Source organism: Lentzea terrae (assembly GCF_003265345.1).
GTDB classification, from domain to species: Bacteria; Actinomycetota; Actinomycetes; order Mycobacteriales; family Pseudonocardiaceae; genus Lentzea; species Lentzea terrae.
This window is the reverse complement of sequence record NZ_QFWW01000007.1, coordinates 140,581-366,545: the sequence shown is the minus strand read 5'-3', so window position 1 is coordinate 366,545 and position 225,965 is coordinate 140,581. Positions and strand designations below refer to the sequence as shown.

Below are 225,965 nucleotides of genomic sequence, written 5' to 3'. Positions count from 1 at the left end.
CGGCGCGGTGAGTACCGGCGGTGTGTAACGGGTACCTGTTTGCAGCGGGTGTCCAGCGCACGTCAGGAGGACCAGCTATGTTCAACGGCGAAGCTTTTCCAGCTCGCGTGGACAAAACAGACGTGCGGCACGTGGAAACGCTGACGAGTGCCTTGCGGGCACTCGACTACGAATACGGCGGAGGCGCCTGCCGGGATGCCTGCGTCGCATTGTTGAACTGGGCGAACCCGCTGCTCGACGCCGGCTCGTCCGGACACGTGCTGCAACGGCTCCAGGTGGCCATCGCGGACCTGCACAACCTGGCCGGCTGGGCGTCGTTCGACATGGGACTTCTGGAGTCCGCGCATCTGCACTTCGGCCGTGCGATGGATCTCGCGCGTGCCTCGGGCAACAGCGCGTTGGAGGCCAACATCCACTACCGGATGGGCCGCGTGCATCTGCACTACGAACTCGCCGAGGACGCGTTGGCGTCCTTTCAACGCGGTCTGCCCATCGCACAGGCCAGTGGCTCCACATTGGCCGTGTCGATCCTGCACGCCAACGAGGCGTGGGCGTTCGCGAAGATGGGTGCCGAAAGGCAGGCGTTGCGCCAGTTCGCACGCGCGGAGGAGGAGTTCCAACGCGCTGAGGCCGAGGACGCACCGCCGTGGGCACGTTTCTTCGACCTGGCCGACCTGGTGTCGATCGGCGGCATGGTCCACACCGAACTCGCGCGCACGTGCGACGTGAAGTACGCGCGGTCCGCCATCCCGTTGCTGACCAGGGCCATCGCCTCCGGTGGCGAGGAGGCGTCGCGCAGCCAGTCGTTCCGGCTTGCCGCGCTGGCCGTGAACTACCTGGTGCAGAACGAGGCCGAACACGCGCGGGACATCGGGGAGCAGGCGATCGCGGTGTCCGGCCCCATCCGCTCGGCGCGCACGCGGGACCGGATGCGGCCGTTGAAGCAGGAGGCGGAGCGGTTGCGGGGCAACGAGGCCGCGGACGAGCTGTCGACGCGCCTCGGGGAGTTCATGTCCTCGCGGGGAGCGGCTTGAACAGAGCGCTGTGACCGTCGGCCTTCGCCCCGTATTTCGACGCTCAGACGGCCGCGAGGCGCCCTGCTGAGCGCCGGAAGACGCGGCGGAGGCCGACGGTCACAGCACTCCTGGAAGGCACCGCCGGGGCTCGAGGAGAGGTTTGGGCTTCGAGTCCCGGCGGTGCCAGTGCCCGAACGACGCCTAGCTGGGGGGCCTTGGCGCCGCTCGGCGTTCTGGTGTGATCAGCAGCGGATGTCGGTGCGCACCCGGTAGGTCATGGCGCCGGAGTACCACTCGACGTACGCGGAGGTGCAGTCGTTCAGGGTGTTGGTGCCGCGGGACCACAGTTCCTGCTGGCGGTAGCGGCCCTTCTCCAGACCGGGGTGGCCGTACGGCTCAGTCGCGTCCTTGTGCGCCCATTGCTCGATCGAGATGAGCTTCGGCGTGTACGGAGCGCCGCCGTTGTGGACGTCCGACCAGGTGTAGACGTACGCCCAGTTCTTGCCGCAGCCCTTGAACTGCTTCACCGACGCCCACTGCTGCCCGTGGTCGCCGACGTGGGCGGTCCTGCCGATCTGCGTCACCGGTCCGCAGCCGGGAGCGCTCTCCGCCTGTGCCTGACCGGCCGTTGCCACTCCCAGGAGCAACGCGGCGGCGGCCACGAAGGTTGTGCGCTTCATGGGCGAGAAGCATCACGCTACCCGCTGACATTTCGCTGACACCTTGGGTTACCGGCTGGTTAGGATCGGCACATGCAGCGCCGGTGGGGGTTCAAGGTTCTCGGATCGTTGCAGGTCATCGACTCGGGCCGGGTCGTGGAGCTGCGTTCGGCCAAACAGCGTGTCCTGCTTGCCGCGTTGTTGATGAAGGCCAACGCGCCGGTCTCGTCGTACGAGCTGATGGAACACCTCTGGGGTGAGGAGCCGTCCGGTTCCGCGCGCGCGACGCTGCAGACGTACGTCATGCGGTTGCGCCAGTCGTTGGACGACCTCGCGGACCGCCAGCTGGTCCGCACCTGGCCGACCGGCTACTCGATCCACGTCGACGACGACCAGCTCGACCTGCTGACGTTCCAGCGACTGCGGGCAGAGGCTCGGCGCGCGCCCGACCTGGAGACCGAGGCCCGGCTGCTGGGCGAGGCCGCGGCGTTGTGGCGGGGCCCGGCGCTCGACCAGGTGTCGTCGCTGCGGATGGAACAGACCGACGTGCAGCGCCTCAACGAGCAGCGCTGGGAGGTGCTGGAGCGGCGCAACGACGCCGAGCTGCAGCTGGGCCGGCACGACCAGATCGTCGACGAGCTGCGGTCGCTGGTCGCCGAACACCCGCTGCGCGAACGCTTCTGGTACCAGCTGATGCTGGCGCTGCACCGGACCGGGCAGCAGGCGCAGGCCTTGGACGTGTTCCGCCGCGCCAGCGACGTGCTGGCCGACGAGCTCGGGATCGACCCGAACGCCGAGCTCCGCGCGCTGCACATGGAGGTGCTGACCGGGTCGTCCGCGCCGGTCGCCGTGCAGGCCGGGCCCTCGTGGCTGCCGCCGGCGGTCGGTGACTTCTCCGGACGGGCTGACGAGGTCGTGCGGCTGACCAACGGGTTGCGCGCCGGTGGGACCTGGACGATCACCGGACCCGGCGGTGTCGGAAAGACTTCGTTGGCCGTCCACTGTGCGCACGTCGTGCGGGACGCGTTCCCGGACGGGCAGCTGTACCTGAACCTGCGCGGGGGCGAGCACAAGCCCGTCGAACCGGCTGCCGCGCTGGACCGGTTGCTGCGGGGCCTCGGCGTCTCCGGCGGCGCCATTCCGTCCTCTGTGGACGATCGGGTGGACCTCTACCGGGACCTGTTGTCGGACCGGCGGATTCTGGTCGTGCTGGACAACGCGATCAACGAGGCCCAGGTGCGGCCGTTGCTGCCGGGGACCACTTCCGGGGCGGCGCTGGTGACGTCGCGGGCGGCGCTGGCCGGGCTGGAGGCCGCGCACGTCGTGCCGCTGGACGTGCTGCCCTCGGCTGACGCGCTGGCGTTGCTGCGTGCGGCGGTCGGCGAGGCGCGGTGTGCCGCGGAACCCGTGGCGGCCCAGGAGATCGTGACCTACTGCGGCCAGTTGCCGCTGGCGTTGCGGGTGGCCGCCGCACGGTTGGTGGCGCGTCCGCACTGGCAGCTCGCGAAGCTCGCGGGCCGGCTGTCCGACGAGCGGCGCCGGTTCGACGAACTGTCGCTGGGCGACCTGGACGTGCGTGCTTCGCTGGCCCTGTCCTACGACGGGCTGGACGAGTCGCACCGGACCGCGTTCCGGTTGCTGTCCTTGGTCGACACGCCGGATTTCCCGGCCTGGATGGCGTCACCGCTGCTGGGCCTGGACCTCGACGACGCAGAGGACCACGTCGAGGCGCTGGTCGACGCGCGGCTGGTCGACTACGCGGGCCGCGACGCGCTGGGCCAGGTGCGCTACCGGCTGCACGACCTGCTGCGCGCGTTCGGCCGGGAGGCGGCTTCCGAGGATCCCGCTGTTGCTTTGAAGGCGTTGTTCGAGCAGTGGCTGGACCTGGCCACGCGTGCCGACGTCGAGCTGCCGCACCAGGCGATCCGGCTGGAACCCGTTGCGCTGCCACGGTTCGACCTCGGCGACGCGGCCGACTGGTTCGACGCCGAGTGGCAGAACATCCACGCGGTGATCACCCAGGCCGCCGCACTGGGCCTCGGCTCGCTGGCCGCCGAGCTGGCCATCCGGTCGACGGCGTTCTGCGATCTGCGGGCCAGGTTCGACGACTGGGAGCAGATCAACGAGCTCGGCCTGTCCTGCGCGCCGCCGGAACGCAAGCCGATCCTGTTCCAGCAACGCGGAATCCTGTGCGGCCGGCTGCACAGGTACGCCGAGGCGTCCGCCAACTTCGCCGCCGCGCAGGAGGGTTTCGCGCTCGCCGGTGACGCGTGGGGCGAGGCCTACGCCTGGTACGGCATGGGGTGGATGCACGAGTGGAGCGGCCGCCAGGCGGAGGCGCTCGTGGCACACCGCGAGGCCATGACCCGGTTCGTGGTGTCGGGCAACCCGCACGGCGAGATCGAGGTGCTGTGCTCACTGGGCGCCATCGAACGGCGGGCCGGTGGCCTGGCCGCGGCGCAGGAGTACCTGGAACGGGCGCGGCGGATCGCACGTGAGCTGGGAGACGAGCAGAGCGAGCTGATGGCGACGCTGGAACTGGGGCGGCTGCACCAGTTCACCGGTGAGCTGGAGACGTCGGCGGCGTTCCTGCGGGCGTCGCTGGCCGCGGCGCAGAAGCTCGGCGACCCGGACTTCGCGGCGAACATGCGGCTGTTCCTCGCCGACACGCTGATCCGGTCCGGGCAGCTCCCGCTCGCCGAGGAGCAGCTGCGGCAGGCGTGGGAGTTCTTCGAGGAGCACAACGACCGGCAGGGCCGGATCTGGGTGTGGCGCTTGAGATCCGGGCTGGCCGACACGCCAGAGGAGGCGCTGCGGCTGGCGTCGCTGGCCCTGGAGTCGGCTCGGGAGATGGACTCGCCGCCGGAGTTCGGGCGGTCGTTGCGGGTGTTCGGCAACGCGTTGGAGCGGGCCGGGCGGGTGGACGAGGCTCGGGAGCACTGGCGGCAGGCGGAGGAGACGTTGACGGCGGCCGGGTTCCAGGCGGAGGTCGACGAGCTCCGCCTGGCCACGTCGTAGGCGGGCTAGCCCTGGTTCTGGCTCAGCACCGTGTCGACGGTGACGCCGGACGCCACGATCATGCTGAGCAACGGGTCCGGCACCTGCCGGTGGAACTGCACGACGTAGTTGTCCGCGGTCGAGAACATCGCCTTCGAAAAGCCCTGCCACGTCTTGGTGATCCGCGCGACCTCGGTGTCGGTGTGGTCGCGCAGCGAGAAGTTCCACGCGCGGAAGTTCTCGGCGTAGATGCCACCGACCTTCATCCCGTTGCACACGTAGGCGAACCGGACCTTGCCGAACACGTTCTCCTGCACGATCTCACCGATCGGCATGCCGTCCCCGCGCTCGACGAGCACCTTCGACTTCCACATCGTCGCCGGACGCACCAGGCGCAGCAGCGGATGTCCCTGCACGTCCCGGATCTCCAGCCGCACGTCCAGCATCGAGTCGAGCTTCGTGAAGGCGCGCAACGCTTTGGCGGCGCCGGACTGGCCGACCTGTTCGACGGTGCCGATGTGGCGGGCGTGCTGGTCGTAGATGACGTAGGAGTTCGACATCTCGATGAGCTTCGCCTTCTGGTTCACGACCAGGACGGGCTCGGTGAACAACGTGCCGCCGCCGAACCCGGCTCCTTGGGCACCGGCGCGCTGGACCTGCTGAGCCACGCGCTCCTGGCCCGTGCCGCCCATCTGCATTTCCACGTGGTGCGCGTCGGTCTGCTGCTGGCGCGGCTGCACGTGGGGCGTCCACTGGGCGCCGTCCCACCACCGCACGAAGCGCGGGTCGGCGTTGTCGGGATACCAGCCAGGCGCGAGGTTCACGCGGATGAGGGTAGTGCGGAAACCGGTGCCACGCGCCAGGATGCAAAGCATGTTCGCAGGCAAACGAATCCTGGCGGCCCTCGCGACCGCGACACTCGTCCTGTTCGGCATCAATGCCGGAACGGCCCAGGCCACCGCGGAAGCGTGCTCGGGCGCCTATCAAGGTGACAGCCGGCTCGGGCCCGAGACGTTGCCCAAGCCGTGGCAGAAGCCCGTCGGCCCGCTCGTGGCCGGGTACAAGCGGTTCGGGCAGCTCGACAAGGACGCGTTCCTCGCCAAGTACTGGAACGGCACGGGCTGGAACTACCCGCCGCAGGACGGGTTCTGGCTCAAGCCCGACGGCGAGCCGATCAAGTACCAGACCACGCTGCAGGCCAACACCAAGCTCGACCGGTTCGGCAGCGAGTTCGGCGGCTTCCTGGCGCGCAAGGGGGCGCGCTACGCGTCGCGCGCGATTCCGCCGCAGAGCCTCTACACGTTCGACCCCGCGTACCGGTGCAACTACCACGCCTACCAGGTCACGAAGGCGTTCGCGGTGTGGGAGGGGCCGATCGCGCCGTGGTTCGAGCAGCCCGGCGGTGGGTTGCAGCAGAAGCTGGACAGGGCGTTGGTGCCAGGCGACGGGGCACTGAATGTCGCCTGGCTGCTCTCCAACGGCTACCTCGTGCGGATCAACTGACCGTGATCGCGCTCGCCGGGCACAGGCTCGCCGCTTCCTTCGCGGTGGCCTCGTGCTCGGCGTCGGGGTGCTCCACGAGAAGCACCACCGTGCCGTCTTCTTCGCTCTGGTCGAAGAGGTCCGGGTCCGTCAGCACGCACATGCCCGAACCGCAGCACTTCGACTGGTCGACGGAAATCTTCATGTTCACCACGCTACTGGCAACGAGTGGACTCCGTAGATCCCCATGTCGGTGCGCAGCGGCACCTCCTCCGGCTCCACGTCCAGCCTGAGGTCGGGGAACTCCTGGAACAGCTTGGCGAACCCGATCCGCATCTCGATGCGGGCGAGCTGCTGGCCCAGGCACTGGTGGATGCCGTGCCCGAACGCGACGTGCCCCGACGCGGGCCGGCGCAGGTCGAGCTCGTCCGGGTTGCCGGTGAACTTCTCCGGGTCCCGGTTGGCCGCCGGCACGTGGATCAGCACGGTGTCGCCGGCCTTGATGAGGTGCCCGTCGATCTCCACGTCCTCGACCGCGGTGCGGACCGGTCCGAAGTGGATGATCGACAGGTAGCGCATGAGCTCCTCGACGGCGTTGTCGATGACCTCGGGCTCGTCCTTGAGGATCTTCAGCTGGTCCGGGTGCTGCAGGAGCGTGAACGTGCCGATGCCCAGCATGTTCGCCGTCGTCTCGTGCCCGGCGAGCAGCAGGAGCAGCGCCATGTTCGACGCTTCCTCGTCGGTCGGTTCGCCGGTGGCGAGCAGGTCGCTGATCATGTCGTCGCCGCCGGGGTTCGCCTTCTTGCGGGCGACCAGCTCGCGCATGAAGTCCTGGATGCGCGCCATCGCGTCCATGGCCTCCTTGAACGTGCTGTCCAGGCTCAGCATCTTCGCCGTGTCCTCCTGGAACCTGTGCCGCTCGTCGTAGTCGACGCCGAGCAGCGCGCAGATCACCAGGGACGGCACCGGCAGTGCGAACTCCTTGACGAGGTCCGCGCGGTTGCCGAGCGACCGCATGTGCGCGAGCTGGTCGTCCACGATCGTGGCGATCCACTCGGACAGCTGGTTCATCCGCCGGACCGTGAACTGGCCCTGCAGCATCTTGCGCAGCCGCGTGTGGTCCGGCGGGTCCTGGCTGAGGAACATGCCCGGCTCGGCCTTGCGCTTGTCCTCGGGCACGTCGCCCTGGAACCGCCGGTCGAGCAGGTGGTGCTTCTCCGGATTGTTGCTGAACTTGGGGCTCCCCAGGATCTCCCGCACCTGGTGGTGACCGGTGACGAGCCAGCCGAGGTGACCGTCGGCGAACTTCAGCCTGCTGATGCGGGCCTGCTCGCGGATCTCGGTGACCTCGGTGGGCGGGTCGAACGGGTTCGGCCGTTCGGTCGGCAGCTCAGCGGAGATCAGTTCGGTCATCTCGCACACCTCCCAGTGCTCGGTAGAGGACCTATTTCGAAGCTACAGAAGTTTCATGACTCCGTGAAGGTGAATCGAGGGTCACAACCCGCCAGGCACCGAAATCTGTCCGCATCTGCCGGTCGTGGGTCGCGACGGCCACCGCGGCTTTCGTGTGCTGGAGCGCCTCGGTCAGCTCGTCGACCAGCGCGATCGACAGGTGGTTGGTCGGTTCGTCGAGCAGCAGCACGTGCGGTCCGCTGCTCAGCAGGATCGCCAGGTCGAGTCGCCTGCGCTGTCCAGTGGACAGGCGGGAGACCGGCCGCGCGAGGTCTTTTCCTCCGAGCAGACCGAGTTCCTCCACCCGCGAACAGAGCTGGGCCGGGGTGGCGTCCTCGTTCTCGAACGCGGACTCCTGGGCCAGCAGTGCGACTCGGCCGACGTGGTGGACCGTGCCGGTGGCAGGCGTGACGCGACCCGCGAGGACGTTCAGCAACGTCGACTTCCCGGCCCCGTTCGGACCGGTGATCAGCAGCTTCTCGCCCGCGCTCAACGAGATCGGCTCGGTGAGGTTCAGCCTTTCGGGTACTTCCAGTGGGGTCGCGTGCAGCAGGTCACCGGCTGCGGTCAGGTCCGGCGGAGCGAAGCGCAACGGTGGCGGGGGAGCGTCGACCCGTTGGTCGTCCAGCTCCTCCAGCCGGCGTGCGACGTTGCGCATCTTGTTCGCCGCCCGCGTGCTGCGCTTGTGCTTGAACGCGCCCTTCGGCGGGCGCCAGGCGTCCTGCAGCCGGGACTGCGCGCGTTCGACCTTCTCGGCCAGTTCGTCGTGTTCGGCTTCCTCCTGGGCGAACCGCTGTTCCCAGCGTTGCCGTTCGGCGCGCTTCGCCTCCTTGAACGCCCGATAGCCGCCGCCGTGCAGGTGCACCTCGCCGTCCGGGGTCGGGTCGAGGTCGAGCAGCTGCGTGCAGACCTCGTCCAGCAACGTGCGGTCGTGGCTCACCAGCACCACGACGCCGTGGTGTTGCCGCAGGCGTTCGGTGAGGAAGTCGAGCGCACGCGCGTCCAGGTGGTTGGTCGGTTCGTCGAGCAGCAGGACGTCCGCGCGTTCGGCGAGCAGGCACGCGAGCCTGACCCGATAGCGTTGCCCCACACTGAGATGCTCGAGTTCGGTGGCACGGTCGTGGTCCGCGTCCAGTGCCTTCAACGCGATGTCGGCGCGGCGTTCGGCGTCCCACGCCTCGATGTCCTCGGCGTGGGCCAGCGCTTTCTCGTAACGCGCCTCGTCGAACGGCTCCGCCGCACTGTCCAGTTCGGACAGTGCGACCCGGCTTTCGCGCAGCGCTTCGGACAACAGGTCCCCCACCGTTTCGCCGTCGTGGAACGGCATTTCCTGTCGTACCAAGCTCAACGAACCGTGCCGGGTGACAGTTCCCTGATCTGGCGCCAGGTCGTCGGCGAGCAGCCGGAGGAGGGTGGTCTTGCCGCGGCCGTTCTCGCCGATGATACCGAGTCGTTGGCCTGCGGAGACTTTCAGCGAGATGCCGTCGACGACGGGCCCGGCCTCATAGCCCTTGGTGAGGTCTTGGGTCGTCAAATGGACATGCGAGCGCATGCGGATCCTCTTTTGGGTACGCGAAAACAGGACGTGTTGCGTGGTGGCACACGTCCTGAATCAGAGGTAGAAGACTCCGTACCCGAATCCCATGAGACCCACGGTATCTACGGTCGCAACGCCTTTTCGACCGCGGCGCGCAGGTCGGCCAGGCTTTCCTCGGTGCCCGGCGTCGGGCCCTTCGTGCTGCCGCCGCCGACCAGCCGGTAGAAGAGCAGGCCCTCGATGAACGCGGTGAAGTGCGCGCCCGCCCGTTCCGGATCCGCGTGGCCCAGGGCTTCGGCGAGCGCGGTCGCCTGCTCGCGCGGTGAGTGGACCATGATCGTCCTGAGCTCGGGGTGGTGCGTGGCCTCCAGCATCGCCGCGTACCTGGCGAGCGTGCGGTTCCGTTCGACGAGCCACCCGTCGATCGTCTTCGCGATGCCGCCCGCGAGGTCGGCGGGGTCGAGCACGATCTCGCGTTGCTCCTGCTCGGCGAGCCTCGCCACGAACCCCTCGACCAACGCCTTGCGCGTGCGGAAGTACGCGCTGGTCGAGCCCTCCGGCAGGCCGGCCCGGCGATCGACCGCGCGGTGGGTGAGGCCGCGCATGCCCTGTTCGGCGACGAGGTCGATCGCGGCATCGGTGATCAGGTCCTTGCGCACTGTGCTCCTAGTCTCTCTACAGCTGTAGTCTACAGGTGTAGAGTCTTCTACAGATGTAGAAGGGGAGGCGGGCATGAAGGCGATCGTGGTGGGCGGCGGCATCGGCGGGCTGGCGACAGCGGTGTCGTTGCGGCGGGTGGGCTGGGAAGTCCAGGTGCTGGAGCGGGCCGCGGAGTTCGGCGAGGTCGGGGCCGGGATCGGCGTGATGCCGAACGCGCTGCGGGCGCTGGAGTGGATGGGCGTCGCGGACGAGGCTCGGCGGCTGGGCACCTCGCGCGTGTCGGGCGGCATCAAAGCGTCCGAAGGGCGCTGGCTGGCCCACTTGCCAGAGGTCGGCCAGGAGAAGATCATCGCGATGCACCGGGCCGATCTGCACGGGGTGCTGCTGCGCGCGTTGCCGCCGGAGATCCTTTTCAACAACGTCGAGGTGCGGAGCGTTCAGGAGCTGGACGCAGACCTCGTGGTGGCGGCGGACGGCATCAACAGCCGCCTGCGCGCGGAACTGCTGCCCGACGCGCCGGGACCGGTGTACGCCGGGGCCACGGCGTGGCGAGGGGTGGCGCCGGGCCCGTTCGATCTCCCGATCTCGCAGACACTCGGTCCCGGCGGCGAGGCGGGGATCCTGCCGCTCGCGGACGGCCGGGTCTGCTGGTACGTCTCGACGGTGGCGCCCGCGCACGCCGACCTGGATCCGGCGGAGCTGTTCGCCGGCTGGCACGAGCCGATCCCGACGCTGATGGCGACGACGCCGGACATCCTCCGGCACGACATCTACGAGCTGCCGCTGCTGCCGACGTTCGTGTCGGGACGGGTGGTGCTGCTCGGCGACGCGGCGCACGCGATGGTGCCGTACATGGGGCAGGGGGCGTGCATGGCGCTGGAGGACGCCGTGACGCTGGCCGCGGTCGACGGTGACCCGGCCCGGTACGACGCGGCGCGCAGGCCTCGCGCGCAGGCGGTCTGGAAGGCCTCACGGATGGCGGGGAAGTTCGGGATCGAGGTGCGGTCGCCGCTTGCGCTGGCAGTGCGGAACTTCGCGTTGCGAGCAATGCCGGGCCAGGTCGCCGTGCGCGGAATGACCCGTTTCTCCGCGTGGCAGGTGCCCGCGATGCCACGATGACGTTCGTGGACCTCGTGTTCTTCCGCCGCGTGAGCACGGCGACGATGGTGCTGGTGATGACGGCGTTCCTGGTGTCGGCCGTGGTCGGTGCGGTCCGGAACGAACACCCGAGCGGGCTGACGTTGGCGCTGGCCGGCATCGCCATCGTGCTAGGGCTGGTGTTCGCGGGGATGCGCTCGTTGCGGTTCGCGGCGGTGGCGCGGGACATCAACACGCGTGGTCCGTTGCCGGTGTTCCTGTTCGTCCTGTTCGCCGGATTCATCGGCGGAATCGGCTTGCAGCAAACAGTTCTGGCACTGCAGCCCACTGTTTCGGTCATTGCCGAGGTCTCGTACTGCGGGACCAGCGGGCGCACGGTCAAGTGCTCCGGCGAGTACACAGTGGACGGTGTCGAGCACGACGGTGACATGCCCGTGCGTTCGGTGCCGTCCGATCGCAAGGTCGAGATCAAGGTGCTCGCCGCGGACCACGACGTCGTGGTTTCCAAGTCCTGGTTCGACATCGCGTTCTTCCGCGGCGGTGGGATCGCTCTCATCGGGCTCGCGATCGGGTACGGCGTGCGGTGGATTCGCTTGGCACGAACGGCAACCGTCGAACTTCTCGGGCGCGTCGGTTCACAAGTTCACTCGAACGGGTCGAATCCAGTGGTGAACTAGATCACCGGTCAATGTTTGGTATCGGGCAGATAACAGTCGAAAACCACTCTTTGTCCCGCTCTTTGTCACCCGGTTGCGGTATCAAGCACTCGCTGAGCGTGTCGGACGCGGTCCAGTGATCCAGATGGCGTAACGCGTCAGGCGGTTTCCGGTACACGAAAGCGCAACTACGGTGCCTCGCCATGACCCCCGTCCCGACTGATGTGATGCCCCGTTCCCTCACGGCGCTTCCCCCGGCGCAGGTCGAGAGCACCACCCCCGAGTTCGACATCGCCGAGGCAGAGGACTTCATCCGCCAGCACCACGCCGAGCACCCCGACCTGGGTCCGGTGGAGGACAGGCTGGCCGAGGTGCACGCGGAGATCGCCGCGACCGGCACCTACCGCCACACGACCGCCGAACTGACCTTCGGCGCCCGCGTGGCCTGGCGCAACAGCTCCCGCTGCATCGGGCGCCTGTACTGGCGGAGCTTGAAAGTGCGCGACCTGCGGGAAGTCTCCTCTCCCGCCGACGTGGCCGCCGAATGCGTCGAACACCTCCGCGTTGCCACGAACAAGGGCAAGATCCGCCCCGTCATCACGATCTTCGCCCCGGCCGAGCCCGGCCTGCCCGCCCCGTCGATCCTGAACGAGCAGATCGTCCGCTACGCCGCCTACCGCGGCTCCGACGGCGGAGTGCTCGGCGACGCCCGCAACCTGGCGCTGACCGAGCTCGCGTTGAAGCGCGGCTGGCAGCCACCGGCGGCGCGCGGCCCGTTCGACGTGCTGCCGCTGATGGTGTCCTGCAAGGGCCACGACCCCGCACTCGTCGAGATCCCCGCCGACGCGGTGCTGGAAGTTCCGCTCTCCCACCCGGAACTGCCGTGGCTCGAGGCGCTCGGCGTGAAGTGGCACGCCGTCCCCGCCATCAGCAACATGCGCCTGCGCGTCGGCGGGATCGACTACCCGTCGGCGCCGTTCAACGGCTGGTACATGGGCACCGAGATCGGCGCCCGCAACCTCGCCGACCACGATCGGTACGACCTGCTGCCGTACATCGCCAAACGAATGGGCCTGGACATGTCGTCGGAGGCGACGTTGTGGCGCGACAGGGCTTTGATCGAGCTCAACCGCGCCGTCCTGCACTCGTTCGGCGAGGCCGGGGTCACGATCACCGATCACCACACCGAGTCGAAGCGGTTCCTGACACACCTGGAGAAGGAGGAGGCGGCTGGACGTTCGTGCCCCGCGGACTGGTCGTGGATCGTGCCACCCGTGTCGGGCGGGCTCACCCCGGTCTACCACCGGTACTACGACTCGGGTGAACTGCTGCCGAACTTCTTCCCGGCCGGCAAGACCGGTTGTCCGGTAGTGCACTGAGCCGAGGCAGACTGACCGGGTGCAACTGACCCGGAGCCTGTCCCTGACCGACGCCGTCTTCGTCGGACTCGGCTCGATGATCGGCGCAGGTGTCTTCGCGGTGTTCGCCCCGGCTGCGGCGGCAGCCGGGTCCGCACTGCTCGTCAGCCTCGTCATCGCGGGTGTGATCGCCTGCTGCAACGCGTTGTCGAGCGCCTGGCTGGCCGCGAAGTACCCGCAGTCCGGCGGCACGTACGTCTACGGGCGCGAACGCCTCGGCCGCATCTGGGGCGACCTGGCCGGCTGGGCGTTCGTGCTGGGCAAGACGGCGTCGTGCGCGGCCATGGCGCTGACGGTCGGCACCTACGTCGGTGCACCCAAACCGGTCGCGGTCGCCGCGGTCGTCGCGTTGACCGTGCTGAACCTGACCGGGGTCCAGAAGTCCGCGCTGGCCACCCGGATCATCGTGATCGCTGTGTTGCTCGTGCTGGCCCTGACGACCGTGACGGCGCAGGACGCGGCGGAGCCGGCTGACTTCCTCCCGTCCGGCATTCTTCCCGCCGCCGCGCTCCTGTTCTTCGCGTTCGCGGGCTACGCGCGCATCGCCACGCTCGGAGAGGAGGTCAAAGAACCGCAGCGAACGATCCCGCGCGCCGTGGTCATCTCGTTGGCGATCACGTTGGTCGTCTACGCGATCGTGGCACTTACCGCCTTGAACGCTCTGGGCAGCGACCTCGCGACGAAGACCCTCGCCGACGTGTCGCCGACGTGGGCTCCCGTCATCCGGGTCGGCGCCTGCCTGGCCGCGCTCGGTTCGTTGCTCTCCCTGCAGTTGGGCGTGAGCCGGACCGCGCTGGCCATGGCACGCGACCGCCGGTTGCCTGGGTTCATGGCCGACCTGCGCTGGGCGGAGATCGTCACCGGGCTGGCGGCGATCGCGTTGGTGCTCGCCGTCGACGTCACGCGCGCGATCGTGTTCAGCTCGTTCTGCGTGCTGCTCTACTACGCGATCGCCAACGCCAGCGCGTGGACGCTCGGTAAGCGGTTCGTGCCCGCGCTTGGGCTGGTGGGGTGCCTGACGCTCGCCGGTGCGGTGTTGTGGCAATTGTGATGTGGCCCAGGTCACCTTTGATCGCGTAACGTGCGTACGGTGAAAGTGGGAACACCCGCAGAGTCGCGGCCCGCCGAGCGCCGCGTCGCCTGCGTACCCGAGACGGTGTCGTCGCTGGTCGACGCCGGACTGACCGTGCACGTCCAGGAAGGCGCCGGCCGCCACGCCCACGCCCCCGACGCCGCCTACCGCGCGGCCGGGGCGACCGTGACGCCCGACGACCCGACGGCCGAGTCCGACGTCGTCGTGTCCGTGCAGCCGCTGACCATCGAACAGGCCGGGTTGCTCAAACCCGGCGCGATCACGATCAGCTTCCTGCAGCCGGGCAGTGAGCGGGAGTTGCTCGAGGTCTACCGCGACCGCCGGGTGACGTCGTTCAGCTTCGACCTGCTGCCACGGGTGACGCGTGCCCAGAGCGCGGACGCCCTGTCCTCGCAGGCGCTGGTGGCGGGCTACCGGGCCGTCCTCGTCGCCGCCGAACGCCTGCCGCGCTTCCTGCCGATGTTCACCACGGCCGCCGGCACCGTGCCGCCGGCCAAGGTCCTGGTGCTGGGCGCGGGCGTCGCGGGCCTGCAGGCGATCGCGACCGCGCGGCGTCTGGGCGCGGTCGTCGAGGCCTACGACGTGCGCAAGGCCGCGGGCGAGGAGGTGCGCAGCCTCGGGGCGAAGTTCCTCGAACTGGACCTGGAGACGCAGTCCGGTGTGTACGCGTCCGTGCAGTCCGAGGAGTTCCTGGAACGCCAACGAGAACTCATCGGCGAGCACGTCGCGGCGTCCGACGTCGTGATCACCACGGCCGCGATCCCCGGCCGCAAGGCCCCCGTGCTCGTGACGACCGACATGCTCAAGGCGATGGCGCCGGGCAGCGTATTGGTGGACCTGGCCGCGGAGTCCGGCGGCAACTACGCCGGATCCGTTGCGGGCGAAGAAACCTGGGTCGGCGAAGTGCTCGTTTACGGCGCGCAGAACCTGCCGTCGACGATGCCCGTGCACGCGAGCCGGCTGTACTCGCGCAACGTGCTGAACCTGCTCAAGCTGATGATCGTGGACGGGGTCGTCCAGCCGAACCTCGACGACGAGGTGCTCGACGGCTGCTGCCTCACCCACGACGGTCAGATCCGCAAGGAGTTGCCGTGATCGACCTGCTGACGATCTTCGTGCTGGCCGTGTTCGTGGGCTTCGAGGTGGTCTCGAAGGTGTCCACGATCTTGCACACGCCGCTGATGTCCGGTGCGAACGCCATTCACGGCGTCATCCTCGTCGGCGCGATCCTGATCACCGGGTCCGCCGAGAGCACCCTGGAGCTCGTGCTCGGGCTGCTCGCGGTCTTCCTGGCCACGGTCAACGTCGTGGGCGGCTTCGTGGTGACCGACCGGATGCTGGAGATGTTCAAGAAATGATCGTCCAGCTGATGTACCTCGTCGCGGCGCTGTGCTTCATCCTGGCGCTGAAAGGCTTGAGCTCGCCCAAATACGCGCGCTACGGCAACTTCATCGGCGCGTTCGGCATGCTGGTCGCCGTCGTCACCGCGTACCTGCACGGCGTCGTCCACAACGGACTGTGGATCCTGGTCGCCGTTGCACTCGGCATCATCGTTGGCATTCCGGCCGCGCGGTCGGTGAAGATGACCGCCATCCCGCAGATGGTGGCGCTGTTCAACGGTGTCGGTGGCGCCGCGGCGGCACTGGTGGCGTTGGCCGAGTTCTTCGCGGTGCGCGACCCAGGCTTCCTGTTCCTGCTCGCGACCGTGCTGACGGTGCTGATCGGCTCGGTCAGCTTCTCCGGTTCGGTGGTCACGTTCCTGAAGCTGCAGGAGCTCATGACCACGCGGCCGGTGCTGCTGCCGGCCGGGCAACAGCTCGCGATCGCGGCCGGTGTCTCGTCGGTCGCCTTGTGCGCCTTGACGATCGCGACGCCGAACGGCTTCCTGCTGTGGCTGCTGGCCGTGGTCGGGCTCGCTCTGGGTGTGCTGTTCGTGCTGCCGGTCGGCGGTGCGGACGTGCCGATCGCGATCTCGTTGCTGAACGCGTTCACCGGCCTCGCCGTTGCCGCGTCCGGGTACGTGCTGGCGAACACGCTGCTGATCGTCGCGGGCACGCTCGTCGGCGCGTCCGGCACCATCCTGACCCGGTTGATGGCGCAGGCGATGGGGCGCTCGCTCGCGAACATCCTGTTCGGCGCCTTCCGGGCCACGACTGTTGCAGCGCAAGGGGAAGAGCAGCGGACGGTCAAGTCGGGCACGGTCGAGGACATCGCGATCCTGTTGGGGTACGCCAACAACGTGGTCGTGGTGCCCGGCTACGGACTCGCGGTCGCGCAGGCTCAGCACGCGGTGCGCGAGCTCGTGACGCAGTTGGAGAAGCGCGGTGTTTCCGTGGCGTACGGGATCCACCCCGTCGCCGGTCGCATGCCGGGGCACATGAACGTGTTGCTGGCGGAGGCCGACGTGCCGTACGAGCAGCTCAAGGAGCTCGACGACGTCAACCCCGGCATCACGTCGGTCGACGTCGCCGTGGTCGTCGGGGCGAACGACGTGGTGAACCCCGGTGCGCGCGACGAGCCGTCCAGCCCGATCTACGGCATGCCGATCTTCGACGTCGACCGCGCGAAGTCCGTGGTGTTCATGAAGCGGTCGATGCGGCCGGGCTTCGCGGGCGTGGACAACGAGCTGCTCTACAACCCGAAGACGACGTTGTTGTTCGGTGACGCCAAGGACTCGCTCACGAAACTGCTGGCGGCGGTGAAGCAGCTGTAGTCAGGAGCTCTGTCACCTCGTCCGCGGACAGGGCCGGCAGCAGCCCGATCACGGCGTCCGCGCCGACGGACCGCCAGTGCTCGGCCTCTTCGAGGGTGTGCACCTCGTCGACGCCGAACCGCACGCCGAAGCTGTGCACCGTGGCGATGAGGTCGCGCATCGCCTGGCGCAGAGGGGAGTCCGGGGTCGGCGCGACGGCGCGGGTGATCACCGCGCGGACCGTCACCTCGGTCAGCACGGCCAGTTCGTCGTGGCCGCCGTGGAACCCGTCCAGCGCCGTCACGATGCCGCTGTCGTGCAGCACCACGGCGTTGTCGTCGCCGGCCAGCACGGACGCGATGTCGAGTGCGATCCGCAACCGCTCCGGCGGCAGACCCGTCTCGTCGAGCGCCCGCTTGACGTCGGCGACCAGGTCCTCGTCGCGAGACTGCAAGGCGCCCAACGCGATGTGCAGCGTGGGCGCCCGGTCGCCGAACTCCTCCACCCATCTCGCGGCTTGAGCGCACGCCTCGCGCAGCAGCCACCTCCCGATCGGCAGCGACAGGCCCGTCGAGTCGGCCAGCGCCATCGTGTCGTTGTGGCTCAGGTCGTCCCAGTGCAGCCGGGCGACGGCGCCGAGCACCTCGCGCGTTTCGAGGTCGTGCACCGGCGCGTAGACGATCTCCAGCTCGCCGTGCTCCCACGCACCCGGCATCGACGCGGCCAGCGCGTACTTGCCGCGGCGGCGGGCGTCGTCGTGCGGGTCGTGCAGCGCCCACTGCCGCTTGCCGCGCGCCTTCGCTTGGCGCAGCGCGGCATTGGCGCACCGCATCAGCTCGTTGGCGGTGGCGAACGCCGGAGGCCGGTCCACCACACCGATGCTGGCCGACAGCGCGATGCCGTGATCGTCCACAAAGGTCGGTTCGGCGAGTGCGTCCTGGATCTCCTCGATCGTCGTGGTGACGTTGTCGGAGATCGTCATCATCGCGAACTCGTCGCCGCCGATGCGGGCCAGCGCGGCCTTCTTCTCACCGGCGAGCTTGCCGAGCCGGGATCCGACGATCTTGAGCAGCTTGTCGCCGGTCTCGTGGCCCAGGCCGTTGTTGACGACCGAGAAAGCGTCCAAACCCAGGTGGTACAAGGTGATCTGGTCGCTCGCGTGCCGTCGCTCGACCTGCGTGACGAAGTGCTGGCGGTTCGACAGGCCGGTGAGCGAGTCGTGCAGCAGCTGGTGGTCGAGGCTGCGCTGCAGCAGGTGCAGCTCGCTGATGTCCTCGACCATCGTGACGTGGTGCGTCGGCTCACCGTCCGCGTCGCGCAGCAACGACACCGCGAGGTAGACCCACACCGGCTCGCCGTCCTCGCGGATCAGCTTGCGCTGGTCGCGGAACCGGTCGACGTGCCCGTCGCGCACCTGCCGGTACTTGGCGCCGAGCGCGGCTGCGTCCTCCGGGTGGAAGAAGTCGATCAGCTCGCGTTCGGTGAAGTCCGCACCCGACTCCAGTCCGACGATCTCGGCGAGCGTGTCGTTGGCCTCGACGCACCTGCCGTCGAAGTCGGTGATCGCGATGCCCAGCGCGGAGGAGGCGAACACCTCCTGGAACCGCGCCTGGCTGACCTTCAACGTGCGTTCGACCCGTTGCTTGGCCCGCACGATCGCGACCTTGATCTGCTCCTGCTGGTCGAACGCGTCCATCCGCATGGACTGCGCGTAGGCAGAGCTCAACCTCGCGAGCAGAGGCAGTTCGAAAGTGGGCGAAAGAACTTCGATCGTGGCACGAAGCGAGTCAGGACCGGTTGCGTGCAGTGACACCAATCGATTGGCTACCGATTCAGGTGACTCCGGGAGCTCCACCAGCGAGTCGAGCAGAGCTTGCTCGATTTCGGCGTGGGACAGCGGGATGTACGCGGTCGACGTCAGCGCGTGCATCCAGCGGGCGGCGAGCTCCGGAAGGTTCATTCTGTGTGCAGAGCGTACGGAATCACCGCCCCCTGGCCAACAAGAGCGAGGGCGCTAGACCTTCCGGCCCACCGCCGCGTAGATGCCCGCCTTGTCGGGATCGTCCGTGTTCGTGCCCTCCGGCCGCCACAGGGGCAGCGGCACGATGCCGGGCTCGAGCACGTCGAACCCGTCGAAGAGCCCCTCGATCTCGGACTTCGTGCGCGGGAACATCGGGTTCTGGCTCTTCTTCATGACCTCGACGACCCCGGCCATCTCCTTCGGCTGCAGGTCCTGGGTGAACTGCGAGAAGGCCAGGTAGCTGCCGGCGGGCACGGCGTCGCGGTAGGCCGCGACGATCGCCTTCGGGTCGGCCTCCGGCGGCACGAAGTGGAAGACGCCGACGGTCAGCACGCCGACGGGCTGCGCGAAGTCGAGGAGACCGCTTTCATCGGCGGCCTTCAGGACGTCCCTGGGCTTGGTCATGTCCTCCTGGATGATCTCCGCCCGCGGGTCGTTCTCCAGGATGAGCTGGCTGTGCGCGACCGCGACCTCCTCGAAGTCCACGTACACGACGTGGGCCTCCGGGTCGGCCTTCTGCGCGATCTCGTGCACGTTGCCGACCGTCGGGATGCCTGAACCGAGGTCGAGGAACTGGCGGATGCCGTTGTCCATCATGAACAGCACGGCCCTGCGCAGAAACGCCCTGTTCAGCCGTGCGATCGTGCGCGCGTTCGGCTGGGCCTGCAGGAACTTCTCCGCGAGCGTCCGGTCGGCCGCGAAGTTGTGCCCGCCCCCGAGCAGGTAGTCGTAGAGGCGAGCAGCGCTCGGCTTTCCCGTGTCGACGCCTTCCGGAACCCAGCTCACCTGTTCAGACATGACACCAGGCTACTGCTGTCACGGAAGGGTGTGAATCAACGCGGTGGCGACCGCGACGCCCAGCGCCGTCCCGAGTCCTCGTGCGACGTTGACCAGTCCGCTGCCGACTCCCGCCGACGCCTCCGGCAACGCACTCATCACGCGTTTCGTGCAGGCCGGTGCGATGATGCCGAGCCCGACGCCCGCCAGCACGAGCTGAAGCACTTGTGGCACAGGCATGATCAGCGCGGTGGCCGTGATCAGTGCTCCGATCTTGATGCCCGGTTTGTGCAGCATCGTCGCCGCAACGGCGAATCCGAGCGGCAGTGCGGCCGTCGTGAGTCCTATGTGCGCCAACGGTTGCTTCATGGTGAACGGAAGCAACGTCATCGGCGCGAACAACGCGGCGTAGGTCAGCAGCACCCCGGCAAGCCCTGGCAGGACCCGCCAGGTCGGCTTTGCCTTCTCCGGCTTGGTCTTCGTGCGGGGGAGCAGGTAGTGACCCGCGATCATGGCGACCACGCCGATGGGCACGTTGATCGCGAACACCGCCTGCCAGCCGTGGTGCTCGGTCAGGTACCCGCCGAGGAGCGGCCCCGCCGCCAGTCCGGTCGCCTGCGCGGCGGCCTGGATCCCGAGCGCCTTCCTCCTGCTTTCGGGCGCCACCGCGGTGATCACCAGCGCGACGCTGTTGGCCTGCAACATCGCCGCGCCGGTCGCCTGCGCCACGCGAGCCGCGATGAGCGCGTCGAAGCTCGGCGCGTACACGCACGCGATGGACGCCCCGGTGAAGACCGCGAAGCCGTAGATATAGACGATCTTGCGACCCAGCCGGTCCGCGATCCTGCCCATTGGGACGAGCAGCGCCACGAGCGTGATCAGGTAACTGAGCGAGATCCACTCAGGATCGCTCTGGAAATGCTGACTCATAGCGGGGAACGCCAGCGTGACGATCGAGGCGTCCAACTGCCCCATGAACGCCCCGAAGCACACCGTCGCGATGACCAACCACGGCGCATACGACCGGCGCGCGATCCACGCCGGCCTGGGTGACTCCGTGACGAACCAGTTCATCGTACCCAGATTATATCTGACACAGAGCTATTGCTTTGCGTTCAGTAGTATTTCTGCATGTCAGACGAAGCCCGCACGCTCACCGACGTCGTCACTCGCCTGCGCCGGGCGCTGCGGACGAGCATCCGGGCGGACTGGCCCTGGGAATCCCTGCCGATGGCGCAGGTAGAACTGCTGCAAACCCTCGCGGAGCGCCCGCCGATGAAGGTCGGCGATCTCGCCGCCGCTCTCCGCCTGGCCCCCAACACCGTCTCCGGCCTGGTGTCCCAGCTGATCGACTCAGGCCTCGTCGTACGCGGCGCAGACCCCAAGGACAGGCGGGTAGCGCGGCTATCCGTCTCACCACGTGGACACGAACAGCTGCTCGTGTGGCAGCGCGAACACGAGAAGAGAATCGGGTCCGCCCTGTCGAAGCTGGAGCCCTCCGAGCGCGAGGACGTCGTGCGCGCGTTGAAGGCTCTCGACCACCTGGTTGAGCACCTTGCCGAACCCACTGCCTGACCCGGTCGACCCGGACGTCGACCTCCACGTCCCGGCCCAGCGCACCGAGCTGCACCTGCCGTTCGTGGCGTTGGTGTCGTTGGGCGGCGGGCTCGGCGGCGTGGCGCGCTACGGGCTGTCGTTGCTGGTGCCTGGGCCGTTGGGTTTGTTCGTCATCAACGTGCTCGGGTCGTTCCTGATCGGCGTGCTGATGGGGCTGGTGCCTCGGCCGTTGGTGCGCGCGTTCTTCGGAGTTGGACTGTTGGGCGGGTTCACGACCTTCTCGTCGTACGCCGCCGGTGGGTCGGTGTTCCTGTTGCTGACGCCCATTTTTGCTGTGCTGGCGGCGTTTCTCGGGTTGCGGGTGACGCGATGACCGTGTTGTTGGTGTTCCTCGGCGCTGCGCTTGGGGCCCCGTGTCGGTACCTGCTCGACCGGTTCGTGCAGTCGCGGCACTCGTCGGACTTCCCCTGGGGGACTTTGACGGTCAACCTCGTCGGGTGCTTCCTCATCGGGTTTGTCGTTGGCACGTCTTGGATGCCGCTGCTTGGCGTCGGGTTTTGCGGTGGGCTCACGACGTACTCGACCTTCAGCTACGAGACGGTGAAGCTGCTGGAGGCGGAGAAGTACCGCCCGGCACTGCTCAACGTCGTGGTCAGTGTTGTGCTCGGGGTAGGTGCGGCCGCTATTGGCCTGACAGTGTCACGCTGACCTCGCCGCGCTTCCAGCGTTCCAGGAACTCACCAACCGGTGCCGGAACGGAGTCGTGGTCCGGCCAGGGCTCGAACACAGCCCGGTCGTGATCGTCGTACTCCAGCAGGGGCAGGGCCAGCAACATCCGCAGACTGTCGTTGCCCGGAGTGCTGCGCGCGTAGATGGAGATGTGCCTGACTTGGAGGTAGTCATCGATCCAAGGTGTCGGTAGCGAGGTCATCGTGATTGCGATGGCATCGGTCGCGGCCGACGGGGGCAACTGCTCGTGCGACTCCAGCAGCACGTCCGCGATGCTGTTCCTGCTTCTGTCGTGGAACCAGCATCTCGTGTAGAGGACGTGCGCCCCGAAGCGCCGGATGAGGTCGTGGAGGATCTTCGGTTCGGCAAGTGAGAGCCGGCCCGCCCAGGAGACCGTGGTCTGCAGTTCGATCAGACGCGTGCGGTACCGGAAGCACAGGTCCCGCTGGATTTCCGGCCACCGGTCGTCATAGAAGACCTCGGGGTCCACCATGCACTCGAGTACCAGCGCGGCGCCGGGCTCACCGCGCTCGATCAGCTCGCTGAGGCGGCTGGGCACGGTCTGTTCGATGATCGACAGGTTCGCCGCGGAAGCCCCGTGCATGCAGGCAACCAGGGACACGTCGGCATCAATGGAGTCGCCCTGGTTCTCGAGGCGGAGGTCCAGCGGTACCAACACGGACTCGTCCACGGCCGCGGTGGCGATCGCCCGGACCGTGCGATGGCTGGGGTGCACGTGGTGGAGGGACCGTGCGGCGAAACCCAGGCCTCCCTGCGCGAGGGCTTCGTTCAGCAGTTCGTCGACGCCACCCTCGACGTTGCGGTCGTAGAGCTGGAGCACGATCTGTGCGACGACGTCCCACTGGTCGATGTTCGGCCGCAACGCCGACCACAACTCTGCGGCCGTGCGGTGGGTGCGGACCAGGTACTCGGCCGCGAAATACTCGAGGAACGTGCGGTGTGTGAACCCGAACTGCGGCTCGGACTCAGTCGCGCCCACGTCGGTGAGGATCCACGCCCGTCCGGTGCAGAACGCCAGGAACTCCTCGGCCATCGCCACGGACTCGTCGTGGTCGTCGAGCTTGGTGTCCAAGTAGCGGGCGAGGATGTTGACGATCCTGGTGCGCGGTAGGGGATTCCCGGACTTGGCGGCGTTGAACATCTGCCAGGCGAGGCGTTGCACCGCACCCCGCAGCCGGCCGTGAAACCTGAGGGACAACGCGATGCCACGCTTGGAGTCCCACTGCTCGAACAGCATCAGCGCACACCGCTCGTACACCTGAGCGAGGTTCTGCGGCAAGTAACGATCGCTGGAGTACATGGCGCACAACAACGTCAGCAGCAACGGGTTGCTGCGCAGTTCCGGGATCTGCACGCTGTCCCACAAGAAGGAGCGGGTGAGGTGAGCGGACTCCGCCGGAGAAGTCGCCTCGTCCAGTTCGAACCACCGGGTCACGTACTTGGTGACCTGGTTGTTGCTGAACTCCGCGATGTGGCTCGGGATGAACAGGTCGGTGCTCAGCGGCGCGTCCTCGTAGCCGATCTTCCGCGCCGTGACCAGGATCGGCACCAGCGGGTACAGGTGCGCGAATCCCTCCACCAACGCCACGACCCGGCGCCGCAACTCCGTCTGCACCAACTCGTCCAGCCCGTCGAGGATGACGACGGCCCGTCCGGTGCGCAGCAGGTACTCGACGCCGTCGCGCGGCGGCTTCACGTTGTACGGCGCCTGGCACAGCTTTTCCAGATAGTGCAGGAGATCGCGACCACCCTCGTCGAACGACGTGGTGAACTCCCGCAGCACCAACAGGAACGGCACTCGGCCCGAGTCCTCGGTCGCGATGTCGTGGGCGAACTTCGCGGCCAGCGTGGACTTGCCGGCACCGGGATCGCCCTGCACCAGAACGCGTTCGCCAGGAGCGCCGAGCTTGATGACGAAGGGCGAGGCCAGCGTGGGCTCCACGTAGAGCTGGTCGTACCGGACCGACCGGCTGACCCCGACGTGCGGCAGCCGGATCCTGTTGTGCAGCGCCACGACCTGGTCGCGCATGCGGGCGGCGAAGGCGTGGATGCGAGTGGCGGACTTGAGCCGCTTGAGCATCGCGCTGTTGCTCGCGGCCGCGGTGTAGAGGTCGCTGCGGTCGATCTTGGCACTGGCCCCGCCGAACTGCGGCGCCGCCTCCTGTCCGGCGGCGACCATGACGTCGTGCACCACCTCGGCTGTGCGCGTCAGCAGGTCGTCCGACAGCCCGGCCAGGCGAAGTCCTTGGTAGAGCTGGTCCTTCACCACCTTGCCCCCGACGCTGCCGACGCGGTGCTGGGCGACGACGGTGGCGAAGTCCGGCGAGTCCAGATACGCCTCCAGCGCCTCCGTGTCGGCACGGCGGAAGTCTCGCAGGAGCGCTTCGGTGGCCGCAGTCGAGGCCGAGGCCCGTCGGATCTCCACCTCGTCGGTCAGCTGGGGCGCGAGCCGGCCGCTCACCTCGGCGACGACCCGGATGACCGCCGACTCGATGCTGGGCAACGAGATCTCCTATTCGAAGACGTTGAAGTCCCTGGTGGTCCAGGCGTGCAGCAGGTCGGCCACAGCTTCGGACATGTCGTCGGGCGGGGTCCAGAGGAAGCCGCCCTCATCGGGTCCCAGCGCACGGCTCTCGGCCAGCTCGTCGAGGTGCGGCTCCAGGTCGAACGGTGTGGTGAAGCCGAAGTCCACGTGCGCTTCGAGGTGCGGCAGGCACAACAGGAACTCGAGCTCGGAACCGAGCTGACCGCACGGGTACAGCGGCGTGTCGACGCCCATCTCGACGTCGGCTGCCCACGACTCGTAGCGAATCCACGGTCGTCTTGAGTGTGCGATCTGGGTGGCCAGCCGATGCGCCACAGCGCGGTCGACGGGCGTGTCCCTGTCCATGCGCAGCAGTGTCGAAGCCGGCGAAAGGATCGCCAGACCGAAGTACACCTGGTACTCGAACAGCACTGTTGGGCCGAGCTTCGCCACGAGTGCGCACAGGTCGACCAGGTCGTCCAGGTGGCTGAGCCACGGCCGTCCGGATGAGTTGCCGTTCTGTCGCCAGTAGAGGTCGTGCATTGACGACGACAGTGCTGTGCCGGGTGGCAACGCGTTGGCCAGCATCCCGCGTACGAGGCCGCCGATGCCCGCGTTCTGCTCTTCGTAGAGCCGACTGACATCCTCGATCAGCACCCGTTCGACGACAGCGGCGTTCGCCGGAAGGCTCCCCACCAGGCAACACCACAGGGGATGGTCCTGCTCGACCCTCGCAACGTCCTGGAAGTAGGAAATCCGCACCTGCAGTGGGACGTCCGCCGCCCGTCGAAGCGAAGCGATGGCGATTCCGCGGACGATGTCCGGCCGGGGCACCACGTAGTGGAGCGCCTGGGCCGCGAAGAGGAGTTCGCCGTCGCGAATGGCCAGCGAAAGCACCTCGTCTACCCCGTCGTCCACGTTCCGGTCGTGCAGCTGCAAAGCAACCCGTGCGACGACATCCCAGGCGCCCTCGTTCACGTGTGGGCGCAGGACAGTCCACAACGCAGAAGAGGTGGTGTGCTTGCGCACCAGGTGTTCGGCGGCGAAGTACTCCATGAAGGTGCGGTGCGTGAAGCCGAACATCGGCTCGCTGGCGGACGCGCCCACGTCGGTGAGGATCCACGCGCGGCCGGTGCAGAACTCGGTGAAGCGTTCGGCGGCGCCCTCGGCCTCGTCGGGGTCGAAGGACTTGGTCACCAGATAGTTGGCCAGCAGCCGCACGATTCGACTGCGCGGTAAGGCACTGCCGGGTTCGGGGCCGTCGAAGAGGTACCACGCCAGGTGTTGGACGGCGGCGCGCAGACGGCCTTGGAACTGCACGGGGAGGGCTATGCCGCGCATCGAGTCCCAGCGGTCGAAGAGCATCACGGCGCAACGTTCGTAGACCTGGGCGAGGTTGCGCGGGAGGTAGTGCTCGCTGGAGTACATGGCGCACAACAAGGCGAGCAGCAACGGGTTGCGGCGGAGCTCCTCGATCTCGGAGCTCTCGTTCAGGAACGCCAGGGCGAGCTGGGAACGCTGATGCACAGGAGTCGCGGCGTCCAGGGCGAACCAGCGGGTGGCGTAGTCGGCGACCTGGCCCGAGTCGAAGTCGTCGACGGTGCCCGAAGCGAAGAGTGACGAGCTGAGGGGCGCTTCGCCGTAACCGACTTTGCGAGCCGTCACCACGATCGGGGTCAGCGGGTACTGGTGCGCGAAGCCTTCGACGAGCCGCACGACCCGGCGACGCAGTTCGGGTTGCACCAGCTCGTCCAGGCCGTCCAGAACCACGACGGCGCGGCCGTTGCGCAGCAGGTATTCCACGGCGTCGCGCGGGGGAGTGAGGTTGTACGGGTCGCTGCAGATGTCCTCGAAATACCGAAGCAGCTCGCGGCCACCGGACCGGAAGGAGGCGGTGAAGTCGCGCAGCACCAACAGGAACGGGACTCGGTCCGACGTGTCCGAAGCGATGTCCCACGTGAGTTTTCCCGCCAGCGTGGACTTTCCGGCGCCCGGATCGCCGAGCAGCACGGTGCGGCGGCCGGGGGAGGTGAGGGAGGAGATGGCCAAAGAGGGCGACAGGGTCGGCCGCACGTACAGCTCGTCGTACGGCACGGAGCGGCTGACCCCGATGTGGGGTAATCGCATCTCGCCGTGCATCGCGGCGATCCGCATGCGCAACTGGGAGGCGTAGGCGTGGAAGTCCGCCAACGACGGCGCGCGCCGCAGCACGAGGGTGTTGTTCTTGACGGCACTAGCCAGGTGCGCGACCCCGACCGCGGTCGGGGTGTCGAGGTCGCCTGACCGCAACGGTTCCGCCGACGTCAGAGCCGAAAGAACCGTGCGAGGGTCGGCGGCGGCACCGGACAGGCGCAGGCCCTGGACGATCTGTTCGCGCAGGTCGGCGGAGAGACCGGCGTCCAGCGAACCCCGCATCGCGCGCCACAGCACGACCTGGCGGGCCACCTCGGCGAAGTCAGGGGACTCCAGGTAGGCGAGCAGCACCGGGTCGACGTCCGGTGGTGGGGGAGGGACCAGCTGGGAGAGCCTGGGGGCGAGCTGGTTGCTGACGGACACGACGATTCGGCCGACCGCCGCGTCCACGCTCGCCACCCAGAGCCTCCGATCGTTTACGAAACGTCCTTCAGCCGGGATAGCACATCGGGCAGCGTTCCGGTGTGCACGACGCCGAGTCGTTGCGTGGCACGGGTCAGCGCGACGTAGAGATCAGACGCGCCGCGTGGCGACTCCTCCAGGATTCCCACCGGGTCGACCACGACGACCGAGTCGAACTCCAGGCCCTTCGCGTCGGTCACGCCGAGCACCACGACCTGCGCCTCCTCCAGGTCGTTGCCCATCGACGAGCCGGGCACCGCGGCGACGATCGACGAACCCACTGACTGCAGCAGCGCACCCGGCACGATCACGGCGATCTTGCCGTCACCCACGGCGGTGACCTCGCCGGCGATCAGGTCAGCAAGCCCGGAGGAGAACGACGGCACGCGGGAAACCCAAGGCGGCACACCGGTTTCGCGCACGGACGTCGGCGGCACCAAAGCGGAGTCCATCGACCCGAGGACGTCCGCGGCCACCTCCATGATCTCGGCCGGGGTGCGGTAGTTGACGGTCAGCTCCGTCAGCCTCCACCGGTTCTGCACGTACGGCGACAGCACGGTGTCCCACGAGGTGGCGCCGCCGATGTCGCCGGTCTGGGCGATGTCGCCGACGACCGTCATGGACTTGCTGGGGCAACGGCGCATCAGCGTGCGCCACGCCATCGCGGACAGCTCCTGGGCCTCGTCCACGATGATGTGGCCGAACGTCCAGGTGCGGTCGGCGGCAGCGCGTTCCGCCGCGGTCTCGTAGCGGTCCACGCCGTGGCGCTCGGCCAGGCGGTAGGCGTCCATCAGGTCCGTGGCCATCAGGATCTCGGGGTCGGCGTCGTCCTCCAGGTCGAGGATGTCGAGCACGCCCTGGGCGTACTCGATGGCCTGGCGGCGCTGGCGTTCGGCGCGTGCCTTGGCCTCCGTGTCGTCCTCGCCGAGCAGTTCCGCCGCCTCGTCCAGCAGCGGGACGTCGGCCGGAGTCCAGTCGTCCGACGTGCGCTGCAACAGGTCGCGTTCCTCGCGCGTGAACTTCGACATCGCGCGGTTGCGGCGCTTCGGGTTCGCGTACAGCTCGGACAGCAGCGTGAACGGGGTCAGCACCGGCCACAGCGACGAGATGGCGGCCTGGACCTCGTCGGACTCGCGGAGCTCGCGGCGGATGTCGTCCATGTCCGCCTTGTCGAGCAGGTGACCGCCGAGCCGGCCGGCCACCATGCCCGCCAGCGTCGAGATGATCTCGCGGGCGAACGTGCGGCGGGCCTCGTTGTGCGGGCGGCGGGTCCGGCGCGCCCTGCCCCGCGCGTCGGAGATCGCGCGGCGGTCGAGGCGCAGCACGTCGTTGTCGAAGCGGACGTCGACGAACGCCGGCGCCTCCTGGCGGTCGCGCACGGCCGCGGCGATCACGTCGGCCATCTGGATGCGGCCCTTCACGGCCGCCGCTTCAGCCGACTCACGGCCGGTCGCGGTCAGGCCGGGATACAGCTCGCCGACTGTGGACAGCAGGACGCCGGTCTCACCCAGAGACGGCAGCACCTGACTGATATATCGCAGGAACGTGGTGTTCGGGCCGACCACGAGAACACCGCGTTTTGCCAGCTGTCGACGGTGTGTATACAACAGGTACGCAGCGCGGTGCAGGGCCACCGCCGTCTTGCCGGTGCCGGGACCGCCCTGCACGACGACGACGCCGTTCAGCTCGGACCGGATGATGATGTCCTGCTCGGCCTGGATCGTCGCGACGATGTCGCTCATCTGGCCGGTGCGCGACTCGTTCAACGCCGCCAGCAGCGTCGCCTCGCCGGTCAGGCCCTCGTTGCGGGACGGCTCGACCGAGTTGATGTCGAGCACCTCGTCGTCGAGGCCGATGACCTTGCGCGAGCGGGTGCGCAGGTGCCGGCGCCGGCGCACGCCGTCCGGTGAGGCGGCGGTCGCGAGGTAGAACGGCCTGGCGGCGGGCGCCCGCCAGTCCATCAGCAGCGGCTCGTATTCCTTGTCCTCGTCGAAGAGACCGATTCGTCCGATGTAGAAGCGGTCGCCGTTGTGGAAATCGAGCCGGCCGAACGCGAGTCCGTTCTCGACCGCGCTGTACTGAGCCAATTGATCTGTGTACATCGCGACGGACGTGTCGCGCTCGGACCGCATCTGGTGGGTGCCACCAGTTTGTCGCAACGATTGTGCAAGTCGTTTCGACGTCTGTTCACGGAGGTCGTCGAGCCGGCCGTACAACATGGCCACGTATTCCTGCTCCGGCTCCATTTCGGCGAGCCGGAGGTCATCGGAGGGGCTTGACAACTTGCCTCATTTCTCGATACAATCCGACATCGGGTTTTATCCCGAGTCGGATCTCCCTGCCCGCACCCCGTTCGTGTGAGCGCAGACTGTCTAATCTACACGCAAATCAGCGTGATGCAGGTACGCCTTCCGCAGCAGTGTGGTGAGTTCAACGCGCTCTTGCGACGTCAACGGCGCCAGCAGCTCCTCTTCGTGTGCACGTGCCGTCTCCAGTCGCTCGTGCAACGCCAGTCGGCCTGGGTCCGTGATCGACACGGTGAACCGCCGTCGATCCCGCTCATCCCGTCTGCGCTGGGCGAACCCCCGCCGCTCGAGATCGTCGAGCACCGACACCAGGTCGCTGGGGTCCATCCGCACGCCGTCGCTGATCCGCTTCTGCGCGACCGCCTCCTGCTCGGCCAGGAAGGCCAGGACCGTCACCTGCGGCACAGGTAGATCCCTGGCCAGCTCGCTGCGCGCCAGCCGCCGGGCTTCCCTGACCAGCCCGAGCATCAGGTAGCTGGGCAAACGCAGAAGCTGATCAATGCTCATGTACTCAGCATAGGAAAGATCTGTCCCCCGATCGTGGATTGCGCTGCGTGATCAACCGGCTCGGACGAGGGCCAGTAGGGTGAGCGTTGGGGTGACGTTTCTCCGCAAACCACCTGGAAACGGCAAGGTGGGGGTATGACGCGTGCGGAGATCGCCCGGCTCGCCCGCTGCGTGGTGCGCAGGCCGCGGTGGCAGCTCGTCCTCGCGGTCCTGCTCTCCGCGTGGACGCTCGCCTGGGTGCTCGGCCAACTCGCCGACACACCCCTCACCCCGCTCGGCCTACTCGCCTGGACCGGCATTCCCCTCGACGCGGCATCCGTCTGGGTGCAGGAACGAGAGAGCGTTCTCGTTTGGCTCGCGACCCTCGGCGGGCTGAGCTGGGCCGCCACCACCGAGCAGGGTCAGCTGCCCGCGCTCGCCGGCTGGTTCGCGGTGCTGGTCGCGGGAGAAGCAGCCGGATACGAGCACGCGGTCCAGCGGGCGATGCTCAGCATGGTCGTGTTCTTGATCATCCTTGCGGTGGTGTCGCTCGCCGGGCGGCGCGCGTTCGTCGTCGACCGCGTCGCCGTCATGCCCAAGGACGTGATGCGAGCCGGCATCACAGCCGCCGTGCTGACCGCCGTGGTGCCGCTCATCGCCCCTGGTCTGGCCCTGACGCGTCTCGTTAGGCCCTATGTGACGAAACCGCCGAGGCCGCTGCGGCGGGTTGACACGCCCCTGCTGCGGGAAACCGGGTGAGGTGAGCGACTACCTGCCGCCCCCGGCGCCTCCGCGCAGTGCTCTGACGCTGCGGTTGTGGCTCGCCGGGTTTGGCCTGGTCTTCAACTCGGTGGCCGGGTGGCTGGCGTTCAGAGCTGACCTCGTTTGGCTCGGAGTCGTGCTTTTACTACTCGCCGTTGTCTGCGTTGTGGACTTCGGTTGGGTAGTTCATCGCAAACGGCGTGGAGATCCCGGCTGAAACCTGTCGGGAACCTGTGCTTGGGCTTAGCGGGTCGTATGGATAAAGATGTTCGCGTGCATGAAGACCCGGCCAAAGGCAGGTTAGCCAGGGTGATGCGTCGACAGCCGGTGCAACAGCGTGGCGCGGCTACTGTCTCCGCGATCCTGGACGCTTGTGCGAGCCTGCTGAACGAATACGACTACGACGACATCACCACGGCGCGCATCGTCGATGTGGCCGGAGTGCCCATTGGTTCCTTCTATCAGTACTTTCCGGACAAACGATCTGTTGTCCACGCGCTGGCACTGCGCGGGATGGAGACCTATCTCCGCGAGGTCGAGGAGCTGTTCGCCGCGGACCTGATCGCGGACACGTGGCGCGAGGCCATGACGCAGATCGTCAGCGTCTACATGCGGATGCTGACGGAGGTGCCCGGCTTCGGCCGGGTGCGGTTCAGCGACATGCTGGACAGCCACCGGCTCGACGCCAGCGTCGACCAGTACGAGCTGATGGCCGAACGGCTGGCGGAGATGTTCGTCAACCGGTTCGGTGCGCACGGCGAAGCCCCGGTGATGCTCACCTTCCGGATCGCCGTGCAGACCGCGGACGCGTTGTTCAAGCTCGCCGAACGCGTCGACTCCGACGACCGCGCGTACGTGGTCGGCACGGCGAACGAGCTGCTCGCCAGCATGCTCGGGTCCGTCCTGGAAGCGCCCTCAGAGGCCGTAAGCCTCGAGCAGCCGTAGCCAGACCTCGCTGATCGTCGGGTACGAGGGCACCGCGTGCCACAGCCGGTCCACGGTGACTTCCCCGACGATCGCGACGGTGGCCGAGTGCAGCAGCTCGGACACGTCCTGCCCGACGAACGTGACGCCGACCAGCGTCCGCGTGCGCTCGTCCACGACCATCCGCGTCTTGCCGCGGTACCCGTCCGCGTGCAGCGACGAGCCGGCGACCGCGATGTCGAGGTCGACCACCTTGACCTCACGGCCCTGAGCACGCGCCTCGGCGGCCGTGTGCCCGACGAACGCCACCTCGGGGTCGGTGAACACGACCTGCGGCACCGCCACGTGGTCCGCCCAGGCCTGCCCGGCCGACCACTGCTTCGGCTCGAACCCGCGCGACCGCTCCAGGATCGCCGTGCCGACCGCACGGCCCTGGTACTTGCCCTGGTGCGTCAGCAGCGCGCGCCCGGTGACGTCACCCGCCGCGTACAGCCATCGTCCGTCCACACCGGACACCAGACCGGAGTCGTCAATGGTCAGCGGCTTGCCGTCCTTCGTCGCCGGCACGCGTCCGGTCGCGACGAGGATCTCCGAGCCCTTGACGACCCGGCCGTCCTGCAACGTCAGCGCACCCGGTGCGATCGCCGACGCACGGGCGTTGAGCAGCACCTCGACGCCGTCTTCCTGCAAACCTTCGACGACCAGCGGCCCGACGAACTCCTCCATGCGCGGCAACGGCCGGTCGCCGGACACCACCAGCGTCACCTTCGACCCGAGCCGCGCCCAGGCCTGCGCCATCTCGACGCCGACCACGCCGCCGCCCAGCACCACCAACGAGTCGGGCACCGAACGCGCTGACGTGGCATCGCGCGACGTCCACACAGGAGTGTCGGCGATCCCGTCCAGCGGCGGCATCTTCGGCACGCTGCCCGTGCACACCACCACGGCCTGACGTGCCCGGTGGACGTCGCCGCCGACGGTGACCTCGCGCTCGCCGGTGACCTCACCGTCGCCGCGGATGACCGTGATGTTCTCCGACTCGGCCCACTTGACCTGGCCGGAGTCGTCCCAGTTGGAGGTGAAGCCGGTGCGCCGCGCCAGCACCTGTTCCGGGTCCAGCGATCCGGCGTTCACACCCTGCACGCGCCGGGCGGCCGCGAGCGCGTGACCGGGCCGCAGCAACGCCTTCGACGGCATGCACGCCCAGTACGAACACTCGCCGCCGACCAGCTCCTTCTCGATCATGGCGGTGGACAGGCCTCCCGCGGCCGTCCGCCACGCCACGTTCTCCCCAACAGGGCCACCACCGATGACGATGACGTCGAAGTCCATGCGGCCCACAGTAGGCCCTGCGCCGAGGGTCCTGTCCGCGAAAGCCGGGGCTGAGGCGGCCCCTGGGGGCACGGGCGGCCGACCCGAATACAACACCGGTATGCGGGTCGGCCGCCCGCACCGCCAGGAACCACCTCAGCCGCGGCTTTCATCGAACGAGACCCTCGGCGCAGGGCCTGCCTGAACTATGTGAGCCACACGAGGCAGAACGGGTGCCCCACAGGGTCCGCGTACACCCGGAACGTGTCGTCGTTGTCCTTCTGCACCAACCGTGCGCCGAGCGCCAACGCCTTGGGCTCGGCTTCCTCGATGTCCTCGACCAGCACGTCGAGGTGGAACTGCTGCGAGCCGTGCGGATCGGGGAACGTGGGCGGCTGGTAGTCGTCCGAACGCTGGAACGCGAGACGCGTGCCGCCGGCGACGATCACCACCCAGGTGTCGTCACCGCCCGCCAGGCGTTCGGCGCCGAGGAGTTTCTCGTAGAACGACGCCAGTTCGGAGGGATCAGGACAGTCCAGCACCACAGAGCGAAGTTGTCCGACCATGCCCCCACCCTCTACCGGGTGGCGGGCAGCCGCAACGCTTGCTTGGCGATCGGGTCGAGCACCTGGTCGCCCGCGCCACCGGACCACACGACGAACGCCAGCTGCACGTGGGTGCCCTTCACCCCGCTCGCGAACGCCGCGTTCTGCGGCGGGGTGCCGTCCAGCCCGTTGACGCCACCCGACCCCGGCGCGGTGACGATCTTGTGGAACGCGGCCGCGCTCGGTGCGTCGAGCAGGTCGAGGTCGGCCACCAGCACCGTGGCGGGCTTGTCCTGCACGGTCGTCTCGTAGGTGGCGCGCAGCAGTCCGCTGCATTCGTTCGCGACCAGCCACGCCTTGACGTCACCGAACGCCTGCGTCTGGCACTCCTTGTCCGCCTTCACGTCCTTCGGCACGAACGTCGTGCCGTCCACGACCACCGTGGTCGGCCCCGTCGCCGACGGTGTGGGCGTCGCATCGGCGGGCTTTTCGTCGCCCGGCAACGCCACCACCAGCCACACGACGAGCAGCAACGCGACGAGCGCGCCGATCGCGAGGTACGGCAACTTGATCGGCAAGCGTTTGCGCGAGGCGAGCGGTCCCGCGTGCACCTTCGGGATCAGCATCGTGCTGGCGGCCGCGAGGTCGGGCGAGACGGCGTCGCTGAACCCCTCGGCGAGCAGTGTCGCCGGCGTCGGCGGGGTGCCCGTGGTCTGCAGGATCGCGAGCAGCTTCGCCGCGTGGTCGGCCGTGCAGAGCACCGACGACGTCGCGAGCTCACGGGCCGCGGAGAGCAAAGTGGACGGTTTGGGGTGCAGCACGCGCACGCCGCGGTTGAGGTCGGAGGTGGGCTGCACGACCTGGCTCACGAACGGGCCGACCGCCACGACCGTGCTGACCGGCAACGGCTCCGCGCGCATCGCCTGGATCCGTTGCGCCACCGCGGTCGCCGCCGCCACCGCCTCGGTCGCCGGGTTCGCCGCCCCGTCCTCGCTGACCAGCGGCCACCCGTCGATCTTCCACTGACCGCCGAGCGGTGCCTCGAGCTTCACCGCCGGGTCCGGCAGGTCGACGCCGACGATCACCAGCACGCCCTTGGGCAGCACGACGATCGCGTCCAGCGGCACCGGGCAGTCGGGTGGTTGCACGCCGACGAGCGCGACGCCACCGAGGACCTCGGTACCGGCGCCGCACGCCGTCAGGGCGGCGCGAACGTCCGCCCCAACGGCCGATGGCTCAGCGCCCAGACGGATCAACCGCACGAGTCCACACCTTTCCGCACGGGGGGACACGGTAGCGGTCCGGGGCTGACCAAACGCAGCCAGTCGAGACGTTGCGTGACACCCGTCACCGATAAGTGGATCACTCGTTAGGTGGATTGCCTGCCTATGTTCACGGAGGGTCCATGTTCAAACGCGCCGCCCTGCTCGCCGTAGTGCTAGTGGCCGCCTCTACCCCTGTCGGGGCCGCCCAGACGTCCTCGACGGTCTACGTCCACGGCTCTGATCTCACCTCCGCCGAGCACGCGGTGGAGGCCGCCGGTCTGCAGAAGCTCACGAGCTTCCGCAAGATCGGCGTGGTTGCCGCCCGCGGCACCTCGACGCAGATCTCGTCCGCCCGCGCCAAGCCGGGCGTCACGCACGTCGAGGTGGCCAAACCGGCCAAGTTCCTGGGCTCCTCCGGCACCGCTGCCACGCGCAGCCGGGAAGCCCAGCAGTCCGGGCTGACCGGCGCGGGCGTCTCGGTCGCGGTGATCGACTCGGGCGTGGACCCGACGCACCCGGCGTTCGCGGGCGGCAAGATCGTCCGCAACCTGAAGAGCCTCTGCGTCGCCGACGGGTCCACGGACACCAGCTGCATCGTGTCGGTGCCGAACATCGTCGACACCGACACGACCTCGCTGGGCGGCCACGGCACGCACGTCACCGGCATCGCCATCGGCTCGCCGTACACGCTCGCCGACGGCACTCAGGTCGGCGGTTCCGCGCCGGGTGCGAAGGGCGTGGTCATCTCGACCGGTGCGGCGATCCTCATCCTCGGCGCGGACGCCGCGCTGAACTGGGTGCTGGAGAACCACAAGGCCCCGTGCGGTACCGGTGTGCCCGCCGCGACGTGCCCGCCGATCAAGGTGATCAACAACTCCTACGGGCCCTCTGGCGGCGGGGCGTTCGACCCTGCCTCGGTGACGGTCAAGCTGCAGCGCCAGTTGGTCGCCGAGGGTGTCGTCGTGGTGTGGGCGAACGGCAACGACGGCGGTGACGGCAGCACCAACCTGTCCAACCCGCCTGGTCAGGACCAGACGCCCGGCGTGCTCTCGGTGGCGTCCTACAACGACCAGGGGACCGGCACCCGCGACGGCGCGCTGTCGAGCTTCTCCTCGCGCGGTCTGGCCACCAACTCGGCCACCTGGCCGGACATCTCGGCGCCCGGCGAGAACATCGTCTCGGCCTGCCGGCTGTACCTGCCGATCTGCGCGACCGGCCTGGCCCCGCAGAACGGGCCAGGGCTGCTCGACCTCGGCACGTACAACACGATCAGCGGCACGTCGATGGCGGCTCCGCAGATCGCCGGCATCGTCGCGCAGCTGTTCCAGGCCAAGCCTTCCGCGACCCCCGCGGACATCGAGCGGGCGCTGAAGTCGACGGCGTACAAGTACGGCACCGGCTACGTGCCGGCCGGCCTCTACACCTCGTCGTTCGACAAGGGAACGGGTCTAGTCGACGTTGTCGCCGCGGTAAACGCTCTGTAGATCACGATCACGCATCACTCGGCCGGGGAGAACAGGACTTAAGACCTGTATCTGCCCCGGTCGGGTGATGATCGAGCTGGTTCTTATGGCGGACATGCCTCAAGGCAAGGCAGAATGCAGCGAACGGGTTTCACCACGATCACCTCGCTCGGCAAAGGCGTAGGGGAAGACGTCCCTCGTCGAGTAGCGGAGGTCAGCAGTGAGCACCCGTGGCAGCACCAGTGGCGTGGTCTACGTCCACTCGTCGCCGTCTGCGGTCTGTCCGCACGTCGAGTGGGCGATCTCGGGCACCCTTGGTGAACGAGTGGACCTCAGGTGGGCAGCGCAACCCGCGGCACCAGGCCAGTTGCGCGCCGAATGCGCATGGACCGGAGACGCCGGCACCGGCGCGAAACTAGTGGCTGCGCTGCGCGCGTGGCCCATGCTTCGCTTCGAGGTGACCGAGGAACCGTCGCCCGGTCAGGACGGCGAGCGTTTTTGCTTCGCGCCCGTTCTCGGACTGTGGCACGCCCGCACGTCCGCGAACGGTGACATCGTGGTCAACGAGGATCAGCTGCGTGCGCTCGCGGTCAGAGCCCGTGGCGGCGAGTCCTTCGCGCACGGCGTGGACGAACTGCTCGGCGCGGCGTGGGACGACGCGCTGGAACCGTTCCGGCGCGCGGGAGACGGCGCGCCGGTGACCTGGTTGCACCGGGTCGGATAAGTCCTGAGTGGACCCCGCTACCGGTTGGGCAGCGGGGTTTCCTCGTGGTGGGTGGGGTCCCAGGCCAGCATGAGCTGCCCGTAGAGCGCGGACGTCTTCAGCAGGTGTTCGTGCGTGCCGAGCAACGGCTTGCCGCCGTCCATGACCAGCACGCGGTTCGCGCGCAGTGCCGAGCTCAGCCGGTGGGCGATCACCACGAGAATGCCGTCCCTTTGGGCAAAAGCTCGTTCGACCCTGGCTTCCGCTGCCGGGTCCAGGTGTGAGGTCGCTTCGTCGAGGATCACCACGCCGGCAGACGTGACGTAGACCCGTGCGAGTGCCAGAAGTTGCGCCTCACCGGCGGAAACCCCTTCGCCCGCGTGGCCGAGTGCGGCGTCGAGGCCACCCAGCCGGTCCAGAAGTGGTTTGGCGCCAACCTTGTGCACCGCTTCGGTCAGATCTTCGTCGGTCGCCCACGGCGCGAGCAACGTCAGGTTTTCCCGCACAGTGCCCGTGAACAGGTACGTCTCCTGCGGAATCAGCGCGATGGCGTGGTGCCTGATCGTCGGCGTCACCAGGTCGACGGGTGAGCCGCCGAACAGCACACGGCCTTGGTCCGGTGGCATCAGACCGGTGAGCAGACTGGCCATTGTGGACTTGCCGATGCCGGACGGTCCGACCACGGCCAGGTGGTCGCCGGGACGGAGGTCGAGCGAGAGGCCGCGCACCACCGGTTCCGCGTCCGGACTCCAGCCGAACGTGACGTCCGTCAGCACGAACTCGCCGTTGGACGGCACTTCCGCACCCGGTTCATCGGTCTGCTGCGGCGCTGCTTCCTGAAGTCGTTTGAGCGCAACCATCAGACGCATCACGACGGTGCTGGTGGTGCGCGCGAGGCCGTGCAGCGCGGGGTTGACGTTGTTGGACAGGTAGACCACCGCGGCCAACACCGCGCCCGTGGTCAGCTGACCGGACGCCACGAGCGGGGGCGCGAACGCCACGAGCAGCACGATCGGAGCGAAGCCGCCGAGGGCGATCACGGTGGCGCGCAACGCGTTCGCCCACGCGACGGTGACGGTGGCACGGGCCTGCTGTCCGACCTGGGTGGCGATGTCGGAGTAGGCCTCGTCGGCGGCCCGGCAGGCGGCGACGTCGCGCAGCCCGGTCAGCACCGTTCCGGTCGCCTCGGCGGTGCGCTCGTCCGCCATGACGGCGTCACGTTGCCGCCTGGCCAGCGAGGGAAGCAGCAGACCGAACAACACGAGCGCCGCCACGATGGGCAGGACCACCAGCCAGATCAGCGCGGCGGCCGTCGTCGCGAGGCCGATGAGCGCGGCGAGCGTCGTGACGAGGAGCGCGCGGGCCTGCACCAGCACGCCGGCGGTGGCGTCGCGGACCACCTCGACGTGCCGGGTGATCATGGCGACCGCGCTGGCGTCCGGGGTCCTGCGGTGCGTCGGGTCCTTCAGCACACCCTGGACGATCCGCGTGACCAGGGCGTCGCGCATGGGTTCGACCACGTGGCCGAGCCGCGCGAACACCTGGCGCTGACCTAGTGCTCCTGCGATCGCGAGTGCCGCGAAGGCGAGCAGCCACAGGACGCCCGCCAGCGGATCACCTGCGGCGAAACCCCGGTCGACGGCCGTGCCGACGAGGCGGCCGCCGAAGAACGCCGGCACGCCTTCGAGCGCCGACCAGGCGAGCAGGACGAGGACGCCGCGGCGGTGCCCGGCGAGCGTGGACAGGTAGAAACGCATCATTCGCCCCCGGTGAAGACGGACCGGTAGTCCTCGTCGTCCCACAGCTCCTGGTGCGTGCCGGTGCCGCGCACCCGGCCGTTCTCCAGCCACACCACCAGGTCCGCTCGCGCCGCGGTCGCCGCGCGGTGCGTCACCACCACCCGTGTCCTGCCGGGCAGGGCCGTCGTCAGCGCCTTGTCCACTTTGGCCTCGGTCACCGTGTCCAGGCTGGCGGTGGCGTCGTCCAGCACGAGCACCTGGGGATCTCGCACGATCGCGCGGGCCAGCCCTATTCGTTGCGCCTCACCGCCGGAGAGCGGTGCGTCGGCGATCGGCGTCTCGTAGCCCTGCGGCAGCCGGATCAGCACGTCGTGCACCTGGGCGGCGACGGCTGCGTCCCGCACCTCGACTTCGTCCGCATCCGTTCCATAGCCGATCGAACGGCCGACCGTGGCGCCGAGCAGCGCAGGCCGTTCGAACGCGTAGCCGACCTCACCGTCGCGCCGCACCTCGCCGGAGTCCACAGGGGACAGTCCGCCCAGCACCGCGGCCAGCGTGGACTTCCCGGCGCCGGAACGGCCCACGACCGCGGCGAACGTGCCGGCCGGGATGGTCAGGTGCACACCGTGCAGGGCGCCGTCGACGCTGACGTCGCGCAGTTCGACGGAGCCGGACCCGAAGGTGGCGGTCTCGGCGCGTTCCGGCAGGGGAGTGTCGAGGACCTCGGCGATCCTGGTGGCGGAGGCGCGGGTGCGCTCCAGCGCGGTGAGCTGCGGCACCTGGCCGACGATGCTCATGCCCAGAGCGGCGTAGCCGAGCGCGGCCAGCACGTCACCGGGGCTCAGCCTGCCCGCCATCACGCCGAAACCGGCGGTGACCAGCACGACCACCTCGACGGCAGGCAACAGCAGACCCGCGCGCCACATCATCTTCGCCTGCGTGCGCCACATGCCCGCGCCGGCTTCGGCGAGCTTGGGCAGCGGCTGCAGCACCCGCCCGGCCTCCCGGTCGGCGATGCCCGCCGCGGCGATCGTGCGCTTGCCCGTCACGGCGTCGACGAGGCGTGCCGACACCTCGCCGGACACCTCCTGGTAGGCCAGCACGTCGTCGGCGGTGAGCTGCATGTGCGTGCGGACCAGGAACATCGCCAGCGGCACGCTCACCACGAACACCACCGCGAGCCGCCAGTCCAGCAACGCCAGCGCCACGACGGAGCCCACCGAGGTCACCGCCGCGATGGCCAGCGAGATCAGCGTGACCACGACACCGCCCGCGTTGCCGCAGTCACCGGTCACCCGGCTGACCGCGTCGCCGGCCGCGAACGGCGAGGGGTGCCCGAGCGCGAGCAGGTGGCGCGAGAGACGGTTGCGCAGCCAGGCCGTCGCCCGGCTGGTGATGCTCGCGGCCAGCACGATGCCGATCGCGTCACCGATGATCTCGGTCGCCGCCATCCCGAGCAGCCACAGCATCGTGAACAGCACGAACTTGCCGCCGAGCGCCATGTCGACGGCATCGGCGAGCGCCGCGGGGATCAGCAGACCGCCGGTCGTGGCGACGGCGGCGTTGAGCATCAGCAGCCACGGGCGGTGGTCCCGGCGGACCACGCGGAACAGCAGAGCGTCACCGGGTTTGGCCATCGGCTGTTCCTCCGGGGGTCACGAGGGCGCATCATGAGCGAGGGCCCGACAGCTGGCCGGCTGCCGGGCCCTGCAGAGGTGGGTGAGCGGCATACTTCGCCTATGCCGCTCATCTACCGCGGTGGTTCAGTTGAGACGCAGCTCAGCAGGCCAGCAGGCTGACGGTGCTGTGCGAGCAGGGGAGCAGCAGCGACGCGTTGGACGCCGTGGTGGAGCCGCCGCCGCCACCCGAGCCGCCGGACGCCATGACGCTCGTGGTCTCGGGGGTCTCGAGGTCCTGCATGTCAAGGATGAAGCCCATGACAATCTCTCCTTATTAGAGGATCTTTCTCGGGGGTTACTGCTACCGGTCCGCTAGAACCGGGGCTGGTGTGCTGCTCAGGAAGGGCAGCGGTGGACGTCCGTCCACTGTGGAGGCGATGGCGAGCAGGACGCCCGCACCGCCGGTGTTGAGGTCCATGGAAAGCCGGCGCAGCTGCACACCGGGGAACGCGAGCCCGCCGCCGTAGCGCGTGGCGTGCCAGCCGAGTGCCCGCAGGTGCTGCTGGACCGCGCGGTCGAGCCGTTCGTCGGGCTGGTGGCGCGTCGCGTGGGCGAGCGTGGCCATCAGGCCGGCCCTGCCCAGCGTGAGCGCCGGCTGGATCACGAACTCGCCGGTGCAGGCGCTGAGCAGCCCGGGGAGCTGCTCAGCGCACGGACGTTCCGGCGCCACCTGCGCGAACTCCGCCAGCGCCAGCGCGATGCCCGCCGCGCCGATGCCGACGTACGGCAGCGACCGGAAGTTGCCGTCCCGCACCTGCAGCGAGCCGTCGAGCGCGATCATCGTCTCGGCCAGGTCGCGTTCCAGCGCCTGCTCCGACAACCTGAGCCAGCGCCGTTCGCCGGTGTGCTCGAACATCCGCAGGAAGAACAGCGCGGGACCCGACCACCCGTGCAGCAGGCCGGCCTTCGCCTTGGCACCAGGTCCTGGTGCGCCGGCCAGCTGCTTCGCGAGCCGTTCGGCCAGTTCCTCGGCCTGCACGGCGAAGCGGTCGTCGTCGCGGGTGTCCGCGAAGTGCAGCAGGTTGAGTCCGATGCCTGCGAGCCCCGCGCTCAGCCCGTGGTCCCGCGTGGTGCCGACGAGCTGCGCGTAGCCGTCGACGAGCTCGGTCGCCAGATCGTGGTGGCCGAAGTTCTCCAGCACGTGCGCGATGCCGTGCGCACCGACGTAGAAACCGGGCTGCTTCGGCGGATCCTGCTTGACCGCCTTGATCAGCCAGTCCTCGTGCTCGGGGTAGCGGCCCTCGCCGCTGACGTCGAGCGCGTGCAGCACACCCGCCGCGCCGTAACCGAAGCACGTGCCGCCGACCTCGAACTGCTCGATGTCGCCGGGGAACAACCGGTCCTGGCGTTGTGGCGTGGCGCTGTGCAGGATCGCCGTCGCGATCGACTTCCGGACGACCGTCCAGTCCGGTTCCGGGTCGTCGAACGCGGTGAAGGCGGGCTCCTCCGGTGGGTCGATGCGCGGCGTGAGCACGTCGACGATCTGTTGGCAGTACTCGTCGTCGAGGCCGAAGCGCTGCTGGATGACGTGCACGTGCTGCTTCAACTTCGCCGGCGAGAGCTCCAGCACCGCGTTGAGCGGCAGGAAGATCCACAGCTTGAGCGCCGCGAGCGGGTACTCGTCGATCTCGAAGCCCTCGCGGTCGGTCGGCGCCTGGAACCCCGGCGCGCCGAGCGTCGGCCTCTTGACGTCCTCGATCGTCGACGACAGCTCGAAGTCGATCAGCGAGACCTCATCGTCGTCGTCCACCAGGATGTTGAGCGTGTGCAGGTCACCGAACACGACGCCGCGTTCGTGCACCCGTGCCATCAGGTCTTCGACCTTGCGGACGAGTTTCTGGGCCCGGTCGCGGTACTCGGCGAGCTGCTCCGCGGTGGTGTCCTTGTGCGTCAACGGGTAGTTCATGCCGAGCCACTGGCCGAGCGAGCGCCCAGGCATGAACTCCATGGCGACGAAGAGGTGCTCCCACTCGGTGAAGCGGTCGTACACCTCCGGCACGCCCTTGACGTTCTCGAGCTTCGTGAGGATCGCGTGCTCGAGCTCCAGCCGTGCCACGGCGTCGCGGCCCTCGCGGTCGAGGCCGGCGTGCGGCCGTGCCTCCTTGAGCACGACCTCCTTGCCGTCGCTCTTGCGGGTCGCCAGGTAGACGCCGCCGCCGTTGGAGAAGTGCAGCGAGCTCTTGATCTGGTACGGGAACCTGCTCGGGTCGCCGGCGTTGCGCTCGGCCAGATGCGGCGCGAGGAACTCCGGCAGCTCGATCCACTCCGGCACGCTGAAGACGGGCTTGCGCTTGTCCGGGATCAGGGTGCCGTCCGGCCCCTCGATCGCGAGCACCTGCTGGCCGTCCTGCTCGAGCCACTGCTCGGAGAACCCGCCGTAGCGCACGTAGAGCGGCCCCTTGCCGTACCGCAGGTCGCTGAGGATGTAGGCGCCGTGCTCACCGTTGAGGATTGCGCCGAGCTCGGTGAGGATCCGCTCGAGTTGCTCGGTGTCCGTCGGGTAGATCGTGATCAGCTTGCCGCTGCCCTCACGGGGCGCGTACTTCGAGTTGCGGGCCAGCACGATCGAGATCGTCGGCAGGTACTTGAACGGAATTCGCCGCTCGACGCAGTAGTCGAAAGTGGCCTTCAGGACCCTGGCCGAGTTGTCGAGGCCTGCGGAGACGTGGATCTTCCAGCCCTGCTTCGGCAACTGCACTCCGCGGGGGTGGAGGTGGCGCCACACGTTGCGCTCGGCCTGCACCCAGTCCACCGGGAGTTCGGGCAGCTCACGCGAAAAGTCGTCCCCTGGGAGCTCGCTTTCGGTGCTGCTCTGCAGATCGTAGAACCGTCGATCTGCGAAGCAGAACGCCTCGTATCTGAGGTCCACCGAATTCCCTCCCCGGCTCGTTTGCGTTTTCTTTGACGCGGCATATTCCCGCACAATTCGACGGCGGCGGCCAATCCGCCATCCGAGGTATATGGGTAGCCCGTTCGTGGCTGAATGAGGGGCGGTTACCGGTGCGTATGTCACGCTTGGTGGCGAGGTTTGGGACCGTCTCACCCGCCTGCGAGGTTTGCTGAGCGGTGACTCAGTCCACCTGTCTTGGGGTTATGCTAAACGGGACTGTATCGTTCTTGATGTGCGCAGGGCTCTGATCTGCGATATTCCAGGTCGATCTCGACGTATAGTTGGGGGTACGCAACCGTTGTGCACGCGCTGTGTTCTGTGCTCTTTTCGAGTGAAGCCGTAAATCGCTCCGAATGCGTGTTTGGTGCCGCCGATCGGCCGTATCGGGTCCCCCGAAAGAACTCATTCGGAGTATGAGATTGGGTTCTGCGCATTTATGTAGCAATCATTGTCTTGCTACATGCAACTTGCATCCGCGTGGAATGTAGTCTTTCGGATGAAGTTTTATGTTTTGATGTAACGGAACACCGTTTTGTGAGCAGGCCTCTGCTGTCCGGGTGCTGGGTTGAGCGGCCGTCTGCCGTCCTGCTGCCTGTCCTGCTGCTGGTTGCCGGGGCGTGCGACTAGGCTGCTCGCGTGGGGAGTGTGGCTAGCCGTTGGCTGGTGCCGGCCGTCGTGGTGATCACCGGTGCTGCGGTGGCGGCTGGGATGGTGGGGCGGACTGTTTACTCGCGTCCTGCCGAGGCTCAGGGGGAGCCGGTGGTGCCTTCTTCGTCGGCTGTTGGGGAGCCGTTGCCCGGGCCCGCGTTGGTGCGGTTGAGTCCTGATTCGTTCACGCATCCTGATCGGACTGCCGTGCAGGCGGTGTTGCAGCGGTACTTCGATGCGATCAACGCTCGGGATTTTGCCGGGTGGCTTGAGGTTGTGTCTTCTCGGCGGGCTTCGGCTGCCGTGGAGTCGACTTGGATGGCTGCATATGAGTCCACCCGGGATGGTGGGATGGTGGTGCAGCGGATCGAGTCCGATGTGGTCGGGCGGCGGTTGCGGGTTCTGATCTCGTTTGTGTCCACTCAGGACGTTGCCAAGGCTCCGGTTGCGTTGCCGGAGCGGTGTATTCGGTGGCGGGTTGTGTATGTGATGGTTTGGGAGGGTGGGGAGTTGAAGGTCGATGAGGCTCCCGAGAACCGGACTCCCCAGATGGAGAAGTGTTGAGGCGGGCCTCGCCTTCGGCTTCGGCGTCCCTGGCGCGTCGGTTGCGCAGGTCGTCCCCCTGTTTCGTCGGCGGGTGGCGGTTTGTTGTCCGTGCGGGATCGCTTTGCGTGCTTGGCGTTCCGGTTTCGTAGCGTTCCCGGCTTGCGTGCTCCCGTTCCTGTTGCGTGCTTCCCCTGGGTGACGCCGTCCCCCAGACCCCCTGCCAATCTGATCAGGGGGTACCGCGCCGCTCTCGGGTTGATGGCACGCCTGTTGCTGTGGGCGGCTGCCGGTTGCGTGGGTGGTGCGGTCCGGACGGGGACCCGCCCGCACCGCGTTTCAAGCGCAAAAGCAGCTCGCCTACGGCATCGCCAAACCAGCTCGGCTTCGCCTTCGCGGGATTGTTGCCTGGCAACGCAAAGCCCCGGCCTGCCGAAGCTGACCGGGGCGTTGTGTGGTGCGTTGGTGTTGCTAGGCCGGGGTGAAGGCCAGGGCAACGTTGTGGCCGCCGAAGCCGAACGAGTCGTTCACGGCGGCGTCCAGCTTGATCTTGCGCGGTTCGCCCGCCACCACGTCGAGTGATACGGCCGGGTCGAGGTTCTCCAGGTTGAGGCTCTGGGGAACCACGCCGTCGCGGATCGACAGGACGGTGATGATGGCCTCGACTGCTCCTGCTGCACCCAGCAGGTGGCCCAGGGCGCCCTTGGGGGCGGTCAGGACCGGGTGGTCGCCGATCGCCTTGCGGATTGCCACGGTTTCTGCGACGTCGCCCACCGGGGTGGAGGTGGCGTGGCAGTTCACGTGGCCCACGTCGGACGGGTCGATGCCGCCGGACCGCAGGGACGCGGCGATGGCACGGGATTGTCCGACGCCCTCGGGGTCCGGGGCGGTGATGTGGTAGCCGTCAGCGGAGGTACCGATGCCCGCGAGACGGCCGTAGATCTTGGCGCCGCGTGCTTCGGCGAACTCGCGGCGTTCCAGGACCATCACGCCCGCGCCTTCGCCCAGGACGAAGCCGTCGCGACCCGTGTCGAACGGGCGCGAGGCCTTTTCCGGTTCGTCGTTGCGGGTGCTCATGGTGCGGGCCTGCGAGAAGCCCGCCACCGGGATTGCCGTGATGCACGCTTCCGCGCCGCCTGCCACCACCACGTCGGCTTCGCCGGACATGATCATGCGGTAGGCCCACGCGATGGCCTCTGCGCCCGACGCGCAGGCGGAGACCGGGGCGTGCACGCCTGCCTGGGCCTTGAGTTCCAGGCCCACGTGGGCTGCCGGGCCGTTCGGCATCAGCATCGGGACGGTCAGCGGCGACACCTTGCGCAGGCCCTGCGTCTCCAGGAGGTCGTCCTGGGTCAGGAGGGTGATCGCGCCGCCGATGCCGGTGCCGATGATGACGGCCAGGCGCTGCTTGTCGACGGTGTCGTCGTTGTGACCGGCGTCGGACCACGCCTGGCGGGACGCCACGATGGCGACCTGCTCGGAGCGGTCCAGGCGCCGTGCCTCGACGCGGGGGAGCACCTCGGTCGGGTCGACGACGAGCTGTGAGGCGATCTTCACCGGCAGTTCGTACTTCTCCACCCAGTCGTGGGTGAGGGGGCGGACCCCGGATTTGCCGGCCAGGAGAGCGTCCCAGGTCGACGTGACGTCACCGCCGAGCGGGGTGGTGGCACCCAGCCCGGTGATGACGACCTCGATGCCCGAGGTCACTTGTTGCTGGTGATGTAGTTCACCGCGTCACCAACGGTCTTGAGGTTCGCCAGCTCGTCGTCCGGGATCTTCACGCCGAACTTGTCCTCCGCCTGGACGGCGATCTCGACCATCGACAGCGAGTCGATGTCGAGGTCGTCCACGAAGGACTTCTCAGCGGTGACGTCGTCGGCGGCCACGCCGGCGACCTCTTCGACGATCTCGGCAAGACCGGTAAGGACGTTGTCGCTCACTGAAGTTCCCTTTCGATTGAAACGATGAAAAAACCTTGGGTACTCACGGGCACCGGACCACCTGTCCCGCGTAGGACAGACCTGCGCCGAACCCGACCATCAGCACCACGTCTCCGCTGGAGATCTCGCCCGCCGCCCGCATGTGGTCCAGTGCCATGGGGATCGAGGCCGAGGAGGTGTTACCGGATTCGACGATGTCTCGAGCGACCTTCAGGTCCTCCCGCGCACCATTGTTGCGCAGGCGCTTGGCGATCGCTTCGATGATGCGGAGATTGGCTTGGTGCGGGGCGAAAACGTCCACATCGGACAGTTCGACACCCGCGAGCTCGGCGGCGCGGATCGCGACGGGCGCGATCTGGGTCGTCGCCCAGCGGAAGACCGTCTGGCCTTCCTGGTGGATGAACGAGTCGCGGTCGGCGATGGAGATGACTTCCGCCATCTCGCCGGCCGAACCCCACGCGACGGGGCCGATCTGGTTCTCGTCGCTGGCGCTGATCACGACGGCACCCGCGCCGTCCGCGAAGATGATCGCGGTCGAGCGGTCGTCCTGGTCGGTCCAGTCGGTGAGCTTCTCCGCGCCGATGACGAGGACGTTGCGCACCGTGCCGCCGCGGACGATGTCCGAGGCGGTCGCGACGGCGTAGCAGAAGCCCGCGCACGCGGCGTTGAGGTCGAACGCCGCGGCCGCCTTGATGCCGATCTTGGTGGCGACCTGGGCGGCGGCGTTCGGGATGGTCGACGGCATCGTGCACGTCGCCACGATCACGCCGCCGATGTCGGCCGGGGTGAGGCCCGCGTCCTCGATCGCCTTGGTGCCCGCGATGACGGACATGTCGACGACGCCCTCGTCCTTGGCCGCGATCCGCCGGTTCACGATGCCGACGCGGTCGCGGATCCACTCGTCCGAGGTGTCCATGCGCGCGGCGAGGTCGTGGTTGCTCACCACCGTCTCGGGCTGGTAGCTGCCGAGGCCGATGATGCGGCTACCCGCAGAGGCTTGCGGGGCCTGGAAGGTCGTCACTTAGTAGCTCCAACGGTGTCGAAGAGCTCCGCGACCTTCTCGAGCTGGTCAGGGGTCTTCAGGGCGAGGGTGGCGGTGCCCTTCATCGCACGCTTGGCGAGACCCGTGAGTGCGCCGGCGGGCGGCAGCTCGACCGAGCCGGACACGCCCTTCTCGACGAGGGTTGCCTGGCAGACGTCCCAACGGACCGGGCTGGTGACCTGGGAGACCAGGCGGCGCAGCACCTCGGTGCCCTCGGTGACGGCCTGACCGTCCTTGTTGGACAGCAGCGGCATCAACGGGTCGTGCGTGGTGACTTCGGCGGCACGCGCGCGCACAGCGTCTTCTGCGGGCGCCATGTACTTCGTGTGGAACGCGCCCGCGACCGCCAGTTTGCGGACCTTCGCCGTGCCCGGCGGGTTCTCCGCGAGCTCGTCGAGAGCGGGACGCGGACCAGCCGCGACGATCTGGCCCGCGCCGTTGCGGTTGGCGGGCACGAGGCCGAGCTCCTCGAGGCGCGCGAGCACCTCCGGCTCGTCGCCGCCGAGCACCGCGGCCATGCCGGTCGGCTCGAGCGCGCACGCCTGGGCCATCGCGGCACCGCGCACGGCGGCCAGAGCGACCGCGTCGTCGGCGCTGATGACGCCGGCGATCGACGCGGCGGCCAGCTCACCGACCGAGTGGCCCGCGACGATCACGTCGGCGGGCAGCTCGACGCGGCGGCGCAGCTCACCGAACGCGAGCAGCGCGAGAGCCACGACCAGCGGCTGGGTGATGGCGGTGTCGACGATCTCCTCGGCCTCCGCGGTGGTGCCGAGCCGCACGAGGTCGAGACCCGTGATCTCCGACCAGGTGCGCACCTGCTTCTCGGTCCCCTCCAGTTCGAGCCAGGGGGCGAGCATGCCAGGCGTCTGGGACCCTTGTCCGGGGGCGAGGAGTGCGATCACGTCGATTACTAAAGCTGGTGAACCCACCGGTACCCTATGCTGTAAAGAACGAAGTCCGGCGATCGTATTTGTAGAGACCCTACAAAAGTGTCGGCCAGGTGAACCGTTCGCGACGTATGCCCAGCTCAGCGCGTGGGCAGGTCGTTTGGCTCTCACCCTAACGGATGTGTGCGAACTCCGTCACAGGCCGTTCGCTACCACAGGCCCCGGGCTCGAGCAAGGCGTCCTACAGACAAAGCGACGCGAAGCACAAGCGCGTCTCGAGCGTCATGTGCATTTCTTCCGGTCATTTCCTGAACGCGCCGAAGGCGATATCTGACCGTGTTCGGGTGCACGAACAGCCTTTTCGCGCACGTCTCCAGCACGCCGCCGACCTCCAGGAACGCGTCCACGGTCTCCAGCAGCGCGCCGCCGGCGTCCTCCAACGGCCGGGCAACCCTGTCAACGAGCTGCCACTCGGCCTCCGGATCGCCCGCCAGCGCCCGTTCCGGCAGCAGGTCGAGGGACCGGACCGGTCTGGGTGCGGCGGGCCAGCCCACCACGGCCCGCAGCCCGCTCAACGCGTCGCTGGCGCTGCGGTGGGCCTCGGAAAGACTTCGCACAGTGGGCCCGGCCACGACAGGACCCTCGCCGAAGCCCTCGGCGATCCGGCCCAGCACGTCCTCACCGGTCTCCGTCGGCCCGCCGAGCACGACCACCAGCCGCGAACCCTGCACGGACAGCAGCACCGGCCGTCCCGCGCGGGCGGCCTTGCTGCGCACCGAGTAGATGATCGCGGGCGGGTCCTCACCGCCGGGGTTGCCGACCAGCACGGTGGCTTCGAGCGCCGGGTCCCAGCCGAGAGCGGCTGCCCTGCTGAGCAACGACTCCTCGGGATCGCCACGCACGATGCCGTCCACGACCAGCGCTTCCAGCCGGGCGTCCCACGCGCCGCGCGCCTCCGCGGCCGCCGCGTAGGAAGTGGCGGCGGAGAAGGCGATCTCCCGCCCGTACCGCAGCACGCCCTCCATCAGCAGCGCGCGTTCGGCCTCGTCCGCGGCCATCTTCGGCATCTGGTCCTCGAAGTGCTCCAGCGCTATCCGGACGAGCTCGACGGTCTGGCGCAGGCTGACCCAGCGCGAGATGTCCTTCGGCGCCGACCGGAACGCGTCCGCGGTGAGCCGGATCGCCTGCTGCCGGTCGTGCAGCCACTCGACGAACCCCGCCACGCCGTTCTGGATCAGCAGCAGCACGCTCGCGCGCTGGTCCGCCGGCATCCGGGCGAACCACGGCAACCGCTCCTCCATCTCGGACACGCTCGCGGTGGCGAGCGAGCCGGACGCGCGTTCGATCTTGCGCATCGTGCGGGCGGAGAGCGTCGGCGGATGCTCCTCCTTCGCCGTGGCTGCCTTGGTCATACCCGCAGCTTAAGCGCTTCTGGGTGACATCACCGGGACGGGTGACAGAACCGATGAAGCCGTTTGAACGGCCATACCTTCGGGCAGCAGAGGTCTTTTCGTACGGCGTGGAGGTTTTGTCTTGCGCAGGTTCCTGGCTTTCGTCCTCGGCGTGGTCGCGCTCACCGCCACGGGCGTGAGTGCCGCGGCCGACCCTCCCGATCCCCTCGCCGAGTACCACGCCCAACCGGTCAAGTGGGCGCAGTGCAGCGGAAAGCTCGCCGAGCTGGAGTGCGCGACGCTCATGGCGCCGCTCGACTACACCAAACCGGCCGGCGACCGGATCAACCTGACGATCAGCCGCAAGAAGGCGGCGGCGCAGGACCGCAGGCGCGGCGTGCTGTTCACCAATCCGGGTGGACCTGGCGGCTCCGGTCTGGGGCTGCCGCTGTTCCTGGCGAAGTCCGAGCTCGTGCAGGTCTACGACGTGATCGGCATCGACCCGCGCGGCGTCGGTGGGTCGACGGCGCTGAACTGCCGGGCGGCGCCCGCGATCGCCGAACCGGACTCCCGCCCGGCCGACGGCGAGTTCGGCAAGTGGGCGGCCGAGGCGCGCGAGGCGGAGGAGGCCTGCCAGAAGTCGTCCGGCGGGATCCGGCAGTTCGTCAGCACCGCGAACACCGCACGGGACATGGACGTCGTCCGGGCCGTGCTGGCCGAGGAGAAGATCAACTACCTGGGCTACTCCTACGGCACCTACCTGGGCGCGGTGTACGGGACGTTGTTCCCGAACCGCCTGGACCGCAGCGTGCTCGACTCCGCGGTGCACCCGGAGTGGATCTGGCACGAGCAGTTCCGCCAGCAGGCCGTGGCGTACCGGCGCAGCGTCGAGTCGTGGGCGTCGTGGGTGGGGGAGCGCAACGAGAAGTTCGCGCTGGGCAAGTCGCGCGACGAGGTGCTGGCCGAGGTCGAGAAGGTAGCCGCGAAGCTGCACAGCACGCCGATCGGTGAGCACAACCGGTCTTCCTTCGACGGCGCGGTCGGAGTCGGGGCCCGCTACCGTCCACTGTGGTCGGACCTGGCATCTGTCGTGATCAAGCTGCGGTCGGGCGAGAAGCCGGACAACGCCGCGGGCGCTAACGCGGGGCAGGTGCTCGCGAAGACCGGTCTGCAGGAGCTGCGGTCCGGCGTGTTCGACACGGTCACCTGCGAGTCGGACTGGCCGACCGACCTGCACGTCTACTACGAGGACATGCGCACGTTCCGGGAGCGCTACCCGTTCGGCTTCGGCATCGTCCGCGCCGCCCCGATGACGTGCACGTTCCGCTCGTTCACCCCGCCGGAGCAGCCCGTCAAGATCGGCCGCAACGGCTACCCGGTCGGCGTCGTCGTGCAGTCCGAGGGCGACACGCAGACCCAGTACGCGAGCGGCCCCGCGATGGCGGCCCGGCTCGGGCACAACCTGATCACCGTCGTCGACGAGGGCAAGCACGGCATCTACAACGGCGGCAACAAGTGCGTCGACGCGAAGGTGCACCGCTACCTGATCGACGGTGCGCTGCCGGGCAGCAGCTCCGAGTGCGCCGGTGACCCGCGGCCGGACGTGCCGAAGGACGGTCAGGGAGGCGCGGCGCCGGTGTTGTCGGGAGACCGGATTCAGGGCTACCTCGACGGGCGGGGCGTGAGTGCCGGACGGCCGTAGAAATGTGGAAGCGCCCGCCACAGAGAGTGGCGGGCGCTTCCCTCTCCCCGGTCCCCACCGGTAGCTCCACTCTGGACTGTATTGAGACAAAAATCCACGTCAGCCACCCTTTCGTGTCACAGTGTCGCGGTTGCTGAGCAGTGTGATCCGCGAAACGATCAACTGGTCGGATCTTCACTCACCGCAACTTTGTTCTAGGAGGGCCCGTGGGCTCGCAAATCACCGAGGGCCTGGGCCAGGCGTGGGCGATGGTCGCCACGTTCGTGCCGAAGCTGCTCGGCTTCCTGCTCGTTCTGGTCATCGGCTGGTTCATCGCCAAGGCGCTCGCCAAGGGCGTGCAGTTCCTGCTCAAGCGCGTCGGCTTCGAGCGGCTCGTCGAGCGGTCGGGCCTGCACGGCGCGATGCGGCAGTCGTCGATGGACGCGACCGGCCTGATCGCCAAGATCGTCTACTACTTCGTGCTGCTGATCGCGCTGCAGCTGGCGTTCGGCGTCTTCGGCGCGTCGAACCCGGTCAGCACGCTGCTCAACGAGGTCATCGCCTACCTGCCGCGCATCGTCGTGGCGATGGTGCTCGTGATCGTCGCGTCGGCGATCGGCACGGCTCTCAAGGGCCTCGTGACCGGTGCGCTGGGTCAGCGCTCCTACACCCGGATCATGGGCAACATCACCTACGGCTTCGTGATGGCGCTGGGCATCATCGCGGCGCTCAACCAACTGGGCATCGCGATCTCGGTGACCATGCCGGTCCTGATCGCCGTGCTCGCCACGGTGGCCGGCGTGATCGTCATCGGTGTGGGCGGCGGCCTGGTCCGGCCGATGCAGCAGCGTTGGGAGGGCTGGCTGAACCGCATGCAGGACGAGGCGGCCGCGGTCCAGTCGCCGATGCCGCGTGCGTCGCAGGAGATGCCGGCGAATGTGGGCGGTCGGATGGGTGACGTTCCGACGCCGCCGTCGGGCACCCCGATGCGGTAGTTAGATGTTCTAACTTCAAGAAGGGGCTCTCGCTGCTGAGAGCCCCTTCTTCGTTGTTTGGCGGTTCTCCAGTTGCGGTCCAGCGCACGCACGGACGCTCGTGTCCACCCGAACTGTCCGCTGTCGCGGTGTGGAGGACCTATGAAAGCCCTAGTGCTGTCCGCGGGCGTGCGCCCGGCCGGATACTCGCTGCCCCGCCACATCGTCCCCATCGCGAACAAGCCCGTGCTCGAGTACGTCGTGGAGAACCTGCGGGACGTCGGGATCACCGAGATCGGCATCGTCGTCGGCGAGGGCGGCCAGGAGATCACCGAGCTGTTCGGCGACGGGTCGTACCTGGGTGTGTCGATCAACTACATCCAGCAGGACAGACCGCTCGGTCTCGCCCACTGCGTGCGGATCTCCCGGCCGTTCCTCGGCGACGACGACTTCGTGCTGTACCTGGGCGACAACGTGCTGGCCGAGGGCATCGGGCAGATCGCGGACGAGTTCGCGCGGCTGCGGCCGTCCGCGCAGGTGCTCGTGGACAAGGTGGAGGACCCGCGGCTCTACGGCGTCGCCGAGGTGGACGAGAACTCGCGCGTGACGCGGCTGATCGAGCACCCGCAGGAGCCGCGCAGCGACCTCGCCATGATCGGCGTCTACTTCTTCACGCCCGCGATCCACGCCGCCATCGACGCGATCGAGCCGTCGTGGCGCGGGGAGTTCGAGATCACCGACGCGTTGCAGTGGCTGGTCACTCACGAGCGTGACGTGCGGGCCCGCGTCTACTCCGGGTTCTGGAAGGACACCGGGAAGGTCGAGGACGTGCTGGAGTGCAACCGCGAGCTGCTGATGGGGCTGCGGACGGACATCCAGGGCATCGTCGACGCCGAGTCGCGGCTGATCGGTGAGGTCGTGGTCGAGGAGGGTGCGCGGGTGGTGCGGTCGTGCATCGTCGGGCCCGCGATCATCGGCGCCGGCACGCTGGTCGAGGAGTCGATCGTCGGCCCGTACACGTCGATCGGCGCCGATTGCCGGATCACCGAGTCCGGGGTGGCCGACTCGATCGTGCTCAACGAGGCGTCGGTGCACAACGTGTCCGGCATCGAGACGTCGTTGATCGGCCGGCGTGCTCGGGTGGGCTCTGCGCGCCAGCACCGGCTGGTCGTCGGTGATGGCGCGCACGTCGACGTGGCCGCCTAGTTCTGCTCGATCCAGTCCTGAAGGCGGTCGCACTCCTCGGCGACCGCCTTCTGCCTGCTCTTGTCGAGCTGGTCGATGTAGTCGACGGTGACTCGGCGTTCTTTGGTGATGGACCACGTGGCGACCACGTAACCGTCGACGAGGACGGTGGGCTTGCCGCCGATGACCACGCCGAGCCGGTCGTCCGCGATGACCCTCCTGCGGTCGGCGTGGGCGAGCAGGATGTTGTCGAACTCGGGCAGCAGCCGGACCGGGACCGGGGTCTCCGGGTCGGGGCGCGGCGCGTCGGGGAGGTCGAACAGCTCCTTGCCGGCCTCGTTGCGGAAGGTCACCAGTTCCGGCCGGAGCTGTTCGAAGACCTCGCCGAGCCGGGTGAGGCCGGACCACTGCTGGGCGTCCAGCACGGTCGCCGGGCCGAACGCCTTGAGGTAGCGCCGAACCAGCCGTTCGCGGGGCATGGCGTGCTGCTCCTGGTCGAGCCACGACTCCATGGTCGTGCAGATCGCGCGGCCGCTCTTGTGCCACAGGCCGCGCGGCGGGAGCTGAACGAGCGCGAGCTTGTTGCGCAGTGCGTTGCCCAGGACGGTGTGCTCGCGGTCGGACCAGCGTTCCTTGAGCTGCTTGCCGGCGTCCGCGGTGCCCTGCGGGGTGTCTTCGAGGATCTTGCGGCCGGCTTCGGCGACGGCATCGAGATCGAGGTCTCTGAGGCGTTTGGCGAACGGGCCGCTCTGCAGCTCGCGGTCGAGCCGGAGCTGCATGTGAGGCCTGAGTGCGAGCGCGTCCTGCGCGCTGACCAGGTGGATCGTGCCTCGCATGAGCAGGATTCGGACGACGTACCTGCTGATGAGGAGGTCTTCGAGCTCCTGCGGCTGGAAGTTCTCGAGCCGGGTCCACAGTCCGATGTACGGGGACTTCGGTTCCTGCGCCTGGATGCCGAAGAGGCGCTCGATGGTGGCGAACGCGCCTATGTCGGCGCGTTCGCGCAGCATCTGTCGTTCGATCAACGCCCGGTTGAGTGCGTCCTGGCTCAGTGTCGTCCCCATCGGGACAGGTTAGAACCTGACGAACGCGAATCCGGTGCCATTCGGGCGTTCGCCGTCGTGGACGACCAGCAGGTTGAGCTTGCCGAGCACGATGTCGGCGCCGTCCGAGTGCTCGACGTCCTTGACCTTGAAGTCCTCGAGGGGCTTCATGTTGGCCTTGCGGTAGGCGACGAACCGCGAGTCGCCCTGGCTCGACGCGAGCAGCACGTCGTCCGCGATGGTGAGACCCTCGGCGTCGGCTTCGAGCCACTTGCCGCCGAAGCCGGGGTTGGGGCCGTCGGCTTCGCACTCCTCGGTGTCGGGGTTGTACTTCTGCGGCGCGCCCCACGTGCGGACCTTGTCGACCAGCTGCGGCTTGCCGAAGCCGTTGGCGCGCAACGGGATGCGCCAGATGCCCACGTCCTCCTGCGCGGCGTACAGCGTGTTGGTGCGCTCGTCGATCACCATGCCCTCGACCTGCGGGCCCTCGCCCGGTTCACCGCACACCGTCCACTGCTTGCCGTTCGGGAGGGTGAAGGTGCTCGGGAGGTCCAGAGTGGACACCTTCTTGGTGTCGTTGTCGTTGGTCACCTGGAGGAGCGCGATACTGGTCTCGTTGCGACGACTCGTGACGACGACGTCCTTGCCGTTGACGTGCCCGGCGGCGAGACCGTAGACGTTGTGCTGTTCGTCGACCTCTTGTTCGGTCTTGCTGAACACCGGCTTGGCGGCGGGGTTCGTGACGTCCTTCGCGCCGCGTTCGTCCACTTGGAACACCCGGATGCGGTCACGGCCGCGGTCGCTCACGAACGCGCGGTTCCCGAGGACGTCGACGTTGTTGTAACGCCCCGGCTTCGCGTCCGGCGTGGGTGGCAACGGTGCCGGGTAGACGCCGATCGTGCGGCCGTTCAGGTCGAACGCCGCCAGCCCGCCTTCCTTGAGTGTGCCCAGGACCACACTGCGTTCGGTGTTGCGCGGGTTCACCCAGATGGCCGGGTCGTCGGCGTCCGCGGGCTCCTCGAACGTCTGCGTGATCACCGTCGGTGTGATGACGGGCGTCGCGGGCGCGGCGAGGAACAAAGGCACGAGCGCCAGCGCTAAGGGAGATGACATGGTGGGACCGTAGGAAACGCCGGTATACAGCGACTGAACCACGAGGGAACAAGCCGTGTGGTACGAGGCAGGTTTGACGATCTTCGGCCAGAAGATCGCGTACACGGAGCTGGTCGGGCAGGTCCTGGCGCTGGCGGTGGTCTTCCTCGCGCAGCGCCGTTCACTCTTGACCTGGCCGGTGCAGCTGGTGTCGGTCGCTTTGCTGTTCACCGTCTACCTGTCCGCGCATCTGGGCGGTCTGGCAACCCGTCAGGTCGTCGTCGGGCTGATCGCCGTCTACGGCTGGTACGCGTGGGTGCGTCGCCGTGACCCGGTTTTCGGCGTGGTGGTGCGCAAGGGTTCCTGGCTCGAACGTGCTGTCGTCGCCGGTGTTTTCGTGCTCGGCACCGTCGCCTTCGCGCTGACCCTGCAATGGCTGGACGCGTCCTGGGCACCGTGGCCGGACGCCGCGATCTTCGTCGGCACGATCCTGGCGTTCACCCTGCAGGGCCTCGGCCTGGTGGAGTTCTGGCTGGTGTGGCTCGTCGTCGACTTCGTGGGCGTGCCGCTGCAGATCCAGTCGGGCCTGTACTTCAGCGCGTTCGTGTACCTGATCTTCGCGGGCCTGGTGATCCACGGTTACATCGACTGGAACCGCACCGCCCGCCGGTTGACACAGGCGGCAAAGTCTCCTCTATGAGGGGACTGATCGCATTACTGGCTGCTGTTTCGTTGCTGGTTCCCGTGCCGGCGCTCGCTGCTGCCGAGCCGCGGACGGGTTTCGAGAAGACCGGCAAGTGGACCACCGAGGCCGAGGAACAGGCCTACCTGCGTGCGACGGGCCTGCCGGTCTCGCAGATCGGTGTGACGGCGCAAGGACGTCCGATCCAGCTCGTCCGCGTCGGCACTCCGTCGGCCCGCACGGTCGTGCTCTTCATCTGTTCCCAGCACGGCGACGAGCCGGCGGGCCGCGAAGCCTGCCTGATCCGCATGCGCTCGCTGCCGCGCTCTTCTTCGGTGACTTATCTGTTCGTCCCGAACGCCAACCCGGACGGCCGCGTCGCCGACACCCGCGGCAACTCCCAGGGCATCGACATCAACCGCGACCACCTGTTGCTGCGGTCAGCCGAGGGCCGCGCGATGGCCGCCGTCATCCGCGACTGGAAGCCCGACGTCATCCACGACCTCCACGAGTTCGGCCCTTCCGCGCCCTACTACGTGAAGGACTTCCTCTGGCTGTGGCCGCGCAACCTGAACGTGGCCGACGGCGTGCACTCGTTGTCCGAGACGCTCTCGCGCTCGTACATCCGTCCGTCCGTCGAGGCCGGCGGTCGCACGTCCGGTGTCTACGGCATCCACGTGGACCCGGTGACCGGTGAGCCGATCCGTCAGGTCGCCGGTGACCACCAGGAACGGATTCTCCGCAACACGTCCGGCCTCAAGCATTCCACCGGGCTGCTGGTGGAGACCAACGTCGACGGCACGCCCGCCTACCGCGTCGAGTCCCAGCTGCTCGGCCTCGACGGCACCCAGGCGTACGTCCGTGAGCGTCGTGCGGAGATCGAGGCCGCTACCGCTGCCTCGCGTGCTGTGCGGTCCGGCCCGGTGTACTTCGGCGGCGCGGACAACCAGCCTCCTGCTCCGGAGGACGTGCTCACTACGCCTCCCTGCGGCTACGTGCTCACCGGCGCCCAGTACGTAGAGGCGCGGGACGAACTCGCCCTGCACGGCGTCAAGTCGCAGTACCTGCGGGGTGGGGATCGGATCGTGCCCATGAAGCAGGAGGCTCGGCCGTTGATCCCGCTGCTGCTGGATGGTCACGCAGACGAGCCGTTGCTCAAGGCCCGTCGTGTCGCCCAGTGCTAGTCGCCCGCCAGCTCGCGTGCCTTCGAAGCCTGCAGCATCGTCAGTGACGGTCTGTCCGCTTCGATGGCCGCGCGGGCGTCGGCCGGGTCGTTCGACAGCAGCGCCCGCCGGAATCGCGCGTGCCACCGGCCGGCCGTTCGTCACGGGCGAGCACGACCGCGGCATCGTCGAGCAGGTGGTGCGCGACCTCGCGCAGACGTGGACCGCGCCGCCGATCACGGTGGAACTGGGCGACGCCCGATGGGTGCTCGGCGCGGGCGAACCGGTCGCGGTCGTGCGCTCGGACGACCTCGACTTCCTCTGCCACCTCTCCGGGCGCGACGGCGACCCCGCGCTCGATGTTGAGGGCGACGCATCGGTCGCCACCGCCGTCCTGGCTGCCCGCGTCGTGTTCTGACCGCCTGGACGCCCTCAGGACGTGCGAAGGGCCGCCCCGCGCGTTGCGGGGCGGCCCTCGTCAGGAAACGAACTACGCGAGGCCCGCGTCCGACGTGGACGGTCCGGCCGCTTGCACGTCGTCGATGCGGTACTTGCGGGCCGCCTCGACGACCTTGGCCTGCTCCACCTCGCCGCGCTTGGCCAGGGCGGCCAGCGTGGCGACGACGACGGACTCCGCGTCCACCAGGAAGTGGCGGCGGGCGGCCGGGCGGGTGTCGGAGAAGCCGAAGCCGTCCGTGCCCAGGGTCGTCATGTCGGTCGGGACGTACGGGCGGATCAGGTCCGGGATCGCCGACATCCAGTCGGACACGGCGACGACCGGGCCCTGCACGTTCGCCAGCACCTGCGTGACGTACGGCACGCGCGGCTCGGCGTCCGGGTGCAGCAGGTTGTGGCGGTCGGTGTCGACGGCGTCGCGGCGCAGCTCCGAGTACGACGTGGCGGACCACACGTCGGCGGAGACGCCCCACTCGTCGGCGAGCATCTGCTGGGCCTTCAGCGCCCACGGGAGGCCAACGCCGGAGCCGAGGATCTGGGCCCGCGGACCACCCGTCTGCGGGCCGTCCTGGTACTTGTAGAGGCCGCGCAGGAGGCCTTCCACGTCCAGACCCTCGGGCTCGGCCGGCTGCACGTACGGCTCGTTGTAGACCGTCATGTAGTAGAAGACGTTCTCGGCGTTCTCGCCGTACATCCTCCGCAGACCGTCCTTGACGATGTGCGCCACCTCGAACGACCACGCCGGGTCGTACGCGATCACGGCCGGGTTCGTGTGCGCCAGCAGCAGCGAGTGGCCGTCGGCGTGCTGCAGGCCCTCACCGGTCAGCGTGGTGCGGCCCGCGGTGGCACCGAGCACGAAGCCGCGCGCCATCTGGTCCGCCGCCGCCCACAGGCCGTCGCCCGTGCGCTGGAAGCCGAACATCGAGTAGAAGATGTAGATCGGGATCATCGGCTCGCCCTGCGTCGCGTAGGACGTGCCGACCGCCGTGAACGACGCCGTGGAACCCGCCTCGTTGATGCCCTCGTGCAGGATCTGGCCCTGCTCCGACTCCTTGTAGGCGAGCATCAGGTTGGCGTCCACCGAGGTGTACGCCTGACCGTTCGGGTTGTAGATCTTCTGCGTCGGGAACATGGAGTCCATGCCGAACGTGCGCGCCTCGTCCGGGATGATCGGGACGATGCGCGGGCCGATCTCCGGGTCCTTCGCGAGGTCGCGGACGAGCCGGACGAACGCCATCGTCGTGGCGACCTCCTGCTTGCCGGAGCCGCGCTTGATGCCGTCGTAGACCTTGTCGCCGGGCAGCACGAGAGCCTTGGACTTCGTGCGGCGCTCCGGCACGAAGCCGCCCAGCTGACGGCGGCGCTCCAGCATGTACTGGATCTCGGGGCTGTCCTGGCCGGGGTGGTAGTACGGCGGCAGGTACGGGTCCTTCTCGAGCACCTCGTCGGAGATCGGGATGCGCAGGCTGTCCCGGAAGCCCTTGAGGTCGTCCAGGGTCATCTTCTTCATCTGGTGCGTCGCGTTGCGCGCCGCGAAGTGCTTGCCGAGCGAGTAGCCCTTGATCGTCTTGGCGAGGATCACGGTCGGCTGGCCGACGGTCTCGGTGGCCGCCTTGTAGGCCGCGTAGACCTTGCGGTAGTCGTGGCCACCGCGCTTGAGGTTCCACACCTCGTCGTCGCTCATGGCGTCGACGAGCGCCTTCGTCCGCGGGTCGCGGCCGAAGAAGTGCTCCTTGATGTACGCGCCGTCGTTCGCCTTGTAGGTCTGGTAGTCACCGTCGGGCGTGGCGTTCATCAGGTTGACGAGCGCGCCGTCGCGGTCGGCGTGCAGCAGCGCGTCCCACTCGCGGCCCCAGACGACCTTGATGACGTTCCAGCCGGCACCCCGGAAGAACGACTCCAGCTCCTGGATGATCTTGCCGTTGCCGCGCACCGGGCCGTCGAGGCGCTGCAGGTTGCAGTTGACGACGAACGTGAGGTTGTCGAGGTGCTCGTTCGCGGCGAGCTGCAGCAGGCCGCGCGACTCCGGCTCGTCCATCTCGCCGTCGCCGAGGAACGCCCACACGTGCTGGTCGGACGTGTCCTTGAAGCCGCGGTCGTGCAGGTAGCGGTTGAACCGCGCCTGGTAGATCGCGTTCATCGGGCCGATGCCCATGGAGACCGTCGGGAACTCCCAGAAGTCCGGCATCAGCCGCGGGTGCGGGTACGACGGCAGGCCGCCACCCGGACCGGCGTGCGAGTACTCCTGGCGGAAGCCGTCGAGCTGGTGCTCGCTCAGCCGGCCCTCGAGGAAGGCGCGAGCGTAGACACCGGGGGAGGCGTGGCCCTGGATGAAGACCTGGTCGCCGCCGCCGGGGTGGTTCTTGCCCCGGAAGAAGTGGTTGAAGCCGACCTCGTAGAGCGACGCGCTCGACGCGTACGTCGAAATGTGGCCACCGACACCCACACCCGGCCGCTGCGCGCGGTGCACCGTCATCGCGGCGTTCCACCGGATCCACGCGCGGTAGCGGCGCTCCACCTCCTCGTCACCGGGGAACCACGGCTCCCGCTCGGTGGGGATGGTGTTGACGTAGTCGGTGCTGGTCAGCGAGGGCATGCCGACGTGGTTCTCACGCGCACGCTCCAGCAGACGCAACATCAGGTACCGGGCCCGCTGCTGGCCGCCGCCCTTGAGCACCTCGTCGAACGACTCCAGCCACTCGGACGTCTCTTCGGGGTCGATGTCAGGCAGGTGCGCGGCCAGGCCGTCACGAATGACACGTACCCGCTCGGGGCCGGTGTTCTGCGGGCTCAAGGTGTCTCCTCGGCTTCGTTGGCGGTACCTCGCGTTGGCCCGGAAACCGTGCCACGCGCTCCTATCGTTGTCCTTGCGCGACGACTTCGTCACCGCTACTGATCGGTAGTTCTGGATCGTGTCGCTCACGCGCGCGCGATAAGAGGTATGTAGAGCGTGCCTCATGCCAGTCTAGGGATCTCCACAGGGGTCCCTGTTACGGCGTGTCACGTGGTCAACAGTTGCGCCGGAGGTAGCTGACAGTGTTCGCTAGCCCGAGTAACGGACTCTGGCGGCAGTCTTAGGGCTGTCGCTCTTGCGTAGTTGGAGGAGTGAAAACCGTGGTCGCCGCGGAAGACGCCGGCAAGATCGGCGTCGCCGAGAAGCTCGGGATCGAATCGGGCATGGTCGTCCAGGAACTCGGCTGGGACGAGGACGTCGACGACAACCTCCGTGCCGCAGTCGAGGAGCAGATCGGCGGCGACCTCCTCGACGAGGATGCCGACGAGACTGTGAGCATCGTGCTGCTCTGGTGGCGGGAAGACGACGGTGACCTGGTCGACGCCTTGCTGGAAGCAACCGGCGTACTCGCCGAGGACGGCGTGATCTGGGTTCTCACCCCGAAGACCGGCCGCCCTGGCCACGTGGAGCCGTCGGACATCGCGGAGGCCGTGCCCACCGCGGGCCTGTCGCAGACCTCCAACATCAGCGTCGCCGACGACTGGGCGGGCACCCGCCTGGTGTGGCCGAAATCCACCAAGGCCAAGCGCTGACTCAGGTTCGGCTGACATAGGGTTGATCCACGGGCTCTGCCCGTGGATTCGTCTTGGTCAACCTGCGAGGGGTCTTTCATGGCGGTCGAGGTCGGTTCGGAAGCTCCGGACTTCACGCTCAACGACTACAACAAGCAGCCTGTGACGCTGTCGTCGTTCCGCGGTTCGAAGAACGTGCTCCTGGTCTTCTACCCGTTCGCGTTCAGCGGCATCTGCAACGGCGAGCTCTGCCAGCTGCGCGACGAGCTCGCCACGTACGAGGACGAGAACGTCCAGGTGCTCGGCGTGTCCGTGGACACCCCGTTCTCGCTGAAGGCGTGGGCCAACCAGGAGGGCTACCAGTTCCCGCTGCTGTCCGACTTCTGGCCGCACGGCGCCGTCGCCCAGTCCTACGGCGTGTTCAACGAGACCGCGGGCATGGCGCTGCGGGGCACGTTCCTGATCGACGCGTCCGGCGTGGTCCGGTTCGCGGAGGTCAACGCGCCCGGTGAGGCCCGCGATCAGAATGCCTGGAAGAAGGCCGTAGCCTCGCTCAAGGCATGATGTAGTTGTACCCCTGCGTCTTCGGGCGTGGGGTTGGGGCGTGTAGCTCAGCGGAAGAGCACTCGGTTTACACCCGAGCGGTCGCAGGTTCGATCCCTGTCGCGCCCACCAGCCAGAACGGCGCCTCCAAGAGCTTCGGAGGCGTCGCGTTGACTCGGTCGGGGTCTGAAAGCCGGTCCATCCGGGCTGTCAGCCGCCGCGCTGGACGCCTGGAGGCGGCCACTGCGGAACGCGCAAGCTTGGATCCTCGGACAGCTCGAACGTGCCCGCCGATGGGGTTTGATCCCGTTGTTGCGCCACAGTTCGCCGCGTATCCGTTGCCGTTGTCCGACCTGCACCGGACCGACTATGTGCGCAACATCAGCATACATTCGTGCTGTAGTTGCCCGCGTACGTTCTCCATCGCACGATGATCACCGTTTCTCCATTGCCGACAAGGCCGCAATTGGTCTCCGGGTGGAACCCGTTGCTATCGGTGTAGCCCATCTGCACATAGAGAGCGTAGCCGTTGCAGTTGCGGTAGGTCTGAGCCATGGGAAGGCCGAGCGGAGCTTGCGGTGCGAAATGACTCCAACACTGCGCCGCGCCACTGCTGCCTGTGTTGAATGAATACGTCGCAACGAAGTCGATTGAGGAGATCGACGCATCTGGCAGAGGCCGCAGCGACGTGGTGTCAGGGCTATGGGCCAGGTTGGGGGTCGAGGGGGACGCTGAGGCTGTGACGAGCGGGGCCATCAGCAAGGAACTGCCCAAGAGCAGGGCTAGTGCTGTTATTTGGGCGCGTGACCGGGAAGTCATGGACACCTCCGTGGTTAACGGAATTCCAGGCCTGTAATCACTGGTGTGACATGCGAACGACGGCCACTCGCCGCCGTCGCGAGAGCCACGCTCGGGTCATGAAATGAACGGGATTCTCCATAGCCGTTTGCGTAAACGGTCGGATTTCCAGTCTACTGCTTCGGGGTGTGATCCGGAAGGGTAAGCAAAGGAAGATCGGCCAACCAGTCTAGAACCCGCCATCGGCCGAACGAATATCATCAGCAGCAGTGAGTCTTTGATCGGCGTCACTGTGAGAGGCAGTTCGATCATGAGAATTGAAGCGCACTGTGTTCGAATAGTCAGTGCTTGTAGTGGTGACGTCAGATATTCGAAGTGTCGGAATGCCTGCTGTGTAGCCGAGCGACGGGGTGGCCGGAGTCAGCTGTCGAGGACGTGCGCGAGGAGCATGGTGGCCGGGCCGAAGCCGGCTCGCTGGTAGAAGCGCACTGAGCGTTCGCTGGGCGACAGGACGATGCGGGCGCAGTTGCGGGCGCGTGCGTACGTGACGGCCGCGTCGAGCAGGGCGGTCCCGATGCCGCGGTTGCGGTGGTCGGCGAGTACGAACGCGTTGCCGAGGTAAGCCCATCGGCTGGCTGACCGTCCCGGTTTGGGCATCCGTTCGAACAGGGCGAGGTTCATCATGCCGATGGCCTTGCCGCCGAGTTCGGCCACGAACGCCGCCCGGCGTGGTGCTTCTGCCGTGTACCACTGGGCGAAGCACTCCTCGAAGTCGTCGTCATCGAGCGGCTGTCCTGCCTGTTCTTCCGACCACGCCCGGCGCAGTGTCGCCAGCGCCGTGGTGTCGTGCTCACCGGTCTGTCGTATCGACACGGTGTACGGGGGCGTCATGGCTCGATCTTCCTGGGCGGGTCGTGATCGTTTGGTATGAATCGCGCCATGCAGACGCAGGTTTGGCCCGCGATTCTCTCCCTTGTCGGCGTGCTGTTCGGCGGCGGCCTGTCCTACCTGGTTCAGGCCAACGTGCAACGCCGGACCGAACGCGTTGAGCTACGGCGGCTGGCGACCGAGCGCGCTGAGGCGCGGCGCGTGGAGCAGCTGGAACTGTTGCGTGAGTTCGTTCGTGTCGCGCAGCGGGCTGAACGTGCGGCCGAGGACCGTGACACCACGCCCTCCTGGAAGGCATCGGCCCAGGACGCCCTCGATGAGCTCTGGGTGTGTGAGCGGATGATCCACATTCTGTTCGACTCGTCGCTGCACGACCTCGCTCGCGCCTACGTCAAGGCTCTCGACCACGTTCTCTGGCAGAAGCTCGAGGACGGTGCGCTGTGGGACTACCTCAAGGGGCCCAAAGCCGCGTTCCTCGCCGCGGCTCGCAGCGAGTTGAGCCGTTGACTTGATGCCGTATTTTGGACGCGTTGTCGGGGATGTTTGGGCCCGCCTCCTCCGAAGGACGACTACCTGTGAAGCGCAAGGGCAAGGCCGCGAAGCCCGTCCCCACCACCATCACGCAGGAGCAGATCAAGCTGCTCGCGCTGGTTGAGCAGGGTGGCGTGCACCGCGGCGCCACCAGCTGGTACCTCGAGCACCGGCCGGCCAAGCAGTGGGACGCCGAGGACCTGGAGATCCTGCAACTGCGGCACTGGATCACGTGGCAGCGGCCGGAACGGGCCATGGACCACGGGATGGCGGCTCCCGTCGACATCACGCCGGAGGGGCGGGCTGCGCTGCAGCACCACTTGCCGGGGTGGGTGCACGGGCGCAAGGCCATTGCCGCGCCGCCGCCTCGGTTGCCCGCGGTCGAGACGATCAAGGTGCTCGACGCGCTCCAGTGACCGGAACGATCGGTGGACATCGGCGTCGGTCGCGGTAGAAAGGTGACGGGGACTCTGCTGAGGGGCGAAGCCATGTCGAACCTGTTGACCGGCGGCGACTTGCGCGCACGTGAGCATCATCGGATCGAGGACGACGCACGAGCCGCAGGACCGCTGCACAGCGCGACGCGGCCCGACGGGGTGCGGGTTCAGGTGGTCACGGTCGGGTTGGAGCTCGCTCGCAAGCTGCTGGCCGACAAGCGGTTGTCCAAGGACAGCGACGCGCTGCAGAACGAGATCAGGCGCCAGTTCGCCGAGCAGGGCAGCACGCAGAGCGAGCTCGGCGGGCTGTTCGGTCCGAGCATGCTCAACAGCGACAGGCCGAAGCACACCCGGCTGCGGGCGCTCGCGGTCAAGGCGTTCAACGCTCAGGCGGTGGAGCAGCTCGCGCCGCGCATCGAAGAGATCACCGCGGAGCTGATCGACCGGCTGCCGGTCGGTGAGGAGATCGACCTCGTCAAGGCGTTCGCCGTGCCGATGCCGCTGCACATCATCGGCGAGGTGCTCGGCGTGCCCGAGAAGGACCGCGCCGAGGTCCGCACGTTGATCGAGACCATGATGTCGATGGACCACGACGTGTCGCAGCCCGCGAGCAACGCGCTAGGTGGCTACTTCCACGCGTTGCTCACGGGCGACGAACTCGACGAAAGCTCGCTCTTCGGGGCGTTGGTGGCGGCCGACGACAACGGTGACCACCTCACCCACGACGAGCTGATGGCGATGGCGTTCCTTCTCGTCGTGGCGGGCCACGAGACCACGGCGGCCCTCATCACGAACGTCGTGCACGACGCGTTGGACAACGAACTGTGGGAGAAAGCTGCGGCTGACCCCGGCCTGGTGCCGCTGCTCGTCGAGGAGACGTTGCGGCACAACCCGCCGGTCCGCAACGCCACGCACCGCATCACCACCGAACCGCTGGAGATCGACGGCGTCACGGTGCCCGAGAACACCGTGCTGATGATCAACTTTGGTGCTGCGGGACGGTGTCCGGTCGCCCACGAGGACGCCGCGCGGTACCGCATCGACCGGCCCACGACGGGCCACGTGGCGTTCGGGCACGGCCCGCACTTCTGCCTCGGGTCCGGGCTTGCCCGGCTGGAGACCGAGATCGTCCTGCGTGAGCTCACGAGCCGGTTCCCGCGCACCACCTACTCCGGCCACGAACAGCCCGCGGTCACGCGGAACGACATCATGGCCAGCCCGAAAACCCTTCCCCTCGTGCTGAGGCGCTGACCTACGCTGGCCCGCGTGGAGATCATCCGAGGGGGACCGGAACACGTCGACACGGCCGCGCTCATCTGGGCGCACGCGGTGAAGGTCAGAGACGGTTACGACGAGGTCCCGACGCTCGAAGAAGCGCGTCCCGGCATCGAGAACGCGTTGGCGAACGAGCCGTCGCTGTTGTTGCTGGCGCTCGAAAACGGTGTGGCGGTCGGCTTTCTCGCCGGCGGTCCACAAGAGACTGGCACGGCATACATCAACTACGTGGGCGTCCACCCCGACGCGTGGGGCAGGCGCGTCGGCGAAGCGTTGTTGCGCGCGCTGCCCGATGCGCTGACAGAGCGCGGGTACACGGACGCGGAGCTGTTGGTCTACGTCGACAACGTGCGAGGCGTACGCCTCTACGAACGCCTCGGATGGATCAAGGCCGGCGACCCCGCGCCGCATCCGCGCAACGGCCGAGTGGAGCAGCGCTACTCGTTCTCGGTCCCAGCGTGGGCTAGTGGGGCGTGAGAGCGTTTAGCCGGGGATTAGGGGATCAACCCCAATGCGGCTGACCAGGGCTATCGCCAAGTCCATTTGAGACGTAACTTTTGTTCCATGTCAGTGCGCACGTTCGCCGTCGTGGTCGGTCTCGCGTTCCTGCTCGGTGGAGGTGCGATCCTGCTCGTGATGCTGGCCGTCGAGGCGCCCAGCGGGTCGCTCGTCCCGTGCGGCAACGGTCTGGGCTTCGGTTTCGACGAGCCGGCGACCGCCGCGGTCAGTCCGGCCTTTGTGGACATCTGCGCCGATTTGCGGCATCGCCGACTGCTCTGGGCGTTGCCCGTGATCGGGGTGGGCGCACTGCTGCTGATCGGCTCTTTGGTCTCGTCTCGAAACGCTACTCGCCGGTAAGGTCGCGGCATGACGTGGATGGTCTACGGCGCCAACGGCTACACCGGACGCCTCATCGCGGAGCTCGCCGTCAAGCGTGGTGAACGCCCGATCCTCGCGGGCCGCTCAGCCGAGAAGGTCGAACCGATCGCCGACGCCCTGGGGCTGGAGCACCGGGCGTTCGACCTGAGCCAGGCGACGGCGCACCTGGAGGACGTCGACGCCGTCGTGCACTGCGCGGGCCCGTTCGCGCACACCGCCACCGCGATGGTCGATGCCTGCCTGAAGACCCGCACGCACTACCTCGACATCACGGGTGAGATCGACGTCTTCGAGTCCGTCGGCCTGAGGGACATCGACGCGCGCAAAGCCGGCATCGTGCTGTTGCCCGGCGCCGGGTTCGACGTCGTCCCCACGGACTGTCTCGCCGCGATCCTGGCCAAGGCCCTGCCCAGCGCCACCCACCTCGACCTGGCGTTCGTCGTCGGGGGAGGAGCGAGCGCCGGCACGACCAAGACGTCCGTCGAGGCCGCCGCCGTCGGTGGCCGGATCCGCGAGAACGGCGAGCTGAAGAGCGTCCGCATCGGGCACCGCCGCCGCACCGCCTACTTCCGCTCAGGGCCGCGCGAGGTCGGCAGCATCCCGTGGGGCGATGTGTCCACTGCGTACCGCTCGACCGGCATCCCGAACATCACGACGTTCACGCTCGTCCCCGGCGTGCTCGGGCCGCTGCAGCAGGTGTTCGCGCCCGTGCTGCAGACGCCGCTCGTGCAGAGCGTCGCGAAGACCGTCGCAGGGAAGGTCAAGGGCCCCGACGAGCGCAAGCGCGCCAACACCAGGGCCGAGGTGTTCGGCGAGGCGTGGGACGCCAAGAACAAGGTCGAGTGCGCGATCACCACGCCGAACGCCTACAGCCTCACCGCCGACTCCGTGCTGCGCGCCATCGGCAAGATCAACGGAGTCGCTCCTGGATCGCACACGCCGTCCAGCGCGTTCGGCGCCGACTTCATCCGCGAGCTCGACGGCGTCGTCGCGAGCGAGGTCCGCTTCAGCTAGCCACAAGCAGGTGTTTCACGAACGACCAGCTTTGTCGGCGAGGTATCGATCGATCGCCTTGATGTCGCGGAAGTGTTCGTGGCGGTAGTTCGGGAAGTTCTCGTCTCGCTGCTTCTTGGTCGAGCTCAGTCGCACGTCCTTGAACGGCACGGGGTCCGACGGCAGGGGGCCCGCGTTGGTGATGACCAGACAGGTGACCTGCTGGGAATCGGTGTGGGTGACGAGTTGGTAGATCCGGTGCATGCCGTCGACGACGACGTGCCTGCCGTCGGACTGCCTCTCGACGATCGGTGGCAGCATCAGTCGCTGTCCGCGGCTGCTCTCGATGACGCATGGTTCGAAAGGGTCGAGGCCGAATTTCTGGTATCCGTCGATCAAGGACGCCGCGCTCGGCAGCTTTGCGGTTTTGACCGTTTTGCAACAGGACTGCAGCGAGGTGCATGAAAGCTTTTCGATCGAGATGTCGCCGAGCGTGAGGTCTCGATAATGCGGGATCTGCGACAGAATTTGATGCAGGTCGTTGGCGGACAGCTTGCGCCGATCCAAGATTATCCCCGGTGGAAGGCTTGCCCAGATGGAGCCGAAAAGCTGGTGGAGCATTGCTATGTAGTTGATGTCTTGGTCGGGGAGGTACCGGCGAGCCTCGTAGTCGAACGAGCTGTCGGTGCCGGGCCGCCCTGGCGTCAGCGTGATACGCGGCTTCGGCGTCTTGACGACTGTCAGCGCGGTGCCCTGGTCGAGGCCAACTCTCGCGTCGGCCACCAGGCCGCGTACCTTCACCAGTTCGCCGTCGTAGTACTTGACCTCGACGCCTGCTTCGAGCAGGGTGCGGACCTGGCCGAGCAGGACGGGTGTCGACGGCCACCTGCACAACACGAGTATCGAGGTGCCTGCGCGAGTTCGCTCGGCTATCGCGCTCTTGTTCTGCCGAGCCCACGACACGTCGCCGGCGAACACCTCGACGGACGAATCTGCTCCGGTCAGCACAGTTCGCCAGGCGAGATCGACTTTTTCTTTTCCCTGAAACCTGTTGGGATCGCGGCGGACGAGTTGTAAGAGAACGAGAACGGTGAATGCGGCGAAAGAGGCGATGATCGCTGAGATTGCGATAGTTCTGTTCACGGGTATCAGCTTGTCCAGCGTCATCCCGGTGATGCCGACGGCGATGGCCGCCCACTGAATCGTGTTGACCAATCGCTGCTTCATCGCCGCCCGCTCTTCAAGTATTCGCCCCGATGAAGGGTGATCGTCGGGGATAGCCGGCTTGTTACGCCTGGGCCTGAGCCGGAAACAGAAAAGCAGGTCGACCGAGAGGTCGACCTGCTTCTCGAGTGCTGCGATCAGCGCGGGGCGAGCAGGCTCGTGATCTCCTGCGACGCCGAGACCGTCAGCAGGTGCTGGAGGTTCTCCGGCAGCTCCTCGCCGCGCGCCTGCTTGGCCTGTGCGTAGAGGCGGCCGGCGCGGTAGGAGGAGCGGACCAGCGGGCCCGCCATCACGCCGAGGAAGCCGATCTCCTCGGCCGTCTCCTTGTGCTCGACGAACTCCTCGGGCTTCACCCAGCGCTCGACCGGGTGGTGCCGCGGGGAGGGGCGCAGGTACTGGGTGATGGTGATGATGTCGCAGCCCGCGTCGTAGAGGTCGGCGAGCGCCTCGGTGACTTCCTCGGGGGTCTCGCCCATGCCGAGGATCAGGTTCGACTTGGTCACCAGGCCGAACTCGCGGGCCTTGGTGATCACCTCGAGGGAGCGCTCGTAGCGGAACGCCGGGCGGATGCGCTTGAAGATCCGCGGGACGGTCTCCAGGTTGTGCGCGAGCACCTCGGGACGGGACTCGAAGACCTCGGCGAGCTGCTCGGGGACCGCGTTGAAGTCCGGGATCAGCAGTTCGACGCCGGTGCCGGGGTTCAGCTCGTGGATCTGGCGGACGGTTTCGGCGTAGAGCCACGCGCCGCCGTCGGCGAGGTCGTCGCGGGCGACGCCCGTGACCGTGGAGTAGCGCAGGCCCATCGCCTGGACCGACTCGGCGACGCGGCGGGGCTCGTCGCGGTCGAGGTCGGCGGGCTTGCCCGTGTCGATCTGGCAGAAGTCGCAGCGCCTGGTGCACTGCTCGCCGCCGATCAGGAACGTGGCCTCGCGGTCTTCCCAGCACTCGTAGATGTTGGGACAGCCGGCCTCTTCGCAGACCGTGTGCAGGCCCTCGCGCTTGACCAGACCCTTGAGCTCCCGGTACTCGGGGCCCATCTTCGCCCGCGTCTTGATCCACGAGGGCTTCTTCTCGATCGGCGTCTGGCTGTTGCGGACCTCGAGCCGCAGCAGCTTCCGACCCTCAGGTACCACAGTCACCACCTCACCCTACGCTGCGCCCTCGCGTGTCCGGCGTCACGCACGTCCGGCCGAGGATAAGTGCCAGAACAAGGCTGCCGGTCGAGGATTCGTTGTTCACGATCCGTTGTTCACGGACGTTCTGTCGAACATGAACAACACCGGCCGGATGAAGATGTTCCCGGCCCGGAGGTGACGACCGGGCCCGCCGGCGCCCTCCCCGCCCCCCGGTGAGGGCGTCGGCCCCGTTACGGCAGGTCAGGCGTGATGCCCGTGAGCTTGATCGTGAGCTCCCACAGGCGGCTCGCGGCGAGGTCGTCGCGGGCGGCGGCGGTCATCCGTGCGACGGCCGGGTAGCCGCGATAGCCGTTGAAGCTGTCCGGGCCGTAGTACTGGCCACCCCGCGCGTCGGGGGACGTCGCCGCGTAGAGCTGTGGAAGTGCGCCCATCTCCACGGACTGCGAGAACAGGTGGCTGATCTTGCCGCCGAGTCGCAGGAGGAACGAGTTGTGTGCGCTGGCCATGTTGTTGGTCAGGTCGGTGACCGTGACGCCCGGATGCGCCGCGATGGACGTGACGTCCGATGAACGCCGTTCCAGCTCACGTGCGAACAGGATGTTTGCGAGCTTCGACTGGCCGTAGGAGCCGCGGTAGCTGTACGAGCGACGCTCCCAGTTCGGGTCGTCAAAGTTCATGTGGCCGTACTGGTGCGCTAGAGAGGCGACCGTGACGACGCGTGCGCCGGGACGTTGCCTCAACGCGGGGAGCAGCAGCCAGGTCAGGGCGGCGTGGCCCAGGTGGTTGGTGCCGAACTGGCGCTCGAAGCCGTCGACGGTCTTGCCGTGCGGAACGGCCATGATGCCCGCGTTGTTGATGAGCACGTCCAACGCGCTGACTGACTCAGCAGCAGCACGCACAGAGCTGAGGTCGGCGAGGTCGAGCTCGAGGACCTCAGCCGACCCCTGGACCGTGCGCCGTGCCTCCTGACCTCGGTGGACCGAGCGACAGCCCATGATCACGTGGGCCCCCTTGCCGGCGAGCACCTGGGCGGTGCGCAGGCCGAGACCGGAGTTCGCGCCGGTCACGAGGACGGTGCGGCCGGTCTGGTCGGGGATGTCGGCTTCGGTCCAACGACTCATGGAGTCATTCCTACCGTCCGGTAACTGCCGAGCGAAAGGTGTGCGTCCAGCACCGCGCGCAACACCGGCTCGTCGGCGGCGAGCTCGGCGGTGACGAGGTGCTCGTCGACGGGGCCCTCCAGTGCGGCGGTCTCCATGCGGGCGGTCAGCTTGTTCTGCCAGCGGTGGTCGAGCGCCAGCAGCAGTTCGTGCAGTGAGGAGAAGACGTCCGGATCCACGATCAGCGGCGCGGACGGGTCGCGACGGGCGTCGCGCAGCACGGCGTCGAGCGCGTCACGGCGGCGGTAGTGGTCTGCCCAGCCCATGTCTCGTACCCCCGGTTTCTCGCATACTCTTGGTATGACACGACCATACCACCGGTACGTACCGTCGGTATGTGAGATACGTTTCGGCTGTGCGAACACGGCGTGCCGAGTACTCGGAGTCGACCAGGCAGGCCCTGGTCGACAGCGCGGTCGACCTCTTCACCAAGCGCGGGTACGCCGGGACCTCGCTCGACGAGGTCGTCAAACGCGCCCGCGTGACGAAGGGCGCGCTCTACCACCACTTCAGCGGCAAGCAGGCGTTGTTCGAGGCGGCGTTCGCCCAGGTCGAGACGCAGACGATCGAGTCGCTCACCGCGGTGGTCACCGCCGACGGCGACGCGTGGGAGATCGCGACCGCCGGACTGCGCGCGTACGTCCGGAAGTGTCTGGACCCGGAGTACCAGCGGATCATCATCCACGAGGCGCCGGTGGTGATGGGCTGGGAACGCTGGCGCGAGGCGGAGGAGCACTTCAGCTTCGGTCTGCTCCGCACGGCCGTGCAGCTGCTCGTGGACGCCGGGGAGATCGAGGACCTGCCGGTCGAGATCATGGCCCGGCTGCTGTTCGGAGCACTGTCCTCGGGCGCCAGCACCATCGCCAGCTCGTCCGACCCGAAGCGCACCGGGCGCGAGGTCGAACGCGCGATCCTGCGGGTTCTCGAGGGATTGCGCAAGAAGTAGTCGAGTCGCTCCCTAGCGACCGGGCGCAACGTCGATCACCACGCGGACAACGAGGTGGTCAGCATCATGATCGAACCGGTCAACACGCGCCTGGGACTCGACGGAAAGATCGCTCTGGTCACGTCGGGAACCCACGGGCTCGGTCTCGCCATCGCGAGCAAGCTCTGCGACAACGGCGCCCACGTCATCCTCACGACATCCGACGACGACGTCGACCTCGAGCGCGCCAAGACCGTGCTCGCCGGCAAGCCGGGCTCGGTGACGGTCACCCAGATGGACATCCACGACGAGCACTCGGTGCGCCTCCTGCTCGACCAGATCAAGCAGGAACGCGGGCAGCTGGACGTCTTCGTCCACCACGCGGCGTCGCCGGACCTCACGCCGTTGCTCAACATCGTGGAGCCGCTCGCGAAATCGCTTCAGGACGGTGGTCGCGTGGTCATCGCCGGTTACACGGTCACCCCCGTGCACGGCGTGATCCGGACACTCGCCCTGGAAATGGCCTGGTACCGGGTCGCGGTGAACGCGGTTGTCACCACGGTCGTCGACAACGGACCCATGAACATCGACCCCGACCTGGTCGACCGGCTCGCGATCAAGAGCCCGTCCGGCCGCGTGACCTTGCCCGAGGACATCGCCAATGCCGTTGCGCTGCTCTGCACCGACGAAGCCGCGTGGATCCAAGGACAGGTGATCACCGTCGACGGCGGGCTCGAACTGCTCGAACGGTGGGGCGAGACGCGCTGAATCGCCTGCATGGGTACCGAATCGGTACTATCGGGCCGTGCTCGCGGCGCTCTCGAGCCGTCCCGGTTCCCGATTCGGTCCCTGCGCTATCCGTGAGCGACCGGTAACCGGATGTCATCCGCCGATTACCGTTATTAATTGGTCCTAGCGCATCTGGAGTAACGCCTGGCGCAGTCGGCCGCAATGCTTGTCCTGCGTGGTCACCGTCTGTAAAACTCAATTTGGTGACCTGGGGGCAAGCAAGGGGGTCGGATGATCAGAGTGCTACTCGCCGAGGACGTGCAAATGGTCCGCGGTGCTTTGGTCGCCTTGTTGAATCTCGAACCGGATATTGAGGTCGTCGCCTCCGTAGCAACAGGTGACGAAATCGTGGCGGCGGTTGCGAAGAACAAACCGGACGTAGCGGTCCTCGACATCGACCTGCCCGGTATGGACGGCCTTTCCGCCGCCACCGTGATCCACGACACCGTCCCCGAGACCCGCACGCTCATTCTCACGAGCCTGGGTCGTCCGGGCACCCTGCGTCGAGCCCTGAACGCCCGCGTCAACGGTTTCATCCTCAAGGACGCTCCGGTAGGCGAGCTGGCCGACGCGATTCGCGGGGTCTCGGTCGGACGGCGCGTCATCGACTCCCAGCTCGCGCTTTCGGCGTGGGACACCGACGAGTGCCCGCTGACGCCACGCGAGTTAGAGGTTCTGAGGCTTGCGTCCGACGGCGCCGACGCGATGGAGATCGCCACGACGCTGTTCCTGTCCGTCGGCACTGTCCGCAACTATCTGACGGCGGCGACGGCCAAGCTCGACGCCCGCAACCGCGTGGACGCCGTGCGCATCGCGCGCAAGTCCGGCTGGTTCTGACCTGCGCCTTCCAGCCTGCACCTGTTGACGTGCGCCATTGCAATGACACGTTTGCTGTCGACCGCAAACGAGCTGTTGCTAGGCGGCGGGCGGTGCTGGGATCGCGGCGTGGACGTGGAACGAGCCGTCGCCGACGTGGCGGGCGGTGAAGGTGCCGCCGGCGGCCTTGACGCGTTCGGCCTGGTTGCGGACGCCGTTGCAGTCGGCTGAGGCCGCGCGGTCGGCGGCGCCGTCGTTGATGACGTCGAGCAGGACTGTCGTGCCGGACTGGTGCACGCCGATGGTGCACGTGCGGGCGTCGCTGTGGCGCAGGACGTTGGTGACGGCCTCGCACAGGACGGCGGCGAGGACGGTTTCGACCGGCTCCGGGAGGGGGTCGTGGTCGAGTTCGACGCGAACGTCGATGTTCGACGCGGCCAGCATCGCCTTGGCCGAGGCCGAGGTGTCTGCCAGCGACAGTGGACGGTATGCGCGGGCCAGAGAGCGCACGTCAGCCAGGGCGTGGTGGGTGATATCCAATATATCGCTGATGTGCTCGCGGGCGTGTTCCGGACGGTCGGCGACGATCTTGTGGGCGAGCTCGCTCTTCAGCTTGATGGCGCTGAGGCTGTAGCCGAGGAGGTCGTGCAGGTCGCGGGCCACGCGGACGCGTTCGGCGGCGACGGCGTCGACTGCGTCGATCGGGGTGCTGAGGGCGACCCCGGAAGACCGGACCTCCGGGACGGCTTCCGGAGCGGTCAGGGAGCGGTGGGTGGCGAAGCCGGTGGCGAAGCCGGTGGCGAGGCCGGCGAGCAGTAGGGCGGTGGCCGCCGTGGCCATCATCGCCTCGCCGTGCGCCGTCTGGGCCAGGCCGGTCGCGACGACGGTGGCCACGAAGGCCGACCAGCCGAACGCCGGGCGCAGGACGACGAGGGCGTTGCCGGCGACCAGTCCCGCCACACCGGCCCAGGAGTGGCCGAACAAAACGTACGGCAGCACCAGCAGGACGCCCTGGGCCGCCAGCACGAGGTGGCGCTGAACCGGGCGGAGAGACCGGAAATAGGTCACTTGCAGCAGAACAAGTACTGCTAAATCAATGACCGACACCGCCAATTCGGTGATCTCGCCGACGAGAAGTAGCGCGCGGGTCAGGTCGGTCAGGCAGACCGCGGCGAAGACCGCGACGATGATCGCGCGGTATCTCGGTATCGCAGCCGATGCATTCACGTGCCCCCCAAGAGCTAACCGCTCCAGAGCCAAAACCCAGCGCGGAACTCCGGGCGAAACACCGCGTACGGCGTCCGCCCGACGCGAATACTAGACACGCGAGGGCAGATCAGGTCGGCAACTGTATCGGTTCAGAACGCCAAGGAACATTGATCCACCGCTCAATTTCACGCCAACGGACCAGTATTTCTGAGTGGCGTTACCTGGAGTGATCGAGCAATTACGGCATGGATCGGTTTGGGTTCGTTCGAGGCTATGAATATTTCACGTCCGGCGCAGTAGTTCGCCATCCGAGAGTCATGGCCGGATACGTGGCGTTCGATAGCCCGGCTCAGGTGAACTTGATGGCACGACCAAGTCGACCGCCGCTGAGCAGGGGAGGCTCCAATGGAGATCAAGGTTCTCGGACCGCTGGAGGCACGGGAGAACGGCGTCTCGATCGCGCCCAGTGCGGTGAAGCCCCGTCAGGTGCTCTCACTGCTCGGCCTGCAGGCCGGACACGTCGTCACGGTTCCGACGTTGATCGAAGAGCTTTGGGGGATGACACCGCCACGCAGCGCACTCACCACGCTGCAGACCTACGTGCTGCAGGTGCGCCGGCGCATCGAGGCGGCCATGCCGGGCGACGGTCCCGGCGTCGCGAAGAACGTTCTGGTGACCCGCTACGGCGGCTACATGCTGGACGTGCCGCCGGAGAGCGTGGACGTCCGCAGCTACGAGCGGCTCGCGAGTGCGGGTCAGCGCGCGTTCGAGGTCGGCGACCTGGAGTCCGCGAGCCGGCTGCTGCGCAGCGCCGCCGAGGTGTGGCGCGGACCGGTGCTGGTGGACGTGCAGATCGGCGTCCGGCTGGGCATGGAGGTCACCCGGTTGCAGGAAAGCCGCCTCGGCGTGCTGGAGACCCGCATCGAGGCCGACCTCCAGCTGGGCAAGCACCAGTCGCTGCTGAGCGAGCTCTCGGTGCTGACCGCGCAGCACCCGATGCACGAAAACCTTTGCGCGCAGTACATGCTCGCGCTCTACCGGGCGGGCCGGCAGTGGAAGTCGCTGGAGGCCTACCAGGCGCTGCGGGACACGTTGATCGAAGAGCTGGGGCTTGAGCCGTCCGAAAGGCTGCGTCAGTTGCAGCGGGCGATCCTGAGCTCCGAGCCGTCGCTCGACAAGCCGCTGTCCCCTCGCCAGCTGGAGCGCCAGCTCGCGGGCTGAGAGTAGTTCGGGAGCAACCGTGGATACCACCGGTGCAGGTGCGTTGATCAAGGCGCTCGAGGACGTCGGCTGCGAGGTGATCTTCGGCATGCCCGGCGGGGCGATCCTGCCCGCGTACGACCCGCTGTACGAGTCGAAGATCCGGCACGTCCTCGTGCGCCACGAGCAGGGCGCCGGCCACGCCGCACAGGGCTACGCGCAAGCGACCGGACGAGTCGGTGTGTGCATGGCGACATCAGGACCTGGGGCCACGAACCTGGTGACGCCACTGGCGGACGCGTACATGGACTCGGTGCCGATCGTCGCGATCACCGGTCAGGTCTCCAGAAGTGTGATCGGCACGGACGCCTTCCAGGAGGCGGACATCCGCAGCATCACGTTGCCGATCACCAAGCACAGCTTCCAGGTGCACGATCCCGCCGACATCCCGCGGGTGATCGCGGAGGCGTTCACGCTCGCGCTCACCGGACGGCCCGGACCGGTGCTGGTGGACCTGCCCAAGGACGTGCTGGCCACCGCCACCACCTACACGCCTCCGAAACCGGCCGCGCAGTCCCGTCCGGTGCTCTCGCCGGTGCAGATCCGCAACGCCGCCCAGCTGATCGGGAGCTCCCGGAAACCTGTGTTCTACGTCGGCGGGGGAGTGATCCGCAGCGGTGCGGCGGCGGAACTCCGCAAGCTCGCGGAGAAAACCCGCATCCCGGTCGTCACCACGCTGATGGCGCGCGGCGCGTTCCCCGACTCGCACGAGCTGCACCTCGGGATGCCGGGCATGCACGGCACGGTGCCCGCCGTCGCCGCACTGCAGAAGGCCGACCTGCTGATCGCGCTGGGGACCCGGTTCGACGACCGGGTCACCGGGCTGCTGCCGCACTTCGCGCCGCACGCCGCGGTGGTCCACGCCGACATCGACCCGGCCGAGATCTCCAAGAACCGCAAGGCGGACGTCGGCATCGTCGGCGACTGCCGGGACGTCCTGGCCGCCCTCACCGCGGTGGTCACCAGGGCTCCCGACCTCACCGGCTGGTGGGAGTACCTGGACGGCCTGCGCACCACCTACCCGCTCGGCTACGACTGGCCGGCGGACGGCATGCTCGCCCCGCAGTACGTGATCGAACGGCTCAGCACGCTCGTCGGTCCGGAGGCGATCTACACGGCAGGCGTCGGCCAGCACCAGATGTGGGCCGCGCAGTACGTGAAGTACGAACGCCCCGGCTCGTTCATCAACTCCGGTGGCGCCGGCACGATGGGCTTCGCGGTCCCGGCGGCGATGGGCGCACAGGCGGGCGCACCGGACCGCACGGTCTGGGCGATCGACGGCGACGGCTGCTTCCAGATGACCAACCAGGAGCTCGCGACCTGCGCCGCCGAGGGCATCCCGATCAAGGTCGCGATCATCAACAACGGCAACCTCGGCATGGTCCGCCAGTGGCAGACCCTGTTCTACGACGGCCGTTACTCCAACACCAGGCTCGGCACCCACGACCGCCATCCCGACTTCGTGCGGCTGGCGGAGGCGCTGGGCTGTGTCGGCCTGCGATGCGAGACCAAGTCCGAAGTGGACGGAGCCGTGCTCGAAGCCATGGCGGTCCGCGACCGGCCCGTCGTGATCGACTTCGTGGTGGGACAGGACGCCCAGGTGTGGCCGATGGTCGCCGCGGGCACGGGCAACGACGAAGTCATGGCCGCGCGGGGCATCCGGCCCCTGTTCGACGAGGAAGAGTGATGACCAGACATTCGCTGTCGCTGCTACTACGCAACGAACCCGGCGCGCTGGCGCGGATCGTCGTGCTGTTCTCCAGCCGTGGCGTCGACGTCGAGTCGCTGAGCCTCGGACCGGCCGAACGGGGCGACCTCTCCCGCCTCGACGTGGTCGTGGACCTGCAACCGGGACGCACGCCGGCGCAGCTCATCAAGCAGCTCGGCCGGATCGTCGACGTGAAGAGCGTCGTCGACCGCACTCACGACGAAGCGATCGAGCTGGGCGCGTAAGCGAAACGGCCGCCCCGGAGGCTTGGGGCGGCCGTTTCTTTTTCACAACGCCTGAGATTTCCGGGGGTTCTCAGGCGGCTCTCGGGATGTGCTTGTCCACCACGGCGGCGTACTTCTCGAGGGTCTCGCCGGGTGACGGACCGTCGAGCGCCTTGTGGATGCTCTCGGCGATCTCACCGTGGCGGTGCAGGTCGGCGTGGGTCAACGTCACCTTCGTGGTGGTCGGGCCCACGACCTCGAAGTCCACCTTGATGAACGAGGCCTTGTCGTCTTCGAAGATCGGCTGCCAGTAGGGACCGACCCGCCACGTCATCACGAGGCGCTTAGGCGGGTCCCACTCGGTGATGGTGCCCCAGGCGATCTCCTCGCCGTCCGCACCGCGCTCGAAGTAGCGCCCGCCGACGAACGGTTCGATCGTGATGGCCTGCCGGTCCTTCACGAACACGTGCGACTCCGGCCACCACTCGATCGGCTTCTCCGCGAAGATCGCGAACGCCTGCTCGATCGTCGCCTCGACCGTCACCGACTTGGCGACATCGGGAGTTGAGGCCATGTGGCCCTCCTCGCGAGTTGGGATGAAAACAGTCGGGGTCGACCGTGCCCTGCCCGTCTCAACCCCACCTTGAACCGGCGTGGAACCAGGACGACTCGACCGGATGTCCAGCGGGGGCACCCATATTCGCGGTAGCGAAACCGGCAGACCGAGGAGTTGTCGTGTCCCCAGTCAATGTTGCGGTCCACATCGAGGTACAGACGTTCTACGCCCGGCAGATGCGGCTGCTCGACGCGTTGGACGTGGAGGGCTACGCCCAGACGTTCACCGAGGACGGGGTCACCGACCACGCCCACCGCGGTGAGAAGGTCGAGGGCCGCGCCGCCCTGATCGCCGGCGCCAGCGCCGCGCTGCCCCGCTACAAGGGCGTCGCCGTGCGGCACTGGAACGACCACTACCTGATCGAAGAGGTCGACGAGAACACGCTGAACGTCAGCTACGCCTCGCTCGTCACGCGCACGACCGAGGAAGGCCAGGTCAGCTTCGAGCCGACGTTCTCCATCGAGGACGTGCTCGTGCGCATCGACGGCACGCTCTACACCAAGTCCCGCACCATTCACCGCGACCTGCCCGTTCAGGCTGCCTGATTTCCCAGGAGGTGACGAGGTGCAGGCTCAAGACACCGGCCTCGCGGCGGCGGCGGAGAAGGTCAAGCTGCTCGCGGCAGAACACGCCGGGCAGGCCGACGCCACCCGCAAGCTGGCCCCCGAGGTCGTGGAGGCACTGCGCGAAGCCGGGTTCGCGCGGCACTTCGTCGCAGCCGAACGCGGTGGCGCACAAGGAACTTTCGCCGAGCTGACGCAGGGCGTGTTCACCGTCGGCCAGGGTTGCGCGGCTGCGGCGTGGTGCGCGTCGCTCTCCGCCTACTCCTCCCGGTTCGCGGGACATCTGCCGCAGGCGGGACACGAGGAGCTCTGGGCGTCCAGTCCGGACACGTTCGTCGTGACGGCGTTGCCGCCCATGGGCAAGGGCACGACGATCGACGGCGGGCACCGGCTCAGCGGCCGTTGGACCTACGTCAGCGGGGTGGACTTCGCGGACTGGGCGCTGCTGTGCGGCGTGGTCGGCGAGGAAGGTCGCTTCTTCGCACTGCCGCGCAAGGACTTCGCCGTCCTCGAGACGTGGGACAGCATCGGCATGCGCGCGACGAGCAGCCACACCGTGGTGGTCGACGACGTGTTCGTGCCGGAGCACCTGTCGTTCCCGCGTTCGGACATGCTGGCGGGCACCAGCTGGTCGCCCGTGCCGAGCCACAACGTCCCGTTCCAGGCGGTCGGCGGCCTCACGTTCGCCGCTCCGACCGTCGGTGCGGCGATGGGAGCGTTCGACGCGTGCGTCGCGGTGCTGAACGGCAAGAAGCAGTCCGTGACCTCCGCGGTCGACCTGGTGCGCGCCGGCGCTCAGGTCGACTCGGCACGAATGCTGGTGGAGCAGAACGCCAAGGTGATCGACGACCGCGAGTTCACCCCTGCGGCGATGGCGCGCAACGAACGCAACGGCGCGTACACGGCCGAGGTCCTGGTGGACGCCGTCGGTGGTCTGGTGCGCGCCGCCGGCACCAGCGGGCTCGCGGAAGGCAGTGCGCTGCAACGGTTCTGGCGTGACGTCGTGAGCAGCTCCAGTCACATCGCGTTGCGGTACGAGACGGCTTCGGCGCGGACCTACCCCGCCTCGTTGTTCGGCTGAGCTGGAATTTCCGGCCCTGGCGTCCACGTGCGACGCCAGGGCCTTCGGCGTGCCCGCGATTCGCTCCGCCACGACCTGACCCGGACTCAAGCGGAGGGGATCACGCTGGGGGCCATCGACCGGCAGTCGTTTGGAGACAGGAGGTGGGAAGTTCCTTCACCCATCGCCTGTCGTGCGCAGCGAAAAAATCAGTCACTTGAGGAGAAATCGTGACCTCCACCAATACCAATCCCGACCTGGAGTCGCCACCGGCGACTGCCGCTGCGCAGGCGGCTGAGGTCGTCGACGCGCCGGCGGCCGACCCGCGCCGCTGGGCCGCGTTCATCATCATGACCGTCGCGACGTTCATGGACATGCTGGACGGCAGCATCGTCAACGTCGCACTGCCCGCGATCCAGGCGAACCTGGGCGCGAGCTTCGTGCAGCTGCAGTGGATCACCGCGGGCTACGTCTTCGCGTTCGCCCTCACGCTGATCACCGGCGGCCGTCTCGGCGACATCTACGGACGCCGCCGCATGTTCCAGCTCGGCGTGCTCGGCTTCGTCGTCACGTCGTTCCTGTGCGGCATCGCGGTCAGCCCCGAAATGCTGGTCGCCTCCCGTCTCGCCCAGGGTCTCGCGGCCGGTCTGATGGTGCCGCAGGTCATGTCGATCATCCACGTCACCTTCCCCGACAAGGAGAAGGGCGTCGTCTTCGCCATCCAGGGCACCATCGGTGGTCTCGCCGCCACGATCGCGCCGCTCGTCGGTGGCCTGATCATGGCCGCGAACATCTTCGACTGGGACTGGCGGCCGATCTTCCTGATCAACGTGCCGATCGGCATCGTCGGTTACCTCCTGGGCTGGAAGTACATCAACGAGTCCAAGGCGCAGGAGCGCATCAAGCTCGACCTCATCGGTGTCGTCCTGGCCACGGTCAGCTTGACCGCACTGCTGTTCCCGCTCACCTTCGGCCGCGAGCTGCACTGGCCGGCGTGGGGCTTCGTGCTGATGGCGGCTTCCGTCGTGGGCTTCCTCGGCTTCATCGCCTACGAGCGGGCCAAGCAGCGCAAGGACGGCATGCCGCTCGTGCCGCTCAACCTGTTCAAGTCCCGCAGCTTCTCCGCGGCCCTCGCGCTGATGCTGGGCATGTTCACCTTCACCGGCATGTTCATGCTGGCGCTCTACCTGTTCCTGCAGGAGGGTCTGGGCTTCTCGCCGCTGCGCACCGGTGTCACGCTGCTGGCGTTCTGCATCGGCGCGTTCATCACCGCCTCGGCCTCGGTCGTCGCGTTGGTGCCGAAGTTCGGTCGTGCCGTCCTGCAGGTCGGTGCCGTGGTGATCGCCGTCGGTATCGCGGTGTTCCTGCTGATGCTCAGCCCGGACATCACCAGTTGGGGCCTCGTGCCCGGACTGCTGCTGATCGGTCTCGGCTTCGGCATGACCGCCACCCCGATCGCGCTGTTCGCACTGCAGGAGGTGCCGCACCAGGACGCGGGTGCGGCGTCGGGCCTGATCAACACCAAGCAGCAGCTCGGTTTCGCCGTCGGTATCGCGATCGTGACGCTGGCGTTCTTCTCCCCGCTGGCCGCCGACGGCGCGTCGAACGCGAACTCGGTGGCGCCGCAGGTCCGTCAGGAACTGGTCGCGGCCGGTGTGGCCGAGGCCAAGGCCGACGAGCTGGCGAACGCCTTCAAGGCGTGCTCCTCGAACAGCCTCGCCGGCACGCCGGACGCCGCGGGTGCCGCCTGCGCGACGCTGCAGCAGGACGCGCAGGCCAAGGCGATCGCGGACAAGTACGCCCACGAGGTGGCGAACAAGTCGTTCACCTCTGCCTTCAACACCACGCTGTACGTCGGTTTCGGGTTCGCCGCACTGGCGCTGATCCTGGCTTCGTTCCTGCCTCGCTGGCTGAAGCAGGAGGAGTGGGGAGCGCCGGCTGAGGACGCCGCAGAGGGTTCTGAGGAGCCCGCCAAGGCGTGAGTTTCCCGTCGAAAGCCAGAGGCCCCAGGCGAACGTGCCTGGGGCCTCTGGCCGTTTCAGCGCTTCAGATGCGGAACGCGGCACCCTCGATGTCGACGGGTCCCTGCCACGGGGTGCCGTCGTTCATGTTGATGTAGGTGTGCGCCTTGGTGGTGAACTTCTTCTTGTTCGCGCTGATCTTGCCCAGGTGGCTCGCGTTGATCGAGCCGACGGGGTTGCCGTTGGGGTCGCGGTGGGCGTGGTGGGTGATCCAGAAGCTGAACTGGCCGTCCTTGGCCGCCGTCCAGATGCCCCTGCCCTCGAGCTGGTCGGGGTAGTCCGGCTTGGTCTTGCAGTGCAGCTGGTAGTCGGCGGTGAAGTCGCAGAACAGCGGGGTGAGGAGCGGCGGCTCCTCGATGTGGATGGTCACCGTGAGGTCCCAGCGGCCGACGAGTGCGTTCTCGTAGTTGGGTTTCGCGGTGGCACCAGCGGCGGCGACGACGGGGACTGCGAGCGCACAGGCGGCCACGGCGGCCAGTGCCTTCTTGCGGACGTTCATGGGGGATGCGCCTCCGGTCGAGGTGGGCAGCGGACGCGCTGAGTGTTGTTCGGGCAGCTCAAACACCCCTGTAGCGCCAGTTGTGACCCGAGGAGCCCTTGAGCCGGGTTGCCGACGATTGACCGAAAGCGAGAGGAGCTGGGGCATGTCCACATCGGTGACCGACGCGTTTCGCTGCCGGGCGGCCAGAACGCCCGATGCCGTTGCGGTGTCGGCGGAGCAGGGTTCGTTGACGTACGCCGAGCTGGACACGTGGTCCGACGCGCTGGCCGGCGAGCTCGTCGAGGCCGGCGTGCGGCCCGGTGACCGGGTGGCGGTGTGCCTGGAGCGGTCCGTGCAGCTCGTGGTGGCGCTGCTCGGTGTGCTGAAGGCCGGGGCGGCGTACGTGCCGATCGACCCGGAGGATCCCGAGTCGCGGGTGTCGATGATGCTGGCGGATGCCGACGTCTCGCTGGTGATCGGGCAGTTCTTCGCCGGGTTCACGACCTTGAAGGTGCCGCCGCGGTCAGGGCGGTCCACAGTGGACCTTCCGGGGGTGGCTCCCGAGGACCTCGCCTATCTGATGTACACCTCGGGCTCCACGGGCAAGCCGAAGTCCGTGATGGTCGAGCACCGCAACATCACCAACCTGGTCACCGCGCCGAACTACGTCGAGATCGGTCCCGCTGACCGGTTCCTGCAGCTCGCGCCGGTCGCGTTCGACGCGGCCACGTTCGAGATCTGGGGCGCGCTGCTCAACGGCGCACGGCTGGTGCTCGCACCGCCCGGCGTGGTGCAGGCCGAGGAGCTCGGCGACCTGCTGCGCGTCAACGAGATCAGCATCCTGTGGCTGACCGCCGCGTTGTTCCACCGGCAGATCGACGTCGACGTCGACGCGTTCAAAGGCCTGCACACCGTCCTGTCCGGCGGGGACGTGCTGTCCGTGCCGCACGTGCGGGCGTTGCGCGAAGCCGTGCCGGAGCTGCAGATCGTCAACGGCTACGGGCCGACCGAGACCACCACGTTCGCCACCTGCCACCGCATCGGCGCGGACGAGGACCTGGGCGGCGCCGTGCCGATCGGCGTGCAGCTGCAGAACGTCGAGGTCGTCGTGGTCTCCGACGGCAAGCCGGTGCTGGACGCGCCGGGCGAGCTGTGGATCGGGGGAGCGCAGGTGTCGCGCGGCTACTGGAAGCGGCCCGACCTCACCGACGAGAAGTTCGTCCGCGGCAGCTGGAACGGTGAGCGCTACTACCGCACCGGCGACCAGGCGCGGAAGCGCGCGGACGGCGTGGTCGAGTTCCTCGGCCGCATCGACGACCAGTTCAAGCTGCGCGGCTTCCGGATCGAGCCGGGTGAGGTCGAGAACGCGCTGACCGAACACCCGCAGGTGCGCAACGCGGCGGTCGGCGTCCGCACGCACCCCAACGGCGACCGCCGGCTGGTGGCCTGGATCGTGAAGTCCGGCGACGAGCTCGACAAGCGGGCACTGCGAACCCACATGCGCGCGAACATGCCCGAGCACATGGTGCCGGCCGGGTTCGTCGTCGTGGACGAGCTTCCGATCACGAGCAACGGCAAGACCGACCGCAAGGCGTTGCCGGAACCGGACTGGAACTCCAAGTCGCTCTACATCTGACACACGCGAAAGAGGGGCTTCCCGTGGGAAGCCCCTCTTTCGCGTGTGTCAGATCCAGGAAGGACGTTCGAGGATCTCGACCACGGCGGCGGTCCACACGTAACCGGCGCCGGAGGACTGCATCACCACGAAGTCGCCGGGCTTCGGGTCGCGGTCGGCCAGCACGTGGTCCAAGCCGAGCGCGAGGTCCGCGGTGCCGACCATGCTGTACTGCTTGGCCCAGTCGTAGGCCGTCGACTCGCGCTTCACCCCGAGCAGGCCGCAGATGCCGTGCGTGACAATGGTTTCCGCGAGCTGCTGGTGCAGGAAGAACCGCGCGTCCGACAGTACGATCTCGGCCTCGTGCAGGACCTGCTTGAGCGAGTGCTGCACGCCGCCCGCGATCTTGCCGACCATCTCGTCGAGGTCGACGTCCGCGTTCTGCAGGTAGTCCTCCATGCTGCGGTTGAGCTGCAGCGTCTCGCCGCCCTCGAACGGTGACACGGTCCACTCCTGGTAGCCGCGCGACATCTGCTCCAGCGACGAGTCGGCGTAGGAGTAGATCGCCCGCACCCGAGCGAAGCCGGACCTGTTCGACAGCACCAACGCGCCCGCGCCGTCGCCGTTGACGTTCTGGTCCTCGGAACTCCACCGGTCGATGTACGGCAGGTGGAACGCGTCACCGGCGGTGACGAGAGCCGCCGAGAAGTCCTTGTGCGAGCCCACATAAGCCGCCGCGAGGTCGACGCCGGCCAGGAACCCGTTGCAGCCCTGCCGCACCTCGAACGCGGGCCCGGTGCCGCCGACGGTGTTGGCCTGCACGTAGCTCGCCGGGGTCCACAGGTCGAGGCCTTGGTGCGACAGCGAAGCGTGCACGGTCAGGCCGAACTCGTCGTGGCTCAGCCGGGAGCGCTCCACCGCCTGACGGCCGGCGATCGCCGCCATCACCGGGCCGGTCTCACCGGGCGCGGCGATCCGCAGCTCCCGGTAGCCGTTCATGGCTTTCTTCTCCTCGGTGTACCGGCCGGCCGCGATGGCCTCGTCCACCGTCTCGACCTGCTCGGGCAGATACGTGCCCACACCGGCGATGTACAGGTCATTCCAGCGCATCAGAAACTCCTAGGCTGCCTGGTCCAGGTGCTTGGCGACGGCACGCGCCGTCGGGTCCTCGTAGAAGCTGCGCAACGTGACGCGGACGCCGTACCGCTCGTGGACCTGCTTGACCAGCTTGGACGCCAGCAGCGAGTGGCCGCCCAGGTCGAAGAAGTGGTCCTCCGGCTCGATCCCCGGCACGCCGAGCACCTCCCCGAACAGCTCGCAGAGTTCGGTCTCCCGTTCGGTCATGGCGGTAACTCTGCTCCTGCCGGGTCGAAACGGGCTTGTGCCGCAACGGAAAACCGCGCGTTCGAGCTGAGCTGCAGTCGTTCCTGAGGACGTTGGTCCACGGTTGCGCGCGTCCGTCGCACGCACACCGGGACTGGGAGCCACACAGATGCAGACGTTCTTCGCGCGCATAACAGCCATGACAGCCGTTGTCCTGCTTGCCTTATCGGGCTTGACCGCCACGGCGAACGCGACCAGCTGCACACCTGTGGGCACGTGGACGGGCTACGTGACCCGCACGGACGGAGACCACCCGACCAAGCTGGTGTTCAAGGCCAACGGGAGCGCCTTCGTCACGAACGAGCAGAACACCACGACCAAGGGCTCGTGGTGGGCCACCGGGAACAACACGTTCCACTACAAGTTCCGCGGCGAGAAGGTCTACGACGAGAACGGCGTCTACTTCGCCTACGTCGACTTCGACCAGGACGCGGTCCAGAGTGGACCGAACAACTTCACCAGCTCCGGCCCGTCCACGTTCTTCCTCGCGGACGGGACGAACCTGGGCACCTCGACCATCACCTTCACGATGACGCGCAGCTGAACTGGAGCAGCCGGGGACGCTGCTCCGTCCCCGGCTGCACCTGGCAGGTCAGGCCAGGAACGAGCCGTGTTCCTCGACCCACTGGCGGAAGGTGCGGCCCGGCTTGCCGGTGATCCGCTCGGCCGTGGCGCTGGTGTCCGCGACGACGCCGACCGCGGCCTCCCACTGCGCGAGCAGTGAGGCGAGGATCGGCGGCGGCACGAAGTTCGACATCTGCGCCTCGCCCTGCTCGCGGGTCAGCTCGTTGATCACGAGGTCGCGGCCGAGCACCTCGCCGATGATCTCCAGCTCCTGCCGGAACGTGAGCGACTCCGGGCCGGTCAGCAGCACGGTCTGGTTCTCGAGCGACGTCTCCGTCAGCGCGACCACGGCCACGTCGGCGATGTCGTCCTCGTGCACCGGGGCGACCTGCGCCTCGGGGAAGACCTGGTCGATGGTGTCGCCCGCCTGCAACGAGTAGCTCCAGCCGAACGCGTTGCTCATGAAAGCGCCGGGCCGCAGGATGGTGTAGGTCAGGCCGGAAGCGACGACCGCGTCCTCCACGATCTTGTGGTGGTGGGCCAGCGGGTCGTTCTCGGAACCAGGACCCTCGACGGTGCTGGACGACAACAGGACGATCTTCTCGACGCCCGCCTTCTCGGCCTCGTCGAGAAACTTCGCGATGCCGTCCGGCTCCGCGTACAGCAGCACCTTGGAGACGCCGGCGAGGGCCGCGACGAACGTCTCCTGGTCGTTGAGGTCCAGCGCGACGGTCTCCACACCGTCGGGGACGTCGAGCTCCGCGGGGTTTCGGCCGGACGCGCGGAGGCTGTGACCCGCCGCGTAGAGCCGCTGGAGCACACGACGGCCGACGTTGCCGCGCGCCCCGGTGACGAGGATGGTCATGGTGGATCTCCCGAATAGGGTCGTTCGCCTGGATGTCCGATCACGCTCAGCGTCCATGCGATCACTCGAACGGCACTAGACCGGGCTTCAGGTCGTGCCGCCTAACGTGCGGAAACATGGCTTCCTTTCCTGTTCCCGGATCCAGCTACCGCGGTCCGGCACCGGAGTTCGCGGAATTCCGCGCGTCGCAACCGGTCGTGCGCCTGCCCGCAGCCGGTGGCGGGCAATGCTGGGTTGCCACGACGCACGAATCGGTCCGAGCGGTGCTGGATGACGTGCGGTTCTCCCGTGCGGCGTCTTACGAACCGACGGCGCCGACGTTCCCGGGACTGTTCCAGGCGCCGCCCGGCATGATCATCTCTTTGGACCCGCCCGCGCACACGCGATTGCGCGCCCTGGTCTCGCAAGCGTTTTCGGTCGACCTGATCGAGGCCATGCGACCGCGAATCCGCCGGCTCGTGGGCGAGCTGCTGGACCGTGCGGGCGAGGAAGCCCTGGACGGGCCGGTGGATCTGCTCGGGAAGTTCACGTTCCCGTTGGCCATCATCGCGATCAGCGACCTGCTGGGTGTTCCGGCCGGCGAACGCGACACCTTCGCGCGGCTGATCCGGGAGTTCGCCGCGGTGGACGCGCCGGAGCTCGCGGCCGCGGCGGGGGAGAAGCTCGGCGAGTACATGGCCGCGTTGGTGTTCGGCAAGATGAACGCGCCCGGTGACGACGTGTTGTCCGCGCTGACGCAGGTCCGGATCGGCGACGACAAGCTGGAGGTCGGTGAGCTCATCGGCCTCGGATACACCTTGCTGGGCGCCGGTGGTGACTCCACCGCGTGTCACCTGGCCAGCTCGATCCTGACGTTGCTGGGGCACCACAACGACGTCTGGGTGCGACTGGGCGAGCACCCCGAGGAAGTGCCGGCCGCGGTGGAGGAGCTCCTGCGCTGGATCACGTTGTCCACCAACGACACGACCGGCCTGCCGCGGATCGCGCTGGAGGACGTGACGCTGTTCGGCGTCACGATTCCCAAGGGAGACGCGGTGTTCGTCTCGACGAACTCGGCGAACCGCGACTCGCAGGTGTTCGCAGACCCCGACCGGCTGGACTTCCAGCGAGCGGACAACGACCACATCGCGTTCGGCTACGGCATTCACCGCTGCCTCGGCGCCCCACTCGCCCGCATCGAGCTCACCACCTCGTTCGAAGAGCTGACCCGGCGCTTCCCGGCCGCTCGCCTCGCGGTCGCGGAACAAGACCTCGAGTGGCAGAAAGCCGACATGAACCACCGGCTCGTCGCGCTACCCGTTGACCTGCACGGCAAAGGATTCTGAACGCGGAAGGCCCCCGAGACCGGGGGCCTTCCGCGTTACTTCTTGCGTGGCACCGCGAAGGCGGCCAGCGCGCCGCAGAACGTGAAGACGCCGGCTGCGAACAGCGCGAGGCCGTAGCCGGAGCCGAGGGCGTGCCGGAGGGGTTCGCCCTGGGCCAGCAGGGAGTCCGCGCGGGCCGACGACATCGTGGCGAGCACGACCAGGCCGATCGCGCTGCCCATCTGGCGGATCGTGTTGAGCAGACCGGACGCCAAACCCGTTTGTTCACGCGGAACCCCGGACGTGGCGGCGTTCGTGGTGGCGTTGAGGACGGCGCCCATGCCCAGGCCCAGCAACGCGGCCGGCACGAGGATCGAGCCGAGGAACGTCGACGTCTCGTCCGCTGTGGACAGCCAGAGCAGGCCGACGCACCCCATGAGCAGGCCGACGATCAGCACCGGCCGCGGACCGACCTTGGGCACGATCCGGGCCACCCCGAAGCCGCCGAGCGCGATGCCGACCGACAGCGGGAGGTAGCTGAGGCCGGTGGCGAGCGGGCTGAAGCCCAGCACCTGCTGCATCACCAGGGTGAGGAAGTAGAAGGTGCTGAACAGGGCCGCGATCGCGAAGAACGCCACGATGTTCGCGGCGGTCACCGAACGGTTGCGGAAGATGCCGAGCGGCATCAACGGGTGGGCGGACTTCGTCTGCTGGCGCAGGAACAACGCGAACAGGATCACCGCGAGCACCAGCGAACCGCTGACCTGCCACGAACCCCAGCCCAGCTCGTGCGACCGCGCGATGCCGAAGACCAGTGCCATCAGGCCGATCGTCACGGTGATCGCGCCCGGCACGTCGAGGCTCTTGCGGCCGCCGCCACTCACGGTCTCCGGCACGGCGGCGCGGATCATGGCCACCAGCGCGATGCCCAGCGGCACGTTGATCAGCAGCACCCAGCGCCAGCCGAGCGACTCGGTGACGACACCGCCGAGCAGCACACCGACCGCGCCCGCCGAGCCGGACACCGCGCTCCACCAGCCGAACGCCTTGGCGCGGGCGGTGGGATCGGTGAACGTGGTGCCGAGCACGGTCAACGACGCCGGTGCCATCACGGCCGCGCCGAGGCCCTGGAACCCGCGGGCCGCGATCAGCGTGCCGGGTGAGGTCGCCATGCCGCCGACCGCGCTCGCCACGGTGAACAGCGCGGCACCGAAGAGGAACACCCGGCGCTGCCCGAACAGGTCGGCGAGCCGGCCGCCCAGCAGCAGGAACCCGCACACTGCGATCGTGTACGCGCTGTTGACCCACTGCAGGTCGTGCCGCTCGAACTTCAGTTCCTCGAAGATGGACGGGAGCGCGACGTTCATGACCGACGCGTCCAGCACGTTCATGAACTGGGCCAGGCAGCAGACCGTGAGCACGAGGCCGAGCTTGGTGCCCGGCCTGCTCATCGTGGCCGTCATGCGCGCACCATGCGGAAGAACGTCCGCAGCTCCTCGACGAGCACGTCCGGGTTCTCCAGCGCGGGGAAGTGGCCGCCGGACGGCATCTCCTTCCAGTACCGCAGATCCGTGAACCGGTGTTCGGCCCACGGCCTGGGCATCCGCGCGTCGGCCGGGAACACCGAGAACCCGGTCGGCACGTCGACCTGGGTCAGCGGCGACTTGTTGTAGCTCTCCCAGTACAACCGGCCAGACGAGGCGGCGGTCGCGGTGAACCAGCAGACGGACACCATGTCCAGGATCCGGTCGCGCGGAATGATCTTCTCGGCGTCGCCGTCGTGGTCGCTCCACGACCAGTACTTCTCACCGGCCCAGCCGAGCTGGCCGACGGGCGAGTCCGTCAGCCCGTACGCGAGCGACTGCGGCTTGGTGTTCATCACCGCCGCGTACGCGGACTCCTTGGCGGCGAACTCCTTCAGCGCGCCGAGCCCCCGGTAGTCCTCTTGGGACAGTTGGACGTCACCCTCCGGTGCGGACGCGAACGGCATGACGAGGTGGATGCCGTCGAGGTGGTCCGGCGCGATGTGGCCGAGGATGCCCGTGATGAACGAGCCCCAGTCGTTGCCGTGCGCGAAGAACCGGTCGTAGCCGATGCGGCCCATCAGCGTGACGAAGGCCGCTGCGATCCGTTCCAGCGTCCAGCCGGTTCCGGTCGGCTTGTCGCTGAACCCGTAGCCGGGCAACGAGGGTGCGACGACGTGGAACGCGTCGGCCGGGTCCGGTGGGTTCGTCAGCGGCTCGATGATGTCGAGGAACTCCGCGACCGAACCGGGCCAGCCGTGCGTGAGCAGCAACGGCCGTGCCTGCGGATGCGGTGAGCGGGCGTGCAGGAAGTGGATGCCCACCCCGTCGATCGACGTTTTGAACTGGGGGATGGCGTTGAGGCGTGCTTCCGTCGCGCGCCAGTCGTAGAGGTTCGCCCAGTACTCGGCCAGTTCCTTGGCGTAGGCCAGGGGCATGCCCTGGGACCAGTCGTCGACGGTCTCCGCGTCCGGCCACCTGGTCGCCGCCAGCCGCCGCCTGAGGTCAGCCAGTTCGGAGTCGGGAACATCGACCCGGAACGGCACGAGTGCAGTGTCCATGGCGGAAAAGCTAGGTAGAGCAGCTTGAGCCGCCTTCGAGGAACGCCGTGCAGGGTTCGGATGAGAGCCGACCCCGCAACCGGAGGTGTCCCGTGCTGTCCCCCGAACTGGACGAGGAGTTCCCGTTCACCGGCTCCTCCTACCGCGGCCCCGATCCCAAGTACGCCCGGCTGCGCGCGGAATGCCCGGTGGCCAAGGTGCCGACGAACTCCGGCACGCCGACCTGGGTGATCACCAAGTACGAGGACGTCCGCGCCGGGCTCGCCGATCCACGCCTCAGCCGCGCTCTCACCTGTGTCGAGGGCGCGCCGAACGTCGGTGGTGCGATGGCCACGACGCCCGAGATGATCATCTCGCTGGACGGTTCCGAGCACTCCCGGCTGCGCAAGCTGGTGATGGGCGCGTTCACCGTCCGCAAGGTCGAGGCGATGCGCGCCGGCGTGCAGAAGGTGTGCGACGAGCTGCTCGACGCGATCGAGGCCAAGGGCGGCCCGGTCAACCTCGTCGAGGCGCTTTGCGTTCCGCTGCCGCTCACGATCATCGGCGACCTGCTGGGCGTGCCCACCGAGGACCTGAAGATCTTCGAGACGGACGCGCGGGCGTTCGCGACGTTCGACGAGAACGACCCCGAGGCGCCGATGCGGGCGTTCGGGCGGCTCGCCGGGTACGTCATGGGGCTGATCGCGCAGAAGCGCGAGAACCCCGGCCAGGACATGTTGTCCGACCTGATCTCCGCGCGGGACAACGACGACAAGCTGAGCGAGCAGGAGCTGGTGACGTTCGCGTTCACCCTCATCGGCGCCGGCTTCGACACCGCGGCCAACCAGATCTCCAACTCGGTGCTGGCGTTGCTGCACGACCACCCGGACACGTGGAAGCGGCTGGTCGCGGACCCGTCGCTGATCCCCACGGCCGTCGAGGAACTGCTGCGGCACGTCAACCTCTTCGCCACTGACACCACCGGGTTCCACCGGATCGCGGCGGAGGACCTGGAACTCGGCGGGCAGCGGATCGCCAAGGGTGACGCGGTGTTCTTCGTGCTCTCCTCCGCCAACCGCGACGAAGACGTGTTCGAGAACGCCGACGTGCTCGACATCGACCGCGCTTCGAACCCGCACATCGCGTTCGGGCACGGCGTGCACTACTGCCTCGGCAAACAGCTGGGGCGCATGGAGATGGCGATCGCCATCGAAGGCCTGACCCGCCGCTTCCCCGACCTCCGGCTCGCCGTGCCGTACGAGGACCTGAAGTGGCACCAGGGCGAGATCAACCACTCACTCGTCACGTTCCCCGTCACCTGGTAGGAGAGTCATGCCCGAGAAGCAGTGGGAGGTCAGGCTCGCCAAGCACGTCGAGGACGGCCTGACCCTCGAGCACTTCGACGTCGTCGAGGTGGCCGTCCCCGAGCCCGGTGACGGTGAGGTGCTGGTGCGCGTCGACTACGTGTCGGTGGCCGCCGCGTTCAAGGAGTTCATGCGGTCCGACTGCCAGATCCCCGGTGTGCCGCCGTGGAAGGTCGGCGACCCCGCGGGTGCCGGTGGTGTCGGCACCGTCGTGAAGTCGAACAGCCCGGACCTCGAGGTCGGCGACTGCGTGCAGTGGTTCGGCGGCTGGCAGGAGTACTGGGTCGGCCCGGCGCAGCAGTTCATCAAGCAGAACCCGCAGTACGTGCCGTCACCGGTCTACTTCCTGTCGCAGGGACCGACGGCCTACTACGGCATGGCGACGATCGCGCAGGCGGGCGAGGGTGACGTCGTGTTCGTCACCGGTGCCGCCGGTGGGGTGGGTTCGCTGGCCGGGCAGATCGCGAAAGCCCGTGGTGCCAAGGTGATCGGCTCCGCGGGCAGCCAGGAGAAGGTCGACTGGCTGGTGAACGAGCTCGGGTTCGACGCCGCGTTCAACTACAAGGACGGCCCGGTGGTCGACCGGCTGCGCGAGCTGGCGCCGGACGGCATCACGGTCTTCTTCGACAACGTCGGCGGCGAGCAGTTCGAGGCCGCGATCCAGGCCGCACGCCCGCACGCGCGGTTCGCGTTGTGCGGCGCGCTGGCGAACCAGGTCGACGGCCAGGCCGAACACCCGCGGCTCGACCTGATGACGGCCATCACGAAGCACCTGGAGCTGCGCCCGTTCGCCTGCTACCACCTGCCGGAGCAGATCCAGGACTGGGTTATCCACTTCGGACAGTGGCTGCAGGAGGGGAAGTTCGTCTTCCCGCACACGATCGTCGAGGGCGGGATCAAGGCCGCACCGCAGGCGCTGGTCTCACTGCTGGCCGGCAAGTACACCGGCAACGTGACGGTCAAAGTCTCTTAGCGGTGATCCTGACGTGCGCCTCGCGGGCGGTGCTGCCGTCCGCGAGGCGCACTTTCGTAATGCCGCTGCTGATGAACTCGTCGCCCTTCAGCACGGCGTCCTGGGCGATCTCGATCGAGCCCTCCGGCAGCTCTTCGAGGATCCGGTAGGAGAACGTGCCGGGACCGGTCGCGGTCCACGTGCCGGATCCCCTGCCACCCACCGTGAGCGTGGCCGTGCCGTCCTCGGCGAACTCGAGCTCGCTCTCCGTGTCGCCACCGGGCCGGCCGACCCTCGCGCGCCATCTTCCCGCGGTTCCCATGCTCCCCAGGGTTTCCGTCCGACCTAGACCTGGACTCAAGGACCACCGAGCAGGGTTGGCGGTGACTGTCCTACCGAGAGAAAGAAGCTGGAGGCGTCATGTCGGACGCACCATTTGCCGGACAGCAGGTCGTCGTGACGGGTGGGGGAACCGGCATCGGCCGCGCGGCGGCGCTGGCGTTCGCCGACCTCGGCGCCGCGAACGTGATCATCACCGGCCGCCGCGAGAACCGGCTCGCCGAGGTCGTCGCCCTGCACCCCGCGATCAGCGCGGTGGTCGCGGACGTGACGACGGCCGAAGGCACCGCGAAGGTCGCGGCAGCGGTGAAGGAGGGCACGGGCAGGGTCGACGTGCTCGTGCACAACGCCGGGATCTTCCGGTTCACCCCGGTCGCCGGCTTCGACCTGGGCACCGCGCGGGACGTGCTGGAGACGAACCTGGTCGGCCCGCTGGTGCTGACCGCCGCGCTGCTGCCGCTGCTGACCTCGCCCGGCGCCAGCATCGTGTTCGTCTCCAGCAACGCGGGCCACATCGCGGTGCCCGGTGGTGGCGTGTACGGCGCCAGCAAGGCGGCGGTGGACAGCCTGGTCCGCAGCTGGGCCCTGGAGTTGGCGCCGCAGGGCATCCGGGTCAACGCGGTCGCGCCCGCTGCCGTGCGCACCGAGGTCTACGCGGCCAACGGCCTGAGCCCCGAGGAGGTCGAGGGCTACTTCGGTTTCCAGGCCTCGCAGACCCCGTTGGGCCGCACCGGCGAGGTCGACGACGTCGTTCCGTGGATCACCCGCTTCGCCGAGCCGGCGAGCTCGTGGGTGACCGGTCAGATCATCACGCTCGATGGCGGCGCTGACCTGGCGTGAGCCAACCGTTGCGATTAGGAGGAAGAACCAGATGACCAGCAGCGCCACCGAGCCCGATGTGGAGACGTTCCCGTACAAGCGCCAGTGCCCGTTCACCCCGCCGGCGCAGTACGAGGAGATGCGGGAAGAGGACGTCGTCGAGGTCACGCTGACCGGTTCCGGGCTGCGGATCTGGACGATCAGCGGGTACCACACGATCAAGAAGATCCTGACCGACCCGCGGATCAGCGCGTCGCGCAAGCACGCCAACTTCCCGTTCTACTTCATCGCGCCGCCGGAGTACCGCACCGAGACGTCGTTCATCGGCTACGACAACCCGGAGCACACCAAGACCCGGCGCAAGGCGGCCGTGACGTTCACCAACCGCCAGGTGAAGCGGCTGCGCCCGCGCATCCAGGAGATCGTCGACGAGTACATCGACAAGATCCTCACGATGACGCCGCCGATCGACTTCCACCGCGAGTTCTCGCTGGCCGTCCCGATGACCGTGATCTGCGAGCTGCTCGGCATCCCGCAGGACGAGCACGACTTCTTCATCCACCACGGCACGTGCCTGCTTGGCGGCCACTCGACGACCGAGCAGCGCCAGGCAGCCATCGTCGAGGTGAACGCCTACGTCGACAAGCTGATCACGTTGAAGGAGAAGGAACCCGGCGACGACCTGCTCAGCCGCGCGATGGCCGAGTACGCCGCGTCCGGCGAGGAGTACACGCGCCGCGACCTGTTCAACATGATCCGCCTGCTGATGAACGGCGGCCACGAGACCACCGCCTCGATGCTGTCACTCGGCACCGCCGCCCTGCTGGAGAACCCCGACCAGCTCAAGCTGCTGCTCGACGACCCCGAGGGCATGATCGAGCCGGCCGTCGAGGAGCTCGTCCGCATCGCCACGATCGGCGACACCGCGGTGCCGCGCGTGGCACTGGAGGACATCGAGATCGCGGGCAAGACCATCAAGGCCGGCGACGGCATCCTGTGCCTCGTGCTGAACGGCAACCGCGACCCGGAGATCTTCCCGGAGCCGGAGAAGCTGATCCTGGAGCGCGGCACCCGCAAGCACCTCGGGTTCGGTCACGGCCTGCACCACTGCATCGGCGCCGACCTCGCGCGCCTGGAGATGGAACTGGTGTGGTCGACGCTGTTCCAGCGGATCCCGTCGCTGCGCCTCGCCAAGCCGTTCCTGGAGATGCCGCGCAAGGAGGGCGCCGTGATCTACGGCCTCTGGGAGATGCCGGTCACCTGGGACGTCTGAGCCCCACGAGAAAGGGCCCCGCTCGCAGGCGAGCGGGGCCCTTTCGGCGTTTCAGTCCTGCGGGATGTCCGGGCGTTTGACGTGGCCGGGGACGGTGACGCGGGCCTCGGCCGGCAGCACGCCGTCGACCAGGTAGTCGTCGACGAGCGCGTCGAGAACCTCGTTGCCCGCCAAGGCATACACCTCGTGGTCACCGGAGTCCTCGATGACGACCAACGGGTGGTCCAGCAGCTCGGCCAGCACCACACCGCCCTCGTAGCGGTCCATCGGGTCGCCGTCCGCCTGCACCACGAGCCCCTTGGGGTAGCCGGGCTGCTCCAGCTTCGTCGGCGGCTCGAGGCTTTCGAACGTCCGGAACGCGCCGACCCACGGCTGGGCGCGCAGCACGCCGTAGCCGTACGGGTGCTGGGCGCGGTGCTTGCGGACGTCGTTGTAGTAGACCTCCAGGTCCTGCGGCCAGTACGTCTCCAGCGTGATGGCCTCCAGCACGCCGATCCGCAGGTCGCCCTCCTGGTCGTGCGGCCGCCACGTGTTCTGGCCGACGATCAACGTCCGCGCCTTGTCGAAGTTGTCGTCCTGCAGCGCGGTCCTGAGGTCGCCGATGAGGTAGCCCAGCGAGTCCCACTGCGCCCGGTCCGTGGACCGCGTGCCGACCGCGCCGTCCAGCAACGTGCGGAGGTGGATCTGGTCGCCCTCTTCGAGCTTCTCGACGACCGCCTCGATCTCGGCGATGACCGCGTCCGCGTCCCGTCCGAGGTGGAAGTGCCCGTCGCGGTCCGCGGTCCAGTTGGCCCAGTGCATGACGTTGCGGTAGACCGCCTCCGCCTGTGTGACGAACTGCTCGCGCCACGTCCACTGTGGATTGATGCACGAGTCGAGCACAGTGCGGTCCAGGTGCTCGGGGAACATCGTCCCGTACACCGCACCGACGTAAGTCCCGTAGGCGTATCCGACGAACGAGATCTTCTCCTCGCCCAGCACGACCCGGATGACGTCCATGTCACGGGCGGTGTTGCGGGTCGTGATGTGCGGCCTCAGGTCGCCGCCGGCCTTCTGGCACGCGAGCTCGCGCACCCGCATGTCCTCGGCCAGCTGCTCGAACAACTCATCCGGCGGCCGGGAGTCGAACGGCGCCTTGGGAATCGTGACCTCGCTGTAGAGCTTGGTCGACTCGCCGAACCCGCGCGGGTCGAACCCGATGAGGTCGTAGGTGGTCCGCAATCGCCTGCCGAAGTGCTTGATCAACCCGAGGCCGTCGCCGCCGTCGCCACCGGGCCCGCCGTTGACCGCCAGCAGCACGCCGCGGCGCTTGCCGGGATCGGTCGCGCGCAACCGGGCCAGCGCGATCGTGAGCTTCGGTCCGTCCGGGTCGGAATAGTCGCGTGGCACGACGACCGTCGCGCGTTCAAGGCCGTCCTCGAACGGCGGTGACCAGTTCACCTGCTGGTCGTAGAACTCCTTGAGGGGCACGGTGGAACCTCCGCGTGTGGATGTGCGCCGACACCGCAGCGTCCCAAGACGCCCTCGAATGCCAGCGGAACCTGTGACGTGCCCACAATCCTCATCGGTCTGTTTCGCGCCCAGACGGGCACCTCACGGCACCGCGATGCGCCCGCCTGGACACGAAACAGGCCGACGAGGGTTGGTGGACACGCCACAGCGCTCAAGGTGGTCTCCACCACCCGCAAAGCGGTGCAAAGCAAGGTGAACAACGTCCGGCGAGCCGCAGATCCGTGGGAGAACTGCCATGCCAAAGATCACTTACGTTTCGCACGACGGCATCGAGACCGTTGTCGACGTTGCCCAGGACGACACCGTGATGCGCGGCGCGGTTCTCAACGGCATCAAGGGAATCGTCGCCCAGTGCGGCGGCGGCGCCTCCTGCGGCACGTGCCACGTGTACGTCGATCCGGAGAACACCAAGCCGCTGTCGCAGATGCACCAGGTCGAGGACGAGCTCCTGTACTTCACGGCCTGTGAGCGCAGGGAGAACAGCCGGCTGAGCTGCCAGCTTCCCGTGACCGAGGAGCAGGACGGGCTCGTCGTGCACATGCCAGAGAAGCAACTCTGAGGGAGAGAAGACGCATGAGCAAGCGACGGGTCGCCCTGGTCACGGGCGCCACCAGTGGAATCGGTCTCGAGGTCGCGCGCAGCCTCGGCAGGGAGGGTCACGCGGTGTTCGTCGTGGCCCGCAACGCCGAGAACGTGCAGACCACGGTGAAGCAGCTCGAGGAAGAAGGCATCGAGGCCGACGGCGCGGCCACCGACGTGACGTCCACTGAGGACATTCGCAACGCCGTCCAGAAGGCCGTCGACGTCTTCGGTCCCATCGAGATCCTGGTGAACAACGCCGGCCGGGGTGGCGGCGGCATCACCGCCGAGCTGGACGAGAACCTCTGGCTGGACGTCATCGACACCAACCTCAACGGCGTCTTCCGCTTCACCAAAGAGGTTCTCTCAACCGGACAAATGGTCAAGCAGACCTGGGGCCGGATCATCAACATCGCCTCCACCGGCGGCAAGCAGGGCGTCGTGTTCGCCGCGCCCTACTCGGCGTCCAAGCACGGCGTCGTCGGCTTCACCAAGGCCGTCGGCATCGAGCTCGCGAAGTCCGGCATCACCGTCAACGCGGTGTGCCCCGGCTACGTCGAGACCCCCATGGCCGGCCGGGTGCGGCAGGGCTACGCGAACCACTGGGGTGTCACCGAGGAAGAGGTCCTCGAGAAGTTCAACGCCAAGATCCCGCTGGGTCGGTACAGCACGCCGGAAGAGGTCGCCGGTCTCGTGACTTACCTGACCACGGACACCGCGTCCTCGATCACCGCGCAGGCGCTGAACGTCTGCGGCGGGCTGGGCAACTACTGACATGCGCGGCGAGTCGGTAGTCGTCGTCGGGGCCGGGCAGGCGGGCTGCCAGGTCGCGGTGTCCCTGCGTGAACAGGGACACCGCGGCCCCATCACCATCGTCGGTGACGAGCGGGCCGCCCCGTACCAGCGGCCGCCGCTCACCAAGGCCTACCTGGCGGGGGAGACCGACCTCGCCGGGCTGGTCCTGCGGCAGGACTCGTACTACGACGACCACGGCATCAAGCTGGTCCGCGACGAACGAGTCATCGGAGTCGACCGGCAGGCACGGGTGGCCGTGCTCGGGTGCGCGAGGACGGTCAGCTACGACCATCTGGTGTTCGCGACGGGAGCGCGGCCGCGGCCGTTGCCCGTCCCCGGCGCCGAGCACGTGCTGAACTTGCGCACAATCGCCGATGCGGACGCCATCAAGCAGAAGCTCGACGGGCAGGTCGGGCTCGACGTCGTTGTCATCGGCGGCGGGTTCATCGGACTCGAATTCGCCGCCGTGGTCCGGAAACTGCGTCACGAGGTGACCGTCGTCGAGACCCAGCCGCAGGTGATGCAACGCGCTCTCTCAGCAGAAACGGCGAAACACCTCGCCGCCCGCCACCGCTCGGAAGGCGTGGAGATCCTCGCCGGGAAGAGCATCGCCGCGGTGAAGGAGGGCTTCGTCGAACTGACGGACGGCACGGTGCTCGTCGCGGACCTCGTGGTCGCGGGCATCGGCGTCATCCCGAACTCGGAGGTCGCGCAACGAGCGGGCCTCGCGGTCGACAACGGCATCATCGTCGACGCCCACCTGCGCACGGTCGACCCGCGCATCCACGCGGTCGGCGACTGCGCGCGGTTCGCCAGCCCGCTCACCGGCGGCCTGACGCGGCTGGAGTCGGTGCAGAACGCCACGGACCAGGGCACGACGGTCGCGAGCGCCATCCTGGGCAGCGCGGAGCCCTACACCGCCCTGCCGTGGTTCTGGAGCGACCAGTACGACGTGAAGCTGCAGATCGCAGGTCTCACCGACGGCCACGACCGCACGGTCACCGTCGGCGACCCGGCCGAGGGCAGGTTCTCGGTGTTCTGCTTCCGGGGCGACCGGCTGATCGGCATCGAGGCCTACAACCGCCCGATCGACTTCCTGATGGGACGCAGGATCCTCGAAGCGGGCAGCTCGCTGACCCCGGAGATCGTCGCCCGGCCGGGCTTCGATCTGCGCACCAGCCAGCAGCAGGCGGCGTGAGACATGCCATCCGCAGTGCCAGACACCCCTGGGCTAGAGCCAGCCGGCTTCCTCGGCGATGCGGATGGCGTCCACCCGGTTGCGCCCGTTGAGCTTGGTCATGATCGTCGTCATGTAGTTGCGGACCGTACCGACCGAAAGGGACAGCGCGACAGCGATGTCAGGAGCGTCGGCGCCGTTCGCGGCCAGCCGCAGCACCTCCAGCTCGCGGTCGGTCAGCGGGCACTCGCCGCGGTCCCACGCCGCCAGTGCGAGCTGGCTGTCCACCACGCGCTCGCCGGCGTTCACCCGGCGGATCGCGTCGGCCAGCTCCGTCGGCGGCGCGTCCTTCAGCAGGAACCCGTCCACGCGCGCGGCCAACGCCCTGCGCAACGTCCCCGGACGGCCGAGCGACGTCAGCATCAACGTCCTGACCTGCGGCATCGTCTCGCGGATCGTCGACGCGGCGGTGAGCCCGTCGAGGATCGGCAGGTCGATGTCGATCACGCAGACATCGGGTTTGTGCTGACGCGCGGTCGGCACGATCTTGTCGCCCGAGCTCACCTCGGCCACGACCTCGATGTCCGGTTCGAGGTTGAGCAGCGCGATGAGAGCACCGCGCACCATGTGCATGTCCTCCGCGAGCAGAACCCTGATCATCGCGCCCCTCCGCGCGCCACCTTATCTCCCAACGTTCATGTCGCGCTCCACGCCACATCGAGGCGACACCACAAGGGTGAAGTGAGCTGCTTTGCGAAGGGATGCGCCATGGAACGCAGCGTCAACGTGACGGTCGTGTACTACTCCTCGACGGGAACGATTCACCGGCTGGCGACCGAGATCGGCGAGACGGCCGAGAAACGCGGCGCTGAGGTGCGGCTGGTGCGGGCGGCGGAACTGGCGCCCGAGGCCGTGGTGCAGTCGCGTCCTGCCTGGGCAGCGCACCTGAAGGACACCGAGGACGTGCCGATCGCGTCCGTCGACGACGTGCTGTGGGCCGACGCCGTCGTCTTCGGCACGCCGACCCGGTTCGGGAACGTGTCCGCGCAGCTCAAGCAGTTCATCGACACGCTGGGGCCGGCGTGGTTCAGCGGCCTGCTGGCCGACAAGGTGTACAGCGCTTTCACGAGCGGGGGCAGCCTGCACGGCGGCATGGAGACCACGCTCGTGTCGATCTACAACATGGTCTGCCACTTCGGCGGGATCATCGTGCCGCCGGGAGGAGATCTCAACCCCTACGGCACCTCTCACGTCCTGGGCGCGGACAACCTGCCGGTCGGCGACATCGCGTTGCAGGCGGCCCAGGTGCAGGCGGAACGCGTGGTGCGCATCGCCCGCGCGCTGAAGGAGGTCTGACCGCAGTGCGAGTGAAGGATGTTTTCGTCAGTGGCACCGGTGTGCGCCTGCCAGAGACGCTGACGGTCGCGGACGCGATCGCCTCGGGGGAGTGCGAGCCGAAGCTCGTCGCACGAACGGACGTGGAGTCGGTCGCCGTGTCGCCGCACGAGTCGGCGGCCGAGATGGCGGTCGCCGCGGCACGGATCGCGTTGGAACGCGGGAGATCCGGGCCGGACGACGTCGACCTGATCCTGCACGCCACCACCTACCACCAGGGTCAGGACCTGTGGCCGGTCGGCTCGTACATCCAGCGGGAGACCGTCCGGAACAACTGTCTGGCACTGGAGATCCGGCAGATGTCGAACGGCGGTATGGCCGCTTTGGACCTCGCGGTGGCCTATTTGGCCTCCAGGCCGGGCAAGGACGCTCTGCTGACCACCTCGGACCGCTTCTGCCTGCCGGGGATCGACCGGTGGCGCACGGACCCGGGAACGCCCTACGGCGACGGCGCGTCGGCGGTCGTGCTGACCCAGCGCGGCGGGTACGCGCGGCTGCTTTCGTTGGCAATCAATGCGGATTCGGACTTGGAACCGCTCCACCGCGGCGACGTGCCGTTCGGTCTCGCGCCGTTCTCGCACCGCATCCCGGTGGACTTCGAGGAGGCCAAGCACACGTTCAGCCGCGAGTTCGGGCTCTCGTACGGCATCAACAAGGCCAACGCGGGCCAGGCGCGGTGCGTGGAGGAAGCGCTCTCGGACGCCGACATGAAGATCGGTGACGCCGACTGGGTGATCCTGCCGCACTTCGGCAGGCGCCGCCTGGACGTGAACTACCTGCGCCCGTACGACATCGACCCGGAGCGCACCACGTGGGAGTGGAGCCGCACGGTCGGTCACCTCGGCGCCGGCGACCAGTTCGCGAGCCTCGACCACCTCGTCGAGACCGGCAAGGCCGAGTCGGGCCAGCGGATCGTGATGTTCGGCGTGGGCGCCGGCTACAGCTGGGGCTGCGCGGTGCTCGAGATGGTCTGAGCGAGATCCCGTTGAGCGATCAGTTGCTCAACGGGATTTCCGCGTGCAACCGGAACGTGTGCTCAGGCGTCAGGCCGGCCTGCAGGTCACCACCGAGCGCGCGGACGCGGGTGGTGAGGTTGCCGATTCCGCTGCCGTCACGCGACTTCTGCTCGGTGACGGGGATGCCGTCGTTGATGATGTCCATCGTGACCAGATACCGCGAGCTGGACAGCACGATCTCGCAGTGCTCGGCCTTGCTGTGCCGTAAGAGGTTCGTGACGCCCTCGCGCAGCACGGTCGCGAGCGTCACCTTCACGTCTTTCGGCAGCTGGTCGCACGCGTCGATGCGAACCGTCACGTCGATGTCGGCCGCGGACAGCAACGCCTGCGCGGACTGGGTCTCCTCGTCGAACGACAGCTCGCGGTAGCTCAGCGCCACCGACCGCACGTCCGCCAGCGCCTGCCGGGAGATCTCCAGCACCTCGGTGAGCTCCTGCCGCGCCCGCTCGGGGTCGATGGTGGCCAGCCGGTGCGTGAGTTCGCTCTTCAGCGTGATGGCGGAAAGGCTGTAGCCGAGCAGGTCGTGCAGGTCGCGCGCGAACCGCAGCCGTTCCTGGGTGACCGCGGCCGTCGCCAGTTCCTCGCGCGCCTCGTGCAGCTCGTTCACCATCCACCGCAGCCGGATCAACGCGTACAACACGAGGCCGTGGTTTGTCGCAGACATGATGAACCACACGACACTGACGTTGTCTTCCCCGAGAGCGTTGGCGATGACGCCCTGCCCGGCGACGACCGCGACGAACGCCACCCAGTTGAGCCGGCGAGGCAGAAGCAGCGCCGCCGAGCCCGCGAGGAATCCAGGCACACCGCCGAGGTAGGGGTAGCTGAAAGCGAACTGGGGCACGTACACGCAGACCACCAGCCCGGCCAGTGCCGCGTAGGCGAGGGCGGGCGAAACATGCGGGCGGCGCACGATGCCCAGCACGAGCACGACCATCATCACGCTGCTCGCCGCGACGGTCGCGAGCGCGGCCGCGCTGACCGCGGGGGTGTGGAACCACACCACCACCGTCGCCATCACGCCGTAACCGATCACCACCGCCGTGAGCAGCACCTGGGCAAACCGCGTCGCGATCGGCGGGCCGGCCGGACGCGGGGTGCCGGACGGCTCCGCGTGTGCCGGATTGACCGGTACTTCGGCATGCAGCCGATAGGTGCCGTCGGAGGACGTCTGCGCGAGCAGCGAGCCACCTATGGCGGTGGTTCTGGTGGCGAGGTTGGTGAGACCGCTGCCCCGGCCGGTGCTCCCCCCGGCGGGCGCGCCGTCGTTGACGATGTCGATCGACACATCGTGGTCCGTGCCGCTGATGGTGATCGAGCACCGGGTGGCCTGGCTGTGCCGCAGCAGATTCGTCACGCCTTCGCGCAGAATCGTCGCGAGCACGGTCCGGGATCGGGGCGAGAGCTCGGTGTCGTCCGCATCGATCGTCGTCGCAACACCCGCCGCGGTCAGCACGGACCGCGCCGACTCGATCTCGTCGGTCAGCGACAGCTCGCGATAGCTCGACGCCACCGCACGAACGTCCGTCAGCGCCTCGCGGGCGATACCGAGGATCTCCGCCAGTTCCCGCAGGGCGCGGTCGGTGTGCGCACCGATCATCTTGCGGGCCAGCTCGACCTTCAGCGTGATCGCGGACAGGCTGAAGCCGAGCAGGTCGTGCAGGTCACGGGCGAACCGTAGCCGCTCATGCGACACGGCGAGGCCGGCGAGCTCCGACCTGGCGGTCTCCAGTTCCTTCACCAGCGACGGCAGCCGGGACAGGCCGTAGACGACCAGGCCCGCCACCACCGACGACACGGCGACATAGGCCAGCACGCCGACCGTAATTCGGTCCCCGGCCCTGATCACGGCATTGATCGTGGCGTTGGTGAGCGCCAACCCGCCGAACACGAACCACCGCACGCGGCCGGGCAGCACCAGCAGGGCGCTGCCCGCGAGGAAACCGGCCATGCCTCCCCACGCGTAGCCGAAGAACGGAACCGGCACGAACACCAGCAGCGCCATCGCACCCAGCGCCAGGTGTGCCGTGGGGGACCGCAGGTTGGCGCTCGGCCGGGAGAACACCCCCAGCTGCAGGTACCCGATCGAGAGCAGACAGGCCAGTGAGCCCACGATCCGCGCGGGCGTGGCGCCGGCCTGCAGGACGTAGAGGAAGGCGTTGCCGAGGTAGTTGGCGAACACCACGCTGATCACGACGTACGCCAACCGACGGGACACGGATGAACGTTCCTGTCGCAGCGTCACAGCAGCTCCCACGCGATGGTCGGGACGCGGCCATGATACGGGCGTGTCCTGGGAAGTTTCGCGGTTCGGGGTCCCCGATCGGAGCAACATGACGGTCGCTCAGCACCCCGCCACGACGACGAGGCCGGCCCCGGCTAGATAGGCGACGACGTCCGCGACCAGCGTCTTCTCCAACTGCAACGCCTCCGCCACCGCGGTGATCGACGTTTCGGCGTCCAGCAACGACTTGGCGATCTCCGTCGCCGGCGCGCTGTGCAGGATCACCTGGTACGCGAGGCCGGGGCAGGCCAGTGCCTGGTCGCCGTTCAGCCGTTCGATCTCGGTGCGCGGCCGCATCGTCACGACCTGGTCGTCCTCGATGTGCGGCAACGTGAACACGGCGTCACGGGTCACCGCCACCACCGAGAGGATCGGCCCGGCGCCGTCGTCCAGCCCGAGGGACGGCACGACACAACCACCGAGCAGATCGAGCGTGTTCTTCAGCTTGCGCCAGACGAGACACGGCCCCGATCCGGTCTTCCACCGGACGAAGTTCTCGTGCAGAACGGAGATGTTCTCCAGCGCCACGGGACCGAGGCTCATCCGGTGCAGCGCCTCGCGGACGAGCGGGCTGGTGTCGGCGATCTCGATCGCGCCCCATCTGCCGTGCACGGTGAGGTGCTCGGTTCCCTCGTCGACGATCGCGTCCTCCAGCAACGACCACAGCGGGCGGCCGGCCGGGATGTGCGACTGGGTGGGCACCACGGCGCCTCCGCTCTGGCAGTTACATGAACAGTGGGACGGGGTTCAGCTCGTCGTAGCGGCGAGGTCGGTCCAGTCGCCCCAGTTGTACCGGCACGTCGTAGAGCCGCCCTTGAGCGAATCTTGACCAGAAGTGCCGCAGTCCCGGCACGACCACCCGCACGACCGGCAGCCCGACGTCCGGTCTCGTCTGGTCGAGCACCAGCACCTCCATCCCCTTGGCTTCGAGCACCTCCCGGATGGCGCGGATGTCGTCCACCAGGTCCGCGCGGTGCGTGTAGCCGTGGTGGAACACGTCGCGCGCCGGCACGGCCGGATCGGGGGCCAGCCAGGGCTGCCCGGCCAGCCGCACGGTCTCGATCCAGTGCCGCATGTCGATGTCGAACCGCGAGAGGTCCACCGGTTCGGACAGGGCCGGCATGCTCTGGTTCAGCTCGGTGAGCGCGCGCCGCGCGGCGATGCGCGGGTCCAGGTGCGCACCGCAGCCGAACATGATGTCCTCGCGCGGACCGTTGTCCGTGCGGCGGGACACGGCGACCATCGTCGGCACGCCCAGATCGGCGGTGACGTCGAGCAGCCACACCTCGCGGCCGAGACTCGCGTGCGCCTCACGCAGCTCGTGGATCCACGGGTCGTGGAACGAGTCCAGGTCCATGCCGGGCACAGGCGTGCGGTTGTACCACCAGATCGCGACCGCGTCCCGTTCGACCAGCTCGAGAAGCCCTTGCAGCACCGCGTCCTCCAGGCTGCTGCCCGCGGCGCAGCCGTTGGAGTTCGACGTGACACTCGGCGGACAGGGGGCGCCGAAGTAGAGCATGCCGGTGGGCAGGAGCTTGTGCCGCCGTTCGGTGAGCGACCACAGCGGTGTCCAGTCCATCACCTCGTTCTCGTCGAACGGGGTGGTGACGTGCTGGAACGACGAGTGGCTCGCGTTCCACGCCTCCCGGTCCTCGAACTGGCGCGGGTGGTAGTGCTGCACGGTGTCGGGGTGGATCGCCAGGTTGCCCAGGGAGCGGTAGCTGCCGCGCACCCGTGCCTCCTCGCCGAAGTAGGCGCCGCTGCGCCGTTCCACGGCCTCGCACAGCGCGCCGACCTCGGCGTCGAGCGGCGTCACGCCCTTGCCCCCGGTGTCGGCCCGCAGCGACGAGCGGAGCCCTTCGATGCCCTCGCCCGCGGCCGCGAGGTTCGACCCGGACACGAAGGAGTTGAAGAACGCGGGCCCGCGGTCGTTGCGGCGGATCTCCCTGACGATCCCCGTGACCGGGCCGACGAGGTGGCGGTAGGTCTCGAGCACCTCCTGCGGGGACGACGACCGGTGGCCGCCGCCCTCGCAGGAGCGCTTCACGCGAGGAGTGAGTTCGACCGGCTCGAACGCCCTGCGCGCGACAACCTCGGGGTCACCGCAACCGGCGCACTGAGGGCGGCGCCGGACCTCGTGCTGCGTGACCTTCATGCTCAGGCTGTCGTAGTTCCAGATCGACCGCTGTGTCTCGTGGCGGATTCCCGCGAGCCATTTGGTCGCCTCGACCGATGCGATGTCCAGCGCCGTCGCCTGCAGTGACGGCAGACCGATGGCCGGGCGCGGCGCGGGACCGCGTTGTCCGCACCGCGCTCGCACATGAGCCTCCGCCTTCCGGTTCGCCGACAGGCGGGAGGCGAGGCAACGCCAGCACGGGCCCTCGCCAGGGGTGAAGAAGGGACCCACGCACACCTGCGCGCCGACGGGCTTGACCAGCAACCACGGGGTGCCGGCCGCGCGATGGGCGGCGTCGATGTCGCGGAGGTCGGGAGCCAGGTAGTCGGCACAGGCGACGACGGTGAGGTCACCACTCCCCGGGGCGACCGTCAGTCCGTTGCGGTGCAAGGCTTCCGCGAGTGCGTCCCGATCGGTGTCGCCGATCGCGACGACGGAGACGAGCGACGTCGTTGTCGCCGCCACCGCGTCCGCGGAGTCGAGACCCACCGCGTCCCAGTAGGCGAGTGAGGCCTCGGCCGTGGCTGAACCGGCCTCCATGCCCCGCCTGCCGATCAGGCCCGCCGCAGCGAGCCGTGTGAGCATGCGCTCCACCTTGTCGGCGGTGAGATCGGCGGGGACGTCGCGCAGCAGTGCGGCGAGATCGCGGGTGCCGTCGAGCAGCGGCGCCAGCGTCTCGACGTGGGTGCCCGCGATGGCCGTGACCCCGGACTCCCCGATGAGGTAGACGGCTTCACCCTGCACGATCTGCGGCCGGAGGTGTCGTTTGAACCCGATGCGTTGCTCGCCCGGTTCAGCCAGTTCGGGTCTCATGCCGCGAGGACCTCGTCTTGCGGCTTGAAGCGGGTACCGGGCGAGGTAAAGGTGTCGGCGATGATCCAAGTCCAGTCCATCGAGGCCTCACGGTCGAACTGGTAGATCTTCATGTCGTCGGAGTCGTCAGGGGCGGTGGTGACGGAAGCCAGGTGCTCCACGGTGACGGTGGGGTACATGTGCAGCTCCGATGTTTGCGTGTCATTTGATGTGGGTAATGATGCGGATCTGCGGTAATGGGCCGGTAGTTACCGCCTAATGCGCCCCGGTATGAAGTTTTCATACCCGGCACGGGCAGAACTCATCTGACATCGATGGCCTGTGCACTAACGCGGGTCCGTTGGGCCGAGCAGACTAATCCCGTGCTTGGAACCGAAGGAGGGGTCGCGATGCAGATCAAGGTCCTGGGGCCCGTCGAGGCCAAGGTGAACGGTCGCTCGGTGACGCCCACAGCGGCCAAGCCGAGGCAGATTCTCGCGCTGCTGGCGCTGCACTCCGGATCCGTCGTGTCGGTGCCGACGTTGATCGAGGAGCTGTGGGGAGACCGCCCGCCGCGCAGTGCCCGCACCACGTTGCAGACCTACATCCTGCAGCTGCGCAAGCTGATCGGGGACGCGCTGTCGGCGTCCGGGGAGAGCGGCGCGAAGGAAGTGCTGGTCACCCGGTACGGCGGCTACCTGCTCGACGTGCCGCCGGAGTCCGTGGACGTGCACGAGTTCGAACGGCTTTCACGCGCCGGCCAGCAGGCCTACGACGTCGAGGACTACGCGTCGGCCTCACGGTTGCTGCGGCAGGCGCTGGAGATGTGGCGTGGCCCGGCGGTCGTGGACGTGCGGCCCGGCATGCCGCTCGGCATCGAGGTCGTGCGCCTGGAGGAGCAGCGGCTCGGCGTGCTCGAGGCCCGCATCGACGCGGAGCTGCGGATGGGCAAGCACAAGGGGTTGCTCAGCGAGCTGTCCGTGTTGACGGTGCAGAACCCGATGAACGAGAACCTGTGCGCGCAGTACATGATCTCGCTGTTCCGCGCGGGACGGCAGTGGCAGGCGCTCGACGCGTTCAAGGCGTTGCGCAACACGCTGATCGAGGAGCTCGGCGTCGAGCCGTCGTCGCGCCTGCAGACGTTGCAGCACGCGATCCTCACGTCCGACCCGCGGCTCGACAGCGCGGAAACCCGGCAGTTGCAAAGACTCCTGGCCTGAGTTGGGCTCCAGCGGCCCTCGCCACACTGTGGCGAGGGCCGCTTTTCTTTGTGTGGCAACGGTTTCTTCGAGGACTCCTCCAGTGGCTTACAGGTGTGCGGTGGAAACCTCAGTCGTGGGCGCGCGGAAACCGCCCGCTGGAGGAAAGGAAAGCAGCCGTGAGCGCACTGACCATCGAGGGCCTCAAGGAGATCCTCAACGAGGCCGCGGGCGAGGACGACACGTTCAAGCCGGGCCAGGACATTTCCGACATCCCGTTCCTCGAGCTGGGCTTCGACTCGCTCGCCCTGCTGGAGACGGTCGCGCTGATCAAGCGCAAGCACGGGGTCGCCGTTGCCGACGACGAGCTGGCGTACATCGAGACGCCGCGTCAGCTGCTGGACAAGGTCAACGGACAGATCGCGGCCTGACGGCGAATCGGGAACGGAGACGAACATGACGCACACCACCACGCACACGGTCATGATCGGTGCTCCCGCCAAGGTGGTCTACGACCTGGTCGCGGACGTGACGACCTGGCCGTACACCTTCGGACCCACGGTGCACGCCGAGGTGTTCGAACGGGAGGGCTCGACCGAGCGGTTGCGGTTGCACGCGTTCGCCAACGGTGACGTGCGCACGTGGACGTCTCGTCGCGAGCTCGACCCGGCGAACCTGCACATCAAGTTCGAGCAGGAGCGGTCGGCGGCACCGGTGAAGACGATGGGCGGGGAGTGGCGGATCGTCCCGATCGCCGACTCGGCGACTCGGGTCGATCTGCTGCACCACTTCACCGCGGCCCAGCCGGAAGCGGTCGACCTCATCCTGAACGCCGTCAACAACAACAGCGACGCCGAGCTCGCGGCCCTGAAGCGGGCCGCCGAGTACGGCGACGACTACGACAAGCTCGTGCTGTCGTTCTCCGACAGCGTCACGATCCACGCGAGCCGCAAGGACGTCTTCGAGTTCCTGTACCGGTCGGACCTGTGGCCGGAGCGCCTCCCGCACGTGGCGCGGCTGGACCTCAAGGAAGCCGTCACCGGCGTGCAGTCCATGGAGATGGACACGCGCAGCCCGGACGGGTCGATCCACACCACGCACTCGGTGCGGGTCTGCTTCCCGTACGACAGCATCGTCTACAAGCAGACGGCCACGCCGGCGATCATGGCGGCGCACGTCGGCCGGTGGACGTTCAAGGACATCGGCGACGGCATCGAAGCCGGCATCGAGGCGACCTCGCACCACACGGTCGTCATCCGGCCGGAGGTCATCCCCGAGGTGCTGGGGGCCGACGGGACGATCGAGCGCGCTCGCGAGCTCATCCGTCACGCGCTGGGGACCAACAGCCTCACGACGCTCCGGCACGCGAAGGAATTCGCGGAGAACGGGTGAGGTGACGCGATGGGGTTGGCCGGCGCGGACTTGCTGACAGCCGCTGCGCGCGCCGCAAGCCGCAACGGGCTCTACGTGGTGTCCATGTACCTGGAGAAGGCCGCGGTCGAGCATCAGCGCAAGGGCTGCCCTTCTGAAGTGGGCCACTGCGCTTACGAGATCGAGGCTTCCCGCGTACTGCTGTCGGGGTTCTAGATGAAGCTCTACGACATCTCGCTGCGTCGCACCAGCCTGTCCATTTCGGACAGACTGGTCGCGGCGCGGCGCCTCGACGCGCTCGGAGTCGCGTTCGTCGACGGAGGCCGTCCCGCCCGGTCGTTCTACCACCGGGCGGCGATCGAGCTCCGGTTGCGGGCCGCCACCCTCATCGCATCAGGTGGTGCGGAGGACCTCGCCGCACTGCTCGCCGCGGAAACTCCCGCGGTGGCAATAGTTGTCCAAGGGCACGGTTTCTCGGTCATCCGAGAGGCCGTGCGTCAACTCGTGCGCGCCGAACGACGAGTGATCGTCGAGGCGCGGGACTTCTTCGACGGCTGGCTGATCGACCCCGAGCACGCTCTTGAGGTCGTGCTGACCGCCGCCGAAGCAGGAGCGGAAACCGTGTTGTTGCACGACACCGCGGGTGCGTTGTGGCCGGACCAGATCGGGGAGATCGTCTTGTCGGTCGCGGAAACCGGTGTGCCCCTTGGGTTCGGATGTCACGACGACGGCGGGTCCGCGGCGAAACAGCTGTTCGCGGCGGATGCGGGAGCAGGACTCGTACAGGGGTCCTACGCCGCCGTTCGAGGTGGCCTCGATCGGGCCGTTTCACCATCGGTTCATTCGGCAGAAACAGGTATCGCTCCCGTGCCCTGTCCGAGATTGGAGCAGACCGTGTCCGCACAGAAGGCGATTGGAGGTGTCCGATGAGTCGTCGCGCCGTCATCACCGGGGTGGGCGTGGTCGCACCTGGTGGCATCGGAACGAAGGCGTATTGGAAACTGCTGTCCGAAGGGCGTACGGCGACTCGCATCATCACGCACTTCGACGCGTCTCCGTACCGCTCCCGCATGGCGGGTGAAGCAGACTTCGACCCCGTGCGCGAAGGCCTTACGCCGCAGGAGATCCGCCGGCTCGACCGCGCCGCGCAGTTCGCGGTGGTGGCCGGCCGCGAGGCGATGGCCGACTCGGGCATCGAGTTCGACCAGCTCGACCCCGGCCGCATCGGTGTCTCGCTCGGCACCGCGGTCGGCTGCACGACCTCGCTGGAGCGCGAGTTCATCGTCGGCTCCGACCGGGGCAAGTACTGGGAGGTCGACCAGTCCTACGCCGTCCCGCACCTCTACGACTACTTCACGCCGTCCTCGATGGCGACGGAGCTGGCGTGGACCGTGGGCGCGGAAGGTCCGGTCTCGGTGGTCTCCACCGGCTGTACTTCCGGCTTGGACTCGGTGGGTTACGCCGCCGAGCTGATCATGGAGGGTTCCGCGGACGTCGTCGTCACGGGCGGCACGGAAGCCCCGCTCTCCCCGATCACCGTGGTGTGCTTCGACGTCATCCGCGCGTCCAGCACCCGCAACGACGACCCGACCACCGCGTGCCGCCCGTTCGACAAGACGCGGGACGGACTGGTGCTGGGCGAGGGTTCCGCGATCATCGTGCTCGAGGAGCTGGAGCACGCCCGCGCTCGCGGTGCCCACATCTACGGTGAGGTCGCCGGCTTCGCCTCGCGGTGCAACGCCTACCACATGACGGGCCTGCACCCCGAGGGCATCGAGATGTCCGACGCCATCAACATCGCGTTGAAGCAGGCGCGTGCGGACGCCACGGACGTCGGTTACATCAACGCACACGGGTCGGGCACCAAGCAGAACGACCTGCACGAGACGGCGGCGTTCAAGCGTTCCCTTGGGGCGCACGCGTACAAGACGCCGGTGTCGGGCTTCAAGTCCATGATCGGGCACTCGCTCGGCGCGATCGGGTCGCTGGAGATCGTCGGCTCGCTGCTGGCGTTCGAGGAGGACCTCATCCCGCCGACGGCCAACCTGCACGAGCCGGACCCCGAGTGCGACCTCGACTACACGCCGCTGGTCGCGCGCGAGAAGAAGGTGAACACGGTGCTGACCGTGGGCAGTGGTTTCGGTGGATTCCAGAGCGCCATGGTGCTCAAGAAGGTGGAAGGGGCAGGCCGGTGACTCGGGCGGTGGTGACGGGAATCGGCATCGCGTCGCCGAACGGGCTGGGGCCGACCGCGTACTGGCGGGCGACCCTGCACGGGGAGGCGGCGATCAAGCCGATCACCCGGTTCGACAGTGCCAACTACTGGGCGAAGATCGCCGGTGAGGTGCCGGGCTTCGAGGCAGGCCGGCACCTGCAGGGCCGGCTGCTGCCGCAGACGGACCACATGACGCGGTTGACGCTGGTGGGCACGGACTGGGCGTTGCGCGGCGCGGGAGTGCAGCCCAACGACATCCCGGACACCGACATCGCGGTGATCACCGCGGCGACGGCGGGCGGGTACGAGTTCGGTCAGCGGGAGCTGCAGAAGCTGTGGCACCAGGGCCCGGAGTACGTTTCGGCGTACCAGTCGTTCGCGTGGTTCTACGCGGTCAACACGGGCCAGATCTCCATCCGGCACGGCACGCGTGGTCCCGGCGCGGTGGTGGTGTCCGAGCAGGCCGGTGGCATCGACTCCATCGGACACGCGCGCAGGCAGCTGCGCAAGGGTGTCCAGCTGGCGTTGACCGGCGGCATGGACTCCTCGCTGTGCCCGTGGGCCTGGGTGGCGCACCAGGCGTCGGGTTGCCTGTCCCGCAGCAACAACCCGAAGCGCGCCTACCTGCCGTTCGACCGCGACGCCTCCGGGTACGTCGCCGGTGAGGGCGGCGCGATCATGGTGGTCGAGACGCCGGAGTCGGCGGCCGGGCGTCCCGGCACCCGCATCTACGGCGAGATCGTCGGGTACGCCTCGACGTTCGACTCGCGGATGCCGTCGCGGGAGCCGGGGCTGATGCGGGCGGCCGAGCTGGCGTTGCGCGACGCCGGCATGGACGCCTCCGAGATCGACGTCGTCTTCGCCGACGCGGCGGGCATCCCCGAGCTCGACAAGGCAGAGGCCGAAGCGATCAAGGGGATCTTCGGGCCGTTCGGCGTGCCGGTGACGGCGCCGAAGACCATGACCGGCCGGCTGTTCGCCGGTGGTGGGTCGCTGGACGTCGCGTCGGCGATCCTCTCGATCTACTGGTCGGCGATTCCGCCCACCGTCAACGTCGAGAACCCCGTGCCGGAGTACGAGATCGACCTCGTGATGAACGAGGCGCGGCACGGCAAGGTGAAGGCCGCTCTGGTGCTCGGGCGCGGCAAGGGCGGGTTCAACTCCGCCATGGTGGTTCGCGAGTACAGGTGATGTTGTCGCTCGCACAGGGGTCGTGAGGTCTTCCTCGCGGCCCCTGTCGCAGTTCTGGAGGCTTCTTGTGGATGTGGCACTGATGTTTCCCGGGCAGGGGTCGCAGTACCCGCGGATGGCGGCGTCCCTGTACGGCCAGGATGTTGTGTTCACCTCGGTGATCGACGAGGTGTTCGAGCTGTTCGGCGAGGTCGGTTCGGTTGCTTGTGAGGACTGGTTGGCTGGCGCCGACGTCGATCACGTGTCCCGCGCGCAGCCGTTGCTGTTCGCGGTCGACTACGCGTTGGGGCGCATGGTCTTGTCGTGGGGTGTTCAGCCCGTTGCGCTGATCGGGCACTCCGCCGGTGAGGTCGTCGCTTCGGTGCTGGCCGGCGTTTTCTCGTTGGAGGACGCCGTGTCGATGGTGCGAGACCGGGTGTTGTCCGCCGTGTCGATTCCGTCCGGTGGCATGCTGGCCGTCGCGGCTTCTGAGGCTGACCTCTTGCCTTACCTGGTCGGCGATGTGGCGATCGCGGCGGTGAACTCGGCTCGGCAGACGATGCTGGCAGGGTCCGATGAACCGCTGGCTGCGGTGCGTGCCCGGTTGGAGGCGGACGAGTTCATCGTGGTGACCGTGCCGGCTTCGACGCCGTTCCACTCACCGGCGATGCAGCCCGCGGTCGACGAGGCGCTGGCTTTGTGGAGTGCTTCGCCTTCTGCGCCTTCGATGCCGGTGTACTCCGGTTACACGGGGAAGCTGATGACCGAGGAAGACGCGTTGTCTCCGCGGTTCTGGGCTCGGCAGCTGACCGACGCCGTCTACTTCGGACCGGCGTTGAGCGAGCTGGTGGCGATGTACGACGTGCTGCTGGTGGAGGCGGGCCCCGGACAGACGCTGACGTCGTTCGCGCGTCGCACGAAGGCCGTGCGGTCTGGTGCTTCTGCGGTGCTGCCGTTGCTGGACGCCTCGGATTCCGTTGAGGCGGCTCGTGCTCGCTTGGTGTGACGTATAAAAGGACCGCCCTCTCCTGGAGGGCGGTCCTTTGGCGGGTCTCTAGTCGATGCCGCGGACGATGTGGTCTTCGTTCTCTGGTGGCCATATTTCGTTGCTGTCCATACCTTTACGGTAAGGATGGTGATTCAGCTCTCACTTGAGAGCTAGTCGTCGAGGAGAGCGACGGCCCTGGTCCAGCCCGCGCCGGCGCCCTTGATCTTGACCGGGAACGCGACGACGGTGAAGCCGAAGTCCGGCAAGGCTTCCAGGTTGCTGAGGCGTTCGATCTGGCAGTACTCGCGGTCGCGGCCGGCGAAGTGGGCGGGCCACAGCACGCTCTGGTCCTTGGATGCGAGGTAGCGCTTCACGATGTCGGGGAACGGCGCGTCGAGGCTGAACGCGTCGGTGGCGATCACCTTGACTCCCAGGTCCAGCAACAGGTTCGTGGCCGGGCCGTCGAGTCCGGTGTAGTCCGTGAAGTAGGTCTGGGTGCCGGCGTGCTCGGCGGCGCCGGTGTCTAGGATGACGATGTCCATCGGCTTCGGCGTGTACCCGATGCGGGCGAACTCCTTTTCGAGGACCTCGGGACCGATGACGCCGGTGCCGTGGCCTTTCACGTCCAGCTTCACGCCGGGGTTGTGGAACCACTCCAGCGGCATCTCGTCGATGTGGCGCGGGATTCCGTTGCCGTACGTGGTCTTCGAGCCGTAGTGGCTCGGGGCGTCGACGTGGGTGCCGGTGTGGGAGGTGAGGCTGATCCGGTCCAGCGTCAGGAACTCCGAGTCCCGCAGCACGGACACGTCGAACTCGATGCCCAGCCTGGCCTTCAGCTGCTCGGCCATGTGTTCGGCACCCTGGGCGGCCGTGAGCACCTCGTGCGTCACCGGGTCCGCTTCGTACGCGGATGCGTCAATGTGGGAAGACAGATCGATGATGCGCATGCTGGCAGCGTGGCGGGCGTTCCTTGAGCACGTCTCAAGACGCGGTGTGCATGGTTTTCGTTACCTGACACCGTTCTTGGGGAGTGCCTGTCATGATCACCTTCGTCAACCGCTTCACGCTCACCGGTGACCCCGAGGAGTTCGAGAAGGCCTTCGACGAGACGGCGGCGTTCCTGCGCGACCAGCCGGGCCTGATCAAGTACACGCTGTCGCGCCAGCTGGACGACCCCGCCTCGTACGTGAACATCGCCTTGTGGGAGAGCGCGGACGCTCTGCGCGCCGCCCTGGCGCACCCGGACTTCGGCAACCACGCCAAGGCGATGCGGGGCCTGGCCGAGTCCACCGGCGCGATCTTCGCGCCCCGGCTCTCGTTCGAAGCCTGATGGGTCCTCTGGCGGGCTTGCAGGTCGTCGAGTTCGGCGGCATCGGACCAGGTCCGCACGGTGCGATGCTGCTCGCGGACCTCGGCGCGGAGGTCGTGCGCGTCGAGCGTCCGTCCGGTGGTCTGTCCGTGGTGCCGGACGCCTCCCGTGACTTCTTGTTGCGCGGCAGGCGTTCGGTGTCCGCGGATCTGAAGTCCGCGGATGGCCGTGCTGCTGTGCTGTCGCTGATCTCGTCGGCCGACGTGGTGATCGAGGGCTTTCGTCCGGGCGTGCTGGAACGGCTCGGTCTTGGCCCTTCCGACTGCTTGGCGGTCAATCCGGGCCTGGTCTACGCGCGGATGACCGGGTGGGGGCAGACCGGTCCGTTGGCCGATCGGGCCGGGCACGACATCAACTACCTGTCGCTGACCGGCGTGCTGCACGCGATCGGCAAGCCGCCGCTGAACCTGGTGGGGGACTTCGGCGGTGGGTCGTTGTACCTGGTGCTGGGTGTGCTGGCGGCGTTGTGGGAACGTCAGCGCACCGGCCGCGGTCAGGTCGTCGACGCGGCGATCGTCGACGGGGTGGCGTCGCTGGCGCAGATGATCTGGTCGATGAAGGCGCAGTCGGTGTGGGAGGACGCGCCGGACTCGAACCTCCTGGACGGCGGTTGCCCGTTCTACTCGATCTACGAGTGCGCGGACGGCCGTTCCGTCGCGGTGGGGGCGTTGGAGCCGCAGTTCTACGCGTTGCTGCTGGCCGGTTTGGGGCTGTCCGATCTGCCCGAGCAGATGGACCGCACGAGCTGGCCGTTGTTGCGCAAGACGTTCGCCGACACGTTCCTGAGCCGGCCCCGCGACGAGTGGGCAGAGGTGTTCGAGGGCACCGACGCCTGCGTGACGCCGGTGCTCACCCTGGAAGAAGCCTTGGCACACCCGCACCTGGTGGCCCGCGGAGTGTTCACTTCGGACGGTGCGGCCACCTCGGCACCGCGTTTCCTATAGCTTGCCGAAGAACTCGATGATGTCGGCGGCGTGTGCTTCTGGTTCCTCCATCGCGACGAAGTGACCGCCCGGATTGCCCTCGCCCCAGCGGACGATGTCGTTCGTCCGCTCGGCGAGCCGGCGGATCCCCGGCGCCCCGTGGTACACGCCGGTCGGTGCCTTGTTCTGCCCGGTGGGCCAGTGGAACCGCGTGTTGTCGTACATGAACCAGGACGAGCTCGCGGCGGTGCCGGTGAACCAGTAGATGCTCGCGTTGGTCAGCAGCTGGTCGCGGTCGATGGCCAGCTCCGGCAGCGCGGCGGTCGGCGTGAACTCCTGGAACTTCTGCATCAGCCAGCCGAGCAGCCCGACCGGTGAGTCGTGCCAGCCGTAGGAGAACGTCTGGGGCGCGACCCGCAGCAGCGTGTGGTGGTCGACGGCGTACTTCGACCACTGCTCGATCTGCGCGAAGATGCTCCGCTCGTCCTCGGTCAGCTCCGTTTCGCTCTCGTCGGGGAAGCCGAGGCCGCCGTCGATGTGCACGCCGATGACGCGTTCCGGATCGGCCTTCGCCACCTCCTGCGCGATGTAGGCGCCGAGGTCTCCGCCTTGTGCGCCATAGCGTTCGTACCCCAGCTTCTGCATGAGCCCTGCCCACATCTGCCCGACCTTCTTGGTGCTGAACCCGGTTTCCTTCGGCGCTTCGGAGAAACCGAATCCGGGTACCGACGGCACCACGACGTGGAAGTGCTCGGCGAGCAGGTCGATGGTCCTGGTGAACTCGACGATCGAGTTCGGCCAGCCGTGCGTGAGGATCAGCGCCGGTGCCTGCGGGTTCTGGTTCCGGACGTGCAGGAAATGCACGATCAACCCGTCGATTTCCGTTGTGTACTGCGGGAAGACGTTGAGCCGGCGTTCGTGCTCGCGCCAGTCGTAGCCGTGCCGCCAGTGGTGGGCGAGGTTCGTCAGGTAGTCGACCGGGACACCGCGGCTCCACCCGTCGCCGGGGAGTTGCCGCGGCCAGCGCGCCTGGTCGAGCCGGGCGTGCAGGTCGTCGAGGTCGGTCTGCGGGATCTCGATGCGGAACGGTGTGATCGTCATGTCCTGGACGTTATTGCCCATGTAGGCCTGGTTCGGTCCTACTTGCACGCGGGACATCGTTCGCAGGACTAAGTTCTTCTTCGTGGAACTGCGCATCTTCACCGAGCCCCAGCAGGGGGCGAGCTACGACGACCTGCTCAGGGTGGCCAGGACGGCGGAGGACGCCGGCTACGGCGCCTTCTTCCGCTCCGACCACTACCTCAAGATGGGCTCGGTCGACGGGCTGCCCGGCCCGACGGACCCGTGGATCACCTTCGCCGGTCTGGCCCGCGACACGTCGACGATCCGGCTGGGCACGCTGATGACCGCCGCGACGTTCCGCTACCCCGGCCCGCTCGCCATCAGCGTCGCCCAGGTCGACCAGATGTCCGGCGGCCGGGTGGAGTTCGGCATCGGCGCTGGCTGGTACGAGGCCGAGCACGCTGCCTACGGAATCCCGTTCCCGTCGCTCGGTGCCCGGTTCGAGCGCTACGAGGAGCAGCTCGCCATCATCACCGGCCTCTGGGAGACGCCGCTCGGCGGCACGTTCTCCTTCGAGGGCAAGCACTACTCGCTGACCGACTCCCCGGCGCTGCCGAAGCCGGCCCAGGAGCGGGTCCCGGTGCTGATCGGCGGCACGGGCGTGCGCCGGACACCGGCGCTGGCCGCTTCCTACGCCACCGAGTTCAACCTGCCGTTCGCCGGCATCGACGACGCCGTCGAGCAGTTCGCCCGCGTCGACGCCGCGTGCGCCGAGATCGACCGCGACCCGCGCGAGATCATCCGCTCGGTGGCCCTGGTCGCCTGCGTCGGCCGCACCGACGCCGACGTCGCCCGCCGGGCCGCGGTGATCGGCCGCGAGGTGTCCGAGCTCAAGCAGAACGGCCTGTGCGGCACCCCGGCCGAGGTCGTCGAGCGCATCGGTGCCTGGCGCGAGGCGACCGGCATCCAGCGGGTGTACCTGCAGATGCTGGACCTGTCCGACCTCGACCACATCACCGAGGTCGCCGCGGACGTCGCTCCGCAGCTCGGCTGATATCCGATATATCGGCTATCAGCACATCGGCTATCGGATATCGGTCAGGCGAGCGCGCGGCGTACCGCGTCCGGCATGGGCATCGCATACCGCGCGTATCGCCGCCGATATCCGATATACCGCAGCTGCAGCGCGGGGTCGTCGAGGTAGCGGCGTTCGAGGCCGTCCTCCCCGAGCACCAGCTTCAGCCCGCGTCCGAGCATGGACGGTGAGTCGAGGCCGAACCGGTCGCGCAATATATCGGCGGCCGCGTGGTCACCGAACTCGAGCGCGGCCCGTCGCACGGACTCGACCTGCACCATCAGGTCCTGCTCGTCGGCACGGACACCATCGCGATATGCGATATCCAATGCACTGAGCGCCTTCTGGTGCGCTCCGCCGTCGAGGCCGAGGTAGTACTGCTCCCAGTCGCCAATCCGGATCTCGCCACTCCACGTGCGCGCAGGAGCGGCCACCGCCGCCGCTCCGTTCGCACTGGCTGATCCGTACATGAGCGCCGTGACACCGGCAGCCGTGAACAACTGGCGTCGAGAAAGTCTCACGACGCATCCTCCTCCGGAAGCCCGCAACCCGCGCGGGGCTACGGAATGCTAGCGAAGGTGATCCCCGGCGCGACGGGTCCAGTGCGGGTCAAAGTGCGGTCCGTCAGGGGGAGCGTTCCCTCGAGCGCCGCAAGCACAGCGTCACGGGCCATCGGCAGCACTTCGGCCACTGTGACGTCCCGGCGCAGCTCGTGCGAGAGGGAAGCGACGCCCGCGTCCTTGATGCCGCACGGGATGATGTCGCCGAACGCGTCGAGGCTCGCGTTGCAGTTGATCTCGAAGCCGTGCATGGTCACGCCGCGCTGCACGCGGATGCCGATCGCGGCGACCTTGCGCTCCGGGCCGCGGTCGTCGGCGGGCAGCCACACGCCGCTGCGGCCCTCGACCCGGCCGGTGTGCACGCCGAGCTGGTCGCACACGTCGATCAGGCCCTGCTCGATGCGCCGCACGTACTCCACGACGTCGATCGGGTCGGTCAGCTTCACGATCGGGTAGCCGACCAGCTGACCGGGTCCGTGCCAGGTGATCTTGCCGCCGCGGTCGACGTCGATGACCGGGGTGTCGCCACCGCGCGGGCGTTCCTCCTCGAGGGTGCGCCGGCCGCACGTGTAGACCGGCGGGTGTTCGAGCAGGAGCAGGGTGTCCGGCCCTGGGCCGGCCGCGCGTGCCTCCGCGAGCTCCTTCTGCAGGTCCCACGCCGCCATGTAGTCGATGAGGCCCAGCTCACGGATCGCGACGGGGTCTGACGAGGTGCGGCACGAGTTCACGACCCGACGTTACCAACCCCAGGAGCAGTGCTGCCACGAGTCCCACGCCCGTCACACCCAGCGCCGCGCCGATGACGTCGGTGACCCAGTGCATCTCGAGCACGACCCTGGCGATGCCGGCCACGAGCACTGCCAGCACAGCCCACAGCACGCCGCGCCTCAGCAGGACGACCATCGTGAAACCGACCGACGCGACCGCCACCGTGTGCCCGCTCGGGTAGCTGGGCAGGTGGTACTCGACGGGCCGGACGCGGTCGAACAGCCACCGCACCAGCACCGTCGCGCAGCACAGCCCGTGCACCGCCAGCGCCTTCCACAACCGCAGATCGCGCCGCCGCCACGCCAGCACGAACAACACCGCCGCGAACGCCCACCCGATCGTCGGCCCGAGGATCAGGCTCACGACGTACGCGGTCGCCCGCAGCCACTCCGGGCGGGGCAACGACTCGTGCACCCACGTGTCGAGCCAGGTGACCTCGGGCATTCCCAGCAGGATCCACGAGATCATCAGCACCGCGGCGAGGACACGAGTCATGCGACCGCCGCGTTCAGCGCGGACGGCAACGCCGGGTGCATGAACTGGAACCCGTGGCTCTCCAGCGCCTTCGGCGTCAGCCCCGGCCCGCTCAGCAGCAGCTCCTGCGCCATCTCGGCGCCGAGCAACGTCTTCAGCGCGAACGCCGGCACCACCCACGGCGTCGGCCGGCGCAGTGCCGTTCCGACGGCCTTGGTGAACTCGGCGTTCGTCACCGGCGTCGGCCCGGCCACGTTCACCGGCCCGGTGATGTCGTCGTGCTCGGTGACGAACCGGTAGGCGGACACGACGTCATCCAGCGACACCCACGGGAAGAACTGCTCGCCGGTGCCGAGCTTGCCGCCGAGGAACAACTGGAAGACCGGCTTCAGCCGACCGAACACACCACCCGATGGCGAGATCACGACGGCGGTGCGCATCAGCACGACGCGGACGCCACCCTTCTGCGCCACGGACGTCGCCGCCTCCCAGTCCTGGGTCAGCCGCGACATGAACGTGTGTCCGCCCGGCGCGTCCTCGTCCGCGAGCCGCGAGCCGGTGTCGCCGTAGAAGTGGGCGCCCGACGCACTGACGAGCGTGGGCACGTCGTGCTCGACGACCGCCGCCGACAACACCTCGGCCGGCACGATCCGGCTGTCGTGCAGCACCTGCTTGCGCGCGTCGTCCCACCGCTTGTCGCCGATGCCCGCGCCGCACAGGTTGATGACGGCGTCGACACCGTCGAACGTGCCGTCGTCGATGCGCCCGGCGTACGGGTCCCAGCCGCGTTCGTCCGGCGCGGCGGCCTTGCGGCGCACCAGCCGCAGCACCTCGTGACCGGCGGCGCGCATCGACGCCACCAGGCTCGTCCCGATCAGTCCCGACGATCCCGCGATGACAACTCGCATAGGTAGATCGTTCCCCACTCAACCATCGCGTGCACAGCCGCACATCACATACCGGACTCAGGATGTGCCGAAGGCCACCCCGGCAAACCGGGGTGGCCTTCGATCACACTCGTCAGCGATATCCGACATATCAGCGATCAGTCGCCAATATATTGGATATCAGCGCTGGTCAGAGACCGAGGTCGGCCTCGAACGCGCCCTCCTCGAGACGGTTCTTGACCGTCGTGAGGAAGCGGCCCGCGTCGGCACCGTCGACCAGACGGTGGTCGTAGGTGAGCGCGAGGTACATCATCGAGCGGATCGCGATGGTGTCGTCGCCGGCCTCGTCGGTGATGACGACCGGACGCTTCTTCACCACACCGACGCCCAGGATGCCGACCTGCGGCTGCTGGATGATCGGGGTGTCGAAGAGCGCGCCGTTGCTGCCCAGGTTGGTCAGCGAGAACGTGCCACCGGTGAGCTCGTCCGGCGTGAGCTTGTTCGAACGGGCGCGCGCCGCCAGGTCACCGATCTTGTGGGCGATGCCCGACAGGTTCAGGTCACCGGCGTTGTGGATCACGGCGTTGAGCAGGCCGCGCTCCGTGTCGATCGCCAGACCGAGGTGCTCGGCACCGTGGTAGGTGACCTCCTTGCGCTCCTCGTCGATCGACGCGTTGAGCACCGGGTGGGCCTTGAGGGCCTCGATGGCGGCCTTCGCGAAGAACGGCAGGAACGTGAGCTTCGCGCCCTCACGCGCCTCGAACGCCTTCTTCGCCTGGTTGCGCAGGCGGGCGATCTTGGTGACGTCGACCTCGAACACCTGGGTGAGCTGGGCCGACATCTGCAGCGACTCGCGCGTGCGCTGCGCGACGATCTGGCGCAGCCGCGGGAGCTTCTGCACGGTGCCGCGCTTGCCCGAGTTGTCGACGGCCGGGGCGGTCGCGGTGCGGGCGGCGGGAGCGGTGGCAGCCGGAGCAGCGGCGGGCGCGGGAGCCGGGGCCTTCTTGGCCTCGACCGCGGCCAGCACGTCCTGCTTGCGGATGCGGCCACCGACGCCGGTGCCCTTCAGCGAGCCCAGGTCGATGCCGTTCTCCGACGCGAGCTTGCGCACGAGCGGCGTGACGTACGGCGTGCCGTTCGCGTCGTCGCCGGCAGGCGCGGCGGGCGCGGCCGGAGCAGCCTGCGGGGCCGGCGCGGGAGCCGGGGTCGGCGCGGCAGGAGCCGGAGCGGCCTGCGGTGCCGGTGCCGGAGCAGCCGGAGCGGGCGCCGGGGCCGGGGCGGGAGCGGCGGCCGGAGCCGGGCTGCCCGAACCGATGACGGCGAGCTTGCCGCCGACCTCGACGGTCTCGTCTTCACCGGCGCTGATCTCGAGCAGCGTGCCCGCGACCGGCGACGGGATCTCGGTGTCGACCTTGTCGGTCGAGACCTCGAGCAGCGGCTCGTCGACCTCGACGCTGTCGCCGACCTGCTTCAGCCAGCGGGTGACGGTGCCCTCGGTGACGGACTCGCCGAGCGCGGGCATCGTCACGTCGGTGCCCTCGGCCGAGCCACCGGACTGAGCAGGGGCCGGGGCGGGAGCGGCTTCCTCGGCGGGCGGCGCGGACGGCTGCGTCTGCTGAGGCTGCGCCGTTTCCTGGGGCGCGGACTCCTGGGCGGGAGCAGGCGCCGGCGCGGCGGAACCGCCGTCACCGTCACCGATGACCGCGAGCTCGCCGCCGACCTCGACGGTGTCGTCCTCCTGCGCGACGATCTTCTGCAGGACGCCCGCCGCCGGGGACGGGATCTCGGTGTCGACCTTGTCGGTGGACACCTCGAGCAACGGCTCGTCCACCTCCACCCGGTCGCCTTCCTGCTTCAACCACCGGGTGACCGTGCCCTCGGTGACGCTCTCACCGAGTGCGGGCATCTGGACGGAGAAGGCCATTGTTCGCTGACTCCTCGTGCTCTCGTGTGGCTGACTTGGATGGGGAACGGTCAGCCGTGCACGTGCAGCGGCTTGCCGGCCAGGGCGAGGAAGGCCTCGCCGAGGGCTTCAGTCTGGGTCGGGTGGGCGTGGATCAGCGGAGCCACGTCCTCCGGGTAAGCCTCCCAGCTGTAGATCAGCTGGGCCTCACCGATGAGCTCGCCGACGCGTTCGCCGACCATGGTGACGCCGACGACCGGGCCGTCGGGAGCCTTGACGAGCTTCACGCCACCAGCGGTCTTGAGGATCTGGCTCTTGCCGTTGCCCGCGAGGTCGTAGATGAACACCTCGGCGGACCCGTACTTCTCCTTGGCCGCGGCCTCGGTGAGACCGACGGAAGCGACCTCGGGCTTGCAGTAGGTGACGCGCGGGATGCCCGCCTCGTCGATCACCTTCGGGTTCTGGCCGGCGATCTCCTCGGCCACGAAGATGCCCTGCTGGAAACCGCGGTGCGCGAGCTGCAGGCCAGGCACGATGTCGCCGACCGCGTACACGTTCGGCAGGTTCGTGCGCAGGCGCTCGTCGGTGAGGACGAACCCGCGGTCGATCTTGATGCCGGCTTCCTCGTAGCCGTGGCCCGCGCTGTTCGGGCCGCGGCCGACCGCGACCAGCAGCAGGTCGGCGTCGAGGACGTCGCCGTTCTCCAGCGTGACGGACACGCCCGAGTCGGTCTGGGTGGCGCCGGTGAACTTCACGCCGGTCTTGAACTTGATGCCGCGCTTGCGGAAGGCGCGCTCGAGCTGCTTGGACGCGTACTCGTCCTCGGCCGGCACCAGGCGGGGCAGGGCCTCGACGATGGTCACGTCCGCGCCGAACGACCGCCACACGCTCGCGAACTCCACGCCGATGACGCCGCCGCCGAGGACGACGACCTTCTCCGGGATGAAGTCCAGGTTGAGCGCCTGGTCGCTGGTGATCACGCGGCCGCCGATCTCCAGACCGGGCAGGCTGCGGGCGTACGAACCGGTTGCGAGCACCACGTTCTTGCCCGTGTAGCGCTGACCGTTCACGACGACGGTGTTCGGGCCGACGAACGTGCCGGCACCCTCGACCATGGTGACCTTGTTGGCCTTCGCCAGACCCTGCAGGCCCTTGTAGAGCCGCGAGATCACGCCGTCCTTGTACGAGTTGACACCGGCGATGTCGATGCCCTCGAGCGAGCTCTTCACACCGAACTGGTCGCCTTCGCGGGCGTTGTCCGCGACCTCGGCCGCGTGCAGCAGCGCCTTGGTCGGGATGCAGCCGCGGTGCAGGCACGTGCCACCCAGCTTGTCCTTCTCGACCAGGACGACGGACAGGCCGAGCTCGGCCGCGCGGAACGCGCAGGCGTAGCCACCCGATCCACCGCCGAGGATCACGAGATCGGCGTTGGTGGCCGAATCCAGTTCCGGCGAAGTCACTTCGGATCTCCTCGGGATTACTTACTACGCGCGGGTGCGCGCGAGGTACGCGGCCATCTTGTCACTAGTTCCCGGAGCATGGTGATCCGGCATAGGACACCACGCCCCGTTCTGATCATTCACCTACTCATAACACCCTCACCTGGCACCATGGTGGAGGGAAGCCGTGGAGGTGCTCGATGGGGCTGTTCGATCGTTTTCGCAGGAAGCCGCGCCCTGGCGTGCTGCGGACCGCCTCCAACCAGGACACGAGCCACCTCGAGCAGTGGACGAAGAGCCGCCACGGTGTCGAGGCCTACGTGGAACCGAAGACCACGGTGACCGAAACCACTGTGGTCCTGGTCGCTCACGACGGCGAGTGGACCCGCCGCCGAGTCGCGTCCCCTGATGCCGCGCGTTCGTTCGCCCGCAAACTCGGCATGCCGATCTACGACGCCGGCATCGTCGGCTACCCGAAGCGCATGCGCGACTACACCGCGCGCAAAAAGGCCGCCGGCGATCTCTAAACCAGCACCGTCGGTTCGTGGCGCACCGGAAAATTGACGCTCGCCGCGATGAAGCACATCGAGTGCGCCTTCTCGTGCAACGCCTGCGCCGTCTCCCTGGTCGCGGGATCGGCAACGGTCACGACGGGGTTCAACGTCACCTCGGTGAACCGCCCGGACCCGTCGGGGTGCTCGGCCATCGTCCCGGTTGCGTGATCGCGGTAGCCGGTGACGACCACGCCGTTGACCGACGCGAGGTGCAGGTACCAAAGCATGTGGCACTGCGACAGCGACGCGACGAGCAGCTCCTCGGGGTTGTACCTGCTCCGGTCACCCCGGAACGACGGATCCGACGACCCGAGGATCAGCTCCTTGCCCTCAGCGCGAACCTCGTGCGCCCGCTCGTAGCTCTTGTACCCGGAAGTCCCGCTCCCGGTGTTGCCGGTCCAGACGACGTCGACCTCGTACTGATGCGTCCCCATGTGGAAATACTCCTCTCACGGGCCGCGCCGACCTAGCCCCGTGAGACACGTGTCTCCGTTCAGCCGCCACCCGACCGCGCCACCTCCATGGCCAACCCAAACCGATATATCAGTTCCACTCACCCCGCTGACCTGCGCCTTAGCAATGGCTCTTTGGACTTCGTCCGCAAAACACTCGTTGCTAAGGCCGTGCGCGCTGGACGGGAAACGCGAACGGGCGGAGTTCCCGGAGGAACCCCGCCCGTGTCGAAACAGCTGGGTCAGCCGTTGGCCGCGATGTCCGCGAGCACCGCCGCGATGGTCCGCACCGGAACGCCGGTGCCGCCCTTCGCGGTGTACCCGTACGGGCCACCCGTGTGGTACGCCGGGCCGGCGATGTCGATGTGCGCCCACTGCACGCCCTCGGCCACGAACTCGCGCAGGAACAGGCCGGCCGCGAGCATGCCGCCCCACCGGTGCCCGGTGACGTTGGCCAGGTCGGCCAGGCGCGAGTCGAGGTCCGCGCGGAGCTCCTCCGGCAGCGGCATCGGCCACGCCGACTCGCCGACCGCGGTGCCGATGGCCGCCACGCGGTCGCGGAACTCGTCGGAGCCCATGACGCCCGAGGTGCGCTTGCCCAGGGCGACGACCTGCGCGCCGGTCAGGGTCGCGGTCTCGATCAGGTAGTCAGGGCCGTCCTCGCACGCGCGCACGATGGCGTCGGACAGGATCAGCCGGCCCTCGGCGTCGGTGTTGAGCACCTCGACGGTCTTGCCGCCGTACATGGTCAGCACGTCGCCGGGGCGGTAGGCGTCGCCGGACGGCATGTTCTCCGCCATCGGGATCGACGCGATGATCTCCAGCGGGTACTTGAGCTTCGCGGCGAGCACCATGGTGGCGACGATCGCGGCGGCGCCGGACATGTCCGAGGTCATCTCGTCCATGTTCGCGGCCGGCTTGATCGAGATGCCGCCGGTGTCGAAGGTGATGCCCTTGCCGACCAGCGCGACCTTCTTGGTGGCCTTGGCGCCCTTGTACGAGATCCGCACGAGCCGCGGCTGGCGCGACGAACCGCCGCCGACGCCCAGGATGCCGCCGAAGCCCTGCTTCTTGAGCGCCTTCTCGTCGAGCACCTCGACGTCGAGACCGGCGGCGGTGGCGAGCTTGGCGGCGCGGTCGGCGAACGAGGCGGGGTAGAGGTCGTTCGGCGGGGTGTTGATGAAGTCGCGCGCGATGGCGACGGCCTCGGCGATCGCGACGGCGGCCTTCAGCGCGGCCTTGTTCTCCTTCGAGCCGGCGGCGATGAGGTCGACCTTCGCGACCGGGCCCTCACCCTTCTCCGACTTGTACTCGGTGAACGAGTAGGCACCGAGCAGCGTGCCCTCAGCGGCGGCGGCGACGTGCAGCGAAGCCAGCGTGTTGAGCGCGCGCTTCTTGCCGGCCAGTGCGCGGGCGGCGACACCGGACGCGCGGCGCACCTGCTCCTCGCCGGCGGTCTTGCCGAGGCCGACGGCCAGCACGAGCGGGGCGGCCAGCTTGCCGAACGTCGGCACCTTCACGAGCTCGTCGGCCTTGCCGGTCGCGCGCAGGGTCCCGAGCACCTCGAGCAGTGCGCCGTCGAACGCGGCGCTGACAGCTTCGGCACCGGGGGCGAGCTCCAGACCGTCCGCACCCTGCAGGGTGCCCACGACGACTGCGTCCGCGGCGGTGGTGCTCAGGTCACCTTCGGTGAGGGCCAGCTTCGGGGCTGTCACGTGCTGCTCCAGGGTTGTGCGTGGTAGGGGTGCTCGGAATCGTGACCTATGCTAAAGGTCCGACTGTCCACTAACGCCGTTGCCCGCCCCGTTCGGCCGCAATCAGTGACGTTCACAGTTGCGCACAGTGGCGATTCGCCCATTTCGCGCATCAGTCGACCGGGTGGTTACGACCGGATGCCGCATCTGCGAATGTGTACCCGTGACCCACAAGCCTCGCGAGATCGTTGCCACGGTCGCGCTCGGTCTCCCCGCGGTGCTCGGTGCCGGGGTCTTCGCCGGATTCGCCCCAGCAGCAAGCCTTGCGGGCTGGTGGGTGCTCCCGGCGCTGGCCATCTCCGCGTTCGCCGCGCTGTGCTGTGCTTTCTCGACCGCCGACCAGTCCCGCGCCTACCCGGACGTCGGTGGCGGTTACGGATATGTGCGCGCGCAGCTCGGCGTGTGGCCCGCACGGATGACGGCGAGCGCCCACCTGCTCGGCCGGTGCGCGATGGCGGCGGCGGTGGCGTTGATGTTCGGCGCGTACGTGGTGCCGGACCAGCCGGTGGTCGGCGCGCTCGCCCTCGTCGCGGGCACGGCGCTGCTCGGCGCGGTGGGGTTCCGCTTCAGCGCGGGTGTCAGCGTGCTCGTGTCGCTGGTGGTGCTCGGTGTGCTGGCCCTCGTGATCGCGTCGAGCTTCTCGATCGCACCGGTGCCGTCGGCGGGGGAGACGGGCACGGTCAACGAGCTCGTCGGCGTCGCGGGCCTGATGTTCATGGCGTTCACGGGTTTCGAACGCATCACCGCGCCCCAACGCGGTGAGCAGCCGCACTCGCCGTCCGTGCTGATGGTCGCGATTCCAGTCCTGATCGGACTGTCCTTCGTGGTCTATCTGGCCGTGGGCGCCGGTGTACTCCGTCAGCTCGGCAGCGCGCGCCTCGCGTTGTCGCCCGCGCCACTGCGAGACGCACTCGTCGCAGCAGACGCATCGGCGTTGGTGCCGTTAGTTCAGATCGCAGCAGCGGTGGCCGGTGTGGCCGCACTGCATTTCGTTCTCTCGTCCGCGCACCGCACGTTGATGGGACTCGTCGAGGACGGCGACCTGCCGTCGCGCCTCAAGCCGAGCGCGCTCACTCTCGCCGTCGTCGTGGGTTCCGCTCTCGCGATCGCGTTCATGCCGATGGCGACCGCGCTCGGCGTGGCGGCGTGCGCGACGTTGTTCTACTACGCCTTCACCAACGCGTCGGCTCGAGTGCTGCTGCAGAACGACCGCACGTGGCCGATGCGCACGGCTTGCCTCGGACTAGGGCTCTCGGTGCTGCTCGCGATGAGCACGCCGGTGCCCGCGCTGCTCATCTCCCTCGCGGGGCTGGGCGCGGGCACCGGACTCATCGGGCTGACAGCGTCACTGAGAGGAAAACGAGCAGCGTCACGCCAACGCACACCGCAAGCCCGATGATGCGGCCGTTGGTCGACGCGCTGTCCTTGGTCATCGCCCAGTAGCAGACCAGGAAGATCGCCGCGGCGAACACGGCGCCCACCACACCGCCGACACCGCCGAGCACCCAGCCGTCCAGCAACGTCATCCCGGTGCCCAGAACGAGCAGCGCGGCTTGTAACACGGTGCGGACGTCCGCACCCTTCGAAGATCGTTCCGCCTCGGTCATGGCCGGAGACTCTAACGAGCCTGACTTAGTAGGACGTCCGAGTTTTGAGAAGACGATTTTCCGTATCCCGACCAGCGGGTTACCGTGCTCACATGACGAGCGAGTTGCCTTTCACCCGGACTCCCCACCCGCACCCGGCGACCCCGGAGCGCGTAGCGGAGGTACTTGCCAAGCCGGGCTTCGGGCAGCACTTCACCGACCACATGGTGACGATCCGCTGGAACCGGGAGAAGGGCTGGCACGACGCCGAAGTCGGCCCCTACAGCTCTCTCTCACTCGACCCCGCGGCAATGGTGCTGCACTACGGCCAAGCGATCTTCGAAGGGCTCAAGGCCTACCGCCAGCCCGACGGTTCGATCGCGTCCTTCCGCCCTGAGGCCAACGCCGAGCGCTTCCGCTCCTCGGCCCGCCGCATGGCGATGCCCGAACTTCCCGACGAGCTCTTCCTGGAGTCCGTCCGGCAGATCCTCGCGGTCGACAGCCGCTGGGTGCCGTCGGCCGAGGAGGAGTCCCTCTACCTGCGGCCGTTCATGATCTCCACGGAGAAGGGCCTCGGCGTGCGACCCGCGTCCGAGTACCTCTACGTGCTGATCGCCTCACCCGCCGGCTCCTACTTCGCGAGCGGCGTCCGCCCGGTGAGCGTGTGGCTCTCGACCGAGTACGTGCGCGCCGCCCCCGGTGGCACCGGCGCGGCCAAGTTCGCCGGCAACTACGCCGCGTCGCTCGTGGCGCAGGCGCAGGCCGCCGAGAAGGGCTGCGACCAGGTCGTCTGGCTCGACGCGGTGGAACGCCGCTGGGTCGAGGAGATGGGCGGCATGAACCTGTTCTTCGTCTTCGGCGACAAGGTCGTCACCCCGGAGCTGACCGGCACGCTGCTGCCCGGCATCACCCGCAGCTCGCTGCTGCAGCTGGCCTCGGACCTCGGACTGTCCGTGGAGGAGCGGCGCATCTCCACCGACGAGTGGGAGAAGGCCAACGCCTCCGGTGAGCTCACCGAGGTCTTCGCCTGTGGCACGGCCGCGGTCATCACGCCGGTCGGTCACGTCAAGCACGCCGGCGGCGAGTTCGACATCGCAGGCGGTGGCACGGGTTCGGTGACGATGAAGCTGCGCGAGCGCCTGACCGGCCTCCAGCACGGCCACGTCGCCGACCCCCACGGCTGGATGACCACCCTGGGCTAAGCGATCACGAGCACTGCCAGAAGCGCGATTTCGGCGGCAGCACCGAGCACATCACCGGTGATGCCGCCGAAACGCTTTCCGGTGTGCCGCACCAGCAACCACACCAGCGCTGCCGCGACGACGACGGCGACGACCGCCCGCCAGCCGAGCGGAACCGCCGCCGCGGCGAGCACCACCCACGTGCCGACGACGAGCATTGGATGCTGTGTACCGGCGACCAGCGCGCCCAAACCTTCGGGACGCGCGGCGGACACACCTCGCACACAGCAGACACCGAACGCGGCTCGGCTCGTCGCGAACGCGAGCACGACAACGCCCCAGTGCGCGTGGGGGAGCGCGGCGGCCTGCGCCCCCAGCACCACGATCAACGTGACGACGCCGAACGGCCCGGCGCCGCCGTCCTTCATGACCTGCAGCGCGCGCTCCGGCGGCCCGTAGCACCCCAGACCGTCTGCAGTATCCGCAAGACCATCAAGGTGCATACCGCGCGTGCACAGCGCGACGACGCCGACGGCCAGGAAGCCTGCCACGAGCGCCGATATATTGGATATTGCGAACAGCTTGAGCACGCCGACGACGAACGCGCCGAGCAGAACGCCGACAACTGGCGTGCATGCGATGGCCCGCCCTGCCGCTTTGCGGTCGACGTTGTCGACGTGCAGCGGCAGGACGGTCAGCCACGACAGAGCCAGTTTCATTTGGGCAAAGCTTCATTCCTTGTTGGTGACGCCGGCGCTCTCGAACGTCGCCATCTCCGCGAGCACCTTCACCGCCGAGATCAGCAACGGCAGCGCCGCCACCGCACCGGAACCCTCGCCGAGTCGCATCTCGAACTCCAGCAGCGGCTTCAGGTTCAGGTGCCCGAGCGCGATCGCGTGCGCGGGCTCGGCCGACTGGTGCCCAGCCACCCACCACTCGCGCGCGCCCGGCGCCAGTTCCTCGGCGACGACAGCGGCCGCACCGACGACGACGCCGTCGAGCACGACCGGAGTCCGGCGCACCGCCGCCTGGGCCAGGAACCCGGCCATCGCGGCCAGGTCGGCACCACCGGCGGTGGCGAGCAACGCGATCGGGTCGCTGATCACCAGGCGAGCGCGGCGCAGCGAGTCCCGGATCGCCGCCGTCTTGCGCATCCACGCGTGGTCGTCGATGCCCGTGCCGCGCCCGACGACCGCGACGGGCTCAGACCCGGTCAGCGACGCGATCAGCACGGCAGCCGGAGTCGTGTTGCCGATGCCCATGTCACCGGCGACGAGTACGTCGGCGCCCGCGTCGACCTCTTCGTCCGCGATGGCACGGCCGGCCGCGATCGCGAGCTCGCACTCCTCGCGGGTGAGCGCGTCCTCGCGGTCGATCGACCCGGACGAGCGCCGCACCTTGTGCGTGCTGACGGCAGCCGGGGTGTCCGCGTCGACGGCCATGTCGACCACGCGCACCGTGGCGCCCGCGACCTGCGCGAGCACGTTCACCGCGGCGCCACCGGTCAGGAAGTTCGCGACCATCTGGCCGGTCACCTCGCTCGGGTACGCCGACACGCCCTGCGCCGTGATGCCGTGGTCGCCAGCGAAGACGACAACCCGAGGCCGCACGAACGGCTTCGGCGGCACCACGCCCTGGCACGCCGCGATCCAGTTGCCCAGCTCCTCGAGCCTGCCGAGCGAGCCGACCGGCTTGGTCAGCACCGCGTGCCGGGCCTCGGCCTCGCGCAGAACGGTCTCGTCCGGCGGCTCAACCGGCGGGAACTCGGTGCTCACCCTGTCGCTCCTATCGCAGTCTCAACGGAATGCCTGCGACGAGCAGCATGACCTCGTCGCACACCTCGGCGACGCGCGCGTTGAGCGCACCGAGGTGATCGCGGAAGAGTCTGCCTGAGCGTGTCGACGGAACAACGCCGAGGCCGACCTCCGCGGTCACGAGCACGAGTCGCGCGCGGCACGTGGCGACGGACCGCACCAGTTCGTCGACGTTCCGCTCGACCGAGTTCGCGCCGTGCCCTTCCCAGGCGTCGGCGTCGTCCAGCACACCGACCAGCCACGTCGACAGGTCGTCGACCAGGATCGGAGGGTCCTCGTACTGCGTCGCGGTGAGCAGTGCAGGCAGATCAGGTGGGGCCGACGCCTCGACCGTGTGCCAAGTGGACGGACGCCGGGCGACGTGCAACGCGATGCGCGCGTCCCAGTCCGGGTCGTCGGGGTAGCGGCGGGCGGTTGCGACGTAAGTCACGGCCGCGTCGGTCAGCAGGCCTTCCGCGTGCGCTGACTTGCCGGAACGCGCTCCGCCGAGCACGAGCGTGCGAGATGACAAGAGTTAGCCTTCGTCCCATGGAGTTCCGCTGGCGCTACCAGGATGCACAAGGCCGCGACGTCGCGGGACCGGACGTGGCGTTCGCCGAGCAGACCGACGCCGAGGAGTGGTTCAGCGCCGAGTGGCGTGACCTGCTCGACGCCGGGGTCGAGCAGGTCACGCTGCTGCGCTCGGAATCAGAGGTGTACGGCCCGATGAGCCTCCACCCGGCCGGCTAGCTCAGCCCTGGGCAGTGAGCCTCGGGTCGTCGGTGATGACGCCTTCGAGGACGTTGTCAATCCGCTTGAGCACGTCGTCGTCGAGCACGATGTCGATCGCCTTGACGTTCTCGAAGACCTGCTCCGGACGTGACGCGCCGATGATCGCGGACGCGACGTTCGGGTTCTTGAGCACCCACGCGACGGCGAGCTGCGCCATCGTGACGCCCATTTCTTCGGCGATCGGCTTGAGCTGCTGCACGGCGTTCAGGACGTCGTCACGCATCCAGCGCGCGATCATCTGCGAACCGCGCGCGTCGGCGAGCCGCGAGCCCTCCGGCACCTCGGCGCCCGGCAGGTACTTGCCGGTCAGGATGCCCTGCGCGACGGGGGAGAAGACGATCTGGCTGAGGCCCTCGCGCTCGCAGGCCGGGATGACCTGCGGCTCGATGACGCGCCACAGCATCGAGTACTGCGGCTGGTGCGACACGAACGGGATCTGCAGCTCGCGGGCCAGTGCGGCACCGCGGGTGATCTGCTCGGCGGTCCACTCGGAGACACCGACGTAGAGCACCTTGCCCTGGCGGACGAGGTCGGCGAACGCCAGCATCGTCTCTTCCAGCGGCACGCTGTAGTCGAACCGGTGGGCCTGGTACAGGTCGACGTAGTCGGTCTGCAGGCGCTTCAGCGACGCGTTGGCCGACTCCATGATGTGCTTGCGGCCGAGCCCGCGGTCGTTGGGGCCGCCGGGACCGGTCGGCCAGTAGACCTTGGTCAGGATCTCGAGCGACTCGCGCCGCTCGCCCCTGAGTGCACGGCCGAGCACCGACTCCGCGGCGGTGTTCGCGTAAACGTCGGCGGTGTCGAAGGTCGTGATGCCCGACTCGAGGGCCGCCTTCACACACGCGTGCGCCTGGTCTTCTTCAACCTGCGAGCCGTGAGTGAGCCAGTTGCCGTACGAGATCTCGCTGATGGACAGGCCGCTGCGGCCGAGTCGACGGAACTTCATACATCGGAGCTTAAACCGAAATCGTTCGTACTGCTAATGAACTTCGGGTGCTCGCCAGACCAGCGAGTACCGCCAGAACACGTGCCTGCGGATCCGCGCGCCGGGCACGATCTCCGGTGCCGCCGCGCGGATCTCCGGCAACGTCGGCGCGGTCATGACCACGGGCATCTCCGTGTCGTGCGGCTTGCCGCCGGTGCCGTTGATGGCCTTGGCGATGCCGACGACGGCGTTCGCGGGCAACGTCACGAGCTCCATCGCCCGATCGCTCTTCGTCGCCGTCATGTACAGGCCGACGACGATCAGCAGCCCGCCCGGCTTGGTCAGCCCGGCAAGCCTGGTGAGACCCTCTCGCAACGGCAAGTGGTGCAAGCTCGCCTCGGCGGTGACGACGTCGTAGCGCCCAAGGTCGTGGGTGAGCACGTCGCCGTGAATCCACTCGATCCTCTGGCTGGTCGCGCTCGCACGCTCGATCATCCGCGCGCTGGCGTCGATCGCGGTCACCTGGTCGGCGTTGATCGATCGCGCCAGATCGCCGAGACCGCAGCCCACGTCGAGCGCGGACTCGACCCGAGACGGCAACTGCCGGAGCAGCCAGCGGCGGTACCACTCGTTGTGGTTCCACCGCAGCTTCTCCGGCAGTTGGAGTCTGCGCTGCTTCCGGCGCACTTACTTGATGGCTTCGCCCGGCTTCACGCGCGGCTTCGGGACGCGAAGGCGACGCAGCTGGCTCGCGCGGATGAACGAGTACCAGCCGATCGACAGGCCCTTGATCGGCTCGGTCGGGAACTTCGCCCGCACCTTCTTCGTCACGAGCCGGCCGAGGACGAGGCCCTCGATGACCATCGCGATCAGCATGAACGTCGTCGCCAGCGTCGCGTACCGCTGCACGGCCAGCGACGGCGTCAGCAGCGCCACGAACACCAGGATCGCGAGCGGCATGAACAGGCCCATGAGGTTGCGGCGCGAGTCGACGAGGTCGCGGATGTACGCCTTGACCGGACCGCGGTCGCGCGGCAGCAGGTACTTGTCCTCGCCCGCCATCATGCGCTGACGACGCTCGACGGCCGCGGCACGGCGCTCTTCCTTGCTCACCTTGTTGCCGCGCATGCGCTTGAACGCCTCGCGCTGCGTGCGGGGAGGCGGCGGAACGGGACCCGTGCGCCTGCCCTGCGCCTCACGCCGCTTGGGCGTGGGCCTGCCCTTGCCCGCGGTGCGGGTGGAGTCGGCGGCCTCGGCGGTCGACTCGGTGGCCGGGGCTTCGGTATCGGCGGAGTTGCGGCGCAGGAACCTCACAGCACAAGGGTAGGACAGTGGTTCTTCTGTACCTTTCGCGAGGTGCGCGTACTCATCGCTCCGGACTGCTTCGGCGGCACCCTGACCGCCCGCGAGGCCGCCGACGCCATCGCCACCGGCTGGCGCGACGCCAAGCCCGACGACGCCATCACCGAACGCCCGCTGGCCGACGGCGGCCCCGGCTTCGTGGACGTCCTGCACGCCGCGCTGGACGGCGATATCCGATATATCAGCGTTACCGGCCCCCTCGGCAAGCCTGTCGAGGCGCGCTACCTCAGCGTGCCCACCGACGGTCGACGCGTCGCATACATCGAGTCCGCCGAAGCGTGTGGCCTGCACCTCATCCCGGCAGAGCTCCGCCCGGAATCCTGCGAGACGGCGACAACGCGAGGCGTCGGCGAGCTCATCGCGGCAGCTGCGGTTGACAACGATGTCATAACGGTCGGCCTGGGCGGCTCCGGCACGACCGACGGCGGCGCCGGCATGCTCGCCGCGCTCTCCGACGCTGCATCCAACTCCGGCGTCTCCCTAACTGATATATCGCTCGTCGCTGCATCGGACGTCGAGAACCCGCTCCTCGGCCCGCACGGCGCCGCCGGCACGTTCGGCCCGCAGAAGGGCGCTTCCCCGGAAGCGGTCGAACGCCTCGAAGCCAAGCTCGCCGCGATGGACGTGCTCAAACCCGTATCCGATATACCGGGCGCCGGAGCGGCTGGCGGACTGGGCGCCGCCCTCCTTTCACTGGGCGCGACGGTGCAGTCCGGCGCCGGACTGGTCCGCGAGCTCACCGGCCTCGACGACGCCCTCGACGACGCCGACGTCGTCGTCACCGGCGAAGGCAGCTTCGACTGGCAGTCACTGCGCGGCAAGCTCGTCACCGCCGTCGCCGGCGGCGCCGCCGAACGCGGCATCCCGTGCATCGCCATCGCCGGCCAGGTCAGCGTCGGCCGCCGCGAGATGGGCGCAGCCGGCGTCCAGGAGGCGTACTCGGTGTCCGACCACGTCGGCTCTGTGCAACAGTCGATTGCGGACGCCCGCAAAAGTCTCATTGCAACGGCCCAGCACGTCGCCCGGCAGTGGTCCCGTTAGAGGGTCTCGCTCAGGCACCATGGAGAACATGGGGGGACCTGACGGTCGGAGCGCGCGGGTTGACGCGTGGCTTGAGGACGAGTTCGGCGACGCGAGCACGGTGGTGCTCAAGGCGAGCCAGCTGGTGGGGCTGAACCTCGCCGCGCAACGGGGCGGGGTGCCGCCGGACGAGGTGATGGAGATCTGGCTGCACGCGATCTTCAACGCGCGGATCATGGCGGCGCAGTCCGAGGCGGGGTTCATCGACGCGGCTCGCGCGAAGGGCTGGTCGGACGCGCGGATCGGCGAACTGCTGATGGTCGAGCCGGAGCGGCTCGACGAGCACCGCGACGAGCAGATGAACTCCTACCGGAAGATCCATCCCGCGATCCGGCTCCGAAAAGAGTGAGCGGCAGGCGGACCGACTGATATATCGGATCGCCGGAGCGTGGTCCACGTGACGTTCGGCATGGGGCGCCGTTGTGGGACCATGGAAGTGGAACAAAGCGGGGAACGCCCGTGTTGTTGATGGGCGAACCGCCCGCAAAGGACCTCTTAGGAGAGCCATGACGACCGCTCAGGATGCCGCTTCGACCTCCGAGGCGCCCAGCCACGGCGTGACGCTGACCGATGCGGCCGCCTCCAAGGCGAAGGCGCTGCTCGACCAGGAGGGCCGCGACGACATGCACCTGCGCATCGCCGTCCAGCCCGGCGGTTGCGCTGGTCTGCGCTACCAGCTGTTTTTCGACGAGCGCTCGCTCGACGGTGACGCGCTGGTCGACTTCAACGGTATGAAGGTCGCCGTTGACCGCATGAGCGCGCCGTACGTCGAAGGTGCCGTCATCGACTTCGTGGACACGATCGAGAAGCAGGGCTTCACGATCGACAACCCGAACGCCGGCGGGTCGTGCGCCTGCGGCGACTCGTTCCACTAAGGCGAACAAACGCGCGAGGCCGCGTTCCCGCACCGGGAACGCGGCCTTTCGCTGTGAACCGGGGACTGGGCGGCAGCCCAGAGGTTCAGACGCCGTACTCGGCCAGGCCTTCGACCTGGTGGGCGCACCGCTCGTCGACCTGCCAGGGCGCGGCTGCGCGCGGGGCGGGAAGGGGGTGCTCGGGGTGCGTCAGAGCGAAGGGGAGCTGCGCACAGTCGTCGATCAGCTCACTCATCGTGGTCGCCTCAGGGATCGTCACGCGCTGACCGTATGACGGCGGTCTGACCTGCGGTAGCCCTACCAAACGGTAGTCTTCACAGCTGCACTCATCCGGGTGAGTTGTCACGCAGAGCAATAGGAAAGAGGAGCCGACGTGCCGGTAGCCGTGTGCGGCAGTATCGCGACCGACCATCTGATGCACTTTCCGGGTCGATTCGCGGACCAGCTGGTCGCGGAGCGTCTCGACCGTGTGTCACTGAGCTTCCTGGTCGACGACCTCGTAGTCCGCCGCGGTGGTATCGGCGCGAACATCGCGTTCGGCCTCGGTGTCCTCGGGGTGCGGCCGGTGCTCGTCGGCGCCGTGGGCAAGGACTTCGACGACTACCGCTCGTGGCTCGAGCGGCACGGCGTCGACACGTCGGGCGTGTACGTGTCCGAAGTCGCGCACACCGCGCGGTTCGTCTGCACGACGGACGACGACATGTGCCAGATCGCCTCCTTCTACGCGGGTGCGATGGCCGAGGCGCGCAACATCGAGCTGGCCCCGATCGCGAACCGCGTCGAGAACCTCGAGCTCGTCGTCATCAGCCCCGACGACCCCGCCGCGATGCTCCGGCACGCCGAGGAGTGCCGTCAGCGCGGCTTCAAGTTCGCCGTCGACCCGTCGCAGCAGCTGGCTCGCATGGACGGCGAGCAGGCGCGCGCGTTCATCGAGGGCGCCGAATACCTCTTCAGCAACGACTACGAGTGGGAACTGCTGCTGCAGAAGACCGGCTGGACCGAGGCCGACGTCCTCGGCCGCGTCGGCAAGCGCATCACCACGCTCGGTGCCAAGGGCGTCGAGATCGTCGACAAGGCCGGCTTCTCGCTGCACGTCCCGGCGGTCCCCGAGGTCGCGAAGACCGACCCGACCGGTGTCGGCGACGGCTTCCGCGCGGGCTTCCTGGCAGGCATCGCCGCGGGCCTGAGCATCGAACGCGCGGCTCAGCTCGGTTCGCTGATCGCCGTCGAGGTGCTCGAAACCGTGGGCACGCAGGAGTGGGTGCTCGAGCGCGACTCGGCGCTCGCCCGCATTCGTGGCGCGTTTGGTGCAGAAGCTGCTGAGGAGATCGCTCCGGTCCTGCCATGATCGGACAATGGGGACGTACCTGTTCGGCAACACCGGTGAGTTGCTCGATCCGCAGTTCGACGCGCTGAGCTCCCTGCTCGACGCGGGCACGTTCGCCCGCGTCGAGCAGCTCGGCATCGCCGACGGCTGGCGGTGTCTCGAGGTCGGGGGCGGCGGGGGATCGGTGGCGAACTGGCTCGCCGACGTCGTCGCGCCGTCCGGGCACGTGACGGTCACCGACATCGACGTCACCCGGCTCGAGGAACGCGACAACGTCACCGTCCTGGAGCACGACGTAGTATCCAATATATTGCCCGGCAACGCGTTTGACCTGGTCCACGCCCGGCTGGTGCTGTTCCACCTCCCCGCCCGCGACGCCGTCCTGCGCAAGCTGCGCGACGCGTTGCGCCCCGGTGGCTGGCTCGTGCTCGACGAGTTCGACTGTCTCCCGCTCGAAGTGCTGAAGACGGGTGACCCCGACGACGCGAAGCTGATCATGCGCGTGAAGAACGCCCTGCTGACGTTGCTCGAACAGGCAGGCGCGGAACTGGCCTGGGGCGCGCGCATCGAGAAGGCGCTGCTCGACACCGGCCTGCACGACGTCAGCGGGTCGCGTGAGGTGCAGGAGTGGGAGGGCGGCTCACCGGGCTGCCGGCTGCTCGCCACGTCCGCGCGTCAGGTGCGCGCGAAGCTGCCGTTGTCCGACGACGAGTTCGACCGCTACCTGGAGCTGATGGCGTCGCCCGACACCGTCGTCAGCTCGTATGCGATGTGCAGCGCGCAAGGGCGCAGGTGAAACGAAAGGGCCCCTCCGGAGAGGGGCCCTGACCGTCAGAGCTTGACCGGGTAGTGCGGTTCCGGCACCACCGGCTTGATGCGGCCCTCGACGAAGATGCCGTGCCAGATCATGAACACCAGCAGCGCCCAGATGCGGCGGCTGTGGTCGAGCACGCCGGAGCGGTGCTCCTCGATCAGGCGCAGCACCGCGTGCTTGTCGAGGTACTGATCGGTCTGCGACGTGCGCACGATGTCGACGGCCCAATCGTGCATCTCGTCCTTGAGCCAGTGCCGGATCGGCACCGGGAAGCCGAGCTTGCGGCGGTTCAGCACGTGCGCCGGCACGATGTCGCGGATCGCCTTGCGCAGCGCGAACTTCGTGGTGTCCTTGGTGATCTTCAGCTCGCTCGGGATCTGCGACGCGATCTTGAAGACCTCGGGGTCCAGGAACGGGACCCGCAGCTCCAGCGAGTTCGCCATGGTCATCTTGTCGGCCTTGACCAGGATGTCGCCGCGCAGCCACGTGAACAGGTCGACGTGCTGCATGCGCGTGACCGGGTCCCAGTTGAGCGACTCGCGGTACGGCTGGGCCGTGACGTCCATGTGCGAGACGTTCGGGTCGTACGTGCGCAACACCTCGCGCAGCTGCGGGTCGAGGAAGATGCGCGCGTTGCCGTAGTAGCGCTCCTCCAGCGTGAGCGCGCCACGACGCAGCAGGTCCTTGCCGCGCACGCCCTGCGGGATCTTCGTCGAGACCTTGCCCATCGCCTTGCGCAGCGCGCCGGGCACCTTCTCGAACGCCGACAGTGACAGCGGCTCGCGGTAGATCGTGTACCCGCCGAACAGCTCGTCGGCGCCCTCGCCGGACAGGACGACCTTCACGTGCTGACGCGCCTCACGGGCGATGAACCACAACGGCACGAGCGCCGGGTCGGCCACCGGGTCGTCGAGGTACCAGGTGATCAGCGGCAGGGAGTCCATCATCTCCTGCGCGCTGACCGTGCGGACGACGTGCTTCACGCCGATCAGCGCCGCCGACTCCGCGGCCACGTCGACCTCGGAGAAGCCCTGGCGCTCGAAACCGGTGGTGAACGTGATCAGGTCCGGGTTGTGCTCCTTGGCGAGCGCCGCGACCACCGTCGAGTCGATGCCGCCGGACAGGAACGAGCCGACCGTCACGTCCGCGCGCATGTGCTTGGCGACCGAGTCGCGCAGCGCCGCCGTGATCTCGTCGTACAGCGCGTCCGCCTCGGCCTCGCTGCGGACCGTGCGCACCTTGAAGCTCGCGGCGAAGTAGCGCTCGAACTTCGGTGCCTCACCCGGCACCAGCGTGAACGAGTGGCCGGACTCGACGCGGAAGATCTGGTCGTGCAGCGAGGCGGGCTCCGGCACGTACTGCAGCGCGAGGTAGTGCTGCAGGCCCTTGACGTTCATCTTCGGCTCGATGCCGAGCGTCGGGGCGATCTCCAGCAGGATCTTCTTCTCACTGGAGAACGCGACGCCCGCCTGGCCCTGCGCGTAGTAGAGCGGCTTGATGCCGAACGGGTCGCGGCCGCCGAACACCATCCGGCGCTCGGCGTCCCAGATGATGAAGGCGAACATGCCGCGCAGCTTCGTGATCGCCGCGGGGCCGAAGTAGTGGTACGCGGCGACGATCGTCTCGGTGTCGCCGTCGGTGTGGAAGACGGCGCCGTACTTCTCGGTGAGCTCGGCGCGCAGTTCCAGGTAGTTGTAGATCTCGCCGTTGAAGTTGATCGTGTACCGGCTCGGCGCCTCCGCCGGACCCCAGGTCAGGGGCTGGTGGGAGTGCTCGATGTCGATGATGGCGAGGCGGTTGAAGCCGAACACGACCTCGTCGACCCGCCGGGTGCCGCTCTCGTCCGGGCCGCGGTGGCGCATGCAGCGCAGGGCGGCCTCGACAGCCGGGCGCGCGTTCTCAGCCTCGTTCTCGCTGGGGCAAACAAGTCCTGCCAGGCCGCACAAGGCGCTCGCACCTCTCAAGAAATACGACGGGGGAAGACCTCAGTATGCCGAAGGCGCTCTATGTGACCGAAACTGCACCGCAGCGGCGGTGCCCCCAAGGGGTGAGCGCGGTTGCGCTGGGCTACGCTCCCGCTTGATCCGTTGGCATGGAACGAGGAGGCGGGCGAGCAGTGGGCCTGAAGGAGGGCACCAGGGCATCCCGGCTGGCGAAGACCGCCGGGCTGGTCGGCCTGGTCGGTATCGGGGCCACCGGTTGCTCCACGGAAGAGGTGCTGCGCTTCGGCTGGCCGGTGGCCGTCACGCCGCAGGCCGAGAAGATGCGCGAGCTCTGGACCTGGTCCGTGATCGCCGCGCTCGTCGTCGGCGTCATCGTGTGGGGCCTGATCCTGTGGTCGGTGGTGTTCCACCGCAAGAAGTCGGAGGAGCTGCCGCGTCAGACGGCGTACAACCTCCCGCTGGAGATCGTGCTCATCGTCGTGCCGACGGTGATCGTGGCGGTGCTGTTCTACTTCACCGCCGTCACGCAGAACTACGTCACGGACAAGTCGGGCAAGCCCGACGTCAACGTCGACGTGATCGCGTTCCAGTGGAACTGGGAGTTCCAGTACCCGGACCACAAGACCGAAGAGGGCAACGTCGTCAGCACGGTCGGCACCTCGGGCGAGATCCCGATCATGGTGCTGCCGGCCCACAAGCGCATCCAGTTCAAGCTGCGCTCGACCGACGTCATCCACTCGTTCTTCGTGCCGGAGTTCCACTTCAAGCGGGACGTCTTCCCACACCCGGAGAAGAACAACCAGGACAACGTCTTCCAGATCGACCAGATCGACCGTCCCGGTGCGTTCGTCGGCCGCTGCGCCGAGCTGTGCGGCTCCTACCACGCGGTGATGAACTTCGAGGTCCGCGCCCTGAACGAGGCCGACTTCGACAAGTACATCGAGCTCCGCAAGGAGATCAACTCCAAGACGGGCAAGCCGTACACCACGGCCGAGGCGCTTTCGCAGGTCAACTGCGGCGAGCTGTGCGCGCCGCTGGCCACCACGACCACCCCGTTCAACACCGACCGGACGGCCCGCGAGGCCTCCGGCGCGGGTCAGAAGTAGGGATCGCCCCGCGATGAAGATCGAAGCTCGCGTATTCGACCTGGTGATGGCCTTCTCGTTCCTGATGGCCGTCGTCTACGGCTACTGGACGCACCTGGCGACCGGCCACGTCGAGCCCACCGGCACGGTGGCGCTCGCGCTGACCGGTGGCCTGGCCCTCATCACCGGCACCTACTTCCGGTTCGTGGCCCGTCGCATCGAGGTGCGGCCGGAGGACAACCCCGACGCCGAGGTTTCCGACGGCGCCGGTGAGCTGGGCTTCTTCAGCCCCGGCTCGTACTGGCCGGTCGGTCTCGCGGCCGCGGCGGCGACCGCCGGTGTCGCGGTGGCGTTCTGGCACGTGTGGCTGCTCGTGATCGCCATCGTCATGGTGCTGATCATGGTCGGCGGCCTGGTGTTCGAGTACCACACCGGCCCCAACCACGACTGATATCCCGTACATCGGATATTGCGCACTGAGGCCCCCTCCGCCACGGAGGGGGCCTCAGTCGTGTGCGCGCCAGTTGTTTGTGCTCAGTCGTTTGCCCGGCCGATATCCAGCATGTGATGTATCGCATATTGGATATTGCGCAGGCCGCGGGTGGGGCGCCCACTGATATCCCGTACGCGATATATGGGCTCAAACTTGTCCCTCAAACCGTCGCCGTGAGCGGTATCCGATATATCAGCGCGGGGGTCCGGTATATCGCATATTGCGAGAAGGGCCCTTCCCACCGGGCTGGCGGGAAGGGCCCTTCCAAGGTCCTGAGCGCGCTGCTGACGCGTTGTCGGGGCGCTACGCGGCAACGGGCGTCTTCTGGTACGCGTCGACGTACTCCTGGCCGCTGAGGTCCAGGATGCGGTAGATGATCTCGTCGGTGACGCTGCGCAGCACAGGCAGCGACTCCTGCATGCCGTCGTAACGGCTGAAGTCGAGCGGCTCACCGAAGCGGACCGTCACGGGCACGATCTTCGGGAACCTGCTGCCGACGGGCTGCACCTTGTCCGTGCCGATGATGCCGACCGGCACGACCGGGGCCCCGGACTCGAGCGCCATGCGGGCCACACCGGTGCGGCCGCGGTGGAGCTTGCCGTCGAGTGACCGCGTGCCCTCCGGGTAGATCGCGAAGGCATCACCACGACCGAGGATCTCGGCTGCGGTGTCGAGCGCCGCGCGGGCGTCACGCCCCTTGCCGCGGTGCACCGGCACGTGGCCGAGCGAGGAGAAGAACCAGCGGGACAGCGCCCCCTTGACCCCGGTGCCGGTGAAGTACTCGGCCTTCGCGAGGAACGACACCCGGCGCGGCACGACCATCGGGATCACGACGCTGTCGATGAAGCTGAGGTGGTTCGCCGCCAGGATGACCGGGCCGTCGGTCGGGATGTTCTCCAGCCCCTCCACCACAGGGCGGTAGACAACTCGGGCTGCGCGCGCGACGACATGCTTCATCACCGGGTAGAGGACCATGCCTCCAGCATTCCAGGTGGCGGTTGCCGCCGCGTTACCACGTGGTGCGCATCTCCGGCCCGTCACTCGCTCGGACTACACCCATGAAGCGACCGTGCGAGAACGGTCACGCGCCGACGACGACGCGTGACCGAAAGCCCCGAAAATGCCCTCTAGCCCTTCAAGGACTGGGAAAGCTCTGCCCACCGGCTCAGGAGCGTTGCCGCCTTGCCCGAGTCGATCGCGTCGGCCGCGCGGCTCAGCGAAGCCTTCAGGTCCGCGTGCAGGTCGTCCGAGAACCCGCCATGCGCCGCGATGGCACCGGCGGCGTTGACGAGCACCGCGTCCCGCACCGAACCGGTCTTGCCGGCCACCAGGTCGCGGACCACCTGAGCGTTGACGGACGCGTCGCCGCCCTTCAGGTCCTCCTCGCGCGCGGGCTTCACCCCGAGTACGGCCGGGTCGATCGTCTCCGTGCGCACGACGCCGTCCTGGACGAGCCAGGCGGACGTCGTCGTGGTCGTGGTGATCTCGTCGAGGCCGTCGTCGCCGCGCACCACCAGGGCGGTGTTGCGGCGGCGGGCGAACACGCCGGCGATCAGCGGAGCCGCGGACGCCCGCGCGCAGCCGATCAGGCCGACGCTGGGCTGCGCGGGGTTCGTCAGCGGGCCGAGCAGGTTGAACGACGTCGGGATGCCGATCTCGCGCCGCACCGGACCCGCGTGCCGGAAGCCGGGGTGGAACACCGGCGCGAAGCAGAAGCCGATGCCCAGCTCCCGCACGGTCGCCTGGACGCCCTCGGGCGGCAGGTCGATCGCGACGCCCAGCGCCTCGAGCACGTCCGCCGTGCCGCACTGGGACGACGCCGCACGGTTGCCGTGCTTCACCACCGGCACGCCCGCCGCGGCCGTGACGATCGCGGCCATCGTCGAAATGTTCACCGAACCGGAATGGTCGCCGCCGGTGCCCACGATGTCGGTCGCCCGCACGTCCACGGTGAAGCGGCGCGCGTGGTTGAGCATCATCGTCGCGAGGCCGTCGATCTCCTCCGGCGTCTCGCCCTTGGCGCGCAGCGCGACGATGAACGCCGCGATCTGCGCGGGCGAGGCCTCGCCCGACATGACCTGGTCCATGCCCCACGACGTGTCGTCGGCGGTCAGGTCGGCGCCGTCCAGAAGTCTGTTGAGCAGCGAAGGCCAGGTGCGCTCGCTCATGGCCGGATCAGCCCTTGACGACGGGCAGAGCCGAGCCCCGCAGCACCTCGGCCACGGTCTCGGCGGCGGCCAGCGGGTCGAGCGGGTGCACGAGCACCGCGTCGGCCTGTGACCAGGTCGCGAGCCAGCGGTCGTCCTTGCGGCGCACGGCCACGACGATCGGCGGGCAGTTCGTGATCTCGTCCTTGAGCTGGCGGGACAGGCCCATGCCACCGGTCGGCTGCGCCTCGCCGTCGAGAATCAGCAGGTCGACCGTGTTGTTGTCCACCTCGTAGAGGACGTCCGCGATCGCACCGGCCTCGACGTAGTCGACGCGCAGCAGGTCCGGCGCCGGGCGGCGGCCGACGGCAGTGATGATCGTCTCACGCACCTCGGGCCGGTGGCTGAACACCAGGATCTTCGTGGTCTGCGTGCTCATCTCGCGATCCTCCGCAACGACTGCCTGACTGCGGCCACCAGAAAGTGACCAAGGTCGCCGCGATGTTATCGGGCGGCCGGGGAGCGTGGTTGCAGGGCGTCCCACCCCAGGGCCTCCCCGCCGAGCCGTTGCGCCAGCGACGCCATCCGGGACCGCTCCTGGGCGCAGTGCAGAGCGTCCAGCTTCTGCACCCGACTGATATGCGATATATCACCGGCGACCAGCACCCACCCGTCCGGAGTGAGCAGCTCTCGCGCGCGTTCTACCTGTTCAGAGGGGATGCGGACGTGATGACGCAGCACCGCGAGCTCGTCCGCGCGCCACTGCGGAGAGCGCGCCAGAACGGCCGAATCGGCCTCGACGATGTCGAACGCCTCGACGACCACGACCAGCGTCGGGTCGTCGATCGACAACGTCGGTTCGTCACGTCGGCCCAGCAGATCCCGCAATCGGCCCAGCAAGCCCATCCGTTGATCTCCTCGCGATCACCGGCTGTGTGACCCAGCCGACCCATGATCCGCCCAGGACCCGATGGGCGGACGGAAATAGCGCAGGCAATAATGCTGCCCGTGACCACGGCAGCGCCTTCAATCGGCCAGCGCGTGCACTCGCTGAACCGCCCGAACATGGTCAGCGTCGGCACGATCGTCTGGCTGTCCAGCGAGCTCATGTTCTTCGCTGGCCTCTTCGCCATGTTCTTCACGGTGAAGGCCCAGAACGACACGGGGCATTGGCCGCCAGCGCCAACCCACCTGAACATCCCCTACGCGTCGTTCTTCACGATCATCCTCGTGGCGTCGTCCTTCACGTGCCAGTGGGGCGTGTTCGCGGCGGAGCGGGGTGACGTCTTCGGTCTGCGTCGCTGGTACATCGTGACGCTGATCATGGGCACGATCTTCGTGGCCGGCCAGGCGGGCGAGTACTACAACCTCGTCCACGAGGGCACGACGATCCAGGCGTCGGCCTACGGAACGGTCTTCTACCTGACGACCGGCTTCCACGGACTGCACGTCATCGGCGGTCTGATCGCGTTCATCTTCCTGTTGATCCGGACGAAGCTGAGCAAGTTCACGCCGGCGCAGGCCACCGCATCGATCGTCGTGTCGTACTACTGGCACTTCGTCGACGTCGTGTGGATCGGGCTGTTCGCCATCATCTACATCGTGCCCTGACCTGCTCCCCAGCCACGAGCTCCCGAACTGACAGCAAGGGTTGCCGCACACCATGACCACCACGACGAAACGCCCCCGCGGCGCCCGCACGAAGCTGCGCCGCCGGGTCGCCGGACTGCTCGCACTGGGCTTCGGCCTGCTGAGCGCCGGCATGCTGTTCGCCGCCTTCGCACCCACGGCGCAGACCGCGGCGGCGCAGCAGCAGGACGCCCTGGTCCGCCAGGGCGAGCAGATCTACCTCAACACCTGCATGGGCTGCCACGGCGAGTCCCTGCAGGGCGTTCAGGACCGCGGGCCGAGCCTGATCGGCGTCGGTGACGCCGCGGTCTACTTCCAGACTTCCTCCGGCCGCATGCCCATGGCGCGGCAGGAGGCGCAGGCCATCCGCAAGCCCGCGAAGCTCACCCCCGAGCAGATCAACGCGCTGATGGCCTACATCACGGCGAACGGTGGCGAGGGCCCGAAGAAGCCCGCGGAGACCGGTGAGGGCCTGCGCGGCGACAACCCGGCGCGCGGCGGCGAGCTCTTCCGCCTCAACTGCTCGAGTTGCCACAACTTCACGGGTCGTGGTGGCGCGCTGTCGTCCGGCAAGTTCGCGCCGGCGCTCGACGGTGTCACCGAGGAGCAGATCTACACGGCGATGCTGACCGGCCCGCAGAACATGCCGAAGTTCGGCGAGCGCCAGCTCACGCCGGAAGAGAAGAAAGACATCATCGCGTACGTCAAGTCGGTCACCGACGGAAACAACAACTCCGGCGGTAACTCCCTGGGCGGGTTCGGACCCGTGTCCGAGGGACTGATCGCGTTCATCGTGGGTATCGCCGCGCTCATCGGCGTGACCCTCTGGATCGGAGCCAAGGCATGAGCGGCGACAAGCCGACCGAGCTGCCCAGCGAGGCAGAGCTCGCGGAGATGAGCCGGGACGACCTCGTCAGGCTCGGCACCAAGCTGGACGGCGTCGAGCTCGTCCACTACGAGGACAAGTGGCCGGTTCCCGGCACCCGCGCCGAGCGTCGCGCCCAGCGTCAGGTCGCGCTGTGGTTCATGATCTCCGCGGTGTCCGGCCTGGCCTTCCTCGGCGTGTTCCTGTTCTGGCCGTGGCAGTACGAGTCGCCCTCGAACGCCGAGGGTCACCTGCTGCACTCGCTGTACAACCCGCTGATCGGCCTGTTCCTGGGCCTGTCGGTGGTGGGCCTGGGCGTCGGCGCGCTGCTCTACACCAAGAAGTTCATCCCGGACGAGATCGCGGTGCAGCAGCGCCACGACGGTCCGTCGACCGAGGTCGACCGCGCCACGCTGGTCGCGGAGCTCGCCGACGCGGGTGAGCGCAGCGGCATCGGCCGGCGCAACCTGATCAAGCGCACCGCGGGCCTCGGCGCCGGTGTGCTGGGTCTGGGCGTGGCGGCGGTCCCGCTGGGCGCGCTGGTCAAGAACCCGCACTCGGACAGCGAGACCAAGGCCTCGCTGTGGCACACCGGCTGGAAGGCCGAAAAGGGCGAGAAGGTCTACCTCCGCCGCCACACCGGCAACTTCCACGAGGTCTCCCTGGTGCGCCCCGAGGACGTCGAGCCGGGTGGCTTCGAGACGGTCTTCCCGTTCCGCGAGTCGGAGCGCAACGACGAGCACGCGCTCGTCGCGGCCCTGAAGCGCGCCGACGCGCCGGTCATGCTCATCCGCCTGCGCCCCAACCAGGCGGTCACCAAGCGCGCCGGCCAGGAAGACTTCAACTACGGCGACCTGTACGCGTACTCGAAGATCTGCACGCACCTCGGCTGCCCGACCTCGCTGTTCGAGCAGCAGACCGGTCTGCTGCTCTGCCCGTGCCACCAGTCGCAGTTCGACGTGTTCGAGTACGCCAAGCCGCGGTTCGGCCCGGCGACCCGTCCTCTTCCCCAGCTTCCAATCACTGTGGACGAAGAGGGATACTTGGTTGCCCGCAGCGACTTCATCGAGGCTGTGGGTCCGGCGTTCTGGGAGCGGAAGTCATGAGTGCCATCACCACGCCGACGAAGCCGGCCAACGCGGCCGCGAGGGTCGCGGGCGCGGCGGCAAACGCTGCCGACGAGCGGTACCACGCCGCCAAGGGCATTCGTCACCAGATGAACAAGGTCTTCCCGACGCACTGGTCCTTCCTGCTCGGTGAGATCGCCCTCTACAGCTTCATCGTGCTGCTGCTGTCGGGCACGTACCTCGCGTTGTTCTTCGACCCGTCGATGACCGAGGTCACCTACAACGGCGCGTTCGAGAACCTGCGCGGCATCGAGATGTCGCGGGCGTTCGCGTCCACGCTCGACATCTCGTTCGAGACGCGCGGTGGCCTTTTCGTCCGCCAGGTGCACCACTGGGCGGCGCTGCTGTTCATGGCCGCGATCGTCGTGCACATGTTCCGGATCTTCTTCACCGGCGCGTTCCGCAAGCCGCGTGAGATCAACTGGGTCATCGGCATCGTGCTGTTCATGCTCGGCGCGATCGAGGGCTTCCTCGGCTACTCGCTGCCGGACGACCTGCTCTCGGGCACCGGCCTCCGCGTCATGGCGGCGCTGCTGATCTCGTTCCCGGTCATCGGCACGTGGCTGAACTGGCTGATGTTCGGCGGGGAGTTCCCCGGCACGGACATCATCCCGATGCTCTACACCGCGCACATCCTGATCATCCCGGCGATCATCCTCGGCCTGATCGCGGCGCACCTCGCGCTGGTCTGGTACCAGAAGCACACGCAGTTCCCCGGCGTGGGCCGCAAGGAGACCAACGTCGTCGGCGTCCGCATCATGCCGGTGTTCGCGGCCAAGGGCGGTGGCTTCTTCGCCATCGTCGTCGGTGTCATCGCGATCATGGGTGGCGTCTTCCAGATCAACCCGATCTGGAACTTCGGTCCGTACAACCCCGCGCAGATCTCCGCCGGATCGCAGCCCGACTGGTACATGGGCTGGACCGACGGCCTGGTCCGCATCTGGCCCGCGTGGGAGTTCTACCTGGGCAACTACACGATCCCGGCGCCGTTCCTGCCGTTCATCCTCGGTCTGCCGCTGCTGACCGGTATCGCGGCGGTGTACCCGTGGATCGAGAAGAAGATGACCAAGGACTACGCGCACCACAACCTGCTGCAGCGCCCGCGTGACGTGCCCGTCCGCACCGCGCTCGGCTGGATGGCGATCACGTACTTCATGGTCCTGCTGCTCATGGGCGGCAACGACATCTTCGCGTACAAGTTCGACATCTCGTTGAACCTGACGACGTGGATGGGCCGCATCGGCATGCTGGTCCTGCCGCCGATCGCGTACTTCATCGCCTACCGCATCTGCATCGGCCTGCAGCGCGGCGACCGCGAGGTGCTCGAGCACGGTGTCGAGACCGGCATCATCAAGCGCCTGCCGCACGGCGAGTTCATCGAGATCCACCAGCCGCTCGGCCCGGTGGACGACCACGGCCACCCGATCCCGCTCGCCTACCAGGGCGCGTCGGTGCCGAAGAAGATGAACAAGCTCGGCTCGGCCGGTCACCCGGTCCCCGGCAGCACGTGGTCGCCGGACCCGGCCGAGGAGACCGTGGCTCTGGAGAACGCGCGCAAGAAGAAGCATGTGGCCGAGGAGATCAGCGCCGAGGACAGGGCAGGCGAGCTCGCGGGCAAGCCGGCCGACCCGAAGGCCTGACCCTCCTGTTCTGAAACTGTGAAAAGCCCCCGTGAACCATCACGGGGGCTTTTCGTTACGTCAGTTGCGCCGAATGATTCCCGGCGCTCGGCCGTTCGTGGCGTGGGCTTGCTTACTGCGCGTCATCCAGGCCGATGGCGAAGGCCGCCTCGTCGTCTCGCTTCGAGTAGCTGCGGAACGCGATGTGCGTGTCGGTGTTCAGCACGCCGGCGACCTTGCTGATCTTGCCCGGCACCAGGGCGGCCAGATCCTCGTGCTTGCTCACCCGCACGAGCGCGATCAGGTCGACGTCACCTGCGCAGGAGTACACCTCGGTGACTCCGTCGATGTCGGCGATCTCCTGCGCCGCCTCGGGAATGCGTTCGGCGGCGGCCTGGATCAGCACGATGGCGGTGACCACGCTGTCCTCCTCTGGGTCTCAGCACGGGTAACTAAAGCACTCGTAGTCTGCCCTACCGGCTTATCGCTGGCGTGAGGACGTCGCTGCGAGCGTGGATCCCTCAAACCCCCTTTGTTGTTGAGGTGAACCCTTGTTCGCACGCAAGCTGATTGCCGAGGTGGCCGGAACGACCATCCTCTGCCTGTTCGGAATCTCCGCCGCCGTGTCCGTGGTCGCCGCGGGCAACGAACCCGCAGGCCTGCTCATCGTCGCCTTGGCCCACGGCCTTGCTCTGATGGCCGGCATCTACGCGTTCGGCGCCATCTCCGGCGCACATTTCAACCCGACCGTCACCATCGCTCTAGCCGTTTCCGGCCGCGTACCGTGGCGCGACGTGCCGGGCTACGTTGGCGCACAGCTCGTCGGTGGCGTTCTGGCCGCTTCACTAGCCCACGTCGTGCACGGCCCTCGGGCCATCGAGGCGGGGCTGGGTGCGACCGCGTTCGGTTCCGGCGTCACCGTGACCCAGGCCGCCGTCGCCGAGGCGCTCGGCGCGTTCATCCTCGTGACCGCCGTGTTCGCGCTCGCGGTCAACCCGAACGCCCCGCGCGGTCTGCACGGTGTCGGCATCGGCATGGCGCTCGCCACCCAGATCCTCGCCTTCGGTCCGATCGCCGGCGCCTCGGTGAACCTCGCCCGCACGTTCGGCCCCGACGTCGTGCTCACCTTCGCGGGCGGCAATCCGGCCTGGGAGCAGCTGCCGGTGTACCTGATCGCCCCGGTGTTCGGCGGCGTCCTGGCGGCCGGCCTCTACGCCCTGGTGACCTCCGCATCCCGCCGATCCGAGGCGATGAGCGCCCGCTGATTGTCGCCCTGTCGACATCCAGCCGATATATCAGTCGCTCTGACCTGCTTAAACCTGTCGGATGCAAAAGACGTTTGCGATCGTCCGCAAACGTTTTTTGCATCCGGGTCAGGTCCAGCGGTCGTGCAAGGGACGGGCGCCGGCGGCTTGTTCGGCCCACGGAACCCAGGCCGCGGCGGCACCGGCGGGGGAGGCCCAGGGTTCGTCCGCGTACACGAGGCGGGTGCCCGGCTGGTCGAGCCAACGCAGCACGACACCGGTCTCCTCGGGTGGCGCGCCGCGGAGCGGGCCGGGTGTGGGCACGACGGTTTCGGCGGACGCGACGAGTGCGTCGACCACCGGCATCGGGCGGGTGCCGCGGCGGGCCACCCCGGCCGAGGCGAGCCGGCCGTAGCGGACGACCGAGAACTCCCAGCCGCCCTCGCGGTCGGGCCGGGCGGCGACGAGTTGGGGCAGGGCGGCGAGGGCGGCCAGGCGTTGGGCGCGGTCCAGGGACCGGACCAGGCCGGCCAGCCGGTCGCGGCGCCGGGCCGCCTCCTCGAAGCGCTCGGCTGACGCCAGGCCGCCGAGCTGGGTGATGAGTGTTCGTAACGGGTCGGCGCTCCGGCCGACCACCAGATCGCGTACCGCCACGACCGCGGGGGAGTACTCCTCGACGGTCTGGTGGCCCGCGCACGGTGCTTGGCAGCGGCCCAGTTCGGCCAGCGCGCAGGGCGAGGCTCGCTGGTTCGTCGCCGGGATCTTGATCGTGCACGAGCGGAGCGGGACGGCGTCGAGCAGTGCGTCGGCGACCGACTCGGCTGCCTGGCGGGTGCGGAACGGGCCCAGCGCGCCGTCCCGCGGGTTGCGCACCAGCGACAGGCGCGGGAACGGCTCGTCGGTCAGCACCAGCCACCACGCGTGGTGCGGGTTCTTCGAGCGGCGGTTGTAGGCGGGACGGTGGGCGCGCAGCAGCCGCAGTTCGCGCACCTCGGCTTCCAATGGATGGGCGCACTCCACGGCGTCGACACGGACCGCGAGGGCGACCATCTCGCGGAGGCGGCGTCTGCCTTCGCTGGCGGTGAAGTACTGCCGCACCCGGCGCCGCAGATCCGAGGCCGTGCCCACGTAGAGCACCTCTTCCTTCGGACCGCGGAAGAGGTACACGCCCGGCTTGGACGGGAGGTGCGCGGCCAGGGAGCGCTTGCGGCGTTGTTCCGGCGTCACCTCCGGCAGGTACGCCAGCAGTTCTTCGAGGGAGTGCACGCCCACGTTGCCCACGCGTTCCAGCAGCGCGTGCAGGACCTCGACGGTCGTGCGGGCGTCGGCCAGCGCGCGGTGCGTCGGCCGGGTCGAGGTGTGGAAGAGGTCGGCCAATGCGGACAGACGGCACGACGGCGCCTCGTCGCGGCTCAGCACGCGCCGCGCCAGCTTCACCGTGCAGACGACCGACGGTTTCGGCCACCGGTAGCCGTGCCGTTCGCAGGCCGCTTTGAGAAAGCTGATGTCGAAGCCGGAGTTGTGCGCCACCAGCACCGCTCCCGCCGCGAACTCCAGGAACGCGGGCAGCACCGTCTCCAGTCTCGGCGCGCCCGTGACCATCAGCTGCGTGATGCCGGTCAGCTGCGCCACCTGCACGGGGATGCCGCGCTCAGGGTCGACGAGCGTGGCGAACTCGCCGAGCACCTCGCCGCCGCGCAACTTCACCGCGCCGATCTCGGTGATGGCGTCCTCTTCGTTGCTTCCGCCCGTTGTCTCCAGGTCGAAGACGACGAACGTCGTGTCGCGCAGGGGCGTACCGAGCTCGTCGAAGGACAGTTGACCGGTCACGATGTGGGACGTTAGCGACGGGGTCTGACATTTTTCGGCACCCGCCGCCCGCACGGCCTTTGACCTGGTGATTGAGCCGTGTGCCACCGCTCTGCCGGAGGCTTGTCCAGATCGTTGTTCCGCAGGCCGGAGATGTCCGTGCGCTGCTCAAGCAGCGGGGCTCTAGCCTGTTGGGGTGCCAGACCCGATGCCCGAGCCCGAGTTCGACCAGCCTGCCGAGGAGGTAGGCGAGTCCACTGTGGACTGGTCGGCCCTGCCGGAGCCGTTGCGGGTGAGGCTGGCGGAGCTGGGCGCCGACGCGCTGGGTGAGATGGCGAAGGTCGACGTGCCCCAGCACCTGCGTCCGGTGGCGAAGTTCGCCCCGACGAAACGTGCCCGGCTGGGCGGCGCTCAGGTCGTCGCCGGCCTGCGGGACTCGGCGAACTTCCGCACGGCCGTCGTGGAGTGGCTGCGCAAGAACCGGCCGTCGACGCTGGAGGTGACCTCGCCGGACCCGGTGACGGCGGCCGCGGCGGCGGTGCTGACCGGTGACGAGGTCGCGCTGCACTACGTGGAGCTGGTGTCGCGACGGGTCGGCGACGCTACGTTGCGGGCCGAGCGGGACGCCGCCGTGCTGCGGGCGGAACGGCTCGAGGGCGAGCTGGAGCGGCTCAAGACCGAGCGCAGCCAGCTCGACGGTGCCGCCGAACGCGTCCGCGCGGATGCGGAGATCGAGCTGGAACGCCTGCGCAAGCGGTTGCGGGAGCAGGGCGTGAAGCTGCGCGAGGCCAAGGACGCCGCCGAGGCCGCAGCTGCCGAGGTGCACAAGATCCAGGAACGCACGGCAGACGAGGTCAAGCGCCTCACCGCCGAACGTGATCGTGAGCGGGAACGCGCGGAGACCGAGCGCGGCAAGGCGCAGCGGGCGATCGCGGACGCCGAGGTGGCTCGTCAGTCGGCACGCGAGGCCCGGCAGGCGGACGAGGTTCGGCTCGCGCTGCTCGTGGACACGCTTGATGGTGCAGTGACGGGTTTGCGACGTGAGTTGGCGTTGGGTGGCACCGGTCCGCGTCCTGCTGACCTCGTGCGGGGCGCCAGTGCGTCGCAAGGGACCGTGGGACGCGTGGAGGACCCGGCTGCGCTCGACCGGCTGTTGGCGTTGCCCGCGGTGCACCTGGTGGTGGACGGCTACAACGTCACGAAGACCGGCTATCCGGAGCTGTCGTTGTCCGATCAGCGCGATCGGCTCGTGCATCAGCTCGCGGTGCTCGCCGCGCGCACGGGTGCTGAAGTGACGTTGGTGTTCGACGGCGCTGGTGTTGTGGCCGTGCCCGCGGCGGCTCCACGTGGCGTGCGCGTGCTCTTCAGCGACCCTGGTGTGCTCGCTGATGACGTGATCCGCGCGCTGGTCACCGCAGAGCCCGAGGGGCGTCCTGTGGTGGTGGTGACGTCCGACCGCGCGGTCGCCGACTCGGTGCGCCGACGTGGTGCGCACCCGGTGCCGTCCGCTGTGCTGCTGGCCCGTCTCGGCCGCGTTTGATCACCCGGTAGCCTGACGCCCGTCGATCTTGGTCTTGTTCTCGCGAAGGGGATCGGCGACCTCATGTCGCGCAAGCTCACCCGTGGTGTTCTGGTTTCCGTGCTGTTGTTGTCGGCGATGCCCGCTGTGTCTTTAGCCGCCCAGCCGGCCGATCCGGCGCGCGCGTACGCCGAGCTGACCGCGCAGGCGACGAAGCTGAACGAGGAAGTCCTGCGCGCACAGGAAGATCTCGTCCAGCGCCGTGCCGAGCTCGACCGCGCGACCACGGATGTGGCGGCGGCGCAGCAGATCGAGCGTCAGGCCAAGTCCGATGAGAACAACTACCGCGAGCAGGTCGACTTGATCACCCAGGCGTCGTTCGAGGGTGCGCGGTTCAACCAGCTGTCGGCGTTGCTCGTCGCGGACTCGCAGCAGGACTTCCTGAACCGCCTGGAGATGATGCGGGTGCTGGCCTCGGACAAGGCCGACTCGCTGGCCCGGCTGTCCGGAGCGGTGGAGAAGGCGCGTCAGGCGCACCAGGCGGCGGAGAACGCGCGCTCGCGTGCTGCTGAGGCGACCGCTGCAGCCGAACGGTTGAAGGGCGACCTGGACGGGCGGAGCCGCGCGTTGCAAGCCCAGATCGTCGAGGTGCGTGCGGCGCTCACGCGGCTGCCCGCGCCGGTCGTGACCAAGCTGCGGGATCCGGGGGACCGGTCGCCGGTCAGCGTTCCTGCGGGGACGGTGGGGCTTGCGCTGGCGTTCGCACTGCAGCAACGCGGGGACGACTACAAGTACGGCTCGACCGGACCCAACGAGTGGGACTGCGCCGGTCTGACGATGAAGGCTTACGCGGCGGCCGGCTACACGATTCCGCGCACGTCCGGTGGACAGGCCGGGGCCGGGCGCGCGGTGACGCGTGCCGACGTCCGTGCGGGCGATCTGATCGTCTACTACTCGAGCCGGTCGCACGTCGCCATGGCGGTCGACAACGCGCGGGCCGTGCACGCCTCCACCGAGGGGCAGCCGGTGAAGATCGCGCCGATCGACGCCATCGGGCCCATCGCGGTCATTCGACGCATCGAGGGCTAGCGTTGCGCCGGTGAAGCACCTCCGGACGTTGCTGGCGATCACGGTCGCCATGACGTTCCTGCTGGGCCTCAGCATTGCAACACGGCCTGTTGAGTTGCCGCCGACCGAAACAACTCATTGCAAAGAAGCGGTGCTGACAGCGTCGTCCGGCACCGTGACCAGCAGTTCTTGCGATGGCGCGCTGGCCGGGCGGGTGGCCGGGCTGGTGGACGACTCGGTGTCCGGCGTGGCCAATATATTGGATATTGGCTGGTCTCGGCGGGTCGACGTCGTCATCCCGGCGACGGATTCGGAGCTGGTTTCGCTCGTCGGGCCGGCGTTCGCGGACATGGCCGGCATCGCGATTCGCGATGGTGCTTCACAACGTGTCGTGCTCAACCGGGTGCGGGCGGCGTCGTTGACTCCGTTGGAGTTGCGTGTGCTGCTGCGGCACGAAATCACGCACGTGGCGACGCGCGACCTTACCTCGGACTCGGCGCCGTTGTGGTTGGTGGAGGGGTTCGCGGACTGGGTGGCCTTCCACGGGCTGGGGTTGTCGCTTCGGCAGGCCGCGCCGTTGCTCACGCCGGACGTCTCGGCGCTGCCCGTCGACTTCGGCGGGCCTGGGCGTGATCTGGCTTACCAGCAGGCGTACTCGATCATGGTCTACCTGGAGTCGCGGCTGGGGGAGCGGGGAGTCGTCGACTTCTTCCTGCAGCACGCGGCGCAGTCCGCTGTAGACGCGGGCGCGGTGGACGTGGCGGGCTGGCGCGAGTTCCTGCGATCGAGCATCGGATAGCGTTGGTTCCGTGCGCCGAACCTTGCTGGTGACCAACGACTTCCCGCCTCGCCCCGGTGGCATCCAGTCCTACCTGCACGCTTTGGCGACACGGCTGCCCGCGGACTCGCTCGTCGTGTACGCGCCGAAGTGGAAGGGCGCGGCGGAGTTCGACGCCGAGCAGCCATTCCCGGTGGTGCGGCATCCCACGTCGCTGATGTTGCCGACGCCCGACGTGCTCCGGCGCGCCCGCGACATCGCCCGCGCCGAGTCCTGCGACGCCGCGTGGTTCGGCGCGGCCGCCCCGCTGGCGTTGCTGGCGCCGTCACTGGGCCTGAGCCGGGCGGTCGCGTGCACGCACGGACACGAGGTCGGCTGGTCGATGTTGCCGGTGGCGCGCCAGGCGTTGCGGGCCATCGGGTCCGGTGTGGACGTCGTGACCTATGTCAGCCGCTACACCCGCTCGCGGTTCGCCGCCGCGTTCGGCCCGATGGCGGCGCTGGAACACCTTCCGTCCGGTGTGGACACCGACCTGTACCGGCCGGATCCCGCGGCGCGTGCGGAGATGCGCCGCCGGTACGGGTTGGGCGACCGCCCGGTGATCGTGTGCGTGTCGCGCCTGGTGCCGCGCAAGGGACAGGACGTCCTGATCCGCGCGCTGCCGTTGATCCAGCGGACAGTGCCGGACGCGGCGCTGTTGATCGTCGGCGGCGGGCCGTACCGCGGGACGCTCGAAAAGCTGGCCGCGGACGCCAAGCCCGGCGACGTCGTGCTGACCGGTTCGGTGCCGTGGGAGGAGCTGCCCGCGCACTACAACGCGGGCGACGTCTTCGCGATGCCGTGCCGCACGCGTGGTCGTGGTCTCGATGTCGAGGGGCTAGGAATCGTCTACCTCGAGGCCTCGGCAACTGGTCTGCCGGTGATCGCCGGACGGTCCGGCGGGGCGCCGGAGACCGTGCGCGACGGCATCACCGGCAACGTCGTCGACGGCCTCGACGTCGAGAACGTCGCCGAGAGGGTTGCCGCCCTGCTCGCCGATCCCGAGATGGCGGCCAAGATGGGGCGCGCCGGGCGGGAATGGGTGAGCGACCACTGGCGGTGGGACCAACTCGCGCACCGCCTCGAAGGCCTCATCGGCTAGACCGATATCCAATACGCGGTATCCAATACCCGATATATCGGCCGGCGTCGACGTCCGCATCCGGCATGTGATATCCGATATATCGGCTGGTACCGACCTCGGCGTCCACGTTCCGGCGTGCCATATCCGATATATCGGCTGGCACCGGCGTCGGTGCCCATGTCCGGCATGCCATATCCGATATATCGACGGAGGGCGGACACGAGAGGCCGGCGCCGATATCCAGCATGCGATATCCGATATATCAACCGTTGGCTGCCCGAACGGGCAGCCGACTCTGCCCCGATGCCCGCACGTCCGGCACACGAGTCCGTTGAGGATGGTCCGGGACCATCGACCCATGAGGGTTCACGGCGCGCACCCACACCCCGAACACCCCTCGCGCCGTGCCCTGGTTGAGGACGGTGTCCATCCGCTCACCGCCCTTCAGAGCGCGGCGGGGAACCGTGCGGTGCAGCGGTTGCTCGCCGATGAGTTCGCCGTGCAGCGCTATCGGGAGAAGTCCGCGATGAACTTCGGCGCCATGGACGGCGGCACTCTGGTCGAGAGCCCGTTCCGGAACGCGAAGAAGCAGCCGTGGATCTCGCTGATCACGGTCGAGTTCGACAGCGTCGTCCCCGACTCGAGCGGCGTCGACATGCCGAAGGGCACCGCCACCGCAACGTACTTCGCCAACCCGGCGGCGCTCTCGTCGTTCAGCTTCGAGGTGACCGGCGGGCCGCGCGGCCTGCGCAGCGACCCAGGGCACTTCACGGTGGGCCGCATCGAGGGAGTCGGCTACAACGACCCCGCCGCAGCCGCCGACATCGCAGCCACTCAGGGCGCGGGAGCGTTGGAAGGGCCCAAGCGCGGTGCACACCGGCGCTACACCAAACCCACGCCGGGCCAGAGCCGCTCGACCCTGGCGGCGTCGATGAGCCTCGCGGTCTTCTACAACGCGGGCGAGGCGTTCCACAACGCGCCGGCCAACGTCGCGTCGCACGGATGTCTGCACGTCGTCGACGCCAAGCTGATCCAGCTCAACTACCACAGCGTCGTCGGCCGGACGAAGGTGAACGTCAAGTACACCGGGGCGGCCAAGGCCGTGTTCGACCCCTGATACATCGGATATCAGATGAGTTCGCGGGCGCGGGTCTCCAGGGCGCGCAGACCCAGTTCGGCGCTGCGGCGGGCGGCCTCGTCCGCCATGGACTGGGCATCGGCGTGGCGGCCGAGATCACGCCACACCACCGCCAGGTTGATCAACGCGCGCACCTCGCCGGAGGCGTAGCCGATCCGCCGGGCCGTCGCCAGCGCCTGGTCGAAGAGCTCGGCCGCGACGTCGAAGTCGAACAACGCGCGCCGGATCTCGCCGAGCGTGAGCCGCACGGACGTCGCCACCTGCTGATCGCCGCCGTCCGCCACCAGGGACAGCGCACGCGAGGCCAGCGACAGCGCGACCTCGACGTTGCCGGAAGCGAGTTCCAGTGCGGCCAGGTTGTCCAGGGCCTCGGCCTCACCGGCGGGAACGTTGCCGATCTCCAGCGCGCGTTCGAGGTGGGCGCGGGCCTCGTCGAGACGTCCCTGCAGCCGCAACGCCAGGCCGAGGTAGGTGTGGCTGTCGGCGTTCGGAGCGAGCTCCAGCGCCTGGGAGAAGTGGTCGACGGCGGCGTCGATCTCGCCGAGCTCCACGGCGAGCTGGCCGAGGTTGTAGAGCCCGGTGCTGATGCTGTCGGCTGAGCGCAGCATCTCCAAGCAGCGCACCAGGGCCTCCCGAGCCTCGGTCAGCTGACCGGAGCGGCGGTGCACGAGGCTGAGGTTGTTCAGCACGCTCGCCTCGGCGTCCTTGTCGCCCAGGGCGCGGTACAGCTCGATGGCCCGGTTGTGGTGCTCGACCGACAACGCGTACTCGCCCAGCCGCAGGTAGAGGGTGCCGAGGTTGGCGTGCATCGCGGCCTCGGCCGGGCGGTGCGCGGAGGCCTGGGCCGCCTGCAGGCCGTGGTGGGCCGTCGCGAGCCACTCGCCGACGTGCTGGCCGATCCACAGGTAACCCCGCAGGGCGTCGGCCAGCTGCCACGCCATCGGGGCCGGACCGTGCTCCGCGGCGTGCCGGATCGCGGCGGTCAGGTTCGGGCGTTCCGCGTCGAGCCACGCCAGCGCCTCGGCCGAGCCCGTGATCCGGGGCGCCGGGCCGGACGCGGACGACGGCAGCCGCACGATGCCGGGGTAGAGCAGCTCGGCGCATCGCTCCACGCCGCGCACGTAGTGGTTCAGCAGCGCTGTCCAGGCCATGTGCTGCTCGGCCGCGGTGTCCCACTCCTCCCGCAACGCCGCCGCGTACCGCACCAGCTCGTCGTGGAACCGGTAACGACCGGGCGCAGCCGAGACCACCAGCTGGGCGATCTCCAGCACCGTCAGCAGCCCCTCGGCGTCCACATCGGCCAGAGCGGACGAGGCCTCCGCGGTGAAGTCGGGCCCTGGCACGAGCGACAACAGCCGGAACAAGCGCTGCGGCGCAGGCGGAAGCGCGGCGTAGGCCAGCTCGATCGGCGAGCCGGAAATCGTCACGTCGTCGCGCCCCGCGAGGTAGGCCGCCGCCACCCGCAACGCCAGCGGCAGATGTCCGCAGCGGGCCGCCAGCTCCGCGTGGTCACCGGGCCCCAGCAGCTGTGACAGCAACGCCGCGGACTCGGCCGGAGTGAACACGTCGACCGGCACGGTCCGCGCGCCGTTCATCGCGATCAGGCCGCGCAGGTCGTCGCGCGAGGTCACGATCACCCGGCACGACGCCGTCCCCGGCAGCAATGGCCGGACCTGGTCGGGCGCGGAAGCGTTGTCCAGCACCAGCAACATCCGCCGGCCCGACAGCAACGAGCGCAGCATCGTGCTCTGCTCGTCGGCGTCCGGCGGGATCTCGTCCGGCGGCACCCCGAGCGCGCGCAGGAACCGCGACAGCACGTCCAGTCCGTCCGCCGGCGGCCCCAGCGAGTATCCGCGCAGGTCGACGTACAGCTGTCCGTCCGGAAAACGGTCTCGCAGCAGGTGCGCCACGTGCACGGCCAACGTCGTCTTACCCACGCCGGGCTGTCCCGCCAGCGTCACGATCGGCACTGATCCGCCGGCGATCAGCCCGGAGATCCGCTCGACGTGCCACGCCCGTCCGGTGAAGTCGGCGATGTCGTCCGGCAGCTGCATCGGCGACGCCGGCGCGCGTTCCGGCTCACGCTCGGCGACCGGCGCGGCCAGCGACGGCGCTCCCACCAGGATCGCCTGGTGCAACGACTGCAGCTCAGCAGAAGGGTCGATGCCCAGCTGCTCGTCCAGCGTCCGGTCGAGCTGCCGGAACGCCTCCAGCGCCTCCGCCTGCCTGCTGCTGCGGTACAGCGCGAGCATCAGCTGTCCCCAGAACCGCTCGCGCAACGGGTGGTCCCGCGTCAGCGCGAACAGCTCCGGCAGCAGGTCCGCGTGGTTGCCCAGCGCCAGCTCCACGTCGATCCGCTGCTCGTGCACGGTCATCAGCAGCTCGGTCAGCCGCGGAGCGTGTTCGGAGTACAACGTTTCGGAAGGCACGTCCGACAGCACCGGTCCGCGCCACAGGTCCAACGCCTCGGCAAACGCTTTCCGCGCCGTGACCAGGTCGTCTGCGGAAGCCGCCGCCCGGCCGCGAGCTGCCGCGTCCGCGAACTGGTGCGCGTCCACTGCCAGCGGGTCGACGCGCATCCGATAGCCGTCGGGGGCGGTCTGGATCAGCGACGGGTCGCCCAGCGCGGCCCGCAACCGCATCACGTACGTCTGCAACGTCCCACGAGTGCGGGCAGGCGGTGCGTCACCCCACACGTGCTCGACGAGTTCCGTCACGGGCACGACGCGGTTCGGCCGCAGCAGCAACGCCGCCAGCAACGCCCTGTGCTTGCCCGCCCGCAGCACCACGGGGGAGCCGTCCAGGCGCACTTCCAACGGGCCGAGCAGCCGGAACTGCGGACCCGAAGCCATTGCCTTCCCTTCGCGCGCACCCGATGATCCCCGTCTACCGGACAGCCTAATTGCGCACTGTCGCCGAGTGACATCGGCGCGTCAGCGATACGTCAGCGACGTAAGGCAATCTTCTACTCGTCCCGGTCGGGGGGCCGGGGCAACAAACTTCTCGGGTTCCGCGGAGATCCGCGGATCACGATCGCTGGGGGTCGAAAGGCCCAGGAGCTCTCTCTCAGCTCCTGGGCCTTTCGCGCATTACACCCTCTTACTTCGCGTAGATGGCGTCGATGTCCGACGCGTACGTCGTCGCCACGACCGAGCGCTTCAGCTTCAGCGACGGCGTCATCTCGCCGCCGGCCTCGGTGAAGTCCACCGGCAGCACGCGGAACTTGCGGATCGCCTCCGCCTTCGACACCGACTTGTTCGCCTCGTCCACGACGGCCTGGATCTCGGCCAGCAGCTCGGCGTCCTCGATCAGGTCGGCGACCTCTGCCGACGCCGCCTTGCCGTGCGACTCCTTCCACGTCGGGAAGAACTCCGGGTCGATCGTGATCAGCGCGCCGATGAACGGCTGCTTGTCGCCGACGACCATGCACTGCGAGATCAGGGGGTGTGCCCGGATGCGGTCCTCGAGCTGCGCGGGGGAGACGTTCTTGCCACCGGCGGTGACGATGATCTCCTTCTTGCGGCCCGTGATCTTCAGGAAGCCGTCGTTGTCGAGCTCACCGATGTCACCGGTGTGGAACCAGCCGTCCTCGAGGGCCTCCTTGGTGGCGGCCTCGTTGTTCCAGTAGCCGGTGAAGACGATGTCGCCCTTGATGAGGATCTCGCCGTCCTCGGCGATCCGGATCGACGTGCCGGGCACCGGCAGGCCGACCGTGCCGACCTTCTCCTGGCCGCGGAACGTGACGCACGCCGCAGCCGACGTCTCGGTGAGGCCGTAGCCCTCGTAGACCGGGATGCCGCAGCCGCGGAAGAAGTGCGACAGCCGGTCGCCCAGCGGCGCGCCACCGGAGACAGCCGCGATCGCGCGACCGCCGAGGGCAGCGCGCAGCTTCGAGAACACCAGCTTGTCGAACACCGCGTGCTTGAGCCGCAGCACCAGGCCGGGGCCGCCGTTGTCCAGCGCGGTCGAGTACTCGACGGCGGTCGCCTCGGCCGCGTCGAAGATCTTGCCCTTGCCGCCGGCGTGCGCCTTCTGCTTGGCGCCGTTGTAGACCTTCTCGAACACGCGCGGCACCGCGACGACGAACGTCGGGCGGAACTGGCCCAGGTCCGCGACGAGGTTCTTCACGTCGGCGGTGTGGCCCAGCGTCGCACGCGAGTACACGCACGCCAGCGCCAGAGCGCGCGCCAGGATGTGCGCGAGCGGCAGGAACTCCAGCAGCGAGTTGCCCGCGGTGAGGATCTCCGGGAACCGCGAGAGCGCCGACCGCACCTCGGACAGCAGGTTGCGGTGCGTCAGCGTGCAGCCCTTGGGGCGGCCGGTGGTGCCGGACGTGTAGACGAGCGTCGCCGTCTCGTCCGCCTTCACCAGTCCGCGGCGCTCGTGCACCTGCTCGTCGGTGATCTCGGCGCCCAGCGCCGTCAGCTCGTCGACCGCGGCGGCCGAGCCTTCGATCTGCCACACGTGGCGCAGCTCCGGCAGCTTGCCGACGACCTCGTCGACGAGCGCGCGGTGCGACGACGCCTCGACGAACACCGCCTTCGCACCGGAGTCGGACAGGATCCACTCGATCTGGTCCGCCGACGACGTCTCGTAGATCGGCACGGTGACGCCGCCCGCCGCCCAGATGGCGAAGTCGAGCAGCTGCCACTCGTAGCGGGTCTTGGAGACCAGGCCGATGCGGTCGCCGTGCTCGATGCCTGCGGCGATCATGCCCTTGGCGACCGCCATGACCTGCGCGGCGAAGTCACGCGCAGTGATGTCCACCCAGGTGCCGTCGACCTGCCTGCGGAAGCTGACGGCGTTGCCGAAGCGCTCCGCGTTGGCCCACACCATGTCGGTGAGGTTCTCCTCCGGAGCCACTGCGGCCGTGGCGGGGACGCTGAACTCGCGCACGTCAACCTCCGTACGGTGATTTGTTACTGGTGGGGAAACTTAGCGTGTGATTCCGGCGATACAAAGGTTGGTACGCCCTTCCGTTACCTTTTCACTCCATGGCCAGTGTGGACGTCGTCGACGAAACTTTCCTGGCGGTGCCGCCCGGCGTGGTCGCCGCCGCCTTCGCCGCGCCCTCTTCGTGGCGCGCGTTCTGGCCGGATCTCGAACTGGACGTCTACGCCGACCGCGGCGAAGAGGGACTGCGCTGGACCGTCGGCGGCGCGCTCGTCGGCACGATGGAGGTCTGGCTCGAGCCGATGCTCGACGGCACCCTGGTGCACTACTTCCTCCGCGCTGATCCGCCGGCCGGCTCGCTCACACCGCGCAACGCGCTTCGTGAGGTGCAACGCCGCCAGCTCGCCGCGAAGTCCGTTGCTCTGGGCCTGAAGCTGACTCTGGAGGACGGTCGTCCCGCTGGCTGCCCGCCGCACGGGTGATCTTGCTTGACGCCCGTCTCGGCCACCACCCCGTTCCCGTGAACTAGGTTGGACCACGTGCGGGTTCACGTGGTTTCGGATGTGCACGGCAACGCGGAGGCGCTCGCGCGCGCCGGTGACGGGGCGGACGCGCTCGTCGTGCTCGGCGACCTCATCGACTTCGTCGACTACCACGACCATTCCAAGGGGATCCTCGGGCGCGTTTTCGGGCCCGAGAAGGTGGGGATCTTCGCCGAGTTGAGACGCGGCACCAAGCGCGCGGACACGGCCGGCTACATCCGGTCCCTCTGGGACGGTCTCGCGGACGCCCGTTCCGTCGTGGAAGAAGCGGTGCTGGAGCAGTACCACGCGCTGTTCGCCGCGATGTCCGCGCCGACGTACGCGACACCGGGCAATGTGGACAGTCCGCAGCTGTGGCCACAGTTCGCCCGCGACGGTGTGCACGTCGTTGACGGCGAGGCGGTGGAGATCGGCGGGCTCAGGTTCGGGTTCGCGGGCGGCGGGCTGATGCTGCCCGGACTCGTGCGCAACCCCAACGCGCCGTGGTTCCCGTACCTCCGAACGGAGGAGAACATGGCGGCCGCGCTCGTTCAGATGGGACCGGTCGACGTGCTGTGCACGCACATCCCGCCGGCTGTCCCGGACCTGACGTACGACGTCGTCGCGCGCCGTCCCGAATGGGGATCTCGGTCCGCGCTGGAGAAGATCGTGCGCGAACGTCCGCGCTGGTCGGTGTTCGGACATGTGCACCAGCCGTTGGCCAGGCGCATGCGGATCGGCTACACCGAGTGCATCAACGTCGGGCACTTCCAGCGCAGCGGCAAGCCTCACGTCATCAACTGGTAAAGACGCGAGTAACCTCCTCACACATGGCCGACGAGTCCACTCAGTCCATCGTCATCGACGCGCCGCCTGAGAAGATCATGGCGATCATCGCGGATTTCCCGTCGTACCCGGACTGGGCGAACGGGATGAAAGACGTCGAGGTCCTCGACACCCGCGACGACGGCCGCGCCGAGCAGGTCCGGTTCCAGATCGACCAGGGTCCGGTCAAGGACGAGTACGTCCTGAAGTACGACTGGGCCGCCGACGGTCTTTCGGTGCAGTGGGACCTCATCAAGGGCACCATGCAGAAGTCGCAGCACGGCAGCTACGTGCTGGAGCCGTCCGGTACCGGCACCAAGGTCACCTACACGCTGTCGGTGCAGCTGGTGATCCCGATGATCGGGCTGTTCCGCCGCAAGGCCGAGAAGCTGATCCTCGACACCGCGCTCAAGGAGCTCAAGAAGCGCGCGGAGAAGGCGGCTTGAGCCGGGTCCTGCTCTTCACCGGCAAGGGCGGGGTCGGCAAGACGACGCTGGCCGCCGCGACGGCGGCCTCCCTCGCGGCACACGGTCGCAAGGCGCTCGTGGTGTCGACCGATCCCGCTCACTCGCTGGGCGACGCCCTCGACGTCCGGCTGGGCGCCGCACCGTCCGAAGTAGACACAGCGGACGGGCTTTTCGCGTGCCAGATCGACCCGCGCGGCCTCGTCGACGAGGCGTGGGGCGAGCTGCGCGGGCATCTGCGGACCGTGCTGGCCGGTGCCGGCGTCGACGAGCTCGACGCCGAGGAGCTGACCGTGCTGCCGGGCGTCGAGGAGCTGCTCGCGCTGGCGGAGGTGCGGCGGCTGGCTTCCAGCGGTCCGTGGGAGGTCGTGGTCGTCGACTGCGGGCCGACCGCGGAGACGTTGCGGCTGCTGTCGTTGCCCGAGGCGTTCGCGGGCTATCTGGAACGACTTTTCCCGACGCACCGGCGGGTGGTGCGCGGGTTGCTGGCCGGTGTCGCGGGCACCGGGACCGTCGAGAAGTGGGACGCGACGGCGGACGCGTTGAGCAGGCTCGCCGAGCGGCTGGACTCGTTGCGGACGATGCTCTCGGATCCTTCCTCCTGCTCGGTGCGGCTGGTGCTGACGCCGGAACGGGTCGTCGCCGCCGAGACGCGACGGACGTTGACCGCGTTGGCGTTGCAGGGAATCCGGGTCGACAGCGTGATCGCGAACCGGTTGGTGCCGTGTCCTGGTTCCGCGCGCGGTGCCGCGGCCACGTGGCTGCGGACGCGCCGGCACGAACAGGACGCAGTGCTGGCCGAGCTGACCGGTATCGGCGAGATCCGCACGGTCGACCACCGCGCGTCGGAGCCCGTTGGCGTGCCGGCGTTGCTCGAGGTGGCCTCGCAGCTCTACGGCGCCGAGGACCCGTTGCCCTGTGCCGCCGCCGTGTCGGAGTCGCTGCTGGAGGTGTCGGGCAGCGGACGTGGTCTCGACGCCCGATACTCGCTGCGTATCGCGTTGCCGCTCGCCGACGACACCGAGCTCGATCTCGCGCGCGTGGGCGACGACCTCGCGTTGACCATCGACGGTCGGCGTCGGCTCGTGGCTCTGCCGTCGTTGTTGAAGCGCTGCATCGTGACCGGTGCGGAGATGGACTCGGGTGGCGTCACCGTCGGGTTCCGTCCCGACCCGTCGTTGTGGCGCTGATCAGGAGCTTTCATGACACAGGACAACACAGGAAAGCTCGCTGAGGAGCTTCGTCTGCTCATCGACGCGGCAGCCGAGCGCATGCAGCCGTGGCTGCAGCGGGTGGCGGAGGCGGGCGACGGCTCGCACACGCCCGAGACGTGCGGCTGGTGCCCGCTGTGCAACGGCGTGGCGCTGCTGCGCGGCGACCGTTCCGAACTGGCCGCCAAGGCCGCCGAGCACGCCGCGGGTCTGGTGGCGGTGTTGCGTGCGGCCCTGCGCGAGCCGGATGTGCCGCCCACGCCGCCACCGCCCTCGGAGGACGGGCCTTCCGGGCAGCGGGTGCAGCACATCAAGGTCGTCAGGAAGTCGGACTAGTGCTCACCGTAGGAGTGGACATCGGTGGCACCAGCGTGCGCGCGGGCGTCGTGGACGCGCGTGGCTCGGTGCTGGACACCTCACGCGCCCCAACGCCGGCCGGCGAGCGCGCGCTCGAAGACGCGATCGTCGCCGCCGTGGAGGAGGTTGCGGACCGGCACGCGGTGAACGCCGTCGGTCTGGCCGTGGCGGGCTTCATCGCCTCAGACCGACGCACGGTCCGTTTCGCGCCGCATCTGGCGTGGCGGCAGGCCGACGTGGCCGACCGCATGAGCGACCGCCTGGGCATGCCCGTCGTCCTGGAGCACGACGCGAACGCCGCCGCCCTGGCCGAACACCGCTTCGGCGCCGCTCGTGGCGCCAAGACCGCCGTGCTGGTGGCCATCGGCACGGGTATCGGCGCCGCGCTTCTGCTGAACGGTGAGGTCTTCCGCGGTGCCCACGGCGTGGCCCCCGAACTGGGGCACCTGCGCGTGGTCCCGGACGGCCGACCCTGCCCGTGCGGCAAGAACGGGTGCTGGGAGCGCTACTGCAGCGGCACGGCTCTTTCGGCCACCGCGGTGGAGCTGCTGGCCAAGCATCCCGGCGTCTCGACCGTCCTCGCCCGCGAGGCGGCCGGCGACTCCCGCGCGGTGACCGGCCGCCGCGTCGCCGGAGCGGCCCGTGACGGCGACCCTCTCGCCAAGCGCGCGATGGCCGACCTGGCCCGCTGGCTCGGCGAGGGCCTGGCTCTGGTCGCGGACGTCTACGACCCCGAGGTGATCGTCATCGGGGGAGGTGTCTCGGAGTCGGCGCCGCTGTTCCTCGACGACGCCCGCGAGCGCTACGCCTCCGTCGTGACCGGCGCCGGTCACCGTCCGCTGGCCCGGATCCGCACCGCGCAGCTGGGTGACGACGCCGGCATCGTGGGCGCCGCGACCCTGGCCCGCGAGATGGCCGCGTCCATGACCCGCAACCACTCACGCCGCTCCTGACCCTCTGATATATCGGCTTCGTGCCGATATATCAGTTCCTTCGATGCCGCTGACCTGTGCCTTAGCAATGAGTCTTTGGACTTCGTCCGCAAACGTCTCATTGCAAAGGCCCAGTGCACATGCCGCGCACTCGGTCTGGGGGCGAGCCGCGACGCCTTCAGCCGCGCAGGAGTTGGGCGAGCCGCTTCTTGGCGAAGTCGATGAACGGGACGGCGTCCACGAGCTCGCAGCGGGCTCGGCCGATGACCTGCTGACGACTCTGCCCCCAGTCAGCGCCCACGCGCGGGAAATGCGTGTCGTTGTCGTTGCCGACGTCCTGCGCTTCGAGCCAGACCCGTTGCCCTTCGACGACGTAGGGGAACCGCCGCAGCTTCGTGCGATGACCCGGCACCAGCGACTCGGCGTGGTGCAGGAACGAGTTGCGGTTGTGCCCGACGCCGAGCAGGACGATCTGCGCCTTCAGGTCGTAGAGCCTGCTGAACGGCGAGGCCACGCCCAAGGCGTAGGCGAATGGCTGGTGCTAGGTGATGTGCTCCGCGGCCGGGCCAAGTGCGGTGACGGAAGCCTGCGGATGCCGGCTGCGCAGCCGGCCCGGCTCGGCCAGCACGGCGGTGGGAACCGCGCCCATGGTCGTCGGGGACGCGTCGTGGAACAGCGGCACACGCGCCCTCGCCGCCTCGACCTCGGGAACGCCGGGGGTGCGGCAGTCCGGATGCGGATCGGCGATCACGTCACCGGTGAAGGTTGGAACCACGATCGTCCCGGCCTCGCCGACGCAACTCCTCAGCGCGCGCAGGACCGTGTCAGCGCCACCGTCCACCTCGCCGAACGCCGACAGGGACGAGTGCACCACCAGCGTCGCGCCCTCGGTCACGCCGAGCGCCTGGAAACCCCGGTGCAGAAGATCGAAACCCACCCGCGTCATCAGTCATCCTGACCCGCCCACCGGTCCGGCTGCACGGCCTTTGCAATGGGTCTTTTGCGGACGAAGTCCAAAGAGTTGTTGCAAGGGTGCTGGTCGGGATGACTGATATATCGGATTGAGGAGTGTCGCGGCGGGCGTGTCGGGGTCTGTTCGCCCGCCGCGAACACCCGGCTCGGGTGGCCGGTCGAACGGCTAGCGGCCGAGCAGACGCAGGATGCGCGGGCGGCGCTTGGCGCGCTCCGCGTCCTTCTTGCTCAGGGTCGCCAGGGCGCGGGCCATCATCAGGTGCTGCATCTGGTCCATGCCCGACACGGTAAGCATGACCGAATCGTTATCTGAAGGTTTGAGTGGCCGTTATCACGTCGTTACCAAGCGGGACGTGACTTGTCACACCTGGGCGCCGTCGTCCCATCCGGAGTCGGGCGGAGGGGTGTTGCGCATGCGCAGGATCAGCCAGCCGACGCCCGCGCAGAGAGCGACGAGCGAGAGCGGTGTGCCGATGCGCGACTCCAGGCCGAAGAGGCCAGGGGCGACCAGGAGCACGATGCCCAGCACGAACAGGCCGAGTGCCGCGATGGTCGACGCGCGCAGCACCGGGAAGGGCGGCGGCTCCGGCGGAACGTAGTGGTCCTCGTCGTCCCGGTCGCGGCGTTCGGGCTCGTCCAGGAAGTCGGGGGCGGTGTCGTCGGCCGATTCGTCGCGTGCCCTGAGGTCGAGGTCGCTGGGGGCGCTCTTGGGCACACTCTCGGGGCTCGCCTCGTCGAGGTCGAGCCAGTCCTTGCCGACCCCGTCCCGTTCGAGACCCGCGACGATCTCGGCAAAGAGCTCGTCGACGTTCTCGGGGCCGTCGGTCGAGTCGCGCCGGGCGTTCATCCAGAGCCTCTCCGTGTGCCGCAACCCTCTTGACCCCTCATCGTTGCACGGGCGGGATGTGTTGCGGGTTACGGCAGTCGGCTCAGTCTCGGTCGTGACGCTCTACTTTGGGACTCGTTGTGTGAGGTGCGGTCGGCTCCGTAGGCTGATTGCCGGGATCAAGGTTCGCGGGGCTCTAAGGGAGGCGCTTCCCAAAGTGCTGTACTGGTTGATGAAGCACGTCCTCCTGGGACCGATTCTGCGGCTGTTCTTCCAGCCGAAGATCATCGAGGGTGCCGAGAACATCCCGAAGGAGGGCGGCGCGATCCTGGCGAGCAACCACCTCGCCGTCTCCGACTCGTTCTTCCTGCCGTTGATGTTGTCGCGGCGGGTGACCTTCCCCGCCAAGATCGAGTACTTCACGGGCACGGGGATCAAGGGCAAGCTGCAGAAGTGGTTCTTCTCCGGCGTCGGCCAGGTGCCGATCGACCGGTCCAGCGCCTCGGCCGCCCAGGGTGCGCTCGACACCGGTGTGCGGATCGTGCGCGAGGGCAAGCTGCTCGGCATCTACCCCGAGGGCACCCGTTCGCCGGACGCCCGGCTCTACAAGGGCAAGGTCGGCGTCGCGTGGATCGCGCTGGAGTCCGGTGCGCCGGTGATCCCGGTGGCGATGTTCGGCACGGACAAGGCCAACCCCATCGGTTCGAAGATGTGGAAGCCGTACCCGATCCGCATCAAGATCGGCAAGCCGCTCGACTTCTCCCGGTACGAGGGGCTGTCGGGCGACCGGTTCGTGCTGCGGTCGATCACCGACGAGATCATGTACGCGCTGATGGAACTCTCCGGTCAGGAATACGTCGACGTCTACGCGGCGAAGGCGAAGGAACAGCCGGCGGACGTCCCGGAGCAGGGCAAGTCCTCGGACCGGGTGCCCGAGAAGAAGGCGAGCTGACCTCACCCCCTAGGGTGTCGCGGTGCGGTTCTTCTACGACTGTGAGTTCATCGAGGACGGGGTGACGATCGACCTGGTGTCGATCGGAGTGGTCGACGAGGAAGGCCGCGAGTTCTACGCCGTGTCCACCGAGTTCGACCCCGAGCGGGCCGGGCCGTGGGTGCGGCAGAACGTCCTCAACCAGCTGCCGTCGCCCGCCGACAAGGCGTGGCGCAGCCGCGAGCGCATCCGTGAGGACCTGCTCGACTTCCTCGGCGCCCGCAACGCCGCCCGTGACGAGGTGGAGCTGTGGGCGTGGTTCGCCGCCTACGACCACGTCGCGCTGGCCCAGCTGTGGGGCGCGATGCCGGCGTTGCCGCGCGCCCTGCCCCGGTTCACCCGCGACCTGCGCCAGCGCTGGGACGACGTCGGCAGGCCCAAGCTGCCGGCGCCACCGGTCGACGCGCACGACGCCCTCGCCGACGCGCGCCACAACCTCGCGCGGTGGAAGGTGATCGAGGAACAACGGCGGAAAATCGGTTTTCCCGTCCGGTAAGTGAGACCCGCGTTGCTGCACCGATACAGCTCGTGAAAGTCTGAGTGACACAGAACACGAGAGATTGGGCAAGCAGATGCGCATCGGTGTGCTCACTGGCGGTGGTGACTGCCCCGGTCTGAACGCCGTGATCCGGGCCGTGGTCCGCAAGGGCATCAAGGCACACGGCTGGGAGATCGTCGGGTTCCGCAACGGCTGGCAGGGTCCGATCGAGAACCTCACCAAGCCGATCGGCCTCACGGACGTCGAGGACATCCTCACCCGCGGTGGCACCATCCTGGGCTCGTCGCGCACGAACCCCTACAAGGTCGAGGGCGGCGTCGACCGCATCCGCGAGGTCATCGCGGAGAACCAGATCGACGCGCTGATCGCGATCGGCGGCGAGGACACCCTCGGCGTCGCCAAGCGCCTCACCGACGACGGCATCGGCGTCGTCGGCGTGCCGAAGACGATCGACAACGACCTCGGCGCCACGGACTACACGTTCGGCTTCGACACCGCCGTGCACATCGCGACCGAGGCCATCGACCGCCTCCGCACCACGGCCGAGTCGCACCACCGCGCGCTCGTCGTCGAGGTCATGGGTCGCCACGCCGGCTGGATCGCGCTGCACTCCGGTCTCGCCGGTGGCGCGAACGTCATCCTCGTGCCCGAGCGCCCGTTCAGCGTCGACAAGGTCGTCGAGTGGGTCGAGCGCCGCTTCGAGCGCGAGTTCGCGCCGATCATCGTCGTCGCCGAGGGCGCGATCCCCGAGGGTGGCGCCGAGGTGCTGCACTCCGGTGAGCGCGACGCCTTCGGCCACGTCCGTCTCGGCGGCGTCGGCCAGTGGCTCGCGGAGGAGATCGCGGACCGCACCGGCAAGGAGTCCCGCGCGGCCATCCTCGGCCACATCCAGCGCGGCGGTACGCCGACCGCGTACGACCGCGTCCTCGCGACCCGCTTCGGCCTGCACGCCGTCGACGCCGTCGCGGCCGGCGACTTCGGCACCATGGTCGCGCTGCGCGGCACCGAGATCGTGCGCGTGAAGCTGTCCGAGGCGACGGCCGAGCTCAAGACCGTTCCGGCGGAGCGTTACGAAGAGGCAGAGGTTTTCTTCGGCGCCTGATATCCGATATATCGCGGGCAGTCGCAGCGTCGCGCAGCCCCGCCGATATATCAGTTATGCAAAAGACGTTTGCGGTCGTCCGCAAACGTCTTTTGCATGAGCGGGGTTTGTGCTGGTCAGAAGGCTTTGACGTCGAGGTAGGCGGCGAACGAGCCCAGCCAGTGGTCGGCCATGTAGCCGTGGCCGCCGAAGACGTAGGTCCACCCGGCTTCGCGATGCGCAGCGGCAGCGGTCCGGGCCAGCTCGGCATACCGGTGCCCGGACGGCAGCGAGTCCGCGATCGCCGCCCAGTTCCACGCGCGCGACAGAGCGAGCCCCGCCAGGTGGGAGCCGTAGGGGTCGCTGGGGTCGTCGACGGGGAAGGGCTCGCGCAGCACACGCCACCGTTCCGAGTCGAGCTCGGGCAGGTACGCGTCGAACCACGCCCCGAACTCCGGGGTGTCCAGAGCGCGCCGCATCAGGTCGGCCGTCGTCAGCGCCGGCGACAGGAAGTCGGCCGCGTCCGGCTCGAACCCGCCGTACGCCACCTCGTTCCGATGCCACCGCAGGGCTGCGTCGACGCACGCCGAAGCCAGCTCGGAGTCCCCGTTCACCTGAGCCGCGTCGAACACCAGCCCGGTCGCGAACGCGGTGTTGCCGTGCGTGCCGGTGCGCACCGGCAGCCGCGCCGCCGAGATCCACTCCAGCCACCGGTCGCGCAGCACGTCCGCGATCGGTGCCACCGACCACGGCAGCCCGGAGGTCCGCAGTTCGGCGTCGAGCAGCAGCAGCCACGCCCACCCGTACGGCCGCTCCCAGTGCCGTCCCGCCGGCGAGGCGAAGAAGGAAGCCTCGACGGCGCAGTTGTCGTGCGTGATCAGCTTGTCCAGCGCGTCACGGGCCGCGTCAGCCCCTGCGAGAAAGGGACGCAGCCGCAGCAACCGCACGGCGAGCCACGTCTGGTGCACGCACGAGTGCCAGTCGAACGACCCGGCGAACACGGGGTGCAGCACCCGCTGCGGTATCAGCCGGTCGTCGCCGTCGATGACGTGCGTCCAATGCACCGGGTGGTCGCGCTGGATGTTGTCGATCGCGATGGCCAGCAGCCGGTTCGCGGTGCTGTCATCCAATCGGGTGGCGTTCATGGCCACATCATGCAGGGCGTTGTCTCAATAGGGCAGAGGCCGATAGTTGACAAGTAACAGACTTCACCGCGACGCACCATCGGATGACGCCCAGGCCAACAGCCGTCGAACTGCTGACAGGCCCGACCCGGTCTCTCAGTGTGGGACAACTAGGATGAGCAGCGTGAACTGGACCGTGGACGTGCCCATCGACACGCTTCCCGAGCTTCCGCCGCTGCCTCCCGAGATGCGCAAGCGCCTGGACGACGCCCTGTCGCGCCCGGCCGCCCAGCAGCCCGAATGGCCTGACGCCGAACAGGTGCGTCGCGTGCGGACCGTGCTCGAGAGCGTGCCGCCGATCACCGTGCCCGCCGAGATCGACCGGCTGCACACGCAACTGGCGCAGGTCGCGAACGGTGAGGCGTTTCTTCTGCAGGGCGGTGACTGCGCGGAGACGTTCGCGGACAACACCGAGCCGCACATCCGCGCGAACATCCGGACCCTGCTGCAAATGGCCGTGGTGCTGACCTACGGCGCGAGCCTGCCGGTGGTGAAGGTCGGCCGCATCGCCGGCCAGTACGCCAAGCCGCGTTCGTCGAACATCGACGCGCTCGGCCTGCCGTCCTACCGCGGCGACATCATCAACTCCCTGGTGGCGACGCCGGAGGCCAGGATCCCCGACCCCGGCCGCATGATCCGCGCCTACGCCAACGCCGGTGCGGCCATGAACCTCCTGCGCGCGCTCACCGGCGCGGGGCTGGCCGACCTGCACCGCGTGCACGACTGGAACCGCGACTTCGTGCGCACCTCGCCCGCAGGCGAGCGCTACGAGGCCCTGGCCGGCGAGATCGACCGCGGCCTGAAGTTCATGTCGGCGTGCGGCGTCAACGACCAGTCGTTGCACGGCACCGAGATCTTCGCGTCGCACGAGGCGCTGCTGCTCGACTACGAGCGTGCGCTGCTGCGCCTGGACACCACCGGTGACCAGCCGAAGCTGTACGACCTGTCGTCGCACTTCGTGTGGATCGGCGAGCGCACCCGTCAGCTCGACGGCGCGCACATCGCGTTCGCGGAGATGCTCGCGAACCCGATCGGGCTGAAGATCGGCCCGACGACGTCGCCGGAGATGGCCGTCGAGTACGTCGAGCGCCTCGACCCGCGCAACGAGCCGGGCCGCCTGACGCTCATCTCGCGCATGGGCAACCAGAAGGTGCGCGACGTGCTGCCGGCGATCATCGAGAAGGTCGAGGCGTCCGGTCACAAGGTCATCTGGCAGTGCGACCCGATGCACGGCAACACGCACGAGTCGAGCACCGGCTACAAGACCCGGCACTTCGACCGGATCGTCGACGAGGTCCAGGGCTTCTTCGAGGTGCACCGCCGGCTCGGCACGCACCCCGGCGGCATCCACATCGAGCTCACGGGTGAGGACGTCACCGAGTGCCTGGGCGGCGCGCAGGAGATCTCCGACGACGACCTCGCCGGCCGCTACGAGACGGCGTGCGACCCGCGCCTGAACACGCAGCAGTCGCTCGAGCTCGCGTTCCTCGTCGCGGAGATGCTGCGTTCCTGAAGACGAGCTGAAGAACGAAGGGCCCCGCGTCGAGAACGCGGGGCCCTTCTGTTTCTCCTGATCAGAGACCGATGATGGTGATCTCCGTGCCGCGCCGGGCCTTGGTGCCCGGTTGCGGGTTCTGGTTCACGACCGTCGCCCTGTCGTTCTTGTTGAACTCGACCTTCACCCGGAAGCCGAGGTCCTCGAGCTCTTCCCTGGCATCCCGGACCCGTTTCCGGGTGACGTCCGGGACCTCGATCTCGGAGTTGTCCTGGAAGAACACGGTGACGCGCTTGTTCGCCGTCCCCTCCAGCACGGTGCCCGCAGCCGGATCTGTGCGCACCACGCGCGCGTCGTCGCCGTTGGCGGCGTCCCGGCCGGTCGCCTCGACCGGTTCCAGGCCGGCGCGCTGCAGTTCCGCGAACGCCTCGTCCTTCGTCTTGCCCTGCACGTTCGGGACCGGCCTGCGCGGCGCGGGTCCCTTGCTCAGCACCAGGGTCACCGGGCTGTCGATCTTGAGCGCGGTGCCGGGACGCGGGTCGAGCGCCACGACCTTGCCGACCGGCACGGTGTCGTGGAACGCGTCCTTCGTGGCGTCCTTGACCGCCTTGAGGCCCGCGGTCTGGATCTCCTTGGTCGCGGTCTCGACCTCGGCGCCGACGTTGATGAACGGCACCACGGGCTTGCCGCGCGAGACGATGAGCTTCACCGGTTGGCCCTTGCGCAGCTCGGTGTCCGCAGCGGGGTCGGTGCTGATGACCTGACCGTTGGGCACGTCGTCCGACGGCACCTTGTCGACGAGCGCCGTCAGGTCCGCGGCTCGCATCAGCTGCGAGGCGTTCGCCTCCGACTGCCCGACCACCGCGGGGACGGCCGTCCAGCGGCCGGCGCCGAGGTACCAGGAGAAGAGGCCGACGATCAGCACCAGCACGCCGACCACGGAGCCCCAGATGATGAAGAGCTTCTTGCGGCGCTTGCGCTCTTCCTCGACCGGGTCGACCTTCGGCTTCTTGGCCCTGGCCTGGGGCGGGCGACGACGTGGCTGCTCCGGCCGCTGCATCGTGCGCGTGGCGGAGATGCCGGGCGGCGGCGTCGGCGGACCCGTGTGGACGGTCGTCATCGCCGGCTGCAGTGGCTGCACGGGGCGGGTCGCCTCGGCGACCGACGGGGGAGTGGCGCCGACCGCGACCGGAACCGGACGCATGACCATGGTCTTGTCGTTCTCGGGCGCTGAGCCGGGAACAGGCACCGGCTGCGGCGTGAGCCCCAGCTCCGACCCGACCCGTTCGAGCTCGGCGAGGAACGCGTCGGCGTTGATCGGACGCAACGACGGGTCGCGCCGCGTCGCCTTGCGGACGAGCGTGTCGAGCGCCAGCGGGATCTCGGGGATCGAGGGGACGTCCGAGTTCACGTGCTGGTAGGCCACTGAGATGGCCGTGTCGCCCCGATACGGCGCCTGCCCTGCCAGCATCTCGTAGAGCACGATTCCGGCCGCGTAGACGTCACTGCGCGCGTCTGCGGCACCCGTCTCCACCTGTTCGGGGGAGAGGTAGGCCACAGTGCCGAGGATCTCGCTGTCGCTCGTGACGCCGTTCTCGGCGATCGCGCGGGCCAGCCCGAAGTCCGCCACCTTGACCTGACCGCCCGGTCCGATCAGCACGTTCTCCGGCTTCACGTCGCGGTGCACCAGCCCGGCGCGGTGGGCGGCACCCAACGCGGACAGCACGGGGCCGAGGACGCTCAACGCGACGGCAGGAGGGAGCTTTCCGCGCTGGTTCAGCAGGTCACGGAGGTTCCCGCCGTCGATCAGCTCCATCACCAGGTACACCTGGTCACCGTCGACGCCCTGGTCGTGCACCGACACCACGGCAGGGTGATGCAACTGGGCAGCCGCGCGCGCCTCGCGCTCGAAGCGCGCGACGAACGCCGGGTCCGCCGTCAGGTGCGGATCCATCACCTTGACGGCGACATCGCGATCGAGGCGGGTGTCGCGACCTCGATAGACGGTGGACATGCCACCGCGCGCGAGCACGGAGTCCACCCGGTAGCGCTGCTCGAGCAGTCCACCCATCACGTTCGAAACCGACCTCTCCACAGTGCGAGATGGTAAAGCTCAGGATGACCCGGTTGGCGGAAGGGCGTTCACAGTTCGGTTATGGCATCGTGACCCCCGTGAGTGCGATTCCTGCCGCTGCGGATGTACTGGCTGCCGACCTGGAGGTTCTTCCTCTCCCCGAGGTGGCCGACCGAATGGGGCTTCCGGTCACCCGGGTCCACCAACTGCTGCGCGACGGGCAACTGCTCGCCGTGCGCCGGGACGGCGTCCTCGTCGTTCCCGAAGCGTTTCTCGCCGCCGGAACGGTGGTGAAGGGTCTGCCCGGCACCATCACGGTGCTGCGCGACCAGAACTTTTCCACGGACGAGATTCTGCGCTGGCTCTTCACGGAGGACGAGAGCCTCCCTGGCACTCCGATCGAAGCATTGCGCGGAGACCGTGGGCGTGAGGTAAAGCGACGCGCGCAAGCCATGGGCTTCTAGTTCACCCGATGCAGCGGTTCCAGGCGTCTCCGCAGGCGGGAGACGCCTGGAACCCCTGAACTGGTGCACATGATCATCAGGACTCTGCTCGCCGGTCTCACGGCCGTCGGGCTTTTTCTCTCGCCGGTCGCCGCGACTGCTGCGCCGGCCGTGCACGCCAAGCCGACCACGCTGGAGCTCGACGCCGGCGGCGCCAAGGTCAAGCTGAAGAAGGGCAACCAGCTCCAGATCAAGGGCAAGCTCGGTGCCAACGGCGAGCGTCAGCTGACGCTGGGTCTCGACGTGTTCGCCCAGGTCAGGATCGGTGCGTCGACGTGGACCAACATCTACACCAAGTCCTGCACGCCGAACTCGACGTGGACCGCGAAGCTCAGCATCGACGCGTCGGCTGACCTGCGTCTCTACTTCCCCGGCACGAGCGTCTACGCCACGGCGACGTCCAACATCGTCGGCGTGGTCGTCATCTAAGCCCGGTTTCATCTGACCATCGCACGTGCGAGCAGTGCCCGGCCCGCGCCGGGCACTGCCACCGCGAGACGTCGTGAGTTCGGCACCGCCACGCGTCGCCACAGCACCTCGCAGCCGACGAGGCCGAGGATGTCGCGATACAGCGTGAATGCCGTCCGCATACAGGGCCGCGACGACGGCGACAGCATCGCGATCCCCGGCTCGGCCGACTGATATATCGCATACGAGTGCGCGACGAGGTCGTCGAGCGCCCTTTGCACCCGCACGTTTGCGCGACGATTGCAACGAACCCATTGCAAAAGGTCGCGGTCGACGCCGTGCGCGTTGAGGACGTCCTGCGGCAGGTAGACGCGGCCGCGGTCGAGGTCCTCGCCGACGTCGCGCAGGAAGTTCGTCAGCTGGAACGCCACCCCGAGCCGCGCCGCGTACGGTTCGGCTTCCGCGCGGGGCACGACGGTGCCGAGCACCGGCAGCATCTGCAGTCCGATGACCTCCGCTGAGCCGTGCATGTACACGCCGAGCGCGTCGAGGTCGGCGTAGTCGGTGACGTGGAGGTCCATCCGCATCGACTCGAGGAAGTCGGTGAACAAGACCCGGTCGATGTCGTAACGGCGCATCGTGTCCGTTAGAGCCTGGAGCACCGGGTTCGCGGGCTCACTGCTTTTGAGGTAACCGTCCAGGAGTCGCTCGAGGCGGTCGAGCTCGCCCGCGCGGTCGTCGACCCCGGCGGCGTCGACGATCTCGTCGGCCCAGCGCGCGAACGCGTACAGCGCGTGCACCGCCGGCCGCTGTTCGGGTCGCAGCAGGCGCGTGGCGAGGAAGAACGTCTTGCCGTAGCGAGCGTTGATCCGGCGGCACGCGGCGTACGCGGACGCGATATCCGATGTATTGGTGTTCATCCTGCTGCCCACCCTGGGCGCGGGGACAGGCCGAACGGGTCCGGCTCCACCAACGACCACGCCGCCAGAGCCGACACCCCGAGCGCGAAGGACAGGTAGCTCCAGAAGTACAGGCCCGTGTCTCCGTTCGGGAAAGTCACCAGCAGCAGGAAGACCGAGGCGAGCGCCACCGCCACCACCGCGCGCGTTGTCCACAGCAACCCCGCGGCAAGAGCCAGCGGCCAGCTGAAGTACCACGGCAGCGTCGTGGGGGACAGCAGCACGACGGCCAGCATCGTCACCGCGCCGCGCTGGATGGTGTCGCGCACGTCGCCGTCCCGCGCGGCCCACCACTGCGTCCACGCGACCCAGATCAGCACGACGAAGCCGAGCATCCGCGCGATGCTGACGAAGATGCCGCCGTCGACGTCGGCGAACCAGCTCACGACCATCCGCACGAAGGCGCCGATCCCGCTCGGGACCGACAGCCAGTTGATGATCACCGACGAGTTGCTGAGCGCCGGGATCCAGCCGAGGCCGACTCCGGCGACCATCGTGCAGGCCGCGAACGTTCCGAGGAACGCGGCCGCACTCGGCAGCAGCGCCTTGCGGAACCGGGCGAGCTTGCCGCCCTCCAGCCGCGCCGCCCAGATCCAGACGAGGAACGGCACGATCACGACAGCCGTCGCCTTCACCGAGAACGCGAGCCCGAGCACCACGAAGCCGAGCCCGTGCCTGCGGTCGAGCACCAGCAGCACGCCCGCGGCCATCAGCCCGATCATCATCAGGTCGTTGTGCGCGCCCCCGACCAGGTGGATCAGCAGCAACGGGTTCGCCGCTACCAGCCACAGCGCGATCGCGGACCGCCCGCCCAGGTGCCGGCTCAGACCCGGTAGCGCCCGGCAGAGCAGCACCAGCCCGCCGGCGATCGAGAGGCGCATCGCGACGACGCCGAGGACCACGCTGCCGCCGGTGAGCCACACGACCGCCTTGGCGAGGAGGATGAACAGCGGTCCGTACGGCGCGGGCGCGTTCTGCCACACCCCGCTGACGTTCTCGCTGAGCGCGCTCTGCAGCACCGCCGGCCCGACCTCGTACGGGTCGAAGCCGCTCAGCGCGAGCTGGCCCTGCGCGAGGTAGCTGTAGACGTCCTTGCTGAACAGCGGCGGTGCGAACAACAGCGGCAACGTCCAGAGGGCCACCGCGACGAGCACTGCGAAGTCGCCGGACTCACCTCGCCGCACGAGCCTGCCGAGCCGGATCCAGGCCCAGACGACGAGACCGAGACCCAGGTACAGCGTCATGCCCGCGAGGTCGCGGCCGTGGCCGTAGCGCAGCCAGCTCAGCCCGGCCTGGGCGAGCAGGGGGTCGTGCTCGGGGACCGCGCCCGCGCCCGTGCCGCCGAGCGCGATCAGCGTCGCGCCCAGCAGGCCGAGCACGGTCGTGTGAACGGGGATGGCGGCGTTCGCGCGTACGGCAGGTGAGGGCTCCAGCGGAGAAACCTGGGAGCTCGAACGGAGGAGTGACGGAGTTGCTGCCATCGCCGGAACATCGTTGCATAAGGCGCGGAAGCGTCCGCGCGGAACGGACTGCTAGAAGGTCCGCTTCGTGGAGCTGATCGCGAGGTCGGCGAGCTTCGTCGCGGCGGGCTCGGCGACCGGGGCGGCGTCGAGCGCGGCCAGCGCGCTCTTCGTCAGCTCCTCGATGCGATCCTCGACGGCGTCGACGGCGCCGACCTTCACGAGCGCCCGCCGAACCTCCTCGACCGTGTCGAGGTCGAGGTCCGGCTTGCCCAGCGCGATATCCAATATATCGGCACCGAACTGCGTACCGAGTGCCACGAGCAGCGTGCGCTTGCCCTCGGCGAGGTCGTCACCAGCGGGTTTGCCGGTCACCTCCGGGTCGCCGAACACGCCGAGCAGGTCGTCGCGCAGCTGGAACGCGACGCCGATGTCGGCACCGAACGCGCGCAGCCCGTCGATCAGCTCCGGCGAGCCACCCGCCATCGCCGCGCCCATGTGCAACGGCCGTTCGACGGTGTAGGCGGCGGTCTTGAGGCGGTCGATCCGCAGCGCCGCGTCGGCCGACGAGTCACCCCGCGCCTGAGTCAGCACGTCGAGGTACTGGCCGGCGAGCATCTCGGTGCGCATGTCCCGCCACGGCTCGCTCATCCGCCGCAGCACCTCGGCCGGCAGCCCGGCCGCGAAGAGCATGTCGTCCGCCCACGCCAGCGCGATGTCGCCGATCAAGACCGCCGCCGACATGCCGAACCGCTCCGACGACCCGAGCCAGCCCTGCTCGCGGTGGCGCGCACCGAACGCGATGTGCACGGTCGGCTTGCCCCGGCGCACCGAAGAGGCGTCCATCAGGTCGTCGTGGATCAACGCGCACGCCTGGATGAGCTCCAGCGAGCTGACCGCCGTGAGCACCTCGTCCGCGAGCTCGCCGTCCGGGTCGCCACCCGCCGCGCGCCACCCCCACCACGCGTAGGTCGGGCGGATGCGCTTGCCGCCGCCCAGCACGAAGTCCGCGAGCGCGTCCACCGCGCTCGCGAAGCTCGGGTCCATCGCCTCGCCGGACGCGCGCCGGGAGGCCAGGTACGTGGTCAACGCTTCGTCGACGTGCTGGGGCAGGGCAACGTCGATTGGGTGGTGGGACACGCCTCCATGGTCCGCTGTGTCCGGGACCACCCGCATGCCGGGGCCCGCGTACCACATCGTGAGCCGGTGTCTCACCCAGCGGAAGTACCATTAGGGTTGTCCGCATGACGTCGGTGGTGGAGAGGCTGCACAGCCCGGCGAGTGGCACGGCGCCGAAGTTCTCGGTCGAGTTCCTGCCACCGCGGGATGCCGAGGACGAGAAGATCCTGTGGAAGGCCGTCCGCGAGCTGGAGGGCCTCGACCCGGCGTTCGTGTCGATCACGTACGGCGCCGGCGGGTCGCGGCGGGACCGCACGATCCGCGCCACCGGTCGCATCGCGCAGGAGACGACGCTGCTGCCGGTCGCGCACCTGACCGCCGTCGACCACTCGGTGGCCGAGCTGCGCAACGTGATCGGCTGGTACGCGGCGATCGGCGTGCGCAACGTGCTGGCGCTGCGCGGCGACCCTCCCGGCGACCCGATGGGCGAGTGGGTCGCGCACCCGGAGGGGCTCAACTACGCCGACGAGCTGGTGCGGCTGGTCCGCGAGCTGGGCGACTTCTGCGTCGGCGTGGCCGCGTTCCCGTACGGGCACCCGCGCTCGAACGACCTCGACACCGACCTGAAATTCCTGCTGCGCAAGCTCAACGCGGGCGCGGACTACGCGGTGGCACAGCTGTTCCACGAGCCGGAGCCGTTCCTGCGGCTGCGCGACCGAGTGGCGGACGCGGGCTGCTCGGCGGCGATCCTGCCGGGCATCATGCCGATGCTGTCGGCGCGCGGCCTGTCCAAGATCGTGGAGCTCTCCGGTGCGGACCTGCCGGTGGAGCTCTCGCGCCGGCTGGAGCCGTACGCAGACGACCCGGCGGGGTTCCGCGCGACGGGCATCGACATCGCGACCGAGATGTGTCAGCGGTTGCTCGACGAGGGTGTTCCCGCGCTGCACTTCTACACCATGAACCGGGCGAAGGCGACGCGCGAAGTGTTGGGGCGCTTGGGTTTGGTGGCTCGCGCCTAGACCATCACGTTGCGCTTGTGCGCGATGAGAGCGAGTACGACGACGAGCAGCGCGGCACCGCCGGTAAGCCCGGCGACGAGCAGCGCCCAGCCGAAGAACGAGCTGGACTCCTCGCCCGCGTACTGCACGGTGGCCTGGAGCATCGACGCCTGACCGGGTTTCGGAGACCACGCGATCGTGTTGTTCTCCTCCTCGCGGCCGTTGGTGTTCACGATCTTGCCGGGGAAGCTGACCTTCACCTGGATGTCCGCGCGTTCCACGGGCACCTGCGTGAGGTCGACCGAGCCGGACAGCGTGACAAGATCACCCGACCGGCGGAAGTTCATGCTGTACCTGCTGTTCGACGAGCTGGTGGCGGTGGAGAGCGTGCGCATCTCGTCGAACGACAGGCCGTTGAAGAACAGCTGCGTACCCGCGTACGCCTCCACCCGGTACGGCTTGGTGGTGACGCGGCTCGCGAGCTCCGGCGGCACCTTGAGCTGCGGGCCGGGGTCGTTGTCCTGCGTCGGCGGCGTGGCCGCGACGATCTCACCCGAGATGCGGTCGTCGTCCGAGACGGCCATGGCCGCGTACACGCGAACGCAACCGCTCAAGGAGAACAGGGTGAGCAGCAGGAAGACCGGCACCAGAAGTGCCCGGGATCGACGCACGGCCGACATCCTGCCAGCACCCTCCAAACGACGCAGTTCCTCCTTTGGTCGTGAGCTTGACTAACTACCTTTTGGTGTCGAGGGCCGCGAGGTAGCGTCTCGCGCCATGGCATCCGTCCACGACATCAGCAACAAGTTCGTCAGCGACTACGTGGCGCTGGACCCCATCACGGCCACCAGCCTGGGCTTCGCGGGGTCCGACGACCAGCTGACGGACTTCTCGCCGGAAGGGCACGCGGCGCGCGACGAACTCGCCGCCCGCGCTCTCGCCGACATCACCGCCGCGACTCCCGCGGATGCTTCGGAAGAGGCCGCGCGCGCCGTCTTCCTGGAACGAACGGGCCTCGAGCACGAACTCTACGAGGCAGGCCAGGCCGAGTCGTCGTTGAACGTCATCGCGAGCCCGATCCAGTCGGTGCGCGACATCTTCGACCAGATGCCGACCGGAACGCCGGACGAGTGGGCCACGATCGGGCGTCGTCTTTCCGCCGTGCCCGCCGCTCTCGAAGGTCTCCGCGCGTCTCTCTCGCACGCCGCGTCCCGTGGACACGTTTCCGCACTGCGCCAGGTGACCAAGGTCGCCGAGCAGTGCGACGTCTGGGCCTCCACGTTCTTCACCTCGTTCGTCGCCTCGTCCCGCACCGAGGGCGCGCTGCGTTCGTCGTTGGACGCCGGTGCCGCCGCCGCTTCTGCCGCCTACGCCGAGTTCGCCTCGTTCCTGCGCACGTCGCTGGCTCCGCAGGCGCCGACGAAGGACGCCGTCGGCGAGGAGCGGTACCGCCTCGGCTCGCGCTACTTCACCGGGTCGCGGCTCGACCTGGCCGAGGCCTACGCGTGGGGCTGGGAGGAGTTCCTCGGCATCGAGGCCGAGATGAAGAAGGTCGCGGCGCGGCTGAAGCCGGGCGCGTCCCTGGCCGAGACCGCCGCCTACCTCGACGAGCACCCGCGCTACCAGGTGCACGGCCAGGACGGCCTGCGGGCGTGGATGCAGGAACTGTCCGACAAGGCCCTGCTCGACCTGCGCGACGTGCACTTCGACCTGCCGGACGCGCTGATGAACCTCGAGTGCAAGATCGCCCCGCCCGGCGGTGGCGTCGGCGCCTACTACACCCCGCCGACCGCCGACTTCTCCCGTCCCGGCCGCATGTGGTGGTCGATCGCCGAGGGCAAGACGGTCTTCCCGACGTGGCGCGAGACCTCGACCGTCTACCACGAGGGCGTGCCGGGCCATCACCTCCAGTGCGCGACGGCGGTGTACCAGTCGTCGACGCTCAACGACTTCCAGCGCCTGATGTGCTGGGTCTCCGGCCACGGCGAGGGCTGGGCGCTCTACGCGGAACGCCTCATGCGAGAGCTCGGCTACCTCGACGACGACGGCGACCTGCTCGGCATGCTCGACGCACACCTGTTCCGCGCCGCCCGCGTGATCATCGACATCGGCATGCACCTCGAGCTGGAGATCCCGGCCGGCACCGGCTTCCACCCCGGCGAGCGCTGGACCCCGGAGCTGGGTCTCGAGTTCATGCTGACCCGCACGCTGCAGGAGCCCGCGGCCGCCCGCGACGAGCTCGACCGCTACCTCGGCTGGCCGGGCCAGGCGCCGGCGTACAAGCTCGGCGAACGTCTCTGGCTCGCGGCCCGGGACGACGCGCGGGCTCGCAAGGGTGCCGACTTCGACCTCAAGCGCTTCCACAAGGACGCCCTGGAGATGGGCTCGATGGGCCTCGACACCTTGCGTGAACGGTTGGCGGCGCTCTGAGCCCACGCTGCAGCGCAGCCCTCTGACCTGCGTCAACGCGCCCTTATGCAAAAGACGTTTGCGGACGATCGCAAACGTCTTTTGCATAACTGATATATGGGATATCGGATTTGGCTGGTCAGCGCGGGTCGGCCCACCGCACGCGGATGCGGTTCGTGATCGGCTCGGCGTCGTCGGTCTGCACGAACTCCAGCCAAGGGCCGGGCTCCGGCCGCACCGAAGCGAACCCGTCCCCGCTGCGCACCACCGGATGCCCGGTCGCCTGAGCCGACGCCAGCGGGTCCGGCGAGTCGACGACGACGGCCGCGATCACCCCGGTGTACTCGGGCCGCGGCTCCAGGACGCAGAACTCGTTGCCCTGCGGATCGCGCAGCACCACCCACGGCACGTCGCGCTGGCCGATGTCGGCGTGCTCGGCGCCGAGCTTCAGCGCCCGCGCCACGATGTCCGCCTGGTGTTCGGGCGACGACGACGCGAGGTCGATGTGCACCCGGTTCTTCTCGATCTTCGGGGCGTCGCTCCACACGAACGTCAACTCGACCTCGTCGCCGGCGAACTCCGACCAGAACGCGGCCAGAGCGGGGGGATCTGCTGCCTCGAACGTGAGTTCCACGCGTGCGAGGGTACTGTCTCGCGGGTGGCGAAGCTGGTGCTCGGACCGCTCCTCAGGCATGTGAACGACACGTCCGCGACGGTGTGGGTCGAGACGGACGTGTCCTGCGACGTCACGATCGCAGGGCACACCGCGCGCACGTTCCAGGCCGGCGGCCAGCACTTCGCCCTTGTCAGACTGGAAAATCTCGGCCCGCGCACCGAGTACGACGTGAAGCTCGACCAGGTGACCGTCTGGCCGGAACCGGACAGCACGTTCCCCAAGCCGGTCATCCGCACGGGTGAGGTGACCAGGATCGCGTTCGGGTCGTGTCGCGCCGCGCCGAACCAGCCGGTCGGGCCCGACGCCCTCGACGCGTTCGCGCAACGGCTCATGAACACCCCGGAACAGGACTGGCCGCAGGCGCTGATCCTGTTGGGAGACCAGGTTTACGCCGACGAACCCACCGAAGCCACCAAGCAGTGGTTGCGCGACCACCGGCACGGCACACAGGAACCCGACGGCGAGGTCGTGCACTTCGCCGAGTACGCCCACCTCTACCACGAGACCTGGGGCGACCCGGAGATCCGCTGGCTGCTGTCGGTGGTGCCGTCCTCGATGATCTTCGACGACCACGACGTGCGCGACGACTGGAACACGTCCGCGGTGTGGCGCGCGGAGATGAAGGACAAACCCTGGTGGCGCAACAGGATTCGCGGTGCCATCGCCTCCTACTGGGTGTACCAGCACCTCGGCAACCTCGGCCCGGACGAGCTCGCCAAGGATCCCCTGTACGCCAAGGTGAAGGCCCAGGGCACGGATGTGCTGCCGTTGCTGGAGGAGTTCGCCGAGGAGGCGGACAAGGAGACGCAGGGCAGCAAGTCCACGTGGTGGAGCTTCCGCCGCGACTTCGGCCGCGCCAGGCTGCTGATGGTGGACACGCGCTGCGGCCGCATCCTCGAGAACGGCAAGCGGCAGATGATCAGCGACGCGGAGTTCGACTGGCTCGAGCGCAACTCCGAAGGCGAGTACGACCACCTGCTGATCGGCTCGTCGTTGCCGTGGCTGATGCCGCACGCGCTCAGCCACTTCCAGTCCCTCAACGAGATCGGCGCGCGCAAACCCGGCTGGCAGGGCAGGGCCGCCGAGAAGATCCGGCAGGCGGCCGACCTCGAGCACTGGCCGGCGTTCCGCGAGTCGTTCGACCGGCTCACCCGCATGATCGAGAAGGCGGCGAACAACGGCGCCGCAACGGTTTGCGTGCTCTCCGGCGACGTTCACCACAGCTACGTCGCCGAGGCCGAGTTCCCCACACCGACCAAGGCCCTGGTCACGCAGCTCGTGTGTTCGCCGGTGCACAACGAGCCGCCGAACGTGTTCCTGCCGATCTTCCGGCTGTCGTGGTCCCGCATCGCCGCGTGGGTGTTCCGCGGCCTCGCCACGTTCGTCGGTGTGCCGAAGGACCTGATGCGCTGGCGCAAGACCAGTGGCCCGCACTTCGGGAACTCCGTGGCACTGCTGGAGCTCGACGGCCGCCGCGCCCGCTACCGGCTGTTGTCGGCAACGGGCGCGGAGAACGCGAACGTGCTACTTGGTCGCGAGTCGCAGTAGCGCCCACAGCTGCGCGATCGCGTCGTGGTCGCCGATCACCGTGACCAGCCGGTCCGGCAGTCGTCCCCACAGCCAGCGGTACATCGTCATCGGGCTCGCCGACACCTGCGCGTCGGCGACGTGGGCGTCCTCCGGGTCGACCACCCGCCACGCCGACGAGCCGTGCGGACCGCAGCGCGTGAGCCACACGTCGTCCTCGACCTTGATGGCGACGAGCCCGTCCCGCGACCCCCGCACGCCGAGCACGTCCAGCTTGTGCCCCAGCCACAACGTGAGCACCTCGTCGACGCCGTCGACCGCGACCTCGTCGGTGACCGCGCCGACCTCCATGCCCGCGGCGCCCTGCACGTCCATGCGGTGCAACGTCGTCTCATGCGCGAGGCGCCGCCGCCAGAACCCGTAGTTCTGCTGCGCCGGCCACCACGTCGCGCACGGCTCGTCCTCCTCGTGCGCCTCCAGTTCCGTGAGTGCGGCCGCGGCGCCCGACCTCATGAACTCCAACGGGTCTTCCCCGTCGTCGGGAAAGTCCTGCCACTCCCCGGCTGCCGGCTCGCGGCCGAGCCGGATCCACTCCAGCGCCCTGCGGTAGCCGCTGCCGACGTGCCGGACGGTCTCCCCGAGGTTGAGTCCCGGACAGGCGGGCACGCCCTTGTGCGGTGGCTGGCCTATCGCGGACATGGCGAGCAGCTCGGCCTCACGACGCAGCACTTCCAGAGCGTTCACCGCCGAGCCTCGTTCATCACGCGGTCGACGAGGGTCACGAACTGATCGGTCTGGCGCACCAGGTCGTCGGCTGTGCGCGCGTTGACGTGCCGTGTGATGCCCGCGAGCACAGCAGCCCGCGTCGACGACCAAGATGCGAAGAACGTGGCCCACTCACGCATCTCCGGTGCGATCGAGGCGAGCAACACCCACGCGCTGGTCGGCCGCGAAGGCCCGCGATGGGGCCGCCCGCGTAACGCGAGCACCGCGGCGGCGGCACGCAGCGCGGCGAGGTAGGCGGTGGCGAACCGTTCCGGCGGCTCCGGCGTGCGTTCGGACTCGGCGAGCGAATCGCGAGCCTGCTGCAGCAACGCGAGCGCTGAAGCGGGTGGCAGTGGGAGGGGGAAGTCTGCCGGATAAGAAATCTCAGCTGTCATCTCGGCCTCCTCGTGGCGTCGGTGAACGACGTCTCCCGCCGAGGGGAAGCCGGCGGCTCTCGGAGGTGGGGTGCTTCCCCCACCCCACCTCCGAGGCATGGTGAGACTCGAACACATGTTCGAGTCCCTCCCAGCGTAGCTCCCTGCCGATGGATTCCTCAACCCGCCCCACCACGTAGGGGCCAGTCGTGGTCTGATGGTGATGTGAGTGCGCTCGAACACCCCGGAATCCGCAAAGTCGCGGAAGCCCTGCCACCCGCCACCGCCGAACGCATCGTCGTGCTCCCGGATGCCGTGCGGACCGCGGCAGCCGCGGCGGACGCGGTGGGCGTGCAGGTCGGCGCGATCGCGAACAGCCTGCTGTTCGCCGCGGTGCGCGACGGCGTGGCGGCCCCGCTGCTGGTGCTGACCTCGGGCGCGCACCGGGCGGACACGTCGGTGGTGGCCGAGCTCGTCGGCGCGGACGCGGTCAAGCGCGCCGACCCGGAATTCGTGCGTGAGCACACGGGTCAGGTGATCGGCGGCGTCTCGCCGGTCGGGCACCCGGCGCCGATCGAGACCGTGGTGGACGAGGCGTTGTCCGGCTACGCGGAGATCTGGGCGGCCGCGGGACATCCGCACGCCGTGTACCCCACGACCTTCGCGGATCTGGTGGAACTGACGGGCGGACGCGTGGCGGTGGTCTCGGCATGACGGCTTCACCTCGCTTGGAGCGCATCGTCGAGATGTCCGCCTCCGAGCTGAACGTCCGGCTCGGCGAAGCGCTCTCGCTGTACGTGACGGCGATGAACTACCCACCCGGCACCGTCGAGCAGCGCGCCCCGATGTGGCTCGCGCACATGATGCGCGAGGACTGGCGCTGCGTCGTGGCGCTGGGGGAGCAGGACGAGCTCGTCGGCATCGGCTACGGCTACCGCGGCGCCGCCGGGCAGTGGTGGCACGAACAGGTGCGGCGCGGTCTGATGGCCGTCTCGCCGCCCGCCGTCGTCGAGGACTGGCTCACCGACTACTTCGAGCTGACCGAGCTCCACGTGCTGCCGCGCGCGCAAGGCCGCGGCCTCGGCGAAGACCTGTTGCGCCGCCTCATGGAAGGCGTGCCGTCGTCCCGCGTGCTGCTGTCCACGCCGGAAGGCCCGAGCAAGGCGTGGAAGCTCTACCGCCGCGTCGGCTTCGTCGACGTGCTGCGGCACTACCAGTTCACCGGCGACCCGCGCCCGTTCGCGGTGCTCGGCCGCGCACTGCCCCTCGCCTGACTCCTGGAGACCACGACCCCCGAGCTGTCTGCTCGGGGGTTTTTGCTGTTCAACGGCCAGTGGTTGCGATCACTCAGGCCCAGCCCTACGCTGACTAATATGCAATATATTGGATATGGGTCGCTGAAGGAGCGGGCCGCGGCCGAGATCAGGTCGGCGATCGTGCGCGGCGACCTCGAACCAGGCACGGCCATCAAGGACGTCGAACTGGCGGAGAAGCTCGGCCTCTCCCGCACGCCGGTGCGCGAGGCGCTCGCCACGCTGACCGACGAGGGCCTCGTCGAGACCAAGCCGCACGCGTACACCCGCGTCACCGCGCTGGAAGCGGAGCCGGTGCTCGACGCACTCGTCGTCGTGCAGTCGCTGCACTCCCTCGCGATGGGCCTGGTCGTCCAGCGGAAGTCGCTCACGGCCGACGACATCGCCGCGATGCGCACCGCGAACAAGGCGTTCAAGAAAGCCCTCGACGCCAACGACGCCGTTGCCGCGCTGGCCGCCGACGACGAGTTCCACGCCGTGGCCATCAACTGCTGCAACAACTTCGCGATCGCCGCGACCATCGACCGTTACACGCCGCTCGTGCGCCGCGCCGAGCACAGCCGCTTCTCCTCGCCCAGCGCCCGCCACTCCGTCACCCAGCACCAGCAGATCATCGAAGCGTGCGAACAGGGCGACCACGTGCTCGCGGCCAGGCTGGTCGACGAGAACTGGAGCACCCTGCAGGAGGAACTGTGAACAGATTCCCGCTCCTCTTCGGTCCTTCCCCGGTCCACCGCCTGGACCGCCTGTCCACGCACCTCGGCGGCGCCTCGGTCTGGGCCAAGCGCGAGGACTGCAACTCCGGCCTCGCCTACGGCGGCAACAAGACCCGCAAGCTCGAGTACCTCGTCGCCGACGCGCTGGCCACCGGTTGCGACACACTGGTGTCGATCGGCGGCATCCAGTCCAACCACACCCGGCAGGTGGCGGCCGCGGCGGCCCGCGCGGGCCTGAAAGCCGTGCTGGTGCAGGAAAGCTGGGTCGACTGGACCGACGTCGGCAGTGACCGGGTGGGCAACATCCTGCTCAGCCGCATGATGGGAGCCGACGTCCGCCTGGTGAACGCCGAGTTCGGCATCGGCATCAAACCGGCCTGGGAACAGGCCATCGAGGACGTCCGCGCGTCCGGCGGCAAGCCCTACGCGATCCCGGCCGGCGCCTCCGACCACCCGCTGGGCGGCATGGGCTTCGCGAACTGGGCGGACGAGGTCCGCCAGCAGGAAGCCCAGCTGGGCGTCTTCTTCGACACCATCATCGTCTGCTCGGTCACCGGCAGCACGCAGGCCGGCATGGTCGCCGGCTTCGCGAACGACACCAACCGCCGCGTGCTCGGCATCGACGCCTCGGCCAAACCCGCCGAGACCCTCGACCAGATCACCCGCATCGCCCACAACACCGCCAAGCTCCGCGAGGTCACGGTGTCCGACGCGGACATCCTCCTCGACGACCGCTTCCACGCCGGCACCTACGGCGTCGCCGACGAGTCCACAGTGGACGCCATGCGCCTGGGCGCGAGCCTGGAAGGCATGATCACCGACCCCGTCTACGAGGGGAAGTCGCTGGCGGGCCTCATCCACCTGGTGTCGTCGGGCGAGATCGACCGCGACTCCACGGTGCTCTACGCCCACCTCGGCGGCCAACCGGCGCTGAACGCCTACAGCTCGCTGTTCCCGGCTTAGCACGCCGGGAGTCCGCGGCATGGCGGCTGTTCATGCTCTCAAGCGCAGTCCCTTCGGTGTGGCGCGAAAACCGGCTTCCTGGAGCACTGTCGCGAGGTGCGAGGTCAGCGCGACCTCGCCGTCGGCCCGTTGGACGGCCAGCTGACCCAGCCAGCCGTCGCGGACCGCCCGGCTCAGGGCGTTCGCGGCGATGCGCAACGTCGGCTCGTCGTCGGTGAAGGACAGCAGGGACTTGCCGCCTCGCTCGACGTACAGCGCCGGGGTGCCGTCGACCAGGACCGCCAGCGCACCGGCCTTGCGTGCTGGGCGATGTTTGCCTTCTCCCAACGGATCCGGCCACGGCAACGCGGCACCGTAGGGCTGAGCCGGGTCGGCCGCGGCGAGCACCACCGCCGCCTGGTCGGCTTGCGCCGGTTGGCCAGGTGGGCGCGACAACGCCCGCAGCCGGTCGACCGCACCGCGTGCCGCGAACTGGGCGGCACCCAGCCCTTCGACGACGTAGCCGCGGATGACCTGGCCGGACTCCTCCATCGCCCGCAGCACCTTGTAGACACCGCTGAACCCGCCGGTCACGCGTTCGGTGTCGAGGGCGCCGCGGGTCAGCACGCCGTGGCGTTCCAGGAAGGCCTCGGCTCTGGCGTGCGCCCGGCGGGTCGGGTCCTCCGCCGGGCTGACGGCCAGCGACCACCGGCCCGCCGCGGTGGGCGGACCCGTGCGCGACGGCATGTCCGGACGAGCGGCGCGCAGCCGGGCGTAGCGGCCCCGCGGCGCGCTGCGGCGAGGCTTGTGCGCCGCGCCGCCACCGGACACCAACGCGCGCAACGGGGACAGGGTGTCGTTGGTGATCAAGCCCGCCCACACCAGGTCCCACAAAGTGCCGACGACCTCGGCGTCCGTGCACGCCACGGACAGCGAGACGCGGTCGACCACCTGCCGGAAGAACAACGCCCCACCGGACAGGGCCTCCAGCACCGCCGTGTGCAGCGGCGACTCCGGGATCGACTCCGGCACCAGGTCGGGCAGCAGCAGGTCGGCCACGTCCGTTGGCGCCAAAGCGATCCAGCCGTCGCCACCGGCCAGCGCGCCGCAGCCCGTCCACGTCACCTCGCCCGACGCGGTCAGCTCGTCGAGCAGCGCCGGGTAGTAGCCGGGCAGCCGCGACGGGAGCAGCAGGGACTCCAGCGCACTGGCCGGAAGTGGTGCTCCCGCAAGCTGTTCGACCACCGAGAACACGTCGTCGACCGTCGGCGCCGAACGCAGCCGGCGGCCCAGGCCGTGCCACGCCGGCAGGAACCGGCCCAGTGCCGCCGGCTCGACCGGCTCCACCTCGGACCGCAGCCGCGCCAGCGAGGCACGGCGCAGGCGGCGGAGCACGTCCGCGTCGCAGTACTCGGTGTGTGTGCCGCCCGGCCGGAGCTCACCGCGGACCAGCCTGCCCGTGGCGGCCATCCGTTCCAGCACACCCGTCACCACGGCCACGCCCAGGCCGAACCGCGAAGCCGGCTCCGTGGCCGCGAACGGGCCGCGGGTGCGGGCGTAGCGGCTCAACAGGTCGCCCAGCGGATCGGCGACCGGTTCGGTGAAGGCCTCCGGGACGCCGACGGGGAGAGCTACCCCGAGCGCGTCGCGGACCCGGCCCGCGTCCTCGATCGCGATGGTGCGGTCCTCGCCGGCGATCCGGACGCGGATCGCCCGGCGCTGTGCCACCAGCTCGTCCAGCCACTCGCGGGGCACTCCGCGTTCGAGCGCCTCCGCGTCGGAGAGATCTCCGAGGAACCGCAACAGGTCCGCGGTGTCCTCTGCGTGCCGCGGGCGACGGTCTTCCGCCAGGCGTTGCAGGCTGCGTTCGACCTCGGCCACGACTTCCGGGTCCAGCAGCTCCCGGATCGCCTCGGAGCCGAGCAGCTCCGCGAGCAGCGTCGAGTCCAGTGACAGCGCTGCCGCACGACGTTCCGCCAGCGGAGCGTCCAGCTCGTAGAGGAACATGCCCACGTAACCGAAGAGCAGGCTGCGCGCGAACGGCGACGGCGACGGCGTCTCCACCTCGACCACGCGCACCCGGCGCGCGCGGACGTCCGACATCAGCTCGCGCAGGCCCGGCACGTCGTAGACGTCCTGCAGGCACTCGCGCATCGCCTCCAGGACCACCGGGAACCGCTCGTACTTCGCCGCCACCGACAACAGCTGCGCCGAGCGCTGCCGCTGTTGCCACAACGGGGTGCGCCGTTTGGGATCACGGCGGGGGAGCAGCAGGGAGCGGGCAGCGCACTCGCGGAACCGTGCCGCGAACAACGCCGAGCCGCCCACTTCCGCGACCACGATCTGCTCGACCTCGTCCGGATCCAGCAGCACGTCCTCGGCGCTCGCCGTCACCTCCATGCCCTCGAAGTCGAGCGCATCAGGAAGCCGCAGCACGATGCCGTCGTCGGAGTGCGCCGCCTGCACCTCGACGCCACGGCGTTCGCGCAGCCGTGCCGCGATCGCCAACGCCCACGGCGCGTTGACCTGAGCGCCGAACGGGGAGTGCACCACGAGCCGCCAGTCGCCCAGCTCGTCGCGGAACCGTTCCACCAGCACGGTTCTGTCGTTCGGGACGTGCCGTGTCGCCTCCCGCTGCTCGCCCAGATATGCCAGCAGGTTGTCCGTCGCCCACTCGTCCAGGCCGGCACTCGCGGCTCGTTCGCGGGCGGCTGAGTCCTCCATTGTGGACACTTCGCGGAGGAACTTGCCCATCGCACGGCCGAGCTCCAGCGGACGGCCCGGTGCGTCGCCCTTCCAGAACGGCATTCGCGCGGGCTGACCGGGAGCGGGCACCACGATCACTCGATCGTGGGTGATGTCCTCGACCCGCCACGACGACGTGCCCAGCAGGAACGTGTCGCCGACCCGCGACTCGTAGACCATCTCCTCGTCGAGCTCACCGACCCGCGAGCCGGGACCGTTCTCCGACGGCGGCGTCATCACCGCGAACAGCCCGCGGTCGGGAATCGTGCCGCCAGACGTGACCGCCAGCCGCTGCGAGCCAGGACGCCCGCGCAGCTCGGAGTTCACCCGGTCCCACGTGATCCGCGGCCGCAGCTCGCCGAACTCCTCGGACGGGTACCGGCCCGACAACATGTCCAGCACGGCGTGCAGCGCCGAGTCCGGCAGCCCGGCGAACGGCGCAGCCCGCCGCACCAGCGCCGTCAGCTCCTCGACCGTCCACGTCTCCATCGCCACCATCGCGACGATGTGCTGCGCCAGCACGTCGAGCGGGTTGCGCGGGAACTTCACGGCCTCGATCGCGCCGTTCTGCATCCGCTCCGCCACCACCGCGCACGACACCAGGTCGCCGCGGAACTTCGGGAACATCACGCCCCGCGACACCGCGCCCACCTGGTGACCGGCCCGGCCGACCCGCTGCAGCCCGGACGCGACCGACGGCGGCGCCTCGACCTGCACCACCAGGTCGACCGAGCCCATGTCGATGCCGAGCTCCAACGACGACGTGGCCACCACGCACGGCAGCCGCCCGGACTTCAGGTCTTCCTCCACGGCCGTGCGCTGCTCGCGGGACATCGAGCCGTGGTGCGCGCGGGCCACGGACGCGGTCTTCTGCACCGTCAGACCCGACTGACCGATCGCCTCAGCCGGGAACGACTCCAGTTCGGTGGCTTCTTCCGCGAGCTCGTTCAGGCGCGCGGTCAGCCGTTCGGCGAGCCGCCGCGAGTTCGCGAAGACGATCGTCGACCGGTGGGCTCGCACCAGTTCGAGCACCCGTGCCTCGACCGACGGCCAGATGGAGGTGCGTTGCTCGGCGCCGGCGGCCGAGCCCGACACCTCACCCGTCGGCTGGCCGAGCAGCGCCATGTCCTCGACCGGCACCTCCACCTCGACCTGGATGGTCTTGGGGGTCTTCGGCTGCACCACCGACACCGGCCGGCCGCCGGAGAGGAACGTGCTGATCTCCTCGACCGGCCGCACGGTCGCCGACAGGCCGATCCGCTGCGCCGGCCGTTCGAGCAGCGCGTCCAGCCGTTCGAGTGACAACGCCAGGTGCGCGCCGCGTTTGGTGCCCGCCACCGCGTGCACCTCGTCGACGATCACCGTCTCCACGCCGCGCAACGACTCGCGCGCCGACGACGTGAGCAGCAGGAACAACGACTCCGGCGTCGTCACCAGCACGTCAGGGGGAGTGCGCCCGAACGCCCGCCGTTCCTCGGGGGAGGTGTCGCCCGTCCGCATGCCCACGGTGATCGACGGTTCGGTGAGGTTCAGCCGGTGCGCTGCCTGCCGGATACCGGCCAGCGGCGCGCGGAGATTTCGCTCGACGTCCACCGCCAGCGCTTTCAACGGCGACACGTAAAGCACCCGGCACCGTCGTTTCGGCTCGGCCGGCACCGTGGAGGAAGCCAGCCGATCCAGCGCCCACAGGAACGCGGCCAGCGTCTTGCCCGAGCCCGTCGGGGCGATGACCAGCGCGTGCTCGCCCGCCGCCGCGGCCGCCCACGCACCCGTCTGCGCCTGGGTTGGCGCGGCGAAGGCCCCGGCGAACCATTGCCTGGTCGCGGGTGAGAAAGCCTCCATCACGTCCATGGCGACCATCATGACAACCGGGTCTGACAATTTCTGATTGCGCAGGTCCGAGCACCCGCCGAAGCCCGCTGTGGCACGATCACCCACGTACGTCCTGCGAGGGGAGCACGGTGCGCGTCCTGTCCGTCGACCTGGGCACCGCCAACACGGTTGCGGTGCTGTCCGACCACGGTGTGGTGGATCTGGACGGAGGTCCCACCATGCCCTCGTCCGTCTACCTCGACGAGGACGGCACCCTGCACGTCGGCAGAGAAGCGGAGCGGCGTTCGCGCCAGGACCCGTCGCGCTACGAGCCGAACCCGAAGCGCCACATCGACAAGGCGACGATCAAGCTCGGCGAGACGAACCTGCCGGTCAACGACGCGCTCGCGGCCATCTACGCGCGCGTGATGGAAGCCGTGACGCCGTTGCTGCAAGGTGGGCAGCTCGACGAGATCCGCCTGACCCTCCCCGCGGAATGGGGGCCGTCCAGGCGCAACAAGCTGCTGTCCTCGGCGAGGCTCGCGGGCATGACCGGCGAGCTCGTGCCGGTTCCCGAGGCCATCGCGGTGGCGTCGCTCGGCGGTGGCCGCCCGCTCGCGGTCTACGACTTCGGCGCCGACACGTTCGACGTCTCCGTGCTCGACTCCCAGCACCGGATCCTCGCGGACGGCAGCCTCAGCGACGTCGGTGGTCTCGACATCGACCAGGCGCTGCTCGAGCACATCGGCCGCGCGGTCTCCCACAAGGACCCGGCCGGGTGGCAGCGGTTGCTGCGCCCGACGTCCGTGGACGACCACCGCGCCCGGCTCGGCCTGCGCGAGGAGCTGCGCCTGGCCAAGGAGGACCTCTCCGAGCTGCCTCAGGTCGAGGTGCTGATGCCGGAGCCGTTCGAGAAGGTCGTCGTCACGCGTGCCGAGCTGGAGGCGTTGGTCCGGCCGAGCCTGATCCGCAGCACCGAGGTCCTCATCACGACCGTGCAGAAGGCAGGGGTCACGCCCGAGCACGTCTACCTCGTCGGCGGTTCCTGCCGGATGCCGCTGGTCGCGCAGGTCATCGCGGAGAGGGTCGGCATCGTCCCGACCAACCCGGACCACCCGGAGACGATCGTTGCGTCCGGCGCGCAGGTCGTGGACCGCGCGACGATCACGTTGAAGACCGAGGACGACAAGCCCAAGTACGTCGAGCCGCCGACGGTGGTGACCGCGCCGGTCAGCCCGGCCGTCACCGGCCCGCACCCGGTCGGCCCGAACGTCAGCGGCCCGAACCCCGTGATCAGCGGTGCGTACCCGAACCCGAACGTGAGCGGGCCGTACCCGAACCCGAACGTGAGCGGTTCGTACTCGGCGAGCGGCACCTACCAGCTGACCTCGCCGTACCCGAACCCGAACGTCAGCGGCAGCTACCCGATGAACTTCCCGCAGCAGGCGCCGCCGAAGAAGGACAACAAGAAGGTCCTCCTCGGCATCGGCGGTGCGGTGGTGGCGCTGGCCGTCGTCATCGGCGCGGTGTTCGCGTTCTCCGGCCCGGACCTGCCCAGCGCGAACGAGTGCAAGGACGACACCGCGCGGGACGGTCAGGGCTTCACGAAGTGCCTGCGCCAGCTCGCGGGCAACGTGCCGGACGGCGGTGGCTGCGAGAAGGCCGATTCCGCGCAGATCACCGGCATGGAGGAGATCAAGGGCACGGTCGTGAGCTGCACGATCCGCGACGGCTACGCGGTCCAGTACATCCTCACCGACAGCGTCACCGGCGCCGAGAACAACGCCAACACCATCGTGAAGTCGTTCCAGACCGACCGCGTCGAGGCCGACTGGACCGGCAACGGGCTGGAGGGCACCTACCGCGCGGCCACGTCGAGCGGCACCGGCGTGCTGGTGTTCACGGCCAAGGGACGGCCGATGTTCGGCATCCTCACCAAGAACGCCGAGGAGAACGCCGACGAGCTCAAGCCGGACGAGGTCGCCGACTTCTTCGAGCAGTCCGTTCAACCGGGTGAGTAACCGCCCCTGATGGACCTGTCGGCGCGCGGCCCGAGCGTGCCACCATCGCGATCATGGTGACCGTCGCGCCGCAGGTCGAACGCGTGCAGCGCAAGGTCGTCCGCGTGCTGACCGGCACCCAGATCCTGGGGTCGGCGGCGGTGACGATCGGCCTCGCGTTCAGCACGTTGATCGCCGCGGCGCTGTCCGGGTCCGAGGCGGTGGGCGGGCTCGCGCAGACCGCGGCCGTCGCCGGTGCCGCATTGCTCGCCTTACCCGGCGCCTGGCTGGCGCAACGGCATGGGCGCCGGCCCGCGTTGATCCTCGGCTACGGCATGGGCGCGCTCGGTGCGTTGATCGCCGCTGTCGCCGTGGGTTTCGCGTTGTGGCAAGTGTTGTTGGTCGGGCTGCTGCTGTTCGGAGGGGCATCCAGCGCGAACTATGCGGCTCGTTATGCCGCTACGGATTTGGCGGATCCGCAACGTCGTGCGCGTGAGCTCTCCCGTGTGGTGTGGGCCGCCATGATCGGCGCGATCATCGGGCCGAACCTCGCCGACCCGGCTGGACGGATGGCCGGCGCCCTGGGGCTGCCGGTGGGGGTCGGGCCGTTCCTGCTGGCTGCACTGGTGCTCGGCGCGGCCGTGCTGGTGATCCAGTTCGGGCTGCGGCCGGACCCGCTGGTCGTCGTGAAGAGCACCCGACCGGTTGAATCCGCGCACTGCGCCGGTGGCGGCTCGCCAGGCGGTCTGAAGATCTGGGGCTCGCTCGGGTCGATGGCGCGACTTGCACTCGTTGGAGTGATGTTGTGCCACACCGCGATGGTCGGGCTGATGTCGATGACGCCGGTGCACATGAACCACGCCGGGTCGTCGTTGCGCGTGGTCGGCGTGGTGATCAGCCTGCACGTCGCCGCGATGTACGCCGCGAGCCCGCTGTTCGGGTGGATGGCCGACCGGCTGGGGCGCGTGCCGGTGCTCGCGATCGGCGCGTCGCTGGTGGTGGCGGCGTCCGGCATCGCGGGGACGGCGCCGTCGCACGACGCACCGCAGCTCGCCGCGGGACTGGCGCTGCTCGGGTTCGGCTGGTCGGCGGGGCTGGTGTCGGGGTCGGCGTTGCTGACCGAGTCCGTGCGGGTCGAGGACCGGCCGGCCGCGCAGGGACTGTCCGATCTGCTGATGAACGTCGGTGGCGCCATTGGTGGCGCGGTGTCGGGGATCGTCGTGACGGCGTGGTCGTACGCGGCGCTCGGGCTGATCGTCGGGTTCACCGCGCTGCCGTTGCTCGTCGTGTGCCTCTTCGCATCGCTGCGCAGGCCTGTTCGTTAGGGTCTTCCGGTGCGCATCACCATGTTCCGCAAACTCATGGCAGGGGAGTTCGGCCAGGTCAGGGCCGAGATGATCGCCCACGACCACGTGCTGTCGTCGCTCGGCGGCCGCACCGCGGACCAGGCGCTGGAGGCAGGAATCAGCGCCAAGGAGGTCTGGGTCGCGGTCTGCAACGCGTTCGAAGTTCCCGAAAATCGGCGCTGAGCTGGCTGTTCGGAGTGTCGCGTGTGCTCGAACACGTGTTCGGCTAGAGTGGCTCCGACCCCGGCTTCGCAAAATTGTCAGACCCCGCCAGTAGCGTCAGGTCCAACATGACGAAGCAACGGCAGACGACAAAAGGTGGACCCAAGATGGCACCCGCAGCACCCGACCGGGACAAGGCGCTCGAGCTGGCCCTGGCGCAGATCGACAAGCAGTTCGGCAAGGGCTCCGTGATGCGCCTCGGCGAAGAGGGCCGCGCCCCGATCGAGGTCATCCCGACCGGTGCCATCGCGCTGGACGTGGCGCTGGGCATCGGTGGTCTGCCCAAGGGTCGTGTCGTCGAGATCTACGGTCCGGAGTCCTCCGGTAAGACCACCGTCGCGCTGCACGCCGTGGCGAACGCGCAGAAGAACGGTGGCATCGCCGCGTTCATCGACGCGGAGCACGCGCTCGACCCCGAGTACGCGAAGAAGCTGGGTGTCGACACCGACGCGCTGCTGGTGTCGCAGCCCGACACCGGTGAGCAGGCGCTCGAGATCGCGGACATGCTGGTCCGCTCCGGCGCGCTCGACATCCTGGTCATCGACTCGGTCGCCGCCCTCGTGCCGCGCGCCGAGATCGAGGGCGAGATGGGTGACAACCACGTCGGTCTGCAGGCCCGCCTGATGAGCCAGGCGCTGCGCAAGATCACCGGTGCGCTCAACGCGTCCAACACCACCGCGATCTTCATCAACCAGCTGCGCGAGAAGATCGGCGTGATGTTCGGCTCCCCGGAGACCACGACCGGTGGTAAGGCGCTGAAGTTCTACGCCTCCGTGCGTCTGGACGTGCGCCGCATCGAGACCCTGAAGGACGGCGGCGAGCCCGTCGGCAACCGCACCAGGGTCAAGGTCGTGAAGAACAAGGTCGCGCCGCCGTTCAAGCAGGCCGAGTTCGACATCCTCTACGGCAAGGGCATCAGCCGCGAGGGCTCGCTCATCGACATGGGCGTCGACCAGGGCATCCTGCGCAAGTCCGGTGCCTGGTACACCTACGAGGGCGACCAGCTGGGCCAGGGCAAGGAGAACGCCCGCAAGTTCCTGCTGGACAACCCGGACATCGCGAACGAGGTCGAGAAGCGCATCAAGGACAAGCTGGGCATCGGCGCCACCCTCGACGCCGACGATGCCGCCCCTGCCGCGCCGGTCGAGTTCTAAGAGGACAGGCAGAGATTGGACGAGGCTGAGGAGCAGCGCAAAGCACGCGACATCTGCTACGCGCTGCTCACCGCTCGCGCCCGATCCCGGCAAGAGCTGTACGACGCGTTGCTGCGCAAGGGAATCAGTGCCGGCGTGGCAGAGGTCGTGCTCGGCAAGTTCGACCGCGCCGGCCTGATCGACGACGCCCAGTTCGCCGAGATGTGGGTGCGCTCCCGCCACACCTACAACGGCCTGGGCCGCCGAGCCCTGGCCGTGGAGCTCCGCCGCAAGGGCGTGGCCGACGACGTGGTCGCCGAAGCCGTGGCCGCGGTCGACAGCGAGGCGGAGGAAGAACGGGCCCGCGAACTGGTCCGCAAACGCCTCCGCACGCTGTCCGGTGTGGACGAGACGACCAAGATCCGCCGCCTGGTGGGTGCGTTGGCGCGCAAGGGTTACGCCGAAGGCCTCGCCTACCGCGTGGTCCGCGACGAGCTCCGCGCGGCCGGCGACGAGGCCTCGGCCCTGGATGAGCCCTGGTCGTGAAGCCGTTGCCGGGCTTGCCGATCGGCCGCCTCCCGGTGGACGAACAGCTGGACGCACTGCGAGCGACCCTTGCCCGCAACGAGTTGCTGATGGAGGTCTTGGACCGCGCCGCGAAACTCGACCTCCCCGGCTGGTACCTGACGGCCGGGTGCCTGTTCCAGACCGTGTGGAACGTGGTCACCGGCCGTCCGCCGAGCGAGGGCATCAGGGACTACGACCTGTTCTACTTCGACGACTCCGATCTCGGCTGGGACGCCGAGAACGAGGTCATCGAGGCAGGCGAACGCGCCTTCGGCGACCTGCCCGCGGTGGTCGAGATCCGCAACGAGGCACGTGTGCACCTGTGGTACTCCGACCACTTCGGCGTTCCCTGCCCGCCGTACATCTCGACCGAAGCGGCCATCGACTCGTTCGCGGCGACGACCTGCTGTCTGGGCGTGCGGGTCGACAGCACCGGCAAGTGGCGCATCTACGCGCCGCACGGCTTGGCCGACGTGTTCAACCTCGTCGTTCGCCCCAACCCCGTGCTCGCCCCGCGCAGCGTCTACGAGACGAAGACACGGCGATGGCGCGAACAGTGGCCCGAGCTCACCGTGCTTCCCTGGCCGTAGCGGCTGACTACGTCGCGTGATTACATCGTGCACGAGTAGTCTGGCTGGTGTGAGCACCACTCCCGACGCACCGTCTGCGTCCACCCCCACGGTCTCCGACCTGCTCTGCTTCGACCTCTACACGACGTCGCGAGCAGTCACGGGCTTCTACCGCCCGATCTTGGACAAGGCCGGCATCACCTACCCGCAGTTCCTGGTGATGCTGCTGCTGTGGGAGCGCGACTCGCGGCCGATCCGGGAGCTCGTCCAGGAGCTCGACCTCGAGTACAGCACCTTGTCACCGTTGATCAAGCGGCTGGAGAAGAGCGGGCTGCTCGTGCGCGTCACGCATCCGGACGACGAGCGGTCCGTGCTCGTCCAGCTCACCGACAAGGGCCGTGACCTGCGGTGGATCGGCAGCGAGATGACCAGCCAGCTCGGTGAGGCGCTCGGCATGACCGACGACGAGATCACCGTCCTGCGCAAGGCGTTGCACCGGGTCAAGCACGGCGCCGAGCGCTAGTGAGCTGAATTACATCGCGTACGAGGTAACTTGTCGGGTAACTTACATCGTGCACGACCTAATCGAGCACGATGCACAGCCGACGAGAGAGTGAGAGAGCAATGCGAGTTCGTAAGGTGTTCGCCGTTCTTGGGTCCCTGCTGGCGCTGGCTGCGGTTGTCCCGTCGGGTGCGGGTGCCTCGGACGAGACCGAGAAGTCCGGCGCCAAGAAGCCGACCATCGTGCTGGTGCACGGCGCGTTCGCGGATGCGTCCAGTTGGAACGGTGTCGTGGAGCGCCTACAGCGCAAGGGATTCCCGGTCGTCGCGGTGGCGAACCCGCTGCGGTCGCTCACCGGTGACGCGAGCTACCTGCGCAAGGTGCTCGCCTCGATCGAGGGGCCGATCGTGCTCGCCGGCCACTCCTACGGCGGCATGGTCCAGTCCGAGGCTGCGCTCGGCAACCCGAACGTGAAGTCGCTCGTCTACGTCGCGGCGTTCGCACCGGAGAAGGGTGAGAGCGCGCTCGACCTGTCGAACAAGTTCCCCGGCGGCACCCTCGGCGACACGCTGCAGGCCATCGATCTCGGTGACGGCACCAACGACCTGGTGATCCAGCAGGACAAGTACTGGCAGCAGTTCGCCGCCGACGTGTCCCGCAAGGAGGCGACGCTGGCAGCGGCGACGCAGCGCCCGGTCAACGACACCGCGCTGACCGAGAAGGCCGGTGAGCCCGCGTGGCACAACATCCCGTCGTACTTCGTGGTGGCGGGCAAGGACAAGAACATTCCGATCGCGGCCCAGAAGTGGATGGCCGAGCGCGCTCACGCCCGCGCCGTCGTCGAGGTCGCCGACGCCTCGCACTCGGTGGCCGTGTCTCAGCCGGCAACTGTGGCCGACCTGATTGTCCGTGCGGCGCGTTAGTAGAAGCAGAAAGCCGGGGCGCAGCAGGGGCGCCCCGGCTTTCGCCATGTCCTACGGCTTCGCGACCTTGCAGCCGGGCAACGACAGGTTCAGCGTCGTGCCGGGACCGAAGCAGGGTACGAAGTCGAACGTCTGCTGGCCGTAGTTGATGCCCTTGCGGACGGTGATCCGGCCGGCGGCGTCGACCTCGCACGGGTTGTTCATCGTGCAGCGGCCGCCGCTTTCGTTGCCGGTGTTGTTGACGCCGACGACCTTGCCGCTCGCGTTGTCGACGACCGGCGAACCCGAGGTGCCGCCGATGGTGTTGCACGACGACGTGTAGCGCAGCGAGTCGCGCCAGGTCCAGTCGGCTTCCTTGAGCTGGTGCACGAAGCCGTCGATCTGGCAGGAGTAGATCCGCTTCCAGTAGCCGGAGACGACGCGGATGTCGGTCTTGGCCACGGGGTGCGACGCCGACAGTTCCAGCGCACGGCTGCCGTACTGCTGCTGGATCTGCCCATAGGTCGTGTTGAGCTGGTAGAACGCGGCGTCGGTGCCGGTCATCGTCGCGTAGACGAGTTTCGTGCCAGTCAGGGTCGCGATTTTCGAGCCAGAGCTGTTGAGCAGGCTGAAGCTGCGCGAGACCGACCGGTTGACGATCACCTGGCCAGCCTTCATGAGCTCGACGCAGTGCCCGTTCGTGAGCACGAGCGCCTTGTCCGCAGGTGCTGAGTTCGGCAACCGGACGAGGGAACCGGAACAGTTGTTGAGAGCCACGATTCCGGTGAAGTCGACGGCGGCCTGTGCGGGTGCCGTCGTCACACCGAGTGCGGCGATCGCCGCGAGCAGGGAAACGACGAGTCGTCGTGCCATGTGCAGGGTCCTTTCACAGGGATGGCATCCAGCGCCAAGCCTGTACGGATCGTAGTTGTCTCGCTACCTTCGGAAGTCGGCTGATGGGCGGCTCGTAACTCGATCGAGTGACGATGTGGTGGTGCGCTAACAGGCCAAGCGGACCAATCGACGTCGTGGTCACACATCGCAACCGCGAGGAGCCGTGATGACCTTTCCGACGCAGCCCGTCTACGCCCCTCCACCGGTCGCACCGCACAAGCCCGCGCGGTTCGGTGCGCTCGCGTGGACGGCGTTGATCCTCGGGATCGTCGGCGTCGTCGGCTCGCCGATCATCATCTTCAACAACCTCACCGCGATCGCCGCGTTCGTCGGTCTCGTGCTCGGCGTCATCGCGTTGTTCGGCACGCGCAAGATCCTTGCGGCGGTCGGCGTTGTCCTTTGTGTCGCGGCGATCGCCTTCACCGTGGTGGCGCAGAAGGCCGCGGTCGAGGAGCTCGACAAGATCCTCAACGAGGGACAGGCGGGCGACACGCCGAAGCAGGAGGCTCTCGTGCAGTCACCGACCTGGGGCGAGCGTCACACGTGGGCGAACGGCCTCTCGGTCGACGTCGAAGCGCCCGTCGCGTGCACGCCGGGCCAGTACGCGTCACCGCAGAACATCGCCCGCGCGGTGAAGTTCAAGGTCACCATCACCAACGGCACGGGCGCCGCGTTCGAGACCGCGTTGCTGTCGATGGGCGACGACGCGCAGTTCAACGGGCAGAAGGCAGAGCGGGTGTTCGACACCGGCGGTGGCTGCGGCGGTGGGTTCGAGTCGGCGACCGTGTTGCCCGGCAAGACCTACACCTACGAAGCGGCGTACTCCGTCGGCGCGCAGCCCGGTGAGATGCAGCTCGTGTTCGAACCGACGTTCAACTCCGACAAGGCCGCGTTCGTCGGCAAGGCGTAAACCGTTCGCGAGCGGGCGCCCGGACGGGTTACAAATCGGGGCATGTTGCGCAAGTATCCGCGAACGCCCCACCTCGAGGGCTCGCGCCTGCAACCGGGCGACGAGGACCTCGACCAGGTGCCGTTCCGCGCGATCGCGGGACGGCATCTGGTCGTCGAGGAGAAGCTCGACGGCGCCAACGCGGGCATCAGCTTCGACTCCGCCGGCACGCTGAAGTTGCAGTCACGCGGCCACTTCCTGACCGGCGGACCTCGTGAACGCCAGTTCGCGCCGTTGAAGGCGTGGGCCGCGACGCACCAGAGCGTGCTCTGGGAGAGGCTCGGCACGCGCTACGTCCTCTACGGGGAATGGTTGTACGCCAAGCACACCGTGTTCTACGACGCGTTGCCGCAGCACTTCTGCGAGTTCGACCTGCTCGACCGCGAGACCGGCGACTTCCTGTCCACGCCGGAACGCCGCCGCCTGCTCGACGGCACGCCGGTGGTCTCCGTGCCGGTGCTGCACGAGGGTCCGCTGCGGACGTTGAAGGACTTGACCGCGCTGATCGGCCCGTCCACCTGCCGCACGCCGGCGTGGCGCGACGCGCTGGTCGAGGCGGCGCGCGCGGCGGGGCAGGACCCGGAAGTCGTTGTCGCGGAGACGGATTCCGACGACCACATGGAAGGCCTCTACATCAAGGTGGAGGAGGACGGCCGCACGGTCGAGCGCTACAAGTGGGTGCGCCCGACGTTCCTCACGGCCGTGCTGGACTCGGGCAGCCACTGGCAGGACCGCCCGATCCTCCCGAACCGGGTGGTGTCCCGTGTTTGAGGAGCTCTGCCCAGTCGGTCCACAGTGGACTCTTGACTGGGACGCCGTTCGCTCGGCGTTCCCCTGGGTGCGCGCATTGGAAGGCGTCCCGCAGGATCCGATCCACCACGCGGAAGGCGACGTCGCCACGCACACCCGGATGGCCTGCGAGGCGCTCGTCGCACTACCGGAGTGGCGCGCACGCCCAGAGCCCGACCGCGTGCGCTTGTTCGCGACGGTCCTGCTGCACGACGTGGCGAAGCCCTTCCGCACCCAGATCGAGGACGGCCGCATCACCGCACACGGCCACTCCCGCGCCGGAGACCTGTTGGCGCGCAAGCTGTTGTGGGAGATGGGCCGTCCGATCGCCTGGCGCGAGCACGTCGCCGCGCTGGTGCGGCACCACCAGGTGCCGCTCTGGGCGCTGGAACGACCAGACCTCGACCAGATCGCGTTCCGGGTGAGCCTGGTCGCCCGGAACGACGACCTGGCCACGCTCGCCCGTGCCGACATCCTCGGGCGGATCTGCGGCGACACCGAGTCCGTGCTCGAGAACATCGCCCTGTTCGAGGAGTACTGCCGCGAACGCGACTGCCTCGACCGCCCGCGGCTCTTCCCGTCCGACCACGCACGCTTCCAGTACTTCCGCACACCTGGCCGCGACCCGAACTACGCCGCCTACGACGACACCCGCGTCGAGGTGACGGTGCTGTCCGGGTTGCCAGGTGTCGGCAAGGACCACTGGATCGCCAGTCATCGGCCGGGCTGGCCGGTGGTGAGCCTCGACTCGGTCCGCGAACGCCTGGGCATCGCGCCCGACGGCGACCAACGTGCGGTGGCGGCCGCAGCTTTCGAAGAGGCGCGGGTCCTGCTGAGAGCGGGGGAGCGGTTCGTCTGGAACGCGACCAACATCTCCCGCCAGCTGCGCGACCGCTGCATCGGACTCGCCGCGGACTACCGCGCCCGGATCACGCTGATCGGGCTCGAAGCTCCGCAGGCCGTGATCCACGCCCGCAACCGCGCCCGTCCGGAACCGGTGCCGGCCGCGGTGATCGACCGGCTCGTCGGCAAGTGGGAGGCGGTCGATCTCACCGAGGCGCATGCCGTCGAACGGGTGGACACGGCACAAATGTCGACACGTACATAGCCGCTCCACCGATGCCTCATACAAGGGATCCCTGCCAGGCCTTGTTGGAGGCGCGCACCATGACCGACGTTCCGGTGACCAGATCCGTCCGCCTGATCTTCGAGTTCACCGCTGACGGCGTCCGGCTGCTCGAGCAGCATCCGGTGAACGTGTCCGTCGGACTCTTCCGCGATGATCAAGCCGGCGACCACGTCGAGGTGCGCAACCGCGACGGCCGCGTCGTCAGCCGTGTCCCGGTGTGGGCGGGCCTCGGCAGCAACGTCGAAACGTTCCCCCAAGATCCATATATCACCTCGGAGGCCACGCGCATCCTGACGGTCGTCGTGCCCACTCCGCCCGACGCCGACCACGTCGCCGTCGTCCGCGACATCCGCACGGCCGGAAACACCGCCGGAGCCAGCCACGTTGAGGTTCTCGGCACGTTCCGCCTTCAACGCTGATTATGTCAACCTTCCACCTCGCTGACCTGCGCCTTAGCAACGAGACTTTGGACTTCGTCCGCAAAAGACTCATTGCTAGGGGTCGGGGAGGTGGGCCCGGCGGGCTGGCGGACGGCCCGCCGGGCGGTGATATATCGGTTGGCGAGGGCGGCGCAGCCGATATATCGGTGGGGCTAGCGGCGGTGTTCGCCGTGGTGGCCGATGGCTCGGACCAGCCAGAGGGTGCCCGCGCCGGCGACGACGAGGACGATGATGCCGGTGATGAAGCCGATGCTCGTGGACGAGTCGTCGGGCTGTGGGGGCGGGCTGTTGTTGGACTTGGTCTGAGCCATGGGCGGGATGTCGGTCATCAAGAGCGAGTTGGCCTTCACCAGGCCCGTGCCCTCCAGCAGCAGCATGTGCTTGAGGAGGAGTGTCAGACCGGTTTGTGCGGCGACGCGCGCGGGGACGCTCTTGGTCGTCGCGCGTGCCTGAGCGACCTGGATGATCAGCGAGCCGTCGGCGGCGCGCGACAGGTTCGCGTACATGCGGTCGAGCTCCTCGCCCGAGCTGTTCGTGATCGCGTTCGCCCACGACTTCTGCTCCGTCGTCGGTTCGGTCGGGAGGTCCACCCCGATCTGGCCGGCCGCCTCGGTGACCGCCGAGACGAGCTGGGTGTGCTCGGCCGCGAGCTGGCCGGCGACCTTGCGGACCTTCGCGTCCCTGGCTCGATCGGAGCTCTCGCGGCTCGCCGGTTTCTGCCAAAGCGAATGCTGGGTGAGCAGCACGAGCAATTCCCGGTCCGACGGTTCGATGTTCTGGCCGATGACGCGAACCGCGTTCACCTGTGCCTTGGCCGTCACCAATTCGAGGGCGGACGGGTCGACCAGTCCGGTGTTCTCGAGGACCGTCATCGTGCGGACGAGCATTTGCAGGGTTTGGTGAGCGAGCGTTCGAATTGTGGTGTTCTGCGTCGTGGCGCGCGTTTGTGTCGCCATTACGAGAAGGCCGCCCTGGGTCTGCCGCACGATCGTCGCGTAGGCGCGGTCGTGGTTGTCCCCGGTGCGTTCGGCCATCTCGTTGATGAGTGACTGGTGTTCACTGCTCACATCGTTCGGCAGGACGATGCCGAGTTCGAGGGCGGCTTTGAGAAGATCGACGTCGAGTCGGGAGTGGCCTTCGAAGATGTCCCTTCCGGCGTTGCTGATCCCCGCATTCGTCGTGCGCGCTGGAGCTTCTTTGCTGACTGGTATCAGCCACGAGTTCGCTTGGCGCAGAGATACCATGAAAGAGCGTTCTGAGGGTTGCACGTCAGTCGACTGCGCATTCGCCGGAACTGCTCCGATGAAAGCTCCGAGAAATACGACAGATGAGACGGCAAACAGCGCTGCATGCTGCCCCAGCGTGCCCAACCGGTGACGCATAGTGCCCGTTCCTCCCCGCGATCGAGCTGCCTTCGAAGGTGATACGTGCTGGTGGGGCCGTAGTTCATCACGCATGCCGACTTGATTATGTGACGTGGATCACAGTAGAACTTGCGAACCATTGCGGCTGAATTTACGTACCCGAGAGGATTTCGTGTTCACGATGTAGGATGCGATGGATTCCATGCTCGGCCACCGAGTCGCTAGGCCTGCCGCCCGAAGCGAAGCCGTCGCCGATATCTGGGGAGGTCGCAAGCTTCATGGTTGATCAGGGCAGGGTCGCTCAAGTCCATCAGGACGAGGAATTGCTCACGCTCCTCTACGGGCAGTTCCAGCGGATGCTGTTCTCGCAGGTCCTGTGTCTGACCAACTACGACCGCCAATGGACGGAAGACGTCGTCCAGGAGACGTTGATCAGGGCCTGGCAGAACTCCGCGCATCTCGTTCGTGAACCGGGGATGTTGCGCGGCTGGCTTTGTACCGTGGCTCGTCGCATTGTGATCGACGGATGGCGCAGCCGACAGGCGCGGCCGCAGGAAGTGGAATTGCTTCGCCCGGACATCGCCGAATCTCCGGACGACACCGAACAGACACTTTCGGTGATGGTCATTACCGACGTGGTACGCCAATTGAGTGAAGAACATCGTTCAGCTATCTACGAAACGTATGTCATGGGGCGAACGGTGAAGGAGGCCGCGATCGTTCTGGGAGTCCCAGAAGGAACCGTCAAGTCCCGGCTGTACAAGGCGATGCACACGATCCGCCGGGCGCTGCAGGACAGGAGCTAGCGTGATGGTGATCCGTCAACCACATCACGACCACGGGGAGCACGGGGCAGGAGCCTCAGACGAAGCCGCGAACGACGAAAACCGCACGAGCCCGGAGGGGTCGTGCGGTGATGTTGCGGCGTATGTGCTCGGGGTCCTCGAGCCCGACCAGCACGTGATCTTCTCCCGGCACCTAGCCGGGTGCGAGAGCTGCCAGCGCGACGCGGCCGACTTCGGCATGTTCGCGCCGGTGCTGCGTGAGGTCGTCGGCCAACCGGCCGGGCGCCACCCGTGCCGCATCACGCGCAGCATCCTGGTGGTGGCGGCGGGCGTCGTGGTGGCCGTCGCCGCGGTGCTCTCGGTGGTGGAGTCTTTGTCCACGCGCCCCGCCGACCCCGTCGAGGTCGGCACCCTGACGCGCGCGGTGTCCGCTCACGCTGAGCAGTTTCCGCTGTTCCGCCACGTCTGAGCGGGTGGGCGAGCCGATGAGCGCACAGACGAGGCGGAGCCACCCGCGCACCAGCCTGGCCCAGATCATCGCGCTCTCCCGCACAGCTCACAGTTCCGTTCACCGTTACCTGTGGGTAAGTTTGCCCGACGACGAAGCGCAGGTCTCTACGGTCCTCACCGAAGGAACACCGAAACCTTCGGCCTGCGGTCCTCTCGGTACCGAAAGCAGGGGTAGGCAGAGGTGACATCTCCACTGCTCGGCCGGGACGCGGAACTCGCGGCTCTCGGACGTTTGCTGGACGACGCACTGCAAGGAACGGCCTCCTGCGTGGTGGTCACCGGGGGCTTCGGCATCGGCAAGTCCGCGCTGCTCGACGCCCTCACCGCCGAGGCGAGGGATCGCGGGTTCACCGTCCGCCTGGCCAAGAGCGCCCGCCTGGAGAGCCACTTACCAGGGGCCGTGGTGCGTCAGCTCGCGCCATGTCTCGCGAACGAGCACGACCTGGAGGAGCTGTACGCGCGCACCACGAACTCCGCGCGCCGGGCACCGATCCTCATCGTCGTCGACGACGTCCACGTCGCCGACACCTTCTCCAAGCGCGCGCTCGCCTACCTGCGGCCGCGCCTGCAGGGCCTGCCGGTCGTCATGGCTCTCGGTGCCTCGCAGGGTTACCTGTCCACGGACGAGGTGACGCTGCCCGAGATCGCCGGTGCCCACCCGCACCGCATCGACCTCGACGGCCTCGACGTCGCGGCCATCGCGCAGCTCACCGAAGACCTCCCGGACCGAGATCCACAGCGCTGTCACGAGCTCACCGGCGGCAACCCGTATCTGCTACAAGCCTTGCTACGTGAGGAAGGCGAGGGTTCGGCCGCGGTCGGCGAGATGATCGGCATGCGGCTGCGCGAGTACACCGGTGCCGCCGAGGTCGCCCGATCCGCCGCCGTGCTGGACGGTGACGCCGGACTCGAGCTCCTGTCCGCGTTGACCGGGTTCGACGCGCTGCCCGCGGTCGACACGCTCGTCCGCCTCGGCGTGCTCGCCGACACGGACCCGCTGTCGTTCCGGTATCCGTTCGTGCGCAACAGCATCCTCGCCGACATGCCGATCGCGGTCCGGTCCGCCGCGCACGCCCGCGCCGCGTGGTTGCTGTTCGAGTCCGACGCGCCCGACGAACGCGTCGCCGAGCACGTCCTGAAGGCCAGGTCCGTCCGCCTGCCGTGGTCCGTCGACCTGTTGCGCGAGGTCGGCGGCGTCGAACACCTGGAACGGGCGCTCGACGAACAGCTGTCCGAAGAGGACCGCCTGTCGATCGAGGTCGAGCTCGGTCACGCCGAACACCTCAAGAACAACAAGGACGGCCGCGACCGGGTCCGGGACGCGCTCACCGCCTGCGAGGACCCGCACCTCGCCGCGAACGTCGCGCTGTCGTTGATCCAGAACATGTGCACGGGCTCGGACGCGCACTTCGCCGTCTCGCTGGCGATCATGGTGATCGCCCGGCTGCTGCCGGAGGACCGCGACACGGTCTGGAAGATCGTCTGCACCACGTATCTCTTGTCCGCCAACCGCGACGCCAGGATGGCCAACTGCGCGGGCAAGTACTTCGACGACCTCATCGGCGACATCCCGCAGGACCCGAACCTGCGGCGCGCGCGGTCGGCGTTGCTCGCGGTCGGCAACGCCTGCAGCGGCGACTCGGCCGCGGAAGCCGTCGACCACGCGCTGGAGGCACTCGACGGCGAGTGGGTCGACGTCCTCGGCGAGCCCTACCTGTTCACGTTCCTCGTGCCGGTGCTCGCCGATCATCCCGAGCACATCAACAAGCTCTGGCTCTCCCACAGCACCGCGCCGACGTCGTACGACCCGCACCTGCGCCGCGGAATGCTGAGCATGATCGCCCGCGCCGCCGCGTTCCACAACAGCGGTGATCTCGCGCGGGCCTACACCTTCCTGACGCCGCCGGTCTCGACGGGCAACCTCGACTGCCCGTCGGTCCTGCTGGCCACGGCGAAGCTCGCCGAGGTGTGCATCGAGATGGGGCAGTTCGACGAGGCCGCCCCGCTCGTCACCGAGGACGGCGACCTGTTGCAGCACATCAACGTCGTCTACGCCCGCGGCCGGCTCAAGCTCGCGTCCTGTCACGCGGAGGGCGCGCTGGAGGACCTGCTGGAGGTGGGCCGGCGGCTGGCTGCCCGGGAGATGCCGAACCCGGCGCTGATCCCGTGGCGCCACCACGCCGTGCGCGCTCACCTGGCGTTGGGCAACCGGGATGATGCCGCCAGGCTCGCTCACGAAGAGCTGGACCTGGCCAAGCGGTGGGGTTCCACGCGCGTGATCGGGACCGCGTTGATGAGCGTTGGCATCAGCACGGATGATGTCGATGTCCTCGTTGAGGCGGAACAGGTTCTCGCCTCGTCACCGCACCGGCTGCTGCACGCCCAGTCGTTGTACTGGCTCGGACATCACCTGCGCCGCAAAGGCCGCACTTGCGAGGCGGCTCCACATCTGCGCCGGGCTTTCGAGCTGGCGCGCCAGCTCAGCGCGCACCCGCTGGCCAAGCTCGCCGGCGACGAGGTTCGCAACGAGGGCGACGACCAGGTGCAGGGCCTGACCAAGCAGGAGAACAGGGTCGCGCGGATGGCGGCGCAGGGCCTGACGAACCGGCAGATCGCCGAGACCCTGCACCTGACCCGCCGCACGGTGGAGCTGCACCTGTCGAGCGCCTACCGCAAGCTCGGCATCACCGGGCGAGCTGAGCTCGTCGCCGCCTTGTGGTCCTGACGGCGATCAGCAGGCCCGCCAGCAGTGCCATCAGGATCACGGTGACGACCGACGACAGCACCAGGAACTCGTTGAGCTGCCCGCCCGCGAGGTAGGCACCGAGCGCGATCGCGACGACCGCGCACACCGCGCGGTCCATGATGGACTCCATCGAGAGAAGTGTTGCGCGGTACCGGGAATCCGGGATCGCGTCGTTGAGCAGCTGCTTCTGGATGGGGAAGCTCATGCCCGCCGTCACGGAGAACAGGCACAGCAACACGATCGTCACGACGCCACCGGACGGCACGATGAAGCCGATCGACAACGCCATCACGACCGTCAGCAGGAACACCGACTTCGCGGGCCCGATCTTGCGCGACAGCCAGCGCGGGCGTGCGGCTGCTATTGCTTCGAAGATCGTCATCGCGGCGAGCACCGAGCCGTACCAGCTGACCGAGACGTCCTTCGACTCGAGCACCGGCTGGAACAGGTTCACCTGCAGGATCCGGACCAGCGTGAACATCGCGATGCCCTGGACCATCAGCAGCAACAGCCAGCGCGAGGTCCTGAGCGAGCCGAACGCGCCGCCGACACCCGCGAGCAGCTTCGACGTCTTGCCCTCCGGACGTTGCCAGCCCGGAATCGGCGGGAGCTTCAGCGCGAGGACCACCGCGATCGCGGCGTTGATCGCGGTGAGCCAGTACGGCGACGGCATGTTCCACTGCATGAGCAGGCCGATCACCGGCCAGCACACGATCTTGCCGACCAGGCTGTACGACCGGCCGACGCCCTCGACCTTGAGGTAGAGGTGCCCGGCGTTGTGCGCGTTGAGGTACTCGTACAGGTACGCGCTCTGGGCGCCGGAGATCAACGACCTGGCCAGTGCGATCAGCAGGAAGTGGATCAGGAACCCGGTGTAGTTGCCGGCCAGCACCGGTACCAGGTTCGCCACGACCAGCACGCTCGCGCCGAGCCACATCGATGTGCGGTAGTCGAAGCGGTCCGCGACCATGCCGGTCGGGATCTCCATGAGGCAGAACGCGATGTAGTAGATCGACTGGATGCCGAAGATCTCGGCGTCGCTCAGCCCGAGCTGCTTCTGGTACTCGTAGAAGATCGGGATCCACAGCAGCAGCCCGAAGAAGAACTGGAAGCCGTACGTCAGGCGGACGGCACGCGCCACTTCCGGAGTCGCCGGTACGCGAAGACCCAGCATCAGATCGAGTACGGCCGCAGCTGCAGGACGTACAGGATCTCGTCGGTGGCGAGCCACTCGATGTCGACCGGCGAGTCGAACGTGTAGTCCGGCGAGAAGTGCGCCTGCAGCAACCGCCCGACGACCGCGAGCCGTTGCAGCTGGGCGTGCCCGTTGGCGTCGAGGTCTGCACTCGCGTCACCGAGGGAGACGGTTCGTCCACCACCCTCCACAGTGGAGTAGAGGTACTGCATCGGCTGCTTCGAGCCCTCGACGACGTCGGTGACGTTCGGCGAGACGTTGATGTAGACGTTGCGGAAGTCGTTGCGGTTCATGGGGTTCGTGGTGACCATGACGCCGCCGAAGCCCGCCTGGACCTGCTCCTGGATCACGACGCCCATGAAGCAGTCGTCGAGCGAGATGCCGGCCTGCTGCCGCAGCCGGACGCTGCGGGCGGAGACGAGGGAGGCCCACACCTCCTTGACCGACTCCACGATCTTCTCGGCGCTGGTGACGTGGTTGTACGACTCGTAGATGCCTGCCGCGGAGAACCCGGCGAGGTCCTCGGCGTTCGACGAGCTGCGCACCACGAAGGTCCGGACACCGGCCAGGTTCTCGATGAGCGCACTGTCCAGCTCGGACAGCAAGTAGTCCGGCACACGCGTCTTGCGGATCAACCGCTGCAGCTCGACGCACAACGGCTCGATCTCGCGGGCGTTGAGCTCCAGCGCCATCTTCAGCTTGCCGATGGCCTGCTGGATCTTCGGCGACGACTCCAGGAAGCCCTGGTGCATCGAGAACGGCAACGCGATGCCGCGCGGCACCCGCACCCGTTCCGCGAGCAACTGCTGGGCGGCCGCGAGCAGGTCGTCGTCTTCGTTCTTGCCGAGCAGTTTCGCCAGGTACGGCATGAGGTTGTCGCGCGGCGGGCGTGGCACCGAGAAGAAGCCGAGCAGCCGGCGCTGTGATTCGTTCGCGAGCACGTGGTGCAGCTCGCCGAGGTTGGCGGCCTTGGTGCCGTAGCGGTGGCTGTCGTTGTAGCGGATCTTGCCGAGGTTGAGGATCGGGTTGTAGGTGTCCTCCGGCTCCTCCAGCGTGATGCGCTGCGCGTACCAGGCTGGCCGCTGGCCCAGGTCCTCCGGCTCGTCGATCAGCCGCAGGCCGACCTCGGCGCTCTTCGGTGACACCTCGTACTCGACCCACTGGCCGTCCAGGTGCTCGCGGTCGATCAGGTCGAACGCGCCGAGCTGGATGGCGTTCGGGATGGACCAGCCGGTCGCCAGGACGTTCGTGTGCGACAGGGGAGTGGTGTGGCTCGCGTTGATGATGCCGGCCAACCTCGGAATGTCGTCGGGAACGCGGTGCATCACGACGATGTCGAACCACTCCAGCGAGTTCTGCCGGTACTCCTGCTCTGTGCGGAATGCGCGCAGCCGGCCCTTCGTCGTACCCGGATTCAACGCCACGAACTCCGCAGTGGAGAACAATTCGTGCGCCAGGATCCGTGGAAGCCTTTCCACGGGCAACTCCGCGACCGCCTGTTCCTGGAGGTGGTTGGCGGGCTTGAAGAACAACGGCGTCGCGGCGTCGACGTTCTTGCGCACTTCGCCGTAGAAGAACTCGATCATGTCGGTCGACATGGTGTCGACCTCGACCGTCTCCAGCGAGAACATGCGCTTGTCCTCGCGCTTGTGCAGCGACAGGATGCCGAGGAAGAACCGCCGGTCAGAGGCGTGGTAGAAGCTCTGGTTGAACTCGTCGATCCGCGCGCGCATCTCTTCTTCGGCGATGCCCAGGATCTCCTGGCCGATGTAGATGGCGTGGAACTCGTGGCGCGCGTTGTTCAGGAAGTGGATCGTCCCGTTGTGCCGGTCGACGACCACCTTGACGAAGGAATAACCACCCAGACTGCCGGAAAGCTGGTTGAAAGCCGACATAGTCAGCTGCTCCCCGACCAACCCCGCCACGTCGGCTTCCTGGACAGCCACACCTGCTCCTCTCGCGCGTCATTGCAACGAGCAAGTGTGACACCGGCGAGATGAGCGTTATTCCGGTGCGAATCTCAATTGGTCCGCGCGCGGTTCGCCTTTCCTCAAACTCCTGTCAATTGGAGACCGGCGTCACCTCCCGTTGGGTGAGTGTTCCAACGTGGTGGGACGCCGGTCTCGTGATGTGAGCCGAATTTCCGGTCGGTGACCTGGGTTACCCGAGCCGGCTGGCCTCGCGGGCAAGCGTTTCGATGCGGTCCCAGTCGCCCTGCGCGAGCGCGTCCTTCGGGGCGAGCCACGAGCCGCCGACGCAGCCGACGTTCGGGAGCGCGAGGTAGTTCGGCGCGGTCTGCGGGGTGATGCCGCCGGTCGGGCAGAACTTCACCTGCGGGATCGGACCGCCGATCGACTTCAGGTAGTCGACGCCGCCCGCCGCCTCGGCCGGGAAGAACTTCAGCGCGTTCAGCCCGCGCTCGGTCAGCCGCATCACCTCGGACACGGTCGCCGCGCCCGGCAGGTACGGCAGCCCGGTCGCGTCGGCGGCGTCGAGGACCCGGTCGGTGCTGCCGGGCGTGACGAGGAACGCCGCCCCGGCCTTCGCGGCCTGCTCGGCGTGCTCCGGCGCCGTGACGGTGCCCGCGCCGATCACGATCTCCGGCACCTCGCGCGCGACGTTCTCGATCGCGGCGAGCGCGGCCGGGGTGCGCAGCGTGAGCTCGATGACGCGGACGCCACCGCGCAGCAATGCCTGGGCGAGCGGCACCGCGTGGTCGGCGTCGTCGACCACGACGACGGGGATGACGGGCGAGAGCGCGAGCAGGTCGGCTCCGGTGGTCGCCCTGGGATTGTCGCCGTTGGTCACGGTGTCACTCCTTGCCACTTCGAAGATCGAAAACTGATATATCGCATGCTGCTAGGTTCCGCTGCCCACCGCCGCCGCCTCGTCCACCGCCTGCTTACCACCCTCGGATGCAAAAAACGTTTGCGGACGAAGTCAAAAGACTCATTGCAAAGGCGGTCGAGCGGGCATCGGAGGGAGCGGGGCTGGCCTGGGCGGCGGGGTGCGGCGCCGACCGGCTGCCGACGCCCCTTGCAATAGCTCGTTTGCGGACGAAGTCAAAAGAGTCATTGCTAAGGGGCAGGTCGGCGGGCATGTCGAGCGCCAATATATTGATTGGGGGGCTGGTCAGAGGAGCGAGACCGGGGCGAAGTGGTCGGCGGTAATGGGGCCGAACACCGTTGCGCCGCGGTCGGCAGGCCCGACGGTGCGGCGCAGAGCGGCGAACAGCTCGCGCCCCGTGCCGACCCATTCGCGCCCGGTCGGCGGGAAGTCGACGAGCGGACGTGAGGCGAGCTCCTCGGCCGACACCTGGACCTCGAGAGTGCCGGCGGTGGCGTCCAACCGGACGACGTCGCCGTCGCGGACCCGGCCGAGCGGGCCGCCTACCGCAGCCTCCGGGGTGAGCTGGATGGCGGCGGGGATCTTGCCCGAAGCGCCGGACATGCGGCCGTCCGTCACCAGGGCGACCTTGTAGCCGCGGTCCATCAGGACGCCGAGCGGCGGGGTGAGCTTGTGCAGTTCGGGCATGCCGTTGGCCTGGGGGCCCTGCTGGCGGACGACGACGACCACGTCGCGGTCGAGCTCGCCTGCCTTGAAGGCTTCCTGGAAGGCCTCCTGCGTGGTGAAGACGCGGGCGGGGGCCTCCACGACGTGGTTCTCGTGAGCCACTGCGGAGACCTTGATGACCGAGCGGCCGAGGTTGCCGGAGAGCATGCGCAGGCCGCCGTCGGAGGCGAACGGGTCGGAAGCGGGGCGCAGGACGTCGAGGTCCAGCGAGCGGCCAGGGCCGTCCACCCAGACCAGTGCGCCGTCGGAGAGCATCGGTTCCTGGCGGTAGCGGTCGAGGCCGTGGCCCACCACGGTGTTGACGTCTGCGTGCAGCAACCCGGCGTCCAGCAAAGTGCCGACTACGAACTGGACGCCGCCCGCGGCCTGGAAGTGGTTGATGTCGGCGCTGCCGTTCGGGTAGACCCGCGCGATCAGCGGCACGACGGACGACAGGTCGGAGAAGTCGTCCCAGCTCAGCTCGATGCCCGCGGCGGCGGCGATGGCGACCAGGTGCATCGTGTGGTTGGTGGAGCCGCCGGTCGCGAGCAGAGCGACGACGCCGTTGACGACGGCCTTCTCGTCGACGATGTGGGCGATCGGGGTGTAGCCCTCGCCGCGGGCCATCTCGACGGCGCGGCGTCCGGCGTGCTCGGTCAAAGCGCGGCGCAGACCAGTGCCCGGCGGGACGAACGAGGCGCCCGGCAGGTGCAGGCCCATGACCTCGACGACCATCTGGTTCGAGTTCGCGGTGCCGTAGAACGTGCAGGTGCCGGGGGAGTGGTACGACGCGGCCTCGGCCTCCAGCAGGTCCTCGCGCGACGCCTTGCCCTCCGCGTATAGCTGCCGGACGCGGGCCTTCTCCTTGTTGGAGAGTCCGGACGCCATCGGGCCCGCGGGTACCAGGATCGACGGCAGGTGGCCGAACGACAGCGCGCCGATCAAGAGCCCGGGCACGATCTTGTCGCAGACGCCCAGCAGCACGGCGGCGTCGAACATCTCGTGGGACAGGGCGATACCGGTGGACATCGCGATGACGTCGCGGCTGAACAGCGACAGCTCCATGCCCTCGCGGCCCTGGGTGATGCCGTCGCACATCGCGGGCACGCCGCCCGCGAACTGGGACACGCCGCCGGCCAGACGGACCGAGTCCTTGATCCAGGCCGGGTACTCCTGGAACGGCTGGTGGGCCGACAGCATGTCGTTGTAGGACGACACGATCGCGACGTTGGACTTGCGCAGCGCCCGCAGCGCCGCCTTGTCGCCGCCGGTGATTCCGGCGAAGCCGTGCGCCAGGTTGCTGCACGCGAAGCCGGACCGGGACGTTCCGTCCTGTGCGGCGGCGGCCACACGTTCGAGGTACGCACGGCGGGTGTCGGCGCTTCGGGCGGCGATCCGGCGTGTCACCTCTGTCAGAACAGGATGCAGTTCGGTCATGGGGGTCTCCGGGTCATCACGGGCCGTGGTGGGGCCCTCACGAGACGACAACGGTGGCGTCCCACGGACGGGCGTGACGCCACACACAGTAAGTCATGGCTGGTCGTAGACACAAAAACGATTCAGTAGCTGAGACGTGGCCAGTTTTGAATCTTGGCGTGTGGTGCTTGTCACATGGCTTGAGATTGGGCAGAGTGCGGGGCACGACCTTGGAACGGAGGTGTCCCATGACGTCCACGGAGATCGTCGAACTGCGCCGGGTCATCGGTCAGATGCGGCACTGCGTCAGCTCGTTGCGCGCCAAGTACGGCGACGTGGCAGCTGTGCAACGCCTTGCCAACGACGTAGAACGCATGGACATCGACGCCACCGAACTCGTCGATCTCGGCACCACCCCGAGGCAGCGGGAAGCGCCTCAAGTGGAACGCGAGGTCGTGGTCGTGCCAGACACGCCCTACGACGAGTCGTTGTGGAAGGACGCAGACGACGAAGGACTCGGTGGCTACCGCAACCGGACCTGAGCCGACCTGATCAGACGGCCCCCGCGAGACGCGGGGGCCGTTCGGCGTTTCTCCACAACGGCGTGGACCCCCAGAAAGGTGAGTAATGGCGAGGGCAGAGATCGCCGCCAGGACTCTGCGCACGGACCGATGGTGGTTGCCGCCGCTGACGACATTCGTCGGCCTGCTGCTCATCTCGATCTACGCGGCGTTCCGCACGTTCCAGGGGGACTTCTACTGGGTCGACCAGTACCACTACCTCACACCGATGTACTCGCCGTGCCTCACCGAGGAGTGCGTCCCGGCGGCCGCGCACTTCGGTCAGTGGTTCCCGGCACTGCCGGGCTTCCTCACGCCGCCGGTGATCATCATCCCGTTCCTGCTGGGCTTCCGGATCACCTGCTACTACTACCGCAAGGCCTACTACCGGGCCGCCTGGGCGTCGCCGCCCGCGTGCGCCGTGGCCGAGCCGCACAGCAAGTACACCGGTGAGACGAAGTTCCCGCTGATCGCGCAGAACCTGCACCGGTACTTCTTCTACGCGGCCTCGGTCCTGCTGCTGATCAACATCTACGACGCGATCCTCGCGTTCGGCACCGGCGTCGGCCTCGGCAACATCATCCTGCTGGTCAACGTCGGCCTGCTCGCCGCGTACACGCTGTCGTGCCACTCGTGCCGGCACATCGCGGGCGGGCGGCTCAAGCACTTCTCCAAGCACCCGGTCCGGTACTGGATGTGGACGCAGATCTCCAAGCTGAACAACCGGCACATGCTGCTCGCCTGGACTTCGCTGATCTTCGTCTGCCTCACCGACCTGTACGTCGCGCTGGTCGCCTCGGGAACGATCTCCGACCTCCGCTTCATCAACTAAGGAGTGGTTTTGCCCGAGCTGGAAAGGCATTCGTTCGACGTTCTCGTGATCGGTGCCGGTGGTGCCGGGTTGCGTGCCGCGATCGAGGCCCGTGAGCACGGCATGCGCACCGCCGTTCTCTGCAAGTCGTTGTTCGGCAAGGCCCACACGGTGATGGCCGAGGGTGGCATCGCCGCCGCCATGGGCAACGTGAACTCGAGCGACAGCTGGCAGGTGCACTTCCGCGACACCATGCGCGGTGGCAAGTTCCTCAACAACTGGCGGATGGCCGAGCTGCACGCGCAGGAGGCACCGCAACGGGTCTGGGAACTCGAGACGTACGGCGCGCTGTTCGACCGCACGAAGGACGGCCGCATCTCGCAGCGCAACTTCGGTGGCCACGAGTACCCGCGCCTCGCGCACGTCGGTGACCGCACCGGCCTCGAACTGATCCGCACGTTGCAGCAGAAGATCGTTTCGTTGCAGCAGGAGGACTTCAAGGAGTTCGGCGACTACGAGGAACGCCTGCGGGTGTTCCAGGAGTTCACCGTCACCGACCTGGTCAAGGACGGTGACCGGATCGCCGGCGCGTTCGGCTACTGGCGCGAGTCCGGCCGGTTCGTGCTGTTCGAGGCGCCGGCGGTGATCCTCGCGACCGGTGGCATCGGCAAGTCGTTCAAGGTCACGTCGAACTCCTGGGAGTACACCGGCGACGGCCACGCGCTGGCACTGCGCGCGGGCGCCTCGCTGATCAACATGGAGTTCATCCAGTTCCACCCCACCGGGATGGTCTGGCCGCCTTCTGTGAAAGGCATCCTCGTCACCGAGTCCGTCCGCGGTGACGGTGGCGTGCTGCGGAACTCCGAAGGCAAGCGGTTCATGTTCGACTACATCCCCGAGGTGTTCAAGGACAAGTACGCCGACAACGAAGAAGAAGGCGACCGCTGGTACACCGACCAGGCCAACAACCGGCGCCCACCGGAGCTGCTGCCACGCGACGAGGTCGCGCGCGCCATCAACTCCGAGGTGAAAGCCGGGCGCGGGTCGCCCCACGGCGGCGTTTTCCTCGACGTGTCAACGCGTCTACCCGCCGAGGAGATCCGCAAGCGGCTGCCGTCGATGCACCACCAGTTCAAGGAACTGGCCGATGTGGACATCACCGCGCAGCCGATGGAAGTCGGGCCGACCTGTCACTACGTGATGGGCGGCGTCGAAGTCGACCCGGACACCGGATCCTCCTCCGTGGCAGGGCTTTACGCCGCCGGTGAGGTCTCCGGCGGCATGCACGGCTCGAACCGCCTAGGTGGAAATTCGCTGTCGGACCTGCTGGTGTTCGGACGCAGGGCCGGTGCGGGTGCCTCGGAGTACGTGCGGGCACTCGAACAGCGCCCGGCCGTCTCCGAGGACACGGTCACCGAGGCACGGGCGACCGCGCTCAAGCCGTTCCAGCAGGAAGGCGGGGAGAACCCGTACACGCTGCACATGGAGCTGCAGCAGTCGATGAACGACCTGGTCGGCATCATCCGCCGGCAGGCCGAGATGGAAGAGGCGTTGCAGCGCCTGGAGAAGCTCAAGGAGCGGGCCCAGTCGCTGACGGTCGAGGGACACCAGCAGTTCAACCCGGGCTGGCACCTCGCGCTCGACCTGAGGAACATGTTGCTGGTGTCGGAATGCGTGGCCAAGGCGGCACTGCTGCGCACGGAGTCCCGCGGCGGCCACACCCGCGACGACCATCCGTCGATGGACGCGGAGTGGCGGCGGAAGTTGTTGGTGTGCAACGTCTCCGGCGACGGCGTGACGGTCGAGGAGAAACCGCAGATCCCGATCCGCTCCGACCTGCTGGACCTGTTCGACCGGACCGAGCTGGAGAAGTACCTCACCGCCGAGGAGTTGTCATGAGCTACCAGGGGAAGTTCCGGGTGTGGCGCGGTGACGACTCCGGCGGCGCGCTGGAGGACTTCACCGTCGAGGTCAACGAGGGTGAGGTCGTGCTCGACATCATCCACCGGCTGCAGGCCACGCAGGCACCGGACCTCGCGGTGCGGTGGAACTGCAAGGCGGGCAAGTGCGGCTCGTGCTCCGCGGAGATCAACGGACGCCCGCGGCTGCTGTGCATGACCCGGATGTCGGTCTTCGAGGAGTCGGAGACGATCACGGTCACGCCGATGCGGACGTTCCCGATCATCCGCGACCTCGTCACCGACGTGTCCTTCAACTACACCAAGGCGCGCGAGGTCCCGTCGTTCGCGCCGCCGAAGGACCTGGCACCGGGCGAGTACCGGATGCAGCAGGTGGACGTCGAGCGCTCGCAGGAGTTCCGCAAGTGCATCGAGTGCTTCCTGTGTCAGAACACCTGCCACGTGGTCCGTGACCACGAGGAGAACAAGGAAGCGTTCTCCGGGCCCAGGTTCCTGATGCGGGTGGCGGAGCTCGAGATGCACCCGCTCGACACGGCCGACCGCGTCGACCAGGCGCAGGACGACCACGGGCTCGGGTACTGCAACATCACCAAGTGCTGCAGCGAGGTGTGCCCCGAGCACATCCACATCACCGACAACGCGCTCATCCCGATGAAGGAACGCGTGGCGGACCGCAAGTACGACCCGATCGTCTGGCTCGGCAACAAGCTGTTCAAGCGCTAGCAAGCCGTCTCGTGGGCCGGGCATCGTAGCTCCGGCCCACGGGACGCGGGGCTGTTTTCGCCCGATTGCCACGTTCGTGGGTTTCCCCCGGTTTTCAGTGCGCCCGTGTCGGCGTCCGGTGCTGTACTGAGGATCCAGCACGAATTGGGGGATTCGAATATGCGAGCATTTTTCGCTGTCGTCGTGGCGGCGTTGATGTCGGTTCTGCTTGTTCCGTCGGCATCCGCGCGGGAATCGGGTTGTTCCGTACCCGATCCCCAGGGAAACGGCGTGGTGGCGCTGCACATCCTCGGGCAGAGAGGTGACAGCTGCTCGGTGTTGCGGATGATGGGGCAGCTCACGCCCGTGGGTCCGGCCAGTCACACCGGTTTCTACCGGATGTTCGGCCCGAACGGTCACATCGCCGACAGCGAGACGAAGTTCTGGACTTTCGAGGAGTCCTATCGCGTCGAGGTGAACCAGAAGGCGTTCGACGGTTCGCTGTGGTGTGCGGAGTTCTGGATGAAGACGGGAGACACGTTCACGCGTGCCGCTGATCCGGTTTGTGGCGAGTTCTGACATTTCTGGGGGGAAGAGATGAAGATTCTGGGATTGCTGGTGACCGCTGTGCTCGTGCTGCTGCCGGCACCTGCCCATGCGGCGATCCAGGGCAGCACGAACGGCGTGTGCGGGCCGATTCCGTCGCAGAGCGACTGCTCCATCGCGACCGACCAGTTCCCCGGCGGCCGGCTCTCCGTCGACGCCGACCTCGTCCGGAGCTGGCCGTTCGGCAACTACCGCGCCAGCTGGGAGGTGTGGGACAGCCAGGGCCCCACCGGTTGCAAGCGCGAGATCTGGTCGGACGACCCGGCCGGTTCGTGGACCTGTGAGGGCGTCCACGCCGGGTACGTCTCGGTGAGCATCAACAAGATGAGCCCGGACTTCGCCCACCTCGGCCTGCGCTGGTAGTCACCCGGCGAGCTGCGGCGTGACCAGCCCGGACTCGTAGGCCGTCACCACGGCCTGGGCCCTGCTGGTCAGCCGCAGCTTCGTCATCACGCGGTTGAGGTGCGTCTTCACCGTGCCCTCGGTGACGCTGAGCTTGCTCGCAATCGCTGCGTTGGTCATGCCGGTGGCGACCAGCCTCAGGACCTCCCGTTCGCGCTCGGTGAGGTCGCCCAGACCGATCGGAACCCACGGCGCGGCAGGAACATCACCGCGCAGGTAGGCCGCGACGAGCCGGCGCAGCACGGTGGGACTGAACTGCATCTCGCCGGACGCCACGGCCTTGATCGCCGCGAGCAGCCTGGCCGGTTCGGACTCCTTCAGCACGATCCCCGCGGCACCCAGCCGCAGCGCCTCGTGGACGTCCTCGTCGAGGTCGAAGGTGGTCAGCACCAGCACCCGCGCCGAAGCCGCCACCCGTTTCAACGCGGTGAGCCTCGGCAGGCGGATGTCCATCAGGATCACGTCCGGCCGCGTCGACTCGGCCAGGCGCACGGCGGTATCGCCGTCCGCGGCCTCGCCGACGACGGTCAGATCCGGTGCAGCGTTGAGCAACGCGACCAGGCCCGCTCTGAACAACGGCTGGTCGTCAACTACGAGAACGCGCGTCACAAGGCCCCTCAATCATGTGACGTCACCGCGGTAGATCCCCCAACTCAGAGCGTACCGCGAAAGTTGACGGGAGATCCACTGTTCGTGAGACGACCCGGTTCCGCTCGCGTCGATACGTTCCGCGGCATGCGCACCGCATCGGCCGACCTGCTCGCCGTCCGCACGATCACCGCCGACGGATCGGACGTCTACCTGCGGGTCACGTCCAGTTCCGGCGATCTGGAGATCCGCTGGTTCCGCGACGGCGACCACCGCGTGGCCGGCAGTCCCGTCCTGTTCCCGGCTGGGGACCGCGCGCGCCGGCGCATCGGCTCGAACTTTCCCGCCGGCACGACGTTCCACTTGGAAGTCGTGGGCAGCGAGCCGGACTGGTGCGGCGTCGTCGACTGGAACGTCTACTCCTGAGGGGGATCTCTTGATGAAACGTGTTATCGCCGTTGTGGCCGCCGTGGGGTTTGCCATGCTGTCGGCGGCGCCCGCACAGGCCGCGTCAACCACGATCACGGTGCCGTTCAAGAAGGACCAGATCACCTGGTTCACCAACGCGCGCACGATCACCGTCGCCGGATCGAACATCGACGCCAGGGTCGCGCTCGGCGGCGTCATGCAGCTCGCCTGGTACAAGTGCGGCGACCGCAACACGCGCGGCTCCTTCGTGCGGATGGAGGAGACCCGCAAGCACGTGGGCACGAACTTCAGGGCGGGCACCAAGTTCTGTCTCGCGTCGAACAGCCCGTACACCGAGGGCACCGTCGGGGGAACGCTGTGGTGGAGCGGCAACTGACCGCACTGCTCGCGGTGGCTCTGGTGGCCGGTTGTGCGGCACCACAAGCACAACCACAGCTGGTGAACCAGCAGCAGTACGCGAAAGCCGTGCAGGACAGCTCCGCCAGGTTCACCTGGCCGGACGGTCGCAAGCCGGATCTGGCCGTGCTGGCGGAGAAATCAGGGCCGGGACCGGACAGGGCACCGGCGGGCAGTGAGCGGATCGTCCTGGAGATGACCAACTCGTGCGCCTGGTACCTCGGCTGGGAGGACGCGCGGAAACGTGGCGACCGGACAGCCGAGTCCAAGGCGCTCGAGGTGATGGACGAGGTGCTGCCGAAGTTCTCGCCGGAGGACCCGGACGGGCAGCGCTACGCCCGCGAGGCGGCCGCCAAGGCCAAGAAGGGCGACGGCTCACTGGCCGCGGACTA

The 225,965-nt window shown here is 68.4% G+C and carries 223 protein-coding genes, 1 tRNA gene and 1 pseudogene (1 of these 225 running past the window's edge); 130 read left to right on the top strand and 95 right to left on the bottom strand.

From position 1 onward, the window contains the following. Positions 1–107 precede the first annotated feature (107 nt). Entirely contained in the window at positions 108–1,034 is a 927-nt protein-coding gene (locus DI276_RS13710; protein WP_157984696.1) for a hypothetical protein, read from the top strand. 224 nt (positions 1,035–1,258) lie between these two features. Here DI276_RS13710 and DI276_RS13705 read toward each other — a convergent pair whose 3' ends face one another. Further along, positions 1,259–1,696 (bottom strand): hypothetical protein, encoded by a 438-nt coding sequence (locus tag DI276_RS13705; RefSeq protein WP_112263675.1) that lies wholly within the window; start codon positions 1,694–1,696, stop codon positions 1,259–1,261. A 72-nt stretch (positions 1,697–1,768) separates the two neighbouring features. On the opposite strand from DI276_RS13705, the gene DI276_RS13700 reads away from it, so the two are divergent. Then, positions 1,769–4,693, top strand: a complete 2,925-nt coding sequence (locus tag DI276_RS13700; RefSeq protein ID WP_112263674.1) for an AfsR/SARP family transcriptional regulator — start codon at positions 1,769–1,771, stop codon at positions 4,691–4,693. A 5-nt stretch (positions 4,694–4,698) separates the two neighbouring features. Here the strand turns inward: DI276_RS13700 and DI276_RS13695 are convergent, their stop codons facing one another. Then, entirely contained in the window at positions 4,699–5,496 is a 798-nt protein-coding gene (locus DI276_RS13695) for a phospholipid scramblase-related protein (RefSeq protein ID WP_232836633.1), read from the bottom strand. Positions 5,497–5,545: 49 nt separating this feature from the next. On the opposite strand from DI276_RS13695, the gene DI276_RS13690 reads away from it, so the two are divergent. After that, positions 5,546–6,175: a TNT domain-containing protein gene (locus DI276_RS13690; RefSeq protein ID WP_198680618.1), complete on the top strand. Its 630-nt coding sequence runs from the start codon at positions 5,546–5,548 to the stop codon at positions 6,173–6,175. Here DI276_RS13690 and DI276_RS13685 read toward each other — a convergent pair. The 4 genes from DI276_RS13685 to DI276_RS13670 all read right to left on the bottom strand — a co-directional run bounded on the left by DI276_RS13685 (position 6,168) and on the right by DI276_RS13670 (position 9,802). Then, on the bottom strand, positions 6,168–6,359 hold the full coding sequence (locus DI276_RS13685) for a ferredoxin (RefSeq protein WP_112263824.1): 192 nt from the start codon (positions 6,357–6,359) through the stop codon (positions 6,168–6,170). The two genes, DI276_RS13690 and DI276_RS13685, sit on opposite strands and share 8 nt — an antisense overlap. Positions 6,360–6,361: 2 nt before the next feature. Beyond that, a complete protein-coding gene (locus DI276_RS13680) occupies positions 6,362–7,567 on the bottom strand; it encodes a cytochrome P450 (protein WP_112263672.1) in 1,206 nt (401 codons plus the stop codon). Positions 7,568–7,598: 31 nt separating this feature from the next. After that, positions 7,599–9,158 (bottom strand): ABC-F family ATP-binding cassette domain-containing protein, encoded by a 1,560-nt coding sequence (locus tag DI276_RS13675; protein ID WP_112263671.1) that lies wholly within the window; start codon positions 9,156–9,158, stop codon positions 7,599–7,601. A gap of 107 nt (positions 9,159–9,265) precedes the next feature. After that, positions 9,266–9,802: a TetR/AcrR family transcriptional regulator gene (locus DI276_RS13670; RefSeq protein WP_232836632.1), complete on the bottom strand. Its 537-nt coding sequence runs from the start codon at positions 9,800–9,802 to the stop codon at positions 9,266–9,268. Positions 9,803–9,875: 73 nt separating this feature from the next. Between DI276_RS13670 and DI276_RS13665 the strand changes: the two genes are divergently transcribed. The 7 genes from DI276_RS13665 (at position 9,876) to DI276_RS13635 (ending at position 16,781) form a co-directional block, all read left to right on the top strand. Further along, a complete protein-coding gene (locus DI276_RS13665; RefSeq protein WP_112263669.1) occupies positions 9,876–10,922 on the top strand; it encodes an FAD-dependent monooxygenase in 1,047 nt (348 codons plus the stop codon). Then, positions 10,919–11,578 (top strand): hypothetical protein, encoded by a 660-nt coding sequence (locus tag DI276_RS13660; protein WP_157984695.1) that lies wholly within the window; start codon positions 10,919–10,921, stop codon positions 11,576–11,578. The genes DI276_RS13665 and DI276_RS13660 overlap by 4 nt, the downstream gene beginning before the upstream one ends. A gap of 182 nt (positions 11,579–11,760) precedes the next feature. After that, positions 11,761–12,936 (top strand): nitric oxide synthase oxygenase, encoded by a 1,176-nt coding sequence (locus tag DI276_RS13655; protein WP_198680617.1) that lies wholly within the window; start codon positions 11,761–11,763, stop codon positions 12,934–12,936. 19 nt (positions 12,937–12,955) lie between these two features. Further along, on the top strand, positions 12,956–14,026 hold the full coding sequence (locus DI276_RS13650; protein WP_408610538.1) for an APC family permease: 1,071 nt from the start codon (positions 12,956–12,958) through the stop codon (positions 14,024–14,026). A gap of 39 nt (positions 14,027–14,065) precedes the next feature. Further along, positions 14,066–15,163, top strand: coding sequence for an NAD(P) transhydrogenase subunit alpha (locus DI276_RS13645; RefSeq protein WP_112263666.1), 1,098 nt, complete (start codon positions 14,066–14,068; stop codon positions 15,161–15,163). Continuing rightward, on the top strand, positions 15,160–15,426 hold the full coding sequence (locus DI276_RS13640; protein WP_198680616.1) for an NAD(P) transhydrogenase subunit alpha: 267 nt from the start codon (positions 15,160–15,162) through the stop codon (positions 15,424–15,426). Before DI276_RS13645 ends, DI276_RS13640 begins: the two co-directional genes overlap by 4 nt. Next, positions 15,423–16,781, top strand: a complete 1,359-nt coding sequence (locus tag DI276_RS13635; protein WP_112263664.1) for an NAD(P)(+) transhydrogenase (Re/Si-specific) subunit beta — start codon at positions 15,423–15,425, stop codon at positions 16,779–16,781. The genes DI276_RS13640 and DI276_RS13635 overlap by 4 nt, the downstream gene beginning before the upstream one ends. Here DI276_RS13635 and DI276_RS13630 read toward each other — a convergent pair. The 3 genes from DI276_RS13630 to DI276_RS13620 form a co-directional block, all read right to left on the bottom strand. Continuing rightward, positions 16,747–18,486, bottom strand: coding sequence for a diguanylate cyclase domain-containing protein (locus tag DI276_RS13630; RefSeq protein WP_232836631.1), 1,740 nt, complete (start codon positions 18,484–18,486; stop codon positions 16,747–16,749). The genes DI276_RS13635 and DI276_RS13630 overlap by 35 nt on opposite strands. Before the next feature lie 288 nt (positions 18,487–18,774). Continuing rightward, entirely contained in the window at positions 18,775–19,578 is an 804-nt protein-coding gene (locus DI276_RS13625; RefSeq protein WP_112263662.1) for an SAM-dependent methyltransferase, read from the bottom strand. An 18-nt stretch (positions 19,579–19,596) separates the two neighbouring features. Continuing rightward, positions 19,597–20,631 (bottom strand): MFS transporter, encoded by a 1,035-nt coding sequence (locus tag DI276_RS13620; RefSeq protein WP_112263661.1) that lies wholly within the window; start codon positions 20,629–20,631, stop codon positions 19,597–19,599. A 57-nt stretch (positions 20,632–20,688) separates the two neighbouring features. Here DI276_RS13620 and DI276_RS13615 point away from each other — a divergent pair, with 57 nt between their 5' ends. Genes DI276_RS13615 through crcB form a run of 3 tightly spaced genes read left to right on the top strand, consistent with a single transcriptional unit; the run spans position 20,689 to position 21,822 of the window. Continuing rightward, positions 20,689–21,132, top strand: coding sequence for a MarR family winged helix-turn-helix transcriptional regulator (locus DI276_RS13615; RefSeq protein WP_112263660.1), 444 nt, complete (start codon positions 20,689–20,691; stop codon positions 21,130–21,132). Next, positions 21,113–21,487, top strand: a complete 375-nt coding sequence (locus DI276_RS13610) for a fluoride efflux transporter FluC (RefSeq protein ID WP_112263659.1) — start codon at positions 21,113–21,115, stop codon at positions 21,485–21,487. Before DI276_RS13615 ends, DI276_RS13610 begins: the two co-directional genes overlap by 20 nt. Further along, entirely contained in the window at positions 21,484–21,822 is a 339-nt protein-coding gene (gene crcB / locus DI276_RS13605) for a fluoride efflux transporter CrcB (protein WP_112263658.1), read from the top strand. Before DI276_RS13610 ends, crcB begins: the two co-directional genes overlap by 4 nt. Here the strand turns inward: crcB and DI276_RS13600 are convergent. The 4 genes from DI276_RS13600 to DI276_RS13585 form a co-directional block, all read right to left on the bottom strand. Beyond that, entirely contained in the window at positions 21,797–24,367 is a 2,571-nt protein-coding gene (locus tag DI276_RS13600) for an NACHT domain-containing protein (RefSeq protein ID WP_112263657.1), read from the bottom strand. The genes crcB and DI276_RS13600 overlap by 26 nt on opposite strands. Positions 24,368–24,376: 9 nt before the next feature. Further along, the gene (locus tag DI276_RS13595; RefSeq protein WP_112263656.1) at positions 24,377–26,980 is read right to left on the bottom strand and encodes an NACHT domain-containing protein; all 2,604 of its coding nucleotides are present in this window, start codon (positions 26,978–26,980) and stop codon (positions 24,377–24,379) included. Positions 26,981–26,997: 17 nt separating this feature from the next. Further along, entirely contained in the window at positions 26,998–29,265 is a 2,268-nt protein-coding gene (locus tag DI276_RS13590) for a HelD family protein (protein ID WP_332874641.1), read from the bottom strand. A 90-nt stretch (positions 29,266–29,355) separates the two neighbouring features. Then, positions 29,356–29,796 carry a MarR family winged helix-turn-helix transcriptional regulator gene (locus DI276_RS13585; protein WP_112263654.1) on the bottom strand — a complete coding sequence of 147 codons (441 nt, stop codon included), beginning with the start codon at positions 29,794–29,796 and terminating at the stop codon, positions 29,356–29,358. 135 nt (positions 29,797–29,931) lie between these two features. Between DI276_RS13585 and DI276_RS13580 the strand changes: the two genes are divergently transcribed. From DI276_RS13580 to DI276_RS13575, 3 genes are all read left to right on the top strand, one after another. Next, positions 29,932–30,534: a hypothetical protein gene (locus tag DI276_RS13580; RefSeq protein WP_112263653.1), complete on the top strand. Its 603-nt coding sequence runs from the start codon at positions 29,932–29,934 to the stop codon at positions 30,532–30,534. 1 nt (position 30,535) lies between these two features. Further along, positions 30,536–30,754, top strand: a complete 219-nt coding sequence (locus DI276_RS51975) for a DUF6343 family protein (RefSeq protein ID WP_232836630.1) — start codon at positions 30,536–30,538, stop codon at positions 30,752–30,754. 95 nt (positions 30,755–30,849) lie between these two features. After that, the gene (locus DI276_RS13575; protein WP_112263652.1) at positions 30,850–31,482 is read left to right on the top strand and encodes a TetR/AcrR family transcriptional regulator; all 633 of its coding nucleotides are present in this window, start codon (positions 30,850–30,852) and stop codon (positions 31,480–31,482) included. Here DI276_RS13575 and DI276_RS13570 read toward each other — a convergent pair. The 3 genes from DI276_RS13570 to DI276_RS13560 all read right to left on the bottom strand — a co-directional run bounded on the left by DI276_RS13570 (position 31,453) and on the right by DI276_RS13560 (position 34,579). Continuing rightward, entirely contained in the window at positions 31,453–32,793 is a 1,341-nt protein-coding gene (locus DI276_RS13570; RefSeq protein WP_112263651.1) for a dihydrolipoyl dehydrogenase family protein, read from the bottom strand. The genes DI276_RS13575 and DI276_RS13570 overlap by 30 nt on opposite strands. A 185-nt stretch (positions 32,794–32,978) precedes the next feature. Further along, complete coding sequence (locus tag DI276_RS13565; RefSeq protein ID WP_112263650.1) at positions 32,979–33,338, bottom strand: VOC family protein; 360 nt, start codon at positions 33,336–33,338, stop codon at positions 32,979–32,981. An 11-nt stretch (positions 33,339–33,349) separates the two neighbouring features. Further along, entirely contained in the window at positions 33,350–34,579 is a 1,230-nt protein-coding gene (locus tag DI276_RS13560; RefSeq protein ID WP_112263649.1) for a hypothetical protein, read from the bottom strand. Between the two features lie 143 nt (positions 34,580–34,722). Here DI276_RS13560 and DI276_RS13555 point away from each other — a divergent pair, with 143 nt between their 5' ends. Together DI276_RS13555 and DI276_RS13550 are read left to right on the top strand one after the other, a co-directional pair. Beyond that, complete coding sequence (locus tag DI276_RS13555; protein ID WP_112263648.1) at positions 34,723–36,066, top strand: S8 family serine peptidase; 1,344 nt, start codon at positions 34,723–34,725, stop codon at positions 36,064–36,066. 199 nt (positions 36,067–36,265) lie between these two features. Further along, the gene (locus tag DI276_RS13550; protein WP_112263647.1) at positions 36,266–36,769 is read left to right on the top strand and encodes a DUF3145 domain-containing protein; all 504 of its coding nucleotides are present in this window, start codon (positions 36,266–36,268) and stop codon (positions 36,767–36,769) included. A gap of 17 nt (positions 36,770–36,786) precedes the next feature. On the opposite strand, the gene DI276_RS13545 is transcribed toward DI276_RS13550, so the two are convergent. From DI276_RS13545 to lanKC, 4 genes are all read right to left on the bottom strand, one after another. Beyond that, the gene (locus tag DI276_RS13545; protein WP_112263646.1) at positions 36,787–38,505 is read right to left on the bottom strand and encodes an ABC transporter ATP-binding protein; all 1,719 of its coding nucleotides are present in this window, start codon (positions 38,503–38,505) and stop codon (positions 36,787–36,789) included. Continuing rightward, positions 38,505–40,124, bottom strand: coding sequence for an ABC transporter ATP-binding protein (locus tag DI276_RS13540; protein WP_112263645.1), 1,620 nt, complete (start codon positions 40,122–40,124; stop codon positions 38,505–38,507). Before DI276_RS13540 ends, DI276_RS13545 begins: the two co-directional genes overlap by 1 nt. A 142-nt stretch (positions 40,125–40,266) precedes the next feature. Continuing rightward, positions 40,267–40,425, bottom strand: a complete 159-nt coding sequence (locus tag DI276_RS13535) for a SapB/AmfS family lanthipeptide (protein ID WP_112263644.1) — start codon at positions 40,423–40,425, stop codon at positions 40,267–40,269. A 42-nt stretch (positions 40,426–40,467) separates the two neighbouring features. Further along, on the bottom strand, positions 40,468–43,035 hold the full coding sequence (gene lanKC / locus DI276_RS13530) for a class III lanthionine synthetase LanKC (protein ID WP_112263643.1): 2,568 nt from the start codon (positions 43,033–43,035) through the stop codon (positions 40,468–40,470). Positions 43,036–43,719: 684 nt separating this feature from the next. On the opposite strand from lanKC, the gene DI276_RS13525 reads away from it, so the two are divergent. Beyond that, the gene (locus DI276_RS13525) at positions 43,720–44,268 is read left to right on the top strand and encodes a hypothetical protein (RefSeq protein ID WP_157984694.1); all 549 of its coding nucleotides are present in this window, start codon (positions 43,720–43,722) and stop codon (positions 44,266–44,268) included. A 450-nt stretch (positions 44,269–44,718) separates the two neighbouring features. On the opposite strand, the gene DI276_RS13520 is transcribed toward DI276_RS13525, so the two are convergent. The 5 genes from DI276_RS13520 to DI276_RS13500 form a co-directional block, all read right to left on the bottom strand. After that, on the bottom strand, positions 44,719–45,954 hold the full coding sequence (locus DI276_RS13520) for a beta-ketoacyl-[acyl-carrier-protein] synthase family protein (RefSeq protein WP_112263641.1): 1,236 nt from the start codon (positions 45,952–45,954) through the stop codon (positions 44,719–44,721). Beyond that, positions 45,951–46,187 (bottom strand): acyl carrier protein, encoded by a 237-nt coding sequence (locus tag DI276_RS13515; RefSeq protein WP_089950824.1) that lies wholly within the window; start codon positions 46,185–46,187, stop codon positions 45,951–45,953. The genes DI276_RS13520 and DI276_RS13515 overlap by 4 nt, the downstream gene beginning before the upstream one ends. Positions 46,188–46,230: 43 nt before the next feature. Beyond that, positions 46,231–47,208, bottom strand: coding sequence for a beta-ketoacyl-ACP synthase III (locus DI276_RS13510; RefSeq protein ID WP_112263640.1), 978 nt, complete (start codon positions 47,206–47,208; stop codon positions 46,231–46,233). Then, positions 47,205–48,134: an ACP S-malonyltransferase gene (locus DI276_RS13505; protein ID WP_198680615.1), complete on the bottom strand. Its 930-nt coding sequence runs from the start codon at positions 48,132–48,134 to the stop codon at positions 47,205–47,207. Before DI276_RS13505 ends, DI276_RS13510 begins: the two co-directional genes overlap by 4 nt. Before the next feature lie 194 nt (positions 48,135–48,328). Beyond that, the gene (locus DI276_RS13500) at positions 48,329–49,531 is read right to left on the bottom strand and encodes a PucR family transcriptional regulator (protein ID WP_112263639.1); all 1,203 of its coding nucleotides are present in this window, start codon (positions 49,529–49,531) and stop codon (positions 48,329–48,331) included. Positions 49,532–49,652: 121 nt separating this feature from the next. Between DI276_RS13500 and DI276_RS13495 the strand changes: the two genes are divergently transcribed. From DI276_RS13495 to DI276_RS13485, 3 genes are all read left to right on the top strand, one after another. Continuing rightward, positions 49,653–51,212, top strand: a complete 1,560-nt coding sequence (locus DI276_RS13495) for an alpha/beta fold hydrolase (protein ID WP_232836629.1) — start codon at positions 49,653–49,655, stop codon at positions 51,210–51,212. 206 nt (positions 51,213–51,418) lie between these two features. Continuing rightward, positions 51,419–52,186 carry a mechanosensitive ion channel family protein gene (locus DI276_RS13490; protein WP_112263638.1) on the top strand — a complete coding sequence of 256 codons (768 nt, stop codon included), beginning with the start codon at positions 51,419–51,421 and terminating at the stop codon, positions 52,184–52,186. A 141-nt stretch (positions 52,187–52,327) separates the two neighbouring features. Further along, complete coding sequence (locus DI276_RS13485; protein WP_112263637.1) at positions 52,328–53,371, top strand: glucose-1-phosphate thymidylyltransferase; 1,044 nt, start codon at positions 52,328–52,330, stop codon at positions 53,369–53,371. On the opposite strand, the gene DI276_RS13480 is transcribed toward DI276_RS13485, so the two are convergent. Together DI276_RS13480 and DI276_RS13475 are read right to left on the bottom strand one after the other, a co-directional pair. Continuing rightward, entirely contained in the window at positions 53,368–54,414 is a 1,047-nt protein-coding gene (locus DI276_RS13480; protein WP_112263636.1) for a winged helix DNA-binding domain-containing protein, read from the bottom strand. The genes DI276_RS13485 and DI276_RS13480 overlap by 4 nt on opposite strands. Before the next feature lie 9 nt (positions 54,415–54,423). Further along, positions 54,424–55,506, bottom strand: a complete 1,083-nt coding sequence (locus DI276_RS13475) for a phytase (RefSeq protein ID WP_112263820.1) — start codon at positions 55,504–55,506, stop codon at positions 54,424–54,426. 55 nt (positions 55,507–55,561) lie between these two features. On the opposite strand from DI276_RS13475, the gene pnuC reads away from it, so the two are divergent. The 3 genes from pnuC to DI276_RS13460 are packed head-to-tail and all read left to right on the top strand — an operon-like array spanning position 55,562 to position 57,748. Then, the gene (gene pnuC / locus DI276_RS13470) at positions 55,562–56,185 is read left to right on the top strand and encodes a nicotinamide riboside transporter PnuC (RefSeq protein ID WP_112263635.1); all 624 of its coding nucleotides are present in this window, start codon (positions 55,562–55,564) and stop codon (positions 56,183–56,185) included. Further along, on the top strand, positions 56,182–57,351 hold the full coding sequence (locus DI276_RS13465) for a M14 family zinc carboxypeptidase (RefSeq protein WP_112263634.1): 1,170 nt from the start codon (positions 56,182–56,184) through the stop codon (positions 57,349–57,351). The genes pnuC and DI276_RS13465 overlap by 4 nt, the downstream gene beginning before the upstream one ends. Positions 57,352–57,394: 43 nt before the next feature. Beyond that, positions 57,395–57,748 carry a hypothetical protein gene (locus DI276_RS13460; protein ID WP_112263633.1) on the top strand — a complete coding sequence of 118 codons (354 nt, stop codon included), beginning with the start codon at positions 57,395–57,397 and terminating at the stop codon, positions 57,746–57,748. Positions 57,749–57,820: 72 nt separating this feature from the next. Here DI276_RS13460 and aceE read toward each other — a convergent pair whose 3' ends face one another. Further along, positions 57,821–60,580: a pyruvate dehydrogenase (acetyl-transferring), homodimeric type gene (aceE, locus tag DI276_RS13455; protein WP_112263632.1), complete on the bottom strand. Its 2,760-nt coding sequence runs from the start codon at positions 60,578–60,580 to the stop codon at positions 57,821–57,823. A gap of 320 nt (positions 60,581–60,900) precedes the next feature. Between aceE and DI276_RS13450 the strand changes: the two genes are divergently transcribed. The 3 genes from DI276_RS13450 (at position 60,901) to DI276_RS13440 (ending at position 61,986) form a co-directional block, all read left to right on the top strand. Further along, positions 60,901–61,332, top strand: a complete 432-nt coding sequence (locus DI276_RS13450) for a DUF3052 domain-containing protein (RefSeq protein ID WP_112263631.1) — start codon at positions 60,901–60,903, stop codon at positions 61,330–61,332. A gap of 78 nt (positions 61,333–61,410) precedes the next feature. Further along, positions 61,411–61,875, top strand: a complete 465-nt coding sequence (locus tag DI276_RS13445; protein WP_112263630.1) for a peroxiredoxin — start codon at positions 61,411–61,413, stop codon at positions 61,873–61,875. A gap of 36 nt (positions 61,876–61,911) precedes the next feature. After that, positions 61,912–61,986, top strand: a tRNA-Val gene (locus DI276_RS13440). A 1,086-nt stretch (positions 61,987–63,072) separates the two neighbouring features. Here DI276_RS13440 and DI276_RS13430 read toward each other — a convergent pair. After that, on the bottom strand, positions 63,073–63,543 hold the full coding sequence (locus DI276_RS13430; protein ID WP_112263628.1) for a GNAT family N-acetyltransferase: 471 nt from the start codon (positions 63,541–63,543) through the stop codon (positions 63,073–63,075). Between the two features lie 48 nt (positions 63,544–63,591). Between DI276_RS13430 and DI276_RS13425 the strand changes: the two genes are divergently transcribed. From DI276_RS13425 to DI276_RS13400, 6 genes are all read left to right on the top strand, one after another. After that, a complete protein-coding gene (locus DI276_RS13425) occupies positions 63,592–64,047 on the top strand; it encodes a hypothetical protein (RefSeq protein WP_112263627.1) in 456 nt (151 codons plus the stop codon). 68 nt (positions 64,048–64,115) lie between these two features. Continuing rightward, positions 64,116–64,487 carry a hypothetical protein gene (locus DI276_RS13420; protein ID WP_112263626.1) on the top strand — a complete coding sequence of 124 codons (372 nt, stop codon included), beginning with the start codon at positions 64,116–64,118 and terminating at the stop codon, positions 64,485–64,487. Between the two features lie 72 nt (positions 64,488–64,559). Continuing rightward, positions 64,560–65,759 carry a cytochrome P450 gene (locus tag DI276_RS13415; protein WP_157984693.1) on the top strand — a complete coding sequence of 400 codons (1,200 nt, stop codon included), beginning with the start codon at positions 64,560–64,562 and terminating at the stop codon, positions 65,757–65,759. Positions 65,760–65,774: 15 nt separating this feature from the next. Then, positions 65,775–66,260 (top strand): GNAT family N-acetyltransferase, encoded by a 486-nt coding sequence (locus DI276_RS13410; protein ID WP_157984692.1) that lies wholly within the window; start codon positions 65,775–65,777, stop codon positions 66,258–66,260. An 87-nt stretch (positions 66,261–66,347) separates the two neighbouring features. After that, positions 66,348–66,641 carry a hypothetical protein gene (locus DI276_RS13405; RefSeq protein WP_112263623.1) on the top strand — a complete coding sequence of 98 codons (294 nt, stop codon included), beginning with the start codon at positions 66,348–66,350 and terminating at the stop codon, positions 66,639–66,641. 9 nt (positions 66,642–66,650) lie between these two features. Beyond that, positions 66,651–67,676 carry a saccharopine dehydrogenase family protein gene (locus DI276_RS13400; RefSeq protein WP_112263622.1) on the top strand — a complete coding sequence of 342 codons (1,026 nt, stop codon included), beginning with the start codon at positions 66,651–66,653 and terminating at the stop codon, positions 67,674–67,676. 15 nt (positions 67,677–67,691) lie between these two features. Here the strand turns inward: DI276_RS13400 and DI276_RS13395 are convergent, their stop codons facing one another. From DI276_RS13395 to DI276_RS13380, 4 genes are all read right to left on the bottom strand, one after another. Further along, a complete protein-coding gene (locus DI276_RS13395) occupies positions 67,692–68,882 on the bottom strand; it encodes a hypothetical protein (protein WP_157984691.1) in 1,191 nt (396 codons plus the stop codon). A gap of 134 nt (positions 68,883–69,016) precedes the next feature. Next, a complete protein-coding gene (gene lipA, locus DI276_RS13390; protein ID WP_112263819.1) occupies positions 69,017–70,018 on the bottom strand; it encodes a lipoyl synthase in 1,002 nt (333 codons plus the stop codon). Between the two features lie 227 nt (positions 70,019–70,245). Then, the gene (locus DI276_RS13385) at positions 70,246–71,136 is read right to left on the bottom strand and encodes an oxidoreductase (RefSeq protein ID WP_112263620.1); all 891 of its coding nucleotides are present in this window, start codon (positions 71,134–71,136) and stop codon (positions 70,246–70,248) included. Continuing rightward, positions 71,133–71,441, bottom strand: a complete 309-nt coding sequence (locus DI276_RS13380; RefSeq protein WP_112263619.1) for a hypothetical protein — start codon at positions 71,439–71,441, stop codon at positions 71,133–71,135. Before DI276_RS13380 ends, DI276_RS13385 begins: the two co-directional genes overlap by 4 nt. 89 nt (positions 71,442–71,530) lie before the next feature. On the opposite strand from DI276_RS13380, the gene DI276_RS13375 reads away from it, so the two are divergent. From DI276_RS13375 to DI276_RS13365, 3 genes are all read left to right on the top strand, one after another. Next, on the top strand, positions 71,531–72,121 hold the full coding sequence (locus tag DI276_RS13375; RefSeq protein WP_112263618.1) for a TetR/AcrR family transcriptional regulator: 591 nt from the start codon (positions 71,531–71,533) through the stop codon (positions 72,119–72,121). Between the two features lie 66 nt (positions 72,122–72,187). Then, complete coding sequence (locus DI276_RS13370) at positions 72,188–72,868, top strand: SDR family NAD(P)-dependent oxidoreductase (protein WP_157984690.1); 681 nt, start codon at positions 72,188–72,190, stop codon at positions 72,866–72,868. Between the two features lie 252 nt (positions 72,869–73,120). Further along, positions 73,121–73,726, top strand: coding sequence for a response regulator transcription factor (locus tag DI276_RS13365; RefSeq protein ID WP_112263616.1), 606 nt, complete (start codon positions 73,121–73,123; stop codon positions 73,724–73,726). 78 nt (positions 73,727–73,804) lie between these two features. Here the strand turns inward: DI276_RS13365 and DI276_RS13360 are convergent, their stop codons facing one another. After that, positions 73,805–74,932, bottom strand: coding sequence for a sensor histidine kinase (locus tag DI276_RS13360; protein ID WP_157984689.1), 1,128 nt, complete (start codon positions 74,930–74,932; stop codon positions 73,805–73,807). A 387-nt stretch (positions 74,933–75,319) separates the two neighbouring features. Here DI276_RS13360 and DI276_RS13355 point away from each other — a divergent pair, with 387 nt between their 5' ends. Genes DI276_RS13355 through ilvN form a run of 3 tightly spaced genes read left to right on the top strand, consistent with a single transcriptional unit; the run spans position 75,320 to position 78,127 of the window. Then, a complete protein-coding gene (locus DI276_RS13355) occupies positions 75,320–76,135 on the top strand; it encodes an AfsR/SARP family transcriptional regulator (protein ID WP_112263614.1) in 816 nt (271 codons plus the stop codon). A 19-nt stretch (positions 76,136–76,154) separates the two neighbouring features. Next, on the top strand, positions 76,155–77,861 hold the full coding sequence (locus DI276_RS13350; RefSeq protein WP_112263613.1) for an acetolactate synthase large subunit: 1,707 nt from the start codon (positions 76,155–76,157) through the stop codon (positions 77,859–77,861). Next, a complete protein-coding gene (gene ilvN / locus DI276_RS13345) occupies positions 77,861–78,127 on the top strand; it encodes an acetolactate synthase small subunit (protein WP_112263612.1) in 267 nt (88 codons plus the stop codon). The genes DI276_RS13350 and ilvN overlap by 1 nt, the downstream gene beginning before the upstream one ends. A gap of 70 nt (positions 78,128–78,197) precedes the next feature. Here the strand turns inward: ilvN and DI276_RS13340 are convergent, their stop codons facing one another. Next, entirely contained in the window at positions 78,198–78,680 is a 483-nt protein-coding gene (locus tag DI276_RS13340; RefSeq protein WP_112263611.1) for an SRPBCC domain-containing protein, read from the bottom strand. 161 nt (positions 78,681–78,841) lie between these two features. On the opposite strand from DI276_RS13340, the gene DI276_RS13335 reads away from it, so the two are divergent. From DI276_RS13335 to DI276_RS13325, 3 genes are all read left to right on the top strand, one after another. Then, positions 78,842–79,267, top strand: coding sequence for a nuclear transport factor 2 family protein (locus DI276_RS13335; protein ID WP_198680614.1), 426 nt, complete (start codon positions 78,842–78,844; stop codon positions 79,265–79,267). Between the two features lie 19 nt (positions 79,268–79,286). Next, positions 79,287–80,366 (top strand): acyl-CoA dehydrogenase family protein, encoded by a 1,080-nt coding sequence (locus DI276_RS13330; protein WP_112263610.1) that lies wholly within the window; start codon positions 79,287–79,289, stop codon positions 80,364–80,366. Between the two features lie 209 nt (positions 80,367–80,575). After that, complete coding sequence (locus DI276_RS13325) at positions 80,576–82,327, top strand: DHA2 family efflux MFS transporter permease subunit (protein ID WP_112263609.1); 1,752 nt, start codon at positions 80,576–80,578, stop codon at positions 82,325–82,327. A 64-nt stretch (positions 82,328–82,391) separates the two neighbouring features. On the opposite strand, the gene DI276_RS13320 is transcribed toward DI276_RS13325, so the two are convergent. Beyond that, entirely contained in the window at positions 82,392–82,865 is a 474-nt protein-coding gene (locus DI276_RS13320) for a hypothetical protein (RefSeq protein WP_112263608.1), read from the bottom strand. A 145-nt stretch (positions 82,866–83,010) separates the two neighbouring features. On the opposite strand from DI276_RS13320, the gene DI276_RS13315 reads away from it, so the two are divergent. Next, on the top strand, positions 83,011–84,483 hold the full coding sequence (locus tag DI276_RS13315) for an amino acid adenylation domain-containing protein (protein WP_157984688.1): 1,473 nt from the start codon (positions 83,011–83,013) through the stop codon (positions 84,481–84,483). Between the two features lie 48 nt (positions 84,484–84,531). Here the strand turns inward: DI276_RS13315 and DI276_RS13310 are convergent, their stop codons facing one another. Both DI276_RS13310 and DI276_RS49895 read right to left on the bottom strand, forming a co-directional pair. Further along, positions 84,532–85,572 (bottom strand): ketoacyl-ACP synthase III family protein, encoded by a 1,041-nt coding sequence (locus DI276_RS13310; RefSeq protein ID WP_112263606.1) that lies wholly within the window; start codon positions 85,570–85,572, stop codon positions 84,532–84,534. 9 nt (positions 85,573–85,581) lie between these two features. Next, the gene (locus DI276_RS49895) at positions 85,582–85,806 is read right to left on the bottom strand and encodes an acyl carrier protein (protein ID WP_157984687.1); all 225 of its coding nucleotides are present in this window, start codon (positions 85,804–85,806) and stop codon (positions 85,582–85,584) included. A gap of 211 nt (positions 85,807–86,017) precedes the next feature. On the opposite strand from DI276_RS49895, the gene DI276_RS13300 reads away from it, so the two are divergent. Continuing rightward, positions 86,018–86,389 carry a hypothetical protein gene (locus tag DI276_RS13300; RefSeq protein ID WP_157984686.1) on the top strand — a complete coding sequence of 124 codons (372 nt, stop codon included), beginning with the start codon at positions 86,018–86,020 and terminating at the stop codon, positions 86,387–86,389. Between the two features lie 48 nt (positions 86,390–86,437). On the opposite strand, the gene DI276_RS13295 is transcribed toward DI276_RS13300, so the two are convergent. Further along, positions 86,438–87,274, bottom strand: coding sequence for an NAD(P)H-binding protein (locus tag DI276_RS13295; RefSeq protein WP_157984685.1), 837 nt, complete (start codon positions 87,272–87,274; stop codon positions 86,438–86,440). A gap of 116 nt (positions 87,275–87,390) precedes the next feature. Here DI276_RS13295 and DI276_RS13290 point away from each other — a divergent pair, with 116 nt between their 5' ends. Next, positions 87,391–88,599 carry a cytochrome P450 gene (locus tag DI276_RS13290; RefSeq protein ID WP_157984684.1) on the top strand — a complete coding sequence of 403 codons (1,209 nt, stop codon included), beginning with the start codon at positions 87,391–87,393 and terminating at the stop codon, positions 88,597–88,599. Positions 88,600–88,634: 35 nt separating this feature from the next. Here DI276_RS13290 and DI276_RS13285 read toward each other — a convergent pair whose 3' ends face one another. Both DI276_RS13285 and DI276_RS13280 read right to left on the bottom strand, forming a co-directional pair. Next, positions 88,635–90,041, bottom strand: coding sequence for an MFS transporter (locus DI276_RS13285; RefSeq protein ID WP_112263601.1), 1,407 nt, complete (start codon positions 90,039–90,041; stop codon positions 88,635–88,637). Continuing rightward, positions 90,038–91,162 (bottom strand): epoxide hydrolase family protein, encoded by a 1,125-nt coding sequence (locus DI276_RS13280; RefSeq protein WP_112263600.1) that lies wholly within the window; start codon positions 91,160–91,162, stop codon positions 90,038–90,040. The genes DI276_RS13285 and DI276_RS13280 overlap by 4 nt, the downstream gene beginning before the upstream one ends. Before the next feature lie 92 nt (positions 91,163–91,254). Between DI276_RS13280 and DI276_RS13275 the strand changes: the two genes are divergently transcribed. Both DI276_RS13275 and DI276_RS52960 read left to right on the top strand, forming a co-directional pair. Then, positions 91,255–92,466, top strand: coding sequence for a cytochrome P450 (locus DI276_RS13275; protein WP_112263599.1), 1,212 nt, complete (start codon positions 91,255–91,257; stop codon positions 92,464–92,466). A 7-nt stretch (positions 92,467–92,473) separates the two neighbouring features. Next, positions 92,474–93,478, top strand: a complete 1,005-nt coding sequence (locus tag DI276_RS52960; protein ID WP_112263598.1) for an MDR family NADP-dependent oxidoreductase — start codon at positions 92,474–92,476, stop codon at positions 93,476–93,478. On the opposite strand, the gene DI276_RS13265 is transcribed toward DI276_RS52960, so the two are convergent. Then, positions 93,465–93,779 (bottom strand): hypothetical protein, encoded by a 315-nt coding sequence (locus DI276_RS13265; protein WP_112263597.1) that lies wholly within the window; start codon positions 93,777–93,779, stop codon positions 93,465–93,467. The genes DI276_RS52960 and DI276_RS13265 overlap by 14 nt on opposite strands. A 98-nt stretch (positions 93,780–93,877) precedes the next feature. Here DI276_RS13265 and DI276_RS13260 point away from each other — a divergent pair, with 98 nt between their 5' ends. Both DI276_RS13260 and DI276_RS13255 read left to right on the top strand, forming a co-directional pair. Further along, on the top strand, positions 93,878–94,636 hold the full coding sequence (locus DI276_RS13260; protein ID WP_112263596.1) for an SDR family NAD(P)-dependent oxidoreductase: 759 nt from the start codon (positions 93,878–93,880) through the stop codon (positions 94,634–94,636). 31 nt (positions 94,637–94,667) lie between these two features. Next, positions 94,668–95,888, top strand: coding sequence for a cytochrome P450 (locus DI276_RS13255; RefSeq protein ID WP_112263595.1), 1,221 nt, complete (start codon positions 94,668–94,670; stop codon positions 95,886–95,888). Positions 95,889–95,939: 51 nt separating this feature from the next. Here the strand turns inward: DI276_RS13255 and DI276_RS13250 are convergent, their stop codons facing one another. Beyond that, on the bottom strand, positions 95,940–97,358 hold the full coding sequence (locus DI276_RS13250) for an alpha/beta fold hydrolase (protein ID WP_157984683.1): 1,419 nt from the start codon (positions 97,356–97,358) through the stop codon (positions 95,940–95,942). Between the two features lie 277 nt (positions 97,359–97,635). Here DI276_RS13250 and DI276_RS13245 point away from each other — a divergent pair, with 277 nt between their 5' ends. The 3 genes from DI276_RS13245 to DI276_RS13235 are packed head-to-tail and all read left to right on the top strand — an operon-like array spanning position 97,636 to position 99,972. Beyond that, entirely contained in the window at positions 97,636–97,959 is a 324-nt protein-coding gene (locus DI276_RS13245) for a 2Fe-2S iron-sulfur cluster-binding protein (RefSeq protein ID WP_112263593.1), read from the top strand. Positions 97,960–97,973: 14 nt separating this feature from the next. After that, positions 97,974–98,753: an SDR family NAD(P)-dependent oxidoreductase gene (locus tag DI276_RS13240; RefSeq protein WP_112263592.1), complete on the top strand. Its 780-nt coding sequence runs from the start codon at positions 97,974–97,976 to the stop codon at positions 98,751–98,753. 1 nt (position 98,754) lies between these two features. Next, positions 98,755–99,972, top strand: coding sequence for an NAD(P)/FAD-dependent oxidoreductase (locus DI276_RS13235; protein ID WP_112263591.1), 1,218 nt, complete (start codon positions 98,755–98,757; stop codon positions 99,970–99,972). Positions 99,973–100,005: 33 nt separating this feature from the next. Here the strand turns inward: DI276_RS13235 and DI276_RS13230 are convergent, their stop codons facing one another. Beyond that, positions 100,006–100,611 carry a response regulator transcription factor gene (locus DI276_RS13230; protein WP_112263590.1) on the bottom strand — a complete coding sequence of 202 codons (606 nt, stop codon included), beginning with the start codon at positions 100,609–100,611 and terminating at the stop codon, positions 100,006–100,008. Positions 100,612–100,719: 108 nt separating this feature from the next. Between DI276_RS13230 and DI276_RS13225 the strand changes: the two genes are divergently transcribed. Further along, positions 100,720–101,307 (top strand): flavodoxin family protein, encoded by a 588-nt coding sequence (locus DI276_RS13225; RefSeq protein WP_112263589.1) that lies wholly within the window; start codon positions 100,720–100,722, stop codon positions 101,305–101,307. A gap of 5 nt (positions 101,308–101,312) precedes the next feature. Continuing rightward, positions 101,313–102,320 (top strand): ketoacyl-ACP synthase III family protein, encoded by a 1,008-nt coding sequence (locus tag DI276_RS13220; protein WP_112263588.1) that lies wholly within the window; start codon positions 101,313–101,315, stop codon positions 102,318–102,320. A 19-nt stretch (positions 102,321–102,339) separates the two neighbouring features. Here DI276_RS13220 and DI276_RS13215 read toward each other — a convergent pair whose 3' ends face one another. The 4 genes from DI276_RS13215 to DI276_RS13200 all read right to left on the bottom strand — a co-directional run bounded on the left by DI276_RS13215 (position 102,340) and on the right by DI276_RS13200 (position 107,814). Then, positions 102,340–104,580 carry a sensor histidine kinase gene (locus tag DI276_RS13215; RefSeq protein ID WP_198680613.1) on the bottom strand — a complete coding sequence of 747 codons (2,241 nt, stop codon included), beginning with the start codon at positions 104,578–104,580 and terminating at the stop codon, positions 102,340–102,342. 126 nt (positions 104,581–104,706) lie between these two features. Beyond that, on the bottom strand, positions 104,707–105,351 hold the full coding sequence (locus DI276_RS13210; protein ID WP_112263586.1) for a hypothetical protein: 645 nt from the start codon (positions 105,349–105,351) through the stop codon (positions 104,707–104,709). Positions 105,352–105,370: 19 nt separating this feature from the next. After that, positions 105,371–107,635 (bottom strand): TOMM precursor leader peptide-binding protein, encoded by a 2,265-nt coding sequence (locus DI276_RS13205; protein ID WP_112263585.1) that lies wholly within the window; start codon positions 107,633–107,635, stop codon positions 105,371–105,373. Continuing rightward, entirely contained in the window at positions 107,632–107,814 is a 183-nt protein-coding gene (locus DI276_RS13200; RefSeq protein ID WP_112263584.1) for a hypothetical protein, read from the bottom strand. The genes DI276_RS13205 and DI276_RS13200 overlap by 4 nt, the downstream gene beginning before the upstream one ends. A 210-nt stretch (positions 107,815–108,024) precedes the next feature. On the opposite strand from DI276_RS13200, the gene DI276_RS13195 reads away from it, so the two are divergent. From DI276_RS13195 to DI276_RS13160, 8 genes are all read left to right on the top strand, one after another. Next, entirely contained in the window at positions 108,025–108,834 is an 810-nt protein-coding gene (locus DI276_RS13195; protein ID WP_112263583.1) for an AfsR/SARP family transcriptional regulator, read from the top strand. 158 nt (positions 108,835–108,992) lie between these two features. Then, entirely contained in the window at positions 108,993–109,244 is a 252-nt protein-coding gene (locus DI276_RS13190) for an acyl carrier protein (RefSeq protein WP_112263582.1), read from the top strand. Positions 109,245–109,269: 25 nt separating this feature from the next. Beyond that, on the top strand, positions 109,270–110,205 hold the full coding sequence (locus tag DI276_RS13185) for an aromatase/cyclase (RefSeq protein ID WP_112263581.1): 936 nt from the start codon (positions 109,270–109,272) through the stop codon (positions 110,203–110,205). A 9-nt stretch (positions 110,206–110,214) separates the two neighbouring features. Next, positions 110,215–110,400: a hypothetical protein gene (locus DI276_RS13180; RefSeq protein ID WP_112263580.1), complete on the top strand. Its 186-nt coding sequence runs from the start codon at positions 110,215–110,217 to the stop codon at positions 110,398–110,400. After that, complete coding sequence (locus tag DI276_RS13175; RefSeq protein ID WP_112263579.1) at positions 110,401–111,114, top strand: beta/alpha barrel domain-containing protein; 714 nt, start codon at positions 110,401–110,403, stop codon at positions 111,112–111,114. Next, positions 111,111–112,379, top strand: coding sequence for a beta-ketoacyl-[acyl-carrier-protein] synthase family protein (locus DI276_RS13170; protein WP_112263578.1), 1,269 nt, complete (start codon positions 111,111–111,113; stop codon positions 112,377–112,379). The genes DI276_RS13175 and DI276_RS13170 overlap by 4 nt, the downstream gene beginning before the upstream one ends. Beyond that, positions 112,376–113,590: a ketosynthase chain-length factor gene (locus DI276_RS13165; protein WP_112263577.1), complete on the top strand. Its 1,215-nt coding sequence runs from the start codon at positions 112,376–112,378 to the stop codon at positions 113,588–113,590. The genes DI276_RS13170 and DI276_RS13165 overlap by 4 nt, the downstream gene beginning before the upstream one ends. An 82-nt stretch (positions 113,591–113,672) precedes the next feature. Then, a complete protein-coding gene (locus tag DI276_RS13160) occupies positions 113,673–114,575 on the top strand; it encodes an acyltransferase domain-containing protein (RefSeq protein WP_157984682.1) in 903 nt (300 codons plus the stop codon). A 152-nt stretch (positions 114,576–114,727) separates the two neighbouring features. Here DI276_RS13160 and DI276_RS13155 read toward each other — a convergent pair whose 3' ends face one another. Continuing rightward, positions 114,728–115,504, bottom strand: a complete 777-nt coding sequence (locus DI276_RS13155) for a cyclase family protein (protein ID WP_112263575.1) — start codon at positions 115,502–115,504, stop codon at positions 114,728–114,730. 92 nt (positions 115,505–115,596) lie between these two features. Between DI276_RS13155 and DI276_RS13150 the strand changes: the two genes are divergently transcribed. Together DI276_RS13150 and DI276_RS13145 are read left to right on the top strand one after the other, a co-directional pair. Continuing rightward, positions 115,597–115,887: an antibiotic biosynthesis monooxygenase family protein gene (locus tag DI276_RS13150; protein WP_112263574.1), complete on the top strand. Its 291-nt coding sequence runs from the start codon at positions 115,597–115,599 to the stop codon at positions 115,885–115,887. Continuing rightward, on the top strand, positions 115,884–116,870 hold the full coding sequence (locus tag DI276_RS13145) for a CaiB/BaiF CoA transferase family protein (RefSeq protein ID WP_112263817.1): 987 nt from the start codon (positions 115,884–115,886) through the stop codon (positions 116,868–116,870). Before DI276_RS13150 ends, DI276_RS13145 begins: the two co-directional genes overlap by 4 nt. Here the strand turns inward: DI276_RS13145 and DI276_RS13140 are convergent. Then, complete coding sequence (locus DI276_RS13140; protein WP_112263573.1) at positions 116,865–117,950, bottom strand: epoxide hydrolase family protein; 1,086 nt, start codon at positions 117,948–117,950, stop codon at positions 116,865–116,867. The genes DI276_RS13145 and DI276_RS13140 overlap by 6 nt on opposite strands. Positions 117,951–118,032: 82 nt before the next feature. On the opposite strand from DI276_RS13140, the gene DI276_RS13135 reads away from it, so the two are divergent. Beyond that, positions 118,033–118,965, top strand: coding sequence for an LLM class F420-dependent oxidoreductase (locus DI276_RS13135; RefSeq protein ID WP_112263572.1), 933 nt, complete (start codon positions 118,033–118,035; stop codon positions 118,963–118,965). A gap of 44 nt (positions 118,966–119,009) precedes the next feature. On the opposite strand, the gene DI276_RS13130 is transcribed toward DI276_RS13135, so the two are convergent. The 6 genes from DI276_RS13130 to lpdA all read right to left on the bottom strand — a co-directional run bounded on the left by DI276_RS13130 (position 119,010) and on the right by lpdA (position 125,038). Beyond that, entirely contained in the window at positions 119,010–119,507 is a 498-nt protein-coding gene (locus DI276_RS13130) for a hypothetical protein (RefSeq protein WP_157984681.1), read from the bottom strand. Between the two features lie 38 nt (positions 119,508–119,545). Then, a complete protein-coding gene (gene lipB, locus DI276_RS13125; RefSeq protein ID WP_112263570.1) occupies positions 119,546–120,274 on the bottom strand; it encodes a lipoyl(octanoyl) transferase LipB in 729 nt (242 codons plus the stop codon). Continuing rightward, positions 120,231–120,809 (bottom strand): phosphatase PAP2 family protein, encoded by a 579-nt coding sequence (locus tag DI276_RS13120; protein WP_112263569.1) that lies wholly within the window; start codon positions 120,807–120,809, stop codon positions 120,231–120,233. Before DI276_RS13120 ends, lipB begins: the two co-directional genes overlap by 44 nt. Then, positions 120,806–121,696, bottom strand: coding sequence for a TIGR01777 family oxidoreductase (locus DI276_RS13115; RefSeq protein WP_112263568.1), 891 nt, complete (start codon positions 121,694–121,696; stop codon positions 120,806–120,808). The genes DI276_RS13120 and DI276_RS13115 overlap by 4 nt, the downstream gene beginning before the upstream one ends. 169 nt (positions 121,697–121,865) lie before the next feature. After that, positions 121,866–123,599 (bottom strand): 2-oxoglutarate dehydrogenase, E2 component, dihydrolipoamide succinyltransferase, encoded by a 1,734-nt coding sequence (gene sucB / locus DI276_RS13110; protein WP_112263567.1) that lies wholly within the window; start codon positions 123,597–123,599, stop codon positions 121,866–121,868. Between the two features lie 50 nt (positions 123,600–123,649). Then, positions 123,650–125,038, bottom strand: a complete 1,389-nt coding sequence (gene lpdA / locus DI276_RS13105) for a dihydrolipoyl dehydrogenase (RefSeq protein WP_232836628.1) — start codon at positions 125,036–125,038, stop codon at positions 123,650–123,652. Positions 125,039–125,217: 179 nt separating this feature from the next. Here lpdA and DI276_RS13100 point away from each other — a divergent pair, with 179 nt between their 5' ends. Then, a complete protein-coding gene (locus DI276_RS13100) occupies positions 125,218–125,544 on the top strand; it encodes an oxidoreductase (RefSeq protein ID WP_112263566.1) in 327 nt (108 codons plus the stop codon). On the opposite strand, the gene DI276_RS13095 is transcribed toward DI276_RS13100, so the two are convergent. Beyond that, positions 125,541–126,005, bottom strand: a complete 465-nt coding sequence (locus DI276_RS13095) for an OsmC family protein (protein ID WP_112263565.1) — start codon at positions 126,003–126,005, stop codon at positions 125,541–125,543. The genes DI276_RS13100 and DI276_RS13095 overlap by 4 nt on opposite strands. Positions 126,006–126,265: 260 nt before the next feature. Beyond that, positions 126,266–127,738: a leucyl aminopeptidase gene (locus tag DI276_RS13090; RefSeq protein WP_112263564.1), complete on the bottom strand. Its 1,473-nt coding sequence runs from the start codon at positions 127,736–127,738 to the stop codon at positions 126,266–126,268. A 202-nt stretch (positions 127,739–127,940) separates the two neighbouring features. Here DI276_RS13090 and DI276_RS13085 point away from each other — a divergent pair, with 202 nt between their 5' ends. Continuing rightward, the gene (locus DI276_RS13085; protein WP_157984680.1) at positions 127,941–129,176 is read left to right on the top strand and encodes an APC family permease; all 1,236 of its coding nucleotides are present in this window, start codon (positions 127,941–127,943) and stop codon (positions 129,174–129,176) included. Here the strand turns inward: DI276_RS13085 and DI276_RS13080 are convergent. Beyond that, positions 129,106–129,384 (bottom strand): hypothetical protein, encoded by a 279-nt coding sequence (locus tag DI276_RS13080; protein WP_112263562.1) that lies wholly within the window; start codon positions 129,382–129,384, stop codon positions 129,106–129,108. The genes DI276_RS13085 and DI276_RS13080 overlap by 71 nt on opposite strands. A 92-nt stretch (positions 129,385–129,476) precedes the next feature. Between DI276_RS13080 and DI276_RS13075 the strand changes: the two genes are divergently transcribed. Beyond that, on the top strand, positions 129,477–130,565 hold the full coding sequence (locus DI276_RS13075; RefSeq protein ID WP_112263561.1) for a branched-chain amino acid aminotransferase: 1,089 nt from the start codon (positions 129,477–129,479) through the stop codon (positions 130,563–130,565). On the opposite strand, the gene cobS is transcribed toward DI276_RS13075, so the two are convergent. From cobS to cobU, 3 genes are read right to left on the bottom strand one after another with little or no spacing between them, the layout of a single operon-like run. After that, the gene (gene cobS / locus DI276_RS13070) at positions 130,562–131,263 is read right to left on the bottom strand and encodes an adenosylcobinamide-GDP ribazoletransferase (RefSeq protein WP_112263560.1); all 702 of its coding nucleotides are present in this window, start codon (positions 131,261–131,263) and stop codon (positions 130,562–130,564) included. The two genes, DI276_RS13075 and cobS, sit on opposite strands and share 4 nt — an antisense overlap. Positions 131,264–131,275: 12 nt before the next feature. After that, entirely contained in the window at positions 131,276–132,319 is a 1,044-nt protein-coding gene (cobT, locus tag DI276_RS13065) for a nicotinate-nucleotide--dimethylbenzimidazole phosphoribosyltransferase (protein ID WP_112263559.1), read from the bottom strand. Between the two features lie 10 nt (positions 132,320–132,329). Beyond that, positions 132,330–132,869: a bifunctional adenosylcobinamide kinase/adenosylcobinamide-phosphate guanylyltransferase gene (gene cobU / locus DI276_RS13060; protein WP_112263558.1), complete on the bottom strand. Its 540-nt coding sequence runs from the start codon at positions 132,867–132,869 to the stop codon at positions 132,330–132,332. 17 nt (positions 132,870–132,886) lie between these two features. On the opposite strand from cobU, the gene DI276_RS13055 reads away from it, so the two are divergent. Next, positions 132,887–133,087 (top strand): hypothetical protein, encoded by a 201-nt coding sequence (locus tag DI276_RS13055; protein WP_112263557.1) that lies wholly within the window; start codon positions 132,887–132,889, stop codon positions 133,085–133,087. Position 133,088: 1 nt separating this feature from the next. Here DI276_RS13055 and DI276_RS13050 read toward each other — a convergent pair whose 3' ends face one another. Genes DI276_RS13050 through DI276_RS13040 form a run of 3 tightly spaced genes read right to left on the bottom strand, consistent with a single transcriptional unit; the run spans position 133,089 to position 135,368 of the window. Further along, the gene (locus DI276_RS13050) at positions 133,089–134,075 is read right to left on the bottom strand and encodes an aldo/keto reductase family protein (RefSeq protein ID WP_112263556.1); all 987 of its coding nucleotides are present in this window, start codon (positions 134,073–134,075) and stop codon (positions 133,089–133,091) included. Positions 134,076–134,108: 33 nt separating this feature from the next. Continuing rightward, positions 134,109–134,741, bottom strand: a complete 633-nt coding sequence (locus DI276_RS13045; RefSeq protein ID WP_112263555.1) for a class I SAM-dependent methyltransferase — start codon at positions 134,739–134,741, stop codon at positions 134,109–134,111. Continuing rightward, a complete protein-coding gene (locus DI276_RS13040) occupies positions 134,742–135,368 on the bottom strand; it encodes a DUF3043 domain-containing protein (protein ID WP_112263554.1) in 627 nt (208 codons plus the stop codon). It abuts the gene before it with no gap. A gap of 42 nt (positions 135,369–135,410) precedes the next feature. Here DI276_RS13040 and DI276_RS13035 point away from each other — a divergent pair, with 42 nt between their 5' ends. The 3 genes from DI276_RS13035 (at position 135,411) to DI276_RS13025 (ending at position 137,371) form a co-directional block, all read left to right on the top strand. Beyond that, a complete protein-coding gene (locus DI276_RS13035) occupies positions 135,411–136,457 on the top strand; it encodes a glycerate kinase family protein (RefSeq protein ID WP_112263553.1) in 1,047 nt (348 codons plus the stop codon). Positions 136,458–136,485: 28 nt separating this feature from the next. Then, positions 136,486–136,845: a hypothetical protein gene (locus tag DI276_RS13030; protein WP_157984679.1), complete on the top strand. Its 360-nt coding sequence runs from the start codon at positions 136,486–136,488 to the stop codon at positions 136,843–136,845. A 157-nt stretch (positions 136,846–137,002) separates the two neighbouring features. Next, positions 137,003–137,371 carry a HesB/IscA family protein gene (locus tag DI276_RS13025; protein WP_112263551.1) on the top strand — a complete coding sequence of 123 codons (369 nt, stop codon included), beginning with the start codon at positions 137,003–137,005 and terminating at the stop codon, positions 137,369–137,371. Positions 137,372–137,456: 85 nt separating this feature from the next. Here DI276_RS13025 and DI276_RS49890 read toward each other — a convergent pair whose 3' ends face one another. Next, a complete protein-coding gene (locus DI276_RS49890; protein ID WP_157984678.1) occupies positions 137,457–137,630 on the bottom strand; it encodes a hypothetical protein in 174 nt (57 codons plus the stop codon). Between the two features lie 156 nt (positions 137,631–137,786). Between DI276_RS49890 and DI276_RS13020 the strand changes: the two genes are divergently transcribed. Next, positions 137,787–138,719 carry a carbohydrate kinase family protein gene (locus DI276_RS13020; protein ID WP_112263815.1) on the top strand — a complete coding sequence of 311 codons (933 nt, stop codon included), beginning with the start codon at positions 137,787–137,789 and terminating at the stop codon, positions 138,717–138,719. Positions 138,720–138,726: 7 nt separating this feature from the next. Beyond that, a complete protein-coding gene (locus DI276_RS13015; protein ID WP_112263550.1) occupies positions 138,727–139,494 on the top strand; it encodes a class I SAM-dependent methyltransferase in 768 nt (255 codons plus the stop codon). A gap of 35 nt (positions 139,495–139,529) precedes the next feature. Here the strand turns inward: DI276_RS13015 and asnB are convergent, their stop codons facing one another. Then, on the bottom strand, positions 139,530–141,458 hold the full coding sequence (gene asnB / locus DI276_RS13010) for an asparagine synthase (glutamine-hydrolyzing) (RefSeq protein ID WP_112263549.1): 1,929 nt from the start codon (positions 141,456–141,458) through the stop codon (positions 139,530–139,532). A 170-nt stretch (positions 141,459–141,628) separates the two neighbouring features. Here asnB and ctaC point away from each other — a divergent pair, with 170 nt between their 5' ends. Together ctaC and DI276_RS13000 are read left to right on the top strand one after the other, a co-directional pair. Further along, positions 141,629–142,561, top strand: a complete 933-nt coding sequence (ctaC, locus tag DI276_RS13005; protein ID WP_232836627.1) for an aa3-type cytochrome oxidase subunit II — start codon at positions 141,629–141,631, stop codon at positions 142,559–142,561. A 13-nt stretch (positions 142,562–142,574) separates the two neighbouring features. Continuing rightward, positions 142,575–142,991, top strand: coding sequence for a cytochrome c oxidase subunit 4 (locus tag DI276_RS13000; RefSeq protein WP_112263548.1), 417 nt, complete (start codon positions 142,575–142,577; stop codon positions 142,989–142,991). A 345-nt stretch (positions 142,992–143,336) separates the two neighbouring features. Here DI276_RS13000 and DI276_RS12995 read toward each other — a convergent pair whose 3' ends face one another. The 4 genes from DI276_RS12995 to DI276_RS12980 form a co-directional block, all read right to left on the bottom strand. Then, the gene (locus DI276_RS12995; RefSeq protein ID WP_112263547.1) at positions 143,337–144,008 is read right to left on the bottom strand and encodes a lysophospholipid acyltransferase family protein; all 672 of its coding nucleotides are present in this window, start codon (positions 144,006–144,008) and stop codon (positions 143,337–143,339) included. A gap of 152 nt (positions 144,009–144,160) precedes the next feature. Continuing rightward, complete coding sequence (gene trpD / locus DI276_RS12990) at positions 144,161–145,201, bottom strand: anthranilate phosphoribosyltransferase (protein WP_112263546.1); 1,041 nt, start codon at positions 145,199–145,201, stop codon at positions 144,161–144,163. A gap of 7 nt (positions 145,202–145,208) precedes the next feature. Continuing rightward, complete coding sequence (locus tag DI276_RS12985) at positions 145,209–145,619, bottom strand: hypothetical protein (protein ID WP_112263545.1); 411 nt, start codon at positions 145,617–145,619, stop codon at positions 145,209–145,211. A gap of 65 nt (positions 145,620–145,684) precedes the next feature. After that, entirely contained in the window at positions 145,685–146,086 is a 402-nt protein-coding gene (locus DI276_RS12980) for a hypothetical protein (protein WP_112263544.1), read from the bottom strand. A gap of 93 nt (positions 146,087–146,179) precedes the next feature. Between DI276_RS12980 and ctaE the strand changes: the two genes are divergently transcribed. Genes ctaE through qcrB form a run of 4 tightly spaced genes read left to right on the top strand, consistent with a single transcriptional unit; the run spans position 146,180 to position 150,441 of the window. Continuing rightward, on the top strand, positions 146,180–146,791 hold the full coding sequence (ctaE, locus tag DI276_RS12975; RefSeq protein ID WP_112263543.1) for an aa3-type cytochrome oxidase subunit III: 612 nt from the start codon (positions 146,180–146,182) through the stop codon (positions 146,789–146,791). A gap of 52 nt (positions 146,792–146,843) precedes the next feature. Further along, positions 146,844–147,656, top strand: a complete 813-nt coding sequence (gene qcrC / locus DI276_RS12970) for a cytochrome bc1 complex diheme cytochrome c subunit (RefSeq protein WP_112263542.1) — start codon at positions 146,844–146,846, stop codon at positions 147,654–147,656. Further along, positions 147,653–148,780 carry a cytochrome bc1 complex Rieske iron-sulfur subunit gene (gene qcrA / locus DI276_RS12965; RefSeq protein WP_112263541.1) on the top strand — a complete coding sequence of 376 codons (1,128 nt, stop codon included), beginning with the start codon at positions 147,653–147,655 and terminating at the stop codon, positions 148,778–148,780. The genes qcrC and qcrA overlap by 4 nt, the downstream gene beginning before the upstream one ends. Further along, positions 148,777–150,441 (top strand): cytochrome bc1 complex cytochrome b subunit, encoded by a 1,665-nt coding sequence (qcrB, locus tag DI276_RS12960; protein WP_112263540.1) that lies wholly within the window; start codon positions 148,777–148,779, stop codon positions 150,439–150,441. The genes qcrA and qcrB overlap by 4 nt, the downstream gene beginning before the upstream one ends. A gap of 112 nt (positions 150,442–150,553) precedes the next feature. Here qcrB and DI276_RS12955 read toward each other — a convergent pair whose 3' ends face one another. Further along, the gene (locus tag DI276_RS12955; RefSeq protein WP_045309335.1) at positions 150,554–150,841 is read right to left on the bottom strand and encodes an Lrp/AsnC family transcriptional regulator; all 288 of its coding nucleotides are present in this window, start codon (positions 150,839–150,841) and stop codon (positions 150,554–150,556) included. A 130-nt stretch (positions 150,842–150,971) separates the two neighbouring features. Between DI276_RS12955 and DI276_RS12950 the strand changes: the two genes are divergently transcribed. Further along, on the top strand, positions 150,972–151,685 hold the full coding sequence (locus tag DI276_RS12950; protein ID WP_112263539.1) for an MIP/aquaporin family protein: 714 nt from the start codon (positions 150,972–150,974) through the stop codon (positions 151,683–151,685). A gap of 108 nt (positions 151,686–151,793) precedes the next feature. Here the strand turns inward: DI276_RS12950 and DI276_RS12945 are convergent, their stop codons facing one another. After that, complete coding sequence (locus DI276_RS12945; protein WP_232836626.1) at positions 151,794–153,494, bottom strand: DEDD exonuclease domain-containing protein; 1,701 nt, start codon at positions 153,492–153,494, stop codon at positions 151,794–151,796. A 187-nt stretch (positions 153,495–153,681) separates the two neighbouring features. Here DI276_RS12945 and DI276_RS12940 point away from each other — a divergent pair, with 187 nt between their 5' ends. The 5 genes from DI276_RS12940 (at position 153,682) to DI276_RS12920 (ending at position 159,078) form a co-directional block, all read left to right on the top strand. Continuing rightward, the gene (locus tag DI276_RS12940) at positions 153,682–155,013 is read left to right on the top strand and encodes an NYN domain-containing protein (protein ID WP_112263538.1); all 1,332 of its coding nucleotides are present in this window, start codon (positions 153,682–153,684) and stop codon (positions 155,011–155,013) included. A gap of 63 nt (positions 155,014–155,076) precedes the next feature. After that, entirely contained in the window at positions 155,077–156,081 is a 1,005-nt protein-coding gene (locus DI276_RS12935) for a C40 family peptidase (RefSeq protein ID WP_112263537.1), read from the top strand. A gap of 10 nt (positions 156,082–156,091) precedes the next feature. Beyond that, positions 156,092–156,859 (top strand): hypothetical protein, encoded by a 768-nt coding sequence (locus DI276_RS12930; protein WP_112263536.1) that lies wholly within the window; start codon positions 156,092–156,094, stop codon positions 156,857–156,859. A gap of 10 nt (positions 156,860–156,869) precedes the next feature. Further along, a complete protein-coding gene (locus tag DI276_RS12925; protein ID WP_112263535.1) occupies positions 156,870–157,979 on the top strand; it encodes a glycosyltransferase family 4 protein in 1,110 nt (369 codons plus the stop codon). Between the two features lie 451 nt (positions 157,980–158,430). Further along, positions 158,431–159,078 carry a L,D-transpeptidase gene (locus DI276_RS12920; RefSeq protein WP_157984677.1) on the top strand — a complete coding sequence of 216 codons (648 nt, stop codon included), beginning with the start codon at positions 158,431–158,433 and terminating at the stop codon, positions 159,076–159,078. Between the two features lie 11 nt (positions 159,079–159,089). Here the strand turns inward: DI276_RS12920 and DI276_RS12915 are convergent, their stop codons facing one another. After that, on the bottom strand, positions 159,090–161,951 hold the full coding sequence (locus DI276_RS12915) for an AfsR/SARP family transcriptional regulator (protein WP_112263533.1): 2,862 nt from the start codon (positions 161,949–161,951) through the stop codon (positions 159,090–159,092). Between the two features lie 247 nt (positions 161,952–162,198). Beyond that, the gene (locus tag DI276_RS12910) at positions 162,199–163,995 is read right to left on the bottom strand and encodes an AMP-dependent synthetase/ligase (RefSeq protein WP_112263532.1); all 1,797 of its coding nucleotides are present in this window, start codon (positions 163,993–163,995) and stop codon (positions 162,199–162,201) included. Positions 163,996–164,093: 98 nt separating this feature from the next. Here DI276_RS12910 and DI276_RS12905 point away from each other — a divergent pair, with 98 nt between their 5' ends. Genes DI276_RS12905 through DI276_RS12880 form a run of 6 tightly spaced genes read left to right on the top strand, consistent with a single transcriptional unit; the run spans position 164,094 to position 168,323 of the window. Then, positions 164,094–164,474, top strand: a complete 381-nt coding sequence (locus DI276_RS12905) for a polyketide cyclase / dehydrase and lipid transport (RefSeq protein ID WP_112263531.1) — start codon at positions 164,094–164,096, stop codon at positions 164,472–164,474. A gap of 57 nt (positions 164,475–164,531) precedes the next feature. Beyond that, positions 164,532–165,320, top strand: coding sequence for a metallophosphoesterase family protein (locus tag DI276_RS12900; RefSeq protein ID WP_198680610.1), 789 nt, complete (start codon positions 164,532–164,534; stop codon positions 165,318–165,320). Between the two features lie 23 nt (positions 165,321–165,343). Then, positions 165,344–165,784, top strand: a complete 441-nt coding sequence (locus tag DI276_RS12895) for an SRPBCC family protein (RefSeq protein ID WP_112263530.1) — start codon at positions 165,344–165,346, stop codon at positions 165,782–165,784. Beyond that, positions 165,781–166,992: an ArsA family ATPase gene (locus tag DI276_RS12890; protein ID WP_112263529.1), complete on the top strand. Its 1,212-nt coding sequence runs from the start codon at positions 165,781–165,783 to the stop codon at positions 166,990–166,992. Before DI276_RS12895 ends, DI276_RS12890 begins: the two co-directional genes overlap by 4 nt. Positions 166,993–167,004: 12 nt before the next feature. Next, on the top strand, positions 167,005–167,349 hold the full coding sequence (locus DI276_RS12885; protein WP_112263528.1) for a hypothetical protein: 345 nt from the start codon (positions 167,005–167,007) through the stop codon (positions 167,347–167,349). Beyond that, on the top strand, positions 167,349–168,323 hold the full coding sequence (locus DI276_RS12880; RefSeq protein ID WP_198680609.1) for an ROK family protein: 975 nt from the start codon (positions 167,349–167,351) through the stop codon (positions 168,321–168,323). Before DI276_RS12885 ends, DI276_RS12880 begins: the two co-directional genes overlap by 1 nt. 157 nt (positions 168,324–168,480) lie before the next feature. Here DI276_RS12880 and DI276_RS12875 read toward each other — a convergent pair. From DI276_RS12875 to DI276_RS12870, 3 genes and pseudogenes are all read right to left on the bottom strand, one after another. Further along, positions 168,481–169,248, bottom strand: a pseudogene (locus DI276_RS12875) (aminoglycoside N(3)-acetyltransferase). Positions 169,249–169,440: 192 nt separating this feature from the next. Continuing rightward, a complete protein-coding gene (locus DI276_RS52955) occupies positions 169,441–169,569 on the bottom strand; it encodes a hypothetical protein (protein ID WP_269112237.1) in 129 nt (42 codons plus the stop codon). Between the two features lie 66 nt (positions 169,570–169,635). After that, positions 169,636–170,121: a hypothetical protein gene (locus DI276_RS12870; protein WP_112263811.1), complete on the bottom strand. Its 486-nt coding sequence runs from the start codon at positions 170,119–170,121 to the stop codon at positions 169,636–169,638. Between the two features lie 196 nt (positions 170,122–170,317). Between DI276_RS12870 and DI276_RS12865 the strand changes: the two genes are divergently transcribed. The 3 genes from DI276_RS12865 to DI276_RS12855 all read left to right on the top strand — a co-directional run bounded on the left by DI276_RS12865 (position 170,318) and on the right by DI276_RS12855 (position 172,692). Next, the gene (locus tag DI276_RS12865) at positions 170,318–171,052 is read left to right on the top strand and encodes a lysophospholipid acyltransferase family protein (RefSeq protein ID WP_112263526.1); all 735 of its coding nucleotides are present in this window, start codon (positions 170,318–170,320) and stop codon (positions 171,050–171,052) included. 22 nt (positions 171,053–171,074) lie between these two features. Beyond that, positions 171,075–171,587, top strand: a complete 513-nt coding sequence (locus DI276_RS12860) for a polyadenylate-specific 3'-exoribonuclease AS (RefSeq protein ID WP_112263525.1) — start codon at positions 171,075–171,077, stop codon at positions 171,585–171,587. Positions 171,588–171,663: 76 nt separating this feature from the next. Beyond that, entirely contained in the window at positions 171,664–172,692 is a 1,029-nt protein-coding gene (locus tag DI276_RS12855; RefSeq protein WP_112263810.1) for a 6-phosphofructokinase, read from the top strand. A gap of 116 nt (positions 172,693–172,808) precedes the next feature. Here the strand turns inward: DI276_RS12855 and DI276_RS12850 are convergent, their stop codons facing one another. Beyond that, positions 172,809–173,816 (bottom strand): DUF2891 domain-containing protein, encoded by a 1,008-nt coding sequence (locus tag DI276_RS12850; protein WP_112263524.1) that lies wholly within the window; start codon positions 173,814–173,816, stop codon positions 172,809–172,811. 163 nt (positions 173,817–173,979) lie between these two features. Here DI276_RS12850 and DI276_RS12845 point away from each other — a divergent pair, with 163 nt between their 5' ends. Further along, entirely contained in the window at positions 173,980–175,368 is a 1,389-nt protein-coding gene (locus DI276_RS12845; RefSeq protein ID WP_112263523.1) for a class II 3-deoxy-7-phosphoheptulonate synthase, read from the top strand. A gap of 61 nt (positions 175,369–175,429) precedes the next feature. Here the strand turns inward: DI276_RS12845 and pknB are convergent, their stop codons facing one another. Then, positions 175,430–177,445 (bottom strand): Stk1 family PASTA domain-containing Ser/Thr kinase, encoded by a 2,016-nt coding sequence (gene pknB / locus DI276_RS12840; protein WP_112263522.1) that lies wholly within the window; start codon positions 177,443–177,445, stop codon positions 175,430–175,432. 77 nt (positions 177,446–177,522) lie between these two features. Here pknB and DI276_RS12835 point away from each other — a divergent pair, with 77 nt between their 5' ends. Both DI276_RS12835 and DI276_RS12830 read left to right on the top strand, forming a co-directional pair. After that, positions 177,523–177,888 (top strand): Rv2175c family DNA-binding protein, encoded by a 366-nt coding sequence (locus tag DI276_RS12835; protein ID WP_232836625.1) that lies wholly within the window; start codon positions 177,523–177,525, stop codon positions 177,886–177,888. Between the two features lie 69 nt (positions 177,889–177,957). Then, entirely contained in the window at positions 177,958–178,356 is a 399-nt protein-coding gene (locus tag DI276_RS12830) for a hypothetical protein (RefSeq protein ID WP_112263521.1), read from the top strand. 8 nt (positions 178,357–178,364) lie between these two features. Here DI276_RS12830 and DI276_RS12825 read toward each other — a convergent pair whose 3' ends face one another. From DI276_RS12825 to DI276_RS12815, 3 genes are read right to left on the bottom strand one after another with little or no spacing between them, the layout of a single operon-like run. Continuing rightward, positions 178,365–179,255 (bottom strand): phytoene/squalene synthase family protein, encoded by an 891-nt coding sequence (locus tag DI276_RS12825; RefSeq protein WP_112263808.1) that lies wholly within the window; start codon positions 179,253–179,255, stop codon positions 178,365–178,367. Beyond that, the gene (gene mptB, locus DI276_RS12820; RefSeq protein ID WP_198680607.1) at positions 179,252–180,775 is read right to left on the bottom strand and encodes a polyprenol phosphomannose-dependent alpha 1,6 mannosyltransferase MptB; all 1,524 of its coding nucleotides are present in this window, start codon (positions 180,773–180,775) and stop codon (positions 179,252–179,254) included. The genes DI276_RS12825 and mptB overlap by 4 nt, the downstream gene beginning before the upstream one ends. A gap of 51 nt (positions 180,776–180,826) precedes the next feature. Then, complete coding sequence (locus tag DI276_RS12815; protein WP_112263520.1) at positions 180,827–181,930, bottom strand: polyprenyl synthetase family protein; 1,104 nt, start codon at positions 181,928–181,930, stop codon at positions 180,827–180,829. Positions 181,931–181,998: 68 nt separating this feature from the next. On the opposite strand from DI276_RS12815, the gene metF reads away from it, so the two are divergent. Further along, positions 181,999–182,892, top strand: coding sequence for a methylenetetrahydrofolate reductase [NAD(P)H] (metF, locus tag DI276_RS12810; RefSeq protein ID WP_112263519.1), 894 nt, complete (start codon positions 181,999–182,001; stop codon positions 182,890–182,892). On the opposite strand, the gene DI276_RS12805 is transcribed toward metF, so the two are convergent. Further along, the gene (locus DI276_RS12805) at positions 182,889–183,551 is read right to left on the bottom strand and encodes a DUF3153 domain-containing protein (protein ID WP_408610537.1); all 663 of its coding nucleotides are present in this window, start codon (positions 183,549–183,551) and stop codon (positions 182,889–182,891) included. The two genes, metF and DI276_RS12805, sit on opposite strands and share 4 nt — an antisense overlap. A 97-nt stretch (positions 183,552–183,648) precedes the next feature. On the opposite strand from DI276_RS12805, the gene DI276_RS12800 reads away from it, so the two are divergent. Next, positions 183,649–185,301, top strand: coding sequence for a DUF885 domain-containing protein (locus DI276_RS12800; RefSeq protein ID WP_112263518.1), 1,653 nt, complete (start codon positions 183,649–183,651; stop codon positions 185,299–185,301). A gap of 118 nt (positions 185,302–185,419) precedes the next feature. Here the strand turns inward: DI276_RS12800 and DI276_RS12795 are convergent, their stop codons facing one another. Then, a complete protein-coding gene (locus DI276_RS12795) occupies positions 185,420–185,914 on the bottom strand; it encodes a VOC family protein (RefSeq protein ID WP_112263517.1) in 495 nt (164 codons plus the stop codon). A gap of 24 nt (positions 185,915–185,938) precedes the next feature. Here DI276_RS12795 and DI276_RS12790 point away from each other — a divergent pair, with 24 nt between their 5' ends. Further along, positions 185,939–187,504, top strand: coding sequence for an alkaline phosphatase D family protein (locus tag DI276_RS12790; RefSeq protein ID WP_112263516.1), 1,566 nt, complete (start codon positions 185,939–185,941; stop codon positions 187,502–187,504). Here the strand turns inward: DI276_RS12790 and DI276_RS12785 are convergent. Together DI276_RS12785 and DI276_RS12780 are read right to left on the bottom strand one after the other, a co-directional pair. Beyond that, entirely contained in the window at positions 187,481–188,227 is a 747-nt protein-coding gene (locus tag DI276_RS12785) for a maleylpyruvate isomerase N-terminal domain-containing protein (RefSeq protein ID WP_232836624.1), read from the bottom strand. The two genes, DI276_RS12790 and DI276_RS12785, sit on opposite strands and share 24 nt — an antisense overlap. Further along, positions 188,224–188,643 carry an SAV_6107 family HEPN domain-containing protein gene (locus tag DI276_RS12780; RefSeq protein WP_112263515.1) on the bottom strand — a complete coding sequence of 140 codons (420 nt, stop codon included), beginning with the start codon at positions 188,641–188,643 and terminating at the stop codon, positions 188,224–188,226. Before DI276_RS12780 ends, DI276_RS12785 begins: the two co-directional genes overlap by 4 nt. Positions 188,644–188,847: 204 nt before the next feature. Here DI276_RS12780 and DI276_RS12775 point away from each other — a divergent pair, with 204 nt between their 5' ends. From DI276_RS12775 to DI276_RS12760, 4 genes are all read left to right on the top strand, one after another. Next, positions 188,848–189,336: a YbaK/EbsC family protein gene (locus DI276_RS12775; RefSeq protein ID WP_112263514.1), complete on the top strand. Its 489-nt coding sequence runs from the start codon at positions 188,848–188,850 to the stop codon at positions 189,334–189,336. Then, positions 189,333–189,896, top strand: coding sequence for a GNAT family N-acetyltransferase (locus DI276_RS12770; protein ID WP_112263513.1), 564 nt, complete (start codon positions 189,333–189,335; stop codon positions 189,894–189,896). The genes DI276_RS12775 and DI276_RS12770 overlap by 4 nt, the downstream gene beginning before the upstream one ends. Positions 189,897–189,995: 99 nt before the next feature. After that, a complete protein-coding gene (locus DI276_RS12765; protein WP_112263512.1) occupies positions 189,996–190,631 on the top strand; it encodes a GntR family transcriptional regulator in 636 nt (211 codons plus the stop codon). After that, positions 190,628–191,614, top strand: coding sequence for a 1-aminocyclopropane-1-carboxylate deaminase (locus DI276_RS12760; protein WP_112263511.1), 987 nt, complete (start codon positions 190,628–190,630; stop codon positions 191,612–191,614). The genes DI276_RS12765 and DI276_RS12760 overlap by 4 nt, the downstream gene beginning before the upstream one ends. A gap of 30 nt (positions 191,615–191,644) precedes the next feature. On the opposite strand, the gene DI276_RS12755 is transcribed toward DI276_RS12760, so the two are convergent. Further along, complete coding sequence (locus DI276_RS12755) at positions 191,645–196,189, bottom strand: ATP-dependent helicase (RefSeq protein ID WP_198680606.1); 4,545 nt, start codon at positions 196,187–196,189, stop codon at positions 191,645–191,647. Between the two features lie 110 nt (positions 196,190–196,299). Here DI276_RS12755 and DI276_RS12750 point away from each other — a divergent pair, with 110 nt between their 5' ends. The 8 genes from DI276_RS12750 to DI276_RS12715 all read left to right on the top strand — a co-directional run bounded on the left by DI276_RS12750 (position 196,300) and on the right by DI276_RS12715 (position 203,412). After that, the gene (locus DI276_RS12750; RefSeq protein WP_112263510.1) at positions 196,300–198,171 is read left to right on the top strand and encodes an Hsp70 family protein; all 1,872 of its coding nucleotides are present in this window, start codon (positions 196,300–196,302) and stop codon (positions 198,169–198,171) included. A gap of 53 nt (positions 198,172–198,224) precedes the next feature. Then, the gene (locus DI276_RS12745) at positions 198,225–199,475 is read left to right on the top strand and encodes an MFS transporter (protein WP_112263509.1); all 1,251 of its coding nucleotides are present in this window, start codon (positions 198,225–198,227) and stop codon (positions 199,473–199,475) included. Between the two features lie 9 nt (positions 199,476–199,484). Further along, on the top strand, positions 199,485–199,679 hold the full coding sequence (locus DI276_RS12740; protein WP_112263508.1) for a DUF3046 domain-containing protein: 195 nt from the start codon (positions 199,485–199,487) through the stop codon (positions 199,677–199,679). A gap of 146 nt (positions 199,680–199,825) precedes the next feature. Beyond that, complete coding sequence (recA, locus tag DI276_RS12735; RefSeq protein WP_112263507.1) at positions 199,826–200,872, top strand: recombinase RecA; 1,047 nt, start codon at positions 199,826–199,828, stop codon at positions 200,870–200,872. 15 nt (positions 200,873–200,887) lie between these two features. Then, a complete protein-coding gene (locus DI276_RS12730; RefSeq protein WP_112263506.1) occupies positions 200,888–201,397 on the top strand; it encodes a regulatory protein RecX in 510 nt (169 codons plus the stop codon). After that, positions 201,394–202,008, top strand: a complete 615-nt coding sequence (locus tag DI276_RS12725; protein WP_232836623.1) for a nucleotidyltransferase family protein — start codon at positions 201,394–201,396, stop codon at positions 202,006–202,008. The genes DI276_RS12730 and DI276_RS12725 overlap by 4 nt, the downstream gene beginning before the upstream one ends. Positions 202,009–202,057: 49 nt before the next feature. Beyond that, positions 202,058–202,510, top strand: coding sequence for a MarR family winged helix-turn-helix transcriptional regulator (locus tag DI276_RS12720; protein ID WP_112263505.1), 453 nt, complete (start codon positions 202,058–202,060; stop codon positions 202,508–202,510). Positions 202,511–202,611: 101 nt separating this feature from the next. Beyond that, the gene (locus tag DI276_RS12715; RefSeq protein WP_112263504.1) at positions 202,612–203,412 is read left to right on the top strand and encodes an alpha/beta fold hydrolase; all 801 of its coding nucleotides are present in this window, start codon (positions 202,612–202,614) and stop codon (positions 203,410–203,412) included. A gap of 51 nt (positions 203,413–203,463) precedes the next feature. Here DI276_RS12715 and DI276_RS12710 read toward each other — a convergent pair whose 3' ends face one another. Next, positions 203,464–204,264: a S1 family peptidase gene (locus DI276_RS12710; RefSeq protein WP_112263503.1), complete on the bottom strand. Its 801-nt coding sequence runs from the start codon at positions 204,262–204,264 to the stop codon at positions 203,464–203,466. A gap of 187 nt (positions 204,265–204,451) precedes the next feature. Between DI276_RS12710 and DI276_RS12705 the strand changes: the two genes are divergently transcribed. From DI276_RS12705 to DI276_RS12690, 4 genes are all read left to right on the top strand, one after another. Next, positions 204,452–205,195 (top strand): hypothetical protein, encoded by a 744-nt coding sequence (locus tag DI276_RS12705; RefSeq protein ID WP_112263502.1) that lies wholly within the window; start codon positions 204,452–204,454, stop codon positions 205,193–205,195. Positions 205,196–205,237: 42 nt separating this feature from the next. Further along, a complete protein-coding gene (locus DI276_RS12700) occupies positions 205,238–206,005 on the top strand; it encodes an RNA ligase family protein (protein ID WP_112263501.1) in 768 nt (255 codons plus the stop codon). A gap of 67 nt (positions 206,006–206,072) precedes the next feature. Further along, positions 206,073–207,131: an AAA family ATPase gene (locus DI276_RS12695; protein ID WP_198680605.1), complete on the top strand. Its 1,059-nt coding sequence runs from the start codon at positions 206,073–206,075 to the stop codon at positions 207,129–207,131. A 59-nt stretch (positions 207,132–207,190) separates the two neighbouring features. After that, positions 207,191–207,571, top strand: a complete 381-nt coding sequence (locus tag DI276_RS12690; protein WP_112263499.1) for a hypothetical protein — start codon at positions 207,191–207,193, stop codon at positions 207,569–207,571. A gap of 173 nt (positions 207,572–207,744) precedes the next feature. Here the strand turns inward: DI276_RS12690 and DI276_RS12685 are convergent, their stop codons facing one another. Further along, positions 207,745–208,962, bottom strand: coding sequence for a DUF4142 domain-containing protein (locus DI276_RS12685; protein WP_198680604.1), 1,218 nt, complete (start codon positions 208,960–208,962; stop codon positions 207,745–207,747). A gap of 272 nt (positions 208,963–209,234) precedes the next feature. On the opposite strand from DI276_RS12685, the gene DI276_RS12680 reads away from it, so the two are divergent. The 3 genes from DI276_RS12680 to DI276_RS12670 all read left to right on the top strand — a co-directional run bounded on the left by DI276_RS12680 (position 209,235) and on the right by DI276_RS12670 (position 212,976). Then, complete coding sequence (locus DI276_RS12680) at positions 209,235–209,762, top strand: sigma-70 family RNA polymerase sigma factor (protein ID WP_112263497.1); 528 nt, start codon at positions 209,235–209,237, stop codon at positions 209,760–209,762. Positions 209,763–209,766: 4 nt separating this feature from the next. Beyond that, positions 209,767–210,210 (top strand): zf-HC2 domain-containing protein, encoded by a 444-nt coding sequence (locus DI276_RS12675; RefSeq protein WP_112263802.1) that lies wholly within the window; start codon positions 209,767–209,769, stop codon positions 210,208–210,210. 222 nt (positions 210,211–210,432) lie between these two features. Next, a complete protein-coding gene (locus DI276_RS12670; protein ID WP_112263496.1) occupies positions 210,433–212,976 on the top strand; it encodes a BREX system ATP-binding domain-containing protein in 2,544 nt (847 codons plus the stop codon). On the opposite strand, the gene DI276_RS12665 is transcribed toward DI276_RS12670, so the two are convergent. The 4 genes from DI276_RS12665 to edd form a co-directional block, all read right to left on the bottom strand. After that, positions 212,936–214,171 carry an MFS transporter gene (locus tag DI276_RS12665; RefSeq protein ID WP_112263495.1) on the bottom strand — a complete coding sequence of 412 codons (1,236 nt, stop codon included), beginning with the start codon at positions 214,169–214,171 and terminating at the stop codon, positions 212,936–212,938. The two genes, DI276_RS12670 and DI276_RS12665, sit on opposite strands and share 41 nt — an antisense overlap. Further along, on the bottom strand, positions 214,171–216,138 hold the full coding sequence (locus DI276_RS12660) for a PEP/pyruvate-binding domain-containing protein (RefSeq protein WP_232836622.1): 1,968 nt from the start codon (positions 216,136–216,138) through the stop codon (positions 214,171–214,173). The genes DI276_RS12665 and DI276_RS12660 overlap by 1 nt, the downstream gene beginning before the upstream one ends. Positions 216,139–216,352: 214 nt before the next feature. Continuing rightward, complete coding sequence (gene eda / locus DI276_RS12655) at positions 216,353–217,000, bottom strand: bifunctional 4-hydroxy-2-oxoglutarate aldolase/2-dehydro-3-deoxy-phosphogluconate aldolase (RefSeq protein ID WP_232836621.1); 648 nt, start codon at positions 216,998–217,000, stop codon at positions 216,353–216,355. A 324-nt stretch (positions 217,001–217,324) separates the two neighbouring features. Continuing rightward, on the bottom strand, positions 217,325–219,181 hold the full coding sequence (gene edd / locus DI276_RS12650; protein WP_198680602.1) for a phosphogluconate dehydratase: 1,857 nt from the start codon (positions 219,179–219,181) through the stop codon (positions 217,325–217,327). A gap of 227 nt (positions 219,182–219,408) precedes the next feature. Between edd and DI276_RS12645 the strand changes: the two genes are divergently transcribed. The 6 genes from DI276_RS12645 to DI276_RS12620 all read left to right on the top strand — a co-directional run bounded on the left by DI276_RS12645 (position 219,409) and on the right by DI276_RS12620 (position 224,121). Further along, a complete protein-coding gene (locus DI276_RS12645; RefSeq protein WP_112263494.1) occupies positions 219,409–219,702 on the top strand; it encodes a hypothetical protein in 294 nt (97 codons plus the stop codon). Positions 219,703–219,787: 85 nt separating this feature from the next. Beyond that, positions 219,788–220,552: a hypothetical protein gene (locus DI276_RS12640; RefSeq protein ID WP_112263493.1), complete on the top strand. Its 765-nt coding sequence runs from the start codon at positions 219,788–219,790 to the stop codon at positions 220,550–220,552. A 9-nt stretch (positions 220,553–220,561) separates the two neighbouring features. Beyond that, on the top strand, positions 220,562–222,430 hold the full coding sequence (locus DI276_RS12635) for a fumarate reductase/succinate dehydrogenase flavoprotein subunit (protein ID WP_112263798.1): 1,869 nt from the start codon (positions 220,562–220,564) through the stop codon (positions 222,428–222,430). Continuing rightward, entirely contained in the window at positions 222,427–223,173 is a 747-nt protein-coding gene (locus DI276_RS12630) for a succinate dehydrogenase/fumarate reductase iron-sulfur subunit (RefSeq protein ID WP_112263492.1), read from the top strand. Before DI276_RS12635 ends, DI276_RS12630 begins: the two co-directional genes overlap by 4 nt. A gap of 159 nt (positions 223,174–223,332) precedes the next feature. After that, a complete protein-coding gene (locus DI276_RS12625) occupies positions 223,333–223,731 on the top strand; it encodes a hypothetical protein (RefSeq protein WP_157984675.1) in 399 nt (132 codons plus the stop codon). An 18-nt stretch (positions 223,732–223,749) separates the two neighbouring features. Further along, entirely contained in the window at positions 223,750–224,121 is a 372-nt protein-coding gene (locus tag DI276_RS12620; protein WP_112263490.1) for a hypothetical protein, read from the top strand. Here DI276_RS12620 and DI276_RS12615 read toward each other — a convergent pair whose 3' ends face one another. Beyond that, on the bottom strand, positions 224,122–224,769 hold the full coding sequence (locus DI276_RS12615) for a response regulator (protein WP_112263489.1): 648 nt from the start codon (positions 224,767–224,769) through the stop codon (positions 224,122–224,124). It abuts the gene before it with no gap. Between the two features lie 126 nt (positions 224,770–224,895). Between DI276_RS12615 and DI276_RS12610 the strand changes: the two genes are divergently transcribed. The 3 genes in view from DI276_RS12610 to DI276_RS12600 are tightly spaced (at most 13 nt apart) and all read left to right on the top strand, a layout consistent with a single transcriptional unit that may run on beyond the window. After that, the gene (locus DI276_RS12610; protein ID WP_112263488.1) at positions 224,896–225,174 is read left to right on the top strand and encodes a hypothetical protein; all 279 of its coding nucleotides are present in this window, start codon (positions 224,896–224,898) and stop codon (positions 225,172–225,174) included. Between the two features lie 13 nt (positions 225,175–225,187). Then, the gene (locus DI276_RS12605) at positions 225,188–225,553 is read left to right on the top strand and encodes a hypothetical protein (protein WP_157984674.1); all 366 of its coding nucleotides are present in this window, start codon (positions 225,188–225,190) and stop codon (positions 225,551–225,553) included. After that, positions 225,538–225,965, top strand: partial view of a hypothetical protein gene (locus tag DI276_RS12600; protein WP_157984673.1) — the 5' portion only. Its footprint extends 37 nt past the window's final position; 428 of the gene's 465 nt are visible here — the first part of the coding sequence; the start codon lies at positions 225,538–225,540; the stop codon falls past the right edge of the window. Before DI276_RS12605 ends, DI276_RS12600 begins: the two co-directional genes overlap by 16 nt.

What these genes read in the sequence shown, in the direction of transcription:
- DI276_RS13705 (WP_112263675.1), bottom strand. Translation starts at nt 1,696, where the DNA reads ATGAAGCGCACAACCTTCGTGGCCGCCGCCGCGTTGCTCCTGGGAGTG.
- DI276_RS13700 (WP_112263674.1), top strand. Translation starts at nt 1,769, where the DNA reads ATGCAGCGCCGGTGGGGGTTCAAGGTTCTCGGATCGTTGCAGGTCATC.
- DI276_RS13690 (WP_198680618.1), top strand. Translation starts at nt 5,546, where the DNA reads ATGTTCGCAGGCAAACGAATCCTGGCGGCCCTCGCGACCGCGACACTC.
- DI276_RS13685 (WP_112263824.1), bottom strand. Translation starts at nt 6,359, where the DNA reads ATGAAGATTTCCGTCGACCAGTCGAAGTGCTGCGGTTCGGGCATGTGC.
- DI276_RS13680 (WP_112263672.1), bottom strand. Translation starts at nt 7,567, where the DNA reads ATGACCGAACTGATCTCCGCTGAGCTGCCGACCGAACGGCCGAACCCG.
- DI276_RS13675 (WP_112263671.1), bottom strand. Translation starts at nt 9,158, where the DNA reads ATGCGCTCGCATGTCCATTTGACGACCCAAGACCTCACCAAGGGCTAT.
- DI276_RS13665 (WP_112263669.1), top strand. Translation starts at nt 9,876, where the DNA reads ATGAAGGCGATCGTGGTGGGCGGCGGCATCGGCGGGCTGGCGACAGCG.
- DI276_RS13660 (WP_157984695.1), top strand. Translation starts at nt 10,919, where the DNA reads ATGACGTTCGTGGACCTCGTGTTCTTCCGCCGCGTGAGCACGGCGACG.
- DI276_RS13655 (WP_198680617.1), top strand. Translation starts at nt 11,761, where the DNA reads ATGACCCCCGTCCCGACTGATGTGATGCCCCGTTCCCTCACGGCGCTT.
- DI276_RS13635 (WP_112263664.1), top strand. Translation starts at nt 15,423, where the DNA reads ATGATCGTCCAGCTGATGTACCTCGTCGCGGCGCTGTGCTTCATCCTG.
- DI276_RS13625 (WP_112263662.1), bottom strand. Translation starts at nt 19,578, where the DNA reads ATGTCTGAACAGGTGAGCTGGGTTCCGGAAGGCGTCGACACGGGAAAG.
- DI276_RS13620 (WP_112263661.1), bottom strand. Translation starts at nt 20,631, where the DNA reads ATGAACTGGTTCGTCACGGAGTCACCCAGGCCGGCGTGGATCGCGCGC.
- DI276_RS13615 (WP_112263660.1), top strand. Translation starts at nt 20,689, where the DNA reads ATGTCAGACGAAGCCCGCACGCTCACCGACGTCGTCACTCGCCTGCGC.
- crcB (WP_112263658.1), top strand. Translation starts at nt 21,484, where the DNA reads ATGACCGTGTTGTTGGTGTTCCTCGGCGCTGCGCTTGGGGCCCCGTGT.
- DI276_RS13585 (WP_112263654.1), bottom strand. Translation starts at nt 29,796, where the DNA reads ATGAGCATTGATCAGCTTCTGCGTTTGCCCAGCTACCTGATGCTCGGG.
- DI276_RS13580 (WP_112263653.1), top strand. Translation starts at nt 29,932, where the DNA reads ATGACGCGTGCGGAGATCGCCCGGCTCGCCCGCTGCGTGGTGCGCAGG.
- DI276_RS13575 (WP_112263652.1), top strand. Translation starts at nt 30,850, where the DNA reads ATGCGTCGACAGCCGGTGCAACAGCGTGGCGCGGCTACTGTCTCCGCG.
- DI276_RS13570 (WP_112263651.1), bottom strand. Translation starts at nt 32,793, where the DNA reads ATGGACTTCGACGTCATCGTCATCGGTGGTGGCCCTGTTGGGGAGAAC.
- DI276_RS13565 (WP_112263650.1), bottom strand. Translation starts at nt 33,338, where the DNA reads ATGGTCGGACAACTTCGCTCTGTGGTGCTGGACTGTCCTGATCCCTCC.
- DI276_RS13555 (WP_112263648.1), top strand. Translation starts at nt 34,723, where the DNA reads ATGTTCAAACGCGCCGCCCTGCTCGCCGTAGTGCTAGTGGCCGCCTCT.
- DI276_RS13545 (WP_112263646.1), bottom strand. Translation starts at nt 38,505, where the DNA reads ATGCGTTTCTACCTGTCCACGCTCGCCGGGCACCGCCGCGGCGTCCTC.
- DI276_RS13540 (WP_112263645.1), bottom strand. Translation starts at nt 40,124, where the DNA reads ATGGCCAAACCCGGTGACGCTCTGCTGTTCCGCGTGGTCCGCCGGGAC.
- DI276_RS13535 (WP_112263644.1), bottom strand. Translation starts at nt 40,425, where the DNA reads ATGGGCTTCATCCTTGACATGCAGGACCTCGAGACCCCCGAGACCACG.
- DI276_RS13500 (WP_112263639.1), bottom strand. Translation starts at nt 49,531, where the DNA reads ATGACCAAGGCAGCCACGGCGAAGGAGGAGCATCCGCCGACGCTCTCC.
- DI276_RS13485 (WP_112263637.1), top strand. Translation starts at nt 52,328, where the DNA reads ATGAAAGCCCTAGTGCTGTCCGCGGGCGTGCGCCCGGCCGGATACTCG.
- DI276_RS13480 (WP_112263636.1), bottom strand. Translation starts at nt 54,414, where the DNA reads ATGGGGACGACACTGAGCCAGGACGCACTCAACCGGGCGTTGATCGAA.
- DI276_RS13475 (WP_112263820.1), bottom strand. Translation starts at nt 55,506, where the DNA reads ATGTCATCTCCCTTAGCGCTGGCGCTCGTGCCTTTGTTCCTCGCCGCG.
- DI276_RS13465 (WP_112263634.1), top strand. Translation starts at nt 56,182, where the DNA reads ATGAGGGGACTGATCGCATTACTGGCTGCTGTTTCGTTGCTGGTTCCC.
- DI276_RS13445 (WP_112263630.1), top strand. Translation starts at nt 61,411, where the DNA reads ATGGCGGTCGAGGTCGGTTCGGAAGCTCCGGACTTCACGCTCAACGAC.
- DI276_RS13430 (WP_112263628.1), bottom strand. Translation starts at nt 63,543, where the DNA reads ATGACGCCCCCGTACACCGTGTCGATACGACAGACCGGTGAGCACGAC.
- DI276_RS13425 (WP_112263627.1), top strand. Translation starts at nt 63,592, where the DNA reads ATGCAGACGCAGGTTTGGCCCGCGATTCTCTCCCTTGTCGGCGTGCTG.
- DI276_RS13415 (WP_157984693.1), top strand. Translation starts at nt 64,560, where the DNA reads ATGTCGAACCTGTTGACCGGCGGCGACTTGCGCGCACGTGAGCATCAT.
- DI276_RS13405 (WP_112263623.1), top strand. Translation starts at nt 66,348, where the DNA reads ATGTCAGTGCGCACGTTCGCCGTCGTGGTCGGTCTCGCGTTCCTGCTC.
- DI276_RS13400 (WP_112263622.1), top strand. Translation starts at nt 66,651, where the DNA reads ATGACGTGGATGGTCTACGGCGCCAACGGCTACACCGGACGCCTCATC.
- DI276_RS13395 (WP_157984691.1), bottom strand. Translation starts at nt 68,882, where the DNA reads ATGAAGCAGCGATTGGTCAACACGATTCAGTGGGCGGCCATCGCCGTC.
- DI276_RS13385 (WP_112263620.1), bottom strand. Translation starts at nt 71,136, where the DNA reads ATGAGTCGTTGGACCGAAGCCGACATCCCCGACCAGACCGGCCGCACC.
- DI276_RS13380 (WP_112263619.1), bottom strand. Translation starts at nt 71,441, where the DNA reads ATGGGCTGGGCAGACCACTACCGCCGCCGTGACGCGCTCGACGCCGTG.
- DI276_RS13370 (WP_157984690.1), top strand. Translation starts at nt 72,188, where the DNA reads ATGATCGAACCGGTCAACACGCGCCTGGGACTCGACGGAAAGATCGCT.
- DI276_RS13365 (WP_112263616.1), top strand. Translation starts at nt 73,121, where the DNA reads ATGATCAGAGTGCTACTCGCCGAGGACGTGCAAATGGTCCGCGGTGCT.
- DI276_RS13355 (WP_112263614.1), top strand. Translation starts at nt 75,320, where the DNA reads ATGGAGATCAAGGTTCTCGGACCGCTGGAGGCACGGGAGAACGGCGTC.
- ilvN (WP_112263612.1), top strand. Translation starts at nt 77,861, where the DNA reads ATGACCAGACATTCGCTGTCGCTGCTACTACGCAACGAACCCGGCGCG.
- DI276_RS13340 (WP_112263611.1), bottom strand. Translation starts at nt 78,680, where the DNA reads ATGGCCTCAACTCCCGATGTCGCCAAGTCGGTGACGGTCGAGGCGACG.
- DI276_RS13320 (WP_112263608.1), bottom strand. Translation starts at nt 82,865, where the DNA reads ATGAACGTCCGCAAGAAGGCACTGGCCGCCGTGGCCGCCTGTGCGCTC.
- DI276_RS13315 (WP_157984688.1), top strand. Translation starts at nt 83,011, where the DNA reads ATGTCCACATCGGTGACCGACGCGTTTCGCTGCCGGGCGGCCAGAACG.
- DI276_RS13310 (WP_112263606.1), bottom strand. Translation starts at nt 85,572, where the DNA reads ATGCGCTGGAATGACCTGTACATCGCCGGTGTGGGCACGTATCTGCCC.
- DI276_RS49895 (WP_157984687.1), bottom strand. Translation starts at nt 85,806, where the DNA reads ATGACCGAACGGGAGACCGAACTCTGCGAGCTGTTCGGGGAGGTGCTC.
- DI276_RS13295 (WP_157984685.1), bottom strand. Translation starts at nt 87,274, where the DNA reads ATGACCATCCTCGTCACCGGGGCGCGCGGCAACGTCGGCCGTCGTGTG.
- DI276_RS13290 (WP_157984684.1), top strand. Translation starts at nt 87,391, where the DNA reads ATGGCTTCCTTTCCTGTTCCCGGATCCAGCTACCGCGGTCCGGCACCG.
- DI276_RS13285 (WP_112263601.1), bottom strand. Translation starts at nt 90,041, where the DNA reads ATGACGGCCACGATGAGCAGGCCGGGCACCAAGCTCGGCCTCGTGCTC.
- DI276_RS13280 (WP_112263600.1), bottom strand. Translation starts at nt 91,162, where the DNA reads ATGGACACTGCACTCGTGCCGTTCCGGGTCGATGTTCCCGACTCCGAA.
- DI276_RS52960 (WP_112263598.1), top strand. Translation starts at nt 92,474, where the DNA reads ATGCCCGAGAAGCAGTGGGAGGTCAGGCTCGCCAAGCACGTCGAGGAC.
- DI276_RS13265 (WP_112263597.1), bottom strand. Translation starts at nt 93,779, where the DNA reads ATGGGAACCGCGGGAAGATGGCGCGCGAGGGTCGGCCGGCCCGGTGGC.
- DI276_RS13260 (WP_112263596.1), top strand. Translation starts at nt 93,878, where the DNA reads ATGTCGGACGCACCATTTGCCGGACAGCAGGTCGTCGTGACGGGTGGG.
- DI276_RS13255 (WP_112263595.1), top strand. Translation starts at nt 94,668, where the DNA reads ATGACCAGCAGCGCCACCGAGCCCGATGTGGAGACGTTCCCGTACAAG.
- DI276_RS13245 (WP_112263593.1), top strand. Translation starts at nt 97,636, where the DNA reads ATGCCAAAGATCACTTACGTTTCGCACGACGGCATCGAGACCGTTGTC.
- DI276_RS13240 (WP_112263592.1), top strand. Translation starts at nt 97,974, where the DNA reads ATGAGCAAGCGACGGGTCGCCCTGGTCACGGGCGCCACCAGTGGAATC.
- DI276_RS13235 (WP_112263591.1), top strand. Translation starts at nt 98,755, where the DNA reads ATGCGCGGCGAGTCGGTAGTCGTCGTCGGGGCCGGGCAGGCGGGCTGC.
- DI276_RS13230 (WP_112263590.1), bottom strand. Translation starts at nt 100,611, where the DNA reads ATGATCAGGGTTCTGCTCGCGGAGGACATGCACATGGTGCGCGGTGCT.
- DI276_RS13225 (WP_112263589.1), top strand. Translation starts at nt 100,720, where the DNA reads ATGGAACGCAGCGTCAACGTGACGGTCGTGTACTACTCCTCGACGGGA.
- DI276_RS13205 (WP_112263585.1), bottom strand. Translation starts at nt 107,635, where the DNA reads ATGAGACCCGAACTGGCTGAACCGGGCGAGCAACGCATCGGGTTCAAA.
- DI276_RS13200 (WP_112263584.1), bottom strand. Translation starts at nt 107,814, where the DNA reads ATGTACCCCACCGTCACCGTGGAGCACCTGGCTTCCGTCACCACCGCC.
- DI276_RS13195 (WP_112263583.1), top strand. Translation starts at nt 108,025, where the DNA reads ATGCAGATCAAGGTCCTGGGGCCCGTCGAGGCCAAGGTGAACGGTCGC.
- DI276_RS13185 (WP_112263581.1), top strand. Translation starts at nt 109,270, where the DNA reads ATGACGCACACCACCACGCACACGGTCATGATCGGTGCTCCCGCCAAG.
- DI276_RS13180 (WP_112263580.1), top strand. Translation starts at nt 110,215, where the DNA reads ATGGGGTTGGCCGGCGCGGACTTGCTGACAGCCGCTGCGCGCGCCGCA.
- DI276_RS13175 (WP_112263579.1), top strand. Translation starts at nt 110,401, where the DNA reads ATGAAGCTCTACGACATCTCGCTGCGTCGCACCAGCCTGTCCATTTCG.
- DI276_RS13170 (WP_112263578.1), top strand. Translation starts at nt 111,111, where the DNA reads ATGAGTCGTCGCGCCGTCATCACCGGGGTGGGCGTGGTCGCACCTGGT.
- DI276_RS13160 (WP_157984682.1), top strand. Translation starts at nt 113,673, where the DNA reads ATGTTTCCCGGGCAGGGGTCGCAGTACCCGCGGATGGCGGCGTCCCTG.
- DI276_RS13155 (WP_112263575.1), bottom strand. Translation starts at nt 115,504, where the DNA reads ATGCGCATCATCGATCTGTCTTCCCACATTGACGCATCCGCGTACGAA.
- DI276_RS13150 (WP_112263574.1), top strand. Translation starts at nt 115,597, where the DNA reads ATGATCACCTTCGTCAACCGCTTCACGCTCACCGGTGACCCCGAGGAG.
- DI276_RS13140 (WP_112263573.1), bottom strand. Translation starts at nt 117,950, where the DNA reads ATGACGATCACACCGTTCCGCATCGAGATCCCGCAGACCGACCTCGAC.
- DI276_RS13120 (WP_112263569.1), bottom strand. Translation starts at nt 120,809, where the DNA reads ATGACTCGTGTCCTCGCCGCGGTGCTGATGATCTCGTGGATCCTGCTG.
- DI276_RS13115 (WP_112263568.1), bottom strand. Translation starts at nt 121,696, where the DNA reads ATGCGAGTTGTCATCGCGGGATCGTCGGGACTGATCGGGACGAGCCTG.
- sucB (WP_112263567.1), bottom strand. Translation starts at nt 123,599, where the DNA reads ATGGCCTTCTCCGTCCAGATGCCCGCACTCGGTGAGAGCGTCACCGAG.
- DI276_RS13100 (WP_112263566.1), top strand. Translation starts at nt 125,218, where the DNA reads ATGGGGCTGTTCGATCGTTTTCGCAGGAAGCCGCGCCCTGGCGTGCTG.
- DI276_RS13095 (WP_112263565.1), bottom strand. Translation starts at nt 126,005, where the DNA reads ATGGGGACGCATCAGTACGAGGTCGACGTCGTCTGGACCGGCAACACC.
- DI276_RS13080 (WP_112263562.1), bottom strand. Translation starts at nt 129,384, where the DNA reads ATGACCGAGGCGGAACGATCTTCGAAGGGTGCGGACGTCCGCACCGTG.
- DI276_RS13075 (WP_112263561.1), top strand. Translation starts at nt 129,477, where the DNA reads ATGACGAGCGAGTTGCCTTTCACCCGGACTCCCCACCCGCACCCGGCG.
- cobS (WP_112263560.1), bottom strand. Translation starts at nt 131,263, where the DNA reads ATGAAACTGGCTCTGTCGTGGCTGACCGTCCTGCCGCTGCACGTCGAC.
- DI276_RS13055 (WP_112263557.1), top strand. Translation starts at nt 132,887, where the DNA reads ATGGAGTTCCGCTGGCGCTACCAGGATGCACAAGGCCGCGACGTCGCG.
- DI276_RS13050 (WP_112263556.1), bottom strand. Translation starts at nt 134,075, where the DNA reads ATGAAGTTCCGTCGACTCGGCCGCAGCGGCCTGTCCATCAGCGAGATC.
- DI276_RS13030 (WP_157984679.1), top strand. Translation starts at nt 136,486, where the DNA reads ATGGGGGGACCTGACGGTCGGAGCGCGCGGGTTGACGCGTGGCTTGAG.
- DI276_RS13025 (WP_112263551.1), top strand. Translation starts at nt 137,003, where the DNA reads ATGACGACCGCTCAGGATGCCGCTTCGACCTCCGAGGCGCCCAGCCAC.
- DI276_RS13020 (WP_112263815.1), top strand. Translation starts at nt 137,787, where the DNA reads ATGCACTTTCCGGGTCGATTCGCGGACCAGCTGGTCGCGGAGCGTCTC.
- DI276_RS13015 (WP_112263550.1), top strand. Translation starts at nt 138,727, where the DNA reads ATGGGGACGTACCTGTTCGGCAACACCGGTGAGTTGCTCGATCCGCAG.
- DI276_RS13000 (WP_112263548.1), top strand. Translation starts at nt 142,575, where the DNA reads ATGAAGATCGAAGCTCGCGTATTCGACCTGGTGATGGCCTTCTCGTTC.
- DI276_RS12995 (WP_112263547.1), bottom strand. Translation starts at nt 144,008, where the DNA reads ATGGTCCTCTACCCGGTGATGAAGCATGTCGTCGCGCGCGCAGCCCGA.
- trpD (WP_112263546.1), bottom strand. Translation starts at nt 145,201, where the DNA reads ATGAGCGAGCGCACCTGGCCTTCGCTGCTCAACAGACTTCTGGACGGC.
- DI276_RS12985 (WP_112263545.1), bottom strand. Translation starts at nt 145,619, where the DNA reads ATGAGCACGCAGACCACGAAGATCCTGGTGTTCAGCCACCGGCCCGAG.
- DI276_RS12980 (WP_112263544.1), bottom strand. Translation starts at nt 146,086, where the DNA reads ATGGGCTTGCTGGGCCGATTGCGGGATCTGCTGGGCCGACGTGACGAA.
- ctaE (WP_112263543.1), top strand. Translation starts at nt 146,180, where the DNA reads ATGCTGCCCGTGACCACGGCAGCGCCTTCAATCGGCCAGCGCGTGCAC.
- qcrC (WP_112263542.1), top strand. Translation starts at nt 146,844, where the DNA reads ATGACCACCACGACGAAACGCCCCCGCGGCGCCCGCACGAAGCTGCGC.
- qcrA (WP_112263541.1), top strand. Translation starts at nt 147,653, where the DNA reads ATGAGCGGCGACAAGCCGACCGAGCTGCCCAGCGAGGCAGAGCTCGCG.
- qcrB (WP_112263540.1), top strand. Translation starts at nt 148,777, where the DNA reads ATGAGTGCCATCACCACGCCGACGAAGCCGGCCAACGCGGCCGCGAGG.
- DI276_RS12940 (WP_112263538.1), top strand. Translation starts at nt 153,682, where the DNA reads ATGCCCGAGCCCGAGTTCGACCAGCCTGCCGAGGAGGTAGGCGAGTCC.
- DI276_RS12935 (WP_112263537.1), top strand. Translation starts at nt 155,077, where the DNA reads ATGTCGCGCAAGCTCACCCGTGGTGTTCTGGTTTCCGTGCTGTTGTTG.
- DI276_RS12915 (WP_112263533.1), bottom strand. Translation starts at nt 161,951, where the DNA reads ATGGCTTCGGGTCCGCAGTTCCGGCTGCTCGGCCCGTTGGAAGTGCGC.
- DI276_RS12905 (WP_112263531.1), top strand. Translation starts at nt 164,094, where the DNA reads ATGGCCAGTGTGGACGTCGTCGACGAAACTTTCCTGGCGGTGCCGCCC.
- DI276_RS12895 (WP_112263530.1), top strand. Translation starts at nt 165,344, where the DNA reads ATGGCCGACGAGTCCACTCAGTCCATCGTCATCGACGCGCCGCCTGAG.
- DI276_RS12885 (WP_112263528.1), top strand. Translation starts at nt 167,005, where the DNA reads ATGACACAGGACAACACAGGAAAGCTCGCTGAGGAGCTTCGTCTGCTC.
- DI276_RS52955 (WP_269112237.1), bottom strand. Translation starts at nt 169,569, where the DNA reads ATGCTTACCGTGTCGGGCATGGACCAGATGCAGCACCTGATGATGGCC.
- DI276_RS12870 (WP_112263811.1), bottom strand. Translation starts at nt 170,121, where the DNA reads ATGAACGCCCGGCGCGACTCGACCGACGGCCCCGAGAACGTCGACGAG.
- DI276_RS12855 (WP_112263810.1), top strand. Translation starts at nt 171,664, where the DNA reads ATGCGCATCGGTGTGCTCACTGGCGGTGGTGACTGCCCCGGTCTGAAC.
- DI276_RS12850 (WP_112263524.1), bottom strand. Translation starts at nt 173,816, where the DNA reads ATGAACGCCACCCGATTGGATGACAGCACCGCGAACCGGCTGCTGGCC.
- DI276_RS12830 (WP_112263521.1), top strand. Translation starts at nt 177,958, where the DNA reads ATGATCATCAGGACTCTGCTCGCCGGTCTCACGGCCGTCGGGCTTTTT.
- DI276_RS12825 (WP_112263808.1), bottom strand. Translation starts at nt 179,255, where the DNA reads ATGAACACCAATACATCGGATATCGCGTCCGCGTACGCCGCGTGCCGC.
- mptB (WP_198680607.1), bottom strand. Translation starts at nt 180,775, where the DNA reads ATGGCAGCAACTCCGTCACTCCTCCGTTCGAGCTCCCAGGTTTCTCCG.
- DI276_RS12815 (WP_112263520.1), bottom strand. Translation starts at nt 181,930, where the DNA reads ATGCGGGTGGTCCCGGACACAGCGGACCATGGAGGCGTGTCCCACCAC.
- metF (WP_112263519.1), top strand. Translation starts at nt 181,999, where the DNA reads ATGACGTCGGTGGTGGAGAGGCTGCACAGCCCGGCGAGTGGCACGGCG.
- DI276_RS12805 (WP_408610537.1), bottom strand. Translation starts at nt 183,551, where the DNA reads ATGTCGGCCGTGCGTCGATCCCGGGCACTTCTGGTGCCGGTCTTCCTG.
- DI276_RS12800 (WP_112263518.1), top strand. Translation starts at nt 183,649, where the DNA reads ATGGCATCCGTCCACGACATCAGCAACAAGTTCGTCAGCGACTACGTG.
- DI276_RS12780 (WP_112263515.1), bottom strand. Translation starts at nt 188,643, where the DNA reads ATGACAGCTGAGATTTCTTATCCGGCAGACTTCCCCCTCCCACTGCCA.
- DI276_RS12770 (WP_112263513.1), top strand. Translation starts at nt 189,333, where the DNA reads ATGACGGCTTCACCTCGCTTGGAGCGCATCGTCGAGATGTCCGCCTCC.
- DI276_RS12765 (WP_112263512.1), top strand. Translation starts at nt 189,996, where the DNA reads ATGCAATATATTGGATATGGGTCGCTGAAGGAGCGGGCCGCGGCCGAG.
- DI276_RS12755 (WP_198680606.1), bottom strand. Translation starts at nt 196,189, where the DNA reads ATGGACGTGATGGAGGCTTTCTCACCCGCGACCAGGCAATGGTTCGCC.
- DI276_RS12745 (WP_112263509.1), top strand. Translation starts at nt 198,225, where the DNA reads ATGGTGACCGTCGCGCCGCAGGTCGAACGCGTGCAGCGCAAGGTCGTC.
- recA (WP_112263507.1), top strand. Translation starts at nt 199,826, where the DNA reads ATGGCACCCGCAGCACCCGACCGGGACAAGGCGCTCGAGCTGGCCCTG.
- DI276_RS12715 (WP_112263504.1), top strand. Translation starts at nt 202,612, where the DNA reads ATGCGAGTTCGTAAGGTGTTCGCCGTTCTTGGGTCCCTGCTGGCGCTG.
- DI276_RS12710 (WP_112263503.1), bottom strand. Translation starts at nt 204,264, where the DNA reads ATGGCACGACGACTCGTCGTTTCCCTGCTCGCGGCGATCGCCGCACTC.
- DI276_RS12705 (WP_112263502.1), top strand. Translation starts at nt 204,452, where the DNA reads ATGACCTTTCCGACGCAGCCCGTCTACGCCCCTCCACCGGTCGCACCG.
- DI276_RS12700 (WP_112263501.1), top strand. Translation starts at nt 205,238, where the DNA reads ATGTTGCGCAAGTATCCGCGAACGCCCCACCTCGAGGGCTCGCGCCTG.
- DI276_RS12690 (WP_112263499.1), top strand. Translation starts at nt 207,191, where the DNA reads ATGACCGACGTTCCGGTGACCAGATCCGTCCGCCTGATCTTCGAGTTC.
- DI276_RS12680 (WP_112263497.1), top strand. Translation starts at nt 209,235, where the DNA reads ATGGTTGATCAGGGCAGGGTCGCTCAAGTCCATCAGGACGAGGAATTG.
- DI276_RS12675 (WP_112263802.1), top strand. Translation starts at nt 209,767, where the DNA reads ATGGTGATCCGTCAACCACATCACGACCACGGGGAGCACGGGGCAGGA.
- DI276_RS12665 (WP_112263495.1), bottom strand. Translation starts at nt 214,171, where the DNA reads ATGCTGGGTCTTCGCGTACCGGCGACTCCGGAAGTGGCGCGTGCCGTC.
- edd (WP_198680602.1), bottom strand. Translation starts at nt 219,181, where the DNA reads ATGACCGAACTGCATCCTGTTCTGACAGAGGTGACACGCCGGATCGCC.
- DI276_RS12645 (WP_112263494.1), top strand. Translation starts at nt 219,409, where the DNA reads ATGACGTCCACGGAGATCGTCGAACTGCGCCGGGTCATCGGTCAGATG.
- DI276_RS12640 (WP_112263493.1), top strand. Translation starts at nt 219,788, where the DNA reads ATGGCGAGGGCAGAGATCGCCGCCAGGACTCTGCGCACGGACCGATGG.
- DI276_RS12630 (WP_112263492.1), top strand. Translation starts at nt 222,427, where the DNA reads ATGAGCTACCAGGGGAAGTTCCGGGTGTGGCGCGGTGACGACTCCGGC.
- DI276_RS12625 (WP_157984675.1), top strand. Translation starts at nt 223,333, where the DNA reads ATGCGAGCATTTTTCGCTGTCGTCGTGGCGGCGTTGATGTCGGTTCTG.
- DI276_RS12620 (WP_112263490.1), top strand. Translation starts at nt 223,750, where the DNA reads ATGAAGATTCTGGGATTGCTGGTGACCGCTGTGCTCGTGCTGCTGCCG.
- DI276_RS12610 (WP_112263488.1), top strand. Translation starts at nt 224,896, where the DNA reads ATGCGCACCGCATCGGCCGACCTGCTCGCCGTCCGCACGATCACCGCC.
- DI276_RS12605 (WP_157984674.1), top strand. Translation starts at nt 225,188, where the DNA reads ATGAAACGTGTTATCGCCGTTGTGGCCGCCGTGGGGTTTGCCATGCTG.